Annotated in this window: 208 protein-coding genes, 2 tRNA genes and 4 pseudogenes (2 of these 214 running past the window's edge); 120 read left to right on the forward strand and 94 right to left on the reverse strand. The window is 66.6% G+C overall.

What is annotated here, in order from left to right; genetic code table 11:
- Positions 1-608, forward strand: the 3' portion of a protein-coding gene (locus G5B40_RS18460; protein WP_165101807.1) for a (d)CMP kinase. The gene continues 10 nt to the left of window position 1, outside the view; the window shows 608 of its 618 coding nt (coding positions 11-618); the start codon falls outside the window, past its left edge; it ends in the stop codon at positions 606-608.
- A gap of 110 nt (positions 609-718) precedes the next feature.
- Positions 719-2,407 (forward strand): 30S ribosomal protein S1, encoded by a 1,689-nt coding sequence (gene rpsA, locus G5B40_RS18465; protein ID WP_246209626.1) that lies wholly within the window; start codon positions 719-721, stop codon positions 2,405-2,407.
- 545 nt (positions 2,408-2,952) lie between these two features.
- Here rpsA and G5B40_RS18470 read toward each other — a convergent pair.
- A complete protein-coding gene (locus tag G5B40_RS18470) occupies positions 2,953-4,173 on the reverse strand; it encodes a CaiB/BaiF CoA transferase family protein (RefSeq protein WP_165101812.1) in 1,221 nt (406 codons plus the stop codon).
- A gap of 94 nt (positions 4,174-4,267) precedes the next feature.
- On the opposite strand from G5B40_RS18470, the gene G5B40_RS18475 reads away from it, so the two are divergent.
- The gene (locus tag G5B40_RS18475; RefSeq protein WP_165101815.1) at positions 4,268-5,167 is read left to right on the forward strand and encodes a hydroxymethylglutaryl-CoA lyase; all 900 of its coding nucleotides are present in this window, start codon (positions 4,268-4,270) and stop codon (positions 5,165-5,167) included.
- Positions 5,164-5,859, forward strand: coding sequence for a GntR family transcriptional regulator (locus tag G5B40_RS18480; protein ID WP_165101818.1), 696 nt, complete (start codon positions 5,164-5,166; stop codon positions 5,857-5,859). The genes G5B40_RS18475 and G5B40_RS18480 overlap by 4 nt, the downstream gene beginning before the upstream one ends.
- Before the next feature lie 108 nt (positions 5,860-5,967).
- Here the strand turns inward: G5B40_RS18480 and G5B40_RS18485 are convergent, their stop codons facing one another.
- Entirely contained in the window at positions 5,968-6,756 is a 789-nt protein-coding gene (locus G5B40_RS18485) for an enoyl-CoA hydratase/isomerase family protein (RefSeq protein WP_165101821.1), read from the reverse strand.
- A gap of 122 nt (positions 6,757-6,878) precedes the next feature.
- Between G5B40_RS18485 and G5B40_RS18490 the strand changes: the two genes are divergently transcribed.
- From G5B40_RS18490 to G5B40_RS18500, 3 genes are all read left to right on the forward strand, one after another.
- A complete protein-coding gene (locus G5B40_RS18490; RefSeq protein ID WP_165101824.1) occupies positions 6,879-7,097 on the forward strand; it encodes a hypothetical protein in 219 nt (72 codons plus the stop codon).
- Positions 7,094-8,278 carry a CaiB/BaiF CoA transferase family protein gene (locus tag G5B40_RS18495; RefSeq protein WP_246209627.1) on the forward strand — a complete coding sequence of 395 codons (1,185 nt, stop codon included), beginning with the start codon at positions 7,094-7,096 and terminating at the stop codon, positions 8,276-8,278. Before G5B40_RS18490 ends, G5B40_RS18495 begins: the two co-directional genes overlap by 4 nt.
- Before the next feature lie 236 nt (positions 8,279-8,514).
- On the forward strand, positions 8,515-9,717 hold the full coding sequence (locus tag G5B40_RS18500; RefSeq protein ID WP_165101827.1) for a CaiB/BaiF CoA transferase family protein: 1,203 nt from the start codon (positions 8,515-8,517) through the stop codon (positions 9,715-9,717).
- Positions 9,718-9,867: 150 nt separating this feature from the next.
- Here the strand turns inward: G5B40_RS18500 and G5B40_RS18505 are convergent, their stop codons facing one another.
- From G5B40_RS18505 to G5B40_RS18535, 7 genes are all read right to left on the reverse strand, one after another.
- Positions 9,868-10,614 carry a GntR family transcriptional regulator gene (locus tag G5B40_RS18505; RefSeq protein ID WP_165101830.1) on the reverse strand — a complete coding sequence of 249 codons (747 nt, stop codon included), beginning with the start codon at positions 10,612-10,614 and terminating at the stop codon, positions 9,868-9,870.
- Between the two features lie 32 nt (positions 10,615-10,646).
- On the reverse strand, positions 10,647-11,891 hold the full coding sequence (locus tag G5B40_RS18510; protein WP_165101833.1) for an acetyl-CoA hydrolase/transferase family protein: 1,245 nt from the start codon (positions 11,889-11,891) through the stop codon (positions 10,647-10,649).
- Between the two features lie 250 nt (positions 11,892-12,141).
- A complete protein-coding gene (locus G5B40_RS18515) occupies positions 12,142-13,068 on the reverse strand; it encodes a hypothetical protein (RefSeq protein ID WP_165101836.1) in 927 nt (308 codons plus the stop codon).
- Between the two features lie 15 nt (positions 13,069-13,083).
- Positions 13,084-13,347, reverse strand: a complete 264-nt coding sequence (locus G5B40_RS18520) for a hypothetical protein (protein WP_165101839.1) — start codon at positions 13,345-13,347, stop codon at positions 13,084-13,086.
- Between the two features lie 76 nt (positions 13,348-13,423).
- On the reverse strand, positions 13,424-15,325 hold the full coding sequence (locus G5B40_RS18525; protein ID WP_165101842.1) for a TRAP transporter permease: 1,902 nt from the start codon (positions 15,323-15,325) through the stop codon (positions 13,424-13,426).
- A 34-nt stretch (positions 15,326-15,359) separates the two neighbouring features.
- Entirely contained in the window at positions 15,360-16,307 is a 948-nt protein-coding gene (locus G5B40_RS18530) for a TAXI family TRAP transporter solute-binding subunit (protein ID WP_165101845.1), read from the reverse strand.
- Positions 16,308-16,332: 25 nt separating this feature from the next.
- Positions 16,333-17,013: a maleate cis-trans isomerase family protein gene (locus tag G5B40_RS18535; protein ID WP_211907362.1), complete on the reverse strand. Its 681-nt coding sequence runs from the start codon at positions 17,011-17,013 to the stop codon at positions 16,333-16,335.
- A 1-nt stretch (position 17,014) separates the two neighbouring features.
- On the opposite strand from G5B40_RS18535, the gene G5B40_RS18540 reads away from it, so the two are divergent.
- Complete coding sequence (locus G5B40_RS18540) at positions 17,015-17,332, forward strand: hypothetical protein (protein WP_165093523.1); 318 nt, start codon at positions 17,015-17,017, stop codon at positions 17,330-17,332.
- Positions 17,333-17,339: 7 nt separating this feature from the next.
- Here the strand turns inward: G5B40_RS18540 and G5B40_RS18545 are convergent, their stop codons facing one another.
- The gene (locus tag G5B40_RS18545; RefSeq protein WP_246209628.1) at positions 17,340-18,518 is read right to left on the reverse strand and encodes an FAD-dependent oxidoreductase; all 1,179 of its coding nucleotides are present in this window, start codon (positions 18,516-18,518) and stop codon (positions 17,340-17,342) included.
- Positions 18,519-18,660: 142 nt separating this feature from the next.
- On the opposite strand from G5B40_RS18545, the gene G5B40_RS18550 reads away from it, so the two are divergent.
- Positions 18,661-19,494: an SDR family NAD(P)-dependent oxidoreductase gene (locus tag G5B40_RS18550; RefSeq protein WP_165101854.1), complete on the forward strand. Its 834-nt coding sequence runs from the start codon at positions 18,661-18,663 to the stop codon at positions 19,492-19,494.
- Here G5B40_RS18550 and G5B40_RS18555 read toward each other — a convergent pair.
- From G5B40_RS18555 to G5B40_RS18580, 6 genes are all read right to left on the reverse strand, one after another.
- Positions 19,487-20,128, reverse strand: a complete 642-nt coding sequence (locus G5B40_RS18555) for an isochorismatase family protein (RefSeq protein WP_165101856.1) — start codon at positions 20,126-20,128, stop codon at positions 19,487-19,489. The genes G5B40_RS18550 and G5B40_RS18555 overlap by 8 nt on opposite strands.
- Positions 20,129-20,215: 87 nt before the next feature.
- A complete protein-coding gene (locus G5B40_RS18560; RefSeq protein ID WP_246209629.1) occupies positions 20,216-21,520 on the reverse strand; it encodes a TRAP transporter large permease in 1,305 nt (434 codons plus the stop codon).
- On the reverse strand, positions 21,517-21,990 hold the full coding sequence (locus G5B40_RS18565) for a TRAP transporter small permease (protein ID WP_165101859.1): 474 nt from the start codon (positions 21,988-21,990) through the stop codon (positions 21,517-21,519). The genes G5B40_RS18560 and G5B40_RS18565 overlap by 4 nt, the downstream gene beginning before the upstream one ends.
- 52 nt (positions 21,991-22,042) lie before the next feature.
- Complete coding sequence (locus G5B40_RS18570; RefSeq protein ID WP_165101862.1) at positions 22,043-23,056, reverse strand: TRAP transporter substrate-binding protein; 1,014 nt, start codon at positions 23,054-23,056, stop codon at positions 22,043-22,045.
- Between the two features lie 51 nt (positions 23,057-23,107).
- On the reverse strand, positions 23,108-24,421 hold the full coding sequence (locus tag G5B40_RS18575) for a phenylacetate--CoA ligase family protein (protein ID WP_165101865.1): 1,314 nt from the start codon (positions 24,419-24,421) through the stop codon (positions 23,108-23,110).
- Positions 24,418-25,209, reverse strand: coding sequence for a citryl-CoA lyase (locus tag G5B40_RS18580; RefSeq protein ID WP_165101867.1), 792 nt, complete (start codon positions 25,207-25,209; stop codon positions 24,418-24,420). The genes G5B40_RS18575 and G5B40_RS18580 overlap by 4 nt, the downstream gene beginning before the upstream one ends.
- Before the next feature lie 174 nt (positions 25,210-25,383).
- On the opposite strand from G5B40_RS18580, the gene G5B40_RS18585 reads away from it, so the two are divergent.
- The 3 genes from G5B40_RS18585 (at position 25,384) to G5B40_RS18595 (ending at position 27,208) form a co-directional block, all read left to right on the forward strand.
- Positions 25,384-26,067 (forward strand): GntR family transcriptional regulator, encoded by a 684-nt coding sequence (locus G5B40_RS18585; protein ID WP_165101869.1) that lies wholly within the window; start codon positions 25,384-25,386, stop codon positions 26,065-26,067.
- Between the two features lie 129 nt (positions 26,068-26,196).
- Positions 26,197-26,919 carry an alpha/beta hydrolase family protein gene (locus tag G5B40_RS18590; protein ID WP_165101871.1) on the forward strand — a complete coding sequence of 241 codons (723 nt, stop codon included), beginning with the start codon at positions 26,197-26,199 and terminating at the stop codon, positions 26,917-26,919.
- 1 nt (position 26,920) lies between these two features.
- Positions 26,921-27,208 (forward strand): glycoside hydrolase family 15 protein, encoded by a 288-nt coding sequence (locus G5B40_RS18595; RefSeq protein WP_165101873.1) that lies wholly within the window; start codon positions 26,921-26,923, stop codon positions 27,206-27,208.
- A gap of 731 nt (positions 27,209-27,939) precedes the next feature.
- On the opposite strand, the gene G5B40_RS18600 is transcribed toward G5B40_RS18595, so the two are convergent.
- Positions 27,940-28,014, reverse strand: a tRNA-Thr gene (locus G5B40_RS18600).
- A 287-nt stretch (positions 28,015-28,301) separates the two neighbouring features.
- On the opposite strand from G5B40_RS18600, the gene G5B40_RS18605 reads away from it, so the two are divergent.
- The 6 genes from G5B40_RS18605 (at position 28,302) to G5B40_RS18630 (ending at position 32,593) form a co-directional block, all read left to right on the forward strand.
- A complete protein-coding gene (locus tag G5B40_RS18605) occupies positions 28,302-28,490 on the forward strand; it encodes a hypothetical protein (protein ID WP_165093525.1) in 189 nt (62 codons plus the stop codon).
- A 39-nt stretch (positions 28,491-28,529) separates the two neighbouring features.
- Positions 28,530-29,795, forward strand: a complete 1,266-nt coding sequence (murA, locus tag G5B40_RS18610; RefSeq protein ID WP_165101875.1) for a UDP-N-acetylglucosamine 1-carboxyvinyltransferase — start codon at positions 28,530-28,532, stop codon at positions 29,793-29,795.
- Between the two features lie 3 nt (positions 29,796-29,798).
- A complete protein-coding gene (locus tag G5B40_RS18615) occupies positions 29,799-30,269 on the forward strand; it encodes a DUF2948 family protein (RefSeq protein WP_165101878.1) in 471 nt (156 codons plus the stop codon).
- A gap of 72 nt (positions 30,270-30,341) precedes the next feature.
- Entirely contained in the window at positions 30,342-31,643 is a 1,302-nt protein-coding gene (hisD, locus tag G5B40_RS18620; RefSeq protein WP_165101881.1) for a histidinol dehydrogenase, read from the forward strand.
- Between the two features lie 4 nt (positions 31,644-31,647).
- Positions 31,648-32,130 carry a UPF0262 family protein gene (locus G5B40_RS18625; RefSeq protein ID WP_165101884.1) on the forward strand — a complete coding sequence of 161 codons (483 nt, stop codon included), beginning with the start codon at positions 31,648-31,650 and terminating at the stop codon, positions 32,128-32,130.
- Between the two features lie 64 nt (positions 32,131-32,194).
- Entirely contained in the window at positions 32,195-32,593 is a 399-nt protein-coding gene (locus tag G5B40_RS18630) for an arsenate-mycothiol transferase ArsC (protein ID WP_425500094.1), read from the forward strand.
- Positions 32,594-32,623: 30 nt separating this feature from the next.
- Here the strand turns inward: G5B40_RS18630 and G5B40_RS18635 are convergent, their stop codons facing one another.
- Positions 32,624-33,811, reverse strand: coding sequence for a M20 aminoacylase family protein (locus tag G5B40_RS18635; RefSeq protein ID WP_165101890.1), 1,188 nt, complete (start codon positions 33,809-33,811; stop codon positions 32,624-32,626).
- 297 nt (positions 33,812-34,108) lie between these two features.
- Between G5B40_RS18635 and G5B40_RS18640 the strand changes: the two genes are divergently transcribed.
- The 10 genes from G5B40_RS18640 to G5B40_RS18685 all read left to right on the forward strand — a co-directional run bounded on the left by G5B40_RS18640 (position 34,109) and on the right by G5B40_RS18685 (position 44,098).
- Positions 34,109-35,698 (forward strand): ABC transporter substrate-binding protein, encoded by a 1,590-nt coding sequence (locus G5B40_RS18640; RefSeq protein ID WP_165101893.1) that lies wholly within the window; start codon positions 34,109-34,111, stop codon positions 35,696-35,698.
- A gap of 78 nt (positions 35,699-35,776) precedes the next feature.
- Entirely contained in the window at positions 35,777-36,760 is a 984-nt protein-coding gene (locus tag G5B40_RS18645) for an ABC transporter permease (RefSeq protein WP_165101895.1), read from the forward strand.
- Complete coding sequence (locus G5B40_RS18650) at positions 36,760-37,713, forward strand: ABC transporter permease (protein WP_165101898.1); 954 nt, start codon at positions 36,760-36,762, stop codon at positions 37,711-37,713. The genes G5B40_RS18645 and G5B40_RS18650 overlap by 1 nt, the downstream gene beginning before the upstream one ends.
- Before the next feature lie 4 nt (positions 37,714-37,717).
- Positions 37,718-39,442 (forward strand): ABC transporter ATP-binding protein, encoded by a 1,725-nt coding sequence (locus G5B40_RS18655; RefSeq protein WP_165101901.1) that lies wholly within the window; start codon positions 37,718-37,720, stop codon positions 39,440-39,442.
- 144 nt (positions 39,443-39,586) lie between these two features.
- Positions 39,587-41,302 (forward strand): hypothetical protein, encoded by a 1,716-nt coding sequence (locus G5B40_RS18660; protein ID WP_165101904.1) that lies wholly within the window; start codon positions 39,587-39,589, stop codon positions 41,300-41,302.
- Between the two features lie 114 nt (positions 41,303-41,416).
- Positions 41,417-41,635 (forward strand): translation initiation factor IF-1, encoded by a 219-nt coding sequence (gene infA / locus G5B40_RS18665; RefSeq protein WP_165101907.1) that lies wholly within the window; start codon positions 41,417-41,419, stop codon positions 41,633-41,635.
- Positions 41,636-41,639: 4 nt separating this feature from the next.
- Positions 41,640-42,224, forward strand: a complete 585-nt coding sequence (locus G5B40_RS18670) for a Maf family protein (protein WP_165101910.1) — start codon at positions 41,640-41,642, stop codon at positions 42,222-42,224.
- Positions 42,221-43,249, forward strand: coding sequence for a ribonuclease E/G (locus tag G5B40_RS18675; RefSeq protein ID WP_165101913.1), 1,029 nt, complete (start codon positions 42,221-42,223; stop codon positions 43,247-43,249). Before G5B40_RS18670 ends, G5B40_RS18675 begins: the two co-directional genes overlap by 4 nt.
- Positions 43,242-43,406 carry a DNA gyrase inhibitor YacG gene (locus G5B40_RS18680; protein ID WP_165101916.1) on the forward strand — a complete coding sequence of 55 codons (165 nt, stop codon included), beginning with the start codon at positions 43,242-43,244 and terminating at the stop codon, positions 43,404-43,406. The genes G5B40_RS18675 and G5B40_RS18680 overlap by 8 nt, the downstream gene beginning before the upstream one ends.
- 311 nt (positions 43,407-43,717) lie before the next feature.
- Entirely contained in the window at positions 43,718-44,098 is a 381-nt protein-coding gene (locus tag G5B40_RS18685) for a c-type cytochrome (protein ID WP_211907481.1), read from the forward strand.
- Positions 44,099-44,298: 200 nt separating this feature from the next.
- Here G5B40_RS18685 and fghA read toward each other — a convergent pair whose 3' ends face one another.
- From fghA to ectA, 10 genes are all read right to left on the reverse strand, one after another.
- Positions 44,299-45,147, reverse strand: a complete 849-nt coding sequence (gene fghA, locus G5B40_RS18690) for an S-formylglutathione hydrolase (RefSeq protein ID WP_246209631.1) — start codon at positions 45,145-45,147, stop codon at positions 44,299-44,301.
- Positions 45,144-46,253, reverse strand: a complete 1,110-nt coding sequence (locus G5B40_RS18695; protein ID WP_165101922.1) for an S-(hydroxymethyl)glutathione dehydrogenase/class III alcohol dehydrogenase — start codon at positions 46,251-46,253, stop codon at positions 45,144-45,146. The genes fghA and G5B40_RS18695 overlap by 4 nt, the downstream gene beginning before the upstream one ends.
- Before the next feature lie 575 nt (positions 46,254-46,828).
- A complete protein-coding gene (locus tag G5B40_RS21480; RefSeq protein ID WP_343040373.1) occupies positions 46,829-47,191 on the reverse strand; it encodes a hypothetical protein in 363 nt (120 codons plus the stop codon).
- A gap of 60 nt (positions 47,192-47,251) precedes the next feature.
- A complete protein-coding gene (locus tag G5B40_RS21485) occupies positions 47,252-47,605 on the reverse strand; it encodes a mechanosensitive ion channel family protein (RefSeq protein ID WP_165101929.1) in 354 nt (117 codons plus the stop codon).
- A gap of 26 nt (positions 47,606-47,631) precedes the next feature.
- A complete protein-coding gene (locus G5B40_RS18710; RefSeq protein WP_165101931.1) occupies positions 47,632-48,435 on the reverse strand; it encodes a hypothetical protein in 804 nt (267 codons plus the stop codon).
- 630 nt (positions 48,436-49,065) lie between these two features.
- Complete coding sequence (locus G5B40_RS18715) at positions 49,066-51,294, reverse strand: hypothetical protein (protein ID WP_211907363.1); 2,229 nt, start codon at positions 51,292-51,294, stop codon at positions 49,066-49,068.
- Positions 51,295-51,445: 151 nt separating this feature from the next.
- Positions 51,446-52,903: an aspartate kinase gene (locus G5B40_RS18720; RefSeq protein WP_165101937.1), complete on the reverse strand. Its 1,458-nt coding sequence runs from the start codon at positions 52,901-52,903 to the stop codon at positions 51,446-51,448.
- A gap of 50 nt (positions 52,904-52,953) precedes the next feature.
- Entirely contained in the window at positions 52,954-53,340 is a 387-nt protein-coding gene (locus tag G5B40_RS18725) for an ectoine synthase (RefSeq protein ID WP_165101940.1), read from the reverse strand.
- Between the two features lie 4 nt (positions 53,341-53,344).
- Entirely contained in the window at positions 53,345-54,637 is a 1,293-nt protein-coding gene (ectB, locus tag G5B40_RS18730; RefSeq protein WP_165101943.1) for a diaminobutyrate--2-oxoglutarate transaminase, read from the reverse strand.
- A 47-nt stretch (positions 54,638-54,684) separates the two neighbouring features.
- Positions 54,685-55,209: a diaminobutyrate acetyltransferase gene (gene ectA, locus G5B40_RS18735; protein ID WP_246209634.1), complete on the reverse strand. Its 525-nt coding sequence runs from the start codon at positions 55,207-55,209 to the stop codon at positions 54,685-54,687.
- Between the two features lie 297 nt (positions 55,210-55,506).
- On the opposite strand from ectA, the gene G5B40_RS18740 reads away from it, so the two are divergent.
- On the forward strand, positions 55,507-55,983 hold the full coding sequence (locus G5B40_RS18740) for a MarR family winged helix-turn-helix transcriptional regulator (RefSeq protein WP_165101949.1): 477 nt from the start codon (positions 55,507-55,509) through the stop codon (positions 55,981-55,983).
- 21 nt (positions 55,984-56,004) lie between these two features.
- Here G5B40_RS18740 and G5B40_RS18745 read toward each other — a convergent pair whose 3' ends face one another.
- From G5B40_RS18745 to bhcB, 3 genes are all read right to left on the reverse strand, one after another.
- On the reverse strand, positions 56,005-57,096 hold the full coding sequence (locus tag G5B40_RS18745; RefSeq protein WP_165101952.1) for a CaiB/BaiF CoA transferase family protein: 1,092 nt from the start codon (positions 57,094-57,096) through the stop codon (positions 56,005-56,007).
- A gap of 113 nt (positions 57,097-57,209) precedes the next feature.
- Positions 57,210-58,352, reverse strand: coding sequence for a DSD1 family PLP-dependent enzyme (locus G5B40_RS18750; RefSeq protein ID WP_165101955.1), 1,143 nt, complete (start codon positions 58,350-58,352; stop codon positions 57,210-57,212).
- Entirely contained in the window at positions 58,349-59,326 is a 978-nt protein-coding gene (bhcB, locus tag G5B40_RS18755) for a beta-hydroxyaspartate dehydratase BhcB (RefSeq protein WP_165101958.1), read from the reverse strand. The genes G5B40_RS18750 and bhcB overlap by 4 nt, the downstream gene beginning before the upstream one ends.
- 176 nt (positions 59,327-59,502) lie before the next feature.
- On the opposite strand from bhcB, the gene trhA reads away from it, so the two are divergent.
- Positions 59,503-60,132 carry a PAQR family membrane homeostasis protein TrhA gene (trhA, locus tag G5B40_RS18760; RefSeq protein ID WP_165101961.1) on the forward strand — a complete coding sequence of 210 codons (630 nt, stop codon included), beginning with the start codon at positions 59,503-59,505 and terminating at the stop codon, positions 60,130-60,132.
- 126 nt (positions 60,133-60,258) lie between these two features.
- Here trhA and parC read toward each other — a convergent pair whose 3' ends face one another.
- Positions 60,259-62,496, reverse strand: coding sequence for a DNA topoisomerase IV subunit A (gene parC, locus G5B40_RS18765; protein WP_165101964.1), 2,238 nt, complete (start codon positions 62,494-62,496; stop codon positions 60,259-60,261).
- Positions 62,497-62,543: 47 nt separating this feature from the next.
- Here parC and G5B40_RS18770 point away from each other — a divergent pair, with 47 nt between their 5' ends.
- Together G5B40_RS18770 and G5B40_RS18775 are read left to right on the forward strand one after the other, a co-directional pair.
- Positions 62,544-63,380, forward strand: coding sequence for an SDR family NAD(P)-dependent oxidoreductase (locus tag G5B40_RS18770; RefSeq protein WP_165101967.1), 837 nt, complete (start codon positions 62,544-62,546; stop codon positions 63,378-63,380).
- 321 nt (positions 63,381-63,701) lie between these two features.
- Positions 63,702-64,679 (forward strand): sensor histidine kinase, encoded by a 978-nt coding sequence (locus G5B40_RS18775; RefSeq protein ID WP_165101970.1) that lies wholly within the window; start codon positions 63,702-63,704, stop codon positions 64,677-64,679.
- A 44-nt stretch (positions 64,680-64,723) separates the two neighbouring features.
- Here G5B40_RS18775 and G5B40_RS18780 read toward each other — a convergent pair whose 3' ends face one another.
- Positions 64,724-65,008 (reverse strand): SCP2 sterol-binding domain-containing protein, encoded by a 285-nt coding sequence (locus tag G5B40_RS18780; RefSeq protein ID WP_165101973.1) that lies wholly within the window; start codon positions 65,006-65,008, stop codon positions 64,724-64,726.
- A 204-nt stretch (positions 65,009-65,212) separates the two neighbouring features.
- Between G5B40_RS18780 and G5B40_RS18785 the strand changes: the two genes are divergently transcribed.
- On the forward strand, positions 65,213-65,914 hold the full coding sequence (locus G5B40_RS18785; RefSeq protein WP_165101976.1) for a haloacid dehalogenase type II: 702 nt from the start codon (positions 65,213-65,215) through the stop codon (positions 65,912-65,914).
- Positions 65,915-65,918: 4 nt separating this feature from the next.
- On the opposite strand, the gene G5B40_RS18790 is transcribed toward G5B40_RS18785, so the two are convergent.
- The 3 genes from G5B40_RS18790 to G5B40_RS18800 form a co-directional block, all read right to left on the reverse strand.
- The gene (locus G5B40_RS18790; protein WP_165101979.1) at positions 65,919-67,028 is read right to left on the reverse strand and encodes a pyridoxal phosphate-dependent aminotransferase; all 1,110 of its coding nucleotides are present in this window, start codon (positions 67,026-67,028) and stop codon (positions 65,919-65,921) included.
- A gap of 68 nt (positions 67,029-67,096) precedes the next feature.
- Positions 67,097-68,047: an NAD-dependent epimerase/dehydratase family protein gene (locus G5B40_RS18795; RefSeq protein ID WP_165101982.1), complete on the reverse strand. Its 951-nt coding sequence runs from the start codon at positions 68,045-68,047 to the stop codon at positions 67,097-67,099.
- Entirely contained in the window at positions 68,044-69,831 is a 1,788-nt protein-coding gene (locus G5B40_RS18800; RefSeq protein WP_165101985.1) for a fatty acyl-AMP ligase, read from the reverse strand. Before G5B40_RS18800 ends, G5B40_RS18795 begins: the two co-directional genes overlap by 4 nt.
- 200 nt (positions 69,832-70,031) lie before the next feature.
- On the opposite strand from G5B40_RS18800, the gene betC reads away from it, so the two are divergent.
- Entirely contained in the window at positions 70,032-71,546 is a 1,515-nt protein-coding gene (gene betC, locus G5B40_RS18805; protein ID WP_165101988.1) for a choline-sulfatase, read from the forward strand.
- A gap of 26 nt (positions 71,547-71,572) precedes the next feature.
- Positions 71,573-72,202, forward strand: a complete 630-nt coding sequence (locus G5B40_RS18810) for a glutathione S-transferase family protein (RefSeq protein WP_165101990.1) — start codon at positions 71,573-71,575, stop codon at positions 72,200-72,202.
- A gap of 52 nt (positions 72,203-72,254) precedes the next feature.
- On the opposite strand, the gene betI is transcribed toward G5B40_RS18810, so the two are convergent.
- Positions 72,255-72,863 (reverse strand): choline-binding transcriptional repressor BetI, encoded by a 609-nt coding sequence (betI, locus tag G5B40_RS18815; RefSeq protein WP_165101993.1) that lies wholly within the window; start codon positions 72,861-72,863, stop codon positions 72,255-72,257.
- Between the two features lie 153 nt (positions 72,864-73,016).
- Here betI and G5B40_RS18820 point away from each other — a divergent pair, with 153 nt between their 5' ends.
- The 9 genes from G5B40_RS18820 to G5B40_RS18860 all read left to right on the forward strand — a co-directional run bounded on the left by G5B40_RS18820 (position 73,017) and on the right by G5B40_RS18860 (position 83,807).
- Positions 73,017-74,222, forward strand: a complete 1,206-nt coding sequence (locus G5B40_RS18820; protein WP_165101996.1) for a BCCT family transporter — start codon at positions 73,017-73,019, stop codon at positions 74,220-74,222.
- Between the two features lie 53 nt (positions 74,223-74,275).
- Positions 74,276-74,920, forward strand: coding sequence for a glutathione S-transferase family protein (locus G5B40_RS18825; protein WP_165101998.1), 645 nt, complete (start codon positions 74,276-74,278; stop codon positions 74,918-74,920).
- 7 nt (positions 74,921-74,927) lie between these two features.
- Positions 74,928-76,586: a choline dehydrogenase gene (gene betA, locus G5B40_RS18830; RefSeq protein ID WP_165102001.1), complete on the forward strand. Its 1,659-nt coding sequence runs from the start codon at positions 74,928-74,930 to the stop codon at positions 76,584-76,586.
- The gene (locus G5B40_RS18835; protein ID WP_165102004.1) at positions 76,583-77,569 is read left to right on the forward strand and encodes an aldose epimerase family protein; all 987 of its coding nucleotides are present in this window, start codon (positions 76,583-76,585) and stop codon (positions 77,567-77,569) included. The genes betA and G5B40_RS18835 overlap by 4 nt, the downstream gene beginning before the upstream one ends.
- 156 nt (positions 77,570-77,725) lie before the next feature.
- Positions 77,726-78,442: an aquaporin Z gene (gene aqpZ, locus G5B40_RS18840; RefSeq protein ID WP_165102007.1), complete on the forward strand. Its 717-nt coding sequence runs from the start codon at positions 77,726-77,728 to the stop codon at positions 78,440-78,442.
- A 139-nt stretch (positions 78,443-78,581) separates the two neighbouring features.
- The gene (locus G5B40_RS18845; protein WP_165102009.1) at positions 78,582-79,442 is read left to right on the forward strand and encodes a LysR substrate-binding domain-containing protein; all 861 of its coding nucleotides are present in this window, start codon (positions 78,582-78,584) and stop codon (positions 79,440-79,442) included.
- Between the two features lie 102 nt (positions 79,443-79,544).
- Positions 79,545-80,780, forward strand: a complete 1,236-nt coding sequence (acdA, locus tag G5B40_RS18850; protein WP_165102012.1) for a 3-sulfinopropanoyl-CoA desulfinase — start codon at positions 79,545-79,547, stop codon at positions 80,778-80,780.
- Positions 80,780-82,405, forward strand: a complete 1,626-nt coding sequence (locus G5B40_RS18855) for a thiamine pyrophosphate-binding protein (RefSeq protein WP_165102043.1) — start codon at positions 80,780-80,782, stop codon at positions 82,403-82,405. Before acdA ends, G5B40_RS18855 begins: the two co-directional genes overlap by 1 nt.
- The gene (locus tag G5B40_RS18860) at positions 82,389-83,807 is read left to right on the forward strand and encodes a tetratricopeptide repeat protein (RefSeq protein WP_211907364.1); all 1,419 of its coding nucleotides are present in this window, start codon (positions 82,389-82,391) and stop codon (positions 83,805-83,807) included. Before G5B40_RS18855 ends, G5B40_RS18860 begins: the two co-directional genes overlap by 17 nt.
- Before the next feature lie 14 nt (positions 83,808-83,821).
- Here G5B40_RS18860 and G5B40_RS18865 read toward each other — a convergent pair whose 3' ends face one another.
- The 3 genes from G5B40_RS18865 to ubiG form a co-directional block, all read right to left on the reverse strand.
- The gene (locus tag G5B40_RS18865) at positions 83,822-85,240 is read right to left on the reverse strand and encodes a TrkH family potassium uptake protein (RefSeq protein ID WP_165102046.1); all 1,419 of its coding nucleotides are present in this window, start codon (positions 85,238-85,240) and stop codon (positions 83,822-83,824) included.
- Between the two features lie 191 nt (positions 85,241-85,431).
- On the reverse strand, positions 85,432-86,667 hold the full coding sequence (locus tag G5B40_RS18870; protein WP_165102049.1) for an SMP-30/gluconolactonase/LRE family protein: 1,236 nt from the start codon (positions 86,665-86,667) through the stop codon (positions 85,432-85,434).
- Positions 86,668-86,743: 76 nt separating this feature from the next.
- Complete coding sequence (gene ubiG / locus G5B40_RS18875) at positions 86,744-87,439, reverse strand: bifunctional 2-polyprenyl-6-hydroxyphenol methylase/3-demethylubiquinol 3-O-methyltransferase UbiG (RefSeq protein WP_425500095.1); 696 nt, start codon at positions 87,437-87,439, stop codon at positions 86,744-86,746.
- A 136-nt stretch (positions 87,440-87,575) separates the two neighbouring features.
- Here ubiG and pip point away from each other — a divergent pair, with 136 nt between their 5' ends.
- Complete coding sequence (gene pip, locus G5B40_RS18880; RefSeq protein ID WP_246209636.1) at positions 87,576-88,550, forward strand: prolyl aminopeptidase; 975 nt, start codon at positions 87,576-87,578, stop codon at positions 88,548-88,550.
- A gap of 106 nt (positions 88,551-88,656) precedes the next feature.
- On the opposite strand, the gene hisG is transcribed toward pip, so the two are convergent.
- From hisG to hisS, 3 genes are read right to left on the reverse strand one after another with little or no spacing between them, the layout of a single operon-like run.
- Positions 88,657-89,349: an ATP phosphoribosyltransferase gene (gene hisG / locus G5B40_RS18885; RefSeq protein WP_165102058.1), complete on the reverse strand. Its 693-nt coding sequence runs from the start codon at positions 89,347-89,349 to the stop codon at positions 88,657-88,659.
- Entirely contained in the window at positions 89,346-90,473 is a 1,128-nt protein-coding gene (locus G5B40_RS18890; RefSeq protein WP_165102061.1) for an ATP phosphoribosyltransferase regulatory subunit, read from the reverse strand. The genes hisG and G5B40_RS18890 overlap by 4 nt, the downstream gene beginning before the upstream one ends.
- 1 nt (position 90,474) lies before the next feature.
- Positions 90,475-91,977, reverse strand: coding sequence for a histidine--tRNA ligase (gene hisS / locus G5B40_RS18895; protein ID WP_165102063.1), 1,503 nt, complete (start codon positions 91,975-91,977; stop codon positions 90,475-90,477).
- 137 nt (positions 91,978-92,114) lie between these two features.
- On the opposite strand from hisS, the gene G5B40_RS18900 reads away from it, so the two are divergent.
- The gene (locus G5B40_RS18900; RefSeq protein ID WP_165102066.1) at positions 92,115-93,773 is read left to right on the forward strand and encodes a sulfatase-like hydrolase/transferase; all 1,659 of its coding nucleotides are present in this window, start codon (positions 92,115-92,117) and stop codon (positions 93,771-93,773) included.
- Between the two features lie 75 nt (positions 93,774-93,848).
- On the opposite strand, the gene G5B40_RS18905 is transcribed toward G5B40_RS18900, so the two are convergent.
- Positions 93,849-94,688, reverse strand: a complete 840-nt coding sequence (locus G5B40_RS18905; RefSeq protein WP_165102069.1) for a sulfotransferase — start codon at positions 94,686-94,688, stop codon at positions 93,849-93,851.
- 185 nt (positions 94,689-94,873) lie between these two features.
- On the opposite strand from G5B40_RS18905, the gene gyrB reads away from it, so the two are divergent.
- Both gyrB and G5B40_RS18915 read left to right on the forward strand, forming a co-directional pair.
- The gene (gyrB, locus tag G5B40_RS18910; RefSeq protein ID WP_165102072.1) at positions 94,874-97,324 is read left to right on the forward strand and encodes a DNA topoisomerase (ATP-hydrolyzing) subunit B; all 2,451 of its coding nucleotides are present in this window, start codon (positions 94,874-94,876) and stop codon (positions 97,322-97,324) included.
- Between the two features lie 231 nt (positions 97,325-97,555).
- Entirely contained in the window at positions 97,556-98,398 is an 843-nt protein-coding gene (locus tag G5B40_RS18915) for a DMT family transporter (RefSeq protein WP_165102075.1), read from the forward strand.
- A gap of 51 nt (positions 98,399-98,449) precedes the next feature.
- On the opposite strand, the gene G5B40_RS18920 is transcribed toward G5B40_RS18915, so the two are convergent.
- Together G5B40_RS18920 and G5B40_RS18925 are read right to left on the reverse strand one after the other, a co-directional pair.
- The gene (locus G5B40_RS18920; RefSeq protein ID WP_165102078.1) at positions 98,450-98,653 is read right to left on the reverse strand and encodes a DUF2783 domain-containing protein; all 204 of its coding nucleotides are present in this window, start codon (positions 98,651-98,653) and stop codon (positions 98,450-98,452) included.
- A 1-nt stretch (position 98,654) separates the two neighbouring features.
- Positions 98,655-100,217 carry an FAD-dependent oxidoreductase gene (locus tag G5B40_RS18925; protein ID WP_165102081.1) on the reverse strand — a complete coding sequence of 521 codons (1,563 nt, stop codon included), beginning with the start codon at positions 100,215-100,217 and terminating at the stop codon, positions 98,655-98,657.
- Between the two features lie 152 nt (positions 100,218-100,369).
- On the opposite strand from G5B40_RS18925, the gene G5B40_RS18930 reads away from it, so the two are divergent.
- The 3 genes from G5B40_RS18930 (at position 100,370) to G5B40_RS18940 (ending at position 102,813) form a co-directional block, all read left to right on the forward strand.
- Complete coding sequence (locus G5B40_RS18930; RefSeq protein ID WP_165102084.1) at positions 100,370-102,247, forward strand: PhoX family protein; 1,878 nt, start codon at positions 100,370-100,372, stop codon at positions 102,245-102,247.
- 70 nt (positions 102,248-102,317) lie between these two features.
- A complete protein-coding gene (locus tag G5B40_RS18935; protein WP_165102087.1) occupies positions 102,318-102,536 on the forward strand; it encodes a hypothetical protein in 219 nt (72 codons plus the stop codon).
- 22 nt (positions 102,537-102,558) lie between these two features.
- Positions 102,559-102,813, forward strand: a complete 255-nt coding sequence (locus G5B40_RS18940) for a DUF7218 family protein (protein ID WP_165102090.1) — start codon at positions 102,559-102,561, stop codon at positions 102,811-102,813.
- A 37-nt stretch (positions 102,814-102,850) separates the two neighbouring features.
- Here the strand turns inward: G5B40_RS18940 and G5B40_RS18945 are convergent, their stop codons facing one another.
- Both G5B40_RS18945 and G5B40_RS18950 read right to left on the reverse strand, forming a co-directional pair.
- Positions 102,851-103,513: a glutathione S-transferase family protein gene (locus G5B40_RS18945; RefSeq protein ID WP_165102093.1), complete on the reverse strand. Its 663-nt coding sequence runs from the start codon at positions 103,511-103,513 to the stop codon at positions 102,851-102,853.
- Between the two features lie 10 nt (positions 103,514-103,523).
- Positions 103,524-103,886: a DUF1428 domain-containing protein gene (locus G5B40_RS18950; RefSeq protein ID WP_165102096.1), complete on the reverse strand. Its 363-nt coding sequence runs from the start codon at positions 103,884-103,886 to the stop codon at positions 103,524-103,526.
- Positions 103,887-103,960: 74 nt separating this feature from the next.
- Between G5B40_RS18950 and G5B40_RS18955 the strand changes: the two genes are divergently transcribed.
- The gene (locus G5B40_RS18955; RefSeq protein ID WP_211907482.1) at positions 103,961-104,401 is read left to right on the forward strand and encodes a MarR family winged helix-turn-helix transcriptional regulator; all 441 of its coding nucleotides are present in this window, start codon (positions 103,961-103,963) and stop codon (positions 104,399-104,401) included.
- A 16-nt stretch (positions 104,402-104,417) separates the two neighbouring features.
- Here G5B40_RS18955 and G5B40_RS18960 read toward each other — a convergent pair whose 3' ends face one another.
- From G5B40_RS18960 to G5B40_RS18980, 5 genes are all read right to left on the reverse strand, one after another.
- Positions 104,418-104,942, reverse strand: a complete 525-nt coding sequence (locus G5B40_RS18960; RefSeq protein ID WP_165102101.1) for a DinB family protein — start codon at positions 104,940-104,942, stop codon at positions 104,418-104,420.
- A 121-nt stretch (positions 104,943-105,063) separates the two neighbouring features.
- Positions 105,064-106,014, reverse strand: coding sequence for an MBL fold metallo-hydrolase (locus tag G5B40_RS18965; protein WP_165102104.1), 951 nt, complete (start codon positions 106,012-106,014; stop codon positions 105,064-105,066).
- Positions 106,015-106,094: 80 nt separating this feature from the next.
- Positions 106,095-107,360 (reverse strand): fumarylacetoacetase, encoded by a 1,266-nt coding sequence (fahA, locus tag G5B40_RS18970; RefSeq protein WP_165102106.1) that lies wholly within the window; start codon positions 107,358-107,360, stop codon positions 106,095-106,097.
- 68 nt (positions 107,361-107,428) lie between these two features.
- Positions 107,429-108,802, reverse strand: coding sequence for a homogentisate 1,2-dioxygenase (gene hmgA / locus G5B40_RS18975; protein WP_165102109.1), 1,374 nt, complete (start codon positions 108,800-108,802; stop codon positions 107,429-107,431).
- 57 nt (positions 108,803-108,859) lie between these two features.
- Complete coding sequence (locus G5B40_RS18980) at positions 108,860-109,051, reverse strand: hypothetical protein (RefSeq protein ID WP_165102112.1); 192 nt, start codon at positions 109,049-109,051, stop codon at positions 108,860-108,862.
- 505 nt (positions 109,052-109,556) lie between these two features.
- On the opposite strand from G5B40_RS18980, the gene G5B40_RS18985 reads away from it, so the two are divergent.
- The 3 genes from G5B40_RS18985 to G5B40_RS18995 all read left to right on the forward strand — a co-directional run bounded on the left by G5B40_RS18985 (position 109,557) and on the right by G5B40_RS18995 (position 114,843).
- Positions 109,557-109,904: a MarR family winged helix-turn-helix transcriptional regulator gene (locus G5B40_RS18985; protein ID WP_246209639.1), complete on the forward strand. Its 348-nt coding sequence runs from the start codon at positions 109,557-109,559 to the stop codon at positions 109,902-109,904.
- A gap of 97 nt (positions 109,905-110,001) precedes the next feature.
- The gene (pyc, locus tag G5B40_RS18990) at positions 110,002-113,451 is read left to right on the forward strand and encodes a pyruvate carboxylase (RefSeq protein ID WP_165102117.1); all 3,450 of its coding nucleotides are present in this window, start codon (positions 110,002-110,004) and stop codon (positions 113,449-113,451) included.
- A 465-nt stretch (positions 113,452-113,916) separates the two neighbouring features.
- Positions 113,917-114,843 carry a DMT family transporter gene (locus G5B40_RS18995; protein ID WP_165102120.1) on the forward strand — a complete coding sequence of 309 codons (927 nt, stop codon included), beginning with the start codon at positions 113,917-113,919 and terminating at the stop codon, positions 114,841-114,843.
- 660 nt (positions 114,844-115,503) lie between these two features.
- Here the strand turns inward: G5B40_RS18995 and istB are convergent.
- Together istB and istA are read right to left on the reverse strand one after the other, a co-directional pair.
- A pseudogene (gene istB / locus G5B40_RS19000) lies at positions 115,504-116,153 on the reverse strand (IS21-like element helper ATPase IstB); the annotation flags it as partial.
- A 14-nt stretch (positions 116,154-116,167) separates the two neighbouring features.
- Positions 116,168-117,526 (reverse strand): annotated as a pseudogene (gene istA / locus G5B40_RS19005) (IS21 family transposase); the annotation flags it as partial.
- A 128-nt stretch (positions 117,527-117,654) separates the two neighbouring features.
- Here istA and G5B40_RS21320 point away from each other — a divergent pair.
- Together G5B40_RS21320 and G5B40_RS19010 are read left to right on the forward strand one after the other, a co-directional pair.
- A pseudogene (locus G5B40_RS21320) lies at positions 117,655-117,831 on the forward strand (IS1 family transposase); the annotation flags it as partial.
- 382 nt (positions 117,832-118,213) lie between these two features.
- Positions 118,214-119,085: pseudogene (locus tag G5B40_RS19010) on the forward strand (IS5 family transposase).
- A 262-nt stretch (positions 119,086-119,347) separates the two neighbouring features.
- Here G5B40_RS19010 and G5B40_RS19015 read toward each other — a convergent pair.
- Positions 119,348-119,424: transfer RNA gene (locus G5B40_RS19015), tRNA-Met, on the reverse strand.
- 53 nt (positions 119,425-119,477) lie between these two features.
- A complete protein-coding gene (locus G5B40_RS19020) occupies positions 119,478-120,113 on the reverse strand; it encodes a glutathione S-transferase family protein (RefSeq protein WP_165102123.1) in 636 nt (211 codons plus the stop codon).
- A 105-nt stretch (positions 120,114-120,218) separates the two neighbouring features.
- On the opposite strand from G5B40_RS19020, the gene G5B40_RS19025 reads away from it, so the two are divergent.
- The 7 genes from G5B40_RS19025 to G5B40_RS19055 all read left to right on the forward strand — a co-directional run bounded on the left by G5B40_RS19025 (position 120,219) and on the right by G5B40_RS19055 (position 127,508).
- A complete protein-coding gene (locus G5B40_RS19025) occupies positions 120,219-120,830 on the forward strand; it encodes a TetR/AcrR family transcriptional regulator (RefSeq protein WP_165102126.1) in 612 nt (203 codons plus the stop codon).
- Complete coding sequence (locus G5B40_RS19030) at positions 120,830-121,993, forward strand: isovaleryl-CoA dehydrogenase (RefSeq protein WP_165102128.1); 1,164 nt, start codon at positions 120,830-120,832, stop codon at positions 121,991-121,993. Before G5B40_RS19025 ends, G5B40_RS19030 begins: the two co-directional genes overlap by 1 nt.
- The gene (locus G5B40_RS19035; protein ID WP_211907367.1) at positions 121,990-122,490 is read left to right on the forward strand and encodes a lysozyme inhibitor LprI family protein; all 501 of its coding nucleotides are present in this window, start codon (positions 121,990-121,992) and stop codon (positions 122,488-122,490) included. The genes G5B40_RS19030 and G5B40_RS19035 overlap by 4 nt, the downstream gene beginning before the upstream one ends.
- A 3-nt stretch (positions 122,491-122,493) precedes the next feature.
- Positions 122,494-124,098, forward strand: a complete 1,605-nt coding sequence (locus G5B40_RS19040; RefSeq protein WP_165102133.1) for a carboxyl transferase domain-containing protein — start codon at positions 122,494-122,496, stop codon at positions 124,096-124,098.
- Between the two features lie 4 nt (positions 124,099-124,102).
- A complete protein-coding gene (locus G5B40_RS19045; RefSeq protein WP_165102136.1) occupies positions 124,103-124,633 on the forward strand; it encodes a thermonuclease family protein in 531 nt (176 codons plus the stop codon).
- Positions 124,634-124,718: 85 nt separating this feature from the next.
- Complete coding sequence (locus tag G5B40_RS19050; protein WP_211907368.1) at positions 124,719-125,546, forward strand: MBL fold metallo-hydrolase; 828 nt, start codon at positions 124,719-124,721, stop codon at positions 125,544-125,546.
- Between the two features lie 3 nt (positions 125,547-125,549).
- Complete coding sequence (locus G5B40_RS19055) at positions 125,550-127,508, forward strand: ATP-binding protein (RefSeq protein ID WP_165102139.1); 1,959 nt, start codon at positions 125,550-125,552, stop codon at positions 127,506-127,508.
- Positions 127,509-127,548: 40 nt separating this feature from the next.
- Here G5B40_RS19055 and G5B40_RS19060 read toward each other — a convergent pair whose 3' ends face one another.
- A complete protein-coding gene (locus G5B40_RS19060; protein ID WP_165102142.1) occupies positions 127,549-127,758 on the reverse strand; it encodes a DUF2061 domain-containing protein in 210 nt (69 codons plus the stop codon).
- A 120-nt stretch (positions 127,759-127,878) separates the two neighbouring features.
- Between G5B40_RS19060 and G5B40_RS19065 the strand changes: the two genes are divergently transcribed.
- A complete protein-coding gene (locus tag G5B40_RS19065) occupies positions 127,879-128,733 on the forward strand; it encodes a helix-turn-helix domain-containing protein (RefSeq protein ID WP_246209642.1) in 855 nt (284 codons plus the stop codon).
- A gap of 33 nt (positions 128,734-128,766) precedes the next feature.
- On the opposite strand, the gene G5B40_RS19070 is transcribed toward G5B40_RS19065, so the two are convergent.
- On the reverse strand, positions 128,767-129,273 hold the full coding sequence (locus tag G5B40_RS19070; protein ID WP_165102145.1) for a flavin reductase family protein: 507 nt from the start codon (positions 129,271-129,273) through the stop codon (positions 128,767-128,769).
- A gap of 556 nt (positions 129,274-129,829) precedes the next feature.
- Between G5B40_RS19070 and G5B40_RS19075 the strand changes: the two genes are divergently transcribed.
- On the forward strand, positions 129,830-131,050 hold the full coding sequence (locus G5B40_RS19075) for an META domain-containing protein (RefSeq protein ID WP_165102148.1): 1,221 nt from the start codon (positions 129,830-129,832) through the stop codon (positions 131,048-131,050).
- A gap of 72 nt (positions 131,051-131,122) precedes the next feature.
- Positions 131,123-131,617, forward strand: a complete 495-nt coding sequence (hpaR, locus tag G5B40_RS19080; protein ID WP_165102151.1) for a homoprotocatechuate degradation operon regulator HpaR — start codon at positions 131,123-131,125, stop codon at positions 131,615-131,617.
- Here the strand turns inward: hpaR and G5B40_RS19085 are convergent.
- From G5B40_RS19085 to ccrA, 6 genes are all read right to left on the reverse strand, one after another.
- On the reverse strand, positions 131,595-133,049 hold the full coding sequence (locus G5B40_RS19085) for a DUF2125 domain-containing protein (protein ID WP_165102155.1): 1,455 nt from the start codon (positions 133,047-133,049) through the stop codon (positions 131,595-131,597). The genes hpaR and G5B40_RS19085 overlap by 23 nt on opposite strands.
- A gap of 72 nt (positions 133,050-133,121) precedes the next feature.
- On the reverse strand, positions 133,122-134,597 hold the full coding sequence (locus tag G5B40_RS19090) for an ATP-dependent DNA helicase (protein WP_425500070.1): 1,476 nt from the start codon (positions 134,595-134,597) through the stop codon (positions 133,122-133,124).
- Positions 134,598-134,768: 171 nt separating this feature from the next.
- Positions 134,769-135,158, reverse strand: coding sequence for an acyl-CoA thioesterase (locus G5B40_RS19095; protein ID WP_165102160.1), 390 nt, complete (start codon positions 135,156-135,158; stop codon positions 134,769-134,771).
- 71 nt (positions 135,159-135,229) lie between these two features.
- A complete protein-coding gene (gene cls / locus G5B40_RS19100; RefSeq protein ID WP_165102162.1) occupies positions 135,230-136,648 on the reverse strand; it encodes a cardiolipin synthase in 1,419 nt (472 codons plus the stop codon).
- The gene (locus tag G5B40_RS19105) at positions 136,645-137,361 is read right to left on the reverse strand and encodes an endonuclease/exonuclease/phosphatase family protein (RefSeq protein ID WP_165102164.1); all 717 of its coding nucleotides are present in this window, start codon (positions 137,359-137,361) and stop codon (positions 136,645-136,647) included. Before G5B40_RS19105 ends, cls begins: the two co-directional genes overlap by 4 nt.
- Before the next feature lie 89 nt (positions 137,362-137,450).
- Entirely contained in the window at positions 137,451-138,704 is a 1,254-nt protein-coding gene (gene ccrA / locus G5B40_RS19110; RefSeq protein WP_165102167.1) for a crotonyl-CoA carboxylase/reductase, read from the reverse strand.
- Between the two features lie 322 nt (positions 138,705-139,026).
- Here ccrA and G5B40_RS19115 point away from each other — a divergent pair, with 322 nt between their 5' ends.
- Positions 139,027-139,776 carry a fibro-slime domain-containing protein gene (locus G5B40_RS19115; RefSeq protein ID WP_165102170.1) on the forward strand — a complete coding sequence of 250 codons (750 nt, stop codon included), beginning with the start codon at positions 139,027-139,029 and terminating at the stop codon, positions 139,774-139,776.
- An 84-nt stretch (positions 139,777-139,860) separates the two neighbouring features.
- Here the strand turns inward: G5B40_RS19115 and G5B40_RS19120 are convergent, their stop codons facing one another.
- Both G5B40_RS19120 and G5B40_RS19125 read right to left on the reverse strand, forming a co-directional pair.
- Positions 139,861-141,240 (reverse strand): 1-acyl-sn-glycerol-3-phosphate acyltransferase, encoded by a 1,380-nt coding sequence (locus G5B40_RS19120; protein ID WP_246209645.1) that lies wholly within the window; start codon positions 141,238-141,240, stop codon positions 139,861-139,863.
- 245 nt (positions 141,241-141,485) lie between these two features.
- A complete protein-coding gene (locus G5B40_RS19125; RefSeq protein ID WP_165102173.1) occupies positions 141,486-141,794 on the reverse strand; it encodes a hypothetical protein in 309 nt (102 codons plus the stop codon).
- A gap of 590 nt (positions 141,795-142,384) precedes the next feature.
- Here G5B40_RS19125 and G5B40_RS19130 point away from each other — a divergent pair.
- Positions 142,385-142,864, forward strand: a complete 480-nt coding sequence (locus tag G5B40_RS19130; protein ID WP_165102176.1) for a hypothetical protein — start codon at positions 142,385-142,387, stop codon at positions 142,862-142,864.
- Between the two features lie 384 nt (positions 142,865-143,248).
- On the forward strand, positions 143,249-145,228 hold the full coding sequence (locus tag G5B40_RS19135; protein ID WP_165102178.1) for a protein meaA: 1,980 nt from the start codon (positions 143,249-143,251) through the stop codon (positions 145,226-145,228).
- Positions 145,229-145,411: 183 nt separating this feature from the next.
- On the opposite strand, the gene nhaA is transcribed toward G5B40_RS19135, so the two are convergent.
- Positions 145,412-146,626, reverse strand: coding sequence for a Na+/H+ antiporter NhaA (gene nhaA / locus G5B40_RS19140; RefSeq protein ID WP_165102181.1), 1,215 nt, complete (start codon positions 146,624-146,626; stop codon positions 145,412-145,414).
- Between the two features lie 255 nt (positions 146,627-146,881).
- On the opposite strand from nhaA, the gene G5B40_RS19145 reads away from it, so the two are divergent.
- From G5B40_RS19145 to G5B40_RS19155, 3 genes are read left to right on the forward strand one after another with little or no spacing between them, the layout of a single operon-like run.
- On the forward strand, positions 146,882-147,721 hold the full coding sequence (locus G5B40_RS19145; RefSeq protein ID WP_165102183.1) for a CoA transferase subunit A: 840 nt from the start codon (positions 146,882-146,884) through the stop codon (positions 147,719-147,721).
- Positions 147,718-148,452, forward strand: coding sequence for a CoA-transferase (locus tag G5B40_RS19150; RefSeq protein WP_165102185.1), 735 nt, complete (start codon positions 147,718-147,720; stop codon positions 148,450-148,452). Before G5B40_RS19145 ends, G5B40_RS19150 begins: the two co-directional genes overlap by 4 nt.
- A complete protein-coding gene (locus G5B40_RS19155; protein ID WP_165102187.1) occupies positions 148,449-149,390 on the forward strand; it encodes a nucleoside hydrolase in 942 nt (313 codons plus the stop codon). The genes G5B40_RS19150 and G5B40_RS19155 overlap by 4 nt, the downstream gene beginning before the upstream one ends.
- Here G5B40_RS19155 and G5B40_RS19160 read toward each other — a convergent pair.
- Positions 149,353-150,567 carry a multidrug effflux MFS transporter gene (locus G5B40_RS19160; protein ID WP_165102189.1) on the reverse strand — a complete coding sequence of 405 codons (1,215 nt, stop codon included), beginning with the start codon at positions 150,565-150,567 and terminating at the stop codon, positions 149,353-149,355. The two genes, G5B40_RS19155 and G5B40_RS19160, sit on opposite strands and share 38 nt — an antisense overlap.
- Positions 150,564-151,322, reverse strand: coding sequence for a sulfite exporter TauE/SafE family protein (locus tag G5B40_RS19165; RefSeq protein WP_165102191.1), 759 nt, complete (start codon positions 151,320-151,322; stop codon positions 150,564-150,566). The genes G5B40_RS19160 and G5B40_RS19165 overlap by 4 nt, the downstream gene beginning before the upstream one ends.
- Before the next feature lie 155 nt (positions 151,323-151,477).
- Between G5B40_RS19165 and cobT the strand changes: the two genes are divergently transcribed.
- The 5 genes from cobT to G5B40_RS19190 all read left to right on the forward strand — a co-directional run bounded on the left by cobT (position 151,478) and on the right by G5B40_RS19190 (position 155,076).
- Positions 151,478-152,518 carry a nicotinate-nucleotide--dimethylbenzimidazole phosphoribosyltransferase gene (gene cobT / locus G5B40_RS19170; RefSeq protein WP_165102193.1) on the forward strand — a complete coding sequence of 347 codons (1,041 nt, stop codon included), beginning with the start codon at positions 151,478-151,480 and terminating at the stop codon, positions 152,516-152,518.
- Position 152,519: 1 nt separating this feature from the next.
- Positions 152,520-153,272: an adenosylcobinamide-GDP ribazoletransferase gene (cobS, locus tag G5B40_RS19175; protein ID WP_165102195.1), complete on the forward strand. Its 753-nt coding sequence runs from the start codon at positions 152,520-152,522 to the stop codon at positions 153,270-153,272.
- Positions 153,269-153,793 (forward strand): histidine phosphatase family protein, encoded by a 525-nt coding sequence (locus tag G5B40_RS19180; RefSeq protein WP_165102197.1) that lies wholly within the window; start codon positions 153,269-153,271, stop codon positions 153,791-153,793. The genes cobS and G5B40_RS19180 overlap by 4 nt, the downstream gene beginning before the upstream one ends.
- Entirely contained in the window at positions 153,786-154,286 is a 501-nt protein-coding gene (cobU, locus tag G5B40_RS19185) for a bifunctional adenosylcobinamide kinase/adenosylcobinamide-phosphate guanylyltransferase (protein ID WP_165102199.1), read from the forward strand. Before G5B40_RS19180 ends, cobU begins: the two co-directional genes overlap by 8 nt.
- A 70-nt stretch (positions 154,287-154,356) precedes the next feature.
- Positions 154,357-155,076 (forward strand): type 1 glutamine amidotransferase, encoded by a 720-nt coding sequence (locus G5B40_RS19190; RefSeq protein ID WP_165102201.1) that lies wholly within the window; start codon positions 154,357-154,359, stop codon positions 155,074-155,076.
- Between the two features lie 6 nt (positions 155,077-155,082).
- Here G5B40_RS19190 and G5B40_RS19195 read toward each other — a convergent pair whose 3' ends face one another.
- Entirely contained in the window at positions 155,083-155,772 is a 690-nt protein-coding gene (locus tag G5B40_RS19195; RefSeq protein WP_165102203.1) for a FadR/GntR family transcriptional regulator, read from the reverse strand.
- 167 nt (positions 155,773-155,939) lie between these two features.
- Here G5B40_RS19195 and G5B40_RS19200 point away from each other — a divergent pair, with 167 nt between their 5' ends.
- From G5B40_RS19200 to G5B40_RS19265, 14 genes are all read left to right on the forward strand, one after another.
- A complete protein-coding gene (locus tag G5B40_RS19200; protein WP_165102205.1) occupies positions 155,940-157,283 on the forward strand; it encodes an NAD(P)/FAD-dependent oxidoreductase in 1,344 nt (447 codons plus the stop codon).
- 71 nt (positions 157,284-157,354) lie between these two features.
- Positions 157,355-158,833 carry a glutamine synthetase family protein gene (locus G5B40_RS19205; protein WP_165102207.1) on the forward strand — a complete coding sequence of 493 codons (1,479 nt, stop codon included), beginning with the start codon at positions 157,355-157,357 and terminating at the stop codon, positions 158,831-158,833.
- Between the two features lie 68 nt (positions 158,834-158,901).
- Positions 158,902-159,837 (forward strand): class II glutamine amidotransferase domain-containing protein, encoded by a 936-nt coding sequence (locus G5B40_RS19210; protein ID WP_165102208.1) that lies wholly within the window; start codon positions 158,902-158,904, stop codon positions 159,835-159,837.
- Entirely contained in the window at positions 159,825-160,694 is an 870-nt protein-coding gene (locus tag G5B40_RS19215; RefSeq protein ID WP_165102210.1) for a GltB/FmdC/FwdC-like GXGXG domain-containing protein, read from the forward strand. Before G5B40_RS19210 ends, G5B40_RS19215 begins: the two co-directional genes overlap by 13 nt.
- An 18-nt stretch (positions 160,695-160,712) precedes the next feature.
- Complete coding sequence (locus G5B40_RS19220; RefSeq protein ID WP_165102212.1) at positions 160,713-162,077, forward strand: FMN-binding glutamate synthase family protein; 1,365 nt, start codon at positions 160,713-160,715, stop codon at positions 162,075-162,077.
- Positions 162,078-162,089: 12 nt separating this feature from the next.
- Positions 162,090-162,503: a hypothetical protein gene (locus G5B40_RS19225; protein WP_165102214.1), complete on the forward strand. Its 414-nt coding sequence runs from the start codon at positions 162,090-162,092 to the stop codon at positions 162,501-162,503.
- A 16-nt stretch (positions 162,504-162,519) separates the two neighbouring features.
- Positions 162,520-163,374 (forward strand): carbon-nitrogen hydrolase family protein, encoded by an 855-nt coding sequence (locus G5B40_RS19230; protein ID WP_165102216.1) that lies wholly within the window; start codon positions 162,520-162,522, stop codon positions 163,372-163,374.
- A 33-nt stretch (positions 163,375-163,407) separates the two neighbouring features.
- Positions 163,408-165,021 (forward strand): trimethylamine N-oxide permease, encoded by a 1,614-nt coding sequence (locus G5B40_RS19235; protein WP_165102218.1) that lies wholly within the window; start codon positions 163,408-163,410, stop codon positions 165,019-165,021.
- A 61-nt stretch (positions 165,022-165,082) separates the two neighbouring features.
- The gene (locus tag G5B40_RS19240; RefSeq protein ID WP_165102220.1) at positions 165,083-165,673 is read left to right on the forward strand and encodes a hypothetical protein; all 591 of its coding nucleotides are present in this window, start codon (positions 165,083-165,085) and stop codon (positions 165,671-165,673) included.
- A gap of 40 nt (positions 165,674-165,713) precedes the next feature.
- A complete protein-coding gene (locus G5B40_RS19245) occupies positions 165,714-167,051 on the forward strand; it encodes a flavin-containing monooxygenase (RefSeq protein WP_165102222.1) in 1,338 nt (445 codons plus the stop codon).
- Between the two features lie 107 nt (positions 167,052-167,158).
- The gene (locus G5B40_RS19250) at positions 167,159-168,088 is read left to right on the forward strand and encodes an ABC transporter substrate-binding protein (protein WP_246209648.1); all 930 of its coding nucleotides are present in this window, start codon (positions 167,159-167,161) and stop codon (positions 168,086-168,088) included.
- Between the two features lie 79 nt (positions 168,089-168,167).
- A complete protein-coding gene (locus G5B40_RS19255; protein ID WP_165102228.1) occupies positions 168,168-169,187 on the forward strand; it encodes a quaternary amine ABC transporter ATP-binding protein in 1,020 nt (339 codons plus the stop codon).
- Positions 169,188-169,195: 8 nt separating this feature from the next.
- Entirely contained in the window at positions 169,196-171,166 is a 1,971-nt protein-coding gene (locus G5B40_RS19260; protein WP_211907369.1) for an ABC transporter permease, read from the forward strand.
- A 1-nt stretch (position 171,167) separates the two neighbouring features.
- Positions 171,168-173,540 (forward strand): trimethylamine N-oxide demethylase, encoded by a 2,373-nt coding sequence (locus tag G5B40_RS19265; protein ID WP_165102233.1) that lies wholly within the window; start codon positions 171,168-171,170, stop codon positions 173,538-173,540.
- On the opposite strand, the gene G5B40_RS19270 is transcribed toward G5B40_RS19265, so the two are convergent.
- The gene (locus G5B40_RS19270; protein ID WP_246209877.1) at positions 173,531-174,448 is read right to left on the reverse strand and encodes a LysR substrate-binding domain-containing protein; all 918 of its coding nucleotides are present in this window, start codon (positions 174,446-174,448) and stop codon (positions 173,531-173,533) included. The two genes, G5B40_RS19265 and G5B40_RS19270, sit on opposite strands and share 10 nt — an antisense overlap.
- Positions 174,449-174,562: 114 nt before the next feature.
- Between G5B40_RS19270 and G5B40_RS19275 the strand changes: the two genes are divergently transcribed.
- From G5B40_RS19275 to hemA, 3 genes are all read left to right on the forward strand, one after another.
- A complete protein-coding gene (locus G5B40_RS19275) occupies positions 174,563-175,705 on the forward strand; it encodes an aromatic ring-hydroxylating oxygenase subunit alpha (protein ID WP_165102238.1) in 1,143 nt (380 codons plus the stop codon).
- Positions 175,702-175,941, forward strand: a complete 240-nt coding sequence (locus G5B40_RS19280; protein ID WP_165102241.1) for a hypothetical protein — start codon at positions 175,702-175,704, stop codon at positions 175,939-175,941. The genes G5B40_RS19275 and G5B40_RS19280 overlap by 4 nt, the downstream gene beginning before the upstream one ends.
- Positions 175,942-176,071: 130 nt before the next feature.
- Positions 176,072-177,286, forward strand: coding sequence for a 5-aminolevulinate synthase (gene hemA, locus G5B40_RS19285; protein WP_165102244.1), 1,215 nt, complete (start codon positions 176,072-176,074; stop codon positions 177,284-177,286).
- 151 nt (positions 177,287-177,437) lie between these two features.
- Here hemA and G5B40_RS19290 read toward each other — a convergent pair whose 3' ends face one another.
- Positions 177,438-178,076, reverse strand: a complete 639-nt coding sequence (locus G5B40_RS19290) for a VPLPA-CTERM sorting domain-containing protein (RefSeq protein ID WP_165102247.1) — start codon at positions 178,074-178,076, stop codon at positions 177,438-177,440.
- Between the two features lie 47 nt (positions 178,077-178,123).
- Here G5B40_RS19290 and G5B40_RS19295 point away from each other — a divergent pair, with 47 nt between their 5' ends.
- On the forward strand, positions 178,124-178,450 hold the full coding sequence (locus G5B40_RS19295) for a hypothetical protein (protein WP_165102250.1): 327 nt from the start codon (positions 178,124-178,126) through the stop codon (positions 178,448-178,450).
- Entirely contained in the window at positions 178,447-179,619 is a 1,173-nt protein-coding gene (locus tag G5B40_RS19300) for an FAD-dependent monooxygenase (RefSeq protein WP_165102253.1), read from the forward strand. Before G5B40_RS19295 ends, G5B40_RS19300 begins: the two co-directional genes overlap by 4 nt.
- 59 nt (positions 179,620-179,678) lie before the next feature.
- Here G5B40_RS19300 and G5B40_RS19305 read toward each other — a convergent pair whose 3' ends face one another.
- Positions 179,679-180,104: a hypothetical protein gene (locus G5B40_RS19305; protein WP_165102256.1), complete on the reverse strand. Its 426-nt coding sequence runs from the start codon at positions 180,102-180,104 to the stop codon at positions 179,679-179,681.
- A 248-nt stretch (positions 180,105-180,352) separates the two neighbouring features.
- On the opposite strand from G5B40_RS19305, the gene G5B40_RS19310 reads away from it, so the two are divergent.
- On the forward strand, positions 180,353-180,937 hold the full coding sequence (locus G5B40_RS19310; RefSeq protein ID WP_165102259.1) for an isopropylmalate isomerase: 585 nt from the start codon (positions 180,353-180,355) through the stop codon (positions 180,935-180,937).
- 24 nt (positions 180,938-180,961) lie between these two features.
- Here G5B40_RS19310 and G5B40_RS19315 read toward each other — a convergent pair whose 3' ends face one another.
- From G5B40_RS19315 to G5B40_RS19330, 4 genes are all read right to left on the reverse strand, one after another.
- Positions 180,962-181,405, reverse strand: a complete 444-nt coding sequence (locus G5B40_RS19315) for a hypothetical protein (protein WP_165102262.1) — start codon at positions 181,403-181,405, stop codon at positions 180,962-180,964.
- 250 nt (positions 181,406-181,655) lie between these two features.
- Complete coding sequence (locus G5B40_RS19320) at positions 181,656-182,222, reverse strand: hypothetical protein (RefSeq protein WP_165102265.1); 567 nt, start codon at positions 182,220-182,222, stop codon at positions 181,656-181,658.
- 104 nt (positions 182,223-182,326) lie between these two features.
- Entirely contained in the window at positions 182,327-183,232 is a 906-nt protein-coding gene (locus tag G5B40_RS19325) for a sugar kinase (protein ID WP_165102268.1), read from the reverse strand.
- Positions 183,232-184,005 carry an SDR family oxidoreductase gene (locus G5B40_RS19330; protein ID WP_165102271.1) on the reverse strand — a complete coding sequence of 258 codons (774 nt, stop codon included), beginning with the start codon at positions 184,003-184,005 and terminating at the stop codon, positions 183,232-183,234. The genes G5B40_RS19325 and G5B40_RS19330 overlap by 1 nt, the downstream gene beginning before the upstream one ends.
- A gap of 116 nt (positions 184,006-184,121) precedes the next feature.
- Here G5B40_RS19330 and G5B40_RS19335 point away from each other — a divergent pair, with 116 nt between their 5' ends.
- A complete protein-coding gene (locus G5B40_RS19335; protein ID WP_165102274.1) occupies positions 184,122-185,153 on the forward strand; it encodes an L-idonate 5-dehydrogenase in 1,032 nt (343 codons plus the stop codon).
- A gap of 62 nt (positions 185,154-185,215) precedes the next feature.
- On the forward strand, positions 185,216-186,313 hold the full coding sequence (locus G5B40_RS19340; RefSeq protein WP_165102276.1) for a hypothetical protein: 1,098 nt from the start codon (positions 185,216-185,218) through the stop codon (positions 186,311-186,313).
- A 54-nt stretch (positions 186,314-186,367) separates the two neighbouring features.
- Here G5B40_RS19340 and G5B40_RS19345 read toward each other — a convergent pair whose 3' ends face one another.
- From G5B40_RS19345 to G5B40_RS19375, 7 genes are all read right to left on the reverse strand, one after another.
- Positions 186,368-187,354 (reverse strand): ABC transporter substrate-binding protein, encoded by a 987-nt coding sequence (locus G5B40_RS19345; RefSeq protein WP_165102279.1) that lies wholly within the window; start codon positions 187,352-187,354, stop codon positions 186,368-186,370.
- A 32-nt stretch (positions 187,355-187,386) separates the two neighbouring features.
- Positions 187,387-188,166, reverse strand: coding sequence for an ABC transporter permease (locus tag G5B40_RS19350; RefSeq protein ID WP_425500096.1), 780 nt, complete (start codon positions 188,164-188,166; stop codon positions 187,387-187,389).
- A 65-nt stretch (positions 188,167-188,231) separates the two neighbouring features.
- Positions 188,232-189,089 carry an ABC transporter permease gene (locus G5B40_RS19355; protein ID WP_165102285.1) on the reverse strand — a complete coding sequence of 286 codons (858 nt, stop codon included), beginning with the start codon at positions 189,087-189,089 and terminating at the stop codon, positions 188,232-188,234.
- Positions 189,090-189,327: 238 nt separating this feature from the next.
- Positions 189,328-190,104, reverse strand: a complete 777-nt coding sequence (locus tag G5B40_RS19360) for an ABC transporter ATP-binding protein (RefSeq protein WP_165102288.1) — start codon at positions 190,102-190,104, stop codon at positions 189,328-189,330.
- Positions 190,101-190,802 carry an SDR family oxidoreductase gene (locus G5B40_RS19365; RefSeq protein WP_165103863.1) on the reverse strand — a complete coding sequence of 234 codons (702 nt, stop codon included), beginning with the start codon at positions 190,800-190,802 and terminating at the stop codon, positions 190,101-190,103. The genes G5B40_RS19360 and G5B40_RS19365 overlap by 4 nt, the downstream gene beginning before the upstream one ends.
- 2 nt (positions 190,803-190,804) lie before the next feature.
- The gene (gene hydA / locus G5B40_RS19370) at positions 190,805-192,259 is read right to left on the reverse strand and encodes a dihydropyrimidinase (protein WP_165102291.1); all 1,455 of its coding nucleotides are present in this window, start codon (positions 192,257-192,259) and stop codon (positions 190,805-190,807) included.
- Positions 192,260-192,679: 420 nt separating this feature from the next.
- Positions 192,680-193,930, reverse strand: a complete 1,251-nt coding sequence (locus G5B40_RS19375) for a Zn-dependent hydrolase (RefSeq protein WP_165102294.1) — start codon at positions 193,928-193,930, stop codon at positions 192,680-192,682.
- Positions 193,931-194,018: 88 nt separating this feature from the next.
- Between G5B40_RS19375 and G5B40_RS19380 the strand changes: the two genes are divergently transcribed.
- A complete protein-coding gene (locus G5B40_RS19380) occupies positions 194,019-194,633 on the forward strand; it encodes a TetR family transcriptional regulator C-terminal domain-containing protein (RefSeq protein ID WP_246209650.1) in 615 nt (204 codons plus the stop codon).
- Here the strand turns inward: G5B40_RS19380 and G5B40_RS19385 are convergent.
- Positions 194,630-195,508 (reverse strand): DMT family transporter, encoded by an 879-nt coding sequence (locus G5B40_RS19385; RefSeq protein ID WP_165102300.1) that lies wholly within the window; start codon positions 195,506-195,508, stop codon positions 194,630-194,632. The two genes, G5B40_RS19380 and G5B40_RS19385, sit on opposite strands and share 4 nt — an antisense overlap.
- A 107-nt stretch (positions 195,509-195,615) precedes the next feature.
- Here G5B40_RS19385 and G5B40_RS19390 point away from each other — a divergent pair, with 107 nt between their 5' ends.
- Entirely contained in the window at positions 195,616-197,244 is a 1,629-nt protein-coding gene (locus G5B40_RS19390) for a B12-binding domain-containing radical SAM protein (protein ID WP_165102303.1), read from the forward strand.
- Positions 197,245-197,343: 99 nt separating this feature from the next.
- Here the strand turns inward: G5B40_RS19390 and G5B40_RS19395 are convergent, their stop codons facing one another.
- From G5B40_RS19395 to G5B40_RS19420, 6 genes are all read right to left on the reverse strand, one after another.
- Positions 197,344-198,003, reverse strand: a complete 660-nt coding sequence (locus tag G5B40_RS19395; protein ID WP_246209651.1) for an RES family NAD+ phosphorylase — start codon at positions 198,001-198,003, stop codon at positions 197,344-197,346.
- 61 nt (positions 198,004-198,064) lie between these two features.
- Positions 198,065-198,445 carry an MbcA/ParS/Xre antitoxin family protein gene (locus G5B40_RS19400; protein ID WP_211907370.1) on the reverse strand — a complete coding sequence of 127 codons (381 nt, stop codon included), beginning with the start codon at positions 198,443-198,445 and terminating at the stop codon, positions 198,065-198,067.
- 128 nt (positions 198,446-198,573) lie between these two features.
- The gene (locus tag G5B40_RS19405) at positions 198,574-199,215 is read right to left on the reverse strand and encodes a hypothetical protein (RefSeq protein WP_165102312.1); all 642 of its coding nucleotides are present in this window, start codon (positions 199,213-199,215) and stop codon (positions 198,574-198,576) included.
- Positions 199,216-199,243: 28 nt separating this feature from the next.
- A complete protein-coding gene (gene preA, locus G5B40_RS19410; protein WP_165102315.1) occupies positions 199,244-200,545 on the reverse strand; it encodes an NAD-dependent dihydropyrimidine dehydrogenase subunit PreA in 1,302 nt (433 codons plus the stop codon).
- Positions 200,546-200,558: 13 nt separating this feature from the next.
- On the reverse strand, positions 200,559-201,392 hold the full coding sequence (locus G5B40_RS19415; RefSeq protein ID WP_165102318.1) for a class I SAM-dependent methyltransferase: 834 nt from the start codon (positions 201,390-201,392) through the stop codon (positions 200,559-200,561).
- Between the two features lie 27 nt (positions 201,393-201,419).
- Entirely contained in the window at positions 201,420-202,745 is a 1,326-nt protein-coding gene (locus G5B40_RS19420; protein ID WP_165102321.1) for an NAD(P)-dependent oxidoreductase, read from the reverse strand.
- A 328-nt stretch (positions 202,746-203,073) separates the two neighbouring features.
- Between G5B40_RS19420 and G5B40_RS19425 the strand changes: the two genes are divergently transcribed.
- Complete coding sequence (locus G5B40_RS19425; protein ID WP_165102324.1) at positions 203,074-203,784, forward strand: transmembrane 9 family protein; 711 nt, start codon at positions 203,074-203,076, stop codon at positions 203,782-203,784.
- A 205-nt stretch (positions 203,785-203,989) separates the two neighbouring features.
- On the opposite strand, the gene G5B40_RS19430 is transcribed toward G5B40_RS19425, so the two are convergent.
- Positions 203,990-205,126 carry a histidine kinase dimerization/phosphoacceptor domain -containing protein gene (locus G5B40_RS19430; RefSeq protein ID WP_165102327.1) on the reverse strand — a complete coding sequence of 379 codons (1,137 nt, stop codon included), beginning with the start codon at positions 205,124-205,126 and terminating at the stop codon, positions 203,990-203,992.
- A 148-nt stretch (positions 205,127-205,274) separates the two neighbouring features.
- The gene (gene erpA, locus G5B40_RS19435) at positions 205,275-205,610 is read right to left on the reverse strand and encodes an iron-sulfur cluster insertion protein ErpA (RefSeq protein ID WP_165102330.1); all 336 of its coding nucleotides are present in this window, start codon (positions 205,608-205,610) and stop codon (positions 205,275-205,277) included.
- A 100-nt stretch (positions 205,611-205,710) separates the two neighbouring features.
- On the opposite strand from erpA, the gene G5B40_RS19440 reads away from it, so the two are divergent.
- From G5B40_RS19440 to G5B40_RS19520, 17 genes are all read left to right on the forward strand, one after another.
- On the forward strand, positions 205,711-206,898 hold the full coding sequence (locus G5B40_RS19440; protein WP_246209652.1) for a deoxyguanosinetriphosphate triphosphohydrolase: 1,188 nt from the start codon (positions 205,711-205,713) through the stop codon (positions 206,896-206,898).
- Between the two features lie 119 nt (positions 206,899-207,017).
- The gene (gene argS / locus G5B40_RS19445; RefSeq protein WP_165102334.1) at positions 207,018-208,763 is read left to right on the forward strand and encodes an arginine--tRNA ligase; all 1,746 of its coding nucleotides are present in this window, start codon (positions 207,018-207,020) and stop codon (positions 208,761-208,763) included.
- Positions 208,764-208,837: 74 nt separating this feature from the next.
- Positions 208,838-209,830 (forward strand): SPOR domain-containing protein, encoded by a 993-nt coding sequence (locus tag G5B40_RS19450; protein WP_165102337.1) that lies wholly within the window; start codon positions 208,838-208,840, stop codon positions 209,828-209,830.
- Entirely contained in the window at positions 209,830-210,843 is a 1,014-nt protein-coding gene (gene nagZ, locus G5B40_RS19455) for a beta-N-acetylhexosaminidase (RefSeq protein ID WP_165102339.1), read from the forward strand. The genes G5B40_RS19450 and nagZ overlap by 1 nt, the downstream gene beginning before the upstream one ends.
- Positions 210,836-211,678, forward strand: a complete 843-nt coding sequence (locus G5B40_RS19460) for a segregation and condensation protein A (RefSeq protein WP_165102342.1) — start codon at positions 210,836-210,838, stop codon at positions 211,676-211,678. The genes nagZ and G5B40_RS19460 overlap by 8 nt, the downstream gene beginning before the upstream one ends.
- Positions 211,671-212,318, forward strand: a complete 648-nt coding sequence (gene scpB, locus G5B40_RS19465) for an SMC-Scp complex subunit ScpB (RefSeq protein ID WP_165102345.1) — start codon at positions 211,671-211,673, stop codon at positions 212,316-212,318. Before G5B40_RS19460 ends, scpB begins: the two co-directional genes overlap by 8 nt.
- Positions 212,319-212,784: 466 nt before the next feature.
- Positions 212,785-213,699: a LysR family transcriptional regulator gene (locus G5B40_RS19470; RefSeq protein WP_165102348.1), complete on the forward strand. Its 915-nt coding sequence runs from the start codon at positions 212,785-212,787 to the stop codon at positions 213,697-213,699.
- 125 nt (positions 213,700-213,824) lie between these two features.
- Positions 213,825-215,903: a hydantoinase/oxoprolinase family protein gene (locus G5B40_RS19475; RefSeq protein ID WP_165102350.1), complete on the forward strand. Its 2,079-nt coding sequence runs from the start codon at positions 213,825-213,827 to the stop codon at positions 215,901-215,903.
- 4 nt (positions 215,904-215,907) lie between these two features.
- Complete coding sequence (locus G5B40_RS19480; protein ID WP_165102353.1) at positions 215,908-217,617, forward strand: hydantoinase B/oxoprolinase family protein; 1,710 nt, start codon at positions 215,908-215,910, stop codon at positions 217,615-217,617.
- Between the two features lie 44 nt (positions 217,618-217,661).
- The gene (locus G5B40_RS19485) at positions 217,662-218,885 is read left to right on the forward strand and encodes a pyridoxal phosphate-dependent aminotransferase (RefSeq protein ID WP_165102356.1); all 1,224 of its coding nucleotides are present in this window, start codon (positions 217,662-217,664) and stop codon (positions 218,883-218,885) included.
- A gap of 86 nt (positions 218,886-218,971) precedes the next feature.
- Positions 218,972-219,955 (forward strand): TRAP transporter substrate-binding protein, encoded by a 984-nt coding sequence (locus G5B40_RS19490; RefSeq protein WP_211907371.1) that lies wholly within the window; start codon positions 218,972-218,974, stop codon positions 219,953-219,955.
- A 71-nt stretch (positions 219,956-220,026) separates the two neighbouring features.
- On the forward strand, positions 220,027-220,536 hold the full coding sequence (locus G5B40_RS19495; RefSeq protein WP_165102362.1) for a TRAP transporter small permease: 510 nt from the start codon (positions 220,027-220,029) through the stop codon (positions 220,534-220,536).
- A gap of 3 nt (positions 220,537-220,539) precedes the next feature.
- A complete protein-coding gene (locus G5B40_RS19500) occupies positions 220,540-221,844 on the forward strand; it encodes a TRAP transporter large permease (protein WP_165102365.1) in 1,305 nt (434 codons plus the stop codon).
- A gap of 239 nt (positions 221,845-222,083) precedes the next feature.
- Positions 222,084-223,148 (forward strand): ABC transporter ATP-binding protein, encoded by a 1,065-nt coding sequence (locus G5B40_RS19505; RefSeq protein WP_165102368.1) that lies wholly within the window; start codon positions 222,084-222,086, stop codon positions 223,146-223,148.
- Positions 223,149-223,228: 80 nt separating this feature from the next.
- Positions 223,229-224,530 (forward strand): ABC transporter substrate-binding protein, encoded by a 1,302-nt coding sequence (locus tag G5B40_RS19510; RefSeq protein WP_211907372.1) that lies wholly within the window; start codon positions 223,229-223,231, stop codon positions 224,528-224,530.
- Positions 224,531-224,595: 65 nt separating this feature from the next.
- The gene (locus G5B40_RS19515; protein WP_165102370.1) at positions 224,596-225,531 is read left to right on the forward strand and encodes a carbohydrate ABC transporter permease; all 936 of its coding nucleotides are present in this window, start codon (positions 224,596-224,598) and stop codon (positions 225,529-225,531) included.
- A gap of 13 nt (positions 225,532-225,544) precedes the next feature.
- A protein-coding gene (locus G5B40_RS19520; protein ID WP_165102373.1) for a carbohydrate ABC transporter permease crosses the window boundary here: on the forward strand, positions 225,545-226,029 show its 5' portion. It continues 403 nt past the right edge of the window; 485 of the gene's 888 nt are visible here — the first part of the coding sequence; the start codon lies at positions 225,545-225,547; its stop codon lies beyond the right edge, outside the window.

Here is a 226,029-nt window from a genome sequence, read left to right on the forward strand (position 1 = left end):
CGGTCGCCATCGACGGGCCGGCGGCCTCGGGCAAGGGCACCATCGCGCGGGCGCTGGCGGCGCGCTTCGGCTTCGCGCATCTCGACACCGGGCTCCTTTACCGCGCGACCGGGCTGCGGGCGGCGGAGGCGGGGATCGACCCCGCCGCCGCCGCGGCCTCGCTGCGCGAGGCCGACCTCGCGCGGCCGGACCTGCGCGGCGCGGAGGCCGCGGAGGCGGCCTCACGGGTCGCCGCGCTGCCGGAGGTGCGGGACGCGCTGCTTGTCTTTCAGCGGAACTTCGCGGCGCGCGAGGGCGGCGCGGTCCTCGACGGGCGCGACATCGGCACGGTGATCTGCCCCGACGCCGAGGTGAAGATCTTCGTCGTCGCGTCGCCGGAGGAGCGCGCGCGCCGCCGTCACGCCGAATTCGTCGCTGCGGGCGACCCGAGGACGCTGGCCGAGGTCGCGGAGGATCTTCGCATCCGCGACGAACGCGACGCCGGGCGCGCCGCGGCGCCGCTGAAGCCCGGCGCCGGCGCGCGCTTGCTTGATACGACAGAAATGTCTATAGACGCGGCCGTCGCCCAGGCGGCGCGCTGGATCAACGAACAACTTCCCGAGGCCTGAGGATTTCCCCTGGGCCTCTCGTCGTTTTTCCTGAACGTCACGCGACGACCCGACGACAGACCGCCGGAGACAACCGGCAGGCCAGTGAAACGAAACCGGAGATGCGATACATGGCGAAAGCCACCATGGAGGATTTCGAAGCCCTCCTTGAAGAAAGCTTCGAACTTGAGACCCCCGAGGAAGGCGCCGTCGTGCGCGGCACGGTTCTGGCCATCGAGGCCGGACAGGCGATCATCGACATCGGCTACAAGATGGAAGGCCGGGTCGAACTGAAAGAGTTCGCCCAGCCCGGCCATGACGCCGAGATCGCCGTCGGCGACACCGTGGAGGTCTATCTCGACCGGGTCGAGAACGCGAAGGGCGAGGCGGTGCTCAGCCGCGACAAGGCCCGGCGCGAGGAGGCGTGGGATCGCCTCGAGAAAGCCAACGACAAGGGCGAGCGCGTCGAAGGCGCGATCTTCGGGCGCGTCAAGGGCGGCTTCACCGTCGATCTCGGCGGCGCCGTGGCCTTCCTGCCCGGCTCCCAGGTCGACGTGCGCCCGGTGCGCGATGTCGGCCCGCTGATGGGCCAGCCGCAGCCTTTCCAGATTCTCAAGATGGACCGCCGCCGCGGCAATATCGTCGTCAGCCGCCGCGCCGTCCTGGAAGAGAGCCGCGCCGAGCAGCGCGCCGAGATCGTCGGCAAGCTGAAAGAGGGCGACGTCATCGACGGCGTCGTCAAGAACGTCACCGATTACGGCGCTTTCGTCGATCTCGGCGGCGTCGACGGCCTGCTGCACGTCACCGACATGGCCTGGCGGCGCGTCAACCACCCCTCGGAGATCGTCAATATCGGCGAGACCGTGAAGGTGCAGGTCGTCAAGGTGAACAACGAGACCCAGCGCATCAGCCTCGGCATGAAACAGCTGATGGCGGACCCCTGGGACGGGGTCGAGGCGAAGTACCCGATCGGCTCCAAGTGGACCGGGCGGGTCACCAACATCACCGATTACGGCGCCTTCGTGGAACTGGAGGCGGGCGTCGAGGGGCTCGTCCATGTCTCGGAGATGTCCTGGACCAAGAAGAACGTCCATCCCGGCAAGATCGTCTCCACCTCCCAGGAGGTCGAGGTCGTGGTGCTGGACGTCGATCCTTCGAAACGCCGCGTCAGCCTCGGTCTGAAGCAGACCCAGGGCAACCCGTGGGATCTCTTCGCGGAGAACTTCCCGGCCGGCACCCCGGTTGAGGGCGAGGTGAAGAACATCACCGAATTCGGCCTCTTCATTGGTCTCGAAGGCGATATCGACGGCATGGTCCATCTTTCCGATCTCGACTGGAACCGGTCGGGCGAAGAGGCGATGGCCGACTACAAGAAGGGCGACATGGTCAAGGCCGTGGTGCTCGACGTCGATGTCGAGAAGGAGCGTATCTCTCTCGGCGTGAAGCAGCTCGACGGCGATCCGTTCGCGGACGCGACCGCCGGTGTGAAGCGCGGCTCGATTGTGACCGTCACGGTGACGAAGATCGAGGATGGCGGCATCGAGGTGGAGCATGACGGCATGAAGGCCTTCATCCGCCGCTCCGATCTCAGCCGCGACCGCAGCGAGCAGCGGCCGGAGCGGTTCTCCGTCGGCGACAAGGTGGATGCGCGCATCACCAGCATCGATCGTTCGGCGCGCCGGCTCGGCCTTTCGATCAAGGCGTTGCAGATCGCCGAAGAGCGCGAGGCCGTGCAGCAGTTCGGCTCGTCCGATTCGGGCGCGTCGCTCGGCGATATCCTCGGCGCCGCGCTGAAGGAGCGGGGCGGCGAGGACTCGTGAGCCCGCCGCCGGCCGGTCGCGGCGCCCGGGTTTTCGGACCCGGCGCGGCGTGAGGCGGGCCGGTCAGATGTGAAACTATTGTCGCCGCGCGATTCCCATCGCGCGGCGACGTTTCGTTCGGGGGAGGCGGAACCAGCCGCCGCTCGCCGGCGCCGCTCCGCCGCCGGCCAGAGCAGAGGCCGCGCGCGCTTCTCATCAGGGCGCCTGGGTTGAAAGACGCTTTCATCCCTTCCGACGCCGCCGCCATGCCGGGGTGGAGCGGTCGGCCGCAGTGAATGAGCGGGAGAGCGGCCAGAACGCCCCTGATCGCTCCGGCTTGGCCAGCGCTCGATCTTCGGCCCGAATACCGCGCCGAGCGGCCGGAAGGGGCGGACGCGGATAACCACGGGAGTATGCCGCGCCATTGGGGCCGGCGGGCGGGGCGCGTCAGGTTCGGCGGCCGCACTGGCGGCGAGGGACGGATGGCGGGAACGGCGGCCGCGCAATCCAGATGCGGCGCCCTTCGATTCGAAGAGACTCGCCGTCTACGCCTTCGTCCCGGGCGGTCAGATCACGCCGTTGGCGCGCAGCGCCGCGCGCTTCGCGACGTCGAGGCCGAGGAGGTCGCCATAGACGTAATCGTTGTCCTCGCCGAGTTCGGGGCCGACATGGCGGACCGCGCCGGGTGTCTCGGAAAGCCGTGGCGCGACGTTCTGCATCTTCATCTTGCCGAATTGCGGATGGTCGACCTCGACGATCGCCTCCCGCGCCTTGAAATGCGGGTCGGCGATCATGTCCTCGGCCTTGTAGATCAGGCCGCAGGGCACGCCGTGCTCGTTCAGCTTCTCCTCCAGCGCGCCGATCGGGATGGTCCGCGTCCAGTCGTCGATCAGCCCGTCGAGTTCCGCCTGATGCTCGCCGCGCGCGGAATGGGTCGCGTAGCGCGGGTCGCTCGCCAGCTCCGGCCGGCCCATCGCCTCCGCCAGCCGTTTGAAGACGGTGTCCTGATTCGCCGCGATCAGCAGCAGCTTGCCGTCAGCGGTGTTGAACACGTTGGACGGTGAGACATTGGGCAGGATCGGGCCGGTGCGCTCGCGCACATAGCCGGCGATGTCGTATTCCGTGACCAGGCTCTCCATCATGTTCAGGACGGATTCGTAGATCGCGCTGTCGACGATCTGGCCGCGCCCGGTGCGCTCGCGCGCGTGAATCGCGAACATCGCGCCCATGCAGGCGTGAACCGCCGCCAGCTCGTCGCCGATCGAGATTCCCATCCGGCTCGGCTGCGTCGAGGGGTCGCCGACGACATAGCGCAGCCCGCCCATCGCCTCGCCGATCGCGCCGTAGCCGGCGCGCTTGGAATAGGGGCCGGTCTGGCCGAAGCCGGTGACGCGGACCATGACGAGGCGAGGATTTATCTCGGAGAGTTTCTCATAGCCGAGATTCCAGCGCTCCATCGTGCCGGGGCGGAAATTCTCGATCAGGATATCGGTTTCCTTGATCAGTTCGTGGATGATCGCCTGACCCTCTTCCTGCCGAAGGTCGAGGGTGATCGAGCGCTTGTTGCGCGCGACGACCGGCCACCAGAGCGATTTGCCATGCGGCTTTTCCCGCCCCCACTGGCGCATCGGATCGCCGACGCCCGGCGCCTCGCACTTGATCACCTCGGCGCCGAAATCGCCGAGAAGCTGACCGCAGAACGGCCCGGCCAGAAGCTGGCCCATCTCGATCACCCGTAGATCGGAAAGCGGCCCTTCGCGCGCCTCGCTCACATCCGTCGCCGTCATGAATCCTCCATCGCTTTTCATGGCAGCCTTGCCAGATCGTCCAGGGAAAATCTATAGTGTTTAGGATACGAAATTTTGTCATGGAGGCCATAAAGTGGCGGATTCCGTCGAGATAGTAGAGGTATCGCCCCGAGACGGGATACAGAATGACGAGACGATTCTCTCGCTTGAAGAGAAGCTGGAGCTGATCCGGCGGGCCGAATCGGCCGGGCTGCGCCGGCTCGAGGCGACGAGCTTCGTGAACCCGAAACGCGTGCCGCAAATGGCCGACGCGGACGAACTGGCGGCGCGCCTGCCGCGCCCGCGCGAGAGCGCCTATATCGGCCTCACACTCAACGCTCGCGGCTTCCAGCGCGCCGTCGCCGGCGGGATGGACGAGGCGAATTTCGTCGTCGTCGCGACCGAGACATTCAATCGCAAGAACCAGGGCGTCGGCACATATGAGAGCGTCGCCGCCTTTCGCGAAAGCGCCGCCGCGGGCGCGCCGATCCGCGTTGGCGTCACCGTCGCGGCGGCCTTCGGGTGCCCCTTCGAGGGAGAGACGCCGCTTGAGCGGCTGATGGAAGTGGTGGACGCCTGCGCCGAGGCGCGCCCGTTCGAGATCACCCTGGCGGACACGATCGGCGTCGCGACGCCCCGCGACGTGAAGGAGCGCGTGGGCGCGGTGCGCCGCGCGCATCCCGACATTCCGGTGCGGCTTCATCTGCACAACACCCGCAACACCGGGTTCGCCAACGCCTGGGCCGGGATCGAGGCCGGGGTGGCGACGCTCGACGCCAGCCTGGGCGGCGTCGGCGGTTGTCCTTTCGCGCCGCGCGCCACCGGCAACATCGCGACGGAGGACCTGATCTACATGCTGGACCGGGCCGGGATCGCCACCGGCGTTTCGATGGAGCGCTGCGTCGAGGCGGCGGAGTGGTTGCAGGCGCGGCTCGGGCGCGAGCTGCCGGGACAGGTGATGAAGGCGGGCGGCTTTCCCGCCGCCGCCGCATGACGGGCGAGCCGGGGCGGCTGGCCGCGACGGAGCAGGCTTACGCCAGCATCCGCGGCGACATCATCTCGGGCGCGCTGGCGCCGGGCGAGCGGCTGACCGAACAGCGCCTCGCGGAGGAGCTTGGCCTCAGCCGCACGCCGGTCCGTCAGGCGATCACCCGGCTGACACATGAAGGCTTCGTCGAGCGCGGCCGGGGCTACGACACCCGCGTCGCGCCCTTTCCTGTCGACGAAGCCGAACAGATATTCGAGATCCGCAAGCAGCTCGAATGCTACGCCGCCCGCCGCGCGGCGCAGAACGCGACGGAGGAGGAGGTGGCGGCGCTTCGTGAGGTCTGCGCCCGGACGCGGCGTTTCACGCCGCCGCGCACCGAAGCCGATTTCGAGGAGATTTCGCGCGCGAACGAACGTTTTCACCGCCTGATCGCGGAGGCCGCGCGCTCACCGCGCCTCATCGCGCTGCTGGCGGTCGCGGTCGATGTCGGCATGGTCGCGCGCACATACCGCATGTATTCGGAGGCCGACCTCATTCGCAGCGCCCGCCATCATGACGAGTTGACCGACGCCATCGCCGCCCATTCGCCCGCCTGGGCCGAGGCGGTGATGGCGGCCCATGTGCTCGCGGCGGCGACCGCGACGCGGGAGATGCCGATGGCGCGCGACGACGCGGCGAAGGAGAGCGGGCGGGCCTGACCGCCGCCGCCTTGCGTGGGGGCGACCCCCCGCCCCGCCGCCATCGCGACCGAGGTTCATGATCCGGTCTTCCCTGATTTCCGCACCATGGGCCTCAGTGGAAGGCTTTCATTTTCCGCGAAAGACGGGCGGGCGCTTTTCGACAAAGGCGGCGACGCCCTCCTTGTAGTCGTCGCTCACCACCGCCTGCGCGCCGAGGGCGGCGATCTCCGCGTGTTCCGCCGGCGTCGGTTCCGGCTGCACCGCGCGGATCACCCGCTTGGCGCCGGCGATCGTAAGCGGCGCGGAGGCGCGCAATTCCTCGGCGCGCGCCTTCGCTTCCGCGACCGGATCCCCCGCGCAAATCTCCGAGAGCAGCCCCATTTCCAACGCCTCCGGCGCCGGGTGCCGGCGACCGGAAAAGAGCACGCTCTTCGCACGCTCGACGCCGACAGCTGCGACCAGCGCGCGCGTCTCCGCCACGCCATAGACGAGGCCGAGCTTCGCGGCGGGGATGCCGAGATAGGCGCTCGCGTCGCCGATCCGGAAATCGCAGCAGAGCGCGAGCCCGCAGCCCCCGCCCATGGCCGCGCCGGAGATCGCGGCGAAAACCGCCTTCGGGCACTCGAGTATCGCCGTATTCGCCCGCTCGACCGTTTCCGAGTAGCGGCCGCCCGCCTCCGCGCCGGTGCGGGCGGCCGCGAATTCCTTGATGTCGGCCCCGGCGCAAAACGCCCCGCCCGCCCCGGTGAGGATCACCGCGCGGATCTCCGGCTCCGCCGAGAGCGTGAGGAACGCGTCGCCGAGCGCGCGCCACATCGCCAGCGTCATCGCGTTGCGCTGTGCGGGCCGGTCGATGGTCACGACTGCGATAGCCGGGTCGGATCGATCGACGACGATAGCGGCGGCGTCGGACATGCGGGTCTCCTTCGGACGGCTGATTTGTCCGTATCAATTGCAACATCATCCGGCGCGCGATAGCAAGGTTGCGCATGTTGCGCGCCGGCCGTCAGAGGCGCGGGACAGGAGGGAGAAGCGCCATGTGGTCCAATCCCCGCATTCCCTTCCCGCTGGCGAGCGCGGACGTCCCCTCGCGCCGCCCGATCGTCGCCGAGATCGCGACCGACATCGAACACCAGTCTTTCGAGCGGCAAGCGCCGCCCGGTCGCCCGGCGGCGACGCTCACGTTGCTTGTCCGTATCGCCGGCGTCGCCGCGCTGGCCGTTTCTTCCGAAGGTTCACCACAGGAGGGCGTATGATGACCTCGACCGCGCTTTCGCATCTTCGCGTTCTCGACCTCACGCGGGTGCGGGCCGGGCCGACCTGCTGCCGCGTCCTCGCGGATTTCGGCGCCGACGTGATCAAGGTGGAGGCGCCGGCGGGGGTCGACCCGAACGCGGGGCTGGGCGGGCCGCGCGACAGCTCCGACATGCAGAACCTCCATCGCTCGAAACGGTCGCTGACGCTCAATCTGAAGACCGCGGACGGGCTGGCGATCTTCCGGAAGCTGGCGGAGACCGCCGACGTGGTGGTGGAGAATTTCCGGCCCGACGTTAAGGACCGGCTGGGCGTCGGCTACGACGATCTCCGCGCGATCAATCCCCGGATCGTGCTCGCGTCGATCTCCGGGTTCGGCCAGACCGGCCCCTATGCTTCCCGCGCCGGCTACGATCAGATCGCGCAGGGCATGGGCGGGCTGATGGCCGTCACCGGCCTCCCCGGCCAGGGGCCGGTGCGCGCCGGGGCGGCGGTCGCGGATTCCGCCTCAGGCCTCTACGGTTGCCTCGGGATCCTCATCGCGCTGGCGGAGCGCGAGCGCTCCGGCGAAGGGCAATGGGTGCAGACCTCGCTTCTGGAGGCGCAGATCGCGATGATGGATTTTCAGGCGGCGCGCTATCTGGTCGATGGCGTGACTCCGGGCCAGGCGGGGAACGATCATCCGGTCTCGACCCCGATGGGGGTGGTGGAGACCCTCGATGGCCATCTCAACCTGGCGGTTGGCGGCGACGGGCAGTGGCGGGCGCTCTGCGCGGCGTTGGAGATGCCGGAACTCGGGGACGACGCGCGCTTCGCGACGGACAAGAAACGGCTGGAGAACCGGGAGGCCTGCTGGGCCGCGCTTCGGCCGGTCTTTCGCGCCCGCACCACCGCCGAATGGATCGAGACGCTCGCCGCCGCTTCGGTGCCGGCCGGGCCGATCTACCGGATGGACGAGGTTTTCGCCGATCCGCAGGTTCGCCATCTCGGCATCGCCGCAAGCGTGCCCCATCCGACCCGTGGCGAGGTTCGGCTTGTCGGGCAGCCGGTGCGGCTTTCGCGGACACCGGCGGCGATCAGCGGGCCGGCGCCCGAGGCCGGAGCGGAGACCGAGGAGATTCTCGGGGGCCTGGGTTACGGGGCCGATGATATCGCCCGTCTTCGGGCGGCTGGCGCGGTGTGAGCCAGCGAGGAAGCGGCGCTTGACAGGCGGAGGCGGCCGGGTAGTCCTGTCCGGACAAATACCGCGCGCCAGCGACGCCTGCTGAAGCGCCGATCGAAAAGACGATCAGGAAACCGTCCGATGCGCTGCGCCCGCCGATCTGCTCTTCCTGCGCCCGCGACGCGGCCCGAGCGGGCGCTCCGTGTTGGGCGGCGGAAGTCGAGCGCCGGTTTGCGGGGTCGCAGGGCGGGCGCGCCATGACCGGCCTGCCCCTCGACGGCGTTCGAGTCCTTTCCGTCGAGCAATACGGCGCGGGGCCGTTCGCGTCGCTCTATCTTGCGGACATGGGCGCGGAGGTGATCAAGATCGAACCCCCGACCGCGCCGGGCCGGCCCGGCGGCGACAGTTCGCGCCGGTCCGGGCCGCATTTCCTTGGCGAGGGCGACAGCCACTTCTTCCAGACCTTCAACCGCAACAAGCGCTCGCTCACGCTCGACCTGAAGCGGGCGGAGGGGCGGGAGATCCTGCATGCGCTTCTCCCCGGCGCCGACGCGGTGATGAACAATCTCCGGGGCGATCAGCCGGCGAAGCTTGGCGTCGACTACGACGCGCTCGGTGGGCTGAAACCAGCGATCGTCTGCGCGCATCTTTCGGCCTATGGCCGGACCGGCGCGCGGGCCGGCTGGCCGGGTTACGATTTCCTGATGCAAGCCGAAGCCGGGTATCTCTCGTTGACCGGCGAGCCGGGCGCGCCGCCGGCGCGGATGGGGCTTTCGATCATCGACTACATGACCGGCGTGACCACCGCCTTCGCGCTGGTCGCCGCGCTTCTCGCCGCCGCGCGGACGGGGCGCGGGCGCGATGTCGACGTCTCGCTCTTCGACGTCGCGATGCATCAGCTTTCCTATCCCGCGACCTGGTATCTCAACGAAGGCGACGCGATCGGCCGGCGGCCGCGCTCCGGCCACCCTTCGGTCGTCCCCTGCGAGACGATGCCGACGAAGGACGGCTGGATCTTCGTCATGTGCGTGCTGCCGAAATTCTGGGAGGGGCTGGCGGCGGCGCTCGGCCGCCCCGATCTGCCGCGGGATCCGCGCTTCGCCGACCCGGCGGGCCGGCTCGCCAACCGGGATGCGCTGATGGCGATTCTCGACCCGTTGACCAAGACGCGGACGACGGCGGAATGGATGGAGGTCTTCGCCGGAACGGTGCCTGCGGCGCCGGTGCTCGATTTCGGCGCGGCGCTCGACAATCCGTTCTTTCGCGAGCGGGGCGGCGTTCGGACGGTTCCGCATCCTGTGCGGCCCGGCTTCGGGATGGTGGCGAACCCGATCCGCGCCGGCGCGGCGCCGGACGACCGGCCGGCGCCCGCGCTCGGGGCGGACACCGACGCGCTCCTGCGCGAGATCGGCGTCGCGCCGGCGCGCATCCGCGCGCTCCGCGCCGCCGGCGTGATCTGAGGGGGCGGGCGACGCGAAACTCGACACTGCGCGCCGTCCCGATCCCGCGCCGCCGGGTCTCGGCCGACGCGCCGTCGAAGCCCTGCGCGAAGCGGGATGTTGGGAGCAGGAGACCGAGGCGGCGTTGAAAGCGGCGCGAAAAGGTTGGAGTCAGCTCTCCTCCGCGTCGTCCCGCTTGAAGCGCATGAAATAGGTGAATCTCTCCGCCGGATGCCAGTCGATCGAAACGATCAGCGGCCGGTCGGCGTCATCGAGATAGCGCCCGGTCACGCGGATCGCCATCGCGCCCGGCGCCGCGCCGAGGGCGGCGCCGGCGTCGGCCGGGAAAGGCTCTGCCGCGATCTTTCGCGTCACCTCGACGATATTCGCGCCGTAGCGCGCCTCCAGCATCCGGTGGACCGGCGCGGAGAGCCCGGGCAGGTCGGGCGCCGCCGCGAGATAATCCTCGTGGAGATAGATTCGGGAGAAATTGATCGGGTCGCCGTCGCGCGCGCGGCGCACACCTTCTGAGATCAGCCAGGAACGGCCGGGCGGACGGCCCAGAAACGCGGCGAGTTCTGCGTCCGCCTCGACGATCCTGATGTTCTCGAGCGTGAGCCGCGTATCCGCGCCGTATCCGAAAAGCTCGCTCAGGGAGCGCACGCCGAGATGGTAGCCGCCACGCGGGTCGGCCGAGATCACCTCGGATCCGGAACCCTGCCGGCGGCGCAGATAGCGACGCGAAGAGAGAAGTCGCAGCGCCTCTCGGATGGTGAAGCGCGAAACCCCGAATTCGGAGCAGAGTTCCTGCTCGCTCGGAAGCGACGAGCCGACGGGGTAGACGCCCCGCTCGACCCGTTCGATCAGCGTCTCCGCCAGATGCCGGTATCTCGGCTTGCCCGCGCTCTGATCCTTCATCAGCGGCCCTTCCCTGACGTCGTTCCCGCGCCTTACATCGCCCGGCGCGCCGCGTCCCAGGCGTTCGCCAGTTCGTCGCGATGCTCGGGCGCCGCGATCCCGATAAGCGCGGCGGCCCGCGCGTCGATGTCGAGCCCGCCGATATCGGCGACCCCGTGCTCCGTCACCACGATCCCGGTATCCGCGCGCAGGATGGAGGCCGGCGCGGCGGCGTCGAGCATGGGGACGATGCGGCTGGTCCCCGCCCGGCCCGCGGTCGCCGGCAGCGCGAGGATCGCCCGCCCGCCCTTCGACGCGCGTCCGCCGCGCTGGAAATCCGCCGCTCCGCCGATGCCGGAGACCTGCCGCCCCGCCAGCGTCTCGCAACTCGCCTGGCCGAAAAGATCGACCGAGAGCGCCGAGCCGATGGCGATGAAGCGCGGAATCGCCGCCAGTCGGGCGGCGTCATGCGTGACCGATACCGGCGCGAAGCGGATCACCGGATCGCGCCGCAGCCGCTCGTAAAGCGCGGGCGAGCCTATCGCGAAGCCTGCGGTGACGCCTTTCGTCAGAACCCCGGCGTCGATCAGCGCCGCCGCGCCGTCGGTTATCATCCCCGCGTGATAGCCGAGGTCGCGGTGATCCTTCAGCGCCGCGAGAACAGCGTCGGCGGCTTTGCCGATGCCGATGCTGACGATGTCGCCAGGCCGGATCATCGCCGCGATCCGCGCCGCGATCGTCTCCAGCGCCGCGCCGGCCGCGCCGCCCTCGAGGCGGGGGAGGGGGGTCTCCGCCTCGATCAGGGCGGCGAAGCGCCCGACAGGCGCGCGCGGGGCCGAGGGCGGCGCCGGCATCGCCGGGTTGACCTGCCCGATCAGCACTGCGCCGGAGGCCTCGAGCGCATCGAAGAAATCGCAGGCGACGCCCGGCGTCACCATGCCCGCTTCGGGGGGCGAGATCTGCATCACCGCGCCTTTCAGCCCGGCGGCGTCCCGCGCCCAGCCGGGGATATGGCAGTAATGGCTCGGATGAAGGCGCACGCGCCCGGCGGCGAAACCGTCCCGGAGCGCCGGTGTGACGAAGAAGGCGCGCGCGGTCGCCTCCGGCGCCAGCGCCGAGGGGTCGCGCCGGTTCACGCCGGGAATCCAGACGCCGCAAAACTCCAGCCCGCGCCCGATTCCCGGATCCGCCGCGAGCGCGTCGAGCGCCGCCGTCGGCTCGCCGGTCGCGCCCGCGATCCAGACGCGGTCGCCCGGGCCGAACATCCGGAACGCTTCGGCGAAACCCTTGCTCACCATTCTCAACTCCCCTTCGCCGCGTTTTCCCGCGGGGGCGCCGGTGCGCCCCGTGAAACCGATGCTAGAATATGTCCGGACAAATCGCATCCCAAATCAGACATACGGGTGCGTGAAAGCGTCGCCCGTCTTCTGAACCGACGCTTCCGCAGCGCGCCGAGGGCGCGTCAACCCGGCGGGAATGTGCGCCGTTCAGGCGTCCAGCGCCGCGCGCGTCCGGTCAGCGGGCGGTTGGGCGCGACTCGCCCGACGCTCATGAGACCGTTCCGAACCGCCGAAGGCGGGCGAAGAGCGGTCGCATCAGGAGTGGCGCGAAATAGATCGGCAATTGCGCGGTGATGACGACGAGCGCGATGCGCGGCTCCACCGCGCCGAGGACCGCCGCCACCATCACCGCCATGTTCTTGACGCAGGCGCAGAGCCCGGCGGCGAAGGCCTCGTCCCGCCCCGTCCGCCAGAAGGCCGCAACGCCGAGCAGGAGCGACCCGGCGCTGACCGCGGCGGTGAGCGCGAAGATGCCGAACCATGACGCCGGATCGGCCCGCAGCGCGATACCGATATCATGCATGACACCGATGCTGATGAGGACGACGAGGGCGACAGTGGCCGCGTCGAGCGGAACCGCCCAGGTCCTGACCCGCGCGTCGCCGGCGACGCGCCTGAGAAGAAGCGCGAAGGCGAAGGCGCCGAGAATGATCGCCGAAAGCCGGATGACGAGCGCGCTGACATCGACCCCTTCGCCCAGTCCCGGCGCGGCGCTGGTCACCAGCCAGACCGTCGCCGGCGCCATCAGCGTCGCCGGTAGCGACACCCCGGTGGCGAGCGCCGGATCGATCCGGACGAGAATCGCGAAAGCGGCGGCCGAACTCAGCGGCGGCGCGGCGGCGGCGTAGGTGAGCCCCGTGGCGAGCCAGCCCGGCGCGCCGAACGCCCAGGCCAGCAGGGCGACCGCCAGCGGCAGGACGATCAGAGCGAAGAGCCCGGTCACACAGACGAAAAGCGGCCGCCGCAGCACGGCGACCAGCCGCGTCGGCTCGATCCGCAGCATCGAGATCACCACCATCGCGACCGAAATCGCGACGACCGCCGGGCGTACGAACTCCGCCAGCGCCGGCGCCGCGAGACCGAGCGCGACCCCGCCCGCCATCAGGAACGGGGCCTGGGCCGTCATCAGATTCATGACAGCGCGCATCGATCAGGACCCCGCCGGAACGCGGGCGGCGAAACCCGCGCCGATCGTCCGGCGTGTCGCGATGCGGGCGCCTTCCGCCGCCGCGACATGGGCGAGGAAAGCATCCGGCGCGCCGGTCCGTCCCGGGCGGCCGGCGATCCCCGGCCACAGTCCGGCCGACATCGCCTTCGGCGCCGCACGGACGGTTTCCGTCCTCTTCCTGTCGCCCTCGGCGCCGCTCATCCCTGAGCGTTCCTCGCCATCGGGCCAGGACAGGTCGTCAGTCATCCGCGCGCTTCCCGCATCCGCTGATTTGTCCGGACAAATTGAAGAGGCGGCCCGCGCCTGTCAAGCGGCGTCGCCTTCAGCCGCCGCCGCTTCGGGAGAACGCCCGTTCGCCCTTCGGCTGGCGCAGCCTGAAGAGCCAGAGAAGCGCGAAGAGGAGGCATCCGGCGGCGTTGAGCCAGATCGCGCCGGAGATCACGCCATGCGGCAGCAAAACCACGAGGCCCGAGAGCGCCGCGACCGCGCGCTCCCGGCCAGAAAGCGAACGGCCGAGGAACCCGACGATCCCCGCGGTCACGAGATAGACGCCGGCTAGCGCCGTCGCGAGGGTGAGGCCGATGTCGAGCGGCGGCCCGTCGAGCAGCAGCGCCGGCGAGGCGGCGAAGAGAAACGGGATGAGATAGGCCGGCCAGGCGATCCTGACCGCCTCCCAGCCCGTGGCCATCGGGCTCGCCCCGGCCATGTTCGCCGCCACAAAGGCGGCGATGGCGACCGGCGGCGTCAGCATCGAGAGCATGCCGAAATAGAGAACGAAAAGATGCGCCGCCATCGGTTGCAGCCCTAGCTCGACCAGCGGCGGCGCGGCGAGCGACGCCAGGAGAAGATAGACCCCGACCGTCGGCAGCCCCATGCCCATCACGATGCAGACCGCCGCGGTGACGCAGAGAAGAAGAAGGAGGCTGGATTTCCCGAGTTGGACGAGAAAGAAACCGAGCCCGAAGGAAAGCCCCGACCGGGCGATCAGCCCGATGATCATTCCGGCGATGGCGCAGATCAGGATGATCTCAACCGCCGATTTTCCCGCCGCGACCAGCACTTCGCCGACCGTCCGGAGGGTGATGCGCCGCCCGTCATAGGTGTGAAGGAGGGCGAGCGCGAAAAGAACGAGGATCGCGATCAGCGCCGCCGTTTCAGGCCGAAGATTGAAACGGAAGAGCCCGATCAGAAGCGCCGCGAAGGGCGCGAAAACCACCCAGCCGCGTCGAAGCACGCCGGCGAGCGCCGGAATCCGGCTTTCCTCGACGCGCGCGATGCCGCGGCGTCCGGCCTCCAGATCCGCGAAGATGAAGAGGCTGAGATAATAGAGCAGCGACGGCGCCGCGGCCGCCAGCATCACTTCGGTGTAGCTGGCCTGAAGGTTCTCGGCGAGGAGGAACGCCGCCGCGCCCATGATCGGCGGCATCAGCTGCCCGCCGGTCGACGCCGCGGCCTCGATCGCCCCGGCGGTCCTGGCGCTGTAGCCGCCCTTCTTCATCATCGGGATGGTGATCGCGCCGGTGGAGGCGACATTCGCGACCGCGCTGCCGGACACCGAGCCGAAAAACGCCGAGCCGAGGATCGCGATCTTGCCCGCGCCGCCGCGTTTGCGCCCGGCCAGAGCCAGCGAGAGATCGGAAAAGCAGAGCGACCCCCCCGTCGCGGTCAGAAGCTGGGAAAGGATCAGGAACGGAACGACCACCGCGACCGCGATGGAGAGCGCCGCGCCGGCGAGCGAGGCGCTGTCGAGGATGAGAAAGGTCAGCAACCGGTCGGGCGCGATCGCCCGGCTCTGGAGCGGGCCGGAAAACTTGTCGGCGAAGAGCGCGTAGAGGCAGACGCAGCCGAGAATGATGATCAGGCTCCACCCCATCGTCCTGCGCACCGCGTCGATAAGCAGGACGAAGCCGATGATGGAGACGATCAGCGCCTCGACCGGATGATAGAAGACGTTCTCGGAAAGAATAGTGAAGCGCGCCGCCAGCCAGCCGCCGAAGATCAGCGACGCCGCCGCGCACGCCGCCGAGATGAGCGGCGCGCGCCCCGGCCGCGTCAGGAAGGCGATGGCCATCGCCAGCGCCAGCGCGACAATCAGCACCTGTTCGGAATAGAGCCGCCAGCCGATCCAGAGCGGGGCGCCCGACGACCAGAAAATGGCGACGACCGCGGTGAGCCCGGCGAGCAGGGCGGCGATGGCCGCCCCGCCGCCCGTGCGCGCCGTCATCGCCGGCGCGCCTTCGCGGCGCCCATTCGGACGATCATTCGGCCCAGACGCCCATCTCCTTGTAGAACCTGATCGCGCCCGGGTGATATTCGACGCCGAGATCCTTGCCCATCCGCTCCCTTGCGAAGCCGCTCCAGACCGGCCCCTGCGCGACAAGATCGGCTTGCTTCTCCCAGAGCGCCTTGGTCGCCGCGTAGACCATATCGTCCGAGACATCCTTGCCGGCGAAAAGCGTATAGTCGAAGACGTTCACGTTGGTCGGCTCGTCGATGCCCGGTATTTTCGCGTCCGGGCCGACTTCGGCGAGGTAGCTCTGGGGCATGTATTCGTTCATGCGCGCGACTGCTTCCGGGCTATCTTCGAACGAGAGGTATCGGATGCCGAAGCTGGCGTCGTATTCGCGGCTGTTGCCGGCCCCGACGACGACGATGGCGACATCGACGGACCCCTCGGCGAAGGCCGCCCACATCCGCGGGAAGTTCGGCACCGCGACGCCCTCGACCCCGTCGAGCCCGAGCCCGGCGTTGGCGAAATAGCCGCGCGTCACGTAATCGCCGAGCGCGCGCTCCGCGAATACCGGCACGCGCTTGCCTTCGAGATCGGCGATCGTCTCGATGCCGCTGTCGCGGCGCACGACATAGGCGTTCCGGAACGGCATCAGCGTCGCGACCATCCGCAGATTGGGGTTCGGCCGGCCCTCCGACATGCCGGTTCCCGAGACGGCGTAGCCGAGCTGAACGATGTTCGAGATGCCGAACTCCATCTCGCCGGCGTTCACCAGCGGAATGTAGTCGGCGGTGTTGGCCAGCTCCTGCGGCCGCATCTGGAGATCCGAAGCCTCCGAGATCGCGGCGGCGAGCGAGCGGCCGACCTGGCTGGTGCCGCCCTTCTGGGTCGAGCCGAGGGCGGCGACCTCAGCCGCGACCGGCCCGGCCGACAGCACGGCGGCGAGCGCGGCGGCGATCAATCCTGTGTAACGCATTTCAGAAGTCTCCCTGTCTTGTTTCTTAGTGTCTCTCGAAGAGCGGTCCGTGACCTTTGAACTGGTCCCTGACGCCCATCGCCCGCAGCGCATGCCAGTAGGTCGCGGCGTTGATGGCGATGAAGGGCTTGCCGTATTCGGCCTCCAGCTCGAGGCAGAGCGACACCATCGAGAGATTGGTGCCGACCTGGACGAAAGCGTCGATATCGTCGCCATCCATTTCCGCGACATGGGCGCGAAGCTCCTCCGGCTGAACCTCGGCGATGGCGACCGGGCTGGCGCATTTCAGGCCGCGAAAGCGCGCGACCTCGAAGCCGCAATCCTGGAAGAACCGGGTCACGTTCCGGTCGGATATCGGGAAATACGGCGAGATCACCGCGATCCGCTTGGCCCCTGTCAGGTTCAACGCCGCCTCGCAGGCGAAGGAGCCGGCGGAAACGCCGAGCCCGCAACGCTCGGAAAGCTCCTGCATCCGTTTTTCGGAGGCCGCGCGCCCGTCCCAGAACATCAGCGCCGACATGCCCATGATCAGATAATCCGGCTGGCAGGTGAGGCAGCGGTCGACGGCGTCGTTCAGCGTGCTGCCGATCGCCTCCACCAGAGCGACGAAATCCTCGTCATTGCCGACCTTCATGTTCGGCACGTAGATGCGGCCGAAGTGATTGGTGACGCCCTCGACGCGCAGATCGTCCATATCCGGCTGCACGATGGTGTTCGTCGACGGCGCCACTACGGCGAATTTGCAGCGCCATCCGCGCGCGTCTCTGGACATGGGCTACTCCCTTCGTCGAACATCGGTCGTCACAACACAATGCTTTCAGGCGGCCGTCAAGAATTTGTCTGGACAACTCGCCATGCGGTTGACCGGGCGCGGCGGTGGAACCTATGCATCGTCGTCCTGTATGGACAAATTCACCACGAAGGGAAACATCCTGGCCGGCCCGCGGCACCGAAGCATGATCGCAGCGGGCGAGCTTGTCATTGCGCCGGGGGGCTTCGACATGATCTCGACGCCGCCCGGCTGAACCGGGTTCAGGCCACGGCCTCCAGATCGCGGAGCGACTGGATCATCGAGGAGCGCATGACGTAGGCGAAATGACGCTTCGGGTCGTCCACGGTCGCGCGAAGATCGTCATGGAAGGCGCGGCGCTTCGCCGGATCGGCCTCATTCAGCATGGCGCGGTTTCTGAGCGCCTGCGCCTGCACCGTCTCGATCGCCACCTTGCGGCGCTGGCGCTCATAGCGCCCGAGCGTCTCGATCGGCGCGCCGCGCCAGACTTCGGCCAGCCGCGCGGAAAGATTCACCGCGTCATGGATGCCGCCGTTCATCCCCATGCCGCCCAGCGGGTTGTTGAGATGGGCGGCGTCCCCGGCGAGAAAGATCCGGCCGTGGATGTATTTCTCCGCCACCCGCTCATGCACGCGATAGGCGGTCTTGTGCGCGATTTCGTAGGGCGCCCCCGGCAGGACCGCCTGCATCCGCCGCTCGATGAAATCCGGATCTAGGATCGCCGCGTCGCTCAGGCCGGGATCGGTGGGGAAGAGCACCCGCCAGAGCGTCGGCGTGCGCAGCAGCACCAGCCATTCCTCCGGGTCGGAGATGTAGCTGATGTCCGCAAGGCCGTCGATCGCCAGATCGTAGCGGAAGGGCGTCGAGAGCGAGAGGAATATCTCCGGGATCGTCATGCCCTCGAAGGCGACGCCGGTCGCCCGGCGCACGGCGGAGCGCGCGCCGTCGGCGCCGATCAGGTAACGCGCGCGGAATGTCTCCGCGGCGCCGTCGGTCCGCCGCGCGGTCACTTCGACGCGGTCGGCGTTCTGCGTCGCGTTCTCGACCACGATATCGGTGATCAGCGCCGCGTTCGGGTCCGCCTCCAGCCGGGCGCGCGCGGCTTCGGTCAGCTTCCACTGCTCGCACTGGAGCCGGTAGGGATGGTCGGTCTCCGACGCCAGAAGGCCGAGATCGAATGTCGCGATCTCGCCCTCCTTCCGGTCGCGGAATTGCCAGTAGGGGCATTTGCGGCCGCGTTCGATCAGCCCGTCGGCCAGGCCGAGACGGCTGAGAAAGTCCAGCGTGGGCGGATGAAACGTCGAGGCGCGCAGATCGACCGCAAGGTCGGACGACGCCTCCAGCACCGTCACCGGCACGCCCTCTTCGAGAAGCGACACCGCCGCCACCAGACCGACCGGGCCGGCGCCCGCGATCAGCACACCCTTTTCCATATCGCTCGCCCGCTGCTTCCGCTCGATTGCGAAGGTATCGGCGGCCCGGCTCCGGTCAAGGGTATTTGTCTGGACAAATCCGCGCGAAATTCCAGAATACGCCGATGCGCGCGACAGAGGCGGAAACGAGATGAACGACGCTTCCCTCAACGGCCGGGCCGTTCTGGTCACCGGCGGAACCCGCGGCCTCGGGCGCGTGATGGCCCGCGCGCTGGCGGGGGCCGGCGCGCGCGTCGCGATCACCGGCGTTTCGGACTCCGCCCGGCTTCGCCGCGCTGCGGGCGAACTCTCTGCGGCGGGCGCCGGCGACAGTCTGGCCATCGCGGCCGACGCCGCGGACCCCGATCAGGCCGCGATGGCGGTGGAGCGGACGAACGCCGCCTTCGGCCGAATCGACGTACTGGTGAATAACGCCGGGCTTGGAATGCGGCTGGTTTCGGAGAGGTTCAACCTTGAACCGGCGAAGTTCTGGACCGCGCCGCCCGCGTCCTGGGCGCGGATCGTCGGCGCGAATGTCAACGGCCCGTTCTTCACCGCTCGCGCGGCGGCGCCGCTGATGATCGCTCAGGGCTTCGGCAAGATCGTCAATATCTCGACCTCGGCGCAGACGATGGTGCGGACCGGCTATTCGCCCTACGGGCCCAGCAAGGCGTTCCTCGAAGCGGCGAGCCGCGCCTGGGCGGCCGACCTCGCGGGCGCCGGCGTCGACGTCAATGTCCTGCTGCCCGGCGGCGCGACCGACACTGACCTGTTGCCGCCTTCGCCGAAAAAGCGCGGCGCGGACGGCAACCTACTGGATCCGCGGATCATGCGGGCGCCGATCCTCTGGCTCGCCTCTGACGCCTCGAACGGCGTCACCGGCGGGCGCTTCATCGCGCGGCTCTGGCCCGACGCGCCGCCCTATCCCGGCGCGGCGCGAGACGCCGCGCCAGCCGATGAAGCCGCGCCGCCGCGGATCATGTAGCGGCGCACGTCTCCATATAAGCGCTCGCCTCTCCGGTGGTGACGAGATCGGCGTATTTCGCGCTCATGTCGAAGAGATTGGCCTCATGCGGGCCGGGTTCGCGGTCGCCGCACGCCTCTTTCGCGATCAGGGTCACGAAACCGGACGAGATGCTGTCGATACAGGTCGCGCGGACGCAGCCGGAGGTGGTGAGGCCGCCGATGATGAGGGTGTCGACCTTCATGAACTGGAGCGTCGCGGCGAGCGACGTGCCGAAAAACGCGCTTGGGTATTGCTTGGTGATCATCAGGTCGCCCGGCCCGACGCTCAGCCCTTCGACCAGCCTTTGCGTGTCTTTCCCGGCTTCGAGATAGGCGAGCGCCGGCACCTTCGCGTAGAACGCGCCGCCATCCGCGCCGCCGGGCTGGTATTTCACCTCGGTGAAAATGACCGGCGCGCCGGCCGCGCGGGCGGCGGCGGCCAGCTGAATCGCATGGCCGAGCGCCGCGCGGCATCCCTCGCCGCCGAAAAGCGGCGAACTCTCCTCGAAATAGGCGCGCGCGAAATCGACCAGGACCACCGCCGGACGGGCGCCCCAGCGCTGACGCGCGTGATATCCGGCCCGCGCGTAATTCTCTTCCAGGGTCTCGTTCATGAAGGCGCCTCCGTCAGATCGCCCGCGCAGTATGGGTCAAGCTCCGGCCTTCGCAAGGTCGCTGCGCGCCCGCGCTGCGCAGCGAGGTTACATGAGCAGCGCCGGCAGGGCGAGCGAAAGGGCGGGGATGGAGATCAACAGCGCGACCCGCACGAGGTCGGCGGCGAGATAGGGCAGGACGCCGCTCGCGACCGTCTCGAACTTCAGATCGTCCGAACTCGCGGCGATCACGAATAGATTCATGCCGAGCGGCGGGGTGATAAGCCCGATCTCCACCACGGAGACGACCAGAACGCCGAACCAGATCGGGTCATAGCCGAGCGAGGTGACGAGCGGAAAGACGATCGGCAGCGTGATGAGCATCATCGACAGGCTGTCGAGGAAACAGCCGAGCACGATGTAGATCGCGACGATCAGGATGATCACGCCGATCGGCGGCAGGCCGAGGGTTTCGATCCAGTCGACGAGAATCCGCGGCAGGCCGGATGTCTCGATGAAATACTGGAGCACCGACGTGCCGATCAGGATCATGAAGAGCATGCCGGTCGTGCCCGCTGTCTCGATCAGCGCCTCGCGGAAGATGGCCTTCGTGAGGGCGCCGCGAAAACCGGCGAGCGCAACGGCGCCGAAGGCGCCGACGCCGGCGGCTTCGGTCGGCGAGAAGAAGCCGAGATAGATGCCGCCCATGACGACGCCGAACAGGCCGAGCACCGGCCACATCTCGCGGACGGCGCGCGCCATCTCGCGCCCGGAGGCGCGCGGCACATCCGGCGCGCGCACCGGTTTCAGCCGGACGATCAGCCAGGTCGTCAGGATATAGAGGACGGCGGCGAGGATTCCCGGAATCAGCCCGGCGAGGAACATCCGGCCGATGGATTGCTCGGTCAGCAGGGCGTAGATCACCATGATGATCGACGGCGGAATGAGGATGCCGAGCGTGCCGCCGGCGGCGAGCGCGCCTGAGGTCAGCCGCCGGTCATAGCCGATCCGCGTCATTTCCGGCATCGCCACGCGCGACATGGTCGCCGCCGTCGCGAGGCTGGAGCCGCAGACCGAACCGAAGATCGCGCAAGCGCCGATGGTCGCCGAGGCGAGGCCGCCGCGCCAGTGCCCGATCAGAGAATGGAGCGAAGAATAGAGCGCCGAGGAGAGGCCCGCGCGCGAGGCGAAGGCCCCCATCATCACGAAAAGCGGGATCACCGAGAGCGCGTAGCCCGAAGTCGTGGTGAAGGGCTGTGAGCCGAGGACGAAGCCGAGGCTGAACCAGCCGTTGAGGATGACGCCGCCGACGATACCGACGACGCCCATGGCGATGGCGACCGGCACGCGGATCGCGATCAGCCCGAGCAGCGCGACGATGCCGAGAAGCCCGACGACGGGCGCGGATATCATTCGCCGTCTCCGGGCTCGCCGGCGAGGGCGCGCCCGATCAGCCAGAGATTGACAAGCGCGGCGATGGCGAGGCCGGCGACCAGCGGGATCCAGTAGAGCACCATCGGGATGCCGATCGACTGGCTGCGATCGCCATAGCCGTATTCGGTCAGCATCTGCATCGCCCCGAACCATGCCGCGCCGGCGAGAAAGAGAAAGCCCAGCACCGCCGCGAATACGCCGAGACGGCGCTGCGTCGCCGCCGACATCCGCAAGGTGAAGACGTCGATCGAGACGTGTTCGCCATGCGTGAAGCCGAACGGAATCGCGAGCAAAGCGCCGAACATGGTGCAGAGGGTCACGATGTCGGTCAGCCCGTGGACGGTGTTGCCGCTGAACGTGCGCAGCACGATGTCGGCCACCGTCAGCACGACGGCGACCAGGAACGCCATCGTGCCAAGCAGCGCGAGGCCGGTCGTGAATTGCTTCATGTCACGGTCCTTCGGGCGAAGCGCGGGCGGCGCGCGCCGCCCGCGTTGCGGTTCACTGGCAGGTTTCCACCGCCTCGAGCATCTTGGCGTAGAGCGCGTGCGCGTCCTCCGCCGGCATGTCCGCGTTCTCGGCGAGGTAGTTGTCGATCACCGGCTGCAACCGCTCCCGCCAGGTCTCGCGCTCCTCGTCCGACATCGGAATGATCTCGTTGCCGTTCGCCTTCGCCGCGTCGATGGCTTCCTGGTCGGTTTCCTTCCACCAGCGCCCCCAGTTCGAGAAGACCTTGGCGCTCGCGTCATCGACCACTTTCTTCAGGTCGTCGGGAAGCGAGTCGTAGCGCCGCTGGTTCATCAGCGTGTACATCGCGACCGGGTTGATGCCGGCGTCGATATGATAGTGCAGCACCTCCCAGAGCTTGAAGGCGCCGACCGGACCCCAGGGCATGATGTTGCCGTCGATCACGCCGCGCTCCACGCTCTCGTAGATCTCCGTCGGCGGCATGCCGACCGGGGTCGCGCCGATTTCCTCCAGCATGGCGGTGATCGCCGGGGTGGGCGTGCGGATCCGCATACCCTTCAGCCCGTCGAGCGAGTCCACCTTGGTCTTGGTGTGCGCGCCGCTCGGCTGCGTCACCGTGAGCGAGAGGATATGCGTGTCAGGGAAGTCAGGTTGCAGTTCGTCCGCCATCGCCGTTATCGCGCAGGTTCCGACTTCCGAATCCGGCACGGTGAACGGCAATTCGATCAGGACGGAGCGCGGATGGCGCCCGCGCGGGATCGCCGGGATGCCGACCGCGAAGTCGACGACGCCGGCGCGAACCTGGTCGAACTGCTTGGTGGCGTCGCCGAGCGCGGAGCCGGCTGAATAGAAGGTGATCTCGATCCGCCCGTCGGATTTCTCGGCGATCTCCTCCGCCCATGGTTCAAGCGCGAGCTTCTGCACGAAATGGGTCGATGGGAACATCGACGACATCTTCAGGTCGAATTCCGCCGCCCCGGCCGCGCCCGCGGCCCCCCAGGCGGCCGCGACGGCGACCGCGCCGGCGATACCAGTAAGCTTGTTCATTGGTCTCTCTCCCTTGGTTATGTCAGTTTCAGTCGAATTTCACGCGCCGGATCATTCGGCGTCGGACCAGTCCACCAGTTTCGACTTGTAGTCGGAGCGCGGCAGCGTACCCGCCGGCGCGAGGGTGATTTCCGTGGTCACCACGAGCGTGTCGCGGACGCGTTTCCTGATCTCCTCCGCGAGGCCCGACGTGATCTCCACGCCTTCCGCGACCTCGACCGTGACCGGCAGCGGCGGCGCCTGTCTCGGGCCTTTCGCCCTGGGTTTCACCGCGAGCACGCCCGTCACCTTTGGCGCGAAGAGCCCGACCACCTCCCGCAGCGCGGAGGGGAAGAGGTTCACGCCGCGGACGATCAGCATGTCGTCGGTCCGGCCGATGCAGCGGACGCGCGGCGCGCTCCGCCCGCATGGGCAATCTCCGACGGAGACCCGCACATGGTCCCGGCTCCGGAAGCGCAGCAGCGGTGCGGCGCGGTGGCGCAGATGCGTGTAGACGAGTTCGCCTTCGGCGCCGTCCTCCAGCGGAACGGGAGCGAGCGTCTGCGGGTCGATCAGCTCGAAATGGACGATGCCGCCGCCGGAGAAATGCATCCCGGTCTGCGCCTCGCATTCACCCCAGAGCGACACCGAAATGTCGCCGATGCCCATCGCTTCGGTCATCTTCGCGCCCCATGCCGCCTCGATCTGCGCGCGGAGCGCGGGCTCGCCGCCGCCGGGCTCGCCTGCGACCAGAAGCCGGCGCACGGATGATCCCTTCGTGTCGATCCCGCGCGCCGCGGCCCATTCCGCGAGATGGAGCGCGTAGGAGGGCGTCAGCGCCAGAGTATCCGGTTTCAGAAGCTCAACCGCCGCCATCAGCCGCTCGGTGTTCCCGGAGCCGACCGGGATGTGGCAAAGGCCGAGCTTCGCGAACGCTTCGAGCGCCGCGCCGGCGGCGAACGGGCCGGCGTTGTAGGTCGAGACGATGCGGTCGCCCTTCTTCACCCCGGTCGCGCCATAGGAGCGCGAGGATATCTCGATCCAGTTGTCGAGGTCGGACTGCGTGAGCGGAATGTAGCTCGGCGCGCCCGTCGTCCCCGAAGTGGAGAACACGCGCACCACGTCCGTCATGGGCGCGGCGAGATGCGCGCCGACCGGGCGCTCGGGCGTCCGCGTCTTGCGGAGGTCGTCCTTTTCGGAGAGCGGAAGCTCCGCGATCCCGTCGATCCCGCCGACGCTCCTGGCGTCCGAAAAGCCCGACTTCGTCAGAAGGTCGCGATAGAAGGCGGAATGCGCGAAGAGATATTCGATCTGGGCGCGATAGAGCGCGTCGTCGCCATCGGCGCGGAACACGCCGCCCGCGGCCACTTCCCCGGCCGCGCTCATTCGCCGGTCTCGGGTTTGTAGCTGATCGCCTCTTCCGCGACGCCGGCCATGAAAAATCCGATCGGCTTCTCCTGCTCCTCGGCGATATGGGCGAGTAGGCTGGCCGTGCGCGCTAGGATCGGGATCGCCTTCAGCATCGCCGATGGAAAGCCGAGGTCGAGGAGCACGGCGGCGATCGCCATCGAGACGTTCATCGGCAACGGTCGGCCCCAGATTTCCGGAACCAGCCGCTCCGCGGCGCGCGCGAGCGCGACGTGGCCGCCCTTCACCCCCTTCGCCTCCGCCAGCGACAGAATTCGCTGCGCGCGGGGGTCGATCGGCTTGTGCAGCGGATGGCCGAAGCCGGGGGCGGGGCCGCGCGCCGCCCTGATCGCCTCCAGCTCGGCTTTCAGCGCCGCCACCGTGTCGCCGCCGTCAGCGGCTGCGCGGTTCCGCGCGGAAGTCAGAAGGTCGCCGCAGGACTGCGCCGTGCCGAGGACGACCGTGCCGCACCCGAGAATGCCGGCGGCGACGGCCCCCTGGATCGAAGAGGGGTCGGCCGCGAGCGTCATACGCGCCGCCTGGTTCGTCGGCACCAGTCCGTGTTCCGCGATGGAGACGAGCAGAAGATCGAGAAAGTAGCGCTGCTCTTCGGTCGGCTCGTGACCGGTGACGAGCAGGTAGAAATATTCGGTGAACCCCACCCTGCCCATCAGATCCGAGCAGAGATCGCGCCCGCGAACAGTCAGGCTCGCGGCGTCCGCGGTGCTGATGGCGGTGACCGTTTCGCCGGTTTTTCCGATCATCATGATCGCATCTCCTCCATTTATTGGCCGACACGATTGTCGGACAAAATTGTCGTTGTCAAGCGGTCTGGCCGCCGGTATCGTCAGCCCATGCCGCGATCCAGCTCAACCGGGACAGATGCGACGACGCTCGGTGCGCGCCGGGCGGAACCGCGCGGCGAGCGCGGCGATTCGGTCGTGGAATATCTGCGCGAGGGCGTGTTTCGCGGGCGTTACGCCCCCGGACAGCGATTGGTGGAGGCGGATCTGACGGCCGAGCTTGGCGTCAGTCGCAGTCTGCTCCGCGAAGCGTTCCATCGTCTCGCCGCGGAGGGGACGATCGAACTCGTGCCGAACCGCGGCGCGCTGGTGCGGCGGATGTCGCTGACCGACGCCACCGAGCTTTTCGATATCCGCATGGAGCTGGAGGCGCTGGCGGCGCGGCGCGCCGCGCGGAACGCCGCCGACAGGTCTGTGCGCCGCACTTTTCTGGCTGACACCGCGTTCATATACGATGACATGGCGCGCCTGTCCGCTTCCGCCTACATCATGGAGAATCAGCGCTTTCATGGCGCGATGTTTGTCGCCGCGGACAATCGGCAGCTGATCGAACTCAACATGCGATTGCAGCTTTCGCTGATCATGGCGCAGATCAGCAGCGCGATCACGCCGGACGTGATCGCGACGTCGCTCGCCGAGCACCGCGCGATCGCCGAGGCGATCGCGGCGGTCGACGAGGAGGCCGCCGATGCGGCGATCCGCGCCCACCTTGCGCGGGCGAAGGACATGATCGTTGCGATGCCTGCCGAAGCCTTCAGGCGCGATCCAAACGAACTCGCGTCGCTCCCCCGCGCGGAGGCGACAAGGAAGCCGGAGGCCTGATTCGCACCTGCGGCGCGGACCCTTTCACGATCGCTGTTGACGCGGATCGGGGGCTGGCGTCATCTCGGGAGGCGACGCGCGCGAGGCTCCGCCGGGGGCGCCCGGCGTTCTGGAGAGGAGAGGCCGGCGATGGCGACCGAACCTCTGGTCGCGTCTTCACCCGATCGTGGCGCCGGGGCGCTCCGGCGTCGGCTGCGCGGGCCCGCATCGGCGCGACGCATCGCTGTCCTTCTGCATGGCCGGGACGGGTCCGCCGACTCGGACCATATGCGGTTGCTCGCGGACGCCTATATCGGGAGAGGGTGGAGCGTTCTGGCGCCCGATCTCGCGCATTCGCGCGCGACGCCGGGCTCGGGCGATCCGGAGCGCTTCTCGATGACAGGGCACGTTCGCGACGCCCGCGCCGCGATCGGGTGGGTGCAAGCGCGGGGTCCCGAGCGCCTCGCACTCGCCGGGCATAGCATCGGCGCCTACGCCGCCGCGGAGCTGGCGGAGGAGGCGCAGGTCGATCATCTCATCGCTGTCTCGCCGGTGCTCTCCGGCGCAGCCTTGCTCGCTGCGCGGCGGGCGATGGGGCCGGATGCCGTTGCGGCGCTGGCGCGCGAGGCGCCGGAGATGCGCCGGGAGATGGAGGCGCTCGACGCGGCGCCGGCGCTGGCGCGCTGCTTGGCGCCCGTGGCGGTGATGACAGGGGCGCGGGATGCGCTGACGCCGCCGTGCGACGCGCTGGCCTGGTTTCGCGCGGCCCGCGTTCCGCGGTTCTTTTCCGTCCTGCCGGGCGAGTCGCATTGCCCGACCGGCCCCGTCTATCGCCGCGCCATCGAGGCCGCGCTCGACGCGCTCGAAGCCTGACATGGCCGGCGCGCCGGGCGACTGGATCGAGGAGCGCGCCGCAGGAGCGATCCGGTCGCTCCGCCGCGCGGTCTCCGCCACCGGAAGGGCGCGGCGGCGCGCCTCCTTCGGTTGGAGCGTGACGCCCGCGCCGGGCTCGGTGCTCGCCTCGCCGCGCTTCGGCGCCTGGGACCCGGAGCCGGATTATTTCCACCACTGGGTGAGGGACGCCGCCGTCACGATACGGGCGCTGTCCGCGATCGTCGCGCGCTCCGAGGCCGAAGACGCGGCGTTGTGGAGCGCTGTATAGGGCGCCGGTAAATCCAGCCACGGAGGCGTCGGCATTTTCCCGGCGCGGGCGGCGTAAAACCCCGCCAGGTGGAAGTCTCGGAATCGGTGAAGCGGTTTCGAGGCGATGATGCGGCAAACCGATGACGGCCTGTTGGTCCAAAGGCTGCCGCAAGCCCTATGCCTACTACCTCTGTGACACGCGCGGCTGTCCGTCGAAGCGCAAGTCGATTCCGCGCGCGAAGATCGAGGACGGCCTTGCGGACATCCTGAGAAGCCTACAGCGCAAGCGGCAGCTTTTCGAGCTGGCGCGGGCCATGTTCAAGGACGCTTGGAACATGCGGCTCGTTGAGGCTCAGAACGCCAAAGAGGCGGTATCTAAGCAACTCAGAGGCGTGGAGAAGCAAATTGAGAACCTGCTCGACTGGATTTTCGACGCGACAACGCCGAGCGTTGTGACGGCTTACGAGAGCCGGATCGCCAAGCTGGAGCGGGAGAAGATACTTCTCGCGGAAAAAGCGGAGCGGATCGTGCCGCCGAAGGGAAGGTTCGAAGAATTTATCGAACTATCCCTCGAATTTTTGGCAAGGCCCTGGAATATCTATGAAAATGGCAACTTGGCACTCAAGCAAACGGTGCTCAGACTAGCGTTTTCGGAGCCCCTGCGATACTCGCGGGAAAACGGTTATAGAACTACAGAAACCGCCTTTCCCTTCAAGGTGTTAGCAGGATTCAACAACCTCAAAGGCGAGATGGTGCTGCGAGAGAGGATTGAACTCTCGACCTCTCCCTTACCAAGGGAGTGCTCTACCACTGAGCTACCGCAGCCTGCGCGGGGCGCCTTTTGAGCGAATCCGGAGTGGAATGCAAGAGCCTCGACTATGCGATCGGGGATGAAGGCAGCGGCGATCCGCCTCACGGCGCATGTCGTGACGCGCTCCTCCTCATGGCGTTCGCCCGCCGCGCCGGGCCCGGGCGGGGCGCCGCGAGACGCGTTTGCGGACCCGCCCTCTTCCCGGGGCGGGGCGGAGGCCGGGAGAATGCGCCGGCGCAGGACGGATGACGCGGGGCGCTCGCCGCTGGACGGGCGCGCGAGCGGCGGATAAAGACGCGCGATGGCCGGCAAGAGGGATGAAGAGAAACAGGCGGAGCGCGCTGGGCGGCTCGCCGCCGCGCTGCGGCGGAATCTCCGGCGCCGGAAGGCTCAGGCGAAGCGCCGTGAGGATCTCTCCGGTCTCGATCCGAATCGCACGGACACGCCCCTCAATCGCCTTGATTGGGCGAAAGACCGCAGCGACGACTGACCGGGCCGGCCGGGCGGCGAAACAGGGGGGCGAGCGAAGATGGACAGGATCGTAGTGAGAGGCGGCGCGCCGCTGCAGGGTCGCATTCCGATCGGCGGCGCGAAGAACGCCTGTCTCGCCCTGATGCCGGCGGCGCTTCTGTCCGAAGAGCCGCTGACGCTAACCAACGCGCCGCGGCTCGCCGACATTCGCACGATGACCGCGCTTCTCACCTCGCTCGGGTGCGAGGTGGCGGCGTTGCAGGGGGGAAGAGTCCTGGCGCTCGGCGCGGCCTCGATCGCCAGCCATGTGGCGCACTACGATATCGTGCGGAAGATGCGCGCGTCGATCCTGGTGCTCGGGCCGCTTCTGGCGCGTGAAGGGCGCGCGGTCGTATCGCTCCCCGGCGGGTGCGCGATCGGGGCGCGGCCGGTCGATCTCCATCTGAGCGGACTGGAGGCGATGGGCGCGGAGATGACGCTCCGCGACGGCTATGTCCACGCCGAGGCGAAGGGCGGTCTGAAGGGCGCGCGCTTCGCCTTTCCGTTCGTCTCCGTCGGCGCGACGGAGAACCTGATGATGGCGGCCGTCCTCGCCAAGGGAACGACGGTGCTGGAGAATGCGGCCCGCGAGCCCGAAATCGTCGATCTCGCGCGCTGTCTTCGCGCGATGGGCGCGGAGATCGAGGGTGAGGGAACGGCGACGATCACCATCGAGGGGGTCGATCGCCTGCACGGTGCGACGCACCGGGTGGTCGCGGACCGGATCGAGCTCGGAACCTACATGATCGCCCCCGCCATCGCCGGCGGCGACGTGTTGCTGGAGGGCGGGCGCCGCGACCTTGTCGCCGCCTTCGCCGACCGGCTGGAGGCGGCCGATATCGAGGTGGCCGAGGAGACTGACGGGCTCCGGGTGCGGCGCCGCAACGGCGTGGTGCTGCCGGTCGATGTCTCGACCGCGCCATTTCCCGGTTTTCCGACCGATCTTCAGGCGCAGATCATGACGCTCCTGACGCTGGCCGAAGGGGAGAGCCGAATCGAGGAGACGATCTTCGAGAACCGCTTCATGCATGTTCCGGAGCTGTCCCGAATGGGCGCCAGTATCGAGATAGACGGCGGCGTCGCGCTGGTGCGAGGCGTCGAGCGCCTGAAGGGCGCGCCGGTGATGGCTTCGGATCTGCGCGCCTCCGCGTCTCTTGTGCTCGCCGGGCTTGCGGCGGAAGGTGAAACCGTGGTCAGCCGGGTCTATCATCTGGACCGGGGCTACGAGCGGGTGGAGGAGAAGCTTTCCGCCTGTGGCGCGCGAATAGAAAGAGTGAGCGAATAGATCATGGGGCGTGACGCGACATTCGGCGATGGCGGCGAGGCGCCGCTGCGTCTCCGGGCGGAGAGCGCGGAGGATCTTGCGGTGATTTCCGCGCTGGCGCAGGACGCGGTCGGCAAGGTCGCGAATGTTCACTATGCGCCGCGCCGGCGGCGGTTCTCCGTGCTGGTCTATCGATTCCGCTGGGAGGATCGCGACCGCGCCGAGCGCGAGAAACGCGCCTACGAGCGGGTGGCGGCGGCGCTGACCTTCGATGACGTGCTGCGCGCCCGCGCCGCCGGCCTCGACCCGCGCGAAAAGAGCGCCGTCTTCAACATCCTCGGCATCGATTTCCAGCCGGGTGAGGAGTGCGGCGGCATGATCACCCTGACCTGCTCGGGCGGCGCGGCGGTGCAGATGCAGGTCGAATGCGTGAATGTCGCCCTTGTGGACCTCACCCGCCCCTGGGCGGCCGGCGGCCAGCCGCAGCATTTCTAGGCGCGGCGTCCCGTTGAACTCCGGCGCCGCTGCGCATAAACCCCCGGGATCGACCGAGGGAAAACCAACTCCATGCCGTTTCGCCTTTCGCATGACGAGCCGGATTTCGAGGGCCGCTTCGGCGCGTTCCTGGACACGGCGCGCGCGGCGGACGCCGATGTCGACGAGGCCGCCGCCGGAATCATCGCCGATGTAAGGGCGCGGGGCCTTGCGGCCGTACTCGACCTCACCCGCCGTTTCGACCGTTTCGGCGCCGACGAAAACACGCTGCGGATTTCCGAAGCGGAGATCGACGCCGCCATCGCCGGGATTGGCGCGCCGGAGCGCGAAGCGCTGGAGCTCGCCGCCGGGCGCATCCGCGCCTATCATACCCGCCAAGCGCCCGCTGACGCGCTCTGGACCGATGAGGCCGGCGCGACGCTCGGCTGGCGCTGGCGCCCGGTGGAGAGCGCCGGGCTCTATGTGCCGGGCGGGCTGGCGAGTTATCCCTCCTCCGTGCTGATGAACGCGATCCCGGCGCGGGTCGCAGGTGTTTCCCGGCTGGTCGTCGCGGCGCCGACGCCGGACGGGCGCGCGAACCCGCTCGTCCTTCTCGCCGCGCGGCTGGCCGGAGTGGACGAGATCTGGCGTGTCGGCGGCGCGCAGGCGATCGCCGCGCTCGCCTACGGGGCCGGGCCGATCCGGCCGGTGGACAAGATCACCGGTCCGGGCAACGCCTGGGTCGCGGCTGCGAAACGGCGGGTCTTCGGTCATGTCGGCATCGACATGATCGCCGGGCCGTCGGAAATACTGGTCATCGCGGATCGCGACAACGATCCGGACTGGGTCGCGCTCGATCTGTTGAGCCAGGCCGAACATGACGAAAGCGCGCAGGCGATCCTGGTCACCGACGATCCCGGCTTCGCCGACGCCGTCGCCGCGGCCGTGGAGCGGCGGCTGGAGACGTTGGCGCGCCGGACGATCGCGGGGGCGAGCTGGCGCGCGCATGGCGCGCTGATTGTCGCGCGCGACCTCGATCATGCGGTGGAGCTCGCCAACCGGGTCGCGCCCGAGCATCTGGAGATCTGCGCCGCCGATGCGGAGGGATTGGCCGAGAGAATCCGCCACGCCGGGGCGATCTTCCTCGGCGCGCATACGCCTGAAGCCATCGGCGATTATGTCGGCGGCCCCAATCACGTGCTGCCGACCGCGCGCTCGGCGCGGTTCTCCTCGGGCCTTTCGGTGCTCGACTTCATGAAGCGGACGACGCTGGCGCGCATGAGTCCCGGCGCGCTCCGGGCGATCGGCCCGGCGGCGGAGGTTCTGGCCCGGGCCGAGGGGCTGGAGGCGCACGGGCTTTCGGTGCGCAGCCGCCTCGATGCGATGAATGAGTGAAGCGATGGACACCGCTCTCCCGCCCGACCGCCTGATCGACATCAAGCTCGACGCCGCCGGACTCGCCGCGCCGACGCCGGAGGTGGAGCAGGAGCGGAAGGTCGCGATGTTCGATCTGCTGGAAGAGAACGTGTTCGCGTTACCCGGCCGCGCCGCCGGCCCCTACCGGCTCAACCTCGCGATGCGTGAGCGCCGGCTGGTCTTCGAAGTCAGGACGGAGGCGGACGAAGCGGCGGCGGAGTTCCACCTCTCGCTCTCGCCATTCCGGCAGATCATCAAGGACTATTTCCAGATCTGCGAAAGTTATTTCGACGCCGTGAAGCGCCTGCCGCCGAGCCAGATCGAGGCGATCGACATGGGCCGCCGCGGCATCCACAACGAGGGCGCGCGGGTGCTGAAGGAGCGTCTCGAAGGCAAGGTGGAGACCGATGACCAGACCGCCCGTCGGCTGTTCACGCTGATCTGCGTCCTGCAATTCCGGGGCTGAAGTGGCCGGCCATATTCCCGGCTCGGTCCTTTTCTGTTGCGATCACAACGCCGTTCGCTCACCGATGGCGGAGGGGTTGGCGAAACAGCTTCTCGGCTCTTCGGTCTATATCCAGTCGGCGGGCGTCAAGAGCGAGATGGAGGTGGATGGGTTCGCGGTGGAGGTCTGCCGCGAGATCGGCGTCGACCTGACCCGCCACCGCGTGAAGAGTTTCGAAGATTTCGAGGATTGGGGCGAGGATATCGAAAGCTACGATCTGATCATCGCGCTGTCGCCCGCCGCGCAGCGCCGCGCGCAGGAATACACCCGCCACCACGCGCTGGACGTCGAATACTGGCCGACGCTGGATCCGACCGGCCTTGCGGAAGGGCGCGAGGCGAAGCTCGCCGCATACCGTCAGACGCGGGACCAGCTACGCGACCGGATCCATGAGCGTTTCGGCGCGGCGTCCGAGGATTCCTGACCGGCGCGCCGTCGCGACGGCGTCCTGCGCTCAGGACGCGGATTCACCCTGCTCGCGCGAGAGCCGCCTTTCCACGAGGTTCGCGAAATAGGAGGCGCCGATCGGCAGGATATCGTCGTTGAAGTCGTAGCGCGGGTGATGGAGGCCGAAATCGTCATCGCTCTTTCCGCCGCCGATATAGAGGAAGGCGCCCGGTTTCACGGCCAGCATCTCGCTGAAGTCCTCGCCGCCGGTGACCGGTTTTTCGTTCCGGCGCACGTTCTCGACTCCCAGCACATCCGCGGCCGCCTCCGCCGCCATCTCCGCCTCCGCCGGCGTGTTGATGGTCGGCGAGACGGACCGCCGGTATTCGAGATCGATCTCGACGCCATAGGCCTTGGCGAGGCCGTCGCAGATCTCCCGCACCCGCGCCTCGATCCGGTCGCGGACGCCGGGGTCGAGACTGCGGATCGTCGCCGCGATTCTCGCACGCTGAGGCGCGACGTTGATCGCGGTGCCGGCGTGGAACTGCGTGACGTTGATCACCGCAGGCTCCAGCGGGCTGATCGACTTGGTCGCGACATGCTGGAGCGCAGTGTGCAACTGCACGCCAACCGAGATCGGGTCGTTCCCTTCATGCGGGCGGGCGCCGTGCGCGCCCTTGCCGGTGATCGTCACGATCATCGCGTCCACCGCGGCCAGCATCGGCCCGGCATGCACTGAGGCGACCCCCACCGGCAGTTTGGGCGTGTTGTGGATCGCGAAGACCTCGTCGCAGGGGAATTTCTCGAACAACCCGTCTTCGATCATGCGCTTCGCGCCGCCGCCGGCCTCCTCCGCCGGCTGGAAGATGAAATGAACGGCGCCGTTGAAATTCCGCGTCTCCGCCAGGTAGCGCGCGGCGCCGAGCAGCATGGTCGTGTGTCCGTCATGCCCGCAGGCGTGCATCTTGCCCGGAATCGTGGAGCGATGCGGGGTGTCCGCCTCCTCCTGCATCGGCAGTGCGTCCATGTCGGCGCGAAGCCCGAGCGAGCCCGTGCCGTTTCCGGCGCGCAGCACGCCGACGACGCCGGTGCCGCCCAGACCGCGATGAACCTCCAGCCCCCAGGATTCGAGGCGCTCCGCGACGAGGTCCGATGTCCGGGTCTCCTCGAAGGCCGTCTCGGGATGGGCGTGGAAGTCTCGCCGCCAGGCGGTGAGTTCCTCGTGACGCGCGGCGATGGCGGGCTGAACCGGCATGAAAACCTCCTGGACGGATTCGCGGGAATTCGAAACGATCATCGGATCGATGCCAGCGTTTCACCATGCGATGCAATAGCTTGGAGTCCGACGAATCTGTGAGGCGTGCGCGAGGGACGTCTGGCGTTCGGACGGCTCGGTCAAAGGCTGATGATCCGCGCCGGCGAACTGGGCGACTGGTGTTGACTTCTGCGCGACGCGCCGTTGTGTTCCTGTCTAGCGGCTGGCGCGCGCTTGCGCCGGGAATCTTCCCGATCTGCTCGTCAGCGGCGCAGCGACAGGGAGTCTATGAAATCCATGACCATGAAACGACGATACATATCGGCCGCAACCGCGATCCTCGCGGCATCCGCCTTCGCGGCGACGCCGGCGAGCGCCAAGGAATTGCGCTGGGCGTTCCAGACCGACACGACCTCCCTCGATCCGATGGGCCACAATGTCACCTTCACCTTCTCGGTGATGGGCAATGTCTATGAGGGTCTCGTGCGACGGAGCGCGGATCTCGAGATTGAGCCCGCGCTGGCGACGAGTTGGGAGATTCTCGAGCCGACGCGCTGGCGCTTCCATCTGCGTGAGGGCGTCAAGTTCCACAACGGCAACGATTTCAACGCCGACGATGTCCTGTTCAGCTACGAGCGGATCAACAACAAGGACTCCAATCTGCGCGATCGCGTGGGCGGCGTCACCGAAGTCATCAAGGTGGACGACTACACCGTCGATTTCGTCACCGAAGTTCCGAACCCCATCCTGACAGCTCAGTGGGAGAGCTTCTACATGATGGACAAGGAGTGGTCGGAGGAGCACGGCGCGACCGTTCCGACGAGCACGACCAAGGGAATCGAGAGCTACGCCGGGCAGCACTCCAACGGCACCGGCCCGTTCAAGATCACCGAGCGTGAGGTGGGCGTGCGCACGGTCTTCGTGCCCAACGAAGACTGGTGGGGCGAGGTGGAGCACAACCTCACCAAGGTCACGATGACCCCGGTCACGCAGGCGGCCACCCGCGTCGCGGCGCTGCTGTCGGGCGAGATCGACATGATGTATCCGGCGCCGTTGCAGGACATCAAGCGGATCGACGACAACGACGGCACCCGCGTCATCAGCGGGCCGGAGCTGAGGACGATCTTCCTCGGCATGGATCAGTTCCGCGATCAGGCGCTGGGCACCAATGTCGAAGGGAACCCGTTCAAGGATGTGCGGGTCCGCAAGGCGATCTATCAGGCGATCGACATCGACCTGATCAGCAAGAAGGTTATGCGCGGCCTGTCCTACCCGACTTCGCTGATGATCTCGCCGACTCTCTTTCCGGCAGGGGAGCAGATCGAGCGCTATCCCTACGATCCGGAGGCGTCGAAGGCGCTGTTGGCCGAGGCCGGCTATCCTGACGGGTTCGAGACGCGTTTCGATTGTCCGAACGATCGCTACGTCAACGACGCCGATATCTGCCAGGTGATCACGGCCATGCTCGCCCGCGTCGGGATCAAGCTGAACACGCGCGCCTATCCGAAAGCGCAGTTCTTCGCCGACATCAATCGCGGCAAGCAGGATTTCGCGATGTATCTGCTGGGTTGGACCCCGTCGAGCTTCGACAGCCACAACGTGCTCTACAGCCTGATGTCGACCTGGAACGAGGACACCGGACGCGGGCGCGTCAACTATGGCGATTTCAGCGATCCGCGGCTCGACGAGATTACCGACCTGGTGCTCACGGAGACCGATCAGGAAAAGCGCGACGCCCTGATCCTGGAGGCTTTCCAGATCGTCAAGGACAAGGTCTATTACGTGCCGCTGCACCAGCAGTCGGTCGTGTGGGCCGCGCGCGACAATATCGAGCTCAAGCAGCGCGCCGACAACCAGTTCCAGTTCCGTTTCGTAACGGTCAACTAAGGCTGGAACGCTTTCCGGGGGCGCGCGTCGCCCCCGGGATCTCCTTCCCGCGCACGCTTGTCAGGATAATTACCGCGGATGCTTAGATTCATCGCCAAACGACTGGCGCAATCCGTCCTTGTGATGCTGTTCGTCGGCGCGATCGCGTTCGCCCTCTTCCAGTTCGTCGGCGACCCGATCAACCAGATGGTGGGCCAGGACACCAGCCAGGCGGAGCGCGATGAGTTGCGCGAACGTCTCGGGCTCAACGACCCGCTCCCAATACAGTTCATGCGTTTCGCCTCCAACGCCGCGGTGGGTGATTTCGGCTTTTCCTATCAGCACAAGCGGGCGGTGTCCGAACTGATGCTGGAACGGATGCCGGCGACGCTGGAGCTGGCGGGGCTGGCGATGGTCATCGCGCTTGTCATCGGCATTCCGATGGGCGTCTATACAGGACTCCATCGGCACGGGTGGCTCTCCAAGAGTTTCATGACTCTATCGCTGATCGGCGTGTCGCTGCCGACATTCCTGATCGGCATTCTCTTCATCTATTTCTTCGCCGTGATTCTCGGCTGGTTCCCTTCGTTCGGCCGGGGCGACATTGTGGATGTCGGTGGCTGGACGACGGGCTTTCTGACCGTTTCCGGCTGGAAGGCGATCATCCTGCCGGCGACCACGCTGGCGCTGTTCCAGATGACCCTCGTCATGCGCCTTGTCCGCGCCGAGATGCTGGAGGTCATGGCCACCGATTACATCAAGTTCGCGCGGGCGCGCGGCATCGTCAGCCGTGCGATTCAGTTCAGCCATGCGCTCAAGAACACGCTGGTTCCCGTCATTACGATCATCGGGCTGCAACTCGGCACGCTGATTGCGTTCGCGATCATCACCGAGACGGTGTTCCAGTGGCCGGGCATGGGCCGTCTTTTCCTTCAGGCGATCCAGACGGTCGATATCCCAATCATGTCGGCCTATCTGGTGATGATCGCGTTCTTCTTCGTGGTCATCAATCTGATCGTCGATATCCTCTATTACGTCGTCGACCCGCGTCTGCGCGCCGACAGCTCGAAGGGCCGCGTCTGATGCCAGTTAGCGAAACCACCCCCGGCCTCGGCGCGCGTTTTCTCGACGGGGTCCGCAGGGCCATGGCCAGTGATCTCGTCTACAGCTTCCGGACCTCGCCGGCCACGATCATCGCGACCGTCATCACCCTCGGGATGATTCTGGCCGCGCTCTTCGCGCCCTACGTCGCGTCGCAGAACCCTTTCGACGTCGCGACGCTTAGTCTGCTCGATTCCGAGTTGCCGCCCGCCTGGGTGGAGGGGGGGATGGCGGCCTATCCGCTCGGCACCGACAATCTGGGCCGGGATGTCCTCTCCACCATCCTCTACGGCGGCCGGGTGTCGTTGCTCGTCGGCTTCGTCAGCGTCATCCTCGCCATGGTGATCGGCGTCGCGCTCGGCCTGATCGCCGGCTACAAGGGCGGCATGGTCGACGCCTTCATCATGCGCGTGGCCGAGATTCAGCTCAGCTTTCCCACGATTCTCGTCGCGCTCCTGCTCAATGGGATCATGCGCGGCGTTCTGCCGCCATCGCAGCACTCGGAACTGGCGATACTCGTGCTGATCCTTTCGATCGGGCTCTCTCACTGGGTGCAGTTCGCGCGCACGGTGCGCGCCTCCACCTTGGTGGAGCGCAACAAGGACTACATCCTCGCCGCCCGTCTGATCGGATTGAGATCCTCGCTGATCATGATTCGCCACATTCTGCCGAACGTCATGGGGCCGGTGCTTGTCATCGCGACTCTTGGTCTCGCCGTCGCGGTGCTGACCGAGGCGACGCTGAGCTTCCTCGGCGTCGGCGTGCCGCCGACCGAACCCTCGCTGGGCACGCTCATCAAGATCGGCAGCGATTACCTCTTCTCCGGCGCGTGGTGGATCACGATCTTCCCCGGCGCGGCGCTCGCTATACTCATCCTCTCCGTCAACCTCGTGGGCGACTGGCTCCGCGACGTAATGAACCCGAAGCTGAGGTGAACTGATGTCGCTCCTTGAAATCAGGAATCTGCACATCCGGTTTCCCAGTCGCTGGGGCGATGTGGAGGCTGTTCGCGGCATAGATCTGGACGTGCGCGGCGGGGAGATCGTCGGCGTCGTCGGCGAGTCCGGCGCAGGTAAGTCGACCATCGGCAACGCGGTGATCGGGCTTCTAGAGGCGCCCGGAAAGATGACCGACGGAGAGGTCAAGCTGGAAGGCGAGCGGATCGACAAGCTGCCGCCCCAGGCGTTGCAGAAGATCAGGGGCCGCAAGATCGGCATGATCTTTCAGGACCCGATGACCAGCCTCAATCCGCTCTTCACCGTCGGCCAGCAGATCGTCGAGACCATACGCACGCACCTGGACGTCTCCGCATCGGCGGCGCGGAAGCGGGCGATCCAGATGCTCGATGAAGTCGGAATCGCCGACGCCGAGAACCGGATCGACGAATATCCGCACCAGTTCTCCGGCGGTATGCGCCAGCGGGTCGTGATCGCGCTGGCGCTCTGCGCCGAACCGGACCTCGTGATCGCGGACGAGCCGACCACGGCGCTCGACGTCTCGATCCAGGCGCAGATCCTCGATCTCATCCGCGACCTCTGCAAGACGCGGAATGTCGGGGTGGTGATCATCACCCATGATATGGGCGTCATCGCGGAGATCACCGACCGCGTCGCCGTCATGTATCACGGCAAGATCGTCGAGATCGCGGCGACGAAAGACGTGCTTGGCCATCCGAAGGAGGATTACACGAAGAGCCTGATGGCCGCGGTGCCGCGCTCGGACGTGAAGCTCGACCGGTTTCCCCGAGTCTCCTATTCCGAGGACGGGCTGGAGAAACACGACCAGGTCGATCTTCGCTCACACTGGCTCGGCTCCGCGCAAAAGCAGGCTGAGGAGGTTTCCGACCCGCTCGTGCGCTGCGAGAACCTCTCGATGAGGTTCACCAGCCGCCATTCGATGATACCGGCGTGGCGGCGCTATTTCACCGCTGTCGACGACCTGTCCTTCGAAATCAGGCGGGGCGAGACCTTTGGCGTCGTGGGGGAGAGCGGGAGCGGAAAATCCACGCTCGCCCGCATGATCGCCGGGCTCTACACGCCGTCGGCGGGCCGCGTCTGGTACAATGACGTCGCGGTCAGCGACCTGCAGGGCGAGAAGGAACTCGCCCCGTTCCGTCGCCAGATCCAGATGATCTTTCAGGACCCGTTTTCCTCGCTCAACCCCCGGATGCGGCTCTTCGACATCATCGCGGAGCCGATCCGCCATCACCGGCTGGCCGGGAGCAACGCCGAGATCGTCCGGATCGTTGAGGACCTTCTGGAGCAGGTGGAGCTTGGCAAGCAGGCGGCGTGGAAATACCCGCATGAATTTTCCGGCGGCCAGCGTCAGCGCATCTCCATCGCCCGCGCCTTCGCCACCCGTCCGCGCTTTCTGATCTGCGACGAGCCGACTTCGGCGCTCGATGTCTCGATCCAGGCGCAATTGCTGAACCTGCTCAAGGATCTGCAACAGGAGATGGGGCTGACGATGCTGTTCATCAGCCACGACCTGCCGGTGATCCGCCAGATGTGCGACCGCGTCGCGGTGATGCAGAACGGCCAGCTGAAAGAACTGGCGGAGACCGAGACGCTGTTCGAGTCGCCGCAGAACCCCTACACGCAACACTTGCTCAAGCTCATGCCGAAGCTCGATTTCGAGCTGACACCGGTTGAGGCGAGCGTGTGATCGGAGGCGCAGGAGATCGACACGAACAGGCTTCGGGCATCGCCGGATCGCCGCGCGGCGTTCCAGCGACAGTCGCCGTTTTCGGCATGAGCGATGAATCCGCCCTGGCGGTTATCGTACGATTGAAACCGACGTAATTTCATCGTGCTCGAGCGGTTCCGAAAATCGGGAGCAACGCGCGCGGCGTTCTTTATCGCGCTTGGCGTTCTCGTCTATTTCTCACTCTACCCGGTTTTCTTGCAGGGCAAGGTCGTCAGCCATGACGATGTCGCCCTGTTCGAAGTTTCGACAAGATATTCGCCCTCCTACTGGTTCACGGTCGGATATGCGGAATACTTCGCGCGTCCGGGTTTTGCGTTCATACGTCCATTCAGCAACGCCTTGATGGCCGCAGACCATGCGATTTTCGGCGACGCCTACGCGCTCTACTATGTTCCGTATTTCGCGCTGCTCGGCTGTGGCGCCGCCGCCTGCGCCGCGCTTGCGCTGCGGCTCGGCCTGCCTGTCCTCACCTCCTGCGCATGCGGCGTCTTTGTTCTTCTGCAGCCGGCCGCTATCGCGTCTAGCGTGCAGGGAGTGGCGTTTCAGCAGGACGCGCTCAGCGGGGTGTTCTGTCTTTTCGCGGCGCTCGCCTGTGCGCGGCGGACCTGGCTCGTCGCCGCAGGCGTTCTTCTTGTCGCGGTTTTCACCAAGGAGATCGCTCTCTACGCGCCGCTCTCCGCCGCGCTCTGGGCGCTGGTCTATTTGCGGTCGCCCCGCGTCGCACTCTTGCTTGTCGTCCCGTTCGTTGTCTGGGTCGCCCTCCGCATCGGTGTCGTCGGTTCGCTGGCGGATAACGCCTACGCGGTTTCAGGCGGGGTTTCAGGGTTCGCCCGGAACCTGCTGCGCGGGTTCGCCGTCTGGCCGACCGCACTTGCGAACGGTAACGAGATCAAGGAGATGGTGGGTGACATCCTGAGGACGGGACCAGCGGCGCTGGTTGATCATCCCGCGGCTGTCGTCGCGGTCATGCTCAATCTCGCGATTGACGCTCTTGTCGCGATTGCGGTTATCGGCGGCCTTCGGCGGCTCGTTTTCGGCGGCGAAGAACGGCGTGAGGTCGATGGGCTGGTGCTCTTGATGGCTCTCGGCGGTTTCGTTCTGCTCGCGGTCGCAGCCAATAGCGCCCGGTTCGCCCCGGCTTTTCATCCGTTCCTGCTTCTCCTGCTTGCAAGAATGGTTCAGGCGCCAGCGTTCGCGCCGCGGATCGTTCGACCGGCGGCCGCCGCTGTCACCCTTGGATTCGTCGCTGCGATGGCGTTCTCCACGGTTGGAGGCGTCCGCGCGATGCTGGCCGATGTCGAACCCGCCTCTTTCAAGGCGCTGGCGCGCGCCGTCCAGGCGGAGCCGCCGGTTGAGAATGGGCGGATACTGGTCATCAACGGCCCCACCACCGGCTCCGCCCCGCACTGGCTCATGGAGCACTGGGGACGCCCGGATGAGGCGCTCGTTTTCCTGAGCCGGAGCTATGGCTGCCTCCGCGCATCCGGCGCGCCCGCACCCGACTACGTGACCGCGCCGAGCGGGCGGCTGCGCATCGAGATTTCTTTGCCAGACTGCGCGGAATTCTTCGTCTACTGGAATCAGGATCCGAACGCATTCCTCGAGCTGCGGACGCCGCGCGTACTCGGCGGGGGAGGGACGATCTATTATTCGTTTCCTGAAGCCCGCGTCGGGGAAGGGTTGCTCGCCGGCGCGACCCCGGATGTCGCTTTCGGACGCCGGATCGTGGCCGAGATCGACCCGGCGGATTTCGACCGGATACTCGCGCTCGACTGGAACACCGGCGCTTTCGTTCCATTCGGGCCGCCCGCGGAGTGAGATCGGCGTCCCGGCGTGAGCGATGGGGCCCGGCGGCTCCTTGCTTTCACATGCGTTTGGAGTCATTAACCCCCGCGCCCGGCGCGTATTTGCGCCGCGATTTTTGGAGACGGCATGGCCAAGGAAGAAACCCTCGAATTCCCCGGCGTCGTGACCGAGCTTTTGCCCAACGCGACATTCCGGGTTGAGCTCGAGAACGGCCATGAGATCATCGCTCATACTGCGGGCAAGATGCGCAAGAACCGCATCCGCGTCCTTGCGGGCGACAAGGTCCAGGTGGAAATGACGCCCTATGATCTGACCAAGGGCCGCATCACCTATCGCTTCAAGTAATCTCGTGCGCCTGATCCTCGGCTCCGCAAGCCCAAGGCGGCGCGAGCTTCTGGCGCAGATCGGCGTGACGCCTGACGAGGTTCGCCCGCCCGATATCGACGAGACGCCACGCAAGTCCGAAACCCCACGACCCTATTGCATTCGTATGGCGGCGGACAAGGTGGCCGCGGTGAGCGCCGGCGCGGATGAACTGGTGCTTTGCGCTGACACGACCGTCGCGGCGGGGCGGCGCATACTCGGAAAACCCGCGGACGAGACCGAAGCGGAGCGCTTTCTGCGCCTGCTGTCGGGACGCCGCCACACGGTGATCACCGCGGTCGCGCTCAAGCTCGGCGCGCGGGTCTGGGCGCGCGAAGTCGTGACGGCGGTGAAATTCAAGCGGCTGTCGGATGAGGAGATCGGGGCCTATCTCCGTTCCGGCGAATGGCGAGGAAAGGCCGGCGGCTATGCGATCCACGGGCTGGCGGGGGCGTTGATTCCGTGGATTTCTGGCTCCTTCACCGGCGTTGTCGGTCTGCCGCTGACGGAGACCGCCAATCTTCTGCGCGCCGCGGGCTATCCGGTGAACTTGCAGGGGCCGGCGAAATGAAAGGCCGGCTGATCGCGCTTCACTCCGGCCCGCCTGGCATGGCCGCGCTGGTCGTCGACGGCCGACTGGAGGATCTTCTGGTTGACGCGCCGGAGGATGGCGCGCCGCGGATTGAAGAGATCCATCGCGTCCGTGTGCGGCGGGTGATGGCGAAACAGGGCGCCGCGCTTGTCAAGCTCGCGGGCGGTGGCGACGGCTATCTCCGCGAGGCGCCCGAGGTCGCGGAGGGGGATCTGGTGCTCGCCGAGGTCACGGGCTTCGCCGAGGATGGCAAGGCCGCGCCCATGACCGGCCGCAGGCTCCATCGAGGCCGCCTTGCGATTCTGACTCCGCTTTCGCCGGGCGTTAACGTCGCGCGTGGAGTGAAAGACAGGGCGGAGCGCGAGCGGCTGGCCGGCATCGGCGCGGACGCGCTCGGCGATTCCGGCACCGGGCTGATCCTGCGAAGCGCGGCTTCCGGCGCCGATGCGGAAGCGATTACGGAGGAGGCCGCGCGCCTTCTCGCCCGAGAGGCGGAACTAGCGGCGGGAGGGCCGCCTGGCCGGCTTCTGAGCGCGCCGGATGTCGCGGCGCTCGGGCTTCGCGAATGGGACGCCGAGAATGTGATCGGCGAGCCCGATGCGTTTGACCGGCTTGGTCTTTGGGAGGAGATCGAACGTATTCGGGGCGCGCGCGCCCCCCTTGAGCGCGGCGCCTGGATGGCCGTCGAGCCGACCGCCGCGCTCATCGCCATCGATGTGAACACGGGGGCGGACACCGCGCCTGACGCCGCCGCCCGCGCCAATCTGGCCGCCGCCGCTGATCTGCCACGGCAATTGCGGTTGCGCGGTCTGGGCGGACAAGTGGTCGTCGACTTCGCGCCGATGCGCAAGGCGGACCGCAAGGCGGTCGAGGTCGTGCTGACGCGCGCGCTCGCCGCCGATCCGGTGCGGACCACGCTCGCCGGCTGGACCCCGCTTGGCCATCTCGAACTGATCCGCAAGAGGGAGCGCCGCCCGGTCGCGCCGCTGTTGAAAGATGTCTGAATGCCCGATCTGCGGCGCCCCGACCGAGACGCGATGGCGCCCGTTCTGTTCGAAACGCTGCGCCGATATCGATCTCGGCCGCTGGTTGACCGGCGCCTATGCGGTCCCCGTGGACGAGACGGAGGATGACGAGCCGGACAGAGAGCGCGAGCGATAGGCGACGGTCGCGCGATGCGCACGCCATTCGCACGAATTCGCGACCCTGCTCGCGTCGCCGGCTGCGTCGAAATGATCCGGCTCGCGCTTCAACCCGGCCTTGCGCGGTCGCCTGTCGCTGATACGCTTCGGTAATTCACCGATTTCTTTGACGCTGCAGCGCCGGTTCGGGAGTCCGGACGCTGCGTGATGTGGCGTGAGGGAATCGTGGCGACGCCTTCGCCGCAGCTTCGTTGCGGTTGAACGTGCGCGGCGGCGCGCTAGTGAATTGATGAGCGGAAGTGCGACCGAGTCGGGAGAGACCAGGTGAACATGATGAGACAATGCGCGGCGCTGACGATGGCGCTTGTTCTGGCTGCGGGCGGCGCGCTCGCCGACGGAAACCCGGAGAAGGGCGAGAAAGTATTTCGGAAGTGCAAGGCCTGCCACATGGTCGGGCCTGACGCCAAGAACCGGGTCGGCCCGATCCTGAACGGCGTGGTCGGCGCGAATCCCGCCTCGCATGAGGGTTACAAGTATTCCTCCGCGATGGAGGCGTTCAGGGATAGCGGCGCGGTCTGGGACGAGGCGACGCTCGACAAGTATCTGACCAAGCCGCGGGATCTTGTCCCAAAGACGAAAATGTCCTTCGCGGGGCTTCGGAAGGAAGAGGATCGACAGAATGTCATCGCCTATCTCAAGGCGCATGAATGACCGAGGGGGCGTCTTCGCGATGAGCCGTCGAATCCGCCCTGTTGCGGGATGCGGCGCTTCAGCATGTAGCTGAACGCCTGCGGCGGGGCCGCTTCAGCGGCGCCGCCCATGCCGCCCCGGGCCGGTCGATGCTCCGGTCCAAGTTCCGCCGCCATCCACAGCGATCAAGACCGGATGCGCGGCGCAACGAGCGCCGCCGCTCAGAGCCGGTCGGCGTGCCAGCGGACGTGATCCTCCATGAAACTGGCGATGAAATTATAGGAGTGGTCGTAGCCCTCCTGGGCGCGAAAGACATGCGCCGTGCGTGTCTCGACCAGCGCGGCGGCGAACGCGTCGGGCCGAAGCAGGTCGAGGAATTCGTCGTTCAGCCCCTGGTCGATCAGGACGTCCCGCGCCCAGCCGCGTTCGCGCAGGAGGAGTGTGGCGTCATGCGCGGCCCAGGCGCTTTCATCCGTCCCCAGATAGGCGGCGAACTGCTTGCGCCCCCAATCGGATTTCGTCGGATGGGCGATCGGCGCGAAGGCGGAGAGCGAGCGGAAGAGATCGGGATTCTTCATCGCCAGCACCAGCGCGCCATGACCGCCCATCGAATGGCCGGTGACGCCCATGCGGGCGCTGTCGATCGGGAAATTTCCGGTCAGAACGTCCGCCAACTCGTCCGTCAGGTAGGACGCCATGGCGAAATGCTGCGACCAGGGCGCCTCGCTCGCGTCCAGATAGAACCCCGCGCCCTGACCGAGGTCGTAGGCCTCGTCATTCGCCACGCCTTCGCCGCGCGGCGAGGTGTCGGGAAAGACCAGCGCCAATCCGTGGCGCGCGGCATGGGCCTGCGCCCCGGCCTTGGTCATCGCGTTCTCGTGGGTGCAGGTCAGCCCGGAGAGGAACCAGAGGCAGGGAACCGGCCCTTTCTTCGCCGCGGGCGGCAGATAGACCGCGAAGGTCATCTCGCAGTTCGTCTTGCCGGACCTGTGGCGATGCACCGTGAGCCGGCCGCCGAAGGACCGCGATTCCGAAACCTGTTCCACCGCCCGTTCTCCCCGCCCGGTCAATACAGCACGACGCCTCTGATGCTTTCGCCCTTATGCATCAGGTCAAACCCCTTGTTGATGTCTTCGAGCGGCATCGTGTGCGTGATCATCGGGTCGATTTCGATCTTCCCGTCCATGTACCAGTCGACGATCTTCGGCACGTCGGTGCGCCCCCGCGCGCCGCCGAAGGCGGTGCCTTTCCAGGTGCGTCCGGTCACCAGCTGGAAGGGTCGGGTCGAAATCTCCGCCCCCGCCGGCGCGACGCCGATGATCACGCTCACCCCCCAGCCCTTGTGCGCGCATTCGAGCGCGTCGCGCATCACCTTCACATTGCCGGTTGCGTCGAAGGTGTAGTCCGCGCCGCCCTTGGTGAGGTTGACGAGATAGGGGACGAGATCGCCCCCGACCTCTGTCGGGTTGACGAAATGCGTCATTCCGAAGCGCCTCGCCATTTCCTCCCGGCCGGGGTTCAGATCCACCCCGACGATCATGTCCGCTCCGGCGAGGCGAAGCCCCTGGATCACGTTCAGGCCGATCCCGCCGAGCCCGAAGACCACGCAGCGCGAGCCGATCTCCACCTTCGCGGTGTTGATCACCGCGCCGATCCCGGTCGTGACTCCGCAGCCGATATAGCAGACCTTGTCGAAGGGCGCGTCTTCGCGAATCTTCGCCGCCGCGATCTCCGGCATCACCGTGTAATTGGAGAAGGTAGAGGTGCCCATGTAGTGGAAGACCGGCTTCCCATCGAGGCTGAACCGGCTGCTCCCGTCCGGCATCAGGCCCTTTCCCTGCGTCTCGCGGACAGCCTGGCAGAGATTGGTCTTCGGATTGAGGCAATATTCGCATTCGCGGCATTCGGGCGTGTAGAGCGGGATGACGTGGTCGCCCTTTTTCAGCGATTTAACGCCCGGCCCGACTTCGACGACCACGCCGGCGCCCTCATGTCCGAGGATCGCCGGAAAGATCCCCTCCGGGTCGGCGCCCGAGCGCGTGAACTCGTCCGTATGGCAGAGCCCCGTCGCCTTGATCTCGACCAGCACCTCGCCTTCGCGCGGCCCCTCGAGATCGACATCCGCGATTTCCAGGGGCGCCCCGGACGCCATCGCAACCGCCGCACGTGATTTCATGACGCAACCTTTCCAGACTGTTGGCTCCGACCGGCGCCGGATTTCCGGGCCACGATAGCCCGCCGCCGCGGTATCCGAAACCCGCAAGAGCGCGCCGCGACAGACCGTCCTGAACCTGAATGCGCGGGACGCCATGTAACTGTCGTCCGCATCGCGTGGGTCCGGTTCGATACCGAACGGAGCCTTCGCGACGGCGCCGGATCGCCAGTGCCTGATGGAGGAGTCGATGCTCGCGGCGGGACTCCGCTCCGAATCCCTCGCCCTGGAAATTCTTCCAGCCGCGGCTGGAGGGTGAAATGGCGGTTTCGATCCGGCCAATCCGGCTTTGACGTGACGAGGATGCCGCAAATGCGGGCAATGTCGCGGTCAGCGCAGCCCCTGCGCGCTCCAGCCGCACGTGTCGGCGACGGGTGCGGCGCGGGCCGGGGCGCGCGGCCTGATCGGCGCAGCTATCGACAGTCCAACCCCCTGGCGCGTTCGGGTCCATGCGCCTCCGTGCTGGGCGGGGCCGAGGGTCGGTCAACGGCGCGGCGCGTATCGTCCAGCCGCCGCCTCCGGTGTTTGGGCCGAACGCCTCAACCCGGCGCGACGCCGAGCGGATCGCCCGAATCGAGCGTGATGGAGGGGCGGTGCAGTTCGATCCCGTTATTGCGGAACGCCTGTTGCAGCGCGGCGTAGGCCTTGCGTCTGATCGTGAACTGTTGGCCGGGCTTGCACATGTATTTCACGCCGATCTCGAAGCTCTGGCCCTTGATCGCGACCGCGCCCTGGCTTTTCATCGGTTCGATGAACTTGCCTTCGAGTTCCGGATCCTCCAGCAATTCGACCCCGACCCTCTTCACCAGTTTGCGGACCTTCTCGACATCGGTCTCGACGGGAACGTGGAATGTGAACTTGATCTTCACCCAGTCGCGCGAATGGTTCTGGACTGTGCCCATCGAGGAGAACGGCACCGTGAAGACCGGACCGCGATGATGGCGAAGCCGGGTCGGACGGATCTAGATCTGCTCAACCACGCCCTTGCCCTCATCGGTCTCGACATATTCGCCGACGCGAAACGCGTCCTCGTGGAGGTAGAAGAACCCGCTGATCATGTCGGCGACGAACTTTTGCGAGCCGAAGCCGATGGCGAGTCCGAATATGCCGGCCCCGGCGATCATCGGGCCGATATTCACCCCGAGCGAAGAGAGTGCGATCATCACGGTGATGGAGAAGATCAGCACCAGCAGGAATCCGCGCAGCACCGGCAGCGCCGTGCCGAGGCGGGGGCCTTCCTTGCCCAGCCCCTCGCCGTCTTCGTCACCGTCTCCGTCGGCTTCGGCGGGTTGATAGGCCGCGATGAAGGATTTCACCACGCGCTAGGCGGAAATACCGATGATTACGACGCAGGCCGCCGACACCAGCGCCGGCGCGAGGCCTGCGATCCCGGTCGCGCCGGAAGAATCGAACGGGTTGATGTTCCAGCTTTGAGCAGGAGCGCGGCGGCGATGATGATCGCGCCGCCCTCGGCCAGCGCGAACCATCCCTCCAGCGCCGGGCGGCGCTCGGGCGCGGCGCCCGCCAGTTTTTCCTTCTTCAGCGCGCCGATTCCCCCGACGACGAACGGCGTCAGAAAGAAGATCAGGAGAGAACCGGAGAAGCCGGCGTCGCGCTCCAGGCCGAGGATCAACCCGATGCCCGCGACCGCGGATGTCAGCGCCAGCGCCGAAGCGAGAAACGGCCAGAAATGGGCGAGGTCCGCGATGGGGCGTCCGAAGAGCTTCAGGTGGCTCCACGTTCTGGAGATCAGCGATGTGAATTCGTCCCTGACATGGAAGAACGCCAGAGTGTAGGTGAGCCACCAGACCAGCATCATGCCGATATTGAGCAGGTCGTCCTCCGGCCCGCTCACGATGAGCGTCTCTACAATGCTCAGCACGCCCCTGAGCGCGCCGATTAAGTAGAAGAGGAGAATGAACGTGGCTCCGATCTTCCTCGCCGCCGCGTTGTCGATCGCCGCCAGCCGTCGCGGCGGGTCATACGATGCGAAGATCAGGTCCGCGAATGTGTACATCGCCCGTTGAACGAGGACGATCGCCAGGACGCCGGTGAAGAGATCGCGGGCGCCGCCTTCCGGCAGGAATATGCGCGAGAGGGCGACGGCGATGAGGACGAACGCCCCGATGGATACGACGCGGCCCACCAGCCGACCAACGCCGCCATCAGCCGGCTCGAGAATGCGGGGCTCGCCGGCGCGCCGACACGCGGCGTGATCTGGCGCAGGATGTGTTCGGCCGCATACGCCGCGGCGAGGATCGCGATCGCCGTCAGCGCCAGAGATATCACCGTGGAGCCGGTCTCCGCCCGCAGCGGCGCGACGCCGGACCGCAGCGCCGCCGGCAGGATGTGCAGATCGGCGACGGCCCGGTCCAGCGCCCCGGCGAGCCAGCCGACCGTCTGCTCCGGTCTGGCGTCCGCCGCGCTTTCGACCACGGTTGCGGGGCCGGCGGCGTCCATGATCGCCTTCAGTCGCACGGGCGAGATATCCGCGGGCGGCACTATTGAAATCTCGCCGGCCATCAATATCACCTTCGGTCTGCACGGCGTGTCGATTGCCGAAGCGCCCTTCGTTCAATCTATACGATAGGGATTCGCCATTTTTATTGTCTTTTTCCCGCTGACGGCGGCCTTTTCGCGCCTCATGACGCATCGCGCGCCGCCGGAGGCGGAGATGGCCCGGGCCGGGCGTCCTTGAAGCGCGCGAGCGAAGCGCCTGGAAGCGCATCGGCCCGTGGATCCACGGGCCGTGATGGAACGGGTTACGTCGCGCTGTTCACTCCGAAGGCTCGTAGGTGATCTCGATTTCCATGAGCGAGGGGTCGGGCGCGTCCGCCATCAGCGCCGCCGCCGCCGTCTCCATATCGAGCGGATGGTCGGCCTGGAGGCGCACCTTGATGACTCCGGGGCGACCGAGATCGCCGAGCCGGGCGGCGATCGCATCATGGAGCCGCGCGCGGGGGCTGCCCGGCGTGAGCGGGGCCAGCGCGGCCGCCAGTTCAGTCAACCCCGCCTGGATCATCTCCTCCGGGGGCTGGTCCGTTTCGGCGGCGAATCCTTCGAGCGCCGCGCGGAGATACCCCATGTCGTTGATCTCCATCGCCAGCATCTCCGGCTCGACCAGCACCGCCGCGCCGGCAGCGCCCATGGCGCCCACGCCTTCCGGCCAGAGCATCAGCGCGGTGAGGCCGAACGCGATCTGGTTCTCGAATCCCAGGCCGATCTTCAGTTCGCGCCGCTCGTTGTCGACGCCGGCGCCGTCGGTGGGCGGCAGCAGGCTTACGGAGACCGAGAGCGGCGGCGGGTTTTCGATCTTGGGCAGCGGCGCGGCGCCCGCCGCGGCCGCCTCGCGCGACAGCGCGGCGTAGTCGATCCCGTCGAGCGTGACTGAAAAACGCTCCGGCGCGCCGTTGGCCTCAAGCCCGACGAGGTCGAGATGTGTGACGCGGATCGCGTCGATTCCGACCGGCGGTCGCTCGCCCGTCGGATCGTGGATCATCACGCCGGTCAGTGTGAAGCCGTCGGGGTCGACATCCTCGCGCGTCTCAAATCTCAGAACTTCGGCGAGACCCATATCGCCGAGCATCAAATCGAGCGCCTGGCCGGCGGTGCTCATTTCAACCCCGGCGAAGGGGTTGAGCCGCAACTCGCCGCCATCGACCGTCGCGCCGATCTCCGGCCCCTCGCGCGAAACCGCGAGCGCGCCGGGTGCGCCGCCGCCGCCGCCAAATGCGCCGACCCAGATCGCGTAATCTCCGGGCTGCGCGTCCGAGAGCCCGATTCCGGCGTTGGTTCCGTCGAAATCGTCGTTGCAGGTGATCGAGCCGTCCGGCGCGCTGACGAGCAGCGTCGTATCGGCGAGGGCGGAGCGCGCGAAAATCCAGAGAACCGGCTCGACCGCCGCAAGGCTGAGCGTCGCATCGGGACGCGAAGGCTCGATCAGGCCTGAGCAGCTATCGTCGAACTCCGATGCGAATGTTTCGCCGATGATCGCCACGTCCAGTTCCGCCTCGCCGCTTTCCGGCAGCTCAAGCCGTCCGAAAGCCGGCTCGGCGGCAGGGTCAAGCGCGGCGGCGCTCATCGTGTCGTCTCGTCCGCCGTCTTCGGGAGCGGAGCGTCCGACGAAGAGCGTCGCCGGCGCGCCTTCGCCGCCGGGGTACACCCCGAGCCAGATCGCGTAATCGCCGGCGGGCGCGTCGCCATAAACCAGCGCGGGGTCGTAGTTTACGGCGTCGTCATTGCAGGAGACGACGCCATCCGGACCGATGACCAGTAACGTGGTGTCGACATCCGCCGTCGCGCGAATGGCCAGCACGGGCTCCGGCGCCTCCAGCGTCAGCACCACGTCGGGGCGGGTCTGGTCGATCAAGCCGACGCAGTTCTGCCCGGCTTCGTCCGCCGGAACTTTCCCCGCCAGCGTCATCGGTTGCGCGGCTTCACCCTCGGCCGGCAGCGCGATCCGGCCGGACGCCGGTTCGGCCGCGGGGTCGAGGGGCGCTTCGCTCAACAGGGGCGGCAGGATCGACGGGTCGACGGTCAGACCGGCGCGGCCGGCGATCTCGCGTAGCGAAAGCTCCGCTTCCGCGATCAGGACCACGCCGTCGAGCGCGGCGCCCGCTTCCGCTGCGAGCGGCCAGACCTGAATCTCGCCCTCCAGGGCGCGCGCCATCGGGAGGCGCGCGATGCCGAGCTGATCGGCCACGGCGCAGCCAAAGACGCCATCGGGACCGGCGACGAGCAGCCCGGCCGCGCCCTCGGCCACGCCATAGACGATCGCCGGCGCGCTCGGGTCGGACACCGCGATCAGAACCGCCGGCTCCGCGGGCGCGAAACCCGGACAGCCGCGGACGAAACCGGCGGCGGGCTCAGCCCCGGTCACGCTGAACCCGGCCTCGCCCGGTTCGGCCTGATAGGCCCCGGCGTAATCGAGTCGCTCCGCGGCCGTCGCGACGGCGGCGAGGGTCATGGCGACGAAAATGGTGAGGGCGCACTGGTACGGCTTCATCTCGACAACACCTTTTGGCTGGTTTCGAAACGGCACGTCGTCCGCGCAGTATCCCTCATACGCCATCGGGGTGGAAGGTTTTCCTTCGTGAATGCAAGGCGGGCGCGGAAAGCCTCGCTTTCCGCGCCCGCCCGTCGCCGTCGAGGCGTCCTTACGCCGCCGCCGCTTCGGTCTCTCGCGGGGCGGCGTGGTCCTGGGGCTCGCCGATCAGCGTGTGGTGGAGCGTCCTGATTGTCTCCTCCATCTGGTCCTTGGCGACCATGAACTGCACATCGACGCGGCGCGTACCCTGCTGCATCGCCATCGGCGCGATTCCCTCGCTCCACAGCGCGTCGAGCGAACGGCGCATGATCCCGAGTTCGGATAGATCGCTGCCGATCACCGACACCAGCGCGACATTGCGTGTCGTGATCTCCGCGTTGGGAAAGCGCGCCGCAAGGTCCCGTTCGACCCGCTTGATCGCCTTCAGCGACCCGCTGAGCCAATGCGTAATGCAGTTGGCGTTCGAGGTCTTGGAGACGATCCAGACCTTGTGCCGCGCCAGCGCCTCCAGAATCGCGGAATCGTACCCCTTCGCGCCGACCATGTCCGGCTCGAAAAGCTCGAAAGCGTAGACGCCCAGCCCTGTGACCATCTCGACCCGGCCCTTTTCGCCGGCGTCCGGGCCGATGAACGTGCCGGGATCGTCCGGCTCGAATGCATGGCGCACGCGAAGCGGCACGTCGGCCTGGCGCAGGATCTTCGCCGCGTTCGGATGGATCGCCTCCATCCCGAGATTGGAAAGCTGGTCGGCGACGTCATAGGAGGTGCGGCCGATCTTTCGCACCGCGTCGAGACCGACGATCTTCGGATCGGCGCTGGAGAGGTGGAACTCCTTGTGGATGATCGCCTCGCGGGCGCCGGTCAGGGCGGCGAGCCGGGCGAAGACCACCTCGGTGTAGCCGCGGTCGTATTCGCGCATCAGCCCCTCGCGGCATTGCGCGTAACCGGTGACGATGGGCAGATCGCGCGAGAGGTCGATCCCTTCCATCGCTTCGCCCAGACGCTCCTCCAGCGCCGGCTGCCGGTCGTCGCGCCAGCCGGTGAGATCGACGAAACGCGCGTTCACGCCGCGCCGGTTCAGAAGCAGCGAAGCGACGAAGGCCGAATGCGCTTCGCCCAGCCCGGAAAGCAGCTCGCGCAGCGTCTGGAGCTGCGGTTCAATCCGGAAATGCCCGTAGGAGCAGAGCCGCTGCAGGTCGATCATGCAGGCGCGCGCGCCCTCGATCCGGTCGCGCACGAAGGCGTCGGCGCGCTGGCGGTCGCCGATGTCATCCAGCAGTTCGCCATGAATCCCGATCATCTTCGCGCCGACCCGCGACAGCGCGTCGGACCAGCCCTCATGCCCGCCATCATTGGTGCCGGCTTCGGCGAAGAGCGCGTAGACCCCGGACTGGCCGGATTTCTTGTGCTCCAGAAGAAGGTCGGTGATCCCGCCGAAAGCCGAGACCACGAAGATCCTGCCATAGATGGCGTCGCTCTCGCGTTCGCCGACGAATATCGTTTCAACGAGATCGCCGGCGCGGCTCATCGACGAGCCGCCGATCTTCTCAACGGTATGATTGCTCATGTCCTCGCACGCCGCCTTCCGGTCGCGCGCCCTCTCAAGATATATCGTTGTCATTCATCCGCGGACGCATAGGAGCCGTCCTCGCGGTGGACCTCCGCGCCCGTGACCGGCGGATTGAAGCAGCAGGCGAGCACCAGTTCGCTCTTCGCTGTCAGCGTGTGCTTGTCATGCAGGTTGAGCGCATAGACCACGCCGGGCCGGATCGCATGCGTCTCGCCGGTGGCGAGATCCTCGATCGAGCCTTCGCCCGAGATGCAGTAGACGCTCTCGAAATGGTTCTTGTAGTGGAATGTGTGAGCGCTTCCCGCCTCGATCGTGGTGATGTGAAAGCTGAAACCCATGCCATCCTCGGCGAGCAGCAGGCGCACCGAGTTCCAGCGCTGATCAGCGACCTTGCGATCGGTCTGCTTGGCTTCGTGAAAATCTCTTACAATCATGGCTTTACTCCGCGGCGATGCTGTTGGTGGTCGAAAGCCTGTGCGCCGCGGCCTCAAGGATGTCGAGCCCGCGCGCCAGTTCCTCGCGCGGGATGGTCAGCGGGGCCAGCACCTTAACCACTTCGTCATGCGCGCCGGAGGTCTCGATGATCAGGCCGTTCTCGAAGCACGCCGCGCAGATCCGCGCCGCGAGTTCACCCGAGCCCATATCGACGCCGCGCATCATGCCGCGGCCCTTGGTCCGCGCGCCCGGAACCACGGCCGCGATCGCCTCCAGACGATCGGCGAGATAAGCGCCCTTCAGTCGAGTTTCCGCCTCGAACGCATCGTCTGACCAGAATTTCTCCAGCGCGACGCGGGCGGTGACGAAGGCGTGATTGTTGCCGCGGAAGGTGCCGTTATGCTCGGCCGGCTTCCAGATATCGTGCTCCGGCCGGATCAGCAGTGCGGCGAACGGCAGCCCCATCCCCGACAGCGATTTCGCCATCGTGACGAGATCGGGCGTGAAGCCCATCCCCTCGAAGGAGAAGAACCCGCCGGCGCGGCCGATCCCGGCCTGAATGTCGTCGACGATGAAGAGCGCGCCGAGCCGTTCGGCCAGCGCGGCGACGCCGCTCAGCCATTCGGGAGAGGCGGCGTTGAGCCCACCTTCGCCTTGCACCGTCTCGACGATGAAGGCGGCCGGAGCGTCGACGCCGCTGGAGGGATTGTCGAACATCATCTCCATCTGCGCCAGCGTGTCGGCGTCCTTACCGAACGCGCCCTCGTAGGGCATATGGGTGACGCCGGTGAGCGGCGCGCCGGCGCCAGCCCTCTTGCCGGCGGCGCCTGTTCCTGAAAGCGCGCCCATGGTCATGCCGTGAAAGCCGTTGGTGAAGGCGACAATGTTCTGGCGGCCGGTGACCTTGCGGGCGAGTTTCATCGCCGCCTCGACCGCGTTGGCGCCGGTCGGGCCGGTGAACATCACCTTGTGATCCATTTCGCGCGGCTTCAGGATGAGGCGCTCAAAGGTTTCCAGGAACGCCGATTTGGCGCTCGTGTGCATGTCGAGGCCGTGCGCCACTTGGTCGCCGGCGATATGGTCGATCAGCGCCCGCTTCATGTCCGGGTCGTTGTGGCCGTAGTTCAGCGTCGAGCAACCGGCGAGGAAGTCGACATAGTCGCGCCCCTCGGAATCCGTCATGACCGCGTTGCGCGCAGAAACGAACTCCACGGGGAAACTGCGGCAATAGCTGCGCGCTTCGGATTCCCGACGCGCATAGAGCCCGGCGAAGCCGGGTCTTGTCTCGATAGTCATGTCATGCCTCTTGGGGTTTTGGGGCCAGACCTGGAATCGGGCGCGGCTCAGGCCGCGCTGCGCTCGGCCTCGGCTTCAAGCTCGATGCTCACCAAGTGCTCGGTGTCGTGAGCGCCGTCGAAATGCGCGCCGCGTTCGAAATGCGGCTCGTCGCTGATCTCGGCGTCCGACTCGCGGGCGAATTTCCGGAACAGCGCCCAGGACGCGTCATTTTCCTTGGTGATGGTGGTTTCGATCCGGACCACCGCGTCGCAGACCGGGCGCTGGATCAACGCGTCCAGCATCTTGTGCGCGAGACCCATGCCGCGGGCGCGACCGTCGACCGCGACCTGCCAGACAAACAGCGTATCCGGTTTTTCCGGGGGGATGTGGCCGGAGATCCAGCCGATGAGTTCACCGTCCTGCTCCGCGAGGATGCAGGTTTCGGCGAAATGATCGCATTGGACCAGGTTGAAATACATCGAGTTCTCATCGAGCGGCTTGCAGCGACCGATCAGGTCCCAGACGTTCGAGCCGTCCTCGACCTTGGGCTTGCGCAGCCGCACGGCGCCTTTCGGCGTTTCGATGATCATTCTGAACTCTTCACTCATTGGACGCTCGGTCTCACTTTATTTTTCGATCACCTAAACATATATCGTATCAGGATGAGATTACAACCCTAGCGGCGAGGCCATAGCCTCTCCATTTTTTCTATTAAAAACAATATGCTATTAATAGCTTTCGGAGAAAGTCTTGAAACCTTCATAATTAAATTACTTCATTAAGCGAAAAGGTAACGGGACATCTTTGTTCGAGGGTCGAATGAAATTCTTGCCAACAGCCGGAACCCGCTCCAATAGGGTTGGAGGAAGCATCGGGGGGGGATCGAGATGACGAGACGCGCCGACACCGCCCTGATCGCGCTGCGTCAGATCCTGCATGCGACGGGCATGAACGCCCGCGCTCTTGCGCGACGCACCGGGCTGACGGCGGCGCAACTCCTCGTCCTCCAGGTCGTCGCCGAGACCGAGAGCACGACGCCGAAAGAAGTCGCCCGCCGCACTGGCGTCTCGCAGGCGACGATCACATCCCTGGTCGACAAGCTGGAGGCGCGCGGCTACGTGACCCGCCAGCGCGGCCAGCAGGACCGGCGCCTGATCCTCATCGTGGCGACGATGGCGGGGCGCGCGCTTCTGAAAACCGCGCCGGACCCGCAGCGTGACGCGTTCGTGCGCCGTTTCGAAGCCATGGCGGACTGGGAGCAATCGATGCTGATCGCCGCGCTGGAGCGGCTCGGCGGCCTGCTCGACGCGGAAGATGTCGAGGCGCTGCCGGTCCCGGAGGAGGGCGTCGCCGGCCGCCATTGAATGGGAGGCGATCGGGCGGGGTCAGTCCGGCTCCAGCCCAATCTCCCGCAGCACCGCGCTCGTGTCGGCCCCCGGCGCCGGGGGCGGCGCGGGCGCAGGCGCGGGCGTGCGCCCGAATCGCGGCGCCGGGGCCGCCTGCACGACGCCGCCGACAGATTCGAGTGCGCCCCGCGCCTTCATGTGCGGATGCTCCGGCGCTTCCTCCCAGTCGAGCACGGGCGCGACGCAGGCGTCCGATCCTTCGAAAAGCGCCGCCCATTCGTCGCGCGTGCGGGTGCGGAAGATCGCCTCGTAGCGTCTGTGCCGCTCGGGCCATGCGGCGGCGTTCATCTGGTTCGCGGCGTCCCCATCGGGCAGTTCCGCGATCCGCACCAGCTCGGCGTGAAATTGCGGCTCGAGCGCGCCGACGGAAAGAAACTTGCCGTCCGCGGTCTCGTAAGTCCGGTAGAAGGGCGCGCCGCCGTCGAGCAGGTTGGCCTCCCGTTCGTTCTTCCAGGCTCCTTTTGCGAGGAAGGAGTGAAAGAGCGACATCAGCGCCGCGGCGCCGTCCACCATCGCGGCGTCAACGACCTGGCCGACGCCGGAGCGCGAACGCTCCCAGAGCGCGGAGAGGACGCCGAGTAGAAGGAACATCGTTCCGCCTGCGTAGTCCGCGCCTATGTTCAACGGCGGCGGCGGCGGCGCGTCGCGTCGGCCGATGGCGTGGAGAACGCCGGTCAGGCCGAGATAGTTGATATCGTGCCCCGCGGTCGGCGAAAGCGGCCCTTCCTGGCCCCAGCCGGTCATTCGCCCGTAGATCAGGCGGGAGTTGAGCGCCGACATCGGGTCCGGGCCGAGTCCGAGCCGCTCCATCACGCCGGGTCGGAAGCCCTCGATCAGGATATCGGCGCGCGCGATCAGCAGCCGCGCCGCCTCCAGCCCTTTCGCGGATTTCAGGTCGAGCGCGACGGAGCGCTTGCCACGATTGACGATATCCGTCGGGTCGGGCGGGCCGGCCTTCCTGACGATCACGATCACGTCGGCGCCGAGATCAGCGAGGAACTGCCCGGCAAGTGGGCAGGGGCCCAGCCCCTCCATCTCCACTACGTTCAACCCGTCGAGCGGACCGGCCACGCCTCAGACCCCGCGCCGATGTTCGGTCATTTCGGCCCCCTCTTCGAGCCTCTGCCGACGGTTGGCGGATCCAGCGCGGATTCGCATGGCGGCGAAAGGGACGGCTGCGCCGCTCAATAGGAAAGCCCGCGCGCCGTGACCGGCCAGAGCGCCTCCACCCGGCCGTTCCGCACGCCGACATACCAGTCGTGGAGATTGCAGGTCGGATCACAGTGTCCGGGAACCAGTCGCAACCGGTCGTTGATCTTCAGCGCGCCCTTGGGATCGGCGATCACGCCATGCTCGTCCGAGCATTCGACATATTCGACATCGTCGCGCCCGTAGATCACCGGCAACCCGCTATCGACGGACTGCGCCTTCAGCCCGGCGTCGCAGACCGCCTGATCGGATTTTACATGGCTCATCACCGATGTGAGGATGAAGAGCGAGTTCTCCCATTCTCCCCTGTCGAGCCGCGCCCCCTTGCTGTCGAGGACGCGGCCGTAATCCGCATCCATGAAGGCGTAGGAGCCGCATTGCAGTTCGGTATAGACGCCGGAGCCCGCCTCGAGCGCGTAGGAGCCGGTGCCTCCGCCGCTTACGGTCTCGCAGGCGATCCCTTCGGCTTTCAGCGCGGCGATGGCGTCCGTCACCATGGCGACCGCGATCCGGAATTTCGCCTTCCGGTCCTCATGGCGCTCCATGTGCTGCATGGCGCCCTGGTAGGCCTGGATCCCCGAGAACTTCAGCCCTGGCGCGGCTTCGATGGCTTTCGCGATCGCGACGACGGCGGAAGGCTCCGTCACGCCGCACCGCCCTGCGCCGCAGTCGATCTCGACCAGCACCTCGATGGCGACGCTCGCCGCCGTCGCCGCGGCGGAAAGCTCCGCCACATTGGCGATGTCGTCGCAGCAGACGATGAGACGGGCGATTTTCGCGATCTCGGCCAGTCGGGCGATCTTCGCCGCGCCGCGCACCTGGTTGGTGATCAGGATGTCGTCGACGCCGGCGCGGGCGAAAGCGTGCGCCTCGGCGGTTTTCTGGCAACAGATCCCGGTGGACCCGCCGAACGAGATCTGGTGTTTCGCGACATCGGCGGATTTGTGCATCTTGCCATGCGCGCGAAGGCGCACGCCCGCCGCGGCGCAGAAATCGCGCATCTTCACGATATTGCGCTCGAACGCGTCGAGGTCGACGATCAGGGCGGGCGTCTCGATCTCCGTTTCGGCCATTCCCACCGTCGCGGGAATGTCGTAGCCGACTTCCGGCGCGCTCATGCGTCCACTCCCGTCGTCAACCACGGAAGGCGGTCGAGATCGACATTGCCTCCGGTGAGGATGACGCCGACCCGTTTGCCGCTGAAACGGTCCGGGTTGGCGATGATCGCCGCAAGCGGAACGGCGCTGCTCGGTTCGATCAGAATCTTCATGCGCATCCAGATCAGCCTCATCGCCGCGACAATCTCGTCCTCCGTCGCGGTCAGGATATCGGAGACATGGGCCTTCACAAAGCCCCAGGTCAGCGGTTTCAGCGGCGTCTTCAACCCATCCGCGATGGTCCGGGGCGCATCGTCCGCGATGATCTGTCCGGCGCGGAGCGAACGGGCGGCGTCATCGGCGTTCTTCGGTTCCGCGGCGATGATCTCGACCTCCGGCGCGAGGGCCGAGAGCGTGAGGCAGGTTCCGGAGACCAGGCCGCCGCCGCCGATCGGCGCGGTGACGATCTCGAGCCCTTCGGCCTGTTCGATCAACTCGCGCGCGCAGGTGGCCTGCCCGGCGATCACTCGGGCGTCATTATAGGGATGGACGAATTCGGCCCCCGTTTCGCGCTGTACCTCGGCGCAGACCGCCTCGCGCGTCGTCGCGTTAGGCTCGCATTCCACGATTCGCGCGCCGTAGTCGCGCACCGCGGCCTTTTTCGGCTCCGGCGCGTTTCGCGGCATGACGACGGTCGCCGGAACGCCGCGCCGCTCGGCGGCGTAGGCGAGAGCGCCGGCGTGATTGCCGCTGGAATGCGTGATGACGCCATTGGCCGCCGCGGCGTCGGAAAGGCCGAATACGGCGTTGCACGCGCCGCGCGCCTTGAACGCCCCGCCTTTCTGGAAATTCTCGCACTTGAAGAAAATCTCTGCGCCGGTCAGCCGGTTCAGATAGGCGGAGGTCAGGATCGGCGTGCGGTGGATATGCGGTCGGATCCGTTCGTGCGCCTCAACCATGTCGGCGAATGCGGGGGGCGCAGGCGTTTCTTCCATGTTGTCCTCAGGCGTTATGCGACGAGGCCGATTCTGCGGCGCCCACGCGCCGGCGCCAAGTGCGAAAGGCGCTGCCGCGGACTCCCCGGATGCGCCATTCTTCACAGGCCGGGCGCCTGGCCGCAGGCGCGCGCCTTTTCCTCGCGTCGCCCCTTCCCCATAATAGGGTGATGAAAATGCGGCCCCAGACCAGGAAAGAGATCGCGGCGGACGCCGTCGTGCATGGCCTCGGCGTCGGATTCGGGCTGATCGGCGGCCCGATCCTGATCGGCTATGTCGCGGCGCGGGGCGACTCCGGGTCGCTGATCGCCGTGTCGATCTACGTTGCGACCCTGATCGCGATGTTCTTGCTTTCCGCCACCTACAACCTCATCCCGCTGGAAGGAGCGAAGGACTGGCTGCGCCGGCTCGATCATTCGACGATCTATCTGAAGATCGCCGGGGCCTATACGCCCTTCGCCGCGCTGTCGGTCGGTGGGCTGGTGGGGAACCTTCTACTCACGGGGGTCTGGCTGGCTGCCTGCGTCGGGATCTTTCTCAAGATGATCTATCCGCGGCGGTTCGAGGCGCTCTCCATCGTGCTCTACCTGATGATGGGATGGGCGGCGGTGGTCGTCGCAGGCGATGTCGCGGCCAGCATTGATGCGGAAACGATGAGTCTTATCCTGATCGCGGGCGGACTCTATTCAACCGGCGTGTTCTTTCACCTCTGGGAGCGGCTGCCGTTCCAGAACGCGATCTGGCACGTCTTCGTGCTGGCGGCGACGGTGGTGCTCTACGGCGCCGTGGCCCTGGAATTCGCCTGAGACCCGGATGCCGTGGCCCCGTGGCCCAGGGATCGCGCTATTGACCAAGGTGAGGGCATTCCGGCGTCGAAGCGGGCCTCGTCGATGGCCGCGTTTCAGCGGCGGATGCGGAAGAGCTGGCGGGCGTCAGGTGAAGCGGTTGTCGCGCGGAAAGCCGCGCGGCGCCATCCGTCCCGCGCTCGCGCGCTTCGAAAGCCAGTCGTCGAGCTGCGTCTCCGTGCGGGTCCGCCCGGCCGGATCGAGCCAGGCGAGCCCGTCCGCCAGATTGAACGTCGTCGCGTCCGCCAGCCCGCCATCCTTGTATTTCTGAAGCCGCACGCCCTTGCCGCGTGTCATTTCCGGTAGCTCCGTCACGGGAAAGATCAACACTTTCCGGTTTTCTCCCGCGACCGCGACATGATCGCCCACGATCCGGCGGCAGACGCGCATCTTCGCGCCGTCCTTCAGGTTCAGCGCCTGCTTGCCGCTTCGGGTCTGGGCGATCAGATCGTCCTCGGCCGCGACGAACCCGTCGCCGGCCGAGGAAGCGAACAGGATCTTTCCGCCGGGGCGATGGAGGAGCAGCGCGACCATCGCCTCGTCATTCGCCATGTCGATCATCAGGCGCACCGGCTCGCCCATGCCGCGCCCGCCGGGGAGCTTGTGAACATCGAGGGTGAAGACCCGCCCGCCCGAGGCGGCGAGCAGCAGTCGGTCGGTCGTCTCCGCGTGCAGGATGAACCGCCCGGAATCTCCGTCCTTGAATTTCAGTTCGCTGTCGAGGGGCAGATGGCCCTTCAGCGCTCGGATCCAGCCCTTTTCCGAGCAGACCACCGTCACCGGTTCGCGCTCGATCATCGCCTCCAGGCTCACTTCCTCGACATCGGGGGCGTCGGCGATCTCCGTGCGTCGCGCGCCGCCGGGGGCGGAGCGGCCGAACGTGGCGCGGATTTCGCGGATTTCTTCCGCCACCCGCGCCCACTGGAGCACATCGTCGCCGATCAGCGCCTTCAGCCCGGCCTGCTCCTCGATCAGCCCGTCGCGTTCGCGGCGGAGCTCCATCTCCTCCAGCTTGCGCAGGTTGCGCAGCCGCATGTTGAGGATGGCCTCGGCCTGCGCGTCCGAAAGCTCGAATTCGGCCATCAGGATGCGTTTCGGCTCGTCCTCGTAACGGATGATCTCGATCACCCTGTCGAGATTGAGGAAGGCGACGATGTAGCCGTCGAGAACCTCCAGCCGCTTCGCGATCTGCTCCAGCCGGTGTTTGGAACGGCGGACCAGCACTTCTTGCCGGTGACTGAGGAAGGCCAGAAGCACCTCTCGCAGACCGCAGACCACCGGCGTGCGGCCGTCGATCAGCACGTTCATGTTGAGGCTGAAGCGCGTCTCGAGATCGGTCAGGCGAAAGAGGCTCTCCATCAGTTGCGCCGGGTCGACGCTGCGCGAACGCGGCTCCAGCACCAGCCGGATATCCTCGGCGCTCTCGTCGCGGACATCGGCGAGGATCGGAATCTTCCGGGCGTTCACAAGTTCCGCGATCCGCTCGATGAGCTTGGATTTCTGCACCTGATAGGGAATCTCGGTGACGACGATCTGATATTGGCCGCGCCCGAGATCCTCCACCACCCATTTTGAGCGGAGACGGAATGAGCCGCGCCCCGTTTCATACGCCTTCTGGATCACGTCGGGCGGGTCGATCAGCACGCCGCCGGTCGGGAAATCCGGGCCGGGGATCAGGTCCACCAGTGTCTCCACCCGCGCGCCGGGCGCCTTGATGAGGTGCAGAAGCCCGTCGCAGATCTCGTGCACGTTGTGCGGCGGGATCGAGGTCGCCATGCCGACGGCGATGCCGGACGAGCCATTGGCGAGAAGGTTCGGGAAGGCCGAGGGCAGCACAACCGGCTCGCGCTCGGAGCCGTCGTAATTGTCGCGAAAATCGACGGCGTCCTCGGAGAGCCCGACCATCATCGCCTGCGCCGCCGCCATCAGGCGGGCTTCCGTATAGCGCTGGGCGGCAGCGTTGTCGCCGTCGATATTGCCGAAATTTCCCTGCCCCTCGACCAGCGGATAGCGCTGCGAGAAGTCCTGCGCCAGCCGCACGAGGGCGTCGTAGATCGCCTGGTCGCCATGCGGGTGATAGCCGCCCATCACCTCGCCGACGATCTTGGCGCATTTGCGAAACGCCGCGCCCGGCTCCAGCTTCAGGCCGCGCATGGCGTAGAGGATGCGCCGGTGGACCGGTTTCAGCCCGTCGCGCGCGTCCGGCAGCGCCCGGTTGGTGATCGTCGAGAGCGCGTATTGCAGGTAGCGGTCGCCGAGCGCGCGGCGCATCGGCTCGGATACGATCTCGCCAGCCATTTTGTCATCTTCACGTTCTTCCACCATAGATGCCGTATAGGGGCGGGGCGGCCCCCGGGTCCAGAGAGGACGGCATGACGGCGCGGACAATCCTCATCACCGGATGCTCTTCCGGCATCGGCCTCGCCTCGGCGCGGGCTTTGAGGGCGCGCGGCTGGCGGGTTTTCGCGACCTGCCGGCAGGCGGCGGACGCGGCGCGGCTTCGCGATGAGGGCTTTGAAAGCTGGCGAGTGGATTACGCGGACGAGGCGTCGGTCGCCGCCGGCGCGACGCGGGCGCTGGAATTGACGGATGGTCGGCTCGACGCGGTTTTCAACAACGGCGCCTGGGCGGTTCCAGGGCCGATGGAGGACATGCCGCGCGCCGCGATGCGGGCGATCTTCGAGGCGAATGTATTCGGTCCGCAGCAACTTTCCGCGGCGCTGATCCCGGCGATGCGGAAGGCGGGGGGCGGGCGCATCGTGATGTGCTCCTCTGTCCTCGGCATGGTCGCGGCGCCTTACCGGGGGCCTTACAACGCGACGAAATTCGCGCTCGAAGGGCTGACGGACACGTTCCGGCGCGAGCTTCAGGGCAGCGGGATCGCGATGATCCTGATCGCGCCCGGCCCGATCCTGACCCCGTTCCGCCGCAACGCCCGCGCGCCCTTCGAGCGCTGGCTGAAACCGGCGCGCGCCACCTCCACCCACCCGGCGGAGATCTGGGACCGGATCGAGCGGCGGCTCTACAAGGACAAGGAGGGCGGGCGCTTCGATCTGCCGCCGGAGGCGGTGGCCGAAAAGCTGATCCGGGCGCTGGAGGCGCGGCGCCCGGCGGCGCGCTATTTCGTGACGACGCCGACCTACGGCGCCGATCTCCTCCGCCGGCTGCTGCCGACGCGGGTGTTGGACCGGATCATGGGTGGGCGGTGAGAGGGTGCGTTATCGCACGCGATAAGAGAGCCATGTCTTTGATTAGTATTGGCTATCGGGATTCCGTTAACCGGATTTAAAGGAAATATCGCGCGACAGATGCTGTTTTGCGGCCTGCGGACGGGGGATTGAGCGGGTGCTTGCTGGAGGGCGGGCCCCGCCCTGAACGGGGGGCGTCAGCTGCAGACACACGACGCGCTTTCCGACGCATTCACCGTCGAATCCGATCCAATTATCGGGTCACCACTTGCATGTCACAAGAATTCTCGTCCATTTGCGCTGAGAAAAGGTGGCTTTTTTGGCCAAGAGAGGTTGTTGGGTATGGATTCGCCGGAAAACCTCAAGGAATATCTCGCGGCGATCGTCGAGAATTCCGACGATGCGATCATCACCAAGAACCTCGACAGCATCATCCAGACCTGGAACAGGAGCGCCGAGCACATGTTCGGGTTCACCGCCGAGGAGGCCATAGGTCAGCCGATCACGATACTCATCCCCGACGATCGCCATCACGAGGAGATGGACATCATCGCAAGGCTGCGTCGTGGCGAGCGTATCCGTCATTTCGAAACTGTGCGGCGCCGCAAGGACGGGTGCGTGGTCCCGATCTCGCTGACGGTCTCGCCGGTCCGGAACGCGTCAGGGGATGTAATCGGCGCATCGAAGATTGCTCGCGACATCAGTCTGCAGAAAGAGGCGGCCGAGCGCCAGCGCATGCTTCTCGCCGAAATGCGGCACCGGGTCGGCAACTGCTTCGCCGTGGCGGGGAGCCTCATCACCGTTTCGGCGCGTCAGGTCGAGACCGCCGGCGAGCTCGCCATTCTGATGCGGGGACACCTGCTGGCGCTCGCGTCAGCCCACAAGCTGGCGGTCGCCGACCCCACAGGAGAAACAAGCGGCAGCACATCATTTCGCGAACTCGTCTCCTCGATCATCGAGCCCTTTGTCGGCGAGAAGGTCCACGACCTCGACATCGAGGATGTCCGCATCGCGCCGGCTTCGATCACGCCACTTGCGCTCATCTTCTACGAACTCTGCACGAATGCGATCAAATACGGCGCTTTCAGCCAAAGCGACGGCCATCTCTCCGTTGCTGCGCGCCGGAGAGGTGATCGTTTCATCATTGACTGGCGGGAGCGCTGCGACATCGACCCAGAGACGGCGCATGGCAAAAGCTTCGGGACGGAACTGTGCCACGACGTCGCAAAATCCGCTCTCGGCGGCACGATCACCAAGCATTTCGAGGCGACCGGCATGCGCGCAAGAATTGATCTCGATCCAGCGCGCTTCGCGGCTTGACCGCTTCCGGCGCAAGTCATCCGGTCTGAATACGCCGCCCGCCCCTACAGCAGCGTCTGCAACTGCATCGCCACCGAGAGATCGCCGTCGACCTTGATCTTGCCGGTGAGGAAGGCGGTCATCGGGTTCAGGTCGCCCTTCAGTAGTTTTTCGAGGTTCTTCTTCGAGAGCGTGATGGTGCAGTCCGCCTCCATGTCCCGCCGCGTCACCTCGCGCCGGTTGATGACGACGACGCCGTCGTCGCCGCAGTCGAACTTCATCACCTTGTCGAAATCGGACGCGGCGACGCGGTCGCGCATCTCCTGCGGAATATCGTCTTCTTCGGCCATCGATAGGAAACCCCTGCTGTTCAGCGCGTGAGCGCCGGAAAGGCGGCGCATCGACGCCCTCAGATAACGAAAGGCGCGGGGCGGCGATAGGCCTCCGCAGCCTGACCGTCGCGCATCGCCCGACGGGGAAGGGACGAGGCCGCCGGGGCTTGACCCGCGCGCCGGGCGGGCCGACCCTCGAACGAACGGAAAAGGGAGCGGGAAATGGCGATCAGGGCGGCGGTGTTCGATGTGTTCGGAACGGTGGTCGACTGGCGCGGCGGCGTCGCGGCGGAGATGGCGGCGGCGTTCCGTGCGAAGGACGTCGACCATGACGCCGCGGCCTTCGCCGATGCCTGGCGGGGCGAGTATCAGCCGGCGATGGAGCGCATCCGGACCGGGGCGCGGGGCTATGCCCGGCTTGACGACCTCCACCGCGAGAATCTCGACATCGTTCTGAAGGCGCGCGGGCTGGACGGGCTGTTCGACGCCGCCGAGCGCGATGCGCTGAACCACGCATGGGAGCACCTGCCGCCCTGGCCTGACAGCGTCGCCGGGCTGGCCGCGATCCGCGAAAGGATGCCGGTCGCGACATGCTCGAACGGCTCGATTTCGCTGATGGTGGCGCTGGCGCGGTTCGGCGGGCTGGTCTGGGACGCGGTGCTGGGCGCGGAGATCGCGCAGGGGTTCAAGCCCGACCCGAAGGTCTATCGCGCGAGCGCCGCGGCGCTGGGCCTGGCGCCGGACGAGGTGGTGATGGTCGCCTCCCACAACAGAGATCTCGCGGCGGCGCGGGCGGCCGGGCTGGCGACCGCCTTCGTCGCGCGCCCCGATGAGAAGGGGCCGGGGCTGGGCGAGAGCCGACCGGAATCGGACTGGGAGTTCGCCGCCGACGACCTGATCGACCTCTCGCGTCGCCTCGGCTGACCGCTCAGCCCGCGCGCGCGTCCGCCAGCGCGCCGGGAAGCGCGGCTTCGAACGCATCGAGGTCGGCCGGCCGGCCGGCGCTGACGCGAATGCAGCGGTTCTGCGGCGCAACGAACGGCATGCGGACGAAAATGTCGCGGGCGATCAGCCCGTCGAGCACGGCCTTTGCGAAGGCGCCGTCGCCGCCGCAGTCGATGGCGACGAAATTCGTCGCCGAAGGCAGCGTGGTGAGCCCGTTCGCCTCCGCGATCTTGGAGATGCGCGCGCGGGCTTCCGCCACCCGGCGCTTCACTTCCGCCAGCCATTCGCGATCCGCCAGCGCGGCGAGCGCGCCCGCCTGCGCCACGCGGTTGACGCCGAAATGGTTGCGGACCTTGTCGAAGGCGGTGACGAGCGGCGCGGCGGCGATGGCGTAGGCGACGCGGGCCCCGGCCATGCCGTGCGCCTTGGAGAAGGTGCGAAAGCGGATGACGCGCGTGTCGTCAGGGTCGATTTCAAGCGCCGCGCCTTCGGGCGCGAAGTCGATATAGGCTTCATCGAGGCAGAGAAGCGCGCCGTCGGGAACGCTCTCGATCATACGCTTCATGGCCGCCGCCTCCCAGAACCCGCCCATCGGATTGTCGGGATTGGCGAAATAGATCAGGCGCGCGCCCTCCGCCTTCGCCAGCGCGATCAGGCTTTCGGGGTCTTCGCGATCATCGACATAGGGGGCCGTCACCAGCCGGCCGCCATAGCCGGCGACGTGGAAATTGAAGGTGGGATAGGCGCCGAGCGAGGTTGCGACGGTTACGCCCGGCTCGACCAGCATCCGGTTGAGATAGCCGAACATGCCGTCGATCCCTTCGCCGACGGTGATGTTCTCCGGCTTCACGCCGTGATGCGCGGCGAGAGCGTGGCGAAGATCGTGGTTCTCCGGGTCGCCGTATTTCCAGATTTCGGCGGCGGCGCGGGTCATCGCCTCGATCGCCTTCGGCGAGGGGCCGAAGACGCTTTCATTGGCGCCGATTCGCGCGGTGAATTCGCGCCCGCGTTCGCGCTCCTGCGTCTCCGGGCCGACGAAGGGCACGGTAGAAGGCAGGCTCTCCACGAGAGGGGTGTAGATCGGTCCTGTCATCGGCTTTCCCTGATGGTGTTCGGCTTGCGCGGATTATCCGCCGGGGCGCGGGGCGGGATCAAGAGCGCTCAGAGTCGGTCTTCGGCGCGCGCCCAGGCCGCCATGTCCCTCAATCCGTCGGCGAGCGCGATCCGGGGGCGCCAGATGGCGGCGGGAGGGGCCAGCGCCGGGTCGCCAGACCAGTCGGCGTGCAGGATCTCGCGCGCCTTGCCGGGGGTCAGCATTTCCGCCGATCCGGTCAGAAGTTGCGCGGCGGCGCCGAAGGCGCCGATCAGCCGCAGAAGCGGCGCAGGCAGGCGCAGCGGCCGGGGCGCGCGCCCGAGCGCGGCGGCGGCGGCGGCGGTCAGCTCCGGCCAGGAGTACCCGTCGGCGCGCGCGTCGGTCAGTTCGTATGTCGCGCCGTCGCCCGGATGCGCGGCAAAGGCGGCGATGGCTTCGGCGGCGTCGCGGACATCGATCATCGCGACGCGCGCGGCGGCGCCGTTCAGCATGACCTGAACCGGGGCGTCGGCCAGTTTCAGGACCTTCAGGCTTTCGGCGTCATGGGCGCCGTAGATCGCCGCCGGGCGAAGGATGCGCCAGTCGGCGGCGGCGTCGGCCGCGAGCGCCGTCAGTTCGGCCTCTCCGGCGCGTTTCGAAGCGGCGTAGGCGGAAAGCGCCGGCTCGCGCGCCGCCATCGAGGAGACGAGAACGAAGCGCGCGTCCGGCGCATGGCCGCGCCAGGCGCGGGCCAGCGCCCGGGTTCCCTCCGCGTTCGCGGCCATGAATTCGGCTTCGCCGCGGGCCTTCACCAGCCCGGCCATGTGGATCACGACCTCCGCGTCCTCGACGAGACGGGCGAGCGCGTGCGGGTCGGAAAGCCGGCCCGGAATCAGCTCGATCGGCGTCGCGGCGAGTTCGGGAAGATCGGGCATCCGCCGCGCCAGCATCCGTAGCCGCCAGCCCTGCGCCGCCAGCGCCGCGGCGGCATGACGGCCGAGAAAGCCGGTCCCGCCGGTCAGGGCGGCGAGGCGGCTCACGCCGGCGGAGTCTGTGGCGGGGAAGACGCTGGAAGGTCGAAAAGCCCGTCGAGATACATCAGCCGCGCTTTCGCCCGGCTCAGCTTGCCGGAGGAGGTGGACGGCAACTCACCATTCTTCGCGAAGGCGATCCGGGCGTCCACGCCGTGCGACTCGCGCACCGCGCCGTGGATTTCGGCCCGCAGCGATTCGCGCCCGGCAGGGTCGCGAAGACGACATTCCACGACGACCACGATTTCCTCTTCGATCTTCGGGCCGCTGTCGTCGACCGTCGTGGAGAAGGCGGCGACCCCGCCCTCGCGCGCGTGCTCGACGCGGGTCTCGACCGTCCACTCGAGGTCCTGCGGCCAGATGTTGCGGCCATTGACGATCATCAGATCCTTGGCGCGGCCGGTGATGACGATCTGGCCGGCGTGCTCGCCGGTGGTAAGATAACCGAGATCCCCGGTGTCGAGCCAGCCGTCGGAAAGACAGGCGGCGGTCTGCGCGGGATCGCCGAAATACTCGCGCATCAGGCTCGGTCCGGCGGCGAAGATCCGCCCGACCCGCCCGTCGGGAAGCCGCTTGCCGGTCTCGTCGCGAATCTCCATCGCGTGATCCGGCAGGGGCGGGCCGCAGAGAGCGAAATCCCGCGCCTTGCCGCCCGCGACAGCCGGTTTCGCGATCAACTGGCGTTCCAGCGCGTCAAGGTCGAGCCGGGCGGTCCTGAGCCCCTGGCCGAGCGGCGCGAAGGAAAGCGCCAGCGTCGTTTCGGCCATGCCGTAGGATGGGGTGAAGGCGTCGGGATCGAACCCGGCTGCGGCGAAGGTTTCCGCGAAGGCGCGAATCACCGGAGCCTTGACCATATCGGCCCCGATCCCGGCGACGCGCCATGAGGACAGATCCAGCCCTTCGGGCGCGCGCCCGCGCGCCCGACGATGAGCCAGATCGTAACCGAGCGTCGGGCCGAACGTGACCGTGGCGCGGTTGCGGTCGATCAGTTCGAGCCAGAGCAGCGGGCGGCGGATGAAGTCCTTCGTGGCGATGTAATCGGCCGAGAACTGCGTCGCGATCGGCGTCAGGAAACAGCCGACGAGCCCCATGTCGTGATAGAGCGGCAACCAGCTCACCCCGCGATCGCCGGCGCGAAGCTTCAGCCCGTGCTCGGCGATGGCGTTCAGATTCGCCATCATCGAGCGATGGGTGACGGCGACGCCCTTCGGCGAGCCGGTGGTGCCGGAGGAGAACTGCAGATAGGCGAGATCGTCCGGGCGCAGCGTCGGATGCGGGGGCGGCGCGCCTTCGGCGGTCGGCAGGTCGCCGAGCCGGCCGCAGAAAAGAAGACCGACGTCGCGCATCGCCTCCGCCACCCAGTTTTCATACTCGGCGGGGGTGATCACCGCGCGGGCGCCGGCGACCGCGACGATGCGGCGGAGCTGGTCATTATAGGCTTCGCGGGCGCTGAACGCGACGGGAAGCGGCAGCGGCGCCGGGACGAGCCCCGCGAGCATGGCGCCGGAGAAGGCGCGGGCGAAATCGGCCTCGGTCTCGGCCAGGATCGCGACGCGGTCGCCGCGAGTGAGCCCGAGCGCGAGCAGCCGCGTGGCGGTTTCCGCCGCTTCCTCCTGCAGGCGCCGATAGGTCAGCACCTCGGACACTTCGCCGCGGCTGTTGTAATAGGTGAAACCGGTCGCTCCGGTTGCGGCATAACTCAGCGCTTCCGCGAAATTCGCGAAATTCGCCGGACGGAACTCAACGCCGCTTATCGTCGGCGCCGGCGCTGATATCTTTGCTGCGACCTGCATCTGTGGGGTATTGCGGCCGTTCTCTTGTCTTGCGGACGATCAGGGCTTGGCGTCTAGCACTTTCACCTCAGAGGCGGAAGCCCCGCTTGGGTCGCTCTTCCCAAATCGCGTCTGCATGTGTCGGTCGCTCACATTGGCTGGCGCGGCTCTTGAGGCTGTGTCAGAGCGGAGGCCGGCGCGACGGAAAGGGGAGAAACGCGATGGACCGGCCGAATATCCTGATCTTCATGGTGGATCAGCTGTCCGGGACGCTGTTCCCGGACGGGCCGGCGGGCTGGCTGCGCGCGCCGGCGCTGACAGCGCTCGCCGCGCGCTCGACCCGGTTCGCGAACGCCTACACCGCCAGCCCGCTCTGCGCGCCGGGGCGGGCCAGCTTCATGTCCGGCCAGCTGCCGCGGCGCACGCGAGTTTACGACAACGCCGCCGAGTTCGCCTCCGACATCCCGACTTACGCCCATCATCTGCGGCGCGCTGGCTATTACACCTGTCTGTCAGGGAAGATGCATTTCGTCGGGCCGGACCAGCTTCATGGATTCGAGGAGCGGCTGACGACCGATGTCTATCCGGCCGATTTCGGCTGGACGCCGGATTACCGCAAGCCCGGCGAGCGGATCGACTGGTGGTATCACAACATGGGCTCCGTGACCGGCGCCGGAGTGGCGGAGATCACCAACCAGCTCGAATATGACGACGAGGTCGCGGCGCATGCGAAACAGAAACTCTATCAGCTGTCGCGCGGGGAGGACGCGCGGCCCTGGGCGCTGACCGTCAGCTTCACCCATCCGCACGACCCTTACGTCGCCCGGCGGAGATTCTGGGATCTTTACGAGGATTGCGAACATCTGGAGCCGGTCGAGCCGACCTATGCGTTCGATGATCTCGACGCGCATTCGCAGCGCATCATGCGGGCGAACGACTACACCGCGTTCGAAATCGAACCGGAGGATGTCCGCCGGTCCCGGCGCGCCTATTTCGCCAATATCTCCTATCTCGACGCGAAGATCGGCGAATTGACGCAGGTGCTGGAGGAGACGCGGCAGGCGGAGAACACGATCATCGTCTTCACCTCCGATCACGGCGACATGCTTGGCGAGAAGGGGCTCTGGTTCAAGATGTGCTTTTATGACGGCGCGGCGCGGGTGCCGATGATGATCGCGGCGCCCGGCATGGCGCCGGGGCGGATCGACGCGCCGGTCTCGACCATCGACCTCGCGCCGACGCTGGCGGAGCTCGCCGGGGTCTCGCTGGCCGAAGTCATGCCGTGGACCGATGGCGAAAGCCTTGTTCCGCTCGCGCGCGGCGCGGCGCGCGGCGCGCCCGTGCTGATGGAATACGCGGCCGAGGCGTCGGAGGCGCCGCTGGTCTCGATCCGCGAGGGGCGATGGAAATACAATCGCTGCGCGCTCGACCCCGAGCAGCTTTTCGACATGGTGGCCGACCCGCAGGAGCGCATCAACCTCGCCGCCGATCCGGCCCACGCGGAAACGCTGGCCCGCTTTCGCGCGAAGGCGGAGGCGCAATGGGATCTCGCCGCCTATGACGCGGAGGTGCGCCAAAGCCAGGCGCGCCGGCTCGTGGTGTATGAGGCGTTGCGCCAGGGGGGCTATTACCCCTGGGATCACCAACCGCTGCAACAGGCTTCCGAGCGCTATATGAGGAACCACATGGACCTCAACGTGCTGGAAGAGCGCCAACGCTTTCCGCGGGGCGAGTAGACCCAACCTTGCCGAAGGAGCGTAAGATGCCGGATGATCTGATCTTTTACACCAACCCGATGTCGCGCGGCCGAATCGTCCGCTGGATGCTGGAGGAGGTCGGCGCGCCCTACCGGACCGAAGTGCTGAATTATGAAGGCGCAATGAAGACGCCGGAATATCTGGCGATCAATCCGATGGGCAAGGTGCCGGCGATCCGCCACGGCGACGCCGTGGTGACGGAATGCGCGGCGATATGCGCCTGGCTCGCCGACGCCTTTCCCGAGGCCGGTCTCGCGCCGCCGCCCCCGCAGCGCGCCGCCTATTACCGCTGGCTTTTCTTCGCCGCCGGCCCGCTGGAGGCGGCGGTGGTCAATCGCGCGCTCGGCTTCGAGGCGCCGCCCGAGAAGAAGCGCATGGTCGGCTATGGCGATTTCGGCGCGGTGATGGACGCGCTGGAGGGCGCCGTTTCCGGCGAGGGCTTCGTGGCGGGCGATAGATTCTCTGCGGCTGATGTCTATGTCGGCTCTCAAATCGGCTGGGGGCTGCAATTCGGCTCGATCGAGACGCGGCCCGCTTTCGAGGCCTATTGGAAGCGGGTCGGCGGACGTGCGGCCTGGCGCCGCGCGACTGCGCTGGACGACGCGGCGGCGGGGGAAGGCGCGCCGCCGGATTGAACGGGAGGCGCCAGACGGGGCGCGCAGCCGGGTCTTTCCGCGTGTGACGGGATCACGCCTCTGGGCCGGGCGCTGCGCCCCGTCTGGCGTCGAGCAGCAGATCGACGACTTTCGCCGCCTCGCGCCGCGCCGTCGCCGGGTGGAGCGGGCCCTCGGATTGCGCCGCTTCGAGCCAGACGCCGTCCATATAAGCCTGAAGCGCGGCGCGCGCGGTCTCTCGCGTCAGGGGCGGCGCCAGCGGCCGGAGCGCGGCGCGGAACTGGCTTCTGACCCGGACGCGGTTGATGCGGTGAAGCCGGGCGAGCGTTTCGCTCTGGGGCGCGAATGACCAGAACTGCATCCAGACGCTGCATTGCGCCCGCGTGAAGAGCCGATCGTCGAAATTCGCCGCGACCACGGCGTCGAGACGGGCGCGCGGGGTCTTCGCCTCGGCGTAGCGTTCCAGCAGCGCGGCGCGGAGGACGCCCAGCATCCGGCGCATCGTCGCCGCCAGCAGCCGCTCCTTCGAGCCGAAATAGTAGTTGATCGAGGCGGCCGAGGCTCCGGCCTCGGCGGCGATTTCCTGCATCGTGGCGGCGGCGTAGCCGCGCCTGTGGATCACCCGGATCGTCGCGTCGATCAGTTCCTGATGCCGGATCTCGCTTATGCGTTTACGCGCCATGTTCCCGCCCCGGCTATCGTTGTGATAGTTCGTCAGAATTGTACGAACGTATCAAAGATTAAACGCGTATTCAAAATTTGTTCAGTGAGTCGCCGCGCTGTGCTAGTATGGGGAGAGCGGCCGGAAAAGCGCCGCCCGGAACAGGGAAAGCGGATGACCTATATCCTTTCGGCGGGGGTCCTTCTCGCCTTCGCGCTGGTGATTTTCTGCGTTGTCAGGTGGTGGAACCTGCGCTGCATCGGCGTGACGCCGGTGCCGCTCTTCACCTTCATCGCCATTCTCTTCACCTCCGGCCTCGATGTCGGGCTGATCATGTTTCCTCTCAGCGAATTTCCGACCTACGCCGACACGGCCGCGAGTCCGGAATACGGCTTCACCAACCCGCTGGCGATCGAGTTCGGGTTCTGGGGCTTCCTGATCTGGGCGTTCTATTTCCTCACCAGTTTCTATTTCTGCGTGATCGAGCCGAGGGTGAGGTTCTTCGAGATTCCGTTGGTGAAGATCGTCAACAACATCGTCATCATCGGCACCTGCGCCTTCACCGCCAGTCTCTTCCTGGTCTATCTCCCCGGCTATATCCCCGAGATCGGCGATGGCGAGAGCGTGGTCGCGACCTTCTACCTGATCGTCTTCGTTGTGATCCTGGCGGCGGCTTATTCCTCCACCGACATCAAATACGTGAAGGTGCTCAGCGTCGGCTCGACCTGGCTTTTCGCGGCGCTGATCGTCGGTCTGGCGATCTATGGCGGGGTGGGGCCGGGGGCTTTCGGCGAGAGCCTTTCCAATATCGGCGGCTATTTCGCGAATCTTCACCGCTTCGTGCTGCCGTTCAACGATTATCACGCTTTCTACCTTTTCTGGTGGTTCGCGTGGTCGATCATGATCGGACAGTTCACATCTCGCTTCGTCGGCGGGCTGAGGACCTGGCAACTGCTGGGCGCGCTTCTGGTCTTTCCATCGATCCCGCTCGCGATCTGGTTCTCGGTTCTCTATTTCTACCACCAGAACGGGATCAGCACGGAGGGCGCGGTCAACATCGCGATGATCGTCGTCGGCGTCACCTTCGTCATCAATTCGCTCGACAGTCTGATCCGGCTCTATTCCGACAATCTCTCGATCACCGTCGCGCGTTTCGGCAAGGCGCCCTATGTCGTCGGCAATGTCGCGGTGCTCTTCGGGCTGACGCTGCTGTTCCAGAACCAGTGGCTGCAGATCCAGTGGATCGGCGCGGTCGTCGTCGGCCTCTATTTCGCTTGCCTGATCTTCATCTTCGTGACGAAGGGCGGGGAAGTGATGGCGATCGAGGCGTCGCCGCCGGAGCGCGAGCTCGACTTCACCCGGATCGAGAAGGTCCACTGATCCCCTCGGGCGGGGCCGCGCGCTCCGCCCGAATCTGATTGCGGAGTCATCACATGATTACTGTCTATGGCCGCGCCTCCTCCTCCAATGTCCAGATCGTTATGTGGACGCTGGCGGAGATCGGGCTGGATTATGAGCGGTTCGACTACGGCTTCGGCTTCGGCGGCGTTGATACGCCGGAATACCTGGCGATGAACCCGAACGGGTTGATCCCGACCCTGCGCGACGGCGATCTCGTGCTCTGGGAAAGCGCGGCGATCATGCGCTATCTCTCGGCCCGCTACGCCGATGACGGGTTCTGGCCGCGCGATCCGGCGGCGCGGGCGCCGCTCGACATGTGGGCGGAGTGGTGCAGGACGACGCTCGCCCCGGCGCTGAACGGCGGGGTCTTCATGCCGCTGGTGCGCGTTGCGCCCTCCAAGCGCGATCCGGCGAAAATCGCCCGCTCGGTCGAGGCGCTGAAGCCGGTCATGCGCCGGCTCGACGCGCGGATCGGCGACGGACCCTGGATGGCGGGCGAGACGCTCACCTTCGCCGATATCATGGTCGGCAACCTGCTCTATCGCTACTACACCGTGGAGTTCGACAAGGCCGAGACGCCGGCGCTCGACGCCTATTACGCCCGTCTGGTCGATCGTCCGACCTATGCGGAGCATGTGATGGTTTCCTACGAGCCGCTTCGCGCGCGCGACGTCTGAGCGGGAGATGGAGGCCGATTTCGTCATTGTCGGCGCGGGCTCGGCGGGTTCCGCGCTCGCGGCGCGGCTTTCCGAGGATGGCCAGCATGATGTTCTGGTGCTGGAGCATGGTGGGACCGACTGGGGGCCGCTGATCCGGATGCCGGGCGCGCTGTCCTATCCGATGAACATGGCGCGCTATGACTGGGGCCTGAAATCCGAGCCCGAGCCGCATCTCGGCGGCCGGGTGCTGGCGGCGCCGCGCGGCAAGGTGATCGGCGGCTCGTCCTCCATCAATGGCATGGTCTATGTGCGCGGCCATCCCCGCGATTACGATCACTGGGCGGAGATGGGCGCCGCCGGTTGGGCGGGCGCCGACGTCCAGCCCTATTTCGAGCGGATGGAGAACTGGGACGGGCGCGGCGAGGGCGACCCTGACTGGCGCGGCGCCGAGGGACCGCTCCATGTGACTCGCGGCGCGCGGGAAATCCCGCTCTTCGACGCGTTCATTCGCGCCGGAGCCGAGGCGGGGTTCGAATTGACGGAGGATTACAACGGCGAGAAGCCCGAAGGCTTCGGACCGATGGAGCATACAATTCGCAACGGGCGGCGCTGGTCCGCCGCCGACGCCTATCTCAAGCCGGCGCTCGGGCGCGCGAATTGCCGGTTGCACCGCTGCCTGGCGCGCCGCGTAGTCGTGGAGGCGGGGCGCGCCGTCGCGGTCGAGGTCGAGCGCGGCGGGCGGATCGAACGGATCGGCGCGCGGCGCGAGGTGATCCTTGCGGCGTCGGCGTTCAATACGCCGAAGCTGCTGATGCTGTCCGGGATCGGCCCGGGCGTGGAGCTCGCGGCGCACGGGATCGACATTGTCGCCGACCGGCCCGGCGTCGGCGCCAACTTGCAGGATCATCTGGAGGTCTATGTGCAGCAGGCCTGCACCCAGCCGATCACGCTTTACAAGCACTGGAATTTGTTCTCGAAAGCGTTGGTCGGCGCTGAGTGGCTTTTCTTCGGGACCGGGCCCGGCGCCTCCAACCAGTTCGAGAGCGCGGCTTTCCTGCGCTCGCGCGCCGGCGTCGAATACCCTGACATCCAGTATCATTTCCTGCCCTTCGCCGTGCGCTATGACGGCAAGGCGGCGGCGGAGGGGCACGGTTATCAGGCGCATGTCGGGCCGATGCGCTCGGTCTCGCGCGGGGCGGTGACGCTGCGCTCAAGCGACCCGAAGGCCGCGCCGGTGATCCGCTTCAATTACATGAGCGATCCCTCGGACTGGCGTGATTTCCGCCATTGCGTCCGGCTGACGCGCGAGATTTTCGCTCAGCCCGCCTTCGCCCCCTATCGCGGCGCGGAGATCCAGCCGGGCCCCGATGTCCGGAGCGACGACGAACTGGACGATTTCATCCGCGCGCATGTCGAAAGCGCCTATCACCCCTGCGGCACGGCGCGGATCGGCGCGCGGGACGATTCGATGGCGGTCGTGGACCCCGAGTGCCGGGTGATCGGGGTCGATGGGCTCAGGGTTGCGGACAGCTCGATCATTGCGCGGATCACCAACGGCAATCTCAATGCGCCTGCGATCATGGTCGGAGAGAAGGCGGCGGATCATATCCTCGGCCGCCCGCCGCTTCCGCCTTCCAACCGCCGGCCGTGGATCAGCCCCCGCTGGCGCGAGAGCGACAGGTGAGCGTCCGCCCGTTCGGCGTCACGGCGAAGGGTGAGCGGGTCGAAGAAGTGCGCATCGCGGGCGGCGGGCTTTCGGCGGCGTTCCTGACCTGGGGGTGCGTGACGCGGGAGATCCGGCTCGACGGGTTGGGCCGGTCGTTGGTGCTCGGCCTCGCGGATATTGGCGAATACGAGCGTCACGGCCAACAGCATGTCGGCGCGATCGCCGGGCGCTGCGCCAACCGGATCGCCGGCGGGCGGTTCGTCATCGATGGCGTCGAATATCAGGCGGCGCGCAATGTCGGTGGAATGACGACGCTGCATGGCGGCGATGGCGGGTTCGGCCGCTCGCTCTGGCGGCTGGTCGATCATGGCGCCGATCACGCCCGCTTCGCTATCCGCCATGAGGACGGGGAGGAAGGCTTTCCCGGCGCAATCGAGGCCGAGTGCGCTTATCGGCTGGCGGAGGGCGGGCTGAATATCGAGTTGACCGCGCGGGCGGAGGCGCCGACGCTCTGCAATCTGGCGCAGCACAACTATTACAACCTCTCGGGCGCGGCGCGCATCGACGAGCACGAGCTATGGCTCGCCGCGGAGACCCTGACGCCGCTCGGGCCGGAGATGACGCCGACAGGGGTGGTGGAGCCGGCGGAAGGCGGGCGGGACTTTCGCCTGAAGCGCCGGGTCGGCGCCGCCAGAATCGACGTCAATTACATCCTTGCGGAGGCGCCGCGCGCCGCGCCCGTCCTCGCCGCGCGGCTCAGCGCCGGCGGCGTCGAGATGGCGCTCGAGACGACGGCGCCCGGTTTGCAGCTGTACACCGCCGACGGGCTCGACCCGCCGGCGGGCGGCGCGGAGGGCCGGCCTCTCGGGCGGCGCGCCGGGCTCTGCCTCGAGCCGCAACTCTGGCCGGATGCGCCGCGCCACGCGCATTTTCCAGGCGCGATCCTGCGGCCCGGGGAGGTCTGGCGACAATTGACGCGGCTGCGTTTTTCCGCGCGCTGAGGCGCGATTTCGGCCGCTCTTGCCGATAATCAACGCCTGTTCGCGCCGCGGGGTGGACGATTTAGCTTGTCTGGACGGCGATCGTGGGATCAATAGGCCCGCGCTGCGATGGCGCCTTGTTTCAGGATGCTGTTCAGGATCAACCGGGAGGGTCCCATGATCAGAAAACTTTGCGCCGAGGCGCTCGGAACATTCACGCTGGTCTTTGGCGGTTGCGGCGCCGCCGTGCTGGCGGCGGGGGTGCCGGAGGTCGGCATCGGCTTCGCCGGCGTCGCGCTTGCGTTCGGGCTGACGGTGCTGACCATGGTCTATGCGGTCGGTCCGATCTCCGGCGGGCATTTCAATCCGGCGGTCTCATTCGGGCTGGCGATCGCCGGCCGTTTCGGCTGGGCGGACCTGATCCCCTACTGGATCGCGCAGATCGTCGGCGGCGCTGCGGGGGCGGCGGTGCTGTATCTGATCGCCTCGGGCGCGCCGGACTGGGTGGCGGGCGGCTTCGCCTCCAACGGCTATGGCGCGCTATCGCCCGGCGGTTACGGCATCGTCGCGGCGCTGGTGGCCGAAATCGTCCTCACGGCGTTTTTCCTCATCGTCATTCTTGGCGCGACGCACACCACTGCGCCGGTCGGCTTCGCGCCGCTGGCCATCGGTCTTTCGCTGACGCTGATCCACCTGATCTCGATCCCGGTCACCAACACCTCGGTCAATCCGGCGCGCTCGACCGCGGCGGCGCTGTTCGCGGAAACCGGGGCGATGGGTCAGCTCTGGCTGTTCTGGATTGCGCCGCTGGTCGGCGCGGCGATCGGCGCGGCGATCTGGGTGGGGTTGCTGGAGCGCGGGACGGAGCCGGATATCGCCGGCGAGTCGCGCTGAACGGGCGTTCCAGCGCAAGAGAGGATGTTAGGCGCGCGGACGGCGTTTGCGCGCCTCACGCCGCTCGGGCCGCCGCGCGCCGCCGCTCGGGCGAAAATCCCGTTTCATCTGTCCGGCGCGCCCGCCTAGGGTCCGGGTGATGAATATTCGGCATCTCCGGACCCTCGTCGCGGCGGTCGAGCGCGGCTCTTTCGCCGCGGCGGGCGAGGCGGTCGGCGTATCTCATTCCGCCGTCAGCCTGCAGATCAAGAGCCTTGAAGACGAGCTTGGCGTTTCGCTCTTCGACCGCTCGAAACGCCCGCCGGCGCCGACCGCGCGCGGCAGGGCGCTGGCCGATCACGCGCGCAAGACGCTGGAGCATTTCGACGCCGCCCGCGCCATCGCGACGGGCGAACTGGTCAAGGGCAAGCTGACCGTTGGCGCGGTGCCGACCATGCTTTCCTCAATCCTGCCGCATGCGTTGGCGACGCTGCGCGACCATCACCCCGAACTGCGGATCGAGATCCGTTCCGACAGTTCCGCCGGGCTGGCGGCGCGGTTGCAGCGGGGCGAACTGGATATTGCGCTCTGCACGCGCCCGGACCCCTCGCCGCCCGGGCTTGAATGGCGCCATGTCGCGACCGAACCCTTCGTGGTGATCGCGCCGGCGCACGCGCCGGGCGAGACCGACGCCGACCTGCTGACCGGGTTGCCCTTCATCTGGTTCAATCGCAAGACCTGGGCCGGTCGCGGAATCGAGGCGGAGATGCAGCGGCGCGGGATTCCGGTCAGCGCCGATATCGAGATCGACTCGCTCGATGCGATCTCTTCGCTGGTCGGCGCCGGGCTGGGCGTCTCCATCGTGCCGGTCTGCAAGGGCGCGCGGCCTTTCCCGCGCCGGCTCCGCTCGCTGCCCTTCGGCGACCCGCCCTATTGCCGTGAAATCGGCGCGCTCGTGGCGCCCGAGGGCGCGCCCGAAGACCTGATCGAAACCTTCATGGCGGCGCTTCGCGCGGTTTAGCGTGTAATTTTCTTACGGTAACCGTTTGCATATATCGCTTTCATGAGGATGACTTGAGGAATACCCTCCTCACGGCGGCGTGAGTCCGGCGGAGGGAAGAAAATGTATGACGCGGAGGGCGGGCGCGGCCCGTGGTTCGATCTGAGCGAGGATCAGGCGGCGCTGCAGACGCGCGCGCGGCGTCTGGCCGAAGACATCGCCGGCCCGCAGGCCGCCGAGACCGACCGGACGGAGACCTATCCCCAACCCGTCGTGGATGCGCTGACCGAGGCCGGGTTCATGGGCCAGACCGTCCCGGTGGCGCTGGGCGGCCGGGGCGCGAGCTATTTCGATACGGTGCTGGTGATCGAGGAACTTGCGCGCCATTGCGGCGTCTCCGGGCGTATCGTCGTCGAGGGCAATATGGGCGCCGTCGGCGCGATCCTCGCCTATGGAACGGAGGCGCAGCGCCGGCTGGCGGCGGAGCATGTGCTTTCCGGCGACAAGCCGGCGATCTGCATCACCGAGCCCGGCGCCGGCAGCGCCGCCACCGAGATGACCACGACGGCGCGGCGGATCGGCGACGAATGGGTTCTCGATGGCAAGAAACACTGGATCACCGGCGGCGGGATCTCCCGCCTCCACCTGATCTTCGCGCGGGTGGTGGAGGACGGCGAGGACAAGGGCGTCGGCGGTTTCATCGCGCTTCAGGGCGAGGCCGGGCTGAAGATCGGCGAGCGCGAGCCGGCGATGGGGTTGCGCGGCATCCCCGAAACGGAAGTGATTTTCGACGGGCTGCGGCTGCCCGCGGACCGGCTTCTGACGCCGCCCGCCGGACTGAAGCGCGGCTTCGCGCAACTCATGGACGCTTACAACGCGCAGCGGGTCGGCGCCGCGACGGTCGCGCTCGGCGTCGCGCGGGGCGCTTTCGAGACGGCGCGCGCCTACATGAAGGCGCGGGAACAGTTCGGCCGGCCGCTGGCGGAGTTCCAGGGCCTCCAGTGGATGCTGGCGGACATGGCGATGAAGATCGACGCGGCGCGGCTGATGGTCTGGCGCGCGGCGCTTTCGGCCGAGGCGAGCGGAACCGGTTTCCCCGACCCATTGCTGGCGGCGGAAGCGAAGATCGTCACCTCCGAAATGGCGGTCGAGGTGACGAACGCCGCGCTTCAGCTTCACGGCGCGGCCGGCTACAGCCGACGCAACCCGATCGAGCGCATGGTCCGCGACGCACGGATGTTCACAATCGGGGGAGGCACCGCGCAGATGCTGAGAAATCTGGTCGCCGGTCGCATATTGGAGATGAAGACGCCGCAAATCCGCGGCGGGTATCTGCCGCGAGCCTCGGGAGGGGCATGATGAAGGACAGCGCGCCGGCGATCATGACCGCCGCCGATGTGATCGCCCGGCGCCTGGCCGAAGCCGGCTGCGCGCATGCGTTCGGCATCCCCGGCGGCGAGGTTCTGGCGCTGATGGAGGCGCTGGGCCGCGCCGGGCTGCGCGTCACGCTGGTCAAGCATGAGAACGCCGGCGGCTTCATGGCCGAGGGCGCATGGCATGCGACCGGCGCGCCGGGCGTTCTTTTCGCCACGATCGGGCCGGGCGTCGCCAACGCGGCCAACGTCGTCGCCAACGCGTATCAAGAGCGGGTTCCGCTGATCGTGCTGACCGGTTGCGTTCCGGCGGTGGAGGCGATGACCTACACCCACCAGGTTTTCGACCATGTCCGCTTCTTCGAGCCGATCACCAAGGCGGCGATCCGGGTCGAGGCCGGCACGGCCGCCATCGCCATCGACAAGGCGCTGAAGATCGCGACCTCCGGCAGGCCGGGGCCGGTCCTCCTCGACGTGCCGATCGACGTGCAGCGCGAAGCGCCGGAGATCTTCCACCGTTCGGCGCATCATGCGGAGGCGCCGATGGCGCCCTCGGGCGCCGAGCTGGAGAAGGCGCGCGCATGGCTGGCGGAGGCGGAGCGGCCGCTGGTGATCGCCGGGCTCGACGTGCTGACGCAACGGGCAGGCGAGGCCGTCGCGGCGTTCTGCGAGCGTCATGGCGCGCCGGTCATCGCCGCCTACAAGGCCAAGGGCGTGGTGCCGGAAGGCGAACCGCTCGCGCTTGGCGGGGCCGGGCTCTCGCCGATCGCCGACAGGGAATTGCTGCCGCTGGTGAAGGCGTCGGACTGCGTTGTCCTCGCGGGGTACGATCCGATCGAGATGCGGGTCGGATGGCGCGACCCCTTCGCGCCGGATCAGCGGGTGATCGATATCGCTGCGGATCCGAACACCCATTACATGCATCAGGCGCCGCTGAATTTCACCGGCGACGTGGCCGCCTCGCTCGGCGCGCTGTCCAAAGGCGTCGCGCCGCGCGAGACCTGGGCGGGCGGCGAGCCGGCGGCTGCGAAGGCCCGGCTGCGCGCGCTCTTCCAGCGCGACGAGGCCTGGGGACCGGCCGCCGTGGTGGATGAGGCGCGCCGCGCCTCTCCAGCCGGAACGGTGGCGACGGTGGACAGCGGCGCGCACCGCATCGTGCTCTCACAGGTCTGGGAGAGCGATCATGCCGGGGGGCTTTTGCAGTCGACCGCGCTCTGCACCATGGGCGCGGCGGTTCCGCTCGCCATCGGCCGGAAATTGGCGGAGCCGGATCGGCCGGTCATCGCCTTCGTCGGCGATGCGGGGCTTGAGATGGGGCTGGGTGAATTGGCGACGATCCGCGATCTCGGGCTCGGGATTCCCGTCGTGGTCTTCGTCGATGGTCAGCTTGGGCTGATCGAGCTGAAACAGCGCGGAATGGGGATGGAGACGCTCGGCGTCGAGTTTCCGGGCACGGATTTCACCGCCGTCGCCAACGCGATGGGCGGGGTCGGCGCCACCGCCGCCGACCGCGCGTCGCTCGGCGCGGCGATCGATGCGGCCTGGCGGCGGGAGACCTTCACGCTCATCTCCGCCATGATCGGGAGAAACGCATATGATGGACGGATCTGAGGGTCGCCGCGCGCCCCGCGCGGGCGCGGACCCGCGCGGGGTTCCTGTCTCCTACGCCAACGCGGACGCCATCGACGGGCTGGAGCGGGCGTTGGAGATGTCGCTCGCCTTTCGCGGCGACGCCATCGCCGAGATCGACGCGGTGCTGGCCGCGCACCCGGATTTCATCATGGGCTGGCTCTTCAAGGCCGGCTGGCTGACGCAGGCGATGGAGACGCGGATCTACGGCGAGATGGTCGCGGCGCTCGACGAGGCGGAGAGGCGCGCCGCCCACGCCAATGATCGCGAACGCGGGCATCTCGCGGCCGTCCGCGCCTGGGTGCGCGGCGACTTCTTCGGGGCGGTGCAGGAGTGGGAGAAGGTGCTCGTCGCCTGGCCGATGGACCTTTTCGCGCTGGAGCTGGTTCATCTCACCGATGTTCTGCTCGGCGACGTGGTGGGACAGCGCGACGCGGTCGCGCGGGTCTTCAACCTCTGGGACGAGAGCGTGCCGGGGTACGAGTTCGTCCTCGGCTTCTATTCCTTCGGGCTGGAGGAGAACCGCGATTTCGGCCGGGCGGAGGAGCTGGGCCGGCACGCGCTCAGCATCCGGGCGGACAACCCCTACGCGGTCCACGCGGTCTCTCATGTCATGGAGATGAAGGGGCGTCAGCAGGGCGGCATCCGGTTCATGAAGGAATATGAGGACCGCTGGGGGACCTCGAATTTCTCCAATCATCTCTGGTGGCACACTTCGCTCTATCATCTCGACATCGAGGAGCGCGGCAAGGTGCTGGAGATCTACGACGCGCATCTCAGCTCCGAAGGCAAGGCGCATGACAAATACGAGGAGCTTGACGCCGCCTCGCTGCTTTGGCGCCTGAAACTGGCGGATGTCGATGTCGGCGAGCGTTGGCGGCACCTCGCCGACAAGTGGGAGCCTGCGGCGCAGGACACGCTCTACGCCTTCAACGACGTCCATGCGATGATGGCCTATGTCGCCGACGACCGAAAAGACGCGCAAAAGGCGCTGCTCACCGCGAACGAACGCTATGTCGAAAGCGCATCGGACGCCAATGTCGCGATGAGCCGTGAGATCGGGATGCCGTTCTGCCTCGCCATCCAGGACTTTCAGGCCGAGCGCTACGGCGCCTGCGTCGATCGGCTGCTGCCGGTGCGCTACATGACGCATCGCCTCGGCGGCAGTTACGCGCAGCGCGACGTGATCGGCTGGACGCTGCTGGAGGCCGCGCTCCGGGCGAAACGCTTCGACCTCGCGCTGGGGCTCGCCAATGAGCGGACCGCGTTGAAGCCGACTTCGGCGCAGAACTGGCGCTGCGTCGCGCGGGCCTTTCGCGGGTTGGGCCAGACCGGCCGGGCGGAGCGCGCGGAAGCTAAGGCCCAGTCGCTGATCGCCGGCTGAAGCGCCTGGCGGGGTCAGATCGCCTCCCGCCAGAAGGCGCCGGTGAAGAGCACGTAGACGGTCAGCATCTCCAACCGTCCGGCGAACATTCCGAAGACGAGGAGGAGTTTCGCGTCGTTGTCGAGCGACGCGAAATTGCCTGCGGGGCCGATCACCTCGCCGATGCCGGGGCCGACATTGGCGAGCGCGGTGAGCGCCCCGCTGATGGCCGTCCAGTTGTCGAGGCCGGTCAGGCCAAGCGCGAAGGCGAGGAGCGCGAACGTGCCGACGTAGAAGGTGAAGAACGAGATCACGCCGCCCAGCACGTCGTCGGCGAGTGGACGCCCTTCATAGCGCAGGCTGAGGACCGCATGGGGTTGTCGGACCCGCCGCGCCAGATTGGCCGCGCTTCGCGCCAGGACGATCCAGCGCATGAACTTGGCGCCGCCCGCGGTCGACCCGGTGCAGCCGCCGATCGCGGTCAGCGCGAAGAAGGCGGCGACCGCGAAAGAACCCCAGAGCGTATAATCGTCACTCGCATAACCCGTCGTCGTCACGACGGAGACGACATTGAACGCGGCGAGCCGGAGCGCGATCAGCGAGGGAATGTCCTGCGCGACCGAAAGCCATATCGCGAGGAGGACGATCACCGCGCAGAGGCTGACGCACATCACCGCGACCTGTTCGCTTCGATAGAAGCCGCGGGTCCAGAGCCGGATGTACCAGACGAACGGAAACGCGCCCAACAGCATGAAAAGCGTCGCCGTCCAGTGCAGGAACGGGTTTGTGAAATGCCCGAAAGAGGCGTCGTAATTGGCGTAGCCGCCGGTCGAAACCGTGGTCATGGCATGGGTCAGCGCGTCGAAGAAGCTCATCCCGCCGATGGCGTAGGCGATGCAGCAGAGCGCGATCAGGAGAAAATAAATCAACAGCGTCGCCGAGGCGACCTTGGCGGCCGTGCTCAGCGCCTTGTCGCCCTTGTCGGAGCTCTCCGTCCGGAAGAGTTGCATGCCCCCGACGCGGAGGAACGGAAGGAGCGCGATGCCGGTGACGATGAAGCCGACGCCGCCAAGGCATTGGAGAAGCGCGCGCCAGAAAAGGACGCCATGCGCCGCGCCGTCGAGCCCGGTCATCACCGTCGACCCGGTCGTGGTGATGCCGGACATCGCCTCGAACAGGGCGTCGACGGCGGGGAGGGACGAGAGATGGAGCGGCAACGCCCCGGCCAGAGCGGCGGTCAGCCAGACGGATGTCGTCAGCAGGAACCCGTGGACGCGCCCCGTCGTGGGCGGCGCCTTCGCCGTCGCCAGCGTGATGAGGAGGCCGAACGTCGCGGTCAGGAACGCGCTCATCCCGAAGACATAGGCGTCCTGCGGGAAGATCAGCGCGGTCAGTCCCATCAGGGCGGCCGCGAAGATCAGCGTGACGCCGTTGACGAATACGACGAAGGGCATCTCAGCCCGGGGGCGAGCGGCGTGAAGCGGAACTCACTGGTTTCAAGACCTCCTCTGTACGGGATGGCGAGACGCCGTCTCCCGCAAGCGGAGTATCGGAGAATCCGTGCGGCGCCGCCATGGGTGAACGCAGGTATTTTACCCGTCCGACGCCGCAGTTCGCACCCCCGGCCGCCCGGGTGCCGGCGACGTCAGGCCGGCCCGGCGCCCTGCGTCGCGAGATATACCGCGTAGATCGACTGGCTCGCGGCCATGAAGAGCCGGTTCCGCTTCGGCCCGCCAAAGCAGATATTGCCGCAGATCTCGGGAATGCGGATGCGGCCGAGAAGTTTCCCCTCCGGACTCCAGCAGGTGACGCCGCTATAGCCGACCGCGCGGCCGGCGTTGCTGGAGCACCAGATATTGCCGTTCACGTCGGCCCGAACGCCATCCGGCCCGCACTTGACCCCATCCACCATGCAATCGGTGAAAAGCCGCCGGTTGGAGAGCGTGTTGTCTGGGTCGACGTCGAAGGCGTAGACTTCTCCCTTGCCGCCCGGACCGGCGTCGCCCGGCCCCTTGCCGGTGCTGACGACATAGAGCGTCTTGAAATCGGGTGAAAAGCAGATGCCGTTCGGATCGGGCGCTTCCTCCTCGGTCACGACGCGCGCCACGTCGCCGTTCGGATCGATCCGATAGCAAGCGGTCGGCAATTCGCGCCGGGCTTCGCCGATTTCCGGCGGCTGGCCGAGCCGGTTGTTGATCAGGCCGTCGGGATTGGTCGGGCCGCCGGCCGCATCGACCGCGCCCTCGTAGAGCTGGCCGCCATAGGGCGGATCGGTGAACCAGTAGGAACCGTCGGGATGCGCGACGACATCGTTCGGGGAGTTGAGGCGTTTGCCTTCGAACCGGTCGGCGAGGATGGTCACGGCGCCGTCCAGCTCATACCGCACGACGCGGCGGGTCAGATGTTCGCAACTCAGCTGCCGGCCCTGATAGTCGAAGGAATTGCCGTTCGAGTTGTTGGAGGGCGCGCGAAACTCGCTGACATGGCCGTCATCCTCCAGCCAGCGCATCTGGCGGTTCTTGGGGATGTCGCTCCAGACCAGATAGCGGCCGACGGCGCTCCAGGCCGGCCCTTCGGCCCAGAGCGCGCCGGTCCAGAGCCGCTGCACCGGCGCGTTCGGTTGCGCGAGGCCGTTGAAGGCGGGATCGGCCGCGATCACGTCCGGGTCCCAGAAATAGACGTTGGGCGGCGCGTCGGTCGCGAAACTGCGCGGCGGGGTGGTGACGGTGCTCGGCGGCTCCGCCGCGCCGGCCGCGCCCTCCGCCCGCGCCGAGGCGGAGCCGAGCGCGAGCCCGGCCGCGCCGACGCCGAGCGCTCCGAGCGCCTGACGCCGCGAAAGCGGCGAAGCCGCAGCATTCGATGAACACGAAATGCCAGCCATAATTTCCTCCCTAGGTTGTTTTCACGCAGGGAGGCTACAGCCTATCAGGTGCGAATCGGAAGGATTCTCTGGCCAGTCAATCTTTCGGGCGAAGGGCGGACATGATGTAGTTGACCCGCATGTTCCCGTCGCTCAGCCGCCAGCCGCCGCGGGCCAGGTCGGGGACCATGCCCTTTGCGTCGACGACATCCAGCCCGGCGGCGCCAAGCGCGGATTCGAGCTCTTCGGGCGTCGGAAACTTCCGCCAGTCATGGGTGCCGGGCGGGAGCCAGCGAAGGATGCGTTCGGCCCCGACGATGGCCGCGGCGAAGCTTTCCGGCGTGCGGTTCAGTGTCGAGAGGATCGCCATGCCGCCCGGTTTCAGCAGTGCGGAGAGGGCGGCGAGAAAGCCCGGAACGTCGGCGACATGCTCGACGATCTCCAGCGCGAGAACGATGTCGAACCGCGCGCCGCGCGCCGCCGCCGCTTCGGCCGTCTCGGCGCGATAGTCGATCTCCAGCCCGCTCTCACTGGCATGGGCGCGGGCCACGCCGAGGCTTTCCTCGGCGGCGTCGAAGCCGGTCACATCGGCGCCGAGGCGGGCCATGGGCTCCGCGGTCAGGCCGCCGCCGCAGCCGATATCGGCCAGCGCGAACCCTTCCAGCGGCCGCCGCGCGCGCCGGTCGCGGCCGAACTCCGCCGCGATCTGTTCGGCGATATAGTCCAGTCGGCAGGGATTCATCGCATGGAGCGGCCGGAATTTGCCCTCCGGATCCCACCACTCGGCGGCCATCGCCTCGAATTTGGCGATTTCGGCGGAGTCGACCGTTCCGCTGATGGACAATTTACGCTCCCGCTATAGGCTTCCACCGTGCTTCGCCCTAGAACATGGGGGCATGAAGGGCAATCGAAACGATGACGAAGACCAGATGACCCCGCCGCGCCGTTCGCTCTACCCGCAGATCGAACCGTTCAATCGGTTCCGGATGGAAGTGTCCGGCGGGCATGATATTTATGTCGAGGAATGCGGGACCAAGGGCGCGCGCCCGGTCGTCGTTCTGCATGGCGGGCCCGGCGGCGGGTGCAGCCCGGGGATGCGGCGTTATTTCGACCCGGAAGCCTGGCATATTATCCTCTTTGATCAGCGTGGTTGCGGGCGTTCGCGCCCCCATGCCAGCGTAGAGCGGAACACCACCTGGGATCTGGTCGAGGATATCGAGGCGATCCGCCGGCGCGTCGGCGTCGAACGCTGGAGCGTCTTCGGCGGCTCATGGGGCGCGACGCTGGCGCTGATCTACGCCGAGACGCACCCGAAACGCGTGGTCGAGCTGACGCTGCGCGGCGTTTTTCTGATGATGGAGCGCGAGCTCGACTGGTTCTATGGCGGCGGCGCGTCCATCTTCTGGCCCGATCTCTGGGAGGAGTTCCTGCGCCCGATCCCGGAAGATGAGCGCGGCGACCTGATCGGCGCCTATCACAAGCGACTGATGGGTGGCGATATTTCGGTGCAAACCGAGTGCGCGCGGATCTGGGCGCGATGGGAAGGGGCCACGGCGACGATGAGGGCGGATGACGGCGCGCTGCCGGGATACGCGGCGGCGTCCTATGCGCGCGCCTTCGCGCGGATCGAATGCCACTATTTCCGCAATCGCGGGTTCCTGGCCGAGGACGGGCAGATCCTGCGCGATATCGGCCGGATCCGCGACATTCCGGGCGTGATCGTGCAGGGCCGTTACGACATGGTCTGCCCGCCGCTTTCGGCGTTCGAACTGCACCGCGCCTGGCCCGGATCGGAGCTGCGGATGATCGGCGATGCGGGACACGCGTTATCCGAGCCCGGAATCACCGCCGAACTGGTGGCGACGACAGACGCCGCGCGGGCCCGGCCGCTGGCCGCCGAATAGCGCGGAAGCGGAACGGCGCAAGGGCTGCCGGCGCGGCGGACGGGACGGAAATGTCCGCCCGCGACGAGAATGGAACAGGCGTCGCGCGCCGAAATGGACGCTTCGCTCAGGCGCCGATCCGGCTGCGGAGCGCCGCCAGCACCGCGGCGTCGGCGGCGTCGGTCGGCGCGGTCAGCGAGCGGCAGAGCCGGGCCTCGGAGGCGAGGATCAATCCGTCCGCCAGCGGTTTCAGGTGATTCGCGCGCAGCGTCTCGCCGGAAGAGGTGATGTCGATGATCGCCTCGGCGGTCAGGTTGAGCGCCGTCGCCTCGGTCGCGCCCTGGCTGTCGACCAGCCGGTAATCGGCGACGCCCCTGGCGGTCAGGAACGAGCGCGCGAGGCTATGGTACTTCGTCGCGATGCGGAGGCGGCGCCCGTGCCGGCGCCGGAACTGCGCGGCGGCGGCGTCGAGATCGTGGAGCGTCTCCACATCGACCCAGATCGCCGGAACCGCGACGATGAGATCGGCGTGGCCGAAGCCGAGCGCCGGGCCGAGGTCGACCTTCGCCTCCCAGCCGGGGATCGTTTCGCGGATCAGGTCCTCGCCGGTGACGCCGAGATGGATGCGCCCGGCCGCCAGCTCCAGCGGAATCTCGGCGGCGGAGAGAAGCTGAAGCTCTACGCCTTCGACGCCGGTGATCCGGCCGGCGTATTCGCGGCCCTCGTCGGCGCGCTCGACGTTGACGCCGCGGGCGGCGAGCCATTCGACGCTCGCCTCCTGCAGGCGGCCCTTGGAGGGGAGGCCGAGTTTCACGCTCATGCCGCCGCCCCCGCCGCCAGCAGCGCCTCGGGCCGCACAATGCCGCCGACCGCCGGCGCGCCGGCGCCGCCGCCGAGGATCGCGGTCAGCGCGTCATAGCGCCCGCCGCCCCCGAGCGGCGGCAGGCCGGCGCGCGCGCTCCGAAATTCGAAGACGAAGCCGTCGTAATATTCGAGCCCGCGGCCGAAGGCGGCGTCGAAGGGGAGCGCGCCGGCGTCCACGCCAAGATCCGCGAGCGCGTCGAGGCGCCGCTCCATCCGGTCCAGCGCCGGATGCATTGGCGCGCGCGCCATCGCGCGCAGCCGCGCGAGGGCTTCATCCGAACGGCCCTTCACCGCCAGGACCGCTTCGATCATCGCCTTCTCGCCGGCTTCGAGCGGCGGCGTCGCGGCGTCCTCGGTCAGCGCGTCGAGCCGTTCGAGGATCTCCGCCTCGCCCCGCGCCCCGATGATGCGGCCGGCGGCGGCGATGGCGTCAATCCGGCCGGCGCGGTCGGCGCCGAGCAGCGCGGCCCGGGTGGGCGAGGGAGCGGGCGGATCGGCGTAGCGCTCGAGAAGGGCGTGGAACCGCGCCGGGCGCCACACGTGACGGCGGAGGGCGGCGCGGCGCGGCTCGGTCGTCTCCATGGCGGCGATGGCGGCGAAGACCACGCCGAGATCGCCGGTAAGCGGCGCGGCCTCTGCCCCTTCGAGCGCGGCGGCGATCAGGGCGAATACCTCGGCCTCCTCCGCCGCCGGGTCGGCGCCGCCGATCAGCTCGATCCCGGCCTGCAGATACTCGCTCGGCCGGTCGGAGCCGGGCGGCTGGCGCCGCCAGACCAGCCCCTCATAGGCGTAGCGCGCCGGATCGGCGCCGCCGGCCATGTGAAGCCGGGCGACCGGCACGGTGAAATCCGGGCGGAGCGCCAGCTCGCCGGCGCTCGGGTCCTCGACGATATAGGCGCGGGCGCGGATGTCCTCGCCATAGAGATCGAGGAGGAGGTCGGCGGGCTGCAGCGTCTCCGGCTCGACCCGCGCGGCGCCGGCGCCGGTCAGCCGGGCCATGATCCGGGCGCGGAGGGCGGAGAGCCGGTCGAGATCCGCGCCGATGCGCCCGCCGGTCAGGTAAGCCCGCGCCGCCGCCATTTCAGGCTCCGCGCGCCAGCATCGCGCGCACTGCTTCGACCAGCCCGTCGCGCGGCGCTTCGATCTGGGCCGGTTGCGCCTTCCATTCCTCGTTGGTTTCGATCTCGGCGGCGAGGCGCGCGCCGAGCGCGAGATCCTTCAATTGCACGATCCCGGCCGCACGCTCATCGCCGCCCTCGATGATCGCGACCGGGGCGCCGCGCTTGTCGGCGTATTTCAACTGCTTGGCCATGTTGCCGCCGCCGAGGAACATCTCGGCGCGAATGCCGGCGGCGCGAAGTTCCGCCGTCATCGCCTGGTAGTCGGCGAGCCGGTCTTTCTCCATCACCGTCACCAGAACCGGGCCGGACGCTTCCGCCGCGCCGCCGCGTTTCGCCTGAAGCGCCGCGAGCAGCCGGTCGACGCCGATCGAGACGCCGGTTCCCGGCACCCGTTGGCCGGTGAAGCGCATGACCAGATCGTCATAGCGCCCGCCGCCGGCGACCGAGCCGAACTGGCGCTTCCGGCCCTTCTCGTCGGTGATCTCGAAGGTCAGTTCGGCCTCGTAGACGGGACCGGTGTAATAGCCGAGGCCGCGGACGATGGAGGGGTCGATCCTGGTCCGGTCGGCATAGCCGGCGGCTTCAAGCAGCGCCCCGATGCGCTCTAGTTCGCTCACGCCTTCAAGCCCGATAGTTGAGGTTGAAACCAGTTCGCGCAGCCGCGCGCAGGTGAGCGTGGCGCTCTCGCGCTCCGCGGTGACGAAACCCATCACGATCTCGGCCTTCTCGGCGCCGAGGCCAGCCCCTTCGGTGAAATCGCCGCTCTCATCCTTCCGTCCGACGCCGAGAAGCGCGCGTACGCCGGTTTCGCCGAGCCGGTCGAGCTTATCGATGGCGCGCAGGACCGTGCCGCGCGCCGCCTCGCCGGCCTCGGGGGCGGCGGGGTCGAGCAGGCCGACCACTTCCATCACCCCGTTCAGCACCTTCCGATTGTTGATCCGGATGAGGTAGTCGCCGCGCGCGATCCCGGCGGCCTCCAGCGCATCCGCCAGCATCATGCAGATCTCGGCGTCGGCGGCGGGGGAGGCGCTGCCGACCGTGTCGGCGTCGCATTGATAGAACTGCCGGAACCGGCCCGGCCCCGGTTTTTCATTGCGCCAGACCGGCCCGACGGCGTAGCGCCGGTAGGGTGTCGGCAGGGAGAGGTGGTTCTGGGCGTAAAACCGGGCGAGGGGGGCGGTCAGGTCGTAGCGGAGCGCCATCCACGCGCCCTGATCGCCATGATCCTCGTCCTGCCAGGCGAAGACGCCCTCGTTCGGCCGGTCGAGATCGGGCAGGAACTTGCCGAGCGCCTCGACCGTCTCGACCGCCGAGGTCTCCAGTGGGTCGAACCCGTAACGGTGATAGACGTCCGTGATCGCCTTCAGCATCGTCGCGCGCTCGGTCACCTCGGCGCCGGCGTAGTCGCGAAAGCCGCGCGGCGTCTCCGCTTTCGGGCGGCGGGGTTTCTGAATCTTGGCCATGATTGCTTCCGGAGGTTCGGGCGGCGCTCGTCGGGCCGGGGGATAGCGGATGCGCCGCCGGATGCCAAGCGGGCGGCGCGGCGCTTGGCTTTCGCGTGTCAGCCGCTAGGCTCTCGCGAAAAACTGGGAGCGGCGGAATGGCGCGGGCGAAGAACATCCTTTTCATCATGTTCGACCAGTTGCGGTGGGATTATCTCTCCTGCTACGGCCATCCGCATCTGAAGACGCCGCATCTCGACCGGCTGGCGGCGCGCGGTGTCCGGTTCACCCGCTGCTATGTGCAGTCGCCTGTCTGCGGCGCCTCCCGCATGTCGACCTATACCGGGCGCTACGTGCATTCCCACGGCGCGAGCTACAACAATTTTCCGCTGCGGGTCGGCGAGCAGACGCTTGGCGATCATCTGAGAAAGATCGGCGTCGAGTGCTGGCTGGTGGGCAAGACCCACATGAAAGCCGACGCGGAGGGGATGGCGCGGCTCGGCCTCGCCTCCGATAGCGTGATCGGCGCCCGCGTCGCGGAATGCGGGTTCGACGCCTGGGTGCGCGAGGACGGGCTGCATGGCGAGGGGCCGGCCGGCCTCTACGATACGAAGCGCTCGCCCTATAACGAGTATCTGAAATCGCAGGGATACGGGGGCCACAACCCCTGGCACGACCACGCCAATTCCGGGGTGGCGGGGGGCGAGGTCGCCTCCGGCTGGCTGATGAAGAACGCGCCGCTCGCGGCCCATATTCACGAGGAGGATTCCGAGACGCCCTGGCTCACCGACCGGGCGATGGAGTTCATGGCGGCGAAGGCCGGCGGCGCGCCCTGGCTCTGCCATCTGTCATATATCAAGCCGCACTGGCCCTATATCGTCCCCGCGCCCTATCACGACATGTTCGGGCCGGAGCATGTCTCGCCGGTGGTGCGGGACGCGCGCGAACGACAGGACCCGCACCCGATCTACCGCGCCTTCATGGAGAACCTGATCGGCCGCAGTTTCAGCCGGGACGAGGTGAGGGACGCGGTGATTCCCGCCTATATGGGGCTCATCAAGCAGTGCGACGATCAGATGGGCCGGCTTTTCCGGTGGATGGAGGAAACCGGCGCGATGGAGGACACGCTGATCGTCGCCACCTCGGATCATGGCGATTATCTCGGCGATCACTGGTTGGGCGAGAAGGACCTTTTCCATGAACCTTCGGTGAAGGTTCCGCTGATCGTCTATGACCCGGCGCCGGAGGCCGACGCGACGCGCGGAACGGTTTGCGACGAACTGGTCGAGCAGATCGACCTCGCCGCGACATTCGTCGACCATCATGGCGCCCCTGTGCCCGATCATGTGCTGGAGGGACGCTCGCTCCTGCCGTTTCTGCGTGGCGAGCAGCCGGAATGGCGCGAATTCGCGATCAGCGAATACGACTATTCGACCGCGCCGATGGCGGATGAGCTTGGCGTCGCGCCACGCGACGCGCGGCTCTTCATGGTGGCGGACAAGCGTTGGAAGTTCATGCACGCGGAGGGCGGATTCCGCCCGATGCTCTTCGACATGGACGCCGACCCGCAGGAGTTCCGCGATCTCGGCGGCGATCCCGAATATGCGGATATCGTCGCGATGATGCGCGCGCGGCTGGCGAAATGGGCGCGGCGGATGTCGCAGCGCACGGCGCTGTCGGATGCGGCGGTTCTGGCCATTCGGGGAAAGACCATGGAGAGCGGCATCCTGATCGGCGTCCATGACGGCGAAGAGATACCGGCGAAGTTCCACGCCGCCTATCATGGCCCCGTTCGGCCACTGCCCGAGCGGGAGTGAGGCGGGGGCCGGCCGCCCCCGTTTCTTCGTTGCGGCGCCGGTGAGCGCCGTTGCGGAACGCGCCGGGCGTCCGGTTCAGCCGATCTCCGCGACGAAGTCGGCGGGAAAGCGCGAGGCGAGAAAGGCGCGGTGGCGCTCCATTCTGTCCTTCAGCCGGTCTTCGAACCAGTCGGGAAGCGGAACTCCGGCGGTACGATTGACCTTGCGCCGGATCTTCCCGTAGCCGGCGTAGGGACGCAGCCCAAGGAAGGTCTCAACTTCGCGGAGAAGCAGGACGGGACGGGTCTTGATCGCGCCGAAGGGCAGGTAGAGCAGCGTTTCGCCTTCGACGCGCCTCGCGTCCCAGCGCGGGATGAAATCGGCGTATTGGCTTCCAAGCCAACCGCGCTTTGCGTCCCAGTTGCGCGCGAAGGCGTCGATGCGGACGGGGTCGGCCGGATCGACGCCGCCGTGCCGGACCGCCATCCGGAAACTTGAACGCGCGCGGGCGACCGGGTCGCGGATCAGATAGATCATTTTCGCGTGGGGGACGAAGGCGATCATCTCGTCAAGGGTCTTCTCCGGCAATGTCGAGTAGCGCGGCGTGAATTCGCCGGCGATCTTGCCCGGCGGCTTGCGCGAGAAAATCAGCCGATACCAGTCCGGCGTGAACATCGCCGCTTCGTCGGAAAGCCCGCGCAGATACGCGATCCGCCCGGCGGGCGCCCGGTTCGCGACGGCGCCCTTCATCGCCTCGGCCAGCTTGGCGACATGGCGACGGCGAAACGCCGCGAGCGTGCCGGTGACCGGCGCGTCGAAATAGTGCAGTTCCTTGGTGAACGGAGTCCAAATCTCCGGATGCTGGGCGAGATTGGCGTAGAGCCAGGATGTTCCGGCCTTCTGGGCGCCGATACAGATGAAATCCGGAAGCCCCATGAGCGTGCCCTGCCGATCGCGAACGGGCGCGCAGGCCCAGAAGAGAGCCTAATCGGGGCGCCGGTCGAGGTAAACGCCGCGGTGCGCGGGCCGCGCGATTTCGCGCCCGGAATTAGCTGGCCCCGGCATGACATTCCCGGTCGGGCCGGATAAGATGCGGCAACAGAAAAAGAGGCGGCGGGCAGATGGCGGACAAAGAACAGGAACCTGAGGTCTATGGGGCCGATTCCATCAAGGTTCTCAAGGGGCTGGAGGCTGTCAGGAAACGTCCTGGCATGTATATCGGCGACACTGACGATGGCTCCGGCCTGCACCACATGGTCTATGAGGTGGTCGACAACGGCATCGACGAGGCGCTGGCCGGACACTGCGACACGGTTTCGGTGACGCTTCTTGCCGACGGGTCGGTCGCGGTGTCGGATAACGGTCGCGGCATTCCGACCGATATCCACGCCGAAGAGGGGGTTTCCGCCGCCGAAGTGATCATGACCCAGCTCCACGCCGGGGGTAAGTTCGACTCCAATTCCTACAAGGTTTCGGGCGGGCTGCATGGCGTTGGCGTTTCGGTGGTCAACGCGCTCTCCAAATGGCTGGAACTGCGCATCTGGCGCCACGACAAGGAGCATTTCGTCCGTTTCGAGGGCGGCTTCACGACCCAGCCGCTTCGGGTCGTCGGCCCGGCGAACGGCAGGAAGGGGACCGAGGTGCGTTTTCTCGCATCGGAAGAGACCTTCACCAATCTCGATTACAGCTACAAGACGCTGGAGCACCGGTTGCGCGAACTCGCCTTCCTGAATTCCGGCGTCCGCATCACGCTGCGCGACGAGCGGCCGGCCGAACCGCTCGAGGAGACGATGGTCTATGAGGGCGGCGTCCGCGAGTTCGTGAAATACCTGGACCGGTCCAAATCGCCGCTGATCCCCGCGCCGATCTATGTGAACGGCGAGCGCGACGGGATCGGCGTCGAGGTCGCGATGTGGTGGAATGACAGCTACCACGAGAATGTCCTCCCGTTCACCAACAATATTCCGCAGCGCGACGGCGGCGCGCATGTGGCGGGCTTTCGCGGCGCGCTGACGCGAACGATCAATTCCTACGCCACCTCCGCGCTCGCCAAGAAGGAGAAGGTGACGCTTTCAGGGGACGACGCGCGCGAAGGGCTGACCTGTGTGCTGTCCGTCAAGGTTCCGGATCCGAAATTCTCATCCCAGACCAAGGACAAGCTGGTCTCCTCGGAAGTGCGCCCGGCTGTCGAGGGGCTGATGAACGAGAAGCTCGCCGAATGGTTCGAGGAGAACCCGGCCGACGCGCGGGTCATCGTCGGCAAGATCGTCGAGGCGGCCCTGGCGCGCGAGGCGGCGCGAAAGGCGCGTGAACTGACCCGCCGCAAGACCGCGATGGATGTCGCGTTCCTGGCCGGAAAGCTGAAGGATTGCTCTGAAAAGGACGCCGCGAAGACCGAGCTGTTCCTTGTCGAGGGCGACAGCGCGGGTGGTTCGGCGACGCAAGGGCGCGACCGCGGCACACAGGCGGTGCTCCCCCTTCGCGGCAAGATCCTGAACGTGGAGCGGGCGCGGTTCGACCGGATGCTCTCTAGTCAGGAGATCGGCAATCTCGTCATGGCGCTCGGCACCGGGATCGGGCGAGACGAGTTCGACATATCGAAACTGCGCTATCACAAGGTTGTGCTGATGACCGACGCCGACGTTGACGGCGCGCATATCCGCACGCTTCTGCTCACGTTCTTCTACCGGCAGATGCCGGAGCTGATCGAGGGCGGATACCTCTATATCGCCCAGCCGCCGCTCTATAAGGTCGCGCGCGGCAAGTCGGAGGTCTATCTGAAGGACCAGAAGGCGCTGGAGGATTACCTGATCGCGCAGGGGCTCGACGGCGTGGCGCTCCGCCTCGCTTCGGGCGCGCAGATCGCCGGCGAGGATCTGCGGCGCGTGCTGGAGGAAGCGCGCGCGGTCAGGAGCGCGCTTTCCGCCTTTCCGACGCATTTGCCGCGTTTCGTGCTGGAGCAGTCGGCGATCGGTGGCGTTTTCCGCCGCCGTCCGCGCGAGGAAGCCGAGGCCGGCTGGTCCGGTCAGCTTCTGCGCCTGCCGGCGGGCGAGGCGGCGGCGCTGGTCGCGGCCCGGCTCGACGCCATCGCGCCGGAGACCGAGCAGGGCTGGGTCGGGCGCGCGGCCCAAGATGGCGGAATGATCTTCGAGCGCACCGTGCGCGGCGTCACGGAGACAAGGGTGATCGACGCCGCCGCCTGCCAGTCGGCCGAAGCGCGCCGACTGGCCGGGTTCGCGGAAAGCCTGCATGAGATCTACGACCGCCCGGCGGCGCTGGAGCGCAAGGATCGGTCCTCACCGGTCCGCGCGCCGACCGAACTGCTCGATCTGGTGCTGGCGGAGGGCGAGAAAGGGCTCAGCCTGCAGCGCTACAAGGGGCTGGGCGAAATGAACCCGGACCAGCTCTGGGAGACGACGCTGGACCCGAATGCGCGCACGCTTCTGCAGGTTCGGATCGACCATATCGACGAAGCGAACGAGATTTTCACCACCCTGATGGGCGACGTGGTCGAACCGCGGCGGAAATTCATTCAGGACAACGCGTTGAGCGTGGTGAATCTCGACGTATAGGAGGCGGCTCCACAACAGGATCGAACGCGCGAGGCGGCTGATTCCAGCCGCTCGATGACGCGCGGCCGAACAGCTGGCGACCATCGCCAGTCGCGACCGACGGCTTCGATCCGACCCTGAGGCGGTTGTCCGGAATGCTTTTTCGCCAAGCGGGCGATGATCGACAGTGGTGGCTGCGTGAATACTGATATTGCAACGGCTCAACGAGCCAACATTCGCGGCGGGATCTGGATGACCGCCTCAATGGCGATTTTCGCCATCGAGGACACCTTCGTCAAAGCGGCGTCGACGACGATACCCGTTGGCCAGATCCTGGTGCTCTTCGGTTTGGGGGGCGCGTTGGTGTTCGCCTGCCTGCTCCTCTACCGTGGGCAGCCGTTATTCGTTCGCGGCGTTCTGTCCCGCCCGATGCGGTATCGCGTGCTTTTCGAGATCATCGGCCGGCTGTTCTATGTCCTGGCCATCACGCTGACCCCGCTTTCGGCGTCGACGGTGATCCTGCAGGCGACGCCGCTTGTCGTCGTGGCGGGGGCGGCGCTTGTGTTCGGCGAAAAGGTGGGCTGGCGAAGATGGACGGCAATCCTCGTCGGATTGACCGGGGTCGTGATTATCGTTCGGCCGGGGACCGAAGGTTTTTCCATGCTCTCGATTCTGGCCGTTATCGGGATGTTCGGATTCGCCGGTCGCGATCTGACCAGCCGCGCGGCGCCGGCTTCGGTCAGCACGTCGATTCTGGGTCTCTATGGTTTCCTGTCCGTCGTCGTCGCGGGCGCCCTGTTCCATGCATGGCGGCCGGAGCCGTTCGTCATGCCGGATGTGGAGGCGGCGTTACAGTTGCTTGGCGCCATTCTGGCGGGCGTCATGGCCTATTCGTGCCTGATGAAAGCGATGCGCACCGGCGAGTTGTCCGCTGTAACGCCTTTCAGATACACGCGGCTGCTTTTCGGCGTGGCGCTCGGCGTCGTCCTGTTCGGAGAGAGTTTGAGCGCGCCGATGCTGATCGGTTCTGGTCTGATCGTCGTCTCGGGCATTTTCATTCTCTGGCGCGGCCGACGGGCGCGTATTCAGCACTAGCCCGGATTTCCCCGGCGCGCCCGCGCCCGTCAGAACGTCGCTGCGGCGGCGTCAGTCCCTGGCCACTGCTTCCTTTGCGAGGCGCAACGCTTCGCGCAACGTCGCGCGGTCGCCGATATGATTGGCGAGGATCAGGACAAGCCGCGCGGTGAGCGCGTGGCTCTCCGCTTCCTCAAGGCCCTCATGCGCGCCGAGCAATTCGGCGTAGAATCCGTCATGATCGGGAATGTTCGGCGTCAGGATCAGCGCGGCCATCTCAGCCTCCTTTCGCGACGGCGAGCGCCGCTTCGGCGTCAGCCTTGCTCGCGTCCGTCCAGCGGCCGACGACATGCTGGTCGGGGCGGATCAGGTAGACCGCCGCCGGGGCGTCGCCGAGATAACGCTGCGTGAGCAGGCCGGACGCGTCGAGCCGCAGCGCCGCGGCCCCTTCGATTTCGGGTGGATCGGTGTTCAAGCCCAGCATCGTGAATCGGCCGCCGAGCCGGTTCAGCAGCCACGCGCCGCCGACGGGCGCATCCGGGCAGGGGCGGCCCGGCGCCGCGCCGGCGGGAAGCGTCGCGTCGTCCGGCCCATCGGGCGCCGTCCCCTGATAGGAACAGGGGAGGGAAAGCCGGCCGGAATTCACCATCCCGCGCGCGAAGGGCGCATGCGCCGCGAGCGCCAGAACGCTGTCGCGAAAGATCCGCTCCACGCCTTCGGCGGGCGACATGAACTTGGTGGCGCGGGCGGAGTTGCGGATATTCTCGTCGGCCGCATGGGTCCGCTCCCGGTCGTAGCTCTCCAGCAGCGCCGGTCCGCTATCGCCTTTGACCACCGCGGCCAGCTTCCAGCCGAGATTGTCGACATCCTGCACCCCTCCATTGCCGCCGCGCGCCCCGAAGGGCGAGACGACATGGGCGCTGTCGCCGACGAAGATCACCCGGTCATGGATGAAACGCTCCAGGCGTCGGCACTGGAACGTGTAGATCGAGACCCAGTCGAGCGCGAAGGGGCGGCCCTCCACCACTTTCTCGATCCGGGGGATGACGTTTTCGGGCTTCCTTTCCACCTCCGGGTCCGCGTCCCAGCCGAGTTGAAGATCGATCCGGTAGATGTTGTCGGGTTGCTTGTGTAGTAGCGCGGACTGGCCCGGATGGAATGTCGGCTCGAACCAGAACCAGCGCTCGGAGGGGAAATCCGCCTCCATTTCGATATCGGCGATCAGGAAGCGTTCCTCGAACAGCTCACCGGCGAAATCGAGGCCCATCATGCCCCTGATCGGGCTTCCGGCGCCGTCGCAGGCGAGAAGATACTCCGCCTCGATCCGGTAGTCGCCGTCCGGCGTGCTCACCGTCGCGGCGGCGTGGTCGTCATGGCGCTCCACCCCCGTCACGCGGTTCCGGAACCGGAGGTCGATGAGATCGGGGAAATCGCGACAGCGCTCAACGAGATACTGCTCGACGTAATATTGCTGCAGATTGATGAAGGCGGGCATCTTGTGGCCGTCCTCGGGCAGCAGGTCGAAATTGAACACCTCCCGGTCGCGATGGCGGGTGCGGCCGATCTTCCAGGTGACGCCCTTCGTCACCATCCGCTCGCCGATGCCGAGGCGGTCGAAAATCTCCAGCGTCCGTTTCGCCCAGCAGATCGCGCGTGAGCCGCGCGAAACGACGTTGTTGTCGTCGAGGACGACGGAGGCGACGCCGTGAAGCGCGAGATCGACGGCCATGGCGAGTCCGATCGGCCCGGCGCCGACGATGACGACCTTGTGGCGCGCTTCGGGCTTTCCAGCCAGCGGGCCGGGGGTCAGATAGGGGAATTCCTGATATTCGTAGGGCACATGCGGCTCACGGGTTCATCGCTGGGCGGGCCGGGGTCCTCTTGCGTTCGCGCGGCTCCCGTCCATGCTGCCGTAGCGCCCGGCCGGCTGCAATAGCGTTAACTGTCGCGATGACATCATGAAGCGGCGCGCGAAATCGGGGGAGTTTCCGGATGAAGGACCACGGCCTGAGCTTCGACGAGTTCGACGAGTTGGTGAACCCGCGCCCCGAAGGTTGCGCGTTCGACGCGGTGGTCGAGCGGGCGCTGAGCCGGCGCGGTTTTTTCGGCGGCGCGATCGCCTTTGGCGGCGTCGCGATGCTCGGGTCGGGCGCCGCTGCGTCGGCGCAAGACGGGGGCGGGCGCTTCGCCTTCGCGCAGGTCGCGGCGAACACAAAAGACGAGGTGACGGTTCCGGACGGCTATCGCGCCGAGGTGCTGATCCGCTGGGGCGATCCGATCAGCGCCGATGGGCCGGAGTTCGACCCCGAGACTCTCGGAACGGCGGAAAGCCAGGCGCGCGCCTTTGGCGCCAACACCGATGGGATGGAGATGTTCGTCATCGACGGCCGCATCGTGTTGGCGGTCAACAACGAATACGCCAACACCCGCGTGATCTGGTCGAACCGCCCGAGGGCGAAACCGGCTGATGACGACGATATCGCCAAGGCAATGATGGCGCATGGGTTGAGCGTCATCGAGATCGCCGAGGCGGATGGCGGCTGGCGCGTGGTGCAAGACAGCATGCTGAACCGCCGCATCACGCCGCAGACGCCAATGGAGATCACCGGCCCGGCCCGCGGGCATGATCTGCTCAAGACGGCGGCGGACCCGGCGGGGGTTCTGGTGCGCGGCGGCTTCAACAATTGCGGCGCCGGCAGGACGCCATGGGGCGCCTATCTGACCTGCGAAGAAAACTTCAACGGGTATTTCTCAGCCGCCGACCGCGCGTATGAGGTCTCGCCCGCGCTGCGGCGCTACGGGGTCTCTGCGCGCGACTGGGGGTATCGCTGGGCGCGGATCGACGAGCGGTTCGATGTCTCGAAACATCCGAATGAGCCGAACCGGCACGGTTACGTCGTCGAGCTTGATCCGGCCGACCCAGAGTCGACGCCAAAAAAACGCACAGCGCTTGGCCGGTTCAAGCACGAGAACGCGGAAGTCGTGGTGAATGGCGATGGCCGGATCGTCGTCTATATGGGCGATGATGAGCGGGGCGAGTTTCTCTATCGCTATGTCTCGGACGGAGTCTATGCGCCTGGCGGCGAGACGGCGATGCTGCTGGAGGAGGGAGCGCTTTTCGCCGCGAAGTTTCACGATGACGGAACTGGCGAGTGGCTGGCGCTGACGCCGGAGACGACCGGGATGGCGGATTTGGCGGAGATCTGCATCCACACGCGCCTCGCCGCCTCCGCTGTCGGCGCGACGACGATGGACCGGCCGGAATGGGTCGCGCTCAACCCGAAGAAACCGGAGGTTTACTGCGCGCTGACCAACAACAAGGCGCGTGGCAGGAAGCCGAACGCTGGCGGCGATGAGACGCCGGTCGGCGGTCCGAATCCGCGCGAAGCGAACAAATACGGCCAGATCGTCCGTTGGCGTCCGGCGGAGGGCGACCACGCCGCAGACCGGTTCGAATGGGACCTTTTCGTCATCGCTGGCAACCCCGCGGTGCATCGTGGCGCCAACGCCGGTTCTGAAAATGTGAATGAAGGCAACATGTTCAACGCGCCGGACGGGCTGGCCTTCGACGAAACCGGGATGCTCTGGATACAGACCGACGGGGGCGATCCGGAGAAGAGGGACTTCGCCGGCCAGGGCAACAGCCAGATGCTGATCGCGGACCCCGCGACCGGCGAGATACGGCGCTTCCTCGTCGGTCCGAAAGGGGCGGAGGTGGCCGGGCTTTGCTGGAGTCCGGACCGGCGCACCGCTTTCGTCGGGATCCAGCATCCGGGCGGGGAGGGCGGTCACTGGCCGGAGGGCGGCGACGCGCCGCCGCGTTCGGCCATCATCGCGATCCGTCGCGAGGATGGCGGCCTGATCGGCTGATCTTCGGGGCGCGGAACCTTTCGTTCATGCGGCGTGTTGTTTTCGTAGGGAAAGCGAAAGGAGGCGCGCCGTGCGCGATGTCTATGAAATCGGCGATATGGTGGAATGGGACTCGGTGGAGGGCGGCGGCTGCGGCGTCGTTCGCCGGGTCGAGCCCGCCACGGCGCCGATCAGGGTCGCCGGCGTGACGATCGGCGACGCGGCGCCCTGTTCCGCCAGGCGCTATCGCATCGAACGCATGGATGGCCGCGTGGTGGTGAAATCCCATTTCGAAGTGACGATGGCCTGAGCGCGGGATGGAGGATTTCAGAATGGCTGAACCGACGATCAAGGACAAAGACACATATCAGGCGCTTCGTCGCGACGGCGCCTCGAAGGAGAAGGCGGCGCGGATCGCGAACGCGAAGGCTAATCCGAACATGCATCCTTCAAAAAAGGGCGGCGAGGCGGCCCCTTACGAGCAATGGTCGAAGGCTGAGCTGTATGACCGGGCGAAAGAACTCAACGTCGAGGGCCGTTCGAAGAAGAACAAGAATGACCTGATCCGGGCGCTGCGCGCGCGGTAGACCAAGGCACGCGGGGCGCCCACCCCGGCCCGAGCGGTCAGTTCACGGTTTCAGCCGGCGCATGCGCGGCGTGGTCGGCGATCTGGTCGTCCAACGCCTTCCTGAATGCGGGCCGGGCGAGGCAGCGTTCCAAATAGGCGGCGGCGACGGGATAACGGGTGAGGACAGCCTCCTCCCTGAGGTCGCGCAGAACGGTCGCCATCATGATGTCCGCGACGCCGAAGCGGCCGGTGAGCCATTCGCGATCTTTCAGCCAGGCGGAAAGCGATTTCAGCCTGAGATCGACCAGCTTCTCGGCGTGCGGACGGAAACCCTCCACCCAGGGCTCACCGGCATGGAATAGAGCGGGAAGGGTGAGGTTCATCGTCATCGGCTCGATGGAGTTCAGCGCGGCGAAAAGCCAGGCGCTGATGTCGGCCTGTTCCTGCGCGGTACGGGGGCGGAGCGTGTCGGATAGCGACGCGATGCGAAGCAGTATCGCGCCGGATTCGAAAAGCCGCACCTCGTCGTCGCGATAGGCGGGAACCTGCCCGAATGGCTGCCAGGCGCGGTATTCCCGGGTTTCCTTCTCTTCGAACGTGAGAAGCCGGACCTTGTAGACGAGCCCCGCCTCCTCCAGCGCCCAGCGGGGGCGAAGGTCCCTCACATGACCGGAAGCGAACGGCGGGACCCAGGCGAAGGCGCTGATCTCGATAGCCATCGCGAAGCCTTCACGCCGAGCGGTCGAGGGTCACGAGCGGTTCGAACCCGCCCCACATCATGCGCATCCCGTCGAACGGCATCTCACCCATCTCGGCCATGCGCGGGTCCTTCATCATCGCCTCCCACGCCTTGTCGCATGTTTCCTTGTCGGGCCATTCCATCCACGAGAAGACGACGGTCTCATCCTCCTTCTTCTTCACCGCCATCGGGAAGGAGGTAACCTTGCCGTCGGCGACGTCGACGCCCCAGTTCTCGCGGAGCGAGAGGCAACCGTAGTCCTTGAATATCGCCCAGCCTTTCTCGGCCATCGCCTTGTAGGCGGCCTTGTTGGCGTTCGGCACGGCCTGCAGGAATCCGCTGACATATGACATGACATGCTCTCCTTTCCGAGAATCACCCCAGAAGCTTGACTCGGATATAAGTTGATATCAACATAAATTCCATGATGGATCCCGACCTGCCGCTCTCCACCACGCTTGAGGTGCGCGACCGATGCCTCTGCCTCTCGGTTCAACGCGCAGCGCGCGCGCTGGCGCGGCGGTTCGATGAGGCGTTCAGGCCCTTCGGGCTGACCAATGGCCAATTCTCGCTCATGATGGCGCTGAACCGCCCCGACGGCCCACGGATCGGCGATCTGTCTCCGCTCCTTGGGATGGACCGGACCACGCTGACGGCGGCGTTGAAACCGCTGGAACGGCGCGGGTTGGTGAGTTCGGCGCCCGACGCGAAGGACGCCCGTGCGCGGAGATTGCGGCTAAGCGACAAGGGCCGCGCCCTGCTGAAAGAGGTGGTCCCCGTATGGCGCGAGACGCATGATGCCGTGGACGCCGTGCTTTCCAGCCTCGGCCCCGAGGATCTGCGGCGTGGGTTGCAGGAGCTTGGGTGACGCCGCCAGCGGCGGGTCAGAGCGCGAGGGCGTTTCGCGCCGCCTCCGTCCGCCCGTGATCAAGAAAGAAATCGTCGAGCTGCGGCGGAGGAACCTTTGTTCCGGCGAGCATCGCGTGGGCCTGCCCGCGGTGGTGGACATCGTGCAGCATCAGGTGAAGGAGGAGGGCGTCGATCCGCTCCGGAACCGGCGCGCCCCTGTCGGTCGGAACGGTGCGGGCGAGGTCGGACTCGGTCAGCCGGTCGCAAAAGGCGATGAGGCGCATGTCCGCCGCCTGCTGCGCTTCGACGAGGGCGGCGGGATCGGCGAAATGGGCGAAATCAAGATAGGCGGCGCGGCCGACGCCGCCTTCCTCCAGCGCGTCAAGATAGTAGAGATCGATGGCGAGGATGTGATTCAGCGTCGCCCCGATCGAGGGAAAGAAGCTGGTTCCCGGCGCATTGAACCCCGCCGCCCCGAGGCGGATCACGGCCGCGCCAAGCTCGGCGTTGGCGTAGCGGTTGTTGCGAGCCATGAGGCTGAGAGCGGGGCGGAGGGACATCACGAAGTTCCTTGTCCGGCGGCGGCGGCCCACCTTAGCAGGACGCGGCGCGAAGGAACCGGGAAATCGAGCGAATTTCCGCCGTTCGCCTCCGCGCCGCGCAGGCGAATGTTCCGGCCTCTCAGCCCTGCAGCGCCTCCCACATCGCGATGTCGCGCTCGGCGGTCCAGATGCGGGGCGTGTCGACGCCGCGCGCCTCGTCATAGGCGCGGGCGACGTTGAAGGGGAGGCAGTGCTCGTAGATCGCGTAGTCCTTGAACTTCTCGTCGCAGGACGCGCGTACCGCGTCCCAGGCGTCCTTCAGTGTTCCGCCCTTCGCGGCGACGCGGGCGACGGGGCGGTAGGTGCTCTCGATGAAATCGCGGGTCGCTTCGAGCGCGGCGTCGACCATCTCGCGGCCCTGAAGCGCGTCGCCCCGGCCCGGCGCGATGGCTTCGGGGTCGAAGTATTTCACCGCGTCGAGCGTATCGCCCCAGTCGCCGAAATGGCCGTCGCCGCAATAGCAGGCGGAGTGGTATTCGACGATGTCGCCGGTGAACATGACGCCGGAATCGGGCACATGGATCACCGCGTCGCCAGCGGTGTGGGCGCGCCCGACATGCATGATGTCGACCCGCCGCTTGCCGAGATAGACGGTCATCGAGTCGGAGAACGTGGTCGTTGGCCAGGTGAGGCCGGGGATGCTTTCATGGCCCTCGAAAAGCCGGGGAAAGCGCTGGAACTCGCTGTCCCAATCCTCCTGCCCGCGCTCCACCACCATGGCGCGGGCGGCGTCGGACATGATGATCTGGTCGGCGTTGAAGGCCGAGGCGCCGAGCACGCGGACAGCGTGATAATGGGTGAGCGCGAGATGGGTGATCGGCTTGTCGGTCACCTCGCGGACCTTCTCGATCACCATGTTGGCGAGGCGCGGGGTCGCCTGCGCCTCGACGATCATCACGCTGTCATCGCCGATGATGACGCCGGAATTCGGGTCGCCCTCGGCGGTGAACGCCCAGAGCCCTTCGCCGATCTCGGTGAAGCTGATCTTCTTTTCAGTGAGGTCGCCTTGCGACGCGAATTTTCTGGCCATGTCGTTCCCGTTTCTCAGCGGGCGGCGCCCGCCGGATCGCCTGTTTCACTCGCCTTCCGCCGCGGGCGCGGCGCGCTCCGTCAGCCCCAGTTCCTCTCCGCAGGCGCCGGAAGGATCTTCCCGACGCAGTCCCCGAAGCCGATGCGGTAGCCGTCGCCGCTGGCGTGGCCCTCCAGGGTCATCTCGTCGCCATCCTCGAGGAAGCTGCGCGTCTCGCCGGTGTCCAGCGTGATTGGCTCCTTCCCGCCCCATGACAGCTCCAGGAGGGAGCCGCGCTCCTCCTTCGTCGGGCCGGAGATCGTGCCGGAGCCGAGAAGATCGCCGGTGCGCATGGCGCAGCCGCCGATGGCGTGGTGGCAGAGTTGCTGGGCCGCGGAGTAGTACATCTCCTTGTAGTTCGTGCGGCTGAGCGTGGTGGCGCTCGCCGCGCCCTCGGGCCGCATCCGGACGCTGAGGTCGATGTCGTAGAGCATCGGCTTCGGCTCACGCAGATAGGGCAGAAGCTCATGCTCGCGCTCGGGGGTGGAGCAGCGGAACGGCTCCAGCGCCGCGCGCGTCACCACCCAGGGGCTGATCGAGGTGGCGAAGGCTTTGGCCTGAAACGGGCCGAGCGGCTGATATTCCCAGGCCTGGATGTCGCGCGCCGACCAGTCGTTCAGCAGGACATAGCCGAAGATCATCTCGTCGGCTTCGGAGACGGTGACGGGTTTGCCCATCGGATTCCCGGTTCCAACGACGGCGCCCATCTCCAGCTCGATATCGAGCCGCCGGCAGGGCCCGAAGATGTTGGTCTCGCTCCCGTGCGGCTTCATCTGGCCGAGCGGACGGTGAATGTCCGTCCCGGAGACGACGACGGTGGAGGCGCGGCCATTATAGCCGATCGGGATATGGAGCCAGTTCGGCGGCAGGGCGTTCTCCGGCCCGCGAAACATCGAGCCGACATTGAAGGCGTGGTTCCGGCCAGCGTAGAAATCCGTGTATTCGGCGACCTTGAACGGCATGTGCATCCGCACGTTCTTGAGCGGAACGAGGGCCGCATTGGGCAGCACACGGGTCTCGCCTTCCGCCAGAAGCGCCTGCAGGCGCGAGCGGACGCGCGCCCAGTAAGGCTTGCCAAGGCCCATGAACGCGTTGAGAGACGGCTTGTCGAAAACCGGCTTGCCTGCGCCGGCGTTGAGCAGCCCCGACCCTTCCAACGCGTGAAGATCGACCACCTTATCGCCGAGCGCGACGCCGCAGCGCGGCGCGGCCGAACGGGTGGAGAAAACGCCGTAAGGCAGGTTGTTGAGCGGAAAGGGGCTGGTCGGATCGTTCGCGCTGGCGACACGGCTCGGCAAGAGCGGCATGGGAACTCCTGATGCGGCTGCGGGCGGGGGTCGCGCGACCCCCGCCCGTCACTCGGGTATTCCGAGGTTTACTTCAAGCCGGGCGTTCCGTCGAATTTCTTCTCCAGCCCGTCCCAGCAATCGATGTAGTCGTCCTGCAGCGGCGCCTCCTTCGCGGCGAATTCGGTCAGTTGCTGGGGAAAGCGGGTCTCGAACATGAAGCTCATGGTGTTTTTCAGCTTCATCGGCTCCCAGCTGTCGGTCGTCGCCTTGTCGAAGGCGTTGCGATCCGGGCCGTGCGGCAGCATGCAGTTATGGAGGCTGATCCCCCCTGGCGCGAAGCCCTGCGGCTTGGCGTCATACTGGCCGTAGATGTTGCCCATCAGCTCCGACATGATGTTCTTGTGATACCAGGGGGGGCGAAACGTGTCCTCCTGGGGGAGCCAGCGCTCGGGGAAGATCACGAAGTCGATATTCGCGGTGCCTTCCTCCGCGGTGGGCGCGGTGAGGACGGTGAAGATCGACGGGTCCGGGTGGTCGAATGTGATCGAACCGACAGCGGCGTAGGTTCTGAGATCGTATTTGTAGGGCGCGTAATTGCCGTGCCAGGCGACGACATCCAGCGGCGAATGGTCAATCTCGGTGACGTGGAACTGGCCGCACCACTTGATCCAGACGCGAGAGGGCGTCTCCTTGTCCTCAAAGGCGGCGACCGGCGTCTTGAAGTCGCGCGGATTGGCGAGGCAGTTGGCGCCGATCGGTCCGCGATTCGGCAATGTGTACTTCGCGCCGTAGTTTTCACAGACGAAGCCGCGCGCTTCCCCGTCCGGCAGCGCGACCTTGAAGACCATGCCGCGTGGCAGGACGCAGATCTCCAGCGGTTCGAGGTCGATACGGCCGAATTCGGTCGAGATCGCGAGGCGGCCGTGTTGCGGGACGATCAGAAGCTCCGAATCGGCGGAGTAGAAATAGTCGTCCACCATGTCGGCGTTGGCGAGATAGACATGGCTGGCCATGCCAACCTGGGTGTGCACGTCGCCGGCGGTGGTCATCGTCCGCATGCCCTCGATGAAGGTCAGTCTCTCCTTCGGGAAGGGAACCGGGTCCCAGCGATACTGGCCGAGCGACGTGACGTCCGGGATGACGTTGGGCGCGGTCTTCCAGTGCGGCAGGTCGATCTTCCTGAACCGGCCGACATGTTTCACCGAAGGCCGGATGCGGTACATCCATGATCGCTCCAGCGAGCCGTGGGGCGCGGTGAACGGTGAGCCCGAGAGTTGCTCGGCGTAAAGGCCGTAGTTCACCCGCTGGGGCGAGTTGCGGCCCACCGGAATCGCGCCCGGCAGGGCCTCGGTTTCGAAATCGTTGCCGAAGCCGGGCATGTAGCCCGGCGTCACGCCGTAGCGGCTGTCATGCGCGGAATCGGTGTGGGCGAAGGCCGCGGGCGGTTGCTGCTTGTTCATGGATTCACCTCGGGTTGCACGCCCGCATTATTCGTTGCAAATGCAATGAAATCAAGATCAGGCGCTCAACCCCCGCTCGATTCGCGCGTAGTGCCTCATGCGGCTCCGGTCCGTTTCCCGCCTCTGGCGGTGCAGGATCTTCGCCCTGTCGCTCAGCGTGCCGGCTTCCCGGTGCTCGATTTCTCCAAACCGTTTCAACACACTGGCGTTGAGCTGTTCGGTTCGGTCGTCGATGATGTGTCGGGTCATTGGCTTCTCCTGCGTTTCATTTTGCTACGCGGGGCGACTCGCCCTCGGAAGGCGACGCCACCGGCAATATAGGCTCGATCCGATAGATTTTGGACCGCCTCCTTGCGCGGAACACGGGAAATTTCGCGTGGGGGACGAGCGCAAGACGCCATGCATGCCCGGCGCGACACCGAATCCGGCCCGCCATCGGCGCGCGTTGGCGGCGAAGCGGCGGCCCTTTCGCAACTCAGGCGCGGTGGCACGGCGCGCGGGCGATAGCGGACGGCGCTTCTTTCTCTGCGAGCGCCGGAAACACGGCTGCGGGACGATCGCAGGCGCGGACATGCGATCTTCTCCAGTCCCGAGCGCGGCACGCAGGCCTTCGTCGGGTCGAGACGACGTTTCCATGGTTGCGCGCCACCCATTGCGCTTGCAATGATTGCGCATGGCCGGTGGTTTCGAATTGGACAGGTTTCTGCCCTACCGCCTTTCGGCGCTTTCATCTCGCGTTAGCCGGGAGTTTTCTGTGATCTATCGCGACATGCTGGGTATTTCCAACGCGGAATGGCGTGTTCTCGCGCATCTGAGCGCCTCCGGCGCGGTCTCCGTGCGGGACATTCACCTGCGTGCGGGTCTCGAAAAATCGAAAGCCTCTCGCGCCGCGGCGCGGCTGGAGGGGACCGGGCTGGTCGAAAAGAAAGCCGATGAGCGTGACGGCAGGCTGGTCGCGCTCACGCTGACCGAAGCGGGCGAGGCGGCGATGGCGGAGCTGATCCCGCTGGCGCGCGCTTACGAGGCGGAGCTTCTGGCCCGGCTCGACGCGGAGGATCGCGCTGCGTTCGACCGGATCGTATCCCGGCTGGGCGGACCCTGACGCGGCGGATTTCGGGACTGTGCGCTTTGGCGCTTCGCAGGCGCAATCGGGAAGCGTAGCTTGAGCCGCCGATTCGCGCGGGTTGAAGGATGGATAGATGCGAGATTTCAGGAAGATATTGATCGCCAATCGCGGCGAGATCGCGATCCGGGTGATGCGCGCGGCGAACGAACTCGGCAAGCGCACCGTCGCGGTCTACGCGGCGGAGGACAAGCTCGGCCTGCATCGTTTCAAGGCCGACGAAGCCTATCAGATCGGCGAGGGGCTGGGGCCGATCGAGGCGTATCTCTCGATCCCGGAGATCATCCGCGTCGCGAATGAGAGCGAAGCGGATGCGATCCATCCGGGCTATGGCCTGCTCTCCGAGAACCCGGATTTCGTCGACGCGTGTGAGGCTGCGGGAATCGCCTTCATCGGTCCGAAGGCGGAGACGATGCGGCTCCTCGGCGACAAGGCGAGCGCGCGAGAGGCGGCGATCAGCGCCGGGGTGCCGGTGGTGCCGGCGACCGGCGTGCTGCCCGACGACATGGACGAAGTGCGCAAGATGGCGGACGAGGTCGGCTATCCGCTGATGCTGAAGGCGTCATGGGGCGGCGGCGGACGCGGGATGCGGCCGATCTTCGGGCCGGACGAGCTGGAGGCGAAGGTGCTGGAGGGACGGCGCGAAGCTGTGGCCGCGTTCGGCAATGGCGAAGGCTTTCTTGAGCGGCTGGTGACCCGCGCCCGCCATGTCGAGGTGCAGGTGCTGGGCGACAGCCACGGCAATCTCGTCCACCTGTTTGAGCGCGACTGCTCCGTCCAGCGACGCAATCAGAAAGTCGTCGAGCGGGCGCCGGACCCGCTGCTGACCGACGCCGAGAGGGAAGAGATCTGCGGCCTCGGCCTGAAGATCGCCGCTCACGCGAATTACCGCTGCGCCGGGACGGTCGAGTTCCTGATGGATGCGGAAACGCATGAGTTCTTCTTCATCGAGGTCAATCCAAGGGTGCAGGTCGAGCATACCGTGACCGAGGAGGTCACCGGGATCGACATCGTCAAGGCGCAGATCCGCATCACCGAGGGCGGTCGGGTCGGCCTGGTGGAGGAGACCGGCGTGCCGGCGCAGAAGGACATCCATCTGCGCGGCCACGCCGTGCAGTGCCGCGTGACGACCGAAGACCCGACCAACAATTTCATCCCGGATTACGGTCGGATCACCGCCTATCGCGGGGCGACCGGCTTCGGCATCCGGCTCGACGGCGGCACCGCTTATTCCGGCGCGGTCATCACCCGGTTCTATGACAGCCTGCTGGAGAAGGTGACCGCCTGGGCGCCGACGGCGGAGGAGGCGAGGCTGAGGCTCGACCGCGCGCTGCGCGAGTTCCGCATCCGTGGCGTCGCGACCAATCTCGCCTTCGTCGAGAACCTGATCAACCATCCGAAATTCAAGGACGCGACCTATACGACCAAGTTCATTGACGAGACCCCGGAGCTCTTCAAGTTCCGCAAGCGTCGTGACCGGGCGACGAAACTGCTGACTTATATCGCGGATATCTCCGTCAACGGGCATCCGGAGGCGGCGGGCCGCCCGCGCCCGCCGGCCTACGCGAAACCGCCGAAACCGCCCGCATTGCGCGCCGCCGCGCCGGCCCCCGGCACGCGGCAATTGCTGGAGGAGAAGGGTGCGCAGGGCGTCGCGGAATGGATGCTGGCGGAGAAGAAGCTCCTCATCACCGACACCACGATGCGAGATGGGCACCAGTCGTTGCTGGCGACGCGGATGCGAGCGCATGACATGCTGAAGGTTGCGCCGGCCTACGCGCACAACATGCCGACGCTCTTCTCGATGGAATGCTGGGGCGGGGCGACATTCGATGTCGCCTATCGGTTCCTGCAGGAATGTCCGTGGCAACGCCTGAGAATGTTGCGCGCAGCGATGCCCAACCTCCTGACGCAGATGCTGCTGCGCTCCGCTAACGGCGTCGGATACACCAATTATCCCGACAACGTGGTGGAGAAATTCGTTCATCGCGCGGCCGAATCCGGTGTCGACGTGTTCCGCGTCTTCGACAGTCTGAACTGGGTCGAGAACATGCGCGTCGCGATGGACGCGGTGATCGAGAGCGGGAAGATCTGCGAAGGGACGATCTGCTATACCGGCGACATCCACGACCCGGACCGGGCGAAATACGATCTCGCCTATTACGTGAGGATGGGGAAGGACCTGAAGGCGGCCGGCGCGCATGTCCTCGGTTTGAAGGACATGGCCGGGCTTCTGAAGCCGCGCGCCGCCGGCGTTCTGGTCAAGGCGCTAAAGGAGGAAGTCGGCCTTCCCATCCACTTCCACACGCATGACACCTCCGCCGTCGCCGGGGCCTCGATTCTCGAGGCGGCGAAGGCCGGGGTCGACGCGGTCGACGCTGCGATGGACGCATTCTCATCCGGCACGTCCCAGCCCTGTCTTGGCTCCATCGTCGAGGCGCTCAGGGGCTCGGAGCGCGACACCGGGCTCGACGGCCCGGCGATCCGCGAGATCTCGCGGTATTGGGAGGGGGTGCGCGCCCTCTACGCCGCGTTCGAGAGCGGCACGATCTCCGGCGCTTCCGAGGTTTATCTCCACGAAATGCCCGGCGGGCAGTTCACCAATCTGAAGGCGCAGGCGCGCAGCCTGGGGCTGGAGGATCGCTGGGGCGAGGTCGCGGAGACCTACGCCGAGGTGAACCGGATGTTCGGCGACATCCCGAAGGTCACGCCCTCCTCCAAGGTCGTGGGCGACATGGCGCTCTCCATGGTCGCGGCCGGGCAAAGCCGGGCGGATGTCGAGGGGCCGAATGACGTCTCCTTTCCCGAAAGCGTCGTGGATTTCTTCCGCGGCGGGCTTGGTCAGCCGCCGGGCGGCTTTCCCGAGGCGCTGCAAAAGAAGGTGCTGAAGGGTGAGGCGCCGCTCACCGGGCGTCCGGGTGAAGGCATGGCGCCGGTCGATTTCGAGGCGGTGCGGGCCGAGATTTCGGCGGAGCTGGACGGCTTCGCCATCGATGACGAGGATCTCTGCGGCTATCTGATGTATCCCAAGGTGTTTCTCGACTACATGGGTCGGCATCGCGACTACGGGCCGGTGCGGGTGCTGCCGACGCTGACCTATTTCTACGGAATGGAGGAAGGCGAGGAAGTCTCGATCGAACTGGAGGCCGGCAAGACGATGATCCTGCGCCTCCAGACCGTTTCGGAACCGAATTCCGACGGCGAGGTGAAGGTTTTCTTCGAGTTGAACGGACAGCCCCGGGTGATCCGCGTTCCCGACCGCTCGGTCGCGGCGAGCGCCGCCAAGCGCCCGAAGGCGGAGCCGGGAAATCCGGCTCACGTGGCGGCCCCGATGCCGGGGGTGATCGCCTCCGTCGCGGTGCGCGAGGGGCAGACCGTCGCGCCGGGCGAGGTGGTGATGGCCATCGAAGCGATGAAGATGGAGACCGCGATCCATGCCGAGACTGGCGGCGTCGTCAAGACCGTCGTGACGCCCGTGGGAAGCCAGGTCGACGCGAAGGATCTGCTGGTGGAGTTCGAGGGGTAGCCCGCGCTTCGTGCGCGCCGCATCGCGCCCGAGGCCGCCCGAGGGGGACGCCCGTCCGCCATCGGGGCCGCGCGTTCTCGCGGCGCCGGCGGCCTCTGTTTGCTCTCCGCTCACGCCATCTCCCTCCCGACCGGGGCGGGCCGGTCATGCGTGGGGGGCGAATGTCGGGATCAGGGGCTCGACGAAGAAGATCGTGATGGCCGCCGCGATCGGCGTCATCGCAAGCGCAAAAGCGAGAGGGCGAGTCGCCCGGCGGAAAGTGCATTGACGGGCGAGAGCATCGCTCCGTGCAACCGCCAGGCCAGGACAGTTCATCTGACCGCGGGCGTTCGGGTGGCGTCGAAGGTCTGAGACTTCGACGCCCGGTGTCGATGCGCGATCCTGTCGCCGCCGGTCTGGCCCCGGCGCGCGCCCGCCACTAGACTTTCGCCATCGCGCATTCCCGCGCGGGAAGGGCGCCGTTCGATGCAGACTTCATCTCCTCCGGCCACTTCGCGATTGACGGGTTACTTCATGCTCGCTTCGCTCGGACCTTTCTGGGGGCTGAACTGGCCAGGGATGAAGATCGCGCTGGAGGAACTGCCCGTTTGGTGGTTTCGATCGTTCAGCGTCGGGGCGGGCGCCGCGGGTCTTCTGCTGATCGCCGCCCTCAGCGGGTTGCGCGTCTGGCCGGCGCGGGCCGATCTTCGGCCGCTTCTGATCTGCGCGCTCTTCAACATCATTGGCTGGCATATACTGACTGCTTATGGGGTCTCGCTGATGCCCGCGGGGCGGGCCTCGATCATCGCATTCACGATGCCTGTCTGGGCCGCGATGCTTGCGGCGCTGATTCTTGGCGAGCCGATCACCCCCTGGAAGATCGCCGGTCTCATTCTCGGCGTCGCGGGGCTTGGTGCGCTCATTGGCCCCGACCTTGCCGCGCTGGGGGCTACGCCCACCGGCGCGCTCTTCATGCTCGGTGCGTCGATCAGTTGGGCTGCGGGGGCCGTGCTCTTCAAGAAGTTCGCCTGGACCCTCCCGGTCGCTTCGGCGGTCGGATGGCAATTGGCGATCGGGGCGCTCGTGATCACCAGCTTCGCCGCGGCGTTGGAGCCGTCGCCGAACCTCACAGCGCTTAGCTGGCGCGCGATCTGCGCGCTCGCCTATCTCTTCGCTATTCCGATGATTTATTGCCAGTGGGCGTTTTTTTCCGTCGTCCAGATCTTTCCCGCCGCCATCGCGTCGATCGGAACGCTGGCTGTCCCCGTGGTCGGCGTCTTCTCCAGCGCCTGGATCCTGGGCGAGCCCATCGGCGTACGGGACGTCGTGGCGCTCGCCCTGATTTTCATGGCGCTCTTCGTGGTGCTGGTGGCGCCGGGCTTGGCTGGCGGATGGCGCGCGCGCCCTTCATAGCGCGCTGGGAGAGCGAACGCGGGAGCGCTGCGATCCCGCAGATTTCAGCTCCTTACGCAGCGTCTCTCGCCGCGCATGCCAATGTCCGTCTCCGGGAGGGCGACCAAGAGCGCCTGTCGGAGGGCCGTTCTTCAGCCGTTCTGGGTGCAAAAACGTTGGGCCGAGAGTGCCGACAAGGAAATCTACTCAACAATACCGATCGCCTGTGAAGTTTCGTTGGTAGCGGAGGAGGGACTTGAACCCCCGACACGCGGATTACGATTTTTCCTTCCGATCCAGACTCCCGGTTTCAGGGTCACTCACCCCGGCACATTAGTCCATGAAATCATTATATTTTTGCTTGGCAGGTCGCGTCGACCTCTCTCACGCCATATCATTCAAACAAGCTGATCTTGCTACCCGAGTGAAACCCCAGCGCACCAATGACCACACGGGTATCTCAGTTTAGCGCAGCGCGACCAAAACCCCCGCAAACCTTCTAGGGTTGTCCCTGACGCGGCTCATCCGCCCATCTTAACATGGGCTTATGAAACAGAAACTCACAAAGAAGTTCATCGAAACCCGCACGCCCGATCCCGAAAAACGGATCGACTTTCGCGATACGATTGTGCCGGGTCTCGTGCTGCGTGTCAGTACATCAGGCACCAAAACGTTCAGCTTTCACAAGCGTATCGGCGGAAAGATGAGCCGGTCGAGCAGTGCGGTTGTCATCTTGGCGTCGCCGAAGACGGTGGGCCATTCGCCGAAGGCGAGGTTCGTGGTCACGATTACCGAGGTGCGCTCGTAGAGTTTGCTGACGAGATGGAACAGCAGTTGCCCGCCTGACTGGGCGAAGGGCAGATAGCCGAGCTCGTCCATGACCACGAAGTCCAGGCGGCACAGATGGTCTGCGATCCGGCTCTGCCGGCCGGCGCGGGCCTCGGCGTCGAGCCTGTTGACCAGATCGACGACGTTGAAGAAGCGGCCTCGGGCGCCACGGCGGCTGCAGGCGCGGGCGATCGCGATGGCGCCGTGGATCTTGCCGGTCCCTGTCCCGCCGATCAGCACGACATTGCGCTGGCGCTCGATGAAGCCGCCGGCGGCGAGGCCGCGGACCAGCGTCTCGTTGATGTCTGCGGCGTCGAAGTCGAAGTCCTCGAGGTCCTTGGCCAGCGGCATCTTGGCTATCGTCATCTGGCGCTTGATCGACCTCGCCTGCTTCTCGTCGATCTCGGCCTTCAGCAGATCGCCCCCTCTCGGCAGATTGCTTCGCAATCGCCTGCCGGGCGATGAACCACCTGCTGGGGCTCGTGCTGGCGCTTCACCGCTGTCGCGAGGACGCCGTCATATCCACCATCTGCCGGCCGCCGTCTGGCGCCGCCTTCAGCTTGCGCCGGATGCGCTCGATCGAGACCGGCGGCTCCCAGTCCCTGAACGGGGCGCCATTACGCAGAGCCTCCCGTCGCCCGGCAGGCGAAAGCTCGCATTCGCCGAGAGGGGGCTTGCGGGCCAGCATCGGCACGTAGCGCCAGGGATCGTAGACCGTCCCGCCGCGGCCGAAGGCGCGGGCGTGCTCGCCGACGACGCGGCCTTCCTGCCGGATCTCGATGCGCTCTGCATAGGCGCAAATCTCCACAGGCCGACCAACGGCGCTGGCGTCGAGCGAGTACTTGTTGTTGTCGAACCGAACGAGGCATGTCTTGGAGACCGCCGCCGGGATCGCGTGGAAGCCGTCGAAAGAGCCGCGATACGGCACGAGGCTGGCGCGCTCGGCCTCGAAGACCTCCCAGATCGTCTTGCCGACGATCTCGGGATGGGGGCGCGCCTTCGCCCACTCGACGCATCGATCGGCCAGCCAGTCGTTGAGCTCCCCCAGGCTTTTGACCCGAACCCGCGGCGCGAAGACGTTCTGCCGCGGCGTGCCGACCTGGCTCTCGACCTGACCCTTCTCCCAGCCGGATGCGGGGGCGCGCGCCACCGGCTCGACGAGATAGTGACCGCACATCTGCTGGAAACGACGATTGTAGGCGCGGTCCTTGCCGACGAGGATCGCGTCCACCGCTGTCTTCATGTTGGCGTAGACACCACGCGTGCAGGCCCCGCCGAAGAACGCAAACGCCTTGTCATGGGCGTCGAACACCATCTCCTGCATCTCGCGCGGATATGCCCGAACGAACGGCATCCGACTGTGACAGAGCCGCATGCGCGCCACCTTGATGGTGACCGTGGCGTCGGCGACCAGCACGATCTCGTGGCTCAAGTCGAATTGATAGGCCTCTCCCCCTCTCGGCGATTGCTTCGCATTCGCCTGTCGGGCGACGGGATCGAAGATCACCGGCACGAAGGCCGCCGCCGTGGCCGCGCTCTCGCGCCGGCGCCATGACGCGGCGTAGCGTCGGACGGCGTCGTAACCGCCCTCGTAGCCCACGCCCCGCAGGTCCTCGAAGATGCGCGTCAGCGTCACTCGCTCGCGGCTGCTGCGCGCCGCATTCGCTGCGAGCAGATCGTCGAGCGCATCCGTCCATGGCCCAAGTCTGGGTCGCGGCTGGACGCTGCGCTGATAGGCGAACGCGGTCTCGTCGGACCGCAGCACCTTCCTCACGACCTTCCGAGACAGCCGCAGCTCCCGGCGGATCTCCTTGATGGCCTTGCCCTGCACGAAACGCGCCCGGCGGATCTTGGCGCCCGTCTCCACAATCAGCATCCCAATCTTGGCTCCAGGATCATCCCTGGAAGCACTGTGGACCCAAGTCTCGGAGGGGTCCCTTTTGGAAGCCGATCAGCCCCGAAACGGGGGCCCTATTCCAAGCCGATCAACACACTTCCTGCCCCGTCGCGTTGCATTTTCTGTATTACAACTTCGTCAAGGTGCATCAGATGCTCCGCGTCACTCCTGCGATGGCCGCTGGCCTGGCTGACCGCCTTTGGGATATCTCGGATATCATCGCGCCGATTGATGCGAATGAGAAAGCGCCGAAAAAGCGTGGCCCATACAGGAAAAAGGCCTAAAAACAACGAACCCCCAGCCGGGGCTAGGGGTGTACTAACAGCGTAGCGCGTCACGTTGACAAAGAAAACATAGAGGTTTGAGCAACTATAAACAATGAGAAAATGCACTAGTTCGTGCGGCATTGTTCATAGAGGGGTTCAATTTATGTCATGCGATAGAAGACATAGAGATAAATTATATAAAAGAGATTATTTATTGGAGACTGGGCGGAATTATTATTCCAACACACTCACAAACGTTGGTGAGCGTGGTCTATTGCACTGCATATTACCCCGGAGATGAGAGAAAAAAATGGCGTCACTTAGAGCCTGCCCCGAAATGAGTTGAGCGATATCAGAGGGTTGTGATTCACGTCGGTTTGCAACGACTGACGGAGGCCCGATGCCCTGGGATGATATCGCCCGCGCGGAATATGCGCGACGGTCAGCGCGCTATGCAAGCGACCTGACGGATCGGGAATGGGAGGTGATCGCCGCCTACATGCCTGATCGACGCGGTCTGGGCCGCCCGCGCACGACCGATCTGCGGGAGGTGATGAACGCGATCCTTTACATCGCCTCGACCGGCTGCCCTTGGCGCTATCTACCGACGGAGTTTCCGCCTGTTTCGACCGTGCAGCGTTACTTCTACCGCTGGCGGGACGAAGGCTTCTGGCCCGCACTCAACAATGCGCTGGTGATGGTGTCACGGGAGCTGGAGGGGCGCGAGGCGTCTCCGACCGCAGGCGTGATCGACAGTCAGAGCGTGAAAACCACAGAGGCGGGAGGGGTTTGCGGCTACGACGCTGGGAAAAAGATCAGGGGCCGCAAGCGCCACATGGTGGTCGATACGATTGGGCTGATGGTTGGCCTGGTCGTTCACGGCGCCGGCGTGCAGGACCGCGACGGCGCCCCGCTCGTGCTGGCGTCCATCCGCAGACGCTGGCCGTGGCTGCGCCACGTCTTCGCACCCTCTCGGTGAATGTTCCATTCACCTGCCGGGCGATGGACGGCGGCTATGCCGGGAAGAAACTGCGCCGCGCCCTGACCGGGTTCGGCGACTGGCGCATCGAGATCATCAAGCGATCTGATCGCGCCGAAGGGTTCGAGATCATTCCAAGGCGATGGGTTGTCGAGCGCACCTTCGCATGGCTTGGAAGATGCCGCCGTCTCGCCAAGGACTGGGAGCGATCCATCGCCTCGTCCGAGGCGTGGGCGAACGTCGCGCATATCCGACTGCTCACCAGACGCCTCGCAAGGTATTGTTATGTTTGACCGAGTTTCGAGCCAGGCTCTTACAGACTTGGACAACCTGCCGGAACCAGAAGAACTTGTGGAGGAAATCATCGAAGACCTCGAAGCAGGGCTCTCAAGCTTCAAAGACGTTCTTGCCGCGCTGTAGTGTCTCGACTCACGGTTGCTGTTCATTCGGAGCGCCGAGTCTCCACCGTGCTACCCGAGCGATACCCGAGGCCGGCCAGTCGCGCATCGCACAGAGGTGGCGTATCCACACTCTTTTGAAAAACATGAGGAATTTTGGTAGCGGAGGAGGGACTTGAACCCCCGACACGCGGATTATGATTCCGCTGCTCTAACCAGCTGAGCTACTCCGCCACACGGCGCGGGTTCTAGGCGGGGGCCGGCGGCTCGTCAAGCGGGGAAATCCGTCAGTCCGGGAGAGGGATGACGTTGCCCATCTCGGGTTTGTCGTAGCCTTTCCTGAAGCCCTCGCGGGCCGCCAGCGCCAGATACCAGCGCTTCACGTTGGGGAAATCGTTCATGTCGATCCGCTGCCATTCGTAGCGGGAAGCCCAGGGCCAGATCGCGAAGTCGGCGATGCTCATCTCGTCGCCGGCGACATGCGCGCACTCCGCCAGACGGCGGTCGAGCACGCCGTAGAGGCGTTTGGTCTCGTTGGCGAAGCGGTCCTCGGCGTAGGGCGCCTTGCCGGGGTTGAACTTCAGGAAATGATGCGCCTGACCGAGCATCGGGCCGAAACCGCCCATCTGCCACATCAGCCATTCCATGACCGCAACCCGGCCGGGGCCGGAGGCGGGGAGAAACCGGCCATGCGTCTCCGCCAGCCAGATCAGGATCGCCGCGCTTTCGAACACCGTCTGGCCGCTGTCGCGATCGCGAATCGCGGGGATCTTGTTGTTCGGGCTGATCGCGAGGAATTCCGGAGCGAATTGTTCATCCTTCCCGATGTTGATCGCGTGCGTCTCGTTGGGAAGGCCGAACTCCTCCAGCGCGATGGAGACCTTGCGGCCGTTCGGCGTGCTCCAAGTGTACAGGTCGATCATGGCGTCTCCTTCTCGTGTTCGCGAGACAGTAACGGCAGGCGCGCGCAGGGCAACCCAATTGAAAATAAACGAACGTTCATTTATGTTGATTCCGAGGGGGCTGCGATGGCGCGTCAGGCGGGATCGAAGGGTGAGGAAACGGCGGCGCGGATCCGCGCCGCGGCCACCGGCCTTTTCGCCCGGCACGGCTACGCCGCCGTCTCGATGCGGGAGATCGCATCCGAAGTCGGCGTCGGCGCTGGCGCGATCTACAATCATTTCACCACCAAGCAGGACCTGCTTGTCGGGCTGATGGTCGGCCACATGACCGACCTGCTCGCCGCGTGGGACGCCGAACCGATGGCGGCCGCGGATGCGTTTCCAGCCGCGGCGTTGGAGGCGTTTGCGCGTTTTCACATTCGGTTCCACCGCCAACGGATCGACGAGGTTTTCGTCAGTTATATGGAGCTCCGGAGCCTCGATCAGCCGAATTTCCACCGGGTCGAGCGGTTGAGGCGCGCCTATGAGGACCGGCTCGAAGGGATCATCGCGCGCGGCGTGGCGGCCGGAGCGTTTCATGCGCCGGAGCCGAAAGTCGCCGCGCTGGCGATCATCGCCATGCTGACCGGCATAACGGGATGGTATCGACAGGGTGGGCGTCTTCCGGCTTCCACCATCGAAGCGCTTTACGTAGAGATGGTCGCGGCGACGGTGCGACCGAAGGGAGGGCCTGACTGATGTTCATGGCGTCGATGAATTTCGCGCTCGGCGAGGATGTCGAGAGTCTGCGCGAGCTTACCCATCGCTGGGCGCAGGAGCGGGTGGCGCCGATGGCGGCCGAGATCGACCGCTCAAACGCCTTTCCGATGGAGCTCTGGCGCGAGATGGGCGAGATCGGGCTTCTCGGCGTGACCGTGGAGGAGGAGTATGGCGGTGTCGGGCTTGGATATCTCGCGCACACCGTGGCCGTAGAGGAGGTGAGCAGGGCCTCCGCTTCGGTCGGGCTCTCCTATGGCGCGCATTCCAATCTCTGCGTCAACCAGATCCGGCTGAACGGCGCGGAAGAGCAGAAGCGGCGCTACCTGCCGCGGCTGATCTCGGGCGAGCATGTCGGCGCGCTCGCGATGTCGGAGGCGGGCGCAGGCTCCGACGTCGTCTCGATGAAGCTGCGGGCGGAGAAGCGAAACGACCGCTTTGTTCTCAACGGGACGAAATACTGGATCACCAACGGGCCGGACGCCGACACACTGGTGGTCTACGCCAAAACCGACCCGGAAGCCGGGCCGAAGGGAATCACCGCCTTCATTGTCGAGAAGGAGATGAAAGGCTTCTCCACCAGCCCGCATTTCGACAAGCTGGGGATGCGGGGCTCCAACACCGCCGAACTGATCTTCGAGGATTGCGAGATTCCGTACGAGAACATCCTCGGCGAGGAAGGCGGCGGCGCGAAGGTCCTGATGTCGGGGCTGGACTATGAGCGCGTCGTTCTCTCCGGCATCGGCGTCGGCATCATGCATGCCTGTCTCGACCATGTGATGCCATACATGCATGACCGAAAGCAGTTTGGTGAGTCGATCGGCAATTTTCAGCTGATGCAGGGCAAGATCGCCGACATGTACACCGCGATGAATTCCGCCCGCGCTTATGTCTATGCAGTGGCCGCCGCCTGCGATCGCGGCGAGGTCACGCGCCAGGACGCCGCCGCCTGCGTCCTCTACGCTTCCGAGCAGGCGATGAATCAGGCGGTGCAGGCCGTGCAGGCGATGGGCGGCGCTGGCTTCCTGAACGACAGCCCGGTCAGCCGGATATTCCGCGACGCCAAGTTGATGGAGATCGGCGCCGGCACCTCGGAGATCCGCCGGATGCTCTGCGGACGCGAACTGATGCGGGCGACGGCGTGAGCCGTGTCGCGATGACGGGCCTGCGAAGCGCCGCGGGCGTTTTCCTCCTCATCGTCGTGTCCGCGCTCGCCGTTGGCGCCGACCATCAGGAGAGCAGGGCGCTGGTGGAGCGGATTGACGCCTGCGTCGCCGAGGCCGGCGTTCACGGCAATCCCGCGGATCTCTGCCTCGGTCTCCACGCGCAACCCTGCATGGATACGCCTGACGGCCAGACGACGGCCGGCATGGTCCAGTGCATCGCCGGCGAGGCCGAGGCCTGGGACACGATCCTCAATCGCGAGTACCAGCGGCTTCTGCCCCGGCTCGACGCGGAACAGGCCGCCGCAATGCGAAAGGTGCAACGCGCATGGATCGCGTTTCGCGACGCCGATTGCGCCTTTCCGCATATTCTGATCCGGGGCACGCTGGCGCATCCTTGGGGCGCTGACTGCATCATGCAGCACACGGCGCGACGCGCGATGGAGATTCGCGGTCTTGTCGAATACACGGAGAACTGAGGCATGAAGCTCGCCACCACCGCGCTGCCGCGCGATCCGGCCTTCGCGGCCAACCGCAAGGCGCATCTGGAGGCGCTTGAGCTGGTTGCGAACGCCGCCGCAGCAGCAGCAGCGGGGGGCGGCGCGCGGTCGATGGCGCGCCATGTCGCGCGCGGCAAGCTGCCGCCGCGCGACCGCGTCGCCGGTCTGATCGACGCGGGCGCCCCGTTTCTTGAGATCGGGGCCACAGCCGCTCACGGCATGTATGACGGCGCCGCGCCCGGCGCCGGTCTGATCGCCGGCGTCGGCCGGGTCTCGGGGCGCGATGTGATGATTGTCTGCAACGACGCCACGGTGAAGGGCGGCACCTATTACCCGATGACGGTGAAGAAGCATCTCCGCGCGCAGGAGATCGCCGATCAGAACAGCCTGCCCTGCGTCTATCTTGTCGATTCGGGCGGCGCGAACCTGCCGAACCAGGACGAGGTCTTCCCCGACCGCGAGCATTTCGGGCGGATCTTCTACAATCAGGCCAATCTCTCCGCGAAGGGCGTGCCGCAGATCGCCGTCGTCATGGGCTCCTGCACCGCCGGCGGCGCCTATGTCCCGGCGATGTCGGATGAGACGATCATCGTCAAGAACCAGGGCACGATCTTCCTCGGGGGGCCGCCCCTGGTGAAGATGGCCACGGGTGAAGTGGTGGACGCGGAGACGCTCGGCGGCGGCGACACCCACACGCGGCTATCCGGTGTCGCCGATCATCTGGCGGAGAACGACTCGCACGCGCTGGCGTTGGCGCGCGAGATCGTCGCCGGCTTGAATCGCCCGAAGCCGGCGACGGTCGAATTGCGGGCGCCGGAGCCGCCGGCTTACGACCCGGAAGAGATGCTTGGCGTCGTTCCCGCCGATCTCCGCACCCCTTACGACATCCGCGAGGTGATCGCGCGCACCGTCGATGGTTCAAGATTCGACGAGTTCAAGGCGCGGTTCGGGCCGACCCTCGTCACAGGGTTCGCGCATATCGAGGGCGCTCCGGTCGGCATCGTCGCGAATAACGGCATCCTCTATTCCGAAAGCGCCGCCAAGGGCGCGCATTTCATCGAGCTTTGCTGCCAGCGGAAGATCCCGCTTGTCTTTCTTCAGAACATCACCGGGTTCATGGTGGGACGGAAATATGAGGCCGAGGGCATCGCCCGCCACGGCGCCAAGCTGGTGACGGCGGTGGCGACGGCGCAGGTTCCGAAAGTGACGATGATCGTCGGCGGCTCCTTCGGGGCCGGGAATTACGGCATGTGCGGGCGGGCCTATTCCCCGCGTTTTCTCTGGACCTGGCCCTCGAGTCGCATTTCCGTGATGGGGGGCGAGCAGGCCGCCGGCGTTCTGGCGACCGTGCAACGCGACGCGCGTGAGGCGCGGGGCGAGACGCTGACCGACGAAGAGGAGGCCGCGATCAAGGACCCGATCCTCGCGCAGTTCACCCATCAGTCGCACCCGCTCTACGCTTCCGCACGGCTTTGGGACGACGGCGTTGTCGACCCGCGTCGTACGCGGGACGTGCTGGCGCTTTCTCTTTCCGCCGCGCTGAACGCCCCGATCGGCGAGCCGCGCTTCGGCGTCTTCAGGATGTAGCGCGATGGCGTGGAAGCGTAGGCGCGACAAGGTTGTTCCCTATCGGCGGCGTCCGCCGCGGCGCCGGGGGCGCCGCGCCTCGCCGGCGCGACCGCAGACGATTCCGCGCGCGATCTTCATCGTGCCGGGCGCAGCGGCCGCACTTCTCGTGCTCGCGCCGATGGCCGGCGACGCTCTCAACGGCGTCGTCACCGCGCATGACGGGTGCCGGGTGGTCAGCGTCGTCGATGGCGATACGGTTCGGATCTACTGCCCGGGCGACGGGGTTCGATCCGCCCGTCTCATGGGGTTCGATACGCCGGAGGTGTTTTCGCCGGAATGCGTCAGCGAGGCGGCGCGGGGCGTAGAGGCGACCTGGGCGCTCCGTCGCATGATCTGGTCCGCCGAAGATGTCTCGATCACCCGTCGCGGAACCGATCGCTACGGCCGTGATCTCGCGATCATGCGGATCGACGGCGCGGATGTGGCCCGAACGATGATCGTGTCCGGTCAGGCGCGCCCGTATCGTGGCGGACGCCGGGAGGGATGGTGTTGAGAATTGGCGCGCTGATGTTATCGGGAGTTTTCACCGCGAATAGCGGTGAGTTTGCCGGCCGGGCGCGCTTCCGCGTCTTCGGGACATGACTGGAATTCCCCTCCCCATCTGCGCCGCCTGCGGCGTTCAGCAGGGCGCGGCCCCGCCGCCCGCGATCTGTCCGATCTGCGCCGATGCGCGACAGTTCGTGCCGGAGGGCGGGCAAGTCTGGACCGATTTCGGTGCGCTCGGCGCGAGCCGGTCGATCACATGGCGCGCGGAGGCGGCCGGCGTCTGGAGCCTGCGTCTCGATCCGCATTTCGCCATCGGTCAGCGCGCGTTCCTGATCGAGCGGCCGGGTGGCGCGATCCTCTGGGATTGCCTCAGCCTGCTTGATGACGCGACGCGGACTCGGATCGCGGGCATGGGCGGGCTTTCGGCAATCGCCATCTCGCACCCGCATTACTATTCGGCGATTGTCGAATGGGCGCAGGCCTTCGACGCGCCGGTCCATGTTCACGCCGCCGACGAACGCTGGTTGCAGCGCCGCGATCCGCTCGTCCGCCTATGGGAGGGCGAGGCGCTTCGGCTCGACGATGAAGCGACCATCATCCGTTGCGGCGGACATTTCGACGGGGCGGCGGTTCTTCACGACGGCGCCGCGCTCGGCGGGCGCGGCGCGCTCTTTTCCGGCGACACGATCCAGGTCGTCGCCGACCGGCGCCACGTCAGCTTTATGTATTCCTATCCCAACTTGGTCCCGCTCGGCGCGGCGGCGGTACGGCGGATCGTGGCGGCGGTGCGGCCGTTCGCGTTCGACGCCGTCTTCGGGGCTTTCCCGGGCCGAACGATCGCGAGCGGCGGCAAGGCAGCCATCGAGCGCTCCGTGGCGCGCTATCTCCATGCGATCGGATCCAGCGAAGAGGCGAAATAGCCGATGTTCTCGAAAATTCTCATCGCCAATCGCGGCGAAATCGCCTGCCGGGTCATCCGCACCGCGCGCCGCATGGGCGTCGCGACCGTCGCGGTCTATTCCGACGCCGACGCGCGTTCGCTCCATGTTTCGATGGCGGATGAGGCGGTCAGAATCGGCGCGGCGCCAGTTGGCGAGAGTTACCTGAAGGGCGACGTCATCATCGCGGCGGCGAAGGCGACTGGGGCGAAGGCGATTCATCCCGGCTTCGGGTTCCTGTCCGAAAACCCGGATTTTGTCGACGCGGTGGGGGCGGCCGGCCTCGTCTTCATCGGTCCGTCGTCGAGCGCGATCCGCGCCATGGGACTGAAGGACGCCGCCAAGAAGTTGATGGAGGAAGCCGGGGTGCCCGTCGTTCCCGGCTATCACGGGGCCGAACAGGATGCGGACTTCCTCGCCGCCGAGGCTGAGAAGATCGGCTATCCGGTGCTTATCAAGGCCCGCGCCGGCGGCGGCGGCAAGGGGATGCGGCGGGTCGATGATCCGGCGGAGTTCAGGGCCGCGCTCGCGTCGGCGTCGTCCGAGGGCGAGGCCAGTTTCGGCGACGGCGCGGTCTTGATCGAAAAATACATTCTCTCGCCGCGCCATATCGAAATTCAGGTTTTTGGCGACAATCACGGCGACGCGATCCATCTGTTCGAGCGCGATTGCTCCCTGCAGCGCCGTCACCAGAAGGTGATCGAGGAAGCGCCGGCGCCGGGCATGACCGCCGGGGTCCGCGACGCGATGGGCGCGGCAGCGGTGAAAGCGGCGAAGACGATCGGCTATTCCGGGGCCGGCACCATCGAATTCATCGTCGATGGCGCGGATGGGCTCCGTCCCGACGGGTTCTGGTTCATGGAGATGAACACCCGCCTGCAGGTCGAGCATCCGGTGACAGAGGCGATCACCGGCGTCGATCTGGTCGAATGGCAGCTCCGCGTCGCCGCCGGCGCGCCGCTGCCGATGACGCAAGACGAGTTGAAGATCGACGGCTGGGCCTTCGAGGCCCGGCTTTACGCCGAGGACGCTGCGAGGGGCTTCCTGCCCGCCACCGGCCGGTTGGACCACCTGAAATTTCCGGAAGGCACCCGGATCGAGACCGGCGTCCGGGCGGGCGACGAGATCAGCCCCTATTACGACCCGATGATCGCCAAGATCGTGACCCACGGCGCCGACCGGGCCGAGGCGCTTGCGTGTCTTCGCGCCGCGCTGGAGGCGACGGAGGTCGCCGGCTCCGTCACCAATATCGCCTTTCTCGCCCGCCTCGCCGGGCATGCGGGCTTCATGAACGGCGAGGTTGATACCGGCCTGATCGAACGCGACGCCGCCGAACTGACCGCGCCGCCGCCGGTTCCGCCTGCTGCGCGGGCGCTTGCGGCGCTTGCGGCGCTCGGCCTTCCCGCCGCTTCGGGACCAGCATGGGAGCGGCGCGACGGGTTTCGGCTCTGGGGTCCGGCGCGCGCGCTGGCGCGCCTCGATGGCGCGCTCCTTCGAATCGAAGTCGCGGGCGACGAATTTACGGTCGCAGACGATGACGCTGTGATCTCGCTCTCGGTTCGCCGTAACGGTGACGCGTTACGGGTTGATGACGGCGACCGCGTCTTCGCCGCCCGCGCGGTGCGGCATGGCGGCGCAGTCACGATCTTCATGGATGGCGCGGCGCACGGGTTCTCGGTTCCCGACATGCTCGCGGCCGGCTCCGACGCCGCGACAGGCGGCGACATGGTGCTCTCACCGATGCCGGGCCTGGTGAAATCCATGATGGCGGAGGCGGGCGCCACGGTGGAGTTGGGTGCGCCGCTCTGCGTTCTCGAAGCCATGAAGATGGAGCATACGCTGAAGGCCCCGCGCGCCGGCGTCATCGCGGCGGTCGCCGCCGCCGCCGGCGATCAGGTCGAGGAAGGCGCGATCCTCATCACGCTGGAGCCCTCCGAAGACTGAACGCGAGCCGGCTTGATATCCGCGGTATTCGCGCAACCCTTCAGGGCCGGTTGAGCCGACCCCAGCGCACCTGCGCCCAGAGCCGTTCGTGAATGGCGTAGCTGAACGCGCCGAGCACGGTTCCGATCAGGGCGACCGTGCCGCCCTCGATGAGCGATCCGGTGACCGCGTAGGTGACCAGCGTCATCACGATCAGGCCGGAAATCTGCCAGGTGCAAGTTTTCGCCAGGGTCCGCTGCGTGCTGTCCATGAATCGCTCCTTCCCGTCCACTCGAAAGGATGTCTACGTCGCCGACGGGTCGCTCGCGATTCTGAACATAGTGGTGCAAATCTTATATTTGATGATAAAAATCGCCAAAGGAGGCAAAAAGTGGACAAACGGGATCGCGCCGCGCTCTTTCGCGTCCGCCTCGTGGAAGCGATGGCGCGCGGCGGGGTCAACCGGAGCGCGCTGGCGCGCCGTGCGGGCGTGGACCGCTCCACCATCGCGCAGCTTCTCTCGGCCGACGGCGCTCGTCTCCCCGGCGGGCATCTTGTCGCCGGGCTCGCCGCAGCGCTCGGCGTCAGTTCGGACTGGCTTCTCGGCCTCACCGACGAGCCGGAGCGGCCGGGCGACGTCATCGCCGCAGCCGTCACCATCACCGAAGCCGCGCGCACCGTGTCCGATGATCAGTTGCTGCGCTGGCATCGGGAGGCGGCGGGCCGAAAGATCCGCCATGTGCCCTCGACCCTGCCCGACATGCTGAAGACGGAGGAAATGTTGCGCTGGGAGTATCAACGCACGCTCGGCAAGACGCCGGATCAGGCGGTCGGCGCGATGCAGGACCGTTTGCGGCTCTTGCGCGGCGAACCTTCGGACTATGAGGTCGCGATGCCGACGGCGGAGCTGAAAGCCTGCGCCGCCGGCGCCGGCTATTATGAAGGGCTGGCGGCAGGGATGCGCCGGCGTCAGCTTCTCTCGTTGGCCGAGGATGCGCGCGCCTGGTTTCCTGCGCTGCGTCTTCATCTCTTCGACGCGCGCCGGGTCTTCAGCGCGCCGGTTACGGTGTTCGGGACGATGATCGGCGTTATCTATGTCGGGCGGATCTATCTGGCGTTCCGCTCGCTCGACCGGGTGAGAAGTCTCGCCGCGCATTTCGACGGGCTCGTGCGCGAGGCGGAAGTGGATGCGCGCGACGCGCCCGACTGGATCGAGGCGCTCGCGATGCGCATCGACCGCGATTGAAACCGGCTGGCGACAATGTGCGTCCGTTGCGGCTCAGGGCGCGGGGTCGGTGTCGAGTGAAAAATAATCTCCACGCGAATAGCCGAGCGGGCGCTGGCTGTTATGGTCGAACCCGGAGACCCGCCCAATCAGGATCATATGGTCGCCGGCGGCCAACTGGTCATGCAGCCGGCAGTCGAACCAGCCGCAGACACCGGCGAGCACCGGCCCGCCCACCGGGCCGGGGCGCCACTCGACACCGCTGAACCGGTCCTCCGTGCGCCGTGCGAAGCGGTCTGAAAGCGATTGCTGATCGTCCGCAAGGATATTGACCGCGAAACCGCCTGAGCGCTGGAACGCCGACAGACTGAGCGACCGACGCGAGATGCACACCAGAACCAGCGGCGGGTCTAGCGAAACCGAGGTAAAGGCGTTCGCCGTCAGTCCGACCGGCGCGCCGGCGGCGTCGATCGTGGTGACGATGGTGACGCCCGTCATGAAGGCGCCGAACGCGTCGCGGAGCGCGCGGTCGTGTCTTGCTTCCGGCGTCAGTCCGCTCATGTTCCCGTCCAATCAGCGTCGGGCGCACAATAGCCACCGCGCGCGGGGATGAAAGGGGCCGCGAGCCCGCCGCCGCATTTGGCGCTACTCAGCCCGGAAGATTCTTCGGTTCTCGCTTCCGGCGCGGCGCACGGGCCGCTGAACTGCGTAAGACGCCGGCGGTCTGAACCCGCGGGATCGTGACGCCGGAGGGCGTAGATCGCGCGCGACATCCGCCGAGGGCGCCGGCTCGCTAGGGAGGGATCGAGCCGAGGCGGAGATGCGGGCCGAACCTCTGGAGGAGGACCGCAATCCCCTCACTTGGCCTCGGCGCCGCGTCGGGTGGTTTCGCAGTTGTGGCGCCGCGATTGTCTTCAATCGCTTCAGGATCGACATTCTCTGCGCTTGTTGAAGAACGATCTTCGCGGCGCGCTCCACATCAGCGCCCGATTGTCCTTCAGCGCCCTCTTGGAGGGGGGCGCTTGCGCGCGCGATATGGGCGCCAGCATCACTCGCGTTGTCCGGCGCCGCTGCGGGGCATAGAATCCAGTCGATACGCCATTCGCGGGAACTCGCCATGCTAAAATTGCTGATTGTCGCGGTCCTGACTGGGCTCGCCGGCGCCGCCGTCGCCGAGGGAGCGCGCATGGTCGAAGGCGCCGCCGCCTATCGCGAGCGGATCGCATTGCCCGGGAACGCCGTTTTATCGGTCGAGATCCGGGACGCCGACGGAGAGTTCTTCGCCGGGCTCAGGCGTCGGACGAATGGCCGGCAGGTTCCGCTGGCGTTTTCGCTCAAGGCGCCATCGGGCGCGGCGGCGACGCTCCGCGCGACTGTCGAGGTTGATGGCGCGGTCCGCTGGAGCGCCGGCCCCATCGAATTCCCCGCCGGATCGGCGGCGTATGACGCGGGCGTCATTGTGCTTCGGAGCGATATCCGCCCACCGGCGCCGATCAGGTTCTCTTGCGGAGGGAAAGAAATCGAGATGACGTTTACCGGCGATGCTGCGGAGGTGACTCTGGACGGCGAGACGCTGAACCTTGTTCGTGCGCGCTCCGGCTCGGGCGCACGCTACGAGGCGCAGGGCGATCCTTCCGTCTCGATCTGGCTCAAGGGAACCTCGGCGATGGTGAGCGTTGGCGGCGAGACCCTGCCGGAATGCGCCGAAATCGGCGCGGCCCCGAATTTCCGTGCGGTCGGCGTCGAGCCGGGTTGGGATATCGCCTTCACCGGCGACCGTGTCGCGCTCACCACAGGCTACGGCGCGGAACGGCGCGAGGCGGTCCTGCCGCCGCCGGAGAAAGGGCGGAACATGACAATCTATGTCATCGCCGCGCTCGATGCGACGGTTCGGATCGAGAACAGCATTTGCCGCGACCTCGCAACCGGCATGCCTCACCCAAAGACGGTCGTGGTCGAACTCGGTGAGCGGCGGCTTGACGGGTGCGGCGGCGCGCCGCTCGATCTGTTGACCGGCGCCGAATGGCTGGTGGAGGATATCGGCGGCGCCGGGGTTATCGACAATTCGCACGCTACGATCACGTTCGGCGCGGATTGGCGCGCATCGGGCAGCGCGACGTGCAACCGGTTCAGCGCGGATTTCACCCTGACGGGTGAAACGCTGTCCTTCGGGCGCGCCGCAGTGACGATGATGGCCTGCCCGGAGGCGCTGATGAACCAGGAGCGCCGTTTCACAGAGGCGCTGGAGCGCGTGGCGGGCTTTGACATCAACCCGACCGGAGCGCTGAACCTGAAATCGGCCGATGGCGCCGTTTTACTCCGCGCGCGGAGGGACTGACGCATCGGTGAAGTTGCTTTCATTTGAAAGCGATTTCTTAACATGCTACGTATCTCGCGGTCGGAGGTCGGCATGACGGAACCTGCAGGCGGACTCAGACAGTTCGAAAAATCGCTGCCGATCGCGCTGTTGCGGGCGCGGGAGGCGACGATGCGGCGGTTCAAGCCGCATGTCGACGCGCATGGGCTGACGATCCAGCAATGGCGGGTGATCAGGGCTCTGGCCGATAGCGGCCCGCTCGATTCGAAAACTCTCGCCGGGCGTTGCGTGATCCTGCCGCCGTCGCTGACGCGGATCTTCCGCGCGCTCAGAGGAAAGGGCCTGATCCGGGCCGCGAAAGTGGCGGACGGCCGCCGGCACGCGGTTGAACTGACCGAAGCGGGCCGGGCGCTCTACGCAGACATGGCGATCACGTCGGAGGCGATCTACCGCGAGATCGAGGACGCCTTCGGAACGGCGCGAATGGAACGGCTGCTCGAACTGCTGACAGAGCTTCGGCGTGTCACTGAAGCGATGGGGCCGGTGCAGACGCCCGACTCCGCGCCTATTGCAACGGCCGCCCGTTGATCGTCATCGCCCCGTTCGAGACATGGATATCGGCGAGCAGGTGGTCCTCGCCTTCGCCCTTTCGCCCGTATTCGAGCGCCACGCCGGTATAGACCCGCGCCACCTCTTCCGGAATCAAGCTGGCCTCGGCGAGATCGCCGATCAGCGCCAGCGCGCCCGTCAGGTCGAGCGACAGGTCGCCATCCGGCATCGACGCGTCGCCGGCGATGTCGAGCGCGCCGGTCGCCTCCGCCAGCAGCCCCATGCCTTCGGCTCGGAATGCGCGGATCTCCAGCGTCTCCACATCGATCGGCGGCTGATTGAAGCTCTGCCCCCCGAGATCGGCGAGGATTCGCGCCGTACCCGCGAACTCCAGATTCAGCGCCATCGGCGTGCGGGGAAGCGATCCGGTCGCGTCCGTCACGCTCCAGAATGCGTCGTCCGGCTTCACGCCGTCGACCGAGAGCGTCAACTGGTAGGGCGCCGCGCCGCGCCGGATTGGCATGTCGAGCATCATCGAGAAGGCGTCCACCGTCGCTCCGCCGGCGGGCGGGTCGCGCTCCATCGCATAGAGGAGTTCGGTGGAATCGATCTCGTAGCGCGCGCGCCCCTCCCGGATCGAGGCTATCGTCTCGCTCGATCCGGCGCCGAATTCCAGCTCGTAGGGCGGCTGGCTCGGCCCGCCCGATCCGGCGCTGGCGATCTCGTAGCGGCCGGTCGCGATCGTCGCCCGGGCGGCGCCGTCGCGAGAGACGAACTCGGCGAAGTCCGCCGCGTCGAGCGCCTCGCCGGTGAAGCCGATGGCGAGGTCGGCGACGTTTATCGTTGTGCTCGTCTCGCTCACCATGTCGGGCGAGAAGGTGTAGGCGATCTCCAGCGCGGTGGCGGTCAGCTTGCCGTCTTTCCCGGCGCCCGCGAGCCTGGCGTCGAGCGCAAGCTCGTCCAACTGAATGCGAGCGTCTGAGAGCGGCGCGTCGCCGGCGGTCTGTTTCGCGCTCAACCCGCTTGCGCGGAGCATGACCGCCGCCTGTTCGTCATCTCCGGTGAGCGTGATCAGGGGCGCATCGACACGGATGTCGAAGACCACCGGCTCGGCGCCGTCCTGTCCGCTAAGCGCCGCGGATTCGATGATCAGCTTGCTTTCCGACGCCGGGCGGAGCGTGACCACGCCCGAGTCCACGAGACCGGAACCGACGCTCAGGCGCGGCAGGGACCAGCGCCAGAGCGTCGAAGCGCTCGAGAGAGAAACCCCCTCGTAGGCGACATCGTAGGCGACCGGGAAACCGCCGATCGTGCGCCGCTCGTAGGTGAAGAAGATGTCGCCGGCGCGAAGCTTGTCCACGACCCGTTGCGCCTCCGGCTCCACATAGAGCGATCGGCCGGCGAACCAGCCGGCGGTCCAGAGCGCGGCGACGCCGACGGCGCCGACCGCGATCAGCCGTGAGGTCTTCATTCGCTTCGCGCTCCTTTCAAATCCGGGGCGCACCTTCCGCGCATCGCTCCTCGGGGTCAATGCGACGAGCGGTCAGCCCAGGTCGGCGACGCCGAGCGCCCGCGCCGGCCGCGCCATCGCGTAGCGGCGGACCCAGATCAGTCGCTCCTCCGCGCGCGTCACCGCGACATACGCGAGGCGGCGCCAGAGCGGGATCCCGGCCTCGTTCCGTCCCGATCCGGCTGCGGCGTAGAGATCCGGGGCGAAGACCTGGACAGCGGGCCATTGCGAGCCCTGCGCCTTGTGGATCGTCGTCGCCGCGCCGTGAACGAAGGCGGCTCCCATGCGCGCCGCAGAGGCGATGATCGGCTCGTCGCGTCCCGGCGCCTCGATCTTGATGATCGCGGCGGCGCCCACAGTCGGCGCCTCGGCCCCGACGATATGCAGCCGGGCGAAGCCGGCGCGCTTGCCCGGTCCGAGATAGATCGCCTGCGCGCCCTTGATCAGGCCGCGCGCCTCGAGGTCGATCCGCTTCTTGCGGTGCTTGAGCGGCAACTCGATCCCGTCGCAGATCAGCGGTTCGCCGGGCAGGAGCGCGGTTTCGGGCGCGCCGTGGGCGGTGCGGAACGCCTGAATCAACCGAAGCCGCGTCGCGTTCCGCCAGACCAGCATCGGCGCCCGCGCCATCAGGTCCGGATCGGCGCGCGGCGCGATCACGATGCGTCCGTCCTTCAGCGCCGCCGCCTCCACCTCGGCCTCGAAATCCTCGAAGCCGATACCGTCGCGCAGCGCGTGGGCGAGATCGAGGATCGGATTGTCCGCGCTTTGCCGGTGAATCCGGCTCAGCATCGGTTTCGAGGCCTCGGGAAGTTTCTCGAACACCATCGAGCCGGACTGCCCGACCGGGGCGAGCTGCGCCGGGTCGCCAAAAAGGATGAGCGTCGAGAATATCTCCGTCAAATCCTCGAACTGCCGCTCGTCGAGCATCGAAGCCTCGTCGACCAGCGCGACGTCAAGAGGTTCTTCGCGCCGTGTCCAGCCGGTGATGAAATCGGAGCCGGAAAGCCCGGCGATCGCCATCGCGCCGGGAACCGAGTCGTGCATGTCGTAGAAGTTCTTGATCCGGTCGAGCATCGCATCGTCAAGACCTTCGACAGCGGGCCTGGGCGCGCCGGTCGTCGTCAGCCATTTGGCGATCTTCTCGAATTCGGGGTCGTAGACGGGAATATAGAGAATGCGATGCAGCGTCGTCGCCGGAACCTTGCGGGCCCGAAGCACCGAGGCCGCCTTGTTGGTCGGCGCCAGCACCGCGAAGCTCCGCCTGCCGCGGGCGCGGCGCGGCTCGTAGTCGCCGCCGACCGGCTCAAGCCCGGCCTCCGCCAGCGCTCCGGCGATATCGACCAGGAGCGCGGTCTTGCCGGAGCCCGCCTTGCCGAGCACCGCGAGCGCCGCCGCCGGTCCTTCGCGCGGCGCCGGACCCAACTCGCCCGAGGCGAGGTCGACCCCGGCGGCGCGGAGCCGCGTCACGATCGCGTCCCGCGCCCGGCTCTGGTCTTCGGAGAATTTCATACGCTTCCCTATACCTGCGGCCGACATGTCGAGACGGGCGAGAAGGCCGCGGCCTTGTTCACGTTCAGCAACGCGCCCCGAAGTGGCGCGAATTGGCCGCGACAATGACGGCGGGCGCGATGAAGCGCTGTCGGGTCAATGGGTTCAAGGCGCATCGTGATTGGGGAGTTCTTAGTCGACCGGCAGGGGGCGCGGCTTCCCGTCCCGGTCGATGGCGACGAAGATCATCCGCGTTTCGGCCACCCGCCGTTCATCGCCGTTCTCCGCGTTGAATATTCGGACCTCCACATCCAGCGTCATTGATGTGCGGCCGAGTTCCGCGACGGTTGGAAAGATGGAGACCACGTCGCCGACCCGCACCGGGTGGTGAAAGCGCATTTCGCTGACCGCGACCGTCGCGACACGCCCCCCGGCGAGCGATCGCGCGAGGACCGACGCGCCGAGATCCATCTGCCCCATCAGCCAGCCGCCAAATATATCGCCATTGGCGTTGGTGTCCGCCGGCATGGCGATGGTCTGGAGGGCCGCGCCAGGGCGCGGTCCGGGGGTGGGGGTGGGCATGGGCGGCGCTCCGCTGCTGGCGGGGACGACGATAGGCGGCGCGGCTGGATATTGGAAGCGCCGGGCGCGCGTCAAAGCAGCGGCGCGAAGAGGCGGGCGATCGGCGCGCCATGACGCTTCAACGGCGTCGCGTTCTCGAGCCGGATTTCGTAGGGGTCGGCGGCCTTGAAATCCGCCTCCAGCATTCGCGCGACCTCCTGCGCCGGCTCTTCGCCGAATAGCAGCGCAGTCACCTCGAAGTTCAGCCTGCAGGAACGGATGTCGAGATTGATCGTACCGATCGACGCGATCCTCTCGTCCACGACTAGCGCCTTCTGATGCATGAATCCGTCACGATAGCGCCAGATGCGCACGCCGGCCGCGCGCATTTCGTCAAAATAGGCGTAGGCGGCGAGCCAGACGGTCAGGTGATCTTTTTTCGCAGGCAGCAATATGCGCACGTCAACTCCGCGAAGCGCGGCGAGTTTCAGCGCCGAGAGCGTGTCGGTGTCCGGAACGAAATAGGGCGAGGCGATCCAGAGCCGCTTGGTCGCGCCACCGATGACGTTGAGAAAATAGAGGCTGCCTGTCTCCATCGGATCCGCGGGACCGGGCGCGAGGATCAGCGCGTCCGCGCCGCCCTCGACAGGCGCCGCGGTCCATACAAGATCGGGCGTCTCGTCGCTCGACCAGTGCCAGTCTTCCATGAATACCAGCTGGAGCTGCGCGACCGCAGGGCCGCGCAGCATCAAATGCGTGTCGCGCCAATGTCCGAATTCGGGGTCGCGGCCCATGTATTCGTCACCGACGTTGAGCCCGCCGACGAATCCGACCGCGCCGTCGACGATGACGATCTTCCGGTGATTGCGAAAATTGAGCTGGAACGGGTTTCGCGGGCGTCTGATGGCGTGGAAGTTGCGCACCTCCACGCCTGCCGCGCGCAGTCGGTCGATATAGGCGTCGGGGAGGCTGGCGCTGCCGATCGCATCGTAAAGCAAGCGCACCTTGACCCCGTCGCGGGCGCGGCGAATGAGGAGTTCGGCGAACGCGCGGCCGAGTTGGTCGTCGCGTATGATATAGTAGCAGGCGACGATGTATTCCTTCGCCGCCTCGATCGCCTCGAAGATCGCGCCGAACGTCGCGGCGCCATCGACGAGGATCCGGTATTCGTTGCCGGCGACGATCGGCATATGCGCCAATTGCTCGAACGCGCGCGCCCGGGTCGCGCCGCGTTCGGTCAGCGTTCCGACCGAACCGCCATGCGCTGCACGCTGCGCATCGAGCGCGGCGACGACGCGTTCGGATTCCCGCCGCATCGAAATATAGCCGGGATAGCGGGTGTGCCCGAGAAAGAGATAGGCGGGGACGGCGATGATCGGCGCCGTGAGCAGGAACACCACCCAGCCGACCGAACCCTGCGGCGTACGCGCCGTGCGCGTCGCCCTCAGCGCGAAAACCCCCGCGAAGAGCCAGAGTACGGCGAGAAACGCCGCGCCGAGGGCGGCGATCATCGGGGCGGCTCCTTCTTCCTGCGGCGCGGCGCGAGTTCGGCCCATATCGGCAGGTGGTCCGACGCGTCACGCGCAAGCGCAGAGCGGTGAACGCCGCATCGGCGAAAGCGGAGCGCGGTGGAGGCGAAAATCCGGTCGAGACGCGCGACGGGGCGCGAGGCGTGAAACGAGGCCCGTGTCGGCGCCTGTCTGAGGCGCCGCGACAGGATCTCCGCGCAGCCGCGTCGCGTGCGCCACTCGTTGAAATCACCCATGACGACTTCGTAGGCGTCATCATCCTCCGCGTCGAGCGCTTCCAGTATCGCGCGGGCCTGCGCGATGCGGTTAATCGGCCGGAGCCCGAGATGGGCGCCGATCACGCGAAACGAATGGCCGCGGACGGCCAATTCGGCCATCAGCGCGCCACGCGGCTCCAGAAACGGCAGGGTCACTCGCTTCAGGCTTCGCACTTCGACGGCGTCCGAGACGAGGATCGCATTGCCGTGCCAGCCGTGACTGCCGCCCGAGTCGGGTAGTTCCGCGAAACGGAGCCCGGCTTCGGCCAGCTTCGCTTCCTGAAGCGTTCCGCGCCGCGTGCCTAGACGGCGATCGGCCTCCTGCAGGGTCACCACGTCCGCGTTCAGTTCACCGAGGACGGTCGCGACGCGCAATGGGTCGCGGCGCCAGTCGAGCCCGACGCATTTCCGGATATTGTAGCTGGCGACCTTCAGCATTCAGCGCCCCGGTTCCCCGTCGCCCGCGCGGCGGATCGTTCGAACGCCTTATTGTTCCTTAAGACGGCGCAACACCAGCCGCGCGTCGCTCATGCCTCGCGCGCATCCTCCACCGTTCGCAACCCGGTCGCCGGCGAAGAGACCAGCACCGCCATGTTGCCGGGTTTGTGTTCGTTGCGGAGCATCTTCATATGCGCTGCGGGAATGTCCTTCCATTCGAAGACCTCCGACATGCAGGGGTCGAGCCGACGCTCGAGCATCAGTTTGTTGGCGGCGCTCGCCTGCTTGAGATTGGCGAAATGAGACCCCTGAACCCGCTTCTGGTGCATCCAGAGATAGCGCGCGTCCATCGTTAGGTTATAGCCCGTGGTGCCCGCGCAGATCACCACCATGCCGCCGCGCTTGACGACGAAGACCGAGACCGGGAACGTCGCCTGGCCGGGATGCTCAAACACCATGTCGACATTGACGCCCTTGCCGGTGATGTCCCAGATCGCCTTGCCGAACTTCCGCACCTCGCCGAACCAGGTCTTGTATTCCGGCGTGTTCACCGTCGGCATCTCGCCCCAGCAGTTGAAATCCTTGCGGTTCAGCACGCCCCTGGCGCCGAGGCCGAGCACGAACTCGCGCTTGTCCTCGTCCGAGATCACGCCGATGGCGTTCGCCCCGGCGGCGTTGATCAACTGGATGGCGTAGGAGCCAAGCCCGCCCGAAGCGCCCCAGACCAGCACGTTGTCGCCCGGCTTGAGGATATGCGGCCGGTGGCCGAACAGCATCCGGTAGGCGGTGGCGAGGGTCAGCGTGTAGCAGGCGCTTTCCTCCCAGGTCAGGTGCGCAGGGCGCTCCATCAGTTGCTGGGACTGGACGCAGGTGAACTGCGCGAAACTGCCGTCCGGCGTCTCGTACCCCCAGATGCGTTGCGAGGGTGAGAACATCGGGTCGCCGCCGTTGCATTCCTCGTCGTCGCCGTCGTCCTGGTTGCAGTGGATCACCACCTCGTCGCCGACCTTCCAGCGCTTCACCTTGTCACCGACCGCCCAGACGATCCCGGCGGCGTCAGAGCCGGCGATGTGGAAATCCGCGCCATGGACGTCGAAGGGCGAGATCGGCGTGCCGAGTCCGGCCCAGACGCCATTGTAATTCACTCCCGCCGCCATCACGAGAACCAGCACCTCGTTGCTGTCGGGTTTCGGCGTCGGCACCACTTCGAGTTGGAAGGATTTGTCGGGCTCGCCGTGCCGTTCGCGCCGGATCGTCCAGGCGCGCATTTCGGCCGGGACATGGCCGAGCGGAGGGATTTCACCAATCTCGTAGAGATCCTTCACCGGGGCGTCGAGGGCCATGTGCTGTCTCCTGCACCTTCCGCGCGCCAGATATGGAGCGCAAGATTCGTTCAAAATTCGACCTATGTTGCTAATTACATTATCGCGATTTGAGCGCAAGTGCGATTGTGCAGTGCAGCGGAACAGCACGGATGGCACGGATTATCCACCATAAGTATAATTTTAATCAAATTTGCAAGTTATACGTTAGGCGCGTGGCGGTCGCGCGTATGATATTTTGCAAGTGTTGGGGTTCCGATCATGCTAGAGTGGATTTTCACGTTGAGTTTTAATTAAACTCACCCAATGATCACCTCACGTTTTTCAATGTGGAGGTGATGTGATGCGCAGTGTGTTCTTGTTTCCAGTCACCGTCACTGCGGGGCTCGTCCTTTCGGCCGGTGTGGCCTCGGCGTTGACGCTTGGCGGCACGGTCAGGGATTTCGATAACACCCATCCGAATTTTGGGCAGGGCACGCCGTTCGGGCTGCTGGCGGATGGGCAGGTGGTGTCTTCTGCTCTCACCGGCGCGGCCCCGTCGCCGATCTTCGTGGAGGGCGACCGGACGAATCCGCCGGTGAATTTCACCACGCACGACGATTACAATGAATGGTGGACCGGCGGCGTCGCCAGTCCGTACGACGTGGTATTCAGCGAATCCGGCGGCGTGCAGAGCTTCGACGGCGCCGCTTCGACGCCAGGATCGCAGTTTTTCCCGGCCGGGAGCAACAACTACCTGTTCACGCTTCAGTTCGGCGGCCTGCTCAGCTTCGAGGACGGCGACACGTTCAGCGCCTCCTCCGACGACGATCTCTGGATCTTCGTCGACAACAAGCTGGTGCTGGAGCTGGCGGGCGTCCATTCGCCGGCGAGCGATTCGTTCTCCGCTGCGGACCTGATGCTGCTCGGTCTCGTCAGCGGGCAGAACTACGCGTTCGACGTCTTCTACGCGGAGCGGAACGTCACGCAGGCGCAGCTCAATCTCAGCACTGACATGACGATCTCCGCGGTGCCGCTTCCGGCGGCGCTGCCTCTGTTCCTAGGCGGGCTGGCGTTTCTCGGTTTCGTCTCGCGGCGTCGCGCGACGGCATAGTCCGTAACGGCGTTTCGGCGCATGGAGCGGCCCCCGCGTGGGGCCGCTTTTCTTTTGGCGCGGCCGCCTGCGCCCGCCGTTTCGTCAAGGCCGCAGGTGCGCGATGGAGCGCGCGTAGAACTCCAGCAGACGGGTCTCATCCGGCGCGGGCCGGATCTCGCCCGCGGCCTCGATCACCAGGCGGCGCAACATCAGCGCCCGGAGGCCCGATTCGATCGCCGATTCGATGGTGTCTTGCGGCAGGTGCAGATGCGCGCCAGCGCCCTGCACCGTTTTGGCGAGCGCCCGCGCCCGCGCTTCCAACGCGGCGCGCGGCGTCGGGTGCTTGGCGTCGAGGAGCGCCGCGGCGACAAGCGCGACCGGGAGGACGGGCGTCACCGCGCCGATCCGGCGGATCAGTTCGGCGCCCAGCGGCGTGACCCCGGGCGCGTGCTGCGCGATCCAGTCGCGAAGCGAAAGCGGCGCGCCGAAACCGACGCTGGCGTAGCCGAAACGCTTCGTCGCGCCGGTCAGCCGCCCCAGAGCATGCGCGGCGAGAAAGCGGAAGGCGCGGAAGGGGCGGATGTCGAAGCGCCCCGCGCCATGCTCTCCCTCCGCGCCGAGCAGGATTCTGTCCTCCAGCACGCGGTCGTAATTGAGGCCGACGGGGACGAAGACCACGTCGCGCGCCCCGGCCGGATCGAACCCTTCGAGGATATAGGAGAGGAGGCCGAGCTTGGGCGGGCCGAGCGCGCCGTCGCGCGAGAGCCCGCCCTCGGGAAAGATCGCCTGGGTGACGCCGCCCTCGGCCGCCATCTGGACGTAGCGCCTGAGCACCGCCCGGTAGAGCCCGTCGCGCTCACGCCGGCGGATGAAATAGGCCCCCATGCCGCGGATCACGCGCGAGAGCGGCCAAACCCGCGCCCATTCGCCGACCGCGTAGGAGATCGTGACGGAGTCCGAGGCGAGATGGGTGACGAGGAGATAGTCGACATTCGAGCGGTGGTTGATGACGAAGATCACCGCCGCGTCCGGATCGATCTTCGCCAGCGCGCGCCGGTCGAGCGCCCCGAAGCGGACGTGGTAGAGCCAGTTCGTGATCCAGCGGCTGACCCGCGCGCCGAGCCCGAAATAGACCATCGCGGAAAAACTTGGCGTAATCTCCTTGGCGTATTCCTCGACCTGGCGAAAGGCGATGTCGCGCGGCATCCCGGTCTTCCGGACATGGGCCTCGACCGCGCGCATCACCTCCGGGTCATGGGTGAGTCGCCCGATCAGGAAGCTCCGCCGCATCAGCACGAAGGGGCGGATGTGGAGCGAGAGCCGCCGGTTCAGCCGTTCGACCGCCCGCTCGAAACGCCGGCGGAAATACCAGCGGAACGAGGGCGCGAGGACGCGGTCGAGAATCGCCACCCCGGCCGCGAGCCCGCCGATCACCGCCAGCCAGATCGGAATCTCGATCACCCCCTGCATGAGGCGGAGCATGGAGCGGGCGGCGCGGCCCGTCCAGCGCGGCTTTCAGTGGGGAAAAACGTGGCGCCGCGTGCGTTATCGCACGCGATAAGGGGGGCAACGCATTGAGATCAAAAGAGGATTGGAAAGTTCATGTTTGAGTAACCATGCGGAGGCGCGTTCCGGAACGTCGCGCGGCGCGGCCCTGAGGACAGGATTGCGCCGTCGCGGTCGACCGTCCGGCGGCGGGAACCGGCCCGCCGCCGGGGCAGAGCCGGTTACTTGTCCGGGCGCATCATGGCCTCGCCGACGGTCATGTGCGGGTTGGCGACGCAGGCGGCCTCGGCCGACGCCGAGAGATCCTCGGAGGTCAGTTCGCCGTCCGAGGACGCGCTGCTCGAAGAGGACGAACTCGCGGTCGCGCTTTCCATCCTCTCTTCGTGCATGGCCTCGATGGCGGTCATCCGGTCCTCGGACCCCATGTCCATGTATTCCTGGCAACTCACGTCGTTCTTCATCTCATCCGCAGCGAGGGCGGGCGCGGCGAAGCCGGCGGTGAACGCCAGGGCGATTGCGGTGCGTTTCATGCCGTTCCTCCTTCATGCTTGGTCCCGTTCGGGGACATGTCCGCATAACCCGCAGAGGCGGCGCGGGGTTCCGTCCGGTCTCGAACGATCAATCGGATTCGGTGTCCGGCGCAATCTGTCGCCATCCATTTCCGAACGGGTCGGAAGGACAAACGGGGGCGTTTTCAGCGCGAACGCGTCGTGGCGCCGGCCACCGAAATCGACACGGAGTTTTCGGAATGTCGGCTTCGAGTATGTGAAACGGTCATGAAGGTGACGAAACCCGTAAGGGTTTGGCCAACGGTTCCGGCCACCGGACTGTCGGTGATCTCCGCTGAGCTTCAGCTCCCGTCAGAAGCGACCGTTTTTGAATTGAATGTTGTGGCATGGGCTTATTGAAAGCCTGGCGGTCGAATCGGAGTTGTCCGACAGTACCATACCAGACGTCCGTACCCGCGAATTGAATTCAGGAAATTGCGAAAACGAAATTCCTGATCGAAAATTCCTGATCGAACAAGCGTCTCAATCGGCCCTCCGGCCCGTGACGGCTATTTTGCTTTGCTGGTTGCTCCCAATCAGTTAGCGTACGCGCATTCAGAGGGAGGGGACCCGTGAAACCAGCAAGTCTCGCGGTTTTGTTCGCCTTGGCCGCAGGTCCGGTATCCGCAGGAGAACTGTTTTCGGGCACGCATACCTATCGGCCCGATTATGAACAGTGGAACCCGGTTCCCGCCGCCGGTTGGTGGACCGCCACTATGGTGGGAGAATACGAGGCGGTGTCCGGCCCGATCCCCGCAGGGAGGATCGAGTGCCGCGGCGGCGGCTATTGGAACAAGTCCATTCGCGAGGCGAATGGGGTCTGCGTGTTCGGCGAGGCGAGTGATACCTGGATGCTGCGCTACCGCGCGACCGAAATCGATCGGGCAAGCCGGACGACGGCGGGGTACATGCCCATAGGCGAATGGACCGTCCTGGCCGGCACCGGGCGATACAATGGCATGACCGGTTCGGGAACCTACCTGGCCGAGGGCGCGGTCGCCGAGGGCGGCAAGTATCGGACCCGCTGGGAAGGAGAGGTCACGATACCCTAGCGAGGGCGGATAACTCATTCGACGCTCGCTGAAACTGTTCAGTCTGTTGGTTCGGGCTCTTCGCTGCCATGCGGGGGTTTCCAAACTCATATGTTCTTGACCCGCTCCGAGGAGATCGGACTTCGTCGGCTTTGTCCGCGCAGCGGCCGAGCTTCGTCCCGGGCTCCTGGATGATGGGCCTCCGTTCAGACGGACATCACCCTGTCGCGAGCGCATTTTCTGCCCCGGCTTCGCCCTCGCCAGGGCGCAAGCACATGTCCGGGCCCACTGGGGCGGGACCGCGCCGCCGGGTCACAATCTCAAAGTCCATATCGGCTCTTGCGAAATAATCTTGCGCGGGTATTTTTGCCGCAGCGCAACATGATCCGACTCGCGAGGCCGTGAATGTCCGACCGCCCAAGTGACCGCGCCGCCGACCGGCCCTGGCTGTTTCGCACCTATGCCGGGCATTCGACGGCGGCGGCCTCCAATGCGCTCTATCGGGGCAATCTGGAGAAGGGACAGACCGGGCTTTCGGTGGCTTTCGATCTGCCGACGCAGACCGGCTATGACAGTGATCATGTGCTGGCGCGGGGCGAGGTCGGCAAGGTCGGGGTTCCGATCTCCCATCTCGGCGACATGCGGGCGCTCTTTGACCAGATCCCGATCGAGGAGATGAACACCTCGATGACGATCAACGCGACGGCGGCGTGGCTGCTTGCGCTCTATGTCGCGGCGGCGGAGGAGCAGGGGGCGGATGTCTCGAAGCTGACCGGGACGGTTCAGAACGACATCATCAAGGAGTATCTGAGCCGCGGAACATACGTCTTTCCGCCGGAGCCGTCGCTGCGGCTGATCTCCGACATCGCCGCCTGGACTTACGCCAACGCGCCGAAATGGAACCCGATGAATGTCTGCTCCTATCACCTGCAGGAGGCGGGGGCGACGCCGGCGCAGGAGCTGGCCTTCGCGCTGGCCACCGCCATCGCGGTTCTGGACACGGTGAAGGCGCGCAAGGCGGTTTCGGATGAGGATTTTCCGAAGGTGGTCGGGCGGGTCTCCTTCTTCGTGAACGCCGGCATCCGGTTCGTGACCGAGATGTGCAAGATGCGGGCGTTCTGCGATCTCTGGGATGAAATCTGCCGTGAGCGCTACGGCGTCGAGGAGGCGCGCTACCGGCGGTTCCGTTACGGCGTTCAGGTCAATTCGCTGGGGCTGACCGAGCAGCAGCCGGAGAACAACGTCTACCGGATATTGCTGGAAACGCTGGCGGTGACGCTTTCCAAGCGCGCGCGGGCGCGGGCGGTGCAACTGCCGGCCTGGAACGAGGCGCTGGGCCTGCCGCGGCCCTGGGATCAGCAATGGTCGCTCAGGATGCAGCAGATCCTCGCCTATGAGACGGACCTGCTGGAATTCGACGATCTTTTCGACGGCAATCCGGCGGTGGAGGCCAAGGTCGAGGCGCTGAAGGCCGGGGCGCGGGACGAGTTGGCGACCATCGACGGCATGGGCGGCGCGGTCGCCTGCATCGACTACATGAAGGCGGCCCTGGTGGACGCCAACACCGCGCGGCTGGGCCGGATCGAGCGGGGCGAGACGACGGTTGTGGGCGTCAACCGCTACGAGACGACCGAGGCGTCGCCGCTGACGGCCGGCGAGGGCGGGGTTCTGACCGTCGATCCGGCGGTCGAGGCCGAGCAGATCGCCCGGCTGGCGGACTGGCGCGCGGCGCGCGACGACGCGGCGGTGCGCGCGGCGTTGGCGGAATTGCGCGCGGCGGCGCGGGAGGGGCGGAACATCATGCCGCCCTCGATCGCCTGCGCGAAGGCCGGGGTGACGACCGGCGAATGGGGCTTCGCGATCCGGGCGGAGTTCGGCGAATACCGGGCGCCGACCGGCGTCGGCAAGGCGGTTTCCAACGCCGCCGAAGGGCTGGAGGAGATCAGGGAGGCGGTGGCGGCGGCCTCCGCCCGGCTCGGCGGCAGGCTGAAATTCGTCGTCGGCAAGCCGGGACTGGACGGGCATTCGAACGGCGCCGAGCAGATCGCGGTGCGGGCGCGCGACTCCGGCATGGACGTGACCTATGAGGGCATCCGGATGACCCCGGAAGAGATCGTCGCGCGGGCGGAGGCGGAAGGCGCGCATGTCATCGGCCTCTCGATCCTTTCGGGCTCACATCTGCCGCTGATCGGGGAGGTCATGAGCCGGCTGCGCGAGGCGGGGCGCGCCACGCCCGTCGTGGTCGGCGGCATTATTCCGGAGGAGGACGCCGCCGCGCTCAGACAGATGGGGGTCGCACGAGTTTATACGCCGAAGGATTTCGACCTCAACCGGATCATGTTCGACATCGTCGGCCTCGTCGGTGGCGAGAAGGCGGCGGCTTGAGCGGAGGATCGCATAGACGCGCGCCGCGTCATCCACGCATCAGCGGCGCATTTTCCCGTCCAACCCGAGATTGAGCGATGCGGGCGCGGCCGTCCGCCAGGGCGGGCGCGGCGCGAAGCCATGACGGGGCGGGGGGGGTGGCCGCCGCCGCACTTCCGACGGCGCCCGGGCGCGCCTTGCGTCTTACGCAGCCGGGGCCGTCCTTCGCTCCGGCCTGGGGCAGAAGACGCGAAGGAGCGCGTAGCCGAGCAGCCCGGAGACGAGGGAGCCGATCAGGACGCCGACCTTCACCTCGTCCATCGTGTCCGCGTCGGAAAACGCGAGCGAGCCGATGAAGAGGCTCATGGTGAAGCCGATCCCGGCGAGACAGGAGAGGCCGTAGAGCTGCCGCCAGTTCACCCCCTGCGGCAGCGACGCGAGCCCGAACCGCACCGCGGCGTAGGCGGCGCCCATCACCCCGATCTGCTTGCCGAGAATGAGCCCGAGCGCGATGCCGAGCGGCACCGGCGCCGCCACGGCGCCGAGCGACAGCCCGCCGAGCGCGACACCGGCGTTGCCGAAAGCGAAGAGCGGCAGCACAAGATAGGAGACCCAGGGCGCGAGCCCGTGCTCCGCCCGCTTCAGCGGCGATGAGCCGTCATCGGCCGTGAGCGGGACGCAGAGCGCGATCAACACCCCGGCCAGCGTCGCGTGCACGCCGGATTTCAGCACGCAGACCCACATGAAGACGCCGATGATGACATAGGGCGCGAGGTTCTTAACCCCGAGCCGGTTGAGCCCGAAGGCGAGAATCAGCGCGAGCCCCGTAAGCAGCAGCGCGGGAGTCGAAAGGCCGGCGGTGTAGAAAAAGGCGATGATGACGATCGCGCCGAGATCGTCGATGATCGCCAGCGCGAGGAGGAGCGTCTTGAGCGCCACCGGCGCGCGCGTGCCGACCAGCGCGAGGACGCCGAGCGCGAAGGCGATGTCGGTCGCCGCAGGGATCGCCCAGCCGTCCAGCGCCGCCGGATCGCCGCCCCAGTTGATCGCGACATAGATCAGCGCCGGCCCCGCCATGCCGCCAAGCGCGGCGAGCGCCGGCAGCGCCGCCTTGTCGAAACTCGAAAGCTCGCCGGCGAGCATCTCGCGTTTGATTTCCAGCCCGACATGGAAGAAGAAGATCGCCATCAGCCCGTCATTGATCCAGAGCAGCGCCGGCTTGGCGATCTCCAGCGCGTCGATCTTCACCACGACCGGGGCGTAGATGAAGTCGTAATAGGCCGCGAAAAACGGCGAGTTGCTGGCGATGAGCGCCGCGACGGCGGCGAACATCAGCACGATGCCGGGCGCAGCGTCGGCCCGCAGCACCGTCTTCGTGCCCTCGATCGCGTTTTTCGTCCCCTTGATCGCGCGGTTCATCACGTCTCCTTTGTCATCGGCGCGGCTGTCGCGACTGCCCTGAACGCCAGCGGCGCGCGAGGGAAGCCTTCGTTAGCATCCCTGATGGAGAAATGGCGCCGGATTCGGACATGTCCAGCCGAGGGAATCCGCCGCCTTCCGGCGCGCGGAACGCGGGCCGGGCGGGCGAGGAGCGGCTCCCGGCGGGAGCCCGACGAGCCCGCGCCCCTTGACCGCGCCGGCCGTCGTCGCATGATCGGCCGAGGAGGCGCCGCCATGACAGCCAAGACACCCTTTTTCGATTCGCCCGACGATCTCGCCCGGCTCGTTCCCGATGGCGCGTCGATCGCCATCGCGAAGGAGCCCTCGTCGCCCTTCGCGCTCGCGCGCGCGCTGATCCGGCGCGGGGCGCGGAATCTCCATCTCGTCACCGTGCCGACCGCCGGGCTGATCGCCGATCTTCTGATCGGGGCCGGCGCGGTCAGGCTGGTGGAGACCTCGGGCGTTTCGCTGGGCGAGTTCGGTCCGGCGCCGCGTTTCGCCTCGGCGGTGAAATCGGGCGCGGTGGAGATCAGGGACGCGACCTGCCCGGCGGTCTACGCCGCGCTTCAGGCCGGCGAGAAGGGCCAGCCCTTCGCGCCGATCCGGGGGGTTCTCGGCTCCGACCTGCTGGCGCGGCGGCCCGACTGGCGGGTGATCGACAATCCGTTCTCGGACGGGGAGGATCCCGTCGTCCTGCTGGCGCCGATCCGGCCGGATTTCGCGCTGATCCACGCTGACCGGGCGGATCGTTTTGGCAATGTCTTCGTCGGCGGGCGGCATGAGTTCAAGACCATGGCGCACGCCGCGCGCCAAACGCTGGTCACGGTGGAGGAGATCGTCGATCATGATCTGCGCGAAGATGAAGCGACGGCGGCGAACTTGATCGGCGGGCTCTATGTCGCGGGGCTGGCCGCCGCGCCGGGCGGCGCCCGGCCCGCCGCAGCGCCGGGGCGCTACGCGGCGGACGAGGCGCATGTCGCTTCCTACGCGAAACGCGCCCGGGACGAGGCGGATTTCGCCGATTATCTCGCGGCGGAGGTGTTCGGCCGGACGCCGGCGGCGGCGGCGGAATGAGCGACGTCAGGATCGAGGAGCGGCTGATCCACGCCATCGCCGGGCTTCTGGACGGGTCCGGTCATATCGCCTGCGGCGTGCTCTCGCCGATCCCCGGCGCGGCGGCGATGCTGGCGGCGAAGCGCGGCGGGGGGCGGGTCTCGATCATCGGCTCGGACCTTCCGGCCTATCGCTGCGACGGCGGGGTCGAGCTGTTCGATCAGGCCGGGCAGGGGCGTCTTGACGCGTTTTTCCTTTCCGGCGGCCAGATCGACGGGCGAGCGAACATCAACCTGCATGGCGTCGGCGCCTATCCGCAGATGGATGTGCGCTGGTCCGGGGCGTTCGGCTCCGCCTATCTCTATTTTCTCGTCCCGCGGGTCATCCTCTTCCGGCTTGAGCATTCGCGCCGGGTCTTTCCGGAGACGGTCGATTTCATCTCCGCGCCGGGCGTCTCGGCCCCCGGCGTTCATCGCCCCGGCGGGCCCTATGCGCTGGTGACCAACCTCTGCGTCATGCGTTTCGATCGCGACCGGGCGCGCTTCCGGCTGGAAAGCGTGCATCCCGGCGTGACGGTCGAGGAGGTGCGCGACCAGACCGGCTTCGATTTCGACACCGGCGAGACGACGCCGGAGACGGAGACGCCCCCGGCGGCGGACCTCGCGCTGATCCGGGGCGAGATCGCGGAAGCCATCGCCAACCCCTATCCGAAATTCGCCAGGGCCGTCTTTGGAGTGGGCGCGGCGGCGTGAAGGTCGTCATCGACACCGACCCGGGGCAGGACGACGCGGTGGCGATCCTGCTGGCGCTCGCCTCGCCGGAGTTGGAGGTTCTCGGCGTCACCTGCGTCGCCGGCAATGTTCCGCTCGACCTGACCACGCTGAACGCGCGCAAGATCTGCGAACTGGCCGGGCGGGCGGACATGCGGGTCTTCGCCGGCGCGGACCGGCCGCTGGCGCGCGACCTGGTGACGGCGGAGAACGTGCACGGCAAGTCCGGCCTCGACGGCGCCGATCTGCCGGCGCCGAAAATGCCGCTCCAACCCGGTCATGCCGCCGATTTCATCGTCGAGACGGTGCGGCGGGAGGCCGAGGGCGCGGTCACGCTCTGCCCGCTCGGCCCGCTGACCAATATCGCGCTGGCGCTGCGGCAGGCGCCGGAGATCGCCGGGCGGCTGGCCGGGATCGTGCTGATGGGCGGGGGGTATTTCGAGCAGGGCAACGTCACCCCTTCGGCCGAGTTCAACATCTATGTCGATCCGGAGGCGGCGGATATCGTTCTCAAGTGCGGCGCGCCGGTGACGATCCTGCCGCTCGACTGCACCCACGGGGCGCTGACGACGCGCGCCCGCGTCACCGCGTTTCGCGCGCTCGGCACGCCGGTCGGCGACGCGGTTGCTGGCCTCACGGATTTCTTCGAGCGTCACGACCGCGTGAAATACGGGATCGAGGGCGCGCCGCTGCACGACCCCTGCGTGATCGCCTATCTGCTCCGGCCCGGGCTGTTCTCGGGCCGGCATGTGAATGTCGAGATCGAGCTCGCCTCGCCCCTCACCCGCGGCGCGACGGTGGTGGACTGGTGGGGCGTGACCGACCGCAAGGCGAACGCGACCTTCATTCGCGATGTCGACGCGGCGGGTTTTTACGCGCTCCTCACCGAGCGTCTGGCGCGCCTGCCCGCCAGAGGGTGAGCGCCGCGGCCGCGCCGACGGCGGCGACGCAGATCGCCAGCGCCAGCGGCCAGGGATGGCTGGTGTTGAAGGCCCCGACCGTGACGGTGCCGAGCGCGCCGCCGAGAAAGCGCCAGAACGCAAGCGCGGCGGAGGCGGCGCCGGCCCGGTCCGCCGCGATCCGCATCACCCCGGCGAGGGTGTTGGCGATCGAGATGTGGAAGATCGCCATCAGCAGGAGCATCCCGGCGTAGACGCCCCAGAGCCCGCCGGCGCCGGTCGCCACGATCAGCGCCATCGCGGCGCCGACGCAGCCGAGCGCGACGGTTGCGCCCGCCAGCATGCGTTCATACCCGAAGCGGAAAACCAGCCGCGCATTCAGGATGTTGCCGCCGAGCGCGGCGGCCGAGATCGAGGCGAAGAGATAGCCGAAGCCTTGCGGGCTCATGCCGAAATGGTCGATGAAGATGAACGGGCTGGCGGCGAGCATGCCGAAGAACATGAAGGCGAAGGAGAAGGTCGAGCCGAGATAGCGCCGCGCTGCGGGCTGGCGCATGATGCCGACGTAGCCCTGGACGACCGCGCGGGCGGCGTAGGGGCGCCGGCGCTCCGGCGGCAGCGTTTCCGGTAGGAGTCGCATCAGCAGGCAGGCCGCGAGGCTGAGGACGACCAGCGCGCCGAAGATGCCGCGCCAGCCCGCAAAGATCAGGATCCACGCCCCGAGCATCGGCGCCAGCACCGGCCCGAGGGTGAAGATCGTCATCATCAGGGAGGTCGCGCGGCTGAGCGCGTCACCCGCGAACACGTCCGAGAGCATGGCCCGCGACGAGGTCATCGCCGCCCCCGCCGCCACCGCCTGGGCGATGCGAAAGCCGATCAGCGCCTCGGCGTTTGGGGCCAGCGCGCAGGCCACGCTCATCACCGCGTAGAGCAGGAGAAACAGCGTCTGCGCCCGGATCCGCCCCCAGGCGTCGGAAAGCGGGCCGAGGAAGAGCGGCCCGACCGCGACGCCGATCAGGTAGCCGGTGATGGTCATCTGCAGAAGCGACGGGTTCGCCTCCAGCGCGTCGGCCATCGCGGGCATCGCCGGCAGATACATGTCGAGAGAGAACGGTCCGAGCGCGCTGATCGTCGCCAGGATCACGATGAAGCGGACGGAGCCCGCCTTCGTTCGGCCCTCGCCGTTCCGGCCGATCATCCGAACGCCCGCCAGAAGTAGTTCAACCCGAGACCGATGAGCATGGCGAGGATCAGCCGCCGGAAAGTCTCCAGTGGCAGGCGCCGGCCGATCCGGTCGCCGCCCCACATGCCGATCAACGCCGGCGCCGCCGCCAGCGCGCTCATCAGCGCGCGCGGTCCGTCGAGGATGCCGCTGGACCAGAAGGCGCCGGAGATCAGCACACCAGCCGCGATCGCCGTCACCCCCATGGCTGAAACGAAGAATCGCCGGTCGAGCCCGAGGCTGGTGAAATAAAGCGCGAAGATCGGGCCGGGCGCGGTGAAGGCGGCGCCGGCCACGCCGCCCGCTAGTCCGGCCGCGAAACCGACCGGCGCGGCGGCGGCGACGGGCGTCCGGAAGCGCGGCCCGATCATCGAGAGCGCCGGGACAGCGATCAGCAGCGTCCCCATCGCGACGCCGAGCGCCGTCGGGCCGGCGGCGGCGACGAGTCGGGCCGCGACGAACACCGTCAGCGCCATCCCGGCGATCGCCGGCGCGCAGAGCCGGAGGCTGCGCCCGATCTCGCCCGCCGCCACAACCTGGGCGATATTGGCGAGCGGCGCGACGATGGTGTTGAGCGCCAGCGCCAGGTCAAACGGCACCACGAGCGGCGTCAGCGCGATGGTGGTCAGCGGCAGCCCGAAGCCGGTCGCGCCCTTCACCACGCCTGCGAAGCAGAAGATCAGCGCGATGAGCGCGGCGTCGAGGGCGCCGACCTCCCAGCCCGCGAACATCAGGCGGGGTCGCCGGTCGGGCGGCTCGGCGGGAGGGGGCGGCGCGTGGTCATGCGTGGCGCATACCCGCTCGGGCTTGGAAAGAACAGCCGCGCGGCTTTCCCTCGCGGCGATTCTCGGCCATCACCGCCGGAGTTGCAGGGAGGGGCGGCGCCGTGCTCGAAGAATTCACCATCCCGGCCGTGTCGGAGGCGCTGCGGGCGCGCGTCCTCGCGGCGATCGACGCGAAAACCAAGCCGCCGGGCTCGCTCGGCCGGATCGAGACGCTGGCGCTGCAACTGGCGCTGGCGCAGGGGCGCGCGGCGCCGGACGCGTCGGCCGCGCTGCTGCTTTGCGCAGCCGATCACGGGCTGGTCGCCGAGGGGGTTTCGGCCTGGCCGTCCGAGGTCACGTTGCAGATGGTTCTCAATTTCATGGCCGGCGGCGCCGCGGCGAATGTCTTTGCGCGGAGCGTAGGGGCTTCGATCCGGATTCTCGATTGCGGGATCGCCAGCGCGCCGCCGGATCACCCGGCGCTTTCGCGCGCGGGGATTCGCGCCGGCGCCCGCAACGCGCTCCGCCAGGACGCGCTGACCGCGGACGAGGTCGCCGCCGCGCTCGATTTCGGCGCGCGCGCCGCGGTCGCGGAGGTGGAGAAGGGCGCCGGGATCGTCGCGCTCGGCGAGATGGGGATCGGCAACACCTCTTCCGGGGCGCTTCTGGCGCACGCCGTCGCCGGATTGCCGCTCGACGGGCTGACCGGCGCCGGGGCGGGACTGGACGAGGCCGGCGTCGCGCGCAAGCTCAAGGTGCTGCGCGCCGTCGCCGCCCGGCGGCCCGGGCGGCTTTCGCCGTTTGACGCGCTCAGAGCCTTCGGCGGGTTGGAGATCGCGGCGATGGCGGGGGCGCTGATCGGCGCTTCTTCCGCGCGCGCGGCGGTTCTGGTCGACGGCTATATCGCGACGGCGGCGGCGCTGGTCGCGCTCGAAGCGCGCCCCGAGGCGGCGGCGCATGTGATCTTCGCGCATCGAAGCGCGGAGGCCGGCCACGATCTGATGCTGGACCGACTCGGCGCCGCGCCGCTGCTCGATCTCGGGCTCCGGCTCGGCGAGGGGTCGGGCGCGCTGCTGGCCTTGCCGCTGCTGAAGGCCGCCGCGGCGATGCTGGCGGAGATGGCGACCTTCGAGAGCGCGGGAATTTCCGGCAAGGAGGGCTAGGATGGAACGCGCGCGGCGCGAATGGCGGCTCTATCTCACCGCGCAGACCTTTCTGACCCGGCTGCCGGCGCCCGCGGGGCATGGCCATGAATCGGACCTGCTGGCCCGCGCCAGCCGGTATTTTCCCGCCGTTGGCCTGCTGGTCGGCGGGATCGCGGCCTGCGTCTGGCTGGCGGCGGCGGCGGTCCTGCCGGCGCATGCGGCCGCGCTTCTGGCGCTCGCGGCCTCGGCGCTGCTGACCGGCGGGTTGCACGAGGACGGGCTCGCGGATTGCTGCGACGGGCTCGGCGGCGGCTGGACGCGCGAGCAGAAGCTGGAGATCATGCGCGACAGCCGGATCGGGACCTATGGCGCGCTCGGGCTGATTTTCTCGATCGGCGTCCGCGTCGCGGCGCTCTCGGCGCTGGCGCCCTGGGCGGGGGCGGTGGCGCTGCTGGTCGCGGCCGCGGCGGGGCGGGGCGGGATCGTGCTGATCCTCGCGGCCGGTTCCTACGCCCGCCCGCAGGGCGCCGGCGGCTGGGAGCGGGGCGCGACATGGGGCGAGGCGGCGATCGCCGCCGCCATCGCGCTCGCGGTCGGGCTGCTGGCGGGGGCGCCGGGCGTGCTGGGGGTCTGCGCGGCGCTTGCCGTCGCGCGGGTCTGGCTGTTCTGGCTGAACCGGCGGCTCGGCGGCTATACCGGCGACGGGCTGGGCGCCGCCGAACAATTCGGCGAGATCGCCGTTCTTCTCATTCTGGCGGGGGCCGCGGCATGATCTTCTATCGCCATCCGAAAACCGACGCCGCGCCGGGGCTGTGCTACGGGCGCTGGAATGTCGGGCTCGCCCCCGGCGCGGAGGCCGAGATCGCGGCGGCCTGCGCGGCGCCGCCGGCTTTCGAATACATCGTCGCCAGCCCGGCCTGGCGCGTGCGCGGGCTGGCAGAGGCGCTGGCGAAGGCGACGGGCCGACGGCTGGAGTATGACGAGCGGCTGCTCGAAATGAATTTCGGCCGATGGGAGGGAGAGTTCTGGGCCGATATCGACCGCGCCGAAAGCGACCCGTGGGCGGAGAACCCCTGGGACCTGGCGCCGCCGTCGGGTGAGAGTTTCTCGATGGTTCATTCGCGAATCGGCGCAGCGCTGCTGGAGGCGCCGCCGGGCGGCTGCTTCGTCACCCATGCCGGGCCGATCCGCGCGGCGATGATGATCCAGCGCGGCCTGAGCTTCGCCGAAGCCTTCGCCGACAAGGTGCCTTTCGCGACGCCGATCGACCTTTCGCTGCGCGCCGATGGCTGAGATCACGCTCCTCCTCGGCGGCGCGCGCTCGGGGAAATCGGCGCGCGCGCTGGCGCTCGCCGCCCCGCCCCGGACGTTCGTGGCGACGGCGGCGGCGGCGGCGGATGACGCGGAGATGGTCGAACGGATCGCGCGGCATCGGGCGGAGCGTGGCGCGGACTGGGCGCTTGTCGAGGCGCCGCTCGACCTGGTCGGCGCGATCCGGGCGGCGTCGGGGCGCACGCTGGTGATCGACTGCCTGACGCTCTGGCTCTCCAACCTGATGGCGGCCGGGCGCGACGAGACGGTCGAGGCCGCGGCGCTGGTCGCGGTGCTCGGCGCGGCGTCGGCGCCGGTCATCCTGGTCTCGAACGAGGTCGGCATGGGCCTCGTGCCGATGGAGCCGCTCTCGCGCCGGTTCCGCGACGCGCAGGGTCGGCTCAACCAGCGCGTCGCCGCCGCCGCCGACCGGGTCGAGTTCATCGCCGCCGGGCTGCCGCTCCGGCTCAAGTGAGAAGGGCTTGATGCGCCGCTGCGGGAAAGCGATCTAGAAACGCGGAGCCGAATCGATGGGAGAGCCCGGCATGAACATTCTCGTCCTTATGCACGCGCGCGAAGAGCATCCCGGCCGCTTTCGCGAATTCCTCGCCGAGGACGGCCATAGCTGGACCCCGGTGGAACTGAACGCGGGCGAGACGCCGCCGCCGCTCGACGGGTTCGACGCGCTCTGGGTGATGGGCGGGCCGATGGATGTCTGGGAGGAGGACGCGCACCCCTGGCTGGCCGCGGAAAAGGCGCTGATCCGCGAGGCGGTGGCGGAGCGCGGGATGCCCTATCTCGGCCTTTGCCTCGGCCATCAGCTGCTCGCCGAAGCGCTGGGCGGGACGGTCGGCAAGGCGGCGCGCCCGGAGATCGGCGTCTGCGACGTGCGGCTGACGGAGGAGGGTGCGACGGGTGTCCTGTTCGACGGTCTGCCGGAGGTTTTCCCGGCGCTTCAATGGCATGGCGCCGAGGTGAAGACGATGCCGGCGGGCGCGTTCTGCGCCGCGACCTCGCCCGATTGCGCGGTGCAGGCGATGCGTTGGGGAAACCGGGCGCATACGGTGCAGTTCCATGTCGAGATCGAGGACGACACCGTCGCGAACTGGGCGGCGATCCCGACCTATGCGGCGTCATTGAAGGCGGCGCTGGGCGACGAGGGCGTCGCGATCCTGCAACGCGATTGCGAGGCGCGGATGGCGGCGTTCGCGGCGATGGCCGAGCGGGTCTACATCAACTGGCTCCAGTCCGCCGCGCAGCCCTGAGCGGCCTCACGTCGCGGCGGCGCGGGTGAGGCTGAGCCGCGCGGTCTCCAGATGATCCTTCATCAGCATCGCGGCGCGCTCGGGCTCGCGCGCGCGAAGGGCGTTCACGATCCTCCGGTGCTCGATATTGTATTTCCGGATCGTCTCGCGGTTCAGCGTCAGCTGGCGCATTCGCGCCCATTCGCCGAGGCCCCTGACCGATTTCATCTGCTGGAGGATGCCGGTCAGAAGGCTGTTGCCGGAAGAGCGGGCGAGAGCGGAGTGAAACTCCGCGTCCGTTTCGGCGAAAACCGTCGGGTCGTCGACCGCCCCCTCCATCAGGTTGAGCAGCGTCTCCAGCGTTGCGAAATCGGCCTGCGTGGCGTGCAGGACCGAGAGCCGGCAGATATGCGGCTCCAGCGCGAAGCGCGCGTCCATCAACTCCAGCGGCCGCGCGTCCTCGATGGGAAGAGGGGCGTCGTCGGACGGCGCGACGTAGGTGACATAGGCGCCGCTGCCGCGCCGTATGCTCACCAGCCCCTCTTTCGAGAGCCGGCTCAGCGCCTCGCGGATCGTCCCGCGCGAGACGTCGTGCGCCTCGGCCAGCGCCCGCTCCGCCGGCAGGCGCTCGTTCTCGATCAGCTCGCCGCCGAGAATCGCCCGCTTGAGTCGTGACGCGATCTCCGCGGCGCCCTTTTTGTTCGCTGCTTTCGCCATGACGCTCCGCCGCAATTTATATACCAATAATATACCAACTTTAGCGTTCGTCCACCAATTTTGCGGTTTTGGTACGAAAATTCTTGCCAAGTGGTGAATTGTCGCGAAACCATGTTCGCGTCCCGAACCAGTTGGCTCCTTGAGGGCCGACAAGAAGAGAGGCGCCGATGCCGCTACCGCAGCATGTCGAATACCTGATCATCGGCGCCGGCATCCACGGTCTTTCGACCGCCTGGCGGCTGGCGCAGCGGCTCACCGAGAAGGGCGAAAGCGCGGAAGGGCGGGTCGTCGTCATCGACAAGTCCGGCATCGCATCCGGCGCCTCCGGCATCGCCTGCGGCGTGGTCAGGAACAATTATTTCCAGCCGGCGATGCGCAAGCTGATGGCGCATTCGGTGGGTGTCTGGGAGAGCGACCCGGAAGGGCTGAGCTACCACCCGGTCGGCTATATGCAGATCTCTTGCGAATCGATGCGCGAAGACGTCTCGACGATCTTCGAACAGCAGCGCGAGATCGGCTACGAAAGCGTCTTCATCGAGGGCGAGCGGGAATCGACGCAATACATGCGCGGCCTCTTCGCCGACTGGCGGGCGCAGGGGATCACATCGGTCCTGCATGAAAAGCGCGGCGGCTATTCGAACAACACGAAGGCGTTGTACGGGCTGGCGAAGAAGGTCGAGGCGCTGGGCGTCCGCATCGCCAGCGGCGTCGAGGTGAAGGGCTTCACCTCAGAGAGCGGTTCGTCCGCGATCTCCAGGGTCGAGACATCGAAGGGCGCGATCGGGTGCGATCACGTCATCATCGGCGCCGGCCCCTGGGTGCGGGACTTCTGGTCGATGCTCGGCCTTCCCAAGCAGATCGACATCCGCCAGCCGGACGGCGAGGTCGTCAGGGGCGTCGACATGTGGCGCTACTGGCAGCTCGAGGAAGGCGTTCTGAAAGTCGCGCCGGAAGTGCTTTCGGACAATGACGGAAACGTGCCCCCGGTCATCCATGTCGACACCGACGCGCCGCTGCACTCGGTCGTCGACGGTTCGCTGATCACCGATGAGATGTGGGGCATCTATTACAAGCCGGATTGGCATTTCGGCGGCGTTCAGGGCGGCGCGTCGCCCTACAAGGTCGAGACCCCGGTGGACGATGTGTCGATCGACCCCTATGGGCCGTCGAGCCCGGAATTCGTCTCCTCGCAGGAATTCGCCCATATGTGGGTCAGCGCGCTGGCGCATTGCCATGAGCGTTTCGAGGGGACGATGCCGAAATATCATCGCGAACCTTCCGGCGGTATCGGCTGCTTCACGCCGGACAGCTTCCCCGTATTCGATCATTACCACGACAATGTGTCGATCATCGCCGACTCGAACCACGGCTGGAAGATGATCGGCGTCGGCCACCTGATCGCCGACGAGGTGATGGGTGAAAAGCAGGATTTGCTGGAGCCTTTCCGCTTCGGCCGCTTCGCCAAGGGCGAACTGCACCCGGTGTCGCACAGCCCCTATCCCTGGAGCTGACCGCCGGCCAAAGACGAACCGCCCCGCCAGAGGGCGGACGCGACGACAGAGAGAGAAGGAGATTGTGAGACATGGCGACGGATATCGAACGTTTCGTGGAGGCCGAGGGGCGCGACGAGAAGATAAAGGCGGTTCGCGCGAAGATCGACGAGCTCGGCATCGAATATCTCTACCTGCAGTTCGTGTCCGTCACCGGCAAGATCATGGGCAAGGGCATCCCCTCCGACCATTGGGAGAGCGTCGCAAAAAAGGGCTTTCAGCTCGTCTATGGCGCGACGATGAACCTCTTCACCAACCGGGCGGGCGAATACCTGGGCTACGGGCCTGAGGCGGCGGAGCTGATCGGCGTGCCGGAGCCGGAAACCTTCATGCAGCTGCCCTGGGCGCCGGAAATCGGGCGCTTTTACTGCACGCTTTTCCGCAATCGTGAGGAAAAGGAGAATCCGGGCGGCTATCTGACCGCGGATTGCCGCGGCAACCTTCGCCGGCTGCACGAGCAGTTCAAGGAAAAGCACAAGGGCCTCAGCCTTCGCATCGGCACCGAGCCGGAGATGATGTGGCTCAAGTTCGATGAGAACGGCAAACCGCGAGACGGTTATTCGAAGCCCTTCTGCTATCATATCGACCAGTTCGAAAGCCTGCGCCCGGTTTCCCTCCAGGTGATCCGCTACGCCCGGAAGATGGGCCTCGACATGATCCAGGGCGACCATGAGGACGCGCCGGGCCAGCTCGAACTCAACTGGATGTTCGACGATGTGCTGCGCAACGCCGACAGGCTCACGACCTATCGCCAGATCTGCGCGCAGGTGGCGCGCGAGAACGGCATCTTCGCCTGCTTCATGTCGAAACCGTTCATGGGCGTCTCGGCCTCCGGCTGCCATCACAACATGTCGCTCTGGCGCGGCGGCGAGGATGAGTTCGTCAAGTGCGGGAACGACCCGGACAGCCTGCCGGGCGCGCGTGAGAATTACATGTATGTGAAGGGCGGCGACAACACCTTCATGCCCGACGGCGACGACCCGCAGATGCCGCAGAAGGCCGGGCTCGACGCGATTGGCGGCATTGTCCATCACCTGAGGGCGCTCACGGCGATCGGGTGTTCGACGGTGAACTCCTATCGCCGGCTCTGGGACACGGGTTTCTGGGCGCCGGTCTTCGCGGACTGGGGGTTCCAGAACCGCACCACCGGACTCCGGGTCTCCGCGCCCGGCCGGTTCGAATACCGTTCGGTCGACAGCATGGTGAACCCCTACATCATGGGCTCGACGATCCTCGCGGCCGCCGATGACGGGATCGATAACAAGATCGACCCCGGCGCGCCGGAGGAGCGGAACATCTACGAGGCGATGGAGCAGGGCAAGATCGTCAAGAAACTGCCGATGTCGCTTGGCGAGGCGCTGGAGGCGCTGGAGAAGGACGAGGTCGTCCAGCGCGGCATGCCGGGCGAGATGTACCGGCTCTATCACGAGTACAAATCCGACGAGTGGGCGCGCTTCATGTCCACCGTCACCGACTGGGACAAGGACACCTACATGGAATGTCTGCCCTGATCGGAAGCTTTGCGGCGGCGCGAACCCGCGCCGTCCGGTCCCCAAACCTGATGGGAGGCGCAACCTGAATGTGCGGAATCGCTGGACTAATTCACAAAGGCAAGAGTTCCAATGTCGGCGGTGAGATGACCGCGATGCTGCAGGCGTTGAAGCATCGTGGGCCTGACAGCACCGGTTATGCGGTTTACGGCGCGCCGGTCGAGGGCGATTACGTCATGCGCCTCAAGGTGGCGGAGGCCGACGACATGGCCAGGGGCCGCGGCGCCCACAAGCTGATCGAGGGCCGGGTCGCCGCGGTCGACGAGATCCTCGCCGAGCATGGCGCGGAGGTGAAGTCGAAGGAGAGCGCGACCGAATACGCGCTCCGCTATGTCATCAGCCACGCCGGCGACACCGCGAAGCTGGCCGCGCATATCGAGGAGACCGGAGGCGTCGAGATCCTCTCGTTGGGCAACGGGCTGGAGCTGATCAAGGATCTCGGCGACGCCGCCGATGTCGCCGGGCTCTACGGACTCAACGAATTTCAGGGCACGCACGGCATCGGCCACACGCGGATGGCGACGGAATCAGATGTCGATATCCGCTCCGCGCATCCCTACTGGGCCTTTCCCTATAACGACGTCTCCGTCGTTCATAACGGCCAGATCACCAATTACTGGAACATGCGCCGGCAGATGGAGCGTGGGGGGCACCGGTTCATGTCCGATTGCGACTCGGAGCTGCTGGCGGTCTACACCGCGCACAACCTCGCCAACGGGGTAGAGCTGGAGGACAGTCTCCGCCGGTCGATCGAGGAGATCGACGGCGTATTCACCTATCTGGTGGCGACGAAGGACCAGCTCGGCATGGCGAAGGACACGATGGCGGCGAAGCCGCTCGTTCTCTACGAGAGCGACGACATGATCGCCATGGCTTCGGAGGAGGTGGCGATCCGCGCCATCCTTCCGCAGGAAATCGACACCACCGATCCCTATGACGAGGAGGTGCGGGTATGGCGGGCGTGAGCGACGCTGAACTGAAGACGATGACGCAGGAGGAGCGCGTCACCGCGCTCGGCATGCGCACGGAGCAGCTGACCGGCCGCTCCATGTTCATCGAGTTCGACGAGGCTGCGGAGGAGCGTTTCACCTATCCCTGGGCGCCCGAGGTCGATTTCAACAAGCGCACCGAGATCGACACCGGCGAGATGACGACGACCGAGGTGAACCGGAAGATCCGCGCCCTGATGGCGGAGGGCTACGGGACCATCGTCCTGAAGGATCCGCGCGGCAAGCATTCGGTCGGGACCGGCATTCTCAGCCGCCTCAACCTGATCATCGAAGGCTCGATCGGCTATTTCGGCGTCGGCCTGATCGACGGGCCGAACGTGCGCATCACCGGCCGGGTCGGCTGGTCCTGCGGCGAGAACATGATGTCGGGCTCGGTGGTGATCGAGAAGAACGCGGGCTCCACCTTCGGCGCGGCGATTCGCGGCGGCGATCTCGTCTGTCGCGGCTCGGTCGGCTCGCGCACCGGCATCGACATGAAGGGCGGCACGATCATCGTCGGCGGCGACACCGGCGCGCTTTCGGGCTTCATGATGCAGCGCGGGCGCATGGTCGTCTGCGGAAACGCCGGCAAGAATCTCGGCGACAGCATGTATGACGGCACGATCTTCGTCGGCGGCGAGATCAAGTCGCTCGGGGTCGACGCGGTCGAGGCGGAAAAGACCGATCTCGACAAGGCCTGGCTGACGCGGAAGCTGACGCAATACGGGCTGATCGACGAGCGCGGCGTCGATCACTTCACCAAGGTCGTTTCCGGCAAGATGCTCTGGAACTACGACAATCTCGAACCCACCGAAAAGAAAATGATCCTTTGACCTCAGGAGGCTCCACCCATGGCTGACGGCGACATGCCAACGAAGAAGCCCCTGAACCGGGACACGTACCGGCTGGGCAATTCCTTCATCTTCCCACCTCATGTGATGGACGACATCCATGTGAAGGCCGAACTCGGCCGCTACCGGATGCGGGGATTCTCGCTCTTCAAGAAAATCCCGCACTGGGACGACCTGACCTTCCTGCCAGGCACGCTGACGCGGTTCGTCATCGAGGGCTATCGCGAGAAATGTGATACGAAAACGGTGATCGGGCCGCGGGCGAAACGGCCGATCGAGCTGGACATTCCGGTCTATGTGACGGGCATGAGCTTCGGCGCGCTGTCCTACGAGGCGAAGACGGCGCTGGCGCGCGGCGCGACGATGGCGGGGACGGCGACCTGCTCGGGCGAGGGCGGGATGATCCCCGACGAGCGGCGCTATTCCTCCAAATGGTTCTATCAGAACATCCAGTCGCGCTACGGCTTCAACCCGCACCACCTGATGCTGGCGGACGGGTGCGAGTTCTTTATCGGGCAGGGCTGCAAGGTCGGGCTCGGCGGGCACTTGATGGGCCAGAAGGTGACCGATCAGGTGGCCGAGATGCGGAGCCTGCCGGCCGGGATCGACCAGCGCTCTCCGGCCCGGCATCCGGACTGGCTGGGCCCGGACGATCTGGCGCTGAAGATCCAGGAGATCAGGGAGGCGACCGACTGGCAGATTCCGATCCAGCTCAAGCTCGGCGCCGCGCGCGTCTATGACGATGTGCGCATGGCGGTGAAGTGCGACCCGGACAGCATCTATATCGACGGCATGGAGGGCAGCACCGGGGCCGGGCCGCATCTGGCGACCGAGGATACCGGCGTTCCCGGCATGGCGGCGATCCGGCAGGCGCGCCGCGCCATCGACGATCTCGGCAAGCGGGGTGAGATTTCGCTGGTCTACGCCGGCGGGATCAGGAACGGCGCCGACGTCGCGAAGGCGATCGCGCTCGGGGCGGACGCCATCGCCCTCGGCCATTCGATGATGATGGCTCTCAATTGCAACAAGGATATTCCGGAAGCGAACTTCCAGGAGGAGATCGGCGTCGAGCCAGGGTATTGCTATCACTGCCATACCGGTCGCTGTCCGGTCGGCGTCGCGACGCAGGACCCCAAGCTGCGCGCCCGGCTCGACCCGGATGCGGCGGCGGAGCGGGTCTACAATTTCCTCCACACGCTGACCATCGAGGCGCAACTTTTCGCGCGCGCCTGCGGCAAGACCAACATCCACTCGCTGGAGCCCGAGGACCTCGCGGCGCTCACGATGGAGTCGAGCGCGATGGCGGGGGTTCCCCTGGCCGGCACCAACATGACCGTCGGCGTCGAAGATTATCATCATCTCTGAAAGGAGGCCGCCATGGCGGGAACGCAATATCGCGGATCCGAAATCGAGGATGTCGACCAGTTCCGCAAGGACGCGAAAGGGCTCGCGTCCGAGCGCGAGAAGGAGATCGGCCAGCACATCGGCTATCGCTATGATGTCAACCTCGTCCCCGATTACGAGCGCATCACCCCGTTTCTGAAGAAATATATCGAGGTGATGGGCTGGGACGACCTCAACTGGCTCGAAGACATCCACATGGGTTACGAGGAAGGCGCCGCCGCGGTGTTCGACCGCAACATCAACGGCTGGGTCCGGGTGCCGGAGCATATCGAACTGCCCGACAACCAGCAGGATCGCGACATGCTCGCGCGCGAGCTGCTGGTGAAGTTCCAGATGTCCGACCGTCACCCGCTCGGGACGCTGCGAAAGGCGTATTCGAAGTTCTGACGAAAGGACCGAACCGATGCCGACCGCTGAAATCGCCTGCCTTCAGACCCGCGTCACGCCGGATTTCGAAACCGCGCTGGCGGAGGCGCTGGGGCTGGGCGAGGAGGCGGTCGCCGCGGGCGCGGAATTCCTTCTGCTCCCGGAATATTGCGGCGGGCTGACCAGCGACGGCGCGGCCCTGCGCCCGCCCGCGGCGCCGGAGGCGGAGCATCCGGTGCTGGCGGGGCTGAGGGATTTCGCGGCGAAGCGCGGCGTCTGGCTGATGGTCGGCTCGGTCGCGGTGACGGGGCCGGGCGGCAAGATCGTGAACCGGGGTTTCGTTCTCGACGCGGCGGGCGCGATCGTCAGCCGCTATGACAAGATCCACATGTTCGACATCCAGCTTTCCGCGGCGGAGGCGGTGCGCGAAAGCGCGCTGGTCTCGCCGGGCGATGCGGCGGTGGTGGTGGAGACGCCCTTCGGCCGCGTGGGGCACACGATCTGTTATGATCTCAGGTTTCCGCATCTCTACCGCGACCTCGCGCAGGCCGGGGCGGAGATCCTGACCGCGCCGGCCGCCTTCACGAAAAAGACCGGCGAGGCGCACTGGCATATCCTCAACCGCGCGCGGGCGGTGGAGAACCTGGCCTGGATGGTCTCGCCCTGCGCGGTCGGGGACGTGCCCGGCGGCGGGGAAGCCTACGGCCATTCGCTGGTGGTCGCCCCCTGGGGCGACATCGTCGCCGAGGGTGGCGACGGGCCCGGCGTAGTGCGCGCCACGCTCGATCTGACGGCGCCCGCGGCGGCGCGCGAGCGGATTCCAAGTCTGGATCACGACAGGGCGTTCCGGTCCGCCGGAGCAGCGGGAAAGAGGGCTGCAAACGCCGCATAAGCGGTAGAAAATCCGACGAGGGAGGGGAATGATATGAGCTTGAACGAAGCGACGACAGGTGCGGGAGAAGCGCCGGGGCTTCATCGCGCGATCGGCTGGGGCCAGGCGTTCTGGCTGGCGAGCGGGGTGCCGGCGCTGGTCCTGTTTTCGATCGGCGGGATCGCGGCGACGATCGGCAACCCGTCATGGGTCGTCTGGATCCTGTCGGTGTCATTCGGCTTCATCCAGGCTTTTGTCTACGCGGAGATCGCGGGGCTTTTCCCCTCGAAGAGCGGCGGCGCCTCGGTCTACGGCGCGGCGGCGTGGGTGCGTTATGGCAAGATGATCGCGCCGCTCTCGGTCTGGTGCAACTGGCTGGCCTGGACGCCGGTGCTGGCGATCGGCGGCGGACTCGCGGCGGGGTATATCCTGACCGTCTTCTTCGACGCGGATTCCGCGGTGCGGGCGTGGGAGATCACGTTGCTCGATCTCGGCTCGCTGAAAGAGGGCCTGACGCTGCGGATCGACGCGACCTTCCTTCTTGGCGCGCTGATCCTGCTGGCCGTTTTCGCCATTCAGCATGGCGGCGTGCTCAGGGCGGCGAAATTCCAGATGATCGTCGGAATCGCGGTGGTCGTGCCGTTGCTGATCGTCGGCATCGTGCCGCTGATCTCCGGCGATGTGCTGGCGTCGAACCTCCTGCCGCTGAAACCGCTCGCCTTCGGACCCGACGGCGCGGTGACCGAAGGGGTCTGGGACATTCCGGGCTGGACGCTATTCCTCGGCGGTCTCTTCATCGCGGCGTGGTCGGCCTACGCCTTCGAGACGGCGATCTGCTACACGTCGGAATTCCGCAACCCGGCGTCCGACACCAGCAAGGCGATCCTGGGCGCCGGGCTGCTCTGCATCCTCGTCTACACGCTGGTTCCGCTGACCTTTCAGGGCGTACTCGGCGTCGACGGCATGTTGCAGGACGGCATCGTCGACGGCTCCGCGGTGGCGGGCGCGATGGCGGGGATGGTCGGCGGCGGCTCGTTCATCTTCGGGCTGATGGTGATCATGCTCATCCTCGCGCTTCTGCTCGCGGTGATGACGTCGATGGCGGGGTCCTCGCGCACGCTCTATCAGGGGTCGGTGGACGGCTGGCTGCCGCGCTATCTCGGCAGGGCCAACGAGCACGGCGCGCCGACGCACGCGATGTGGACCGACTTCGCCTTCAACCTCATCCTGCTGATGATGTCGGATTACCTCTTCGTGCTGGCGGTCTCCAACTGCTGTTACCTGATCTTCAACTTCCTGAACCTGAACGCGGGCTGGATTCACCGGATCGACAGCGCCGAGACGAAACGGCCCTGGCGCTGCCCGACACCGATCATGGCGGTCGCGGTGCTGCTTTCCTTCGTCAACGCGCTGCTGCTCGGCGCCGGCGCGAATGTCTGGGGCGAGGGCACGCTGATGTCGGGCGTCATCGCCGCGGCGCTGATCCTGCCGGTGTTCGCCTTCCGCCATTACGTTCAGGACAAGGGCGTCTTTCCAAAGCAGATGCTGCTCGACCTTCATGTATCGTCGCGCGACCTCAGCATTCGACGGGCGGGCGTGAAACCTTACCTGGCGCTGGCGGCGGGTATCGCCGTCGCCGTCTTCGGCAACATGGTGTTCCACCTGTGAGCGCAGCGCGGGCATCTGGCTGGCGCGCCCCGTGCGCCGGCGTCGCGCGGGGGGGATCGCCGTGATCTCCCTCGCCGCGGAATTCGGGATCCCGCCGGAGCGCTCGGCCCTGCGCTCCGGCTTTCTTGGCTGGCAATGCCGGGTGCGGCAGATGATGATGCGCGAGGGCGGCGGCCGACCGTCCGACGCGGTGATGCCGGAGGTTACGCTCGACGGCGAGGACGCGCCCCTCGGGCGGATCATCACGGTGCTCTCGAAAGCGCCGGCATGGTCGGTGACGCCGGAGCTGACGCATATCGCGAAAAAGACCAACGATCCGATGAAATGGAGAGAAGAGGCGCTGACCTTTTTCTCCGCGACCTATTTTCAGCGCCCGCATGAATTTTCCGACATCCTGACGGCGAGCTTCGCGCCAGGCTCCGAAGGCGCGGCGCGGCTGCGCGCGGCGCCCGGCGTCACGCTTTCCTTCGACGCCTATGGCCAGCGCTATGATCTTTCGTGCAAGGTCTGGAAACTGGCGCGGCGCAACCCGCTGCGCGCCGCGACGATAGCGCATAACCGGCTGTTCAACCCCGCTTTGCATCCGGACGCCGATATCCTCGGCTTCGAGCCCGATTGGGAGAAATCCACCGCCGATCCCGCGCCGGCCTGAGCCGCGCCCGGCGCAAGAAGTGAAAAAAGGAGAACGAGATATGACCAGAGTGGCGATCATCGGCGCCGGCCCGTCCGGCCTCGCGCAGCTCAGGGCCTTCCAGTCCGCGAAAGCCGCCGGCGCTGAAATCCCGGAGATCGTCTGCTACGAAGCGCAAGCGAATTGGGGCGGGCTCTGGAACTATTCCTGGCGCACTGGCACCGATGAGGCGGGGTTTCCCAACCACGGTTCGATGTATCGCTATCTCTGGTCGAACGGCCCGAAAGAGGGGCTGGAATTCGCCGATTATTCCTTCGAGGAGCATTTCGGCAAGCAGATCGCCTCCTACCCGCCGCGGGCCGTGCTTTTCGACTATATCGAGGGACGGGTGAAAAAGGCCGGGGTGCGCGACTGGATCCGCTTCAACAACCGCGTCCGCGACGTTCGCTATGACGAGGCGACCGGAAAATTCAGCCTGATCGTCCGCGATACGGTGAAGGACGCGGAAACGACCGAGGAATTCGACAACGTCATCGTCGCCAGCGGCCATTTCTCCACGCCGAACGTGCCTTATTACCCGGGTTTCGAAAGCTTCAAGGGCCGCATCCTTCACGCCCATGACTTCCGCGACGCGCTGGAGTTCGCAGGGCAGGACATTCTCATTCTCGGCACCTCCTATTCGGCCGAGGATATCGGCTCGCAATGCTGGAAATACGGCTGCCGCTCGGTCACCGTCGCGCACCGGACGGCGCCGATGGGCTACAAATGGCCGGAGAACTGGGCGGAGGTGCCGGCGCTGGTGCGCGTCGAAGGCAAGACCGCGCATTTCAAGGATGGGAGCAGCAGGGATGTCGACGCGATCATCCTGTGCACCGGCTACAAGCATCACTTCCCGTTCCTGCCGGACGATCTGAGGCTGAAGACCGCGAACCGGCTGGCGACGGCGGATCTCTACAAGGGCGTCGTCTATGTTCCGAACCCGAAGCTTTTCTATCTCGGGATGCAGGACCAGTGGTTCACCTTCAACATGTTCGACGCGCAGGCCTGGTGGGTGCGGGACTGCATCATGGGCATGATCGCGCTGCCCGACCGCGCGACGATGGAGGCGGATGTCGCCGCGCGCGTCGCCGCCGAGGACGCGCTGGAGGACGATTACGCCTGCATCTGGTATCAAGGGGACTACACGAAGGAGCTGATCGACGAGACGGATTATCCCTCCTTCGATGTCGAGGGCGCCTGCAAAGCATTCAAGGAATGGAAGGGCCACAAGAAGAAAGACATCATGAAGTTCCGCGACAATTCCTACAAATCGGTCATCACCGGCACGATGGCGCCAAAGCATCATACGCCCTGGAAGGACGCGCTCGACGATGGGCTGGAGACCTATTTGAAGAATTAAGACCAACGATCCGCGGGCGAACTGCGGGCGACTACAATCGAATCTCGAACCGACGGGGCCGGATCGCGGCCGCGCAGAAAAACAGGGAGACTGAAATGAAGTGCTTGATGAGAACCGCAACTTTTGTCGCGATGGCCGCCGCGCCCTTCGCCGCGCTGGCGGAAGCCGACTGGGACGAGCCGATTATCATCGTTCAGAATAACTGGACCAGCCAGCTCGTCACTTCGACCATCGTCGGCAACGTGCTGGAGGAGATGGGCTACGAGGTCGAATACGCCCCGGCCGACAGCCAGCTGCAGTTCGCCGCCATCGCCGCCGGAGACATGCATTTCCAGATCGAGGCCTGGGAAGGTTCGATGAAATCCGCCTTCGAGGCGGCGGTGGAAGAGGGCATGATCGACGCCGGCACGCATGAGGCGGTGACGCGCGAGGAATGGTGGATTCCGAAATACGTGCTCGACGTTTGTCCGGAAGCCGGAGACTGGAAAGGACTAGACGCCTGCGCCGAGATCTTCGCGACCGCCGAGACCGCGCCGAAGGGCCGCTTTGTCGGCCCGCCGGCCGACTGGGGCAAGAACTACGCCGACCGGATCAAGGCGTTGAACATGAACTTCACCGCGATCAATGTCGGTCAGGCGGCGACGCTCTGGGCCGAGCTGCAGTCCGCCTATGACCGGAAAGAGCCGATCGTGCTCTTCAGCTGGACGCCGAATTTCGTCGAATCGAAATTCGACGGCGAGTTCGTCAATTTTCCGGAGCCGGAGCCGGCCTGCTTCGACGATCCGTCCTGGGGCCCGAACCCCGAAGCCACCGGAGACTGCGGCGCGCCGCACAAAGCCTGGCTGAAAAAGGCGATGTGGAGCGGGCTTGAAGAGAATGCGCCGAAGGCGGCGAAATTCCTGCGCAACGTCAACTTCACCAACGCGCAGCTCGCGGACGCCGCGTATATGGTGGATGTCGACGGGATGTCGCCGGAAGAAGCGGCGGAGAAATGGGCGGAGGAGAATCCCGACATCATCGCCGGCTGGATGGAGTAACCTCTCACGAGGAATGCGGGGGCCGGACGCCGGTTGCGCGCCCGGCCCGCCATCACGTCCATAACCAGGTGGAGAGATGATGACCGGCGACGTACAAATCAAATGCCGGAATATCTGGAAGATCTTTGGAGACGATCCGAAGGGCTTTCTCGCGCGCCACAACGGCGCGCCCGAAGACGATGCTTTCGGTGACGAGGGGTACATCGGCGCGGTGCGCGACGTCTCCTTCGATGTGCGCCAAGGTGAGATTCTGATCATCATGGGGCTTTCGGGCTCCGGCAAGTCTACGCTGATCCGCTGCATCACCCGGCTCAACGATCCGACCGCGGGAGAGATGGAATACGAGGGGAGGGATCTCCTGAAAGCCTCGGAGGCGGAACTGATCGATATCCGCCGTCACAAGATGGGCATGGTGTTTCAGAATTTCGGCCTGCTGCCGCATCGCGACGTGCTCTCCAACGTCGCCTTTCCGCTGGAGGTGCAAGGGGTCGCGCGCGCGAAGCGCGACGCCCGGGCGCGCGAGATGATCCAGCTGGTCGGGCTGGAGGGGCGCGAGGCCTATTTTCCGCGCCAGCTTTCCGGCGGCCAGCAGCAGCGCGTCGGCATCGCCCGCTCGCTGGCGGTGGAGCCCGACATCTGGTTCCTCGACGAGCCCTTTTCGGCGCTCGATCCGCTGATCCGGACCGAGATGCAGGATGAGTTCATCCGTCTTCAGCAGCTTCTGAAGAAGACCATCGTTTTCATCACCCATGATTTCGAGGAGGCGACCAAGCTCGCGGATCGGATCGGCATCATGAAGGATGGGCGCATGGTGCAGCTCGCGACGCCGGAGGAGATCGTGCTGAACCCGGCTGACGAATACGTCGCCGAATTCGCCCGCAACGCGCCCCACGCGCGGATCGTCTCGGCCCGCACCATCATGGGGCCGGTTTCGGAGGGAATGGCGGCGGCGACGGTTCCGGCGGACGCCAAGATCGGCGCCATCGCGGCGCAGGTCATCGGCTCCGACGCCCCGACGCCGGTGGTGGACGAAGCGGGCGCGCCGATCGGCGCGATCACCCGCGAGACAGTCTCCGACGCTCTCTTTCGCGCGCGCTGATGGAGGAGGTGAGCCAGATCCGCCACGGGGGCGCCGGGCCGACCGGGTTCTTCCACTCGATGGCCGGGCAGATCGCGCTGGTCGCGGTGTTCGGCGTCGCGCTGTCGCTGGTCTGGCCGGGCGCGACGCGCTGGCCGACGGGCTGGGTGATTCCGGCCGAGTTCTGGGTCACGGACTACATCACTTGGCTGAAAGGCGACGCGTCGATCTTCGGTGTGCCTTTCAAGGACATCACCCGCGCGTTCGGCGAGTTTCTGGAAGCGCCGGTCAACTGGTCGGATTACCTTCTGGTGCGGGGGTCGGACACGCTCGGCCTCGACCAGGTTCCGTGGGTGGCGGTGAGCGCGGGGATGGTCATCCTGGCGCACTGGGTCGGCGGCTGGAGGCTGGCGGCGCTCGCGCTTTCGACCTGTCTGTATCTCGCGTTCTTCCATCTCTGGAAGGATTCGATGCGCACCATGACCATCGTCATCGCCGCCGTGCCGATGGCGGTGCTGATCGGGCTCGGGCTCGGCGTGTGGGTCACGCGCTCGAAGCGCGCGGCGGCGGTCTTCATGCCGATGTTCGACCTGATGCAGGCGACGCCGCATCTCGCCTATCTGCCGCCCGTCGCGGCGCTCTTCTCCTTCGGTTCGGTTTCGGCGCTGATCGCGACCGTTGTCTTCGCGATGCCGCCGATGGCGCGCTGCACGATCCTCGGGCTGCAATCGGTCTCGCCCGAGATCGTCGAGAGCGGGCGGATGTCGGGCTGCACCGGCAGGCAACTGCTCTGGAAGGTCGCGCTGCCTTCGGCGAAGCGGACGCTGATGCTCGGCGTCAACCAGGTGGTGATGCAGACCTTCGCCATGGTCGTCATCTGCTCCATCGTCGGCGCGAGCGGGCTGGGGCAGAAGCTGCTCTATTCGCTGCAACAGCTGAAGGTCGGCGCGGCGATCGAGCAGGGCCTCGCGATTACGCTGATCGCCATTGTCCTCGACCGGATCACCCAAGCCTACGCCGACCGGCCGGTGGACTACGAACTGCGTGAGAAAAGCTGGCTGGCGCGCCATCGGCACGCGGTCATCTTCCTCGTCATCCTCGTGGTGTCCTATGTCGTCGCCGAATTCTATCGCCCGGTGGAGCTTCTGCCGCGAAAGATGACGATCAGCTTCGGCGGCGAGATGGACAGCGCGATCCGCGCGTTCAACGTCGCCGCCTTTCCCTATCTGAATCCGGTGCGCGACTGGGTGACGGTCTGGATCCTGCTGCCGATCAGGGATTTCTGCCTCTGGCTGCCGTGGCCGACCTTCGTCGGCGCCATCGCCGTCGCCGCCTGGCGGCTGGGCGGGTGGTCGGTCCTGATCCTCTGCGTCACGCTGGTGATGAGTTTCATCGTCACCGGGTTCTGGGTCGAGGCGATGAAGACGACCTATCTGGTCTTCGTCTCGACGCTGCTTTGCCTCGCGATCGGAATCCCGATCGGCATCTGGTGCGCGCGCTCGGACCCGGTGGCGAAGATCGCCCTTTCGATCTGCGACACGCTGCAGACCTTCCCATCATTCATCTACCTTATTCCGGCGATCATGCTTTTCCGCGTCGGCGATTTCGCCAATGTCGTCGCGATCATTCCCTACGCCACCGTTCCAGCGATCCGCTACACCTATCTCGGGCTGAAGCGTATCCCGCCGGTGACGGTGGAGGCGTCGATCGCCAATGGCGCGACGCGCAGGCAACTGCTCTGGAAGGTGCAGATGCCGATCGCGCTGCCGGAGATCATGCTCGGCGTCAACCAGACGATCATGATGGCGCTGGCGATGACCGCGATCACGGCGCTGATCGGCTCCACCGATCTGGGACAGGAGGTCGTGCGCGCCATTTCAACGCAGAACTTCGGCCGCGGCATTCTCTGCGGCTTCTTCATCGCGGCGCTCGGCATCGTCGGCGACAGGCTGATCGGGGCCTGGGCGGCGAAGCGCCGGGCCGAACTTGGGATGGGCTGAAATGGGTGTGAAGCCGGTTTTCGAGACGCCATACGAGCGGCGCGGCGTGATCGCGCCGGGGCTGCCGATTTTGCCGCACGGGGTGGAGCGCCATCCGGTGCCGGGCGGCGGCAGCCGGGCGGTGCGGATCGAGCGCGGCGACGAGATCAGCGTCGTCGACCGCGAGGGGCTGCAGCCGTGCGAACTGGTCTTCTTCGCGCCGGACGGCCGGTCCGACGCGGGAATGATCGGCGCGAAAGGAGGGGCAGAGGCGAAGGGGCTTCAACGCGCCCTCGCCACGGGAGACGCTTCTGGGCGCCGGGTTCTGGCGGCGCTGGCGAAGAGTGGCTTCGATATCGGCCGGGCGGATGCGGTCAGGGTTTTCGACGGCGCCTCGCGCCCCGGCGACATCGCGACTTTTCATGCGGCTTCGGATGGGCTTCTGATCGTCTGCGCGCCCGGCGGGCCGATGGCGCCGGAGGCGCAGGACGCGCCGACCGAGATCGCGCTCTATATCCGACGCGCCAATCCCGGCGAGGGGAAGGGCGCCGCCGCGCCGCCACCGCCGCTGGCGGACCCGCTGATGGACGCCAACATCCAGCCCGGAAACACGCACGCCTATGAGGTGCGGGCCGGCCAGTTCATCCAGATACTCGATGTTCAGGGGCGGGAATGCTCGGATTTTCAGGCCTTCTCCCACCGCGCGCTGGAGAAGGGGCTGGAGCGGGAGATCGACCCGACGACAACGCGCTCGCTGATGGGCAGCCTCTATCCCGCGCCCGGCCTCTTCGCGAAATACTGGACGCTGGACCATGAGCCGTTGGTGGAGATCGTGCAGGACACCTGCGGCCGGCATGACGCCTTCAACCTCGCCTGCACGGCGCGCTATTACGAGGATCTCGGCTATCCCGGCCATGTGAACTGCTCGGACAACATCAACGCCGATCTCGCGCGCTATGATGTCCGCCCGCGCGGCGGCTGGCCGGCGATCAACTTCTTCTTCAACACGATGCTGGACGATACGAACGCGATCACCATGGACGACCCGTGGTCGCGCCCCGGCGATTTCGTGCTGGTCAGGGCGCTGACCGATCTGGTCTGCATCTCCTCGGCCTGCCCCTGCGATGTCGACCCGGCGAACGGTTGGAACCCGACCGACATTCAGGTTCGGATCTACGGCGCGAACGAGGATTTCCGGCGTTCGATTGGCTTTCGAAAGACCGCGGAGGCGGATGTGGAAGAGACGAAAAAGACCGGGTTTCACGATTGTTTCGCCCGGCACACCCGCGATTTCACCGCCTATAACGGCTACTGGCTGCCGGCGAAGATGCACGGGCATGGCGCGATCGCGGAATACTGGGCCTGCCGCGAGAAGGCGGTGGTGATGGATCTCAGCCCGCTCCGGAAATACGAGGTCACTGGCCCGGACTCGGAGACATTGATGCAGCTTTGCGTCACGCGCAACATGAAGAAGCTCTCGGTCGGTCAGGTGGTCTACACCGCGATGTGCTACGAGCATGGCGGGATGATCGACGACGGCACGGTCTACCGGCTCGGCGAGATGAATTTCCGCTGGATCGGTGGCGACGACGCCTCTGGGCTCTGGCTGCGCGAGCAGGCGGAGAAGCGCGGGCTGAACGCCTGGGTCCGCGCCTCGACCGACCAGTTGCACAACATCGCGGTGCAGGGCCGGCTGTCGCGGGAGATCCTGTCGGAGGTCATCTGGACGCCGCCGGCGCAACCGACGCTGGAGGAATTGGGCTGGTTCCGCTTCGCCGTGGGCCGGATCGGCGATATCCACGGGCCGGCGGTGGTGGTTTCGCGCACTGGCTATTCGGGCGAACTCGGCTACGAGGTGTTCTGCCATCCGAAGGACGCGGTCGCGGTGTTCGACGCGGTCTGGGCGGCGGGGGCGCCGAAGGGCATGATCCCGCTCGGCCTCCAGGCGCTCGACATGCTCCGGATCGAAGCCGGGCTGATCTTCGCGAAGAGCGAGTTTTCCGACCAGACCAACCCCTATGAGGCGGGTATCGGCTTCACCGTGCCGCTGAAGTCGAAGGAGGACGATTTCATCGGTCGCGCCGCCATCGAGGAACGGAAGGCCCATCCGCAGAGGAAAATCGTCGGACTCGATGTCGAGGGCGGCGTGGTGCCGTCGAGCGGAGATTGCCTGCGCGTCGGCAAGGCGCAGGTCGGCGAGATCACCTCGGCGATGAAATCCCCCGTTCTCGGCAAGGTGATCGCGCTGGCGCGCGTCGACGTCACCCATGCCGAGATCGGCGCGCCGATCGAGATCGGCCAGCTCGACGGCCAGCAGAAACGGCTCCGCGCCGTGGTGGCCCCCTATCCGCATTTTGACCCGCAAAAGGCGCGGGTGAAAGGCGATTACGGCTGAGGCGCGGCCGAAAGCTCCGCCGCGGCCCAGTCGCGAAAGGCCGAGGCGGCGTCGGGCAGGGCGCGCGCCTCCGACCAGACGAAATGATAGCCCGCGTCGGTTTCCACGGACTCCGCGACCGGCCGGACGAGCGCGCCGGAGGCGATGGCGTCGTCGACCAGCCGGTCCCAGCCGAGCGCCACGCCCTGGCCGTTCTTCGCCGCCTCGATCAGCAGGGGATATGAATTGATGCGGAATGTCCCTGTCTGCGCCGGCAGGTCGACCCCGGTGTTTGAAAGCCAGTTTCGCCAGTTCATCCAGTCCCAGCGGGCGTCTTCGAATTCGAGCAACGCGTGGGAAGGCAGTTCGGCGGCGGCGCCGATCGGCCCCCGTCTGGCCAGATAGTCCTGGCTGCAAACCGGAAAGATCGACTCCCCGAAAAAGAGCGTGGAGGCGAAGCCGGGCCATGCGCCGGCTCCATGGATGATCGCGATGTCGACGCCGGCCGCGAGGCTGTCGCGCTCCTCGTCCGACGCCACAAGGCGGACCGCGATGTCGCCGTGGCGCGCGTGAAAACGCGGCAGGCGGGGGAGGAGCCAGAGCGCCGCGATGGACTGGTCGGCGGCGACGGTCAGGCTGGCGCGCGCCGGCCGGGCGCGCAGTTCCGCCGCCGCGACGGCGATCTGGCGGAGGGCGGCCGCGATGGTGTGCTGAAAGCGCCGCCCCTCCGGCGAAAGCCGCACTTTCCGGTGAGTCCTGAGAAAGAGCGCCGTCCCCAGCGCCCGCTCCAGATTGCGGATCTGCTGGCTGACCGCCGCCTGGCTGAGGTTGAGCTCCTCCGCCGCGCGGGTGAAATTCTCGTGCCGCGCCGCCGCCTCGAACGCGATCAGCGGGCCCATCGGCGGCAGGGTGCTGCGCAGATTTTGCATAATCACAGCTTATCCAATTTCCCTGAGAAGGAAAGGTTTGAGAGGAAAGGCGTGTCATTTAGCATCGGCCGATATTGAACAACTCTCCGCCAGAATCGATAAGGACCGCAGCCGATGAACGCCCCGACCCTGACTCTCCAGAATGACGACCGGCCGTTTCGCACCGACCCGCAACGCTCCTTCACCCTTCCGGCGCGCTTCTATCACGACCCGATGATTTACGAGGCGGAGAAACCGGCGATCTTCTATCGAAGCTGGCACTATGCCGGCCATGTCAGCCAGGTGGCGGAACCGGGCCAGTACCTGACGACGAAGATTCACGAGCAGAATGTCTTTGTCGCGCGCGGGCGTGATGGCGTGTTGCGCGCCTTCTACAATGTCTGCGCCCATCGTGGGCACGAGCTGCTCGAAGGGACGGGGAAAAGGAACGTCATCACCTGCCCCTATCACGCCTGGGCGTTCGATTTCGACGGACGGCTGGTGAGCGCCCGCAATTCCGAGAATGTCGCCGGGTTCGACAAATGCGATTTCTCACTGAAGCCGGTGCGGGTGGAGCTCTTTTGCGGCCTGGTGATGATCAATCTCGATCCGGACGCGAAACCGTTCAGCGAGGAATTTGACGGACTTGAGGCCGAAATCCGCGCCTACCTGCCTTCGGTCGATACGCTGGCCTATGCGCAGCGTGACACCTACGATGTCGCCGCCAACTGGAAGGTGCTCGTCGACAATTTCCTCGAATGCTATCATTGCCAGAACGCGCACCGGGATTTCGTCGATCTGGTGGACATGGGCAGTTACCGGACCATAACCCACAAGCGCTACTCCGCCCAGTGCGCCGCCGCGCCCCGCACCACGACCAGCAATGCCTTCTCCTTCACTCCGGGCGAGGTGGATTTCGGCTATGCCGGGTTCTTCGTCTGGCCGAATATCACCATCTGGATCTATCCGGGGGAGCCGAATCTATCGGTCCTGCAGATGAACCCCGCGGGGCCGGAGCGCTGCGTCGAGCATCAGGACTGGTTCACGCCGGGCGGAGCGGTCACGGCGCAACTGAAAGACGCGATCGCCTATCAGAAGGACGTGCTGCAGCCGGAGGATATAGGTCTTTGCGAAAGCGTGCAGCGCGGGCTGAAATCGCGCGGTTACAATCAGGGCCGGTTCATCGTCGATCAGGGCCTGACGGAACTCTCCGAACACGCGGTTCACCATTTCCAGACCATGGTGGCCGAGGCGCTGGGCGCGGAGTTCGACGAATGAGCCTGACGGGAAAAGAACGCGCCGAGACATTCGGCTGGGGCCTCTTCGTCGTCTCGGCGCTCTTCTATGCGATCGCCAGCTACCGGGCGGGCGACGCATACGGCCTGATCGCGTCGGTCCTTTTTCTCTTCGCCTGTTGCGTATTCATCGGCGCTGTCTTCGGCGGCGCGGCGAAGCGTTCGTCTCTCACTCAGCGCACGAAAAACGACGCCGGATTAGCCCACTTGCGACATTGACGCTCATGGCGGCGCCGGCGCCGGCGCCTATTATCCGCATCGGATGTGACGAAAAACCTTGCGCTGGGCGCACCCGGCGCCCGAACCTTGGCCAGAACGTAGCGAGGCCACCAAGGCAAGCGAGGACGCGATGAATTTCGAGGCGCTGTTCCAGACCCAGCTCGAAGCACTGAAGCGGGAGGGCAATTACCGCGTGTTCGCGGATCTGGAGCGCCAGCGCGGCTCGTTCCCGCAAGCGAAGAATTACTACGAGGAGGGCGAGCGGCAGGTCACGATCTGGTGCTCGAACGACTATCTTGGCATGGGGCAGCACCCCGCAGTGGTCGACGCCATGGTGGAGGCGGCGGAAAGCTGCGGCGCGGGGGCGGGCGGCACGCGCAACATTTCCGGCACCAGCCATCATCACCTGGCGCTGGAGCGCGAACTCGCCGATCTTCACGGCAAGGAAGCGGCGCTGCTTTTCACCTCGGGCTATGTCTCGAACTGGGCCGCGCTCTCGACGCTCGGCGCGCGGCTGCCGGGCGCGGTGATTCTTTCGGACAGCCTCAACCACGCGTCGATGATCGAGGGCATCCGCCACAGCCGGGCCGACAAGGTGATCTGGAAGCATAACGACCCGGAGGACCTGGATCGCAAGCTCGCGGCGGTCGGCCCCGACCGGCCGAAGATCGTCGCCTTCGAAAGCGTCTATTCGATGGATGGCGACATCGCCCCGATTCGCGAAATCGTCGAGGTCGCCGAAAAGCATGGCGCCATGACCTATCTCGACGAGGTCCACGCCGTCGGCCTCTACGGGCCGCGCGGCGGCGGCGTCGCAGAGCGAGAGGGGCTGATGGACCGCATCACCCTGATCGAAGGCACGCTCGGCAAGGCGTTCGGAGTCGTCGGCGGTTATATCGCCGGCTCGTTCGCGCTCTGCGATTTCATCCGCAGCTTCGCCTCCGGCTTCATCTTCACCACCTCGCTGCCGCCCGCCGTCGCCGCGGCGGCGACGGTCGCCATCCGACATCTGAAGGAAAGCGACGCGGAGCGGGATTTGCAGCGCCTCCGCGTCCGCCAGCTTCGCACCGCGCTGGACCGCGAAGGCATCCCGCATCTTCCGAACCCGAGCCATATCATCCCGGTGATGATCAAGGACCCGGTGAAGTGCAGGATGATCTCCGACTTCCTGATGGACAGGTTCGGGATCTACGTTCAGCCGATCAACTATCCGACCGTTCCGAAGGGCACCGAGCGCCTGCGATTCACGCCCTCTCCGCTGCATTCCGAGGCGGATATCGCGTATCTGGTCAACGCGCTTTCCTCTCTCTGGAGCCAATGCGCGCTGAGCCGCGCGGTAGCCTGACCCGCGCGCATCCTGCCTGTATTCGAGCGGATACGCCGCGCGGGGCTGCCGGCTGGTTCGGCATGTCGGTCGCCGTTTTCGACAGCCGCAGCCGGACATGGAAACGGGCCCCTGAGGGCCCGTCGCCTGCTTGCTTCTGACGCGTCGCCGCTCAGGCCGCGGCGCGACGGCGCCGGCGCGCCGCGAAACCCAGACCGCCGAGGCCGCTGACCAGCAGCAGCGCCGACGCCGGAAGCGGCACCGACGCCACCGATTCGCTCACCAGAGATACGGTTGCCTCGACGCTCGCGCCACGATGCTCGCCCCCGGCGAGGCCGAGGAAACCGAAATTGAAGGTCTCGTCGCTGAGCGCGACCGTGAAGAGCCCGCCGTTGCCGAAGCTGAGTTCAAGTGGCGCGTCCCAGGTGACTTCGCCGTTCTGGAAGAGGCCGCCGATGATGCGGTTGCCCAACGTCTCACCGCCAAGCGTTCCGCTGGCGACCGGATCGGTGAAGGTGAACTCGACGAAAATGCTCTGAGAGACGTCGTCCTCACCCGCGTTGACGCTCGACTCGTCGGTCCAGATATCGAAGAGAAGGAAACTGGCGCTGGAGCCCGCTTCCAACGAGAACGGCGCGATCGGTCCGCCGCCGTTCGGCGCAGTGCTGACGACCAGCCCCGGTTCGTCGAAAGCGTCGCCGTCCACAGAGAAAGAGCCGTTGAATGTCGTGGCGCTCAGCGCAACCGACGGAGCGGCCAGCAAGAGCGCGGTCGCACCTGCGGCGACCATGGTCTTCAAACTACGCGTCATGTTTTATTCCCCAACCGCCGGCGTCGATGACATACGGAGACGCCAGCATGACAAGTTACACGCCGAGGCGCGCATCGCCCCCGCAACTTTTAATAGAATGGCGCCGGATTGATGTCCATATGGCTGTGAACGCAAATGCCGCCGGCTCGCCGGCTTCGGCCGATGTTCTTGGCGAGGCCTTTAACGCGAGCGTGCGCGGGCCGGTTTCAGCGGCGTGGGCGATGCCTCTGGAATCATTTGTCGCCTGCGGTGGTCCGCGCCTGCGGGTGGTGGTTTCGTCCGGAGCGTCCTGGCTCCTGATGCGGCTTCTTGCCTTGGGCTGGCGGGTGATGAAACCTCGACTCCGGTGCGGCGATGCGGTGACGACGCCATGAGCTACGGACGGAAACTGCGCGCGGTGGTTGCGGGGGGCGGGGTCGGCGGGCTCGCCGCCGGTCTGGCGCTGGCGCGCGCCGGATGGGAGGTGCGGGTCTTCGAGCGCGCCTCCGCGATCGGCGAAATCGGCGCCGGGCTGCAACTTGGGCCGAACGGCTGGCGCGCGCTCGACGCGCTCGGCGTCGCGGAGAGAGTCGAGGTGGAGGCTTTCGAGCCGGAGGCGATCGAGATGCGCCGCGGGGCGAGCGGCCGGGTCATGGCCAGGGTGCCCCTCGGCGCCGCCGCCCGCCGCCGCTGGGGCGGGCCCTATCTGCAGGTTCACCGCGCCGATCTCATCGCTGCGCTTCACGATGCGCTGGAAGCGGCGGCGCCCGGCGCCGTGATCCCCGGGGCGGCGGCGGTTGGTTACGAGAACGCCGGCGCCGGCGCCGCGCTCCACCTTGTCGACGGACGGGAGGAGGAGGCCGACCTGGTTGTCGGCGCCGACGGGCTCCGCTCCGCTCTCCGGAGCGCGATGCTGGGGCCGGAGGCGCCGCGCTTCACGGGTCATGTCGCCTGGCGCGCGACGGTTCCCGCCGCCCGGCTCGAGACGGTCCCGGCCGCAGCCGCGACGGTTTGGGCCGGGCGCGGCCGGCACGCCGTCACCTATCCGCTGCGCGGCGGCGCGCTGGTCAATTTTGTCGGACTGGTTCAGGAGGACTGGCGCCGGGAAAGCTGGACCGAGCCGGGCGACCCCGCCGCGCTCAGAGCGGCGTATGCTGGCTGGGCGCCCGAATTGGCCGCGATCATCGACGCCATCGACGCGCCCTGGCGCTGGGCGCTTTTCGACCGGGCGCCGCTACCCCGCTGGTCGGACGGGCGCGTCGTCCTGCTCGGCGACGCCTGCCACCCGATGCTCCCCTCGCTGGCGCAGGGCGCGGCGCAGGCGCTGGAGGACGCGGCGGCGCTGGCGGGCCGCCTCGGCGCGCGACCGGACGATATTCCCGCCGCGCTTCGCGCCCACTTCAAGGAGAGGATCGCCCGGGTGAGCCGGGTGCAGCGCGAGGCGCGGGCGAATCTTGTCCGCTTTCATCGTGACGATCCGGTCACGAGGTTCGGCGCGCGGCTTGTCCACCGCCTTGCGCCGAGCTGGTTCCAGAGCCGTCTGGACTGGCTTTACGCCGGCTGACGACGGGCGCGAGACCGCCGCCGGTGGCCGCCGGCGCGCGGGTCGCCACCCCTGCGCGTTTACGCCTTCACGGTCGCGAGCCGCTCGGTAAGCTTGAGGCTGAATTGCGCGTCGCCGAGTTCGACAGCGCTGGTCGCAAAGACGCCGATCGAGCGGCCGACCGAGCCGTTCGGGTGGGCCGCGCTCGCCGGCTCGGCCTTCCGGACCCAGAGTGGCGCCCCTTCGAGAAGGAGGTTCCGCCATTCCTCATGCTCGGGTTTCCGCCACCAGGCTCCGTCTTCGGATTCGCCCGCCTCGGCCAGGAAATCGACGGCAGCGCCGCCCCATGTCCATAGGCCGTCGTTGAAGTCCCGCATCACCGGGACGATCTCACAACCGAGGACATCGGCTGAACGCTGGTCGTTGCTTTTGGCGAGCCAGGCGCCGCGCTTCTGCGTCAGCCCGACGGTCGGCGTAATCTTTGGGGCGACCGGTTTCTTTTTCATGTTCAGACGAACCTCGCTTGTCGGATTGCGTGGCGGATCGCCGCAGGATCCGCGGCGGCGCCGATATGCACTAAGTAACATCTCGCCGGCGCTTTCGCCAATTTGGCGCGCGTTCGGCTTCGCCACGTCCTTGCGGGCTGGCCGCGCCGCCGCCGCCGGCATAAGTATCGCCGATCGGTCTCAGGCCCGGCGTTGGTTTGGAGGAGCGTCTTTTGTCACAAGGGTTGGGCGTGTTCTGGAGCTGCGCCATGCAGCGTTGGAGTCCGGGGATCGGCGACCCGACGCTGATCGGCTGGTTTACCGTGGCGGCGTATTTCGTCGCCGCCGCGCTGGCGATCCGCACGACCATGATGCTCCGCGCGGGCGGCGGCGCGCGGGACCGCGCGGAGTTCACGTTCTGGGTGGGAACCTGCATCGCACTGATCCTTCTCGGGTTCAACAAGCAGCTGGATCTTCAGTCTCTTCTCACCGCGCTCGGGCGCTGCGTCGCGCAGATCGACGGTTGGTATCAGCAGCGTCGCGCGATGCAGGCGGGGTTCATCATCGCGATTGTCGGCACCGCGGAGTTAGTGTTCTTCGGTTTCGCGTACGCCATGCGCCGGACGATCGGACGCAACGGAATCGCGCTGCTGGGCATGGGGATCATCGCGACATTTGTCATGGTGCGCGCGGTTGGCCTTCATCATGTCGATTCACTGCTCGGCCTGACGCTGAACGGGTGGCGTCTGAACTGGATCCTGGAACTGGGCGGAATCGGCGTCGTCACTATCGGAGCGATCGCGCGCATGTCTTTCGAACGCGACTCCGGCGAAAGGCGCGCAAGCGCGGGGTGACGCGGTGCGCGGCCGATCTTTCTGTCAGATCAGGTCGTTGACGACCAGCCAGAAGATCAGTGCGGCGACGATTCCGAGCGACCAGAAACCGCCGGAGACCACTTCGATAGCGCGGTTGATGGTGAATGGCCCGGTCTGCTTCGCGTTGCGCTGAAGTCCGAGCGCGGGTTCGGTCAGCATCGCGCGTTCGACTCGCTCGACATGCGCCAGCGCGACCTTGATGACGAAATAGAAGGTCAGGCAGCGCAGACCCGCCAATGAAAGGATCAGGAGGGGCAGTGCGCTGATGAAGATGCGCGCCCGCTCGATCTCCGGCGTGATTCCGGATACGGAGAACGCCGCGAGCGCCGCCGCGCCGGCGAGGGCGAAGCGCTCGGTCGCGGTGACGATCTCGACATATTTGATGATGAGGGCGCGCAGCTCCCCGCATTCGGCGAGGGCGAACTGCTTGTCGAACTCGGCCGTCATCGCGCAACGCCCTCTTCGCGGCGCCGTTGAACGGGATGCTGCGCCATGCGCGCGAAACCTGCTGTTTTCGGGCCGGCTTCAGGGGGCGTATCGCTTGCTGCGTCGGCGGCGGACATGAGAGCCTCGCGCCTCCATCTTCCGGTGGAAACTAGTTCTTCGAGCAAAGCATACGCTTTCAGCGTCCGGGGCGCAGAAAAAATCCCCGGGCGTATTCGGCGGGAACGCCTCTTGGGGAGGGTGGCCCGCCCGCTCACCCGGCCCCCCACGCGCCGAGGGGAATCGGGCCGCGGAGGATCGCGCAGGTCATGGCGCTGGCCACGATCACGGTGATGGCGGCGATGATGACCCAGATCGAGCGCATTACCCTGGAGAACCGCGCCGAAGCCTCGCGCGATTGCAAGACCCTCAGTAGGCGCCCGATCTCACCCCGGGCGGCGCCGCTCTCACGTGGGCGATCCGTCTTGAGCTCCGGGTCGCGAAGGCGGATCAGCGAGTTTTCCCAGCCGCGAAGCGCCGGGTCGCCGTAGCGCTCCTCGATCATCGCGAGATAGGCGCCGGCCTGCTTGACCCCGATCGAGGCGCTGTAGTTGAGGCCGAGTCCGGCGAGCGCCACGAAGACGGGCAGCCACCAGGCGAAAACCGCGAGAACGCTCAGTTCCGGTGCGATGGTTTCGGTGAGCAGGAACGCCCAGATCGCGACGATAGCGGCGACGCCATACTGGAAGGTGTGCGCGCGCACGGATTGCTGCGCCAGAATCTCGGCGCGGAGCGCCTGATATTCCGCCAGATGCAGCTTGAACGCGTTATCGCCGCTCATCGGATCCGTCCCTGCGCAGGCGCCCGCCCGGCGCCCCGGGGTGAAGTCGCTTCGCGCTCGGCGCGGCGGATCATGCGCGGCCTTCCTTTCTCACGCGGCGGGCGTCAGAGCGCCGCCAGAACCGCCTCACGGCGGGGAATCGGCGCGGTGGCGCCGTAGCCGGAAACCGTGCCGGCGGCGACGATGGCGGCGCGGCGCGCGGCCTCGAACGGGTCTCCGGTCTCCAGCCGCCAGGCGTGAAAGGCGCCGGAGAAGCTGTCGCCTGCCCCGGTGCTGTCGACCGGCGATGCGGGCGCGGGCGGGATCGTGCGGCGTTCGCCCTCCGCCATGATCCGGCAGCCGCGCTCGCCCATGGTGACGATCACCGCGCCCGGCCCGGCGCCGGCCCAGAGATCGGCGATCCCGTCCGCGTCCGACATGCCGAACAACGCCTCGCTGTCGTCGATCGAGGTGACGAGGACATCGGCGCCGCGTGCGGCCCCGAGCAGCGTCTCGCGCGCCTCCTCCTCGCCCCAGAGGGCGAGACGCAGATTGGTGTCGAGCGAGACCGCGCCGCCCGCTTCGCGCGCCGTCTTCATCGCCGCCAGTCCCGCGGCGCGAAGGGTCGGAGAAACGGCGAGCGTGATCCCGGAGAGATGCAGGACCCGGGCCGCGCCGATGGCCGCATGGTCGAGATCGCCCGGCCCGTATCGCGAGGCGGCGGACCCCTTGCGCACATAGGTGAAGCGCCGCGCGGCGGGGTCCGGTTCGACGAAGTTCAGCCCGGTCGGCGCATCCGGATCACGTCGCACCGTCGCTGAGTCCACGCCCTCTTCGGCCCAGTGCGCGACCACGCCGTCGCCGAAGAGATCGGCGCCGAGCGCGCCGAGATAGCCGACGCTGGCGCCCTGGCGCGCCGCGGCGATGGCGGCGTTGGAAGTGTCGCCGCCATAACCCATCCGCCAGCGCCCGTCCGGTTCGCGCACGAACTCGACCAGCGGCTCGCCGAGGCAGAGGATGTCGGCGGCCATCAGAGCGACGCCGTCACGCCGCCGTCGACGAAGAGCGTCACCCCGTTCACGAAGCTCGCGGCGGGCGACGAGAGAAAGACGCAGGCGCCGATCAGTTCCTCGACCTTGCCCCAGCGGCCCTGCGGCGTGCGTTTCGCCAGCCAGGCGGTGAATTCGGGGTCGGCGACCAGTGCGGCGTTGAGCGGGGTCTCGAAATAGCCCGGCGCCAGGGCGTTGACGTTGAGGCCATGCTTCGCCCAGTCCGTCGCCATGCCCTTGGTCAGGTTCGCCACCGCGCCCTTCGATGCGGTGTAGGGGGCGATGCCGGGCCGGGCGAGGGCGGTCTGCACCGAGGCGATGTTGACGATCCAGCCCTCGCCGCGCGGGATCATCCGGCGCGCGCAGGCCTGCCCGACATTGAAGACCGAGGAGACATTGGCGCGCATCAGCCGCTCGAAATCCTCCGGCGCGAACTCCTCCAGCGGACCCCTGTGCTGCATGCCGGCGTTGTTGACGAGGATGTCGATCGGTTTCTCGACCGTTTCGTAATCCTCGACGGCGGCGCGGGCGGCGGCGTGATCCGTCGCGTCGAATGGCAGAAGATCGACCGTGGCCCCCGCCGCGCGAAGTTTTTCGGCCGCGCGCGCCAGCTTGGTCTCGTCGCGCCCGTTCAGGACGATCCGCGCCCCGGCGCCGGCCAGCCCGCCGGCCAGCGCGTAGCCGATCCCCTGAGACGAGCCGGTGACGAGCGCGGTGCGGCCCTTCAGTGAAAAGAGCGTGTCGATTCCGGTCATTTGCGCGTTCCCTTTCGTGTGCCGCGCATCATCGCCGCCGCGCCGCCGCGCCGCAAGTGAGGCTGGCGCGGCGGCGCGCTTTCCGACATGCTCACGGGGGAAAGAATGGAGGCTCCATGCGCGCAATCGTCATCCACGCCCCGAAGGACCTTCGTATCGAGGAACGCGAGACCGGCGCGCCGGGGCAGGGTGAGGTCAGGGTCCGGCTCGCTGTCGGCGGGGTCTGCGGCTCCGACCTTCACTATTACAATCACGGCGGCTTCGGCGCGGTCAGGATCAGGGAGCCGATGATTCTCGGCCATGAGGTTTCGGGCCATGTCGAGGCGCTCGGCCCCGGCGTGACCGGGTTGAGCGAAGGGGATCTCGTCGCCATCTCGCCGTCGCGCCCCTGCGGGCGTTGCCGCTACTGCGCCGAGGGGCTTCGCAATCATTGCCTCGACATGCGCTTTTACGGTTCGGCGATGCCCTTCCCGCATATCCAGGGCGCATTTCGCGAGCACCTGGTCGCGGGCGCCTCGCAATGCGTGAAGGCGGAGGGGCTCAGCCCCGGCGTCGCGGCGATGGCGGAGCCGCTTTCGGTCTGCCTCCACGCGGTCAGGCGCGCCGGCGAGATGATCGGCAAACGGGTGCTGATAACCGGCTGCGGGCCGATCGGCGCGCTCGCTATCCTCGCCGCGCGCCGCGCCGGCGCGGCGGAGATCGTGGTGACGGATCTCGCGGCGGAGGCGCTGGCGCATGGGCGCCGCGCCGGCGCTGACCGCGTGGCGGATATCGGCGCAGAGCCGGAGGCGCTGGCGCCCTACGGGGCCGACAAGGGTTGGTTCGACGTCCATTTCGAATGCTCCGGCGCGCCATCGGCGCTCGCCGCCGGCGTCGCTGCGCTGCGCCCACGCGGGGTGCTGGTGCAGGTCGGGATGGGCGGCGACATGAATGTCCCTATGCAGGCGATCACCGCCAAGGAGATCGACCTGCGCGGCGCGTTTCGCTTTCACGAGGAGTTCGCCTTCGCCGTTGGCCTGATGCGGGACGGGTTGATCGACCCGGCGCCGCTGATCACTCACACCATGAAGCTGGACGACGCGGAAGCCGCATTCACCACCGCGAACGACCGGCGCCGCGCAATGAAGACGCAGATCGCCTTCACCTGAAATCCTTGCCGTCGCGGCGATTCTCGGCGACCGTCTTCTCCCGGGAGTAGAGGGAGCGCGCGATGGAGATTCTCGAAGGGGCCGCCGCCTTCGCCGTGGTGATGATCGTGCTGTCGACCATCGTCACCGGCATAGCGGAGGCGTTCCTGCGGCTGCTGGCGGTGCGGCAGATCGTACTCGCCGACGCGATCGAGCGACTGATCGTCGACGAGATTGTCCCGTCGGTGAAGACGGAGCTGGCCGGGGTGCTCGACGCGGATGGCGACGGGCGGCTCTCCACTGCGGATGTAGACATGCTGAAGGACAAGCTTTCGCTCAGCCCGCTGACGGCGAAGGCGGCGAAGATCCCCTTCGCTTCGATGCGGTTCGGGCACGAGAAGATCACCACCTATTCGCTGCTTCAGCGCCTTGCGAAAAGCGAGTTGGGCGACGCGCTGGCGAAATACGGCCGCAGCGAGTTGCGCGAAAAGCTCACCGACATCGCCCGCACCTATGAACGTTATGCGGCCGCGGCGGCGGAGCGCTTTCGTTACAAGGCGCATCGCTACACCGCCATCGCGGCGGTTCTTTTCGCCTTTGGCGCGAATGTCGACGCCGGGCGGGTCTTCGTCTACCTGATGGACGATCCCGGCGCGCGCCAGACGCTGTTCGCACGCGCCGAGGCGGCGAAGGTGGAGAACGACGCCGCCGTCGCGCGTCTGAAGGCGGCGCAGACCGGGGTCGAGGAGGCGACGCTCGACGAGGTCTCGGAGTCGATCGAAGGGCTCTCGGATTCGCTCGTCGCCTTTCGCACAGACGTGCGCCTGCCGATCGGGCCGAGCTACTATCCCTATTGCGGCTCCGGGCTCGCCGAACTAACGATCTTCGGCTGGAAGCTGGATGGCGTCTTCGCCGCGACCGGCTGCGCCGGCAATGTCGACCGGAGCTATTTCGGCTGGGCGGCCTATACGCTGCTCGCCGGCGTGCTGATCGGGCTTGGCGGCCCGTTCTGGTATCGCGTCTACGCTTCCTTGTCCCGCGTCATCAGCGTCGCCCGCTCGGTCGGCGTCGGTGGCGAGACGATAGACGAGAAATCCGCGGACCAGCCCGCCAGCCACAAGGCGCTGACGCAGGAGGATATCGTCACGACCTTCCAGGTCGCACGGGCGGGAAGGACCTGAATCGAAAAGGCCCGCGCCGCTCCCGGCGCGGGCCCTTCTTCACGTGAGAGACGCTCAGAGCGCCTTGTCGGTGATCGCGTGTGTCCAGGCGCCTTCCGGCTCCTTGGTGATGACCGGGTCCGAGCCGGCCGAGAGCAGCGTCTCCACCGTCCGCTCGTAATCGGCGGGGTCGAGCTCGCCGTTCGATCCGGCGGTCAGCTTGGCGACTTCGCCCATCATCCGCTTCTGATGCTTTTCGGTCTGGGCGCCGGTCATGTCGTTCTCGAGCACGATTTCAGCGGCCTCGTCGGTGTTCGCCTCGGCCCATTTCCAACCCTTCATCGAGGCCCGGACGAACCGCGCCATCTTGTCCTGAAAAGCAGGGTCCTCGAGGTTCTCCTCCAGCACGTAGAGCCCGTCCTCCAGCGTCGAGATGCCCTCCTTCTCATAGCTGAAGATCACGAGATCATCAGGCGAGAGGCCAGCGTCGAGAATCTGCCAGTATTCATTATAGGTCATCGCGGTGATGCAGTCCGCCTGCTTCTGGAGCAGCGGATCGACATTGAATCCGATCTTCTGGATCACAACGCCGTCGTCCCCACCCTCTGTCGAGAAGCCGAGCTTCGACATCCAGCTGAGGAGCGGATACTCGTTGCCGTAGAACCAGGTGCCGAGGGTCTTTCCCTTGAAGTCCTCGGGCGTGGTGATGCCGGTCTCCTTCCGGCAGACGAGGTTGAGGCCCGACGATTTGAAGGGCTGCGCGATGTTCACAACCGGCACGCCCTTTTCCCGCGCAGCGAGGGCCGAGGGCATCCAGTCGACCATGACGTCGGCGCCGCCCCCGGCGAGCACCTGCACCGGGGCCACGTCCGGGCCGCCCGGCTTGATCTCGACGTCGAGCCCCTCTTCCTCATAGAAGCCCTTGTCCTTCGCCACGTAATAGCCGCCGAACTGGGCCTGCGTGACCCATTTCAGCTGTAGCGTCACCTTGTCGGCGGCCTCCGCCGCCACGCCGCCGAGCGCGAACGCCCCGATTGCGGCGCCGATCATAAGTTTCTTCATCGTCCTCTCCTGTTGCTTGAAAGCGCGTCCGATTAACCCCGTTGCGACGGATGCCAGAACGTGACGGCGCGCTCCATGAGCGCCACCATGCCATAGAAAACCGAGCCGGCAAGCGCCGCGACCGCGATCTCCGCCCAGACCATGTCGACATTCATCCGCCCGACCTCGGTCGAGATCCGGAACCCCATGCCGACAATGGGCGTGCCGAAGAACTCCGCCACGATCGCGCCGATCAGCGAAAGCGTGGTGCAGATCTTCAGCCCGTTGAAGATGAACGGCGCCGCGGCCGGCAGGCGCAGCTTCACCAGCGTCTGGCCGTAGGTCGCCGCATAGGTCCGCATCAGGTCGCGCTGCATGTGATCCGCGGCGCGAAGCCCCTCGACGGTGTTCACCAGCATCGGAAAGAAACACATGACGACGACGACCGCCGCTTTCGACTGCCAGTCGAAGCCGAACCACATCACCATGATCGGCGCGACGCCGATGACCGGCAGCGCCGCGACGAGATTGCCCACGGGCAGCAGCCCGCGCTGCAGGAAGGATGAGCGGTCGACCGCCAGCGCCGTCAGGAACGCCGCGCCGCAACCGATGGCGTAGCCCGCCATCACGCCCTTGAAGGTCTGGAGAAAATCGACCCAGAGGATTGGCAGCGAGCCGGCGATGCGCGCCGCGATGACTGAGGGCGGCGGCAGCAGAACGGGCGAAATCTCCAGCGCCGCGACGCCGATCTCCCAGAGCGCCAGCAGCGTCACCCCAAAGAGCGCCGGAACAGCGTAGCGCACCCATGGCCAGGCCCGTTCGCGCCCGGTCATGAACACGTTCAGCGCCCACGAAGCCGCCCAGATCACCAAAGCGAGAACCGGAAGCGCCGCGCCGCTCATGTCGGGCGCCCGCGCATCGCCAGCCGTTGCGCCGCGCCGATCAACGGGATCAACCCTCCGGCCAGCACGGCGGACGCGATCAGCGCCGCCCAGATCATCATCGTCTGCCCGTAATAGGAGCCGTTCAACAGCCGCGAGCCGAGCCCGCCATCCTGGCTCAGCGTCATCTCCGCGACGATGGCCCCGACCAGCGAGGCGGCGACGCCGACCTTCATCGACGTGAAGAGATAGGGAAGCGAAGCCGGAAGCCGCAGCTTCAGGAAGGTCTGCGCACCGTTGGCGCTGTAGGTGCGCATGAGATCGAGTTGCAGCGCGTCCGGGCTGCGCAACCCCTTCACCATGCCGACGACCACGGGAAAGAAGCTCAGATACATCGAGATCATCGCCTTCGCCACCAGGCCGCCGACATCGGCGGCGTTGAGAACGACAATCATCATCGGCGCGATGGCGAGGATCGGCACCATCTGGCTGGCGATGACCCAGGGCATGACGCTGATGTCCATGGTCCGGCTGGCGACGATGCCGATGGCGAGAATCACCCCCAGCGCCGTGCCGAATGCGAAGCCGAGGAGCGTCGCGGAAAGCGTGATCCAGCCATGCCAGACGAGGGAGCGCTTGGAGGTGACGGGTTTCGCAGCGACCGTGTCCCAAAGCTCGACCGCAACCTGATGCGGCGCCGGAAGCACCGGCCGCTCCTGCGCCATGGTTTTCGGAATGATCTCCGCAAGGGTGATCTCTACCCCGGCGCGCTCGGCCTGATCGCGCTCCCATTGCGCGTTCATCCAGACCGCGCCGAGATACCAGATGACGATGATCGCGGCGATGACGGTTGCGACGGGGAGGGCGCGGGACATCACGCGAGCGCCCAAGTTCCTCGCGATACGTTGGCTACCTTGCCTTCGTCACGAAGCAGTTGCATGGCCCACCGCATATCGTAGTGCCAAGTGTAGAAGAGGTCACCCTGACTCCTTAGATCCATCTCGCGGCGGGTCCAAATCGCCTTGGCGCACTCTACCCAGGTCATTCCGTCGTTCTTCGTCGCTAGGGCTTCGAGGGTAGCGCTTTTTTGAAGCTCCCGGTTAGTCATCGCCTTCAATCCTCATAACTGTGCCCCGCTCGCAGCCCTTCCCTCACCCGATGCGCCACTTCCAGGAATTCCGGCGACTCGCGGATATCGAGCGGGCGCTGCTTCGGCAGCGGGCTGTCAATCACGTCGATGATCCGGCCGGGGCGGGGGCTCATCACCACGATTTTCGTTGAAAGGTAAACCGCCTCCGGGATGGAATGCGTGACGAAGCAGATGGTCTTTTCGGTCCGCGCCCAGAGCGCCAGCAGTTGCTCGTTCAGATGGTCGCGCACGATCTCGTCGAGCGCGCCGAAAGGTTCGTCCATCAGGAGGAGATCGGCGTCGAAGGCCAGCGCCCGCGCGATGGAGGCGCGCTGCTGCATCCCCCCCGAAAGCTGCCAGGGAAAGCGCTTCTCGAACCCCTCAAGCTCGACCAGTTCCAGCACCCGCGCCACGCGCTCGGCCTGCTCTGCCTTCGGGATGCCGATGATCTCCAGCGGCAGGCGGATATTGCCGCCGATTGTCCGCCAGGGATAAAGCCCCGCCGCCTGAAACACATAGCCATAGGCGCGCGCCCGGCGCGCCGCCTCCGGCGAGACGCCGTTCACCGTGATCGCGCCGCCGGTCGCGCGCTCCAGATCGGCGATCACCCGCAGAAACGTAGTCTTGCCACAGCCCGAAGGCCCGATGAAGGAGACGAAATCGCCCTTCTCGACCTCCAGCGACACGTTGGAAAGCGCATGGACCGGGCCGTCATCCGTTTCGAATGTCAGGCTGAGCGCGGAGGCGGAGACGACGCTCATACCGACCTTGTGATCCCGCCGTCGACCCTCAGGTTCTGCCCGGTGATATAGGCCGCGCCGTCGGAAGCCAGAAACGCCACCGTCGCCGCGATCTCCCCGTAAGAGGAGCCGTAGCGGCCCATCGGGACGCGGTCCCGAAACTCCGCCTTCTCCGGCAGGCTGTCGATGAAGCCGGGCAGGACATTGTTCATCCGCACATTGTCCGGCGCATACTTGTCCGCGAACAGTTTCGTGTAGGCGGCGAGGCCGGCGCGAAACACGCCCGAGGTCGGGAAGACCGGGTCCGGCTCGAACGCGGCGAAGGTCGATATGTTGACGATGGCGCCGGATTTCTGCGCCACCATCACCGGCGTGACGAGACGGACCGCGCGCGCGACGTTCAGGAAATAGACGTCGAGCCCGCGATGCCAGTCCTCGTCGGTCAACTCCAGCACCGGCGCGCGCGGGCCGTGCCCGGCGGAGTTCACCAAGGCGTCGATCCGGCCCCAGCGCGCCATCGCCGCGTCGACGAACGCGGCGATATCCTCGTTCGACTGGTTGGAGCCGGTCCAACCGAGGCCGCCCAGCTCCTCCGCCAGCGCGGCGCCCTTGCCGGATGACGACATCACGCCGATCTCGAACCCGTCGGCGCGAAGCCGGCGGGCGGAATCGGCGCCCATCCCGCTGCCGCCGCCGATGACGAGCGCCACCCTGGCCATGCTCACACCCCGCTCGCCGGTATGCCCGTCCGCTCAACCTTCCGCGGCGCGGTCAGTTCCTTCCATTTCGAGAGCGCCTTGCTCACCGCCTGGAAGGGTTCGCGCGCGACGAACTCACCGCGCCCTTCCTGCATGTTCAGATCGCCGTCGTTGATCGCGACATGGCCGCGGGTCAGCGTGTAGCGCGGCAGGCCCTTCACATGCTTGCCTTCGAAGACGTTGTAGTCGATGGCGGATTGCTGGCTCTTGGCGCTGATCGTCTTTTCCCTTTCGGGGTCCCAGACCACCAGGTCGGCGTCCGCCCCGACCAGCACCGCGCCCTTTCGCGGGTAGCAGTTGAGGATCTTGGCGCTGTTGGTGGAGGTCACGGCGACAAACTCGTTCATCGTCAGACGGCCTGTGGCGACGCCATGGGTCCAGAGCATCGGCATCCGGTCCTCCAGCCCGCCGGTGCCGTTCGGGATCTTGGTGAAGTCGCCGACGCCGTAGCGCTTCTGCTCGGTGGTGAAGGCGCAGTGATCCGTCGCGACGACCTGGAGCGAGCCAGCCTGCAGCCCGGCCCAGAGGCTGTCCTGGTGCTTCTTGTTGCGGAACGGCGGCGACATCACGCGGCGCGCGGCGTGGTCCCAGTCCTTGTTGAAATACTCGCTCTCGTCCAGCGTCAGATGCTGGATCAGCGGCTCGCCAAAGACGCGTTTCCCGTTCTGGCGCGCGCGGCGGATCGCCTCGTGACTTTCCTCGCAACTGGTGTGGACGACATAGAGCGGCACCCCGGCCATGTCGGCGATCATGATCGCCCGGTTGGTCGCTTCCCCCTCCACCTGCGTCGGGCGAGAATAGGCGTGGCCCTCCGGCCCGTCATTGCCTTCGGCGAGCAGGCGCGCGGAAAGGTCCGCGACCACGTCGCCGTTTTCGGCATGGACGAGCGGCATTCCGCCGATCTCGGCGCAGCGCTGGAAGGAGGCGAACATCTCGTCGTCGTTCACCATCAGCGCGCCTTTATAGGCCATGAAGTGCTTGAAGGTGTTGATGCCTTTTTCCACCACTTTCGGCATCTCGTCGAAAACCCGCTTGCCCCACCAGGTGATCGCCATGTGATAGGAATAGTCGCAATTCGCGCGGCCGGACTTGTTCGACCACATCTCGATAGCGTCAAGGAGCGGCTGGTCGGGCGCGGGCAGGGCGAAATCCACCACCATCGTCGTCCCGCCCGCGAGCGCGGCGCGGGTGCCGCTCTCGAAATCGTCGCTGGAATAGGTGCCCATGAAGGGCATCTCCAGATGCGTATGCGGGTCGATCCCGCCCGGCATGACATAGCAGCCGGTGGCGTCGAGTTCCTTGCCGCCGGAAAGATCAGGTCCGATCTCGACGATCTTCCCACCCTCGACCTTCACGTCCGCCTTGTAAGTGAGGTCGGCGGTGACGATGGTTCCGTTCTTGATGGTAGTGGTGGTCATGGGATGGCCTCACTAGATATTTTCATTGCGTTGGTACAGTAGGGTCCAGTTCAGGCAGAAGATCAAAAATATCTGCCGCCACTTTCACCAACGGGCTGTCTGGTTCAGTCACGCAGTGACCTACGATTATTCTTTCCAACCCGTGCAGAGATGTTACGCCGTCCCCGTCGCTTTGAGTGTCTCTCAGCGGCTTCCCTTTTTCGGCCAGATACAAGTTGTAACCGGTCCACCAACCGTGCACCCACCCAACTAGGTAATGCATAGATGTGTTCTGCTCGTCCCACTGGACGATCTGTTCGCACTCCACCATCCCTAGTCCAGCGATCCCTTCGTTGGGGATGTGGAGGTTCTGTGCGTGTAAAGCCGATGGAAAAATTGCGGCTAACACGCACATCGTAGAGCCTCCTGAAACGGAGAAACTCAACCCACAACCTCCGCCGTCTCCACCACCGCATGCATCAGGACATTGGCCCCCGCCGCCGCCCAGTCCTTCGTGATCTCCTCGGCCTCGTTATGGCTCAACCCGTCGACGCAGGGGCACATCACCATTGCGGTCGGATAGACCCGGTTGATCCAGCAGGCGTCATGCCCGGCGCCGCTCACAATATTCTGGTGGGAATAGCCGAGGCGTTCGGCGGCGTTTCGCACCGCGCTGACGCAGCCTTCATCGAATGTCACCGGGTCGAAATGGCCAACTTCTTCGATCTCGATGCCGAGGCCGAGTTCTTCGGCGATCTTCGGCGCCTCCGCCTCCAGCCGCGCCTTCATGCCGTCCAGCTTCGCCTGATCGGGAGAGCGGAAGTCGATGGTGAAGACGGTTTTCTCCGGAATGACGTTCCGCGAATTCGGGTAGACGTCGCAATGGCCGACGGCGCCGACGGCGTCGGGCTGGTTCTCCATCGCGATGGTGTGCACGAGTTCCGTGATCCGCGCCATGCCGAGGCCGGCGTTCACCCGCATCGACATCGGCGTCGAGCCTGTATGCGCGGCGCGCCCGGTCAGCGTCACCTGCAGCCACCAGAGCCCCTGACCGTGGGTGACGACGCCGATCTCCTTGCCCTCGGCCTCCAGTATCGGGCCCTGTTCGATATGAAGCTCGAAAAACGCCCGCATCTTGCGGTCGCCGACCTTCTCCTCGCCCTTCCAGCCGATCCGCTCCAGCTCAGCGCCGAAGGTCTTTCCGTCGGCATCCTCGCGCGCATAGGCCCAGTCCCGGTCGAGCGCGCCGGCGAAGACGCCGGAGGCGAGCATGGCGGGGGCGAAGCGGGTGCCTTCCTCGTTGGTCCAGTTCGTCACCACGATCGGGTGGCGGGTCTTCACGTTGAGGTCGTTGAGGGTGCGGATCAGCTCCAGCCCGCCGAGCACGCCGAGAATCCCGTCGTATTTCCCGCCGGTCGGCTGGGTGTCGAGATGCGAGCCGACATAGACCGGCGGCAGGTCCGGCTCTTCGCCTTCGCGCCGGGCGAACATATCGCCCATCTCGTCGACGCCCATGGTCAGCCCGGCTTTTTCACACCAGGACTGGAAGAGCTTCCGGCCCTCGCCATCCTCGTCGGTGAGCGTCTGGCGGTTATTGCCGCCCGCCACGCCCGGGCCGATCTTCGCCATCTCCATCAGGCTGTCCCAGAGACGCTCGGCGTCGATCTTCATGTTCTCACCCGGTGCGACCATGGCGCTCCCCCTTCTTCTTGACCATCTGGTAAAAACGACGCTAGCAAGATGAATGACGGGGTCAAGTCCCGGCTGCCGGAGACGCTGTTTGCCCAACCCCAGACGGACCCGCATCCAGACAGAGAACCGCCTGCGGATCGTCGCCGCAGCCATCGATATCTTCGCTCAGGACGGCTTCCGCGGCGCAACCGTGGACGCGATCGCCGAGCGCGCCGGCATGTCGAAACCCAATCTGCTCTATTACTTCCCTTCCAAGGAGGCGATCTATCGCGAGGTGCTGGAGCGGCTGCTCGACGACTGGCTCGCGCCGCTGCGCGCGCTTGACGAGACCGGCGATCCGGCGGCGGAGATCGCAGCCTATCTCGATCGCAAGATCGAGATGGCGCGGGATTTTCCAGCCGAAAGCCGGCTCTTCGCGAACGAGATGCTGCGAGGCGCGCCAAATCTGAGCGACGTTCTCGCGGGAGAGTTGAAGGCGCTGGTGGACGAGAAGGCCGAGGTGATCCGGGCCTGGATCCGGCAGGGTCGCATCCGCCCGATCGACCCCTATCACCTGATCTTCGCCATCTGGGCGACGACGCAGCACTACGCCGATTTCGACCCGCAGGTCCGCGCGGTGCTGGGCGACGATGGCGAGGGGCGGTTCCATGACGGCGCGGCGTTCCTCAGGACGCTCTTTCTCGACGGGCTGCGGCCGCGCTAATCCTTCAGCAGCAGGAGGAGCGCGCCGATCGTCGCCACGACCCCGAGCCAGACCGGCGCGGCGACCCAGACGCCGGCGAAAAGCCCCTCCCAGAGAATGACGAAGCTCGGCACCAGATAGCCGTAGGCCATGACCTTCGCGGAAGGTAGCCGGAGCGTCGCGAAGAGGACGAGAAAGAGCGTCACCGCCGTCGCCGCCAGCGCAAGGTAGAAAAGCGCGATCCAGACCACCGGCGGCAGCGTCGTCCAGTTTGTCTCCGCCAGCGCCCGCGCGCCATAGAGGCCGGTGACGAGAAAGCCGCCGATCAGTCCGCCGAAAGTGTAGACGAGCACCGGCTCCCCCCGGTGCAGCATCCGTCCGAGCGGGGCGTAGAGCGCGTGGAACGAGCAGCCGATCACGAAGATCGCCTCGCCCCTGCCAAGCTCAAGCCCCAGGATCGCCTCGATATCGCCCCGGAAGATCACCCAGATCGCGCCCGTCCCGGCGAGCGCCAGGGAGACCGCCATGCGCCCCGTCGTCACTTGTCGCATCAGGAGCCAGGCGAACCCGGCGGTCATGATCGGCGTCAACGTGAAGATCGCGCCGGTGGAGATCGGGTCGGTCAGCTTCAGCGCCTCGAACATGAGGACGAAATAGCCCCCGAGCAGCCCGCCGAGCAGCGGATAGCGCCAGGTCGCGCGGAAATGCTTCAGCCGCATCCGGGGCGCCGCGATCGCGCCGATCGCGATTGCGGCGATCAGGAAGCGCGCGGCCGAGAGCGCGGCCGGGTCGATATGCGGCGCGGCGCGGGCGCCGAGAGAGAACGAGACGGAAACGAGCGCCGCGAAAAGCAGCATCGCGGCATGGCCGGGTAGGGACGCGGGCGTAGCGTTCATCGGCGCGAGAGTTGGCGCCCGGGCGACGAAAGGTCAACGTCTCCGAATTTCATCGCGCCGGGCCGCCGAAACCGGTAGGGTGCCCCTATCCGACCGGAGGTCATTCAATGTCGCGCGCCGCGCCGAACGTGCTTTTCATCCATCCGAAGTTCTCGAACACGTCCTTCTGGAATTATGTCGAGACCTGCGAGCTCGTCGGCGCGAAATACCCCGCGCCGCCCCTCGGGCTGATCACCGTCGCGGCGATGTTGCCTGAGAGCTGGCGGGTGCGTCTTGTCGACCGCAATGTCGCCGAACTGACCGACGAGGAGATCGACGCCGCCGATCTCGTCATGTTCGGCGGTATGATCACCCAGCAGATGGACCTGCTGGCGACAGCCGCGCGAGCGAAGGCGCGCGGAAAGATCACCGTCGTCGGCGGGCCGGACGTCTCCTCCTCGCCGGAGATATACGCCGATCTCGACTTCCGCATCATCGGAGAGGCGGAGGGCGCGATCGACGCGTTCATCGACGCATGGGAAACCGGCGCCTCGGAAGGCGAATTTCGCGCGCCGCTTCATTCGATCGATGTCACCAAGACACCGAATCCGCGCTTCGATCTGCTGAATTTCTCCAATTACGTTCAGCTCAATGTCCAGTTTTCCCGCGGCTGCCCGTTTCTGTGCGAATTCTGCGACATCATCGAGCTTTTCGGCCGCAAGCCCCGCACCAAGGACACCGCGCAGATCCTCGCAGAGCTCGACCGCATCTACGCGCTCGGCTATCGCGGTCATGTCGATTTCGTCGACGACAACCTGATCGGCAACAAGAAGGCGGTGAAACTCTTCCTGCCGCACCTCGTCGATTGGCAGAAACGCCACGGCTACCCGTTCGAGTTCTCCACCGAGGCTTCGCTGAACCTCGCCGATGACGACGAATTTCTCGGCATGATGCGCGACGCCGGATTCTTCGCCTGTTTCGTCGGCATCGAAAGCCCGGACCCGGACGTGCTGGTCGCGATGCAGAAGAAGCAGAACACCAAGCGCGACATCGCGTCGTGCATCCACAAGATCAACACCTACGGCATCTTCATCGTCGCCGGTTTCATCGTCGGTTTCGACAACGAGAGCGAACTGGCCTCCGAAGGCATGATCGAGTTGATCGAGGAGGCGTCGATTCCGGTCTCCATGGTCGGGCTCCTCGTCGCGCTTCCCAACACCCAACTCCAGCGGCGGCTGGAGAAGGAACAGCGCCTGCACGACCTTTTCGGCGTGATCGAGGATGAGCAGGACGGCGACCAGTGCGTCTCCGGCCTGAATTTCGAGACATTGAGGCCCCGCGCCGATATCCTCGAGCAATATCTTAAGGTGGTGAAGCGGATTTACGAACCTGCGAACTACTTCGCGCGGGTGCGCAAGACGGTCGAGCTGCTCGATTGTTCCGGCGTCGTCGGCGATCTCCGCCGCTCGACCATCCGTCATGACGTCAAGCAGTTCATTCAGTTCCTCTGGAACATCACCGTCAAACGCCCCGACATGCGAGGCCATGTGTGGCGCCTCCTCGCCCATGTCCTGCGCAAGAACCCCCGCGCGATCAAGCACGCGCTCTACACTGCGGGTCTTTACGCCCATCTCGGCCCGTTCGCGCAATATGTGCAGCGCGAGATGGCAAGTCAGATCGCGGCGGTGAAAGCCGACCCGAACGCCCCGCGGCATCGGACTTTCAGAGGGAAACTGGAAGGGGTCGCGGCGGAATAGCCGCCGGCCCGCGCCACGCCGACCCCGGCCCTGAGCCGGGCTCGCCGCCGGTTTCGCGCCGCATATCCGGCTGCCGCTCCGGGTGCGAACAGGCGGCGCTCACCGCTCCCAGTTCATCGCCGCGATCCTCGGGTCGGCCGCGAAGGCGTCCCGCCCGAACGAGAGCGCCCGCGCCGGCGTCTCGCAGCGCGCGAACGGCCCCGCCGCCGAGAGGCTGAGCCGCCATGTCCGCGTCGCGCGCGGGGCGGCGTCGCGGAACGCGGCGCAGGAAAGCAGCGTGACGTTGGCCCGATTCAAGGGATCGCGAGCTGAGGTTGAGCGAATGGCTTCGGCGCCGAGGGCGAAGGCCTGGTCAACCAGGTCGTGACAGGCCGTATAGTCAGTAGGGTGGGTCCAGAGCGCCGCCGCCGCGTCGAAGGGTGGCGCGGTGAGATCGATCCGCTTCGCTGTCTCGTAGACGGTGCTGAAGGCGGTCAGTTCGACCGGATTCGCCGGCCAGGGCGCAGCCGGACTCTCGATAAAGAAGAGCAGGCGCCAGAATGCGATCTCCGCTATCGCCGTATCGACGCTTTCGGCGGCGTAAAAGACAGGGTGGAGCGGGCCGGCGCGGCGGAACCGGCTTTCGGTGCGCGCGGGATAGCGGAACGGCGTGAACATCAGCCAGTGAAGATGCCGGCAGGGCGCCGGAACCGGCGGCTTCGTTTCGTCGAGCAGCGCTTCGAGCCGTTCCTGTTCTTCGGCGTTATCGACCAGCTTCATGGTCGAAACCCTGTGCTGCGCCTCGACGACGCGCCAGATCAGGCCCGATCCCGGCCCAAGGTCAGATGAGCGCGCGGCGCGCATCGAGATAGGCGAGCACGTCCGTCAGCCCGGCGATGGTCCTGATCCGCGCCGCCGGCGCGCCGCCAAGCGCGGTGTTGTCGCTCCGCAGCCATTTCGCCGCCGCGTCGTCGTCGCCGCCGACGATGGCGTCCAGCGCACGATAGAAGCGGATGAAAAGCGCCGCGACCTCCCGCGCCTTCGGCGAGCGGGGCAGGGCGGCGTCCTTGTTGCTGATCTTCGAGATCACCGAGGGCGAGACGCCGATCACCTCGGAAAGCTCGGCATGGGTCATCCGCAGATGCTCCGCCGCCCGCAGCGCCGCTTTCGCCAGAAGCCGGTCGTCGCTGACCGGCGCTCTCTTCGCGATCAGAGTTCCCATCATATTCTCTCAGCATTGTTCTCAGAAGAATATATAAGAGAAATAATTCTCTGGTCAATCTTGCGCCCGGTTTCTTTCGGCGCTCTGCCTCTGGAATGTCGGGGTGCGTCGTGGATCACTACGTCAGCTCAACGACCGAGTATCTGTATTGCCCGGTGACGTCCAAGGGTCGGATCATAGCCCTGCAACAAATAGATCGCATCAAACTCTGTCGCTTGAGTTTCGATGCGCTTGGCCCAGTTTTCTACTTCTTCCCAACATCGCTGATGATCTGAGTCTTCAAGCACGAGCACCAGCCATCTCTCTGAAAGCACAGGTTCATCTGGCCAACGACAAAGATCACGTTCTTTCCTTGCAATTGATTCCAAAATCTCATTGCGAAGTTGAGATTCACTGAGGTTCCAAACGATACCCCGATCCCGTGGTTCAAGTTTCTCGTGAAAAGATACTCCGTGGACGGGTTTACCCTTTCTGAGCGCGTCGCGGCCTTTTCGAAGTTGCCTATTCGTCAACCATCGATGTTCGACGCCTATAATCCGCTCGCCGACGGTACGGATCGCATCGGGCGGATCGTTCCCCGGACGAACGAGAGAGATCTCATGATGATTCAGCCCGAGCGCATCGGCGAGATCCTGAACATCGCCAATTTCTTTGAGTGGTTTGAATCCGGATGGAGTGATGCCGTCTTGGCACTGCGGCAAGCACTGCATGGCATCGAGTTCAGACCAGCCATGCGCAGATTCTGCCGGTGCTTCGAAATCTGCACGCACTCTTATTCTTTGCTTTTTCGACGACGTCTCACTCCGCCGCCACCGCCCCCGGATTGTTTGGGTGCGCCGTCCAGTCGCCGTGCTCCTCGACCACGACCTTGCCGGTGCGCGGGTCGGTGGCGCCGACATCAAGTCGCTCCATGGTGATGCAGTTCTCCACCGGGCAGACATTGACGCAGAGGTTGCAGGCGACGCATTCGTCGTCGAGCACCTCGAAGACCCGACCCGGCTTCATCGCGATGGCCTGGTGGGAGGTGTCCTCGCACGCCGCGAAGCAGCGGCCGCACTTGATGCATGAATCCTGATCGATCCGGGCCTTGGTGACGTAATTCAGGTTCAGATTCTGCCAGTCGGTGACGTTCGGCGTCGCCCGCCCGACCAGATCCGCCAGCGCCATGTCCTTGCCGTCGAGATAGTCGGAAAGCCCGGCTGTCATCTCCTTCACGATGGCGAAGCCATAGGTCATCGCCGCGGTGCAGACTTGCACGTTGCCGCAGCCGAGCGCCATGAACTCCGCCGCGTCGCGCCATGTCGTCACCCCGCCGATGCCCGAGATCGGCAGGCCGGCGGTCTCCGGGTCGCGGGCGATCTCGGAGACCATGGAGAGCGCGATGGGCTTGACCGCCGGGCCGCAATAGCCGCCGTGAGAGCCCTTTCCGTCGATCGTCGGCTCCGGCGCGAAACTGTCGAGGTCGACCGCGGTGATCGAGTTGATCGTGTTGATCAGGCTGACCGCGTCCGCGCCGCCCGCCTTCGCCGCCGCGGCGGGCTTACGGATATCGGTGATATTGGGCGTCAGCTTCACGATCACCGGCATGCGCGTCGTCTGCTTGCACCAGCGCGCGACCATCTCGATATATTCCGGCACCTGACCGACGGCGGAGCCCATGCCGCGCTCGCTCATCCCGTGCGGGCAACCGAAATTCAACTCGATTCCATCGGCCCCGGTCTCCTCCACCAGCGGCAGGATCGCTTTCCACGCAGCCTCCTCGCAGGGCACCATGATGGAGGCGATCAACGCCCGGTCCGGCCAGTCGCGCTTGACCGTCTTCATCTCGCGCAGATTCACCTCCAGCGGCCGGTCGGTGATCAGCTCTATATTGTTGAGTCCCAGAAGCCGCCGGTCCGCGCCCCAGATCGCGCCGTAGCGCGGGCCGTTGACGTTCACCACCGGCGGCCCTGCCTCGCCCAGCGTCTTCCAGACGACGCCGCCCCAGCCCGCCTTGAAGGCGCGGACGATGTTGTATTCCTTGTCGGTCGGCGGCGCGGAGGCGAGCCAGAACGGGTTGGGGGATTTGATCCCAAGGAATTCACTGGAGAGGCTGGCCATGGGCTGGCTCCTTTCAGGCGCGGAGGATGAGTTCGACCGGCGCGATGCGGCCGGCCTTCACGTTGTCGACATAGTTTTTTATCTTTTCGCCCGCGGTCTCCCGCATCATCAGGTGGATGCCGAGCGGGGAGGGGCCGTGTTCCTTCATCCGCGCGAAAACCTCGGCGAAGAAGTCGAGCGCGAACTGCGCCCGCGCGCGCGTCGCGACGATCTCGAACCCGGCTGCGCGCGCTGCGTCCTCGTAGGCGGCAAGGGGGGTGACGAAGGAAGTCCCGGCGGCTTCCGACCAGGGCAACGGGAACGCGAGGGGCGTCGTCTCGTCCTCCGCCCTCATCACGTCGAATACCGCGAATGTCCCGCCCGGTTTCAGGACGCGCTTCGCCTCCGCCATGAGGGTGGTCTTGTCCTCGATGTTCATCCCGACATGCAGCAGCAGCGCGAGTTCGAAATGCCCGTCCTTCACCGGCAGCGCTAGCGCCGAGCCGGTATGGAAATCGGTCTGGTCCGCGAGGCCGACCAGCGCCGAAAGCTCCCGCGCAGTCTCGATGAATTCCGGCGTCAGATCGACTCCGGTGACATGCGCGCCCTTCGTGTGCGCGACGTGCCGCGCCGGCCCGCCGATGCCGCAGCCGATATCGAGCGCGAGCGTTCCCGGCTTGATCGTCAACTGCGCGAGAAGATCGTCGGTCGCCCGCCGCCCGCCGGTGTGAAACTCGTCCACCGCAGCGAGGTCGTCGGGCGTCGCCGCATCGGGGTCGATGTCCAGCGTCCTCAGCGCGTTGAGGATATGCCGCATCAGCGCTCCGGTGGTGTAGTGCTTCGCGACCTCGGTCTCGATATCGGGCATCGCCTCGCCTTTCGTCCGCGCCCTGGATCAGCGTCCTCCGGTCAGCGCGGCGTGAATGTCCTCGGCCGCGTCCCGCCCCTCGGCCACGGCCGTCACGGTCAGATCGTCGCCCCCGACGGCGCAATCGCCGCCCGCCCAGACCCTGGCGAGCGTGGTGCGGCCGGGACCCTCGACGCTTATCTTACCACCTTCTAGCGCCAAAGTCTCAGGCGCGCCGTCGAGCCGCTGGCCGATCGCGGCGAGCACCTGATCCGCTTTGAGGATCACGGTCTCGCCGGTCTCGCGCAGCCCGTCCGGGCCCTCCGTGGTGTAGGCGAGTTCAACCTCGCCCGCGCTGATCCGTATCGGCGCGACGTTGGTGAGGATGCGCACGCCGGAAGTCGCCGCGAGATCCTGTTCGAACGCGCTGGCGTTCATCCGTTCGCGGCCGCGTCGATAGGCGAGCGTCACGTTCAGCGCGCCGAGCTTTCTGGCCTGCACCGCCGCGTCGATCGCGGTCATGCCGCCGCCGATGACAACGACATTGCGCCCGACGCGAAGCGCGCGGCGGTCCTCCGCCTGGCGCAGTGCGGCGATGAACTCCACCGCATCTTCCGCGCTCCCATCCTCGGCGCCCTCGAGCCCGAGCGCGTTGACCCCCGCGAGCCCGAGGCCGAGGAACACCGCGTCGTGATGATCGCGTAGCTCGTCGAGCGTCATGTCGGCCCCGAGCCGGCGGCCGGTCTTCAGCGTGATCCCGCCGATTCCGAGCAGCCATTCCACCTCGCGCTCCGCGAACTCCTCGACCGTCTTGTAGGCGGCGATGCCGTATTCGTTGAGCCCGCCGGGCTTGGGGCGGGCGTCGTAGATCGTCACCTCGTGGCCCTTCATCGCCAGCCGGTGCGCGCAGGCCAACCCGGCCGGACCGGCCCCGACCACCGCGATCCGCCGGCCGGTCGCCGCTTCGCGCTCGAAGGGCTGTTCGCCGGCCATCAGCATGTCGGTGGCGAAGCGCTGGAGCCGGCCGATCTCCACCGGCTTGCCCTCCGCCGCCTCGCGCACGCAGGCCTCCTCGCACAGCGTCTCGGTCGGGCAGACGCGGGCGCACATGCCGCCGAGAATGTTCTGCGCGAAGATCGTCCGCGCCGCGCCCTCCGGCGAGCCGGTGGCGATCTGTCGGATGAAGAGCGGGATGTCGATCGTGGTCGGGCAGGCCGCGACGCAGGGCGCGTCGTGGCAGAAATAGCACCGGTCGGCGGCGACCAGCGCCTCGTGCGCGTCGAGCGGCGGGTGCAGGTCGGCGAAATTCGCGTCGATCGTCTCCGCCGGCAACCGTCCAGCGGCGAGCCCTGGCGTCATGGGCGAGTTTGGCATCTGGCTACCACCCTGTTTTTGACTAATTGGTAAAATTCTTTCCCGCGCGCACGCCTCATGTCAAGCGCCGGGAGCAAGAGATGGCGTTCCCGCCGGGTGCGACCGGACGCCATTTCGCTCGGAGACTCGGGAACCCTTCATCCGTCGCGACGTTGAACAGGCGTCGCGCCCGTCACGCGCGCGGCGCGGAATTGATTGAATCATACGGGAGAAACGGGATGCACGGAATAATCTATCTTGTCGGGCTCGTGGTCGTCGTCATGGCGGTCCTGTCCCTGCTCGGGCTGCAATAGCCCCTCCATGACCGATCACGAGAGAGGACAGTAAGATGTCGGAACGAATTGAAGCGCCGACCTCGGCGGCCCGCCCCGCGCTCGCCGATCAGGGAAACTATGTCGATTGGTCGTCGATCTTCGCGGGCGCAGTCGTCGCGTCGGGGATCGCGTTCGTTTTCATGACGTTCGGCGCGGCGTTGGGGCTCTCGTTCATTTCCCCGTACAAGGGCGAGGGATCGGCGCTCGCGGCGTTGGTCGCCGTCGGTTGCTGGATGTTGTGGACCACGATCTCCAGCTTCATGGCGGGCGGTTACATCGCCGGCCGCATGCGGCGGCGTATCGATAGCGCGAGCGTCGACGAGGTGAGCATCCGCGATGGCGTCCACGGCCTGACCATGTGGGGCGTCGCGGTGCTGCTCGGCGCCGCTCTCCTGGCTGCGAGCGCGAACACCGCCGTCCAGGACGCCGCCGAAACGACCGCGGCCGCCACTGCCGCGCAGAGCATGGCGACCGACGCGTCGTCCTCTGCGTCGGACCCGGCCACTGCGTCGGAGACCGCGACGACCGTCGCGGCGAAGCCGGAACTCAGCGACGCCGAGGCGAAAGCGGCGGCCGAAACCGCGCGCAAATACTCGATTCTATCAGCGTTCGTGCTGGCGTCGTCGCTCCTGATCGCCGGGGCCGGCGCCTATTGGGCGGCGGGCGTTGGCGGACGCCACCGGGACGAAGGGCGCGTTTTCACCCAATTCGGCCGCTGGGCGTAGGGAGGATAACCAATGGGTGCGATATTACTCTGGCTGATCGGCGTTCCGCTCTGGATCATCATCCTGCTGGCTCTGTTGGCGTGACCAGCGCTGAAGGCGAAGGCGCCGCCCCCGGAAAGGGGGCGGCGCGACCTGTCTTGAACTTCTGGCTGGCGTCGCCGGCGGCCCGCGCGATCCCCGGCGATGATGATACCGCCTTGTCTGTTCAGGCGCTGACAGGCTTGAGAACGCTTTTCTCGACCGCGCCGGAACCGCGGTCGGCCGGGAACTCCAGCCGGATCGAAACCCCATCGGGCGAGCTTTCGACATCGAGATCGCAGCGCAACTCCATGCAGACCAGTTCGGCGATCTTCATGCCGAGGCCGCCCGAACCCGAATCCGCATCAGCCGGCAATCCGACGCCGTTGTCGGATGAGACGATCCTGACCGTTCCGTCCCGGTCGGCGTCCACCGCGATCAGGACCCGGCCGGGCCTCTGATCGGGAAACGCGTGCTTGAACGAATTCGCGACGAACTCGTTGACCAGAGTTCCGACGGCGACGGCTTGGCGCGAACTGACCACGACCGGCTCGGCTTCCACGTCAATGGTCACGGTTTCCGGCGCAATCCCGACAAGGTAGTCGCGGACATTCCGGATGTAGCTGGCGAGGTCCACCATCGGCCCCGCATCGGTCCGATAGAGTTGTTCGTGAAGCGCGGCGACGGCTTCGATTCGGGTCCCGATGCCCGCTACCGCGGCTCTCGCATCGTCCGACTGCAGGGTCCGGCCCTGAATCCGTATGAACGAGGACAACGACTGCAGCGAATTCTTCACCCGGTGGTCCACCTCTCGCCGCAGCATTCCCGCGACGCGGAGCGCCCTTCGCATCTCGAGCTGCGCCATGACCTGATTTGCGAGAACCCTGATCGCGTCGCGCTGCAACGGAGTCAGCGTCCTCGGCTGATGATCGAGAACGCAGAGCGTGCCGAGCGGCAAGCCCTCTTTCGTCTTCAGGATCGCCCCGGCGTAGAACCGCAGCCCCGGATCGCCGCAGCAGAGCGGATTGTCGACCATGCGGGGGTCTTCGAGCGTGTCCTCAATCTCGACGAAATCGTTCTCCAGGATCACATGCGAACAGATCGAGGTCGCCAGAGGCGTCTCCCGGACGCCGAGGCCGGTCTCCGCCTTGAACCATTGCCGCTCGGCGTCGATCAGATTGACGACCGCGATCGGCGAATCGCAGATCGACGCCGCCAGAAGGGCGATATCATCGAAATCCTTCTCTCGATCCGTGTCGAGAATCTCGTATGAGCGCAGCGCGGCGAGTCGCTCCGCCTGCCTGGGGTGCAGATCAGCTTCCATGTTTCCTGGCGGCTCCAATTTCGGACGGCTGCGCTCTCTCTACGCGCCGAAACTTCAGAAGGGCATTTAACTGGATTAATCGGAGCAAAACGAGCGCGGGCGCGGCAAAGAGCCGCGCGCGCCGCCGCATGGCCGCCGCGGGTTGGTCTCAGATTGAAAAGCTTGTCCCGCAACCGCAGGAGCTTGTCGCGTTCGGGTTCTCGACTTCGAAGCGGGCGCCGATCAGTTCATTCTTGAAGTCGACGACGGAGCCGGCAAGGAACGGCAGCGAAACCGGGTCGATCAGAACGGCGGCGCCGCCGGCCTCGATCACCAGATCGTCCTCGCCGGTCTCGTCCTCGAGCGTGAACTCGTACGAAAAGCCCGAGCAGCCGCCGCCGAGCACCGCGACGCGGAGATTCTTCTTCGCGCCCTCAGCCTCGGCGATGGCGTTCAGCCGCGCGGCGCAGGCGTCCGTGACTTTGATCGGCAGTGTGAGGTCCATGCGTTTTCTCTCGGCCAGTCCTCATGTATAGGCTGCCCGCAATGTATGATTTGGCGCGCAAGGGAACAAGGGCGGCGATGAAGCGGCGGCGTGACGTCCGATGATGAACCGCCAGCCGCTCGCGCCCTACGCGACCGACGCGGCGTGCTCCCGCGGGCGGCTGCACGCGGAGCCGGAGAGCGCGCATCGCAGTCCGTTCCAGCGCGACCGTGATCGCATCATCCATTCCTCCGCCTTTCGCCGTCTGAAGCACAAGACCCAGGTTTTCGTCGAGCATGAAGGCGACCACTATCGCACGCGGCTCACCCATAGCCTCGAGGTTGCGCAGATCGCGCGGACCTGCGCCCGCACCCTCGGCGCCGACGAGGACCTGGCCGAGGCCGTGGCGCTCGCGCATGATCTCGGCCACACGCCCTTCGGCCACACCGGCGAGGAAGCTCTGCATGGGGCGATGCGGGCGCATGGCGGGTTCGATCACAACGCCCAGACGCTGAAGATCGTCACCGATCTGGAGCGGCGCTACGCTGAGTTCGACGGGCTGAACCTGACATGGGAGGTGCTGGAAGGCATCGCCAAGCACAACGGGCCGCTCCTCGCCAGCGCCGGCGACGACCCTTCGACATTGCATTTCGCGCTCGCGGAGTATGACGCGCGATTCGATCTCGAACTCTGGACCCATGCCGGGCTGGAGGCGCAGATCGCCGCGCTCTCGGACGATATCGCCTATAATACGCACGATCTCGACGATGGGCTTCGGGCCGGGCTTTTCGGGCTTGGCGATCTCGCGGACCTTCCGCTCGCCGGCCCGGCGCTGGCGGAGGTGCGCGCGCGCTATCCCGGGCTCGACGCGCAGCGAACCGCGCACGAGACGTTCCGCCGGGTCTTTGGCGCGATGGTCGAGGACGTGTTGACGGAGACGCGGGCCCGCCTCGACGCCGCCGCGCCCGAAAGCGCCGAGGCGCTGCGCGCGCTTCCGGTTCAGATGGCGGCTTTCTCCGAAGCGCTGGACGGCGATCTGAAGATCGTCCGCGAGTTCCTTTTCGCCCGGATGTATCGCCACCCCGAGGTGCTGCGGATGCGCAGAAAAACCGCGCGCGTCGTCCGCGATCTCTTCGCGATCTTCGTGGAGGAGCCCGCGCTGCTTCCCGACGATTGGCGCGATGCGGCGGTTCACGCGGTTTCCGCGGATATCCGCGCCCGCGTCGTCGCCGATTACATCGCCGGGATGACCGACCGTTTCGCGCTGGACGAGCATCGGAACCTTACCGATGCGACGGCCCGCGTCTGAGCGACAAGAATGCTGGCCCGGCCGAACCGGATTGACGTGGCCGGCTTGTCGCGCCTGTGCTAGAGGGCGCGGAAATGGCGGATTTCCGTCGCAAAACCATCAAGCCGAGTGACGATCGCATGAATCTTTTCACCGATATCTGGAAACTCATCGACGAGGCGCTTGACGCGCTCGCCGCCGAGGGCGCGTTGCCCGCCGGTCTCGACCGCGGCGCGGTGACGGTTGAACCGCCGCGCGACGCCGCGCATGGCGACATGGCGACGAACGCGGCGATGGCGTTGGCGAAACCGGCCGGGATGAACCCGCGCGCCCTTGCCGGGCTGCTCGCGCCGAAGCTGGCGGCCGACCCGCGCGTCGCTGACGCCGCGATCGCGGGACCGGGCTTCATCAATCTCCGCCTCGCGCCCGAACTCTGGCTTGGCGCGATCCGGGCCGCGCTCGCCGCCGGGGCCGATTTCGGCCGGGCGACGAGCGGCGCCGGGCGCTCGGTCAATGTCGAGTTCGTCTCCGCGAACCCCACAGGCCCCCTTCATGTCGGCCACGCCCGCGGCGCCGTCTTTGGCGATGCGCTTGCGGGGCTTCTCGATTTCGCCGGCTGGAAGGTGACGCGCGAATACTACGTCAACGATGGCGGCGCCCAGGTCGACGTTCTCGCCCGCTCCGCCCATCACCGCTATCAGGAGGCGTTCGGTCGGGCGGTGGAGATCGCGCCGGGCCTCTATCCCGGCGACTACCTCGTTCCCGTCGGGGAGGCGCTCAAGGCCGAGTTCGGCGATCGTCTGCTCGACGCGCCGGAGTCGGAATGGCTCCCGATCGTCCGCGAATTCACGACCTCGCGGATGATGGACCTCATCCGCGAGGATCTGGCGGCATTCGGCGTGAGGATGGATCGCTTCCAGTCCGAAAAGGCGCTCTACGGCGCCGGCAAGATCGACGACGCGCTGAAGGCGCTCGACAGGAAGGGGCTCATTTACGAGGGCGTGCTTCCGCCGCCCAAGGGCAAAACGCCGGAGGATTGGGAGCCGCGTGAGCAGACGCTTTTCCGCTCCACCGCCTATGGCGACGATGTCGACCGGCCGGTGAAGAAATCCGACGGCGCCTGGACCTATTTCGCCCCAGATATCGCCTATCACTATGACAAGGTCGAGCGCGGCTATGACCTGCTGATCGACGTTTTTGGCGCTGACCACGGCGGCTATGTGAAACGGATGAAGGCGGTCGTCGCGGCGCTTTCCGACGGCAAGACCTCGCTCGACGTCAAGCTCTGCCAGTTGGTGAAGCTCTACAAGAACGGTGAACCCTACAAGATGTCGAAACGGGCGGGCACGTTCGTGACGCTGCGCGACGTGGTGGACGAGGTCGGCCCGGACGTCGCCCGGTTCACCATGTTGACCCGCAAGAACGATGCGCCGCTGGATTTCGATTTCGTGAAGGCGCAGGAGCAGTCGAAGGACAACCCGGTCTTCTATGTCCAGTACGCCAACGCCCGCGTCCATTCCGTGCTGCGGGGCGCGGTCGAGCAGGGCGTCCCCTGCGACGACGCCGCGCTCGGGCGCGCCGATCTCTCGTCGCTCGGCCACGAAGCATGGATCGAGCTGGCGAAGAAAGTCGCCGAATGGCCCCGCCTTGTGGAGACTGCGGCCCGGACGCATGAGCCGCATCGCGTCGCGTTTTACCTCTACGACCTCGCCGCCGTCTTTCACGCGCTTTGGAATCGCGGCCGAGATGAGGGCGCGCTTCGCTTCCTGCAGGAGAATGACGCAGCCGGCGCGCCGGCGCGTCTCGCGGCGATTCGCGCCGTTTCTGTTGTGATCTCGGCAGGTCTTGGTATCCTAGGGGTGACCCCGGTGACCGAAATGCGGTGAACGCAGGCACATTTGGGGTTTGAGCAGCAGGCGACCACCATATAAGGTGGCGTAAAGGCACAGGCGAAAACCCCATGCGGGACGATTCTTACCTTGAATCCGGCGCCGCCGCCAAGGCGGCCGTACGGAAATGGCGAAACGGCGCTGTCACAGCGCTCGGCGCGATGATCTCGTTGGCGATCCTGATCGGCGTCGTCACCTGGTCCTACAGGCTGGGTATGCGCGACGCCGAGGACATACCGGTGATACGGGCCGAGCTTGGCCCGACCAAGATCCGCCCGGAGGAGCCGGGGGGGCAGGAGGTCGCGCACCAGGATCGCGCCGTTTATGACGTGATCTCCGGCGGCGATGCGTCCACGTCCGCCAAGACGGCGCTCGCCCCGCCCGCCGACGGGCTGGCGCCCGACGACAAGGCCCCGGCCGCGCTGTCGCCGAAGCCCGCGCCTAGACCGGGAGACGAAAAGGTGGTGGCCGCCGTCGTCCCGGAGCCCGCCGCCGCGCCGCGTTCCGAGACGGAGGAGACCGTGGAGGCCGATGCGCCGGGCGCGCTGGAGGAGGAATCCGTCGCCGCGTCGGACGGCGCCGCCGAAAGCCCCGCCGCGCAAGACCCGCTCGCCGCCGCCGTCGCCGCCGCCGTCGCCGAAGTGATGGCGACGGAGCCGTCGGCCGGTGAGACTGACGAGGGGGCGGGGGACGGAGCCACCGGACAGGCGCCGAAATTCGCGCCCGCCGCGCCGCCTCGCCCGGTCCGGTCAGCCGCCCTCGCCTCCGGCCCGGCGAACGCCGCGGTGGCGGAGCCGCGCGCGGCGGCCGCCGCCAGCGAGATCCAGATCCAGCTCGGCGCTTTTGACAGCGAAGAGATCGCCGCGGCTGAGTGGACCCGGCTCAAGGCTGGAAACGGCGATCTTCTGACCGGGCGCGGCCGGGTGATCATGCCGGTGCAATCGGGCGGGCGCACGCTCTGGCGGCTCCGCGCCGGCCCCTTCGACGCCATCGCCGACGCGGCGGCGCTCTGCCGTGGTTTTCACGCCCGGAACGAAGCCTGCATCGTGGCGCGGGCGCGCTGATGGCGCCGGCGCCGCTGATCTTCGGCTTTGAGAGCGCGGAGCTGACGGCGCGGGAGCGGGATTTCTTCCGCTCGGCCAACCCATGGGGCTTCATCGTCTTCGCCCGGAACGTCGGGAATCAGGCGCAGCTTTCCGCGCTGACCGCCGATCTGCGCGATGCGGTGGGCCGCGCCGCGCCGGTGCTGATCGATCAGGAGGGCGGGCGCGTCCAGCGTCTCCGCCCGCCGAACTGGCGTAAGTTCCCGCCCGCGATGGCGGAAATAGAAGGGCGGAAGCTGGAGACTGCGGCCGAGGCGCTGGTCTTGCGCTACCGGCTGATTGCGCATGAGCTTTCCGCCTGCGGGATCGACGTGAACTGCGCGCCGCTTCTCGATGTCGCCAGCGCCGGGCTGCATGAGGCGATCGGAGATCGCGCGCTCGGGCGCGATCCGGCGACCGTCGCCGCGCTCGGCCACGCGGTTCGGCGCGGGCTGATGGCGGGCGGCGTGCTCCCCGTGGTGAAACATCTCCCCGGCTATGGCCGCGCCACCGTCGACCCGCATGTCGCGCTGCCCGTGGTGAGCGCCCCCCGCGCCGATCTGGAGCTGGATTTCGCGCCGTTCCGCGCGCATGCCGACGCGCCGATGGGTATGACTGCGCATCTGGTGATCGAAGCAGTGGACAGCGAATACGCGGTCACGTTTTCCGGCCCCTGCATCGACCTGATCCGCGAGGAGATCGGCTTCGACGGGCTGCTGATGACCGACGATATCTCCATGGGCGCCCTTCAAGGTCCGATTGGCGAACGCGTCGAGGCCAGCCTCGGCGCCGGCTGCGATATCGTTCTCCACTGCAATGGCGAGATGGCGGAAATGGAGGCGGCGGCCGCCGCCGCCGGAACGCTGACCGACGCCGCCCTGAAACGCGCCGAAGCCGTGGACGCCTTGAAACGCGAGGTCGAGGAGATCGACATCGCCGAGGTCGCGCGCCGCTATGACGCGCTCTCTTCGCGAAAGGCGGACTGCCATGCGTGACGACAGGGGCCATGAGCCGATCCTTCCACCCGAGAAGAAAGAGGAAGAGCTCTTTGTCGCGCCCCGCGCCGAAGCTGTCGATCCGGAGGCGCTTCTGGTCGATGTTGACGGTTTCGAGGGGCCGCTCGATCTTCTTCTAACGCTGGCGCGCGGCCAGAAGGTGGATCTGCGCCGCGTCTCGATTCTCCAACTCGCGGAGCAGTATCTCGCCTTCGTTTCGGCGGCGCGGAAACTCCGGATCGAACTCGCCGCCGATTATCTCGTCATGGCGGCCTGGCTCGCCTTTCTGAAATCCCGCCTCCTCCTGCCGCCGCCGGATGAGGAGGAAGGCCCGAGCGCGGAGGAACTCGCCGCCCGGCTCGCCTTCCGGCTGGAGCGGCTGGAGGCCATGCGCACCGCCGGCGCCCGTCTGATGGCCCGCGATCAGCTTGGCCGCGAGACATTCGCGCGGGGCGAGGCGGAGGTGCCGACCGTGCGGCGCGAGGTGGAATGGACCGCCTCGCTCGCGGAACTGCTGGCCGCGTACGCGCGCGTCAAGACCAAGGAAAGCTACGAGCCGCTGCACCTTCGCAGGGCGCCGGTCTTCGCGCTCGACGACGCGGTCAAACGTCTCGCCGGGCTGGTCGGCGAGGCGCTGGACTGGACCGCGCTTTCCGCCTGGCTGCCGCTCGAGTGGACCGGCGCGCCGGATCGCCGACGCAGCGCTCTCGCCTCGCATTTCGCAGCCTCGCTGGAATTGGTGAAGCGGGGCGAAGCCGAGCTTCGGCAGGATGACGCCTTCGGTCCGATCATGCTGCGCGCTCGCAGGAAAAAGGTCGCCGACGCTCATGTCTGACGACGCTTCCAGAAGCGCCGAAAGCCTCTTCACCGCGCCGCCGCTGGCGGAGCAGGAGCGGATGGTCGAGGCGCTGCTCTTCGCCGCGGCCAAGCCGGTCAGCCTCAAAGAGATGGCGGAGCGCATGCCGCACGGTTCCGACCCGGCCGAGGCGCTGGCGCATCTTCGCCGCCGCTATGAGGGGCGCGGCGTTCTGATCCGTCGCGTGGGGCAGGGTTGGGCGATCCGCACCGCGCCCGACCTCGCGTTTCTGATGCGCCGCGATCAGGTCGAGACGCGCCGGCTCTCTCGCGCCGCGGTCGAGACGCTGGCGATCATCGCCTATCACCAGCCGGTGACCCGCGCCGAGATAGAGGAGATCAGGGGCGTTTCGGTCTCGAAGGGCACGGTCGACATGCTGATCGAGCTTGAATGGGTCCGGCTGGGTCGGCGCCGGATGACCCCCGGCCGCCCGATCACCTTCGTCACCACCGAGAGCTTTCTCGACCATTTCAGCCTCGAAAGCCCCCGCGACCTCCCCGGTGTCAGGGAACTCCGCGACGCCGGCCTTCTCGACAACCAGGGCGCGGTCGACGCCGGCGAGGAGGACGATGACGACGATGCCCCGCCCCAGAAAGGCCAGGACGAGCTCTTCGAGTAGACGGCGCGCATCGTCTGCGCGACGGGCGAGAGAGCGTGAGCGTCCGACCGTTCGCGCCGCTCCGGCGGAAGTCCGCGCCGTCCCTGGCGGGAAGGAGATCCGGGCCGCGTCTGCTTTCGCCGCGAGCGACCTGGGCCGCTTTCATGTCTCGCCCTCGTACGATCGCCGCTCTTGCACAGGTCCCGAAGCTCATTTCCGATGAGGTGACGGCGAGCATGTCCTTCGCGACGACGCGCGGCTGCGATGTCCAGGAGAGAAGGGGCGCGCCGGGACGACAACGCCCCCGAGATTGGCGCACCCACGGATGACGCGCCTGCTTGAGACGGGAGAGGCCACGCCGTAGCGTCGCCGGCATGGCCAAACGCAGCTCTTCCGATCATTCCCAGACCAGCCTGGAGACTGTCGGCCCGGCAGCGTTGGACGCTGGGGTTTGGAATACCGGCCGTGCGAGAAGGGAAGAGACGCGATGATCAGGAATTCGATCAATCTGAAGCAACTTGAAGCCTTCGTCGCTGTTGTCGATTTCGGCACTTTCCGAAATGCGGCCGCACATCTCGGGACGACGCAGCCGAACATCTCCGCGCGCATAGCGGCGCTCGAATCCGGCATCGACGCGTTGCTCATGCGGCGCGATGCGGGCTCCGTGACCCTGACCGAAAAGGGGCGCACCCTTCTGCCTGCGGCGCGCAGAGTGCTCTGGTCGGCGGAGGCGTTCCTCGAAGAGGCGCACCGCACGGATCTGATCGCCGACAAGCTGAGACTGGGCGTCACGGAAATCGTCGCCGGCGCCTGGCTGAACGCGTATCTCCGCCGATTGCGGGAGGTCTACCCCTCGCTTACGGTCGAACTGACGGTCAATCTCTCTCGCGAGATCGAGCGCGACCTGGCATCGGGCGATCTCGACCTTTCATTGCAGACGGCCCCCTTCGCCATCGACATGCCAAGCGCTATCGAACTTGGTGAGTATGAATACAACTGGGTCGCGGCGCCCTTCGTCGCCGATGAGTTTTCTTCGCCGCTCAGCCTTGCGGACGCGATGGAATCGGCAGTTCTGATGCACGCGAAACACACGACGGCATCCGTCGAATTGCTGGAGGCGGCGCGGTTGCGCGGGCTGCGGACGGATCGCGTCGTTCATTCGAACAGTCTCGCGTCCTGCATCCAGATGGCGGTTGACGGACTCGGCCTCGCGCTCGCGCCGCGCGCGCTGACCGCGCGCCTCGTCTCGCGAGGCGAGCTTCACGTCATGCCTTCGGATTGGCGACCTTCTCCGTTACGGATATTTGCGCGCTATGACGACCGGCGCGCGCCACGCTTTGTCGCCGCCGCAGCGCGGCTGGCCGCGGAGGTTGAGCGCGCGAGCGGCGCTCACCTAGGATAAGAAAAATTGATCATGCCGAAACAGGAAAACAATTAGACTTGTTCGTCTTGCTTTCGCTTAGCTGGCGGGCGGGATTTGAAGGCGGCGCCGCCGTCGGGCGAGACGGCAGGGACAGGAGTGCAGGAATGAAAGCGAAGTCCGTTCGGCTTGGCGTGGACATCGGCGGCACATTTACGGATGTCGTGCTCGAAAAGGATGGCGAGATCACCTCGACAAAGGTGCTCACCACATATGATGCGCCCGAACGAGCGATCATCGACGGCATCGCCCAGGTCTGCCGCAAGGCGGAGGTCGAGCCGGGCGAGATCGGCCAGATCATCCATGGCACCACGCTCGCGACCAACGCGCTTATCGAGCGGCGTGGCGCGAAGACGGCGTTGATCACCACCGAGGGCTTTCGCGACGTGATCGAGATGCGGACGGAAAGCCGCTTCGAGCAATACGACCTCAATCTTCTGCTGCCGGAACCGCTGCTGCCGCGCTATATGCGCTTCACCGTGAAGGAACGTGTGAGCGCTACCGGCGAGACGCTGATCCCGCTCGATCGCGCCGAGGTCGAAGAGGTGGTGGAGCGGATCGCGCGGACGGGCGCCGAGTCCGTCGCCGTTGGCCTCATCCATTCCTATCTCGACGGCGCGCACGAACGCATGATCCGTGATGTCGTGGCGGAGAAGATGCCGGGCGCGGCGATCTCGCTCTCCTCTGAGGTGTCGCCTCAGATGCGGGAGTACGAGCGTTTCAACACTGTGGTGGCGAACGCTTTCATCAAGCCGCTGATGAAGTCCTATCTCGACCGGCTCGCCGACCGGTTGCGGGCGGAGGGCGCCGATTGCGACGTGTTCCTGATCCATTCCGGCGGCGGAATCATCTCGCTTGAGGACGCGGCCGAGTTTCCCGTGCGGCTGGTCGAGTCCGGCCCTGCGGGGGGCGCCGTCTTCGCCGCGCATATCGCGGCGCGCTACGGACTGGACAAGGTGCTCAGTTTCGACATGGGCGGGACGACCGCGAAGATCTGCCTGATCAAGAACCAGACGCCCAAGACCAGCCGCGTCTTCGAGGTGGCACGCACCTACCGGTTCAAGAAGGGTTCGGGGATGCCGATCTCAATTCCGGTGATCGACATGGTCGAGATCGGCGCTGGCGGCGGTTCGCTCGCCCATGTCGACGCGCTGCGACAGATTCGCGTCGGGCCTGAATCGGCGGGATCGGAGCCCGGCCCCGCCTGCTACGGAAGAGATGGGGAGCGGCCGGCCGTCACCGACGCCGATCTCGTTCTCGGAAAGCTCGATCCGGACAATTTCGCCGGTGGGTCGATCCGCCTTCACGCCGACCGGTCACGCGCGGCGCTGACCGGGCATATCGGCGAGCGGCTGGAGATGGATGCCGCGGAAGCGGCGTTCGGCGTCGCCGAGGTGGTGGACGAGAACATGGCCAACGCCGCCCGCGTGCACGCGGTCGAGAACGGCGAGGATCTGTCTGGCTACACGATGATCGCCTTCGGCGGCGCGGCGCCGCTCCATGCCGGCCGCCTCTGCGAGAAGCTCGGCGTCAGCCGCATGCTTGTGCCCGAAGGGGCGGGCGTCGGCTCCGCCATCGGCTTTCTGCGCGCGCCCTTCAGCTTCGAGGCGAACCGCTCGGTCTTCATGCGGCTTGACGCGTTCGAACCCGCCCGCATCACCGCTCTTCTTGACGAGTTGACGGAGGAGGCGACGAGTTTTGTCCGCTCTTGCGCGCCGGAAAGTGAGATCCTTTCGGAATACAAGGTCTACATGCGATATTCCGGTCAGGGGTGGGAGATCCCCGTCACCCTGACCAGGGAGCAGGCGACCAACCCTGATGCGGAGGTCTTCCTCGCGCGCTTCGAGGAGGATTACACGAAGCTCTTCGGGCGACCGGTCACCGGCATGGCGGTCGAAATCACCGTCTGGTCGGTCAACGCGACGACCCCGCCCGAGAACGTCGCCCGCGTCGAGACGGCGGAGCGGGCCGACCGCGCGCCTTCGGATGCGACGCGGCCGATCTTCGACGCCGCCGAGGGCGGCTTCGTCGACGCCGCCCTTGTCGATCGCGACAGAATCGGAACCGGTCAGGCGGTGGACGGCCCCGCCGCGATCACGGAGACGGAGACGACCGTCATCGTGCCATCGAGCCGTTACGCGATCCGACAGCCGGATGGCTGCATCGACATGCGCGAGAAGGAGTGAGGCGATGACCCGCGAGCATTCACAGGTTTCCTACCAGGTGATGTGGAATCGCCTGATCTCCGTCGTCGAGGAGCAGGCGCAGGCGCTGATCAGAACTGCGTTCTCCACTTCGGTCCGGGAGGCGGGCGATCTTTCCGCCGGCGTCTACGACACCCATGGCCGCATGCTGGCGCAGGCGGTGACGGGAACGCCCGGCCATGTGAACGCTATGGCTGACGCCGTTGCTCACTTCATCCGCGAGATTGGTCGCCAGAACATCTTCGAGGGCGATGTCTACATCACCAACGATCCCTGGAAGGGAACGGGCCATCTCCATGACATTACGATGGTCACACCGTCTTTCCACAGAGGCGTGCTCGTGGGGTTCTTCGCCTGCACGGCGCATATCGTTGATATCGGCGGGCGCGGCTTCGGCGCGGACGCGGCGAGCGTCTATGAGGAAGGGCTCTACATTCCGATCATGAAGTTCGCCGAGCGGACGGAAGTGGACATGCCCTTCATCCGGCTCGTGCGCGCGAATGTGCGCGAGCCGGACCAGCTCATCGGCGACATGTACGCGCTGGCCACCTGCAACGAGATTGGCCATCGCCGCCTGATCGACATGATGGAGGAGTTCGAACTCGACACGCTGGAAGGGATCGCCGAGTTCATTCTCGAGAATTCGCGCCGCGCCACGCTCGAACGCATCGGCGCGCTGCCGGCGGGGGCCGCGTCCGGCGAGATGACCGTGGACGGGTTCGACAGCCCGATCACGCTGAAGGTCAAGCTGACGGTCGAGAAAGACAGGATCGTCTCGGATTTCACCGGCACGAGCAGCGTCGACAAGAAGGGCATCAACTGCCCGCTGGTCTACACCAAGGCTTATAGCTGCTACGCTCTCAAATGCGCGATCGCGCCGGAGATTCCGAACAATCACGCTTCGCTCGCGCCTTTCGAGATCGTGGCCGCCGAGGATACGATCGTGAACGCGAAACACCCCGCGCCGGTCGCGCTCAGGCACATCATCGGGCATTTCGTGCCCGACGCGGTCTATGACGCGCTGGATCAGATCCTGCCCGGCGTCGTTCCGGCGGAGGGCGCGGGCTCCCTCTGCAACTTCCAGGTTTCGCTCAGGCCCCGGTCGGACGCGCCGGCGCCCCCCGGCGCGCGGCGCGCGGAGGTGCTGACCTTCAACTCGGGCGGCTCCGGCGCTCGGCCGACCCATGACGGGCTGAACGCCACGGCGTTTCCCTCGGGCGTGATGACCATGCCGATCGAGGCGACCGAACATACCGGCCCCGTCATCATCTGGCGGAAGGAGTTGCGCCCCGATTCCGGCGGCGCGGGCGAGACGCGCGGCGGATTGGGCCAATACATGGAGGTTGGCGCCGTCGAGGGGCACGAGTTCGACTTCCAGGCCATGTTTGACCGCGTGAACCACCCCGCGCAGGGCCGGCGCGGCGGGCATGCAGGCGAACCGACGACAATTTCGCAGGATGACGGCGCGCCGATGCGGGGGAAGGGAAAACAGTTCGTCCCGCACGGGCGCAAGGTCATGCTCGCGTTCCCGGGCGGCGCCGGCTACGGCGACCCGCGTAATCGCGACGCCGCGAAGGTGAGGCGCGATCTCGCGCTCGGCTACATATCGGCGCGGGTGGCGAAGGAGTCATACGGGCTGACCGATGAAGACATCGCCGCCGTGGAGGCGGCCGTGAGCAGAGGCGAGACGGTCTGATGGCGCGGCTCGATTCCCGCGGTCCGCAACCCGCCGAAACGCCCGTGCGATACGCATCATCCCGGCTCGACCCGGTCAAACCCTCGGCCTCCGCATGGGTCTCGCAAGCCGCGCAGGAGGCGCGGGCCCGCGGTGAAGACGTGATCGACCTTGGCGTCGGCGAGCCGGATTTCGACACCCCCGCGCATATCAAGGAAGCGGCGCATGTCGCGGCGTTGAATGGAGAGACGAAATATCCGCTTACAGGCGGGACAGCCCGGCTCAAGGCGGCGATCTCCGCGAAATTGCGCGGCGAGAACGGACTGGAGTATGGCCCGGACGGGATCATCGTCTCCAACGGCGCCAAGCAGGTGATCTTCGATGCGCTGATGGCGACCCTTGAGCCCGGGGACGAGGTTCTGCTCGCGGCGCCCTATTTCGGCTCCTACGCGGACGCCGTCTTGATGCTGGGCGGAAAGCCGGTCGTCATTCCCTGCCGCGCGGAGGACGGGTTTCGTCTCACGCCGGAAAGGCTTGAGGGCGCGCTGACCGAACGCGCGCGCTGGCTCTTTCTCAACTACCCGTCGAACCCGGCCGGCGCGGTCTATGACGAGTCGGAGCTGCGCGCGCTCGGCGCGATCATGCGCGGGCGCGAGAATCTTCTGCTGCTCGCGGACGAGATTTACGAGCACATCCTTTTCGACGGGCGCGCATTCCGGTCCTTCGCCGCCGCCTGCCCCGAACTGAAGAACCGCGTTCTGACTGTAAACGGGGTGTCAAAGGCCTATGCGATGACGGGCTGGCGCATCGGTTACGGCGCGGGGCCCGCGCCGCTGATCGCTGCGATGACCAAGGTTCAGAGCCAGATCAGCTCCGGCGCCTGTTCGATCGCGCAGGCCGCCGCCGCCGCCGCGCTGGAAGGACCGCAGGACGAGGTGCGCCGGTTCCGGAACGCGTTCGAGAAGCGGCGCAATCTGGTCGTGGAGCGCGTCGCCGGAATCCCCGGTCTCCGGCTCGCGCCGCCCGGCGGCGCCTTCTACGCGCTCATCGAATGCGGCGCGCTGATCGGCGCGACGACGCCTGATGGCGGCGTCATCGGCGATGACGCCGATCTGACCGCCTATCTCCTCACGCGCGCAGGGGTCGCCGCGGTGCCGGGCGCGGCCTATGGAATCTCTCCCTATTTCCGTATCTCGACGGCGTCGTCCGAGGAGGTTCTGACACAGGCGCTGGAACGGATCGCCACTGCGGTCGGCGCGCTCCGGCCGAAGGAGGTCGGCGTTTCCTGATCGTGGACGTTGCGCCGCACGGGCCAGTCCGTGCATAAATCGGAAAACAAAAACTACAGCAGTTCAGCAATGGAGGTATGAACACGATGAACGATCTGACGAAATTTGGCGTAGCCGCCGCGCTTGCGATGGCGTTCGCGGGGCCGGTCGCGGCGGAGACCACGTGGGTCATGGCTTCGGGCTATCCCGAGGACAGCTTCTTCACCAAGAACATCCGCGCCTTCATCGAGGAGGTCGAGGCCGCGAGCGAGGGAGAACTCAAGATCGACCTGCGCCCCAATGGCGAACTCATCAAGCTGGACGCGATCCGCCGCGCGGTGCAGTCGGGCCAGATTCAGCTCGGGGAGATCCGCTTCGGCGTCTATGGCAACGAGAGCCCGATGTTCACGCTCGACAGCCTGCCGAACGTCGCCGGCGATTACGACGCCGCCCGCAAGCTGATGGAAGCGCAGAAGCCGTGGTTCGACAAGGTTTTCGGTGATGACGGCATGATGGTCATCAGCTATGCGCCCTGGCCGGGGCAAGGTTTCTACACCGATTTCCCCGTCGAAGACGGCTCCAAGTTCCAGGATGTGAAACTTCGCATCTATTCCCCGGCGACCCAGCGGATGGGCGAGCTTCTGGGCTTCCAGGCGACGATCCTGCCGTTCGCCGAGGTGCCGCAGGCCTTCTCTACCGGATTGATTGAGGCGCTCTTCACCTCAGCGCAGACTGGCAACGACATCCAAGCCTGGGACTATGTGGATCATTTCACCTATACGGGCTCGATGCACAACAAGAACGGGTTCATCATCAACAAGCGCGCCCTCAAGGCGCTGGACCCCAAGCTGCAGGAAGCCATTCTCGCGGCGGGTGAGCGGGCCACGGAAAGAGCGTTCAAGCTGAGCAAGGAAGCTTCGGACGAAACTCAGGCCAAACTGGTCGAGAACGGCATGATCGTTACCGAGGCTTCGCCGGAATTGCAGGCGAAGCTGGCCGAAATCGGCAAAGCCATGACCGAGGAATGGAGCGCGCAGGCTTCACCGGAAGAACTGGAGGTTCTGAAGGCTTATCAGGCTTCGATGCAGTAAGATCACCCACTGGGCCGGCTGCGCGTCCGCACGGCGCGCAGCCGCGACCCGCCATGCGCAAAGGTGTGTGAATGCTTCGATCCATCGTTCTGAATCTGTCTCGAATCTGCGGCGGGCTCGCCGCCTGTTTCCTCGCGCTGATCGCCGTCGCGACAATCCTGCAAGTCGTCGCGCGCCAGTTCGGGCAGGCTGTCGAGACCACCGAACTGTCCGGCTTCTTTCTCGCGGCCTCCACCTTTCTCGGCCTCGCCTACACATTCATCAACGGCGGGCATGTCAGAATCTCGCTCGTTTCGCAGTTCGCCTCCGAACGCGTAAGGCGGCCGATTGAGCTTTGGGCCTGCGGAGTCGCCCTGGCGGTGACGGGCTTCGCGACCTGGCACATGATCGCCTTTACTTATGAGACCTACTCTTTCGGAGACCTGAGTCCCGGGTTGCTGGCCGTCCCGCTCTGGATTCCGCAATCGGCGCTCGCCTTCGGGCTGCTCGTCCTGATGCTCGCCATCGTCGAACAGGGCGCGCTCGTGATCGCGGGGCGCCCGGCGGGCTACGCGATCAACATCGACGGCACGGCGGAATAGGGCGTGGAACCGGTCGCGCTCGCATCGCTCGTACTGGTCCTGGCGCTTTTCGTGCTGCTGGGCTCCGGCGTCTGGATCGCGCTTTCGCTGCTGTCGGCCGGTGTGATCGTTTTCACCTTCTTCGCGCCGTTGCCGCCGGGGTCGATCATGGCTTCGACCATGTGGGACTCCAGCTGGAACTGGGCGCTGACCGCATTGCCGCTCTTCGTCTGGATGGGTGAGATACTCATGCGATCGGGTCTTTCATCGAGCCTCTTTCGCGGCCTCTCACCCTGGGTGGCGCGGCTTCCGGGCGGGCTGATGCATGTGAATGTGCTCGGCTGTGGCGTGATGGCGGCGGTCGCGGGCTCCTCCGCGGTGACCTGCGCGACGGTCGGACGCATGAGCATTCCGGAGCTTTCGAGGCGCAATTACGACCCGCGGATGATGATCGGCTCACTCGCCGGCGCGGGAACGTTCGGGTTGCTGATCCCGCCCTCGATCATCATGATCGTCTACGGTGTGGTTGCGCAGCAGTCGGTGGCCCGCCTTTTCATCGCGGGCATCCTGCCCGGTCTGATGCTGATCGGGCTGTTCTCCTCCTATATCGCGCTCTGGTCGCTGCTGAACCCGTCGAAACAGGGCGACCGACCGCCGCCGACGTCGCTGAGGGAGAAGCTGACCGCGTCGCGCGACCTGATGCCCGTCGCGGCGCTCATCGCCGCGATCATCGGCTCCATCTACGGCGGGATCGCCACGCCGACCGAGGCGGCGTCCATCGGCATCCTCGGCGCGCTGCTTCTCTGCGTCGTCAACGGCACGCTGAGCCGCAGCATGTTCGTCGAGAGCCTGCTGGCCGCGACGCGCATCTCGTGCATGATCTCGTTCATAATCGCCTGCGCCGCCTGTCTCTCGATCGCGGTCGGCTTTGCGGACATACCCCGCGTCGCGGCCGCATGGGTCAAGAGCATGGAGCTTTCTCCCGTCGGGCTCATCCTCGTGCTGACGGTCTTCTTCCTTCTCCTCGGATGTTTCCTGGAAGGGATTTCGATCCTTGTGCTTTCCAGCTCGGTCGTGTTGCCGATGATACAGGCGGCGGGAATCGATCCGATCTGGTTCGGTATCTACGCCGTGATCGTCATCGAATGCGCGCAGATCACACCGCCCGTCGGTTTCAACCTCATCGTGCTGAAGTCCCTGACGAGCCGGGGGATCGGAGAGATCGCCATTGCGACATTCCCTTTCCTCTGCGTTCTTCTCACGGCGATCGTCCTGATCGTGCTGATGCCCGAGATCGTGACCTTCCTGCCGAATCTTATGCTTGGCTGACGGCGATCCGGCGCGGGCCGAAAAGTCGCCCGAGGTTTCGGCGGCGCGCGTCCCTCGCGTTCTGTTCCCACGCGGCATCCCGCGGCGCGGAGTCCTGTCTTTTCCCGGTGTTTTCGCGGCTGCGGATCACGCTACTTAAGTCGTATCCGAAGGGATCGGTATCAGAGTTGCGGAGCCCAATTGCGGTTTGTTAGTGTCTGAAAAATTAGGCAGAACTCCGATGCGAGGAGAGATTGCGCATGGCGACGGTCGTCTTTCGGGACGTACGCAAGGCGTTCGGCAGCGTCGAGGTGCTGCATGGAGTAAGTTTCGATATCGAAGAGGGCGAATTCGTCGTTCTTGTCGGCCCGTCGGGATGCGGAAAGTCCACGCTGCTCCGGCTGCTCGCAGGGCTTGAGCATATCACTTCAGGCGATATCATGATCGGCGAGAGGGTGGTGAACGCGCTGCCGCCCAAGGAACGCGACATCGCCATGGTGTTCCAGAACTACGCGCTCTACCCGCATCTGACGGTGGGCGAGAACATGGGCTTCTCGCTCACGCTCGCGAACCGGCCCAAGGCCGAGATCGCCGAGAAGGTCGGGCCGGCGGCGGAGATCCTCGGGCTCTCCAATCTCCTCGACCGCTATCCGCGCCAGCTTTCCGGCGGGCAGCGCCAGCGTGTCGCCATGGGGCGCGCGATCGTGCGCGACCCGCAGGTCTTTCTCTTCGACGAGCCGCTCTCAAACCTCGACGCCAAGCTGCGCGTCTCGATGCGCGCCGAGGTCAAGAACCTCCATCAGCGCCTCAGGACCACCACGGTCTACGTCACGCACGACCAGATCGAGGCGATGACCATGGCCGACAAGATCGTCGTCATGCAGGACGGGATCGTCGAGCAGATCGGCGCGCCGCTCGAACTTTACGACAGTCCCGCCAACCTCTTCGTGGCGGGCTTCATCGGCTCGCCGGCGATGAACATGCTTCCGGGCCGGATCGACCCCGACAATTCCAGCCGCTTCATCAGCGGCGACGGCGTCGCCCTGCCGATCGGCCGGCCGCTGGCGCAGACGCCGAAGGACGGCGCGATCTACGGTCTTCGGCCGGAGGCGATGCTGCTCGGCGGGGATGTCCCGCTCAGGGTCGAGGTTGTCGAGCCGACCGGCTCGGAGACACATGTGATCGGGCGTATCGCGGGGGTCGAGGTCGTCGGCGTCTTCCGCGAACGCATTGACGCCGGGCCAGGTGACGACATCGGAATTTCCGTCGACACGACCGCGACGCATCTCTTCGACGCTGCGTCCGGAAAACGCGTTTCGGTCTGAGGCGCAGCCTGCGCGAACAGCCGGGCGGCGGGACCCCGGCTTTCGGAAGCTGAACTATCCCGCGACAAGGAGAGACGCTCGTGACCAACATTGATCGCAGAACCCTGATGGCCGGCGCCGCCGGTCTTGCGGCCACCACGGCCATCGGCGGCCGCGCGTTCGCGCAGTCTGCGCCCACCTTCACGCCCGAGGACGGCGCCAGCCTGCGCCTCTTGCGCTGGGTGCCCTTCGTTTCAGGCGAAGAGGAAGCCTGGAACGCGAACACCAAGGCCTTCACCGAGGCCACCGGCGTCGAGGTCCGGATCGACCAGGAAAGCTGGGAGGACGTGCGTCCCAAGGCGGCGGTGGCCGCGAATGTCGGCTCCGGCCCCGACATCGTGATGAGCTGGTTCGACGACCCGTTCCAGTACCCTGACAAGCTGGTTGATGTGACCGATCTCGCCGTGGCTCTCGGTGAGGCGAATGGCGGCTGGTATGAGGGGCCGCGCGACTACGCCGTCAGGGACGGCCGATTCATCGCCCTGCCGCTCGCGGCGATCGGCAACGCCATCTGCTACCGCGAAAGCCATGTGAAGGCCGCTGGCTTCTCAGAATTCCCGAACGACAGCGAAGGCTTTCTCGAACTCTGCAAGGCGATGAAAGCCAACGGCACCCCTGCGGGCTTCCCGCACGGCAAGGCGGTCGGCGACGGCAACAATTACGCCCACTGGCTGCTCTGGAGCCAGGGCGGAAAGATGATCAACGAGGACGGCACGGTCGGCATCGATTCGGCCGAGACCCGCGCGGCGATCGAATACGCGAAGGCGCTCTACGAGACCTTCATTCCCGGCACCGAGAGCTGGCTGGACATCAACAACAACCGCGCTTTCCTCGCCGGGCAGGTCTCGCTGACCGCCAATGGCGTCTCGCTCTACTACGCGGCCGCCAAGGATCCGGCGATGGCCGAGATCGCCGAGGACATCCGCACGACGACCCTGCCGATCGGACCGGTCGGCAAGTCTGTCGAACTTCACCAGACCACGTCGCTCTCGATCTTCAATCACACGAAGTATCCGGAGGCGGCCATGGCCTATCTCCAGTTCATGTACGAGGCGGATCGCATGAACGCCTGGATCGAAGGCGCCAGCGCCTATTGCTGTCAGGCGCTGAAGGGCTTCGCAGACAATCCGGTCTGGACCTCGAATCCGATCCACGCGCCCTACGCCAAGGCGTCCGAGAGCCTGCGGCCGAACGGCTACGCCGGCCCGCTCGGCTACGCGTCGGCGGGCGTCATGGCCGACTACGTTCTGGTGGACATGTTCGCCTCGGCCGTGACCGGTCAGGCGTCCACGGACGACGCCATTGCCAACGCGGCGCGCCGCGCGAACCGTTACTACAGCTGACCAAAGCCGGCGGGCGGGGGTGACCAACCCCGCCCGCCGCGCCACGTTCGTGAAGAGGGGCCGAAATGGCTAGCGCCACAACACCCGCGCGGAGCAGATCGTTCCTTGGCTGGCTGACTGAAAGCCGGAACGGCCTGGGGCTGATGTTCATGCTGCCCGCCGCCGTGTTCCTCCTCTGCTTTCTGACCTATCCGCTCGGCCTCGGCGTCTGGCTCGGCTTCACCGACACGCGCATCGGCCGCACCGGGCAGTTCGTCGGCATCGAGAATTACATCTGGCTGTTCGACGATCCGGTCTTCCGACTCTCGGTCTTCAACACCATTCTTTACACCACCGTCGCTTCGGTCCTGAAATTCGGTCTGGGCCTGTGGCTCGCACTGCTCCTGAACGAGAAACTGCCGGCGAAGTCGTTGTTCCGGGCGATCATCCTCCTGCCGTGGGTCGTCCCCACGGTGCTTTCAGCGCTGGCGTTCTGGTGGATTTTCGACAGCCAGTTCTCGATCATCTCCTGGGTTCTGATGGAGATGGGCTGGATCGACGCGCCGATCAACTTCCTTGGTGATCCGACCAACGCGCGCATCTCGGTGATCGCCGCCAATGTCTGGCGCGGCATCCCGTTCGTGGCGATTTCGCTGCTCGCCGGCCTTCAGACCATTCCCGCCTCCCTCAACGAGGCTGCGGCGCTCGACGGCGCCACGTCCTGGCAGCGGTTCCGGCGCATCACGCTGCCGCTTCTCACGCCGATCATCGCCGTGGTGATGACCTTTTCGATCCTTTTCACCTTTACCGACTTTCAGCTGATCTACGTGCTGACCCGCGGCGGCCCGGTGAACGCCACCCATCTTATGGCGACGTTGAGCTTCCAGCGCGCCATCCCCGGCGGCCAGCTGGGCGAGGGCGCGGCGATCGCGGTCGCCATGATCCCCTTCCTTCTCGCCGCCATTCTCTTCAGCTTCTTCGGCCTGCAGCGCCGGAAATGGCAGCAGGGCGGGTCCGACTAATGGAGAATCCGGCATGAGCGGCCCGAGCGCGGCGACCAGTGACGACATCGTCGGCATGGAGCAGTTCAATTCGCTCCCGCGGCGGATTCTCGTCGTGTATCTTCCCCTCGCGGTTTTCGTATTCGTCCTGCTCTTTCCATTCTACTGGATGACGATTACGGCGATCAAACCGAACCACCAACTCACCAATTACGAGGAATACAGCCCGTTCTGGGTGATCCAGCCGACGCTGGAGCATGTCAGGTATCTCTTTTTCGAGACCTCCTATCCGGGCTGGCTCTGGAACACGATGCTGGTGGCGACCGCATCGACCGTGATCGCGCTGGCCGCCTCGGTTTTCGCCGCTTACGCCATCGAGCGGGTGCGGTTCTCGGGTGCGCGCGTCACCGGTCTGCTGATCTTTCTCGCTTATCTCGTGCCGCCGTCGATCCTGTTCATTCCGCTCGCATTCATCGTCTTCCAGGTCGGCATCTTCGACACGCGCCTCGCGCTGATCCT

The organism is Pikeienuella piscinae (genome assembly GCF_011044155.1).
GTDB classification, from domain to species: Bacteria; Pseudomonadota; Alphaproteobacteria; order Rhodobacterales; family Rhodobacteraceae; genus Pikeienuella; species Pikeienuella piscinae.

Excerpts from the sequence above, each read along its gene's own strand:
- rpsA (WP_246209626.1), top strand. The coding sequence starts at position 719 with ATGGCGAAAGCCACCATGGAGGATTTCGAAGCCCTCCTTGAAGAAAGC.
- G5B40_RS18470 (WP_165101812.1), bottom strand. The coding sequence starts at position 4,173 with ATGACGGCGACGGATGTGAGCGAGGCGCGCGAAGGGCCGCTTTCCGAT.
- G5B40_RS18480 (WP_165101818.1), top strand. The coding sequence starts at position 5,164 with ATGACGGGCGAGCCGGGGCGGCTGGCCGCGACGGAGCAGGCTTACGCC.
- G5B40_RS18485 (WP_165101821.1), bottom strand. The coding sequence starts at position 6,756 with ATGTCCGACGCCGCCGCTATCGTCGTCGATCGATCCGACCCGGCTATC.
- G5B40_RS18490 (WP_165101824.1), top strand. The coding sequence starts at position 6,879 with ATGTGGTCCAATCCCCGCATTCCCTTCCCGCTGGCGAGCGCGGACGTC.
- G5B40_RS18495 (WP_246209627.1), top strand. The coding sequence starts at position 7,094 with ATGATGACCTCGACCGCGCTTTCGCATCTTCGCGTTCTCGACCTCACG.
- G5B40_RS18500 (WP_165101827.1), top strand. The coding sequence starts at position 8,515 with ATGACCGGCCTGCCCCTCGACGGCGTTCGAGTCCTTTCCGTCGAGCAA.
- G5B40_RS18505 (WP_165101830.1), bottom strand. The coding sequence starts at position 10,614 with ATGAAGGATCAGAGCGCGGGCAAGCCGAGATACCGGCATCTGGCGGAG.
- G5B40_RS18510 (WP_165101833.1), bottom strand. The coding sequence starts at position 11,891 with ATGGTGAGCAAGGGTTTCGCCGAAGCGTTCCGGATGTTCGGCCCGGGC.
- G5B40_RS18515 (WP_165101836.1), bottom strand. The coding sequence starts at position 13,068 with ATGAATCTGATGACGGCCCAGGCCCCGTTCCTGATGGCGGGCGGGGTC.
- G5B40_RS18520 (WP_165101839.1), bottom strand. The coding sequence starts at position 13,347 with ATGACTGACGACCTGTCCTGGCCCGATGGCGAGGAACGCTCAGGGATG.
- G5B40_RS18525 (WP_165101842.1), bottom strand. The coding sequence starts at position 15,325 with ATGACGGCGCGCACGGGCGGCGGGGCGGCCATCGCCGCCCTGCTCGCC.
- G5B40_RS18530 (WP_165101845.1), bottom strand. The coding sequence starts at position 16,307 with ATGCGTTACACAGGATTGATCGCCGCCGCGCTCGCCGCCGTGCTGTCG.
- G5B40_RS18540 (WP_165093523.1), top strand. The coding sequence starts at position 17,015 with ATGGTGTTCGTCGACGGCGCCACTACGGCGAATTTGCAGCGCCATCCG.
- G5B40_RS18550 (WP_165101854.1), top strand. The coding sequence starts at position 18,661 with ATGAACGACGCTTCCCTCAACGGCCGGGCCGTTCTGGTCACCGGCGGA.
- G5B40_RS18555 (WP_165101856.1), bottom strand. The coding sequence starts at position 20,128 with ATGAACGAGACCCTGGAAGAGAATTACGCGCGGGCCGGATATCACGCG.
- G5B40_RS18560 (WP_246209629.1), bottom strand. The coding sequence starts at position 21,520 with ATGATATCCGCGCCCGTCGTCGGGCTTCTCGGCATCGTCGCGCTGCTC.
- G5B40_RS18565 (WP_165101859.1), bottom strand. The coding sequence starts at position 21,990 with ATGAAGCAATTCACGACCGGCCTCGCGCTGCTTGGCACGATGGCGTTC.
- G5B40_RS18570 (WP_165101862.1), bottom strand. The coding sequence starts at position 23,056 with ATGAACAAGCTTACTGGTATCGCCGGCGCGGTCGCCGTCGCGGCCGCC.
- G5B40_RS18575 (WP_165101865.1), bottom strand. The coding sequence starts at position 24,421 with ATGAGCGCGGCCGGGGAAGTGGCCGCGGGCGGCGTGTTCCGCGCCGAT.
- G5B40_RS18580 (WP_165101867.1), bottom strand. The coding sequence starts at position 25,209 with ATGATGATCGGAAAAACCGGCGAAACGGTCACCGCCATCAGCACCGCG.
- G5B40_RS18590 (WP_165101871.1), top strand. The coding sequence starts at position 26,197 with ATGGCGACCGAACCTCTGGTCGCGTCTTCACCCGATCGTGGCGCCGGG.
- G5B40_RS18595 (WP_165101873.1), top strand. The coding sequence starts at position 26,921 with ATGGCCGGCGCGCCGGGCGACTGGATCGAGGAGCGCGCCGCAGGAGCG.
- G5B40_RS18605 (WP_165093525.1), top strand. The coding sequence starts at position 28,302 with ATGGCCGGCAAGAGGGATGAAGAGAAACAGGCGGAGCGCGCTGGGCGG.
- murA (WP_165101875.1), top strand. The coding sequence starts at position 28,530 with ATGGACAGGATCGTAGTGAGAGGCGGCGCGCCGCTGCAGGGTCGCATT.
- G5B40_RS18615 (WP_165101878.1), top strand. The coding sequence starts at position 29,799 with ATGGGGCGTGACGCGACATTCGGCGATGGCGGCGAGGCGCCGCTGCGT.
- hisD (WP_165101881.1), top strand. The coding sequence starts at position 30,342 with ATGCCGTTTCGCCTTTCGCATGACGAGCCGGATTTCGAGGGCCGCTTC.
- G5B40_RS18625 (WP_165101884.1), top strand. The coding sequence starts at position 31,648 with ATGGACACCGCTCTCCCGCCCGACCGCCTGATCGACATCAAGCTCGAC.
- G5B40_RS18630 (WP_425500094.1), top strand. The coding sequence starts at position 32,195 with ATGGCGGAGGGGTTGGCGAAACAGCTTCTCGGCTCTTCGGTCTATATC.
- G5B40_RS18635 (WP_165101890.1), bottom strand. The coding sequence starts at position 33,811 with ATGCCGGTTCAGCCCGCCATCGCCGCGCGTCACGAGGAACTCACCGCC.
- G5B40_RS18640 (WP_165101893.1), top strand. The coding sequence starts at position 34,109 with ATGACCATGAAACGACGATACATATCGGCCGCAACCGCGATCCTCGCG.
- G5B40_RS18645 (WP_165101895.1), top strand. The coding sequence starts at position 35,777 with ATGCTTAGATTCATCGCCAAACGACTGGCGCAATCCGTCCTTGTGATG.
- G5B40_RS18650 (WP_165101898.1), top strand. The coding sequence starts at position 36,760 with ATGCCAGTTAGCGAAACCACCCCCGGCCTCGGCGCGCGTTTTCTCGAC.
- G5B40_RS18655 (WP_165101901.1), top strand. The coding sequence starts at position 37,718 with ATGTCGCTCCTTGAAATCAGGAATCTGCACATCCGGTTTCCCAGTCGC.
- infA (WP_165101907.1), top strand. The coding sequence starts at position 41,417 with ATGGCCAAGGAAGAAACCCTCGAATTCCCCGGCGTCGTGACCGAGCTT.
- G5B40_RS18675 (WP_165101913.1), top strand. The coding sequence starts at position 42,221 with ATGAAAGGCCGGCTGATCGCGCTTCACTCCGGCCCGCCTGGCATGGCC.
- G5B40_RS18680 (WP_165101916.1), top strand. The coding sequence starts at position 43,242 with ATGTCTGAATGCCCGATCTGCGGCGCCCCGACCGAGACGCGATGGCGC.
- G5B40_RS18685 (WP_211907481.1), top strand. The coding sequence starts at position 43,718 with ATGATGAGACAATGCGCGGCGCTGACGATGGCGCTTGTTCTGGCTGCG.
- G5B40_RS18695 (WP_165101922.1), bottom strand. The coding sequence starts at position 46,253 with ATGAAATCACGTGCGGCGGTTGCGATGGCGTCCGGGGCGCCCCTGGAA.
- G5B40_RS21480 (WP_343040373.1), bottom strand. The coding sequence starts at position 47,191 with ATGGGCACAGTCCAGAACCATTCGCGCGACTGGGTGAAGATCAAGTTC.
- G5B40_RS18715 (WP_211907363.1), bottom strand. The coding sequence starts at position 51,294 with ATGAAGCCGTACCAGTGCGCCCTCACCATTTTCGTCGCCATGACCCTC.
- G5B40_RS18720 (WP_165101937.1), bottom strand. The coding sequence starts at position 52,903 with ATGAGCAATCATACCGTTGAGAAGATCGGCGGCTCGTCGATGAGCCGC.
- G5B40_RS18725 (WP_165101940.1), bottom strand. The coding sequence starts at position 53,340 with ATGATTGTAAGAGATTTTCACGAAGCCAAGCAGACCGATCGCAAGGTC.
- ectB (WP_165101943.1), bottom strand. The coding sequence starts at position 54,637 with ATGACTATCGAGACAAGACCCGGCTTCGCCGGGCTCTATGCGCGTCGG.
- ectA (WP_246209634.1), bottom strand. The coding sequence starts at position 55,209 with ATGATCATCGAAACGCCGAAAGGCGCCGTGCGGCTGCGCAAGCCCAAG.
- G5B40_RS18740 (WP_165101949.1), top strand. The coding sequence starts at position 55,507 with ATGACGAGACGCGCCGACACCGCCCTGATCGCGCTGCGTCAGATCCTG.
- G5B40_RS18750 (WP_165101955.1), bottom strand. The coding sequence starts at position 58,352 with ATGAGCGCGCCGGAAGTCGGCTACGACATTCCCGCGACGGTGGGAATG.
- bhcB (WP_165101958.1), bottom strand. The coding sequence starts at position 59,326 with ATGGAAGAAACGCCTGCGCCCCCCGCATTCGCCGACATGGTTGAGGCG.
- trhA (WP_165101961.1), top strand. The coding sequence starts at position 59,503 with ATGCGGCCCCAGACCAGGAAAGAGATCGCGGCGGACGCCGTCGTGCAT.
- parC (WP_165101964.1), bottom strand. The coding sequence starts at position 62,496 with ATGGTGGAAGAACGTGAAGATGACAAAATGGCTGGCGAGATCGTATCC.
- G5B40_RS18770 (WP_165101967.1), top strand. The coding sequence starts at position 62,544 with ATGACGGCGCGGACAATCCTCATCACCGGATGCTCTTCCGGCATCGGC.
- G5B40_RS18775 (WP_165101970.1), top strand. The coding sequence starts at position 63,702 with ATGGATTCGCCGGAAAACCTCAAGGAATATCTCGCGGCGATCGTCGAG.
- G5B40_RS18780 (WP_165101973.1), bottom strand. The coding sequence starts at position 65,008 with ATGGCCGAAGAAGACGATATTCCGCAGGAGATGCGCGACCGCGTCGCC.
- G5B40_RS18785 (WP_165101976.1), top strand. The coding sequence starts at position 65,213 with ATGGCGATCAGGGCGGCGGTGTTCGATGTGTTCGGAACGGTGGTCGAC.
- G5B40_RS18790 (WP_165101979.1), bottom strand. The coding sequence starts at position 67,028 with ATGACAGGACCGATCTACACCCCTCTCGTGGAGAGCCTGCCTTCTACC.
- G5B40_RS18800 (WP_165101985.1), bottom strand. The coding sequence starts at position 69,831 with ATGCAGGTCGCAGCAAAGATATCAGCGCCGGCGCCGACGATAAGCGGC.
- betC (WP_165101988.1), top strand. The coding sequence starts at position 70,032 with ATGGACCGGCCGAATATCCTGATCTTCATGGTGGATCAGCTGTCCGGG.
- G5B40_RS18810 (WP_165101990.1), top strand. The coding sequence starts at position 71,573 with ATGCCGGATGATCTGATCTTTTACACCAACCCGATGTCGCGCGGCCGA.
- betI (WP_165101993.1), bottom strand. The coding sequence starts at position 72,863 with ATGGCGCGTAAACGCATAAGCGAGATCCGGCATCAGGAACTGATCGAC.
- G5B40_RS18820 (WP_165101996.1), top strand. The coding sequence starts at position 73,017 with ATGACCTATATCCTTTCGGCGGGGGTCCTTCTCGCCTTCGCGCTGGTG.
- G5B40_RS18825 (WP_165101998.1), top strand. The coding sequence starts at position 74,276 with ATGATTACTGTCTATGGCCGCGCCTCCTCCTCCAATGTCCAGATCGTT.
- betA (WP_165102001.1), top strand. The coding sequence starts at position 74,928 with ATGGAGGCCGATTTCGTCATTGTCGGCGCGGGCTCGGCGGGTTCCGCG.
- aqpZ (WP_165102007.1), top strand. The coding sequence starts at position 77,726 with ATGATCAGAAAACTTTGCGCCGAGGCGCTCGGAACATTCACGCTGGTC.
- G5B40_RS18845 (WP_165102009.1), top strand. The coding sequence starts at position 78,582 with ATGAATATTCGGCATCTCCGGACCCTCGTCGCGGCGGTCGAGCGCGGC.
- acdA (WP_165102012.1), top strand. The coding sequence starts at position 79,545 with ATGTATGACGCGGAGGGCGGGCGCGGCCCGTGGTTCGATCTGAGCGAG.
- G5B40_RS18855 (WP_165102043.1), top strand. The coding sequence starts at position 80,780 with ATGAAGGACAGCGCGCCGGCGATCATGACCGCCGCCGATGTGATCGCC.
- G5B40_RS18860 (WP_211907364.1), top strand. The coding sequence starts at position 82,389 with ATGATGGACGGATCTGAGGGTCGCCGCGCGCCCCGCGCGGGCGCGGAC.
- G5B40_RS18865 (WP_165102046.1), bottom strand. The coding sequence starts at position 85,240 with ATGCCCTTCGTCGTATTCGTCAACGGCGTCACGCTGATCTTCGCGGCC.
- G5B40_RS18870 (WP_165102049.1), bottom strand. The coding sequence starts at position 86,667 with ATGGCTGGCATTTCGTGTTCATCGAATGCTGCGGCTTCGCCGCTTTCG.
- ubiG (WP_425500095.1), bottom strand. The coding sequence starts at position 87,439 with ATGGCCGCCGAGTGGTGGGATCCGGAGGGCAAATTCCGGCCGCTCCAT.
- pip (WP_246209636.1), top strand. The coding sequence starts at position 87,576 with ATGACCCCGCCGCGCCGTTCGCTCTACCCGCAGATCGAACCGTTCAAT.
- hisG (WP_165102058.1), bottom strand. The coding sequence starts at position 89,349 with ATGAGCGTGAAACTCGGCCTCCCCTCCAAGGGCCGCCTGCAGGAGGCG.
- G5B40_RS18890 (WP_165102061.1), bottom strand. The coding sequence starts at position 90,473 with ATGGCGGCGGCGCGGGCTTACCTGACCGGCGGGCGCATCGGCGCGGAT.
- hisS (WP_165102063.1), bottom strand. The coding sequence starts at position 91,977 with ATGGCCAAGATTCAGAAACCCCGCCGCCCGAAAGCGGAGACGCCGCGC.
- G5B40_RS18900 (WP_165102066.1), top strand. The coding sequence starts at position 92,115 with ATGGCGCGGGCGAAGAACATCCTTTTCATCATGTTCGACCAGTTGCGG.
- G5B40_RS18905 (WP_165102069.1), bottom strand. The coding sequence starts at position 94,688 with ATGGGGCTTCCGGATTTCATCTGTATCGGCGCCCAGAAGGCCGGAACA.
- gyrB (WP_165102072.1), top strand. The coding sequence starts at position 94,874 with ATGGCGGACAAAGAACAGGAACCTGAGGTCTATGGGGCCGATTCCATC.
- G5B40_RS18915 (WP_165102075.1), top strand. The coding sequence starts at position 97,556 with ATGACCGCCTCAATGGCGATTTTCGCCATCGAGGACACCTTCGTCAAA.
- G5B40_RS18920 (WP_165102078.1), bottom strand. The coding sequence starts at position 98,653 with ATGGCCGCGCTGATCCTGACGCCGAACATTCCCGATCATGACGGATTC.
- G5B40_RS18930 (WP_165102084.1), top strand. The coding sequence starts at position 100,370 with ATGAAGGACCACGGCCTGAGCTTCGACGAGTTCGACGAGTTGGTGAAC.
- G5B40_RS18940 (WP_165102090.1), top strand. The coding sequence starts at position 102,559 with ATGGCTGAACCGACGATCAAGGACAAAGACACATATCAGGCGCTTCGT.
- G5B40_RS18945 (WP_165102093.1), bottom strand. The coding sequence starts at position 103,513 with ATGGCTATCGAGATCAGCGCCTTCGCCTGGGTCCCGCCGTTCGCTTCC.
- G5B40_RS18950 (WP_165102096.1), bottom strand. The coding sequence starts at position 103,886 with ATGTCATATGTCAGCGGATTCCTGCAGGCCGTGCCGAACGCCAACAAG.
- G5B40_RS18955 (WP_211907482.1), top strand. The coding sequence starts at position 103,961 with ATGGATCCCGACCTGCCGCTCTCCACCACGCTTGAGGTGCGCGACCGA.
- G5B40_RS18960 (WP_165102101.1), bottom strand. The coding sequence starts at position 104,942 with ATGTCCCTCCGCCCCGCTCTCAGCCTCATGGCTCGCAACAACCGCTAC.
- G5B40_RS18965 (WP_165102104.1), bottom strand. The coding sequence starts at position 106,014 with ATGGCCAGAAAATTCGCGTCGCAAGGCGACCTCACTGAAAAGAAGATC.
- fahA (WP_165102106.1), bottom strand. The coding sequence starts at position 107,360 with ATGCCGCTCTTGCCGAGCCGTGTCGCCAGCGCGAACGATCCGACCAGC.
- hmgA (WP_165102109.1), bottom strand. The coding sequence starts at position 108,802 with ATGAACAAGCAGCAACCGCCCGCGGCCTTCGCCCACACCGATTCCGCG.
- G5B40_RS18980 (WP_165102112.1), bottom strand. The coding sequence starts at position 109,051 with ATGACCCGACACATCATCGACGACCGAACCGAACAGCTCAACGCCAGT.
- pyc (WP_165102117.1), top strand. The coding sequence starts at position 110,002 with ATGCGAGATTTCAGGAAGATATTGATCGCCAATCGCGGCGAGATCGCG.
- G5B40_RS18995 (WP_165102120.1), top strand. The coding sequence starts at position 113,917 with ATGCAGACTTCATCTCCTCCGGCCACTTCGCGATTGACGGGTTACTTC.
- G5B40_RS19020 (WP_165102123.1), bottom strand. The coding sequence starts at position 120,113 with ATGATCGACCTGTACACTTGGAGCACGCCGAACGGCCGCAAGGTCTCC.
- G5B40_RS19025 (WP_165102126.1), top strand. The coding sequence starts at position 120,219 with ATGGCGCGTCAGGCGGGATCGAAGGGTGAGGAAACGGCGGCGCGGATC.
- G5B40_RS19030 (WP_165102128.1), top strand. The coding sequence starts at position 120,830 with ATGTTCATGGCGTCGATGAATTTCGCGCTCGGCGAGGATGTCGAGAGT.
- G5B40_RS19040 (WP_165102133.1), top strand. The coding sequence starts at position 122,494 with ATGAAGCTCGCCACCACCGCGCTGCCGCGCGATCCGGCCTTCGCGGCC.
- G5B40_RS19045 (WP_165102136.1), top strand. The coding sequence starts at position 124,103 with ATGGCGTGGAAGCGTAGGCGCGACAAGGTTGTTCCCTATCGGCGGCGT.
- G5B40_RS19050 (WP_211907368.1), top strand. The coding sequence starts at position 124,719 with ATGACTGGAATTCCCCTCCCCATCTGCGCCGCCTGCGGCGTTCAGCAG.
- G5B40_RS19055 (WP_165102139.1), top strand. The coding sequence starts at position 125,550 with ATGTTCTCGAAAATTCTCATCGCCAATCGCGGCGAAATCGCCTGCCGG.
- G5B40_RS19060 (WP_165102142.1), bottom strand. The coding sequence starts at position 127,758 with ATGGACAGCACGCAGCGGACCCTGGCGAAAACTTGCACCTGGCAGATT.
- G5B40_RS19070 (WP_165102145.1), bottom strand. The coding sequence starts at position 129,273 with ATGAGCGGACTGACGCCGGAAGCAAGACACGACCGCGCGCTCCGCGAC.
- G5B40_RS19075 (WP_165102148.1), top strand. The coding sequence starts at position 129,830 with ATGCTAAAATTGCTGATTGTCGCGGTCCTGACTGGGCTCGCCGGCGCC.
- hpaR (WP_165102151.1), top strand. The coding sequence starts at position 131,123 with ATGACGGAACCTGCAGGCGGACTCAGACAGTTCGAAAAATCGCTGCCG.
- G5B40_RS19085 (WP_165102155.1), bottom strand. The coding sequence starts at position 133,049 with ATGAAGACCTCACGGCTGATCGCGGTCGGCGCCGTCGGCGTCGCCGCG.
- G5B40_RS19090 (WP_425500070.1), bottom strand. The coding sequence starts at position 134,597 with ATGAAATTCTCCGAAGACCAGAGCCGGGCGCGGGACGCGATCGTGACG.
- G5B40_RS19095 (WP_165102160.1), bottom strand. The coding sequence starts at position 135,158 with ATGCCCACCCCCACCCCCGGACCGCGCCCTGGCGCGGCCCTCCAGACC.
- cls (WP_165102162.1), bottom strand. The coding sequence starts at position 136,648 with ATGATCGCCGCCCTCGGCGCGGCGTTTCTCGCCGTACTCTGGCTCTTC.
- G5B40_RS19105 (WP_165102164.1), bottom strand. The coding sequence starts at position 137,361 with ATGCTGAAGGTCGCCAGCTACAATATCCGGAAATGCGTCGGGCTCGAC.
- ccrA (WP_165102167.1), bottom strand. The coding sequence starts at position 138,704 with ATGGCCCTCGACGCCCCGGTGAAGGATCTCTACGAGATTGGTGAAATC.
- G5B40_RS19115 (WP_165102170.1), top strand. The coding sequence starts at position 139,027 with ATGCGCAGTGTGTTCTTGTTTCCAGTCACCGTCACTGCGGGGCTCGTC.
- G5B40_RS19120 (WP_246209645.1), bottom strand. The coding sequence starts at position 141,240 with ATGCTCCGCCTCATGCAGGGGGTGATCGAGATTCCGATCTGGCTGGCG.
- G5B40_RS19125 (WP_165102173.1), bottom strand. The coding sequence starts at position 141,794 with ATGAAACGCACCGCAATCGCCCTGGCGTTCACCGCCGGCTTCGCCGCG.
- G5B40_RS19135 (WP_165102178.1), top strand. The coding sequence starts at position 143,249 with ATGTCCGACCGCCCAAGTGACCGCGCCGCCGACCGGCCCTGGCTGTTT.
- nhaA (WP_165102181.1), bottom strand. The coding sequence starts at position 146,626 with ATGAACCGCGCGATCAAGGGGACGAAAAACGCGATCGAGGGCACGAAG.
- G5B40_RS19145 (WP_165102183.1), top strand. The coding sequence starts at position 146,882 with ATGACAGCCAAGACACCCTTTTTCGATTCGCCCGACGATCTCGCCCGG.
- G5B40_RS19150 (WP_165102185.1), top strand. The coding sequence starts at position 147,718 with ATGAGCGACGTCAGGATCGAGGAGCGGCTGATCCACGCCATCGCCGGG.
- G5B40_RS19160 (WP_165102189.1), bottom strand. The coding sequence starts at position 150,567 with ATGATCGGCCGGAACGGCGAGGGCCGAACGAAGGCGGGCTCCGTCCGC.
- G5B40_RS19165 (WP_165102191.1), bottom strand. The coding sequence starts at position 151,322 with ATGTTCGCGGGCTGGGAGGTCGGCGCCCTCGACGCCGCGCTCATCGCG.
- cobS (WP_165102195.1), top strand. The coding sequence starts at position 152,520 with ATGGAACGCGCGCGGCGCGAATGGCGGCTCTATCTCACCGCGCAGACC.
- G5B40_RS19180 (WP_165102197.1), top strand. The coding sequence starts at position 153,269 with ATGATCTTCTATCGCCATCCGAAAACCGACGCCGCGCCGGGGCTGTGC.
- cobU (WP_165102199.1), top strand. The coding sequence starts at position 153,786 with ATGGCTGAGATCACGCTCCTCCTCGGCGGCGCGCGCTCGGGGAAATCG.
- G5B40_RS19190 (WP_165102201.1), top strand. The coding sequence starts at position 154,357 with ATGAACATTCTCGTCCTTATGCACGCGCGCGAAGAGCATCCCGGCCGC.
- G5B40_RS19195 (WP_165102203.1), bottom strand. The coding sequence starts at position 155,772 with ATGGCGAAAGCAGCGAACAAAAAGGGCGCCGCGGAGATCGCGTCACGA.
- G5B40_RS19200 (WP_165102205.1), top strand. The coding sequence starts at position 155,940 with ATGCCGCTACCGCAGCATGTCGAATACCTGATCATCGGCGCCGGCATC.
- G5B40_RS19205 (WP_165102207.1), top strand. The coding sequence starts at position 157,355 with ATGGCGACGGATATCGAACGTTTCGTGGAGGCCGAGGGGCGCGACGAG.
- G5B40_RS19210 (WP_165102208.1), top strand. The coding sequence starts at position 158,902 with ATGTGCGGAATCGCTGGACTAATTCACAAAGGCAAGAGTTCCAATGTC.
- G5B40_RS19215 (WP_165102210.1), top strand. The coding sequence starts at position 159,825 with ATGGCGGGCGTGAGCGACGCTGAACTGAAGACGATGACGCAGGAGGAG.
- G5B40_RS19220 (WP_165102212.1), top strand. The coding sequence starts at position 160,713 with ATGGCTGACGGCGACATGCCAACGAAGAAGCCCCTGAACCGGGACACG.
- G5B40_RS19225 (WP_165102214.1), top strand. The coding sequence starts at position 162,090 with ATGGCGGGAACGCAATATCGCGGATCCGAAATCGAGGATGTCGACCAG.
- G5B40_RS19230 (WP_165102216.1), top strand. The coding sequence starts at position 162,520 with ATGCCGACCGCTGAAATCGCCTGCCTTCAGACCCGCGTCACGCCGGAT.
- G5B40_RS19235 (WP_165102218.1), top strand. The coding sequence starts at position 163,408 with ATGAGCTTGAACGAAGCGACGACAGGTGCGGGAGAAGCGCCGGGGCTT.
- G5B40_RS19245 (WP_165102222.1), top strand. The coding sequence starts at position 165,714 with ATGACCAGAGTGGCGATCATCGGCGCCGGCCCGTCCGGCCTCGCGCAG.
- G5B40_RS19250 (WP_246209648.1), top strand. The coding sequence starts at position 167,159 with ATGAGAACCGCAACTTTTGTCGCGATGGCCGCCGCGCCCTTCGCCGCG.
- G5B40_RS19255 (WP_165102228.1), top strand. The coding sequence starts at position 168,168 with ATGACCGGCGACGTACAAATCAAATGCCGGAATATCTGGAAGATCTTT.
- G5B40_RS19265 (WP_165102233.1), top strand. The coding sequence starts at position 171,168 with ATGGGTGTGAAGCCGGTTTTCGAGACGCCATACGAGCGGCGCGGCGTG.
- G5B40_RS19270 (WP_246209877.1), bottom strand. The coding sequence starts at position 174,448 with ATGCAAAATCTGCGCAGCACCCTGCCGCCGATGGGCCCGCTGATCGCG.
- G5B40_RS19275 (WP_165102238.1), top strand. The coding sequence starts at position 174,563 with ATGAACGCCCCGACCCTGACTCTCCAGAATGACGACCGGCCGTTTCGC.
- G5B40_RS19280 (WP_165102241.1), top strand. The coding sequence starts at position 175,702 with ATGAGCCTGACGGGAAAAGAACGCGCCGAGACATTCGGCTGGGGCCTC.
- hemA (WP_165102244.1), top strand. The coding sequence starts at position 176,072 with ATGAATTTCGAGGCGCTGTTCCAGACCCAGCTCGAAGCACTGAAGCGG.
- G5B40_RS19290 (WP_165102247.1), bottom strand. The coding sequence starts at position 178,076 with ATGACGCGTAGTTTGAAGACCATGGTCGCCGCAGGTGCGACCGCGCTC.
- G5B40_RS19295 (WP_165102250.1), top strand. The coding sequence starts at position 178,124 with ATGACAAGTTACACGCCGAGGCGCGCATCGCCCCCGCAACTTTTAATA.
- G5B40_RS19300 (WP_165102253.1), top strand. The coding sequence starts at position 178,447 with ATGAGCTACGGACGGAAACTGCGCGCGGTGGTTGCGGGGGGCGGGGTC.
- G5B40_RS19305 (WP_165102256.1), bottom strand. The coding sequence starts at position 180,104 with ATGAAAAAGAAACCGGTCGCCCCAAAGATTACGCCGACCGTCGGGCTG.
- G5B40_RS19310 (WP_165102259.1), top strand. The coding sequence starts at position 180,353 with ATGCAGCGTTGGAGTCCGGGGATCGGCGACCCGACGCTGATCGGCTGG.
- G5B40_RS19315 (WP_165102262.1), bottom strand. The coding sequence starts at position 181,405 with ATGACGGCCGAGTTCGACAAGCAGTTCGCCCTCGCCGAATGCGGGGAG.
- G5B40_RS19320 (WP_165102265.1), bottom strand. The coding sequence starts at position 182,222 with ATGAGCGGCGATAACGCGTTCAAGCTGCATCTGGCGGAATATCAGGCG.
- G5B40_RS19325 (WP_165102268.1), bottom strand. The coding sequence starts at position 183,232 with ATGGCCGCCGACATCCTCTGCCTCGGCGAGCCGCTGGTCGAGTTCGTG.
- G5B40_RS19330 (WP_165102271.1), bottom strand. The coding sequence starts at position 184,005 with ATGACCGGAATCGACACGCTCTTTTCACTGAAGGGCCGCACCGCGCTC.
- G5B40_RS19335 (WP_165102274.1), top strand. The coding sequence starts at position 184,122 with ATGCGCGCAATCGTCATCCACGCCCCGAAGGACCTTCGTATCGAGGAA.
- G5B40_RS19340 (WP_165102276.1), top strand. The coding sequence starts at position 185,216 with ATGGAGATTCTCGAAGGGGCCGCCGCCTTCGCCGTGGTGATGATCGTG.
- G5B40_RS19345 (WP_165102279.1), bottom strand. The coding sequence starts at position 187,354 with ATGAAGAAACTTATGATCGGCGCCGCAATCGGGGCGTTCGCGCTCGGC.
- G5B40_RS19350 (WP_425500096.1), bottom strand. The coding sequence starts at position 188,166 with ATGACCGGGCGCGAACGGGCCTGGCCATGGGTGCGCTACGCTGTTCCG.
- G5B40_RS19355 (WP_165102285.1), bottom strand. The coding sequence starts at position 189,089 with ATGTCCCGCGCCCTCCCCGTCGCAACCGTCATCGCCGCGATCATCGTC.
- G5B40_RS19360 (WP_165102288.1), bottom strand. The coding sequence starts at position 190,104 with ATGAGCGTCGTCTCCGCCTCCGCGCTCAGCCTGACATTCGAAACGGAT.
- G5B40_RS19365 (WP_165103863.1), bottom strand. The coding sequence starts at position 190,802 with ATGGCCAGGGTGGCGCTCGTCATCGGCGGCGGCAGCGGGATGGGCGCC.
- hydA (WP_165102291.1), bottom strand. The coding sequence starts at position 192,259 with ATGACCACCACTACCATCAAGAACGGAACCATCGTCACCGCCGACCTC.
- G5B40_RS19375 (WP_165102294.1), bottom strand. The coding sequence starts at position 193,930 with ATGGTCGCACCGGGTGAGAACATGAAGATCGACGCCGAGCGTCTCTGG.
- G5B40_RS19385 (WP_165102300.1), bottom strand. The coding sequence starts at position 195,508 with ATGAACGCTACGCCCGCGTCCCTACCCGGCCATGCCGCGATGCTGCTT.
- G5B40_RS19390 (WP_165102303.1), top strand. The coding sequence starts at position 195,616 with ATGTCGCGCGCCGCGCCGAACGTGCTTTTCATCCATCCGAAGTTCTCG.
- G5B40_RS19395 (WP_246209651.1), bottom strand. The coding sequence starts at position 198,003 with ATGAAGCTGGTCGATAACGCCGAAGAACAGGAACGGCTCGAAGCGCTG.
- G5B40_RS19400 (WP_211907370.1), bottom strand. The coding sequence starts at position 198,445 with ATGGGAACTCTGATCGCGAAGAGAGCGCCGGTCAGCGACGACCGGCTT.
- preA (WP_165102315.1), bottom strand. The coding sequence starts at position 200,545 with ATGGCCAGCCTCTCCAGTGAATTCCTTGGGATCAAATCCCCCAACCCG.
- G5B40_RS19415 (WP_165102318.1), bottom strand. The coding sequence starts at position 201,392 with ATGCCCGATATCGAGACCGAGGTCGCGAAGCACTACACCACCGGAGCG.
- G5B40_RS19420 (WP_165102321.1), bottom strand. The coding sequence starts at position 202,745 with ATGCCAAACTCGCCCATGACGCCAGGGCTCGCCGCTGGACGGTTGCCG.
- G5B40_RS19425 (WP_165102324.1), top strand. The coding sequence starts at position 203,074 with ATGTCGGAACGAATTGAAGCGCCGACCTCGGCGGCCCGCCCCGCGCTC.
- G5B40_RS19430 (WP_165102327.1), bottom strand. The coding sequence starts at position 205,126 with ATGGAAGCTGATCTGCACCCCAGGCAGGCGGAGCGACTCGCCGCGCTG.
- erpA (WP_165102330.1), bottom strand. The coding sequence starts at position 205,610 with ATGGACCTCACACTGCCGATCAAAGTCACGGACGCCTGCGCCGCGCGG.
- G5B40_RS19440 (WP_246209652.1), top strand. The coding sequence starts at position 205,711 with ATGATGAACCGCCAGCCGCTCGCGCCCTACGCGACCGACGCGGCGTGC.
- argS (WP_165102334.1), top strand. The coding sequence starts at position 207,018 with ATGAATCTTTTCACCGATATCTGGAAACTCATCGACGAGGCGCTTGAC.
- G5B40_RS19450 (WP_165102337.1), top strand. The coding sequence starts at position 208,838 with ATGCGGGACGATTCTTACCTTGAATCCGGCGCCGCCGCCAAGGCGGCC.
- nagZ (WP_165102339.1), top strand. The coding sequence starts at position 209,830 with ATGGCGCCGGCGCCGCTGATCTTCGGCTTTGAGAGCGCGGAGCTGACG.
- G5B40_RS19460 (WP_165102342.1), top strand. The coding sequence starts at position 210,836 with ATGCGTGACGACAGGGGCCATGAGCCGATCCTTCCACCCGAGAAGAAA.
- scpB (WP_165102345.1), top strand. The coding sequence starts at position 211,671 with ATGTCTGACGACGCTTCCAGAAGCGCCGAAAGCCTCTTCACCGCGCCG.
- G5B40_RS19470 (WP_165102348.1), top strand. The coding sequence starts at position 212,785 with ATGATCAGGAATTCGATCAATCTGAAGCAACTTGAAGCCTTCGTCGCT.
- G5B40_RS19475 (WP_165102350.1), top strand. The coding sequence starts at position 213,825 with ATGAAAGCGAAGTCCGTTCGGCTTGGCGTGGACATCGGCGGCACATTT.
- G5B40_RS19480 (WP_165102353.1), top strand. The coding sequence starts at position 215,908 with ATGACCCGCGAGCATTCACAGGTTTCCTACCAGGTGATGTGGAATCGC.
- G5B40_RS19490 (WP_211907371.1), top strand. The coding sequence starts at position 218,972 with ATGAACGATCTGACGAAATTTGGCGTAGCCGCCGCGCTTGCGATGGCG.
- G5B40_RS19495 (WP_165102362.1), top strand. The coding sequence starts at position 220,027 with ATGCTTCGATCCATCGTTCTGAATCTGTCTCGAATCTGCGGCGGGCTC.
- G5B40_RS19505 (WP_165102368.1), top strand. The coding sequence starts at position 222,084 with ATGGCGACGGTCGTCTTTCGGGACGTACGCAAGGCGTTCGGCAGCGTC.
- G5B40_RS19515 (WP_165102370.1), top strand. The coding sequence starts at position 224,596 with ATGGCTAGCGCCACAACACCCGCGCGGAGCAGATCGTTCCTTGGCTGG.